Here is a 230,686-nt window from a genome sequence, read left to right as displayed (position 1 = left end):
TTATCAACGTACGGAGCTCCCTCTTTACAACCTATGAGCGACAGAGACACCACCGCTAAAAGCACAATTATTTTCATACTTACCAGCCCTCACGCTTAATAAACCCACCAGCTTTAATCGCAACTTCTCTAAATTGCTGATCCAGTACCTCGCGCTGGCTAGCCTGCAACTGCGCCAGTAGAGCAATTTTGTTCTGTTCGTTCTGCAGTAGCATTTGCTCGCCCTGTATTCTGGCTTGCAAATCCTGAATATCCTTTAGCTCCGCCGCACCATTTACTCTGTCCAATAGGTCATTCAACGACTCAAACCTGGCGCTGACCTGGTTGTACCCTTGCTCACTCATCGACAGACTCAAAGCGTTCTGGCGCTGTGAATCCTGATACACACGCATAGAGTCACCATCCATCGATAACCCAGTTTGCTCCGCCCCAAAAATTTGCGCCGCCTCAAGCACTGCGCTGTAATCTGCCTCTTCCATTACCGACTGCCAGTCACCAGCTAGATACCCGTAGTCGCTTCTTGCCAAACTCCCCATACCCCGACTGCCATTCATGCTGTTATGCGTGTCCTGCATCTGCTGGTACTGCTGAACTAGCTGTTCATATTGAGCCTGCATTTCTGCAATTTCCTTTCCCCACTGCACGACGGTTTGCGCAAACTCCGCAACGCGCATTCCATTGGACACGCCATCTATTACCGGAATCCCTGCATTGGCTGTCTGATGATTAACTAAGGCGGCAACCACCAGCCAGCCCCCGAAAAACTTCGACAGTAATTTTGTGTAACTAGCCATAACTCACCTCCAGTCCAGAAACAACATTGCGCACAAGCAAAAACCACGAACAGTTAAATACTCAGCTGCCCACCAGACAACTCTAACTCACATATAAATAATTACGAATAGTGCGCTTTTGCTCTCGAAATGTATCCGAAATGCTACCAACTCAATTCCCAGCCGCTCACCAAACGATTACGGACAGCATCCAAGATGCTCACTTTGAGTATTCAGCATGCTCACTTACAGAAGAAGAAAGCGGAGTGTTGTAGTTAATTAATTTACTAGTGCAGGATAGGTCGCCGAGCGGCATTTGTGCTACAAACACGCCGAGGAAACCTCAAACAATGTTCTTGAGGCGCTTTGGAATGCCGCTAGATATCCTGGGAACTCAGCCCAATATTTATCACTACATAACCGAAAGTGGCTTTGAGAGCGCTCATAGAAGAATGCGCCGAACGCCCAATTTTCGCGGACGCGAAAATTTCCAGGCGGCATCGTTTTTCGCGGACGCGAAAAACTACAATCAGTTCAGGAAAGGCTTGCAGCCACCTTGCACCAATAGCCACTGAGGGCACGCAATGACACAGGAAGAGAAAAGCCGCCTCTTTAGTCGGCTGCTGGCCGAGTACCGAGACCTGTTTGCAGACATGGACGATTTGAACCGAACGCTCTGGTTTGCCGTCAACGAAGAGAATGAACTGATGTCATTCATCGTCGGGCCAGGTGAAACACCGGATCAAGCCATGCAGAGATACCAGGTAAGATTGCTCGCCATTGCTGCCGCCTTGGAGTCCCTACCGTGTGCCACCACCGAGCAGCGCAATATTGCAGAGCTTCGCCACATGGCCGCTCATGTGAGTACCGCATCGCCCGCTGAGACAGTTATTCCCGAGGGTGAAGACTACCTTTCTGGCCTTGCCCGCATGAGCCCAGATGAGTTTTCACAGCATATCGACGAGCTTTATAAGCAAATGCTGGAAGACCTGCGGTTGGAAGGGGCAATCTGAACCAGCAGGGGTGGTCTCAGCTCAAAACATGAGCCTCATACGCCTGTGATTTTCGCGGACGCGAAAAAATATAGCCGCCAAGTCACCACGTCATTTTCGCGGACGCGAAAATCTAACCCTGAAGCCTTGGGCCGATATATACCCCCGACAATCTGGCCCGGTCAAAACTGAACACGTGCGCATGCGGACTTTCCCCGCATCGGCCAACAAGAGGCATCTGGTGATCTGGCTTACCTTCTGCCAGCAAAATCCGTCCACCACAGAATGGGCATTCACTTGAGAAGCGCACGAACCGTGTCCAAGGTCTCTTTGCATCGTCACGGTACATTTCAAGTTCGGCAGAATCCTCCTTGAGCGCCAACGACGGAGCCGGTGCCTTTACGACTCGGTTGTCCACAAGCTCAACCCAGGGCTGATGCACAGCACGCCAAGTAATCCAGGCTAGAAAGACAACCAGTCCGCTGCTCAATAATTGACGTAGCGTAAGTGCCTGTTCAATCGAGGAAAGGCTCCATATCGATGCCAAAACCCAAAGTAGCAGGAGTCCCATACCAAGCAGCACAGTGATAAACATCATCACCCCCCGCCAACTACGGTTCTCCAGTACCCCTTTGCGAAAAATCAGCCGTAAAAAGAATGCTGGCTTAACGTCGCCATTTTCCGTCCTGGTGTAGATGATTTGCCGAAGCGCCTCCCCTGCCAGCGGGCCGAGATCACTGGTTTCCACCGGCCGAGTTGCGAGCCAGTAGATCCGCTGATTACCTGCTCCACCCTTAGCTTCACTGCTTGCGATCACCGGCAAATGCTTCAAGCCCATTTGCTCCGCACGCCGCCGAATCGAGTTCATCCTGGCGTCTAGGAATGTTTCCAGCGTAGAGGTTGATAGCCAACGTGAAGGGTCGCGCCCAACTGACTTTGCCTTCGGGTCGCATATTTCCAACAAGGTCGCACGGTCAAACGTCTGAGGGTCCTGGTTGCCCTTTACCAGGGCGTTAATGCTGGCATCCAGCAAAACTCGGATCACCTTGTAGGCCTTTACATCTGGTGCAGGCGACTGCCGCAGCTCTTCATCCAGACAACGCATTACTTCCAGCACAAACCCTCCCGAAGCCCCGCAAATAAAGGGCCCTAAGCATCTCCATGAACCCTCCCGAACCCTTTATGTAGGGTTCTGGGGAGGTTTTCACCTGCTCGAATCATGACTCTTGAAGCCGTCTTAACACCAGAGGCTTAACCCATGAGCATGTTCGTTGCACTCGATCCAAACGGCCAACTAATTACCATTGAAAACGCCATGCGTGGGCTTGCGTGCAATTGCACCTGCGCATCCTGCGGTGAGCCGGTAGTCGCTCGCAAAGGCCTGATCCGTGAGCATCACTTCTCCCACCACTCGAACAAGGAAAGCTGCTTAATTCAGCGCGAAAGCCTACTGCACCTGTACGCCAAAGAAGTCATCCGCAATCAGCTCGGCCTGCAACTGCCCCCAATGCCTGGCACTTGGCCGACGAGCGAAGACAAAACCAGCTGGTGGGATTTCGAAAGGGTGGATGAGGAAGTCCCACAACAAGGATTCCAGCCAGACCTGGTCGCCCACCTGAGAGATGGCAGCCAGCTATTCATCGAGGTCGCGGTCACCTCGTTCATTGGCGTGGAAAAACTGGAGCGGATCAAAAGCGCCGGCATTAACACCGTCGAAATTGACCTCAGCGAATTACTGTTCAACAAGCAGCCCATTCCCTCGGAAGAGGTGAAGGCCCATATCCTGGAGCAGACACGCAACAAATCCTGGATCTATCCCGAACCGCTGCCAATACCTGCGCAACCGGCAATTGATTTGCAGTTCATTGCAGCCAAGCCCCCGGCAGCTGAAACCCAAGCCAAATGTATCGAGTACCGCTATACGATCATGGGGATGTGGTTATCCGCCCGGGTACTGCCTACAGGCTCAGTTGCCGTGCGCTCCTGGTCATTTAATCCACAGATCACTGAGCTGCTTAAATCTTGGCGAAATGAGCTGGGCGGCGAATACAACCCTAAGTACAGGTGCTGGATTTTCTTCCCTCAATCTCGGGAAGAAGTACTGATACGCCTGCAAGAGCTGGATCAACAACCCTGACCAGGCACGCTCATCAAGCCAAACAACCTGGCTTGAGGATTAGACAATGAGCCGAATAGCCGGCATTATCAGCTCACACAATGAGCCGAATAGACTCGCTAATCGGCTCACAAATGAGCAAGCCCATGAATGCCCCCCTCTGGATCTGGCAGCAGCCTGACTGGCCAAACTTCACCTGGCAAGCCGAACCGCTTGCCCCGCTGCTGCGCGCCTGCACTCAGGCCCAGGGGCGCTTGCTCGGTATGCTCGGCGCTATCGGTAGCGACACCGAGGCACAGAGCAGCTTGGATTCCCTGCTACAGAACATCGTCACTTCATCAGCTATCGAGGGCGAGCAACTGAATGTCGGCTCGGTACGCTCCTCCCTAGCAAGGCGTTTGGGAATCAGCGAAGAAGGCCGAGTCAGCGCACGCTCCGAAGGCCTGGCGGAATTGTTACTCGATGCCACCAGCGCACACCAACAGCCGCTTGACCAACAGAGGCTATATCGCTGGCACCGCTGGCTGTTCCCTAGTGACGATAACCTGCTGGCTCGCCGATTACGGATTGGCATGCTACGAGGCGAAGAGCCTATGCAGGTTGTTTCTGGCCGGCTCGATCGCCCTACCGTGCATTTTGAGGCCCCACCGCGCCAGGTGCTGGAAGAACAGCTGGCAAATTTCCTCACCTGGTTCGAGAGCAGCCGCAGCGATGCCGGTCTCGATCCGTTGTTACGGGCCGGCATTGCCCATTTCTGGTTCGTCACACTGCACCCTTTTGATGACGGTAACGGCCGCCTTACCCGTACCATTACCGACATGGCACTGGCCCAAGGCGAGCAGCAGGCTATCCGTTTTTACGCCATGTCGGCGAGTATCCTCAACGACCGCGCCGGCTATTACCGCATCCTCGAAGCCGGCCAAAAGGGCACACTGGATATCACCGCTTGGTTGCAGTGGTTTCTCGGCACACTGCTCAAGAGCCTGGAGCAAGCCCTAGCCCGCATCGGCAGAGTGCTAGCCAAGGCGCGATTCTGGCAGACGCACCGCAGCCAGATCCTGTCTGCCGAACAAATCAAAGTGCTTAACCGCCTACTCGATGGCGGTGAACGCGGGTTTGAAGAAGGTATAAGTGCCGCCCAATACCAGACCGTGGCTAAAGTTTCAAAAGCCACAGCAACACGACACCTGAGTGACTTACTCGATAAAGGCTGTTTATATCGCCTGCCAGGAGGAGGACGCAGCACTCGTTACCATGTCAACTGTCAGATAAATAGTGACTCGTCAGCAGCGCACTCCATAGAGGTAAGAAAGGATTGGCAACATGATAATTAGAGCCAAAAGCTATGCAGCCAAAACCTTGGATCGCCCTAAGCGGACAGCCCTACTACGCCTTTCCAGAAGCAGTTGACATGAACCAATTCAAGCCGCACAACAATGTCCTAGTTAGATTCTACGAGTCTATAATTGACTCTATTGACCATAATAAAATCAATGAGCTTATCGACCTAGATAACGCAGACACTGTGCTACGAGACGTTCTATCCATTGAAGAAATGCGAGCTATAGGCAGCTTCTTTACTGGCCAAGCATTAACAACTCAAGCAGTTGATAGTTTCAAAAACCCGATCACGGACAACTCAGTTGTACTTGATCCGACTTGCGGAACTGGAAACCTTTTAATAGAAAGCTCTAGGCATTTGGAAATAAAACCCTGCCTTTCTAAGACCCTAAATATCTGGGGGAAAGTACTGAGGGGATATGACATTCACGACTCTTTTGTGGAGGCGACGAAACTACGCATTATATTAGAGGCGTTAAGCAGGGGAGCAATTAAAGACTGCACGTTAAATGAGGCATTCTTATACTTCCCAGAAATTAAGACGGCTGACGCCATGTCTATCCAGCAGGAAGACTTGACCGATGTAACTCACGCGCTAATGAATCCACCTTTTTCAAGTTGGGACTCTCCAGCAGAAAATTACTGGAATCCTGGGAAGGTTAATGCAGCCGGAATAGTTTTCGATCACTTCCTTCGAAACCTCCCTAAAAACTGCGAAATCAGCGCAATACTTCCAGATGTATTACGCTCGGGCAGTCGCTATGAGAACTGGAGAAAATTTGTCTCACATAATATAAGAGGCGACATCCGTATCATTGGACGCTTCAACCAAAAAACAAATATTGACGTTTTCTTGATCAGTGGTTCTTTGAACACAGAATCAAAAAACGAAATATCGTGGTTCCCAAAGAAGAAAGGCTCTTCACACATCAGCGACTATTTTGATGTATGCATTGGACCTCTGGTCGCTTACAGAGACCCTATAGACGGCATACTTGCGCCATATGCACATTCAAACAACACGCCATTATGGGAAACCATAACAAGTTTTACTGAGCATCGAAAATTTAAAGGACGGTTGATTCTACCGCCGTTTGTTGTTGTGCGCCGAACATCTAGCCCCACAAATAAATTTCGTGCATCAGGGGCGATAATAGCAGGCAACACGCCTGTAGCAGTTGAAAATCACTTAATCGTTATAAAGCCAAAAAACGAAAGCATCAACGACTGCCAAGATCTACTTAAAAAACTAAAGCAACCCGAAGTCAATGACTTTATAAACAGCAGAATTCGTTGCCGCCACCTAACTGTCGGCGTCATAAAGGAAATTCCATTATGGTGAGCGAACAATGATTAAACGGACTTTAATTGCAGAAAAGCCATTCGAGTTCTCAGCCCGAGTCACACTACAGCTTGGGCGAGAAAGCATCTCAAGCTCAACTGTTGCCATGTCCGAGCTAATAAAAAACTCATACGATGCCGATGCAGCGAAAGTAACAATCGCTTTTCATTTAAAAGAGCACTCTACATCCTCGTTGATAATTACTGACGACGGAATCGGAATGAGCGCTGAAACCCTCTCAGATCATTGGTTAAAAATCGGCACAGACAACAAATCGACACATGAGCGATCCGAAGTTAAGAGACGAATCTTAACCGGAGCAAAAGGCCTTGGCCGTTTAGGAATCGACCGACTCTGCAAAAGACTTGTTCTTTACACAAAAACAAAAGACATGAACAAGGCAATCCAGCTTAATGTTGACTGGAAGCAGTTTGAGAATACAAACAAGTCACTCTCAGAAATAAAGCACAAAATTTTTGAAGTAGACTTACCTATAAAAGATAAATACGGCGAAATTTTTCTCGACGCAAATAGCTCGGGAACGCGCATGATCCTAATAGGACTGAAAGACCACTGGGACGAGTCCTTCCTCGAGATCCTAGAAAATGAACTAAGACTCCTAACATCACCATTTCATTCTGAAAATGATTTTTCGATAAATCTAGCAATAAACAAAAACAACGAACGCACAGAAAAATCACTTAGCTCCGAAACAATACTGAATGCAGCACGCTGGAAAGTAAAAGCTTCTGTAACAGCAGATGGCGCGGTTTCGCTATGCTACACAAACAATCAAAAAAACCTCGACATCATCCAAAACTCGACGCCTTGGAGCACTTGGCTCAAAAACTCCGGGGATAAACCACTATTTGGCCCTGCTTCATTTGAATTTTACTATTTAGTCCAAGACACAGAAAACTTATCAAAACTTAATCTAAAGGTAAGAAACTTTAGAGAGTACATGCGCCTTAATCAGGGCGTACGCCTATATAGAGACCACTTTCGCGTTCGCCCATACGGCGAGCCTTCCGGTAAAGGGGACTGGTTAGATCTTGGTTTACGCAAAGCATCTAGCCCAGGCGGAGTATCTCAGGCAGGCTGGAGAATTGGCCCAAACCAAATCATTGGGTCAGTATTAATATCAAGAGAAACAAACGCAATACTGAATGACCAAGCTAACCGAGAAGGTATTGTTGAAAATAGCGCCTTTTTCCAACTACGTCTATTCCTTCTAAAAGTCATTGAAACATTTGAAGTCTTAGTACAAAAAGACGCAAGCAGCGATAGCCAAATTGATTTCTCCGAAGAACTCGCAAAAATACTAAGTAAATCGAACGAAGACATAGAGCACGCAATTGCCAGCCTCAAAAAGACTGTATCAACAATAGGCAAAAAGAAAAAAACAAAAAGAAAACAGCTTTCACCAGCTCAGATAGTTACACAACGACTAAATGAGCTAGAAATCCTAAGAAAGAAGCAAAGCGAAGCAGAGCTTCGCTATCTTGAAGCATTACGAACTGAGAAGAATGAGCTTGAAGAGCAAAAGAATACCTTATCAAATCTTGCCTCCATCGGAATTCTTACCATCAGCTTTGGGCATGAAGTACGACAGCACTCAGGACTCGCATTAAACGGTGCAACTAGAGCCTTATCACAGCTGCAAAAACTTGAAGACGCAAGTGGGCTTCTAGAGAACCCCATTAAATGTATAGAAATCGCGAAAGATGGTGCCCAATATGTTGACAACTTCTCCAGGTTTGCGATTGAAAACATCAAACCTGACAAGCGAACCAGGAAAAAAGTAAAAATTTCAGATGTATTTAAATATGTGTTCGATATTTTTTCTGCCACCCTAAATAAAATGAACATACAAACGCATGTAAACCTTAACTCCGATGGAGCCGCGTACGAAGTTTATGCGTTCGAGATTGACTGGGAAAGTATTGCGATAAACTTTATGACAAACTCAATATGGGCAATTGAGTCTAGCAAAAACAGAACCAACCCCTGTATCACTGTTGACATAACAGAAGATGATGGTGAAATAACGCTGACTTACAAAGACTCAGGGGTCGGCCTTGACCTTGGATCTGAAGAGACCATATTTATACCCATGAATAGTGGAAAGCGCGACATACGCGGAAATGTCATAGGTACAGGAATGGGACTAGCCATCGTTAAAACGCATGTGGAAGATCATATGAATGGCAGCATTACTGCTAAAGCACAGAGTGATATTGGTGGAGCTGAATTCACAATTAAAGTACCTACTAGAGGTGGAAGAAAATGAGTGAAACAATCATTTTCATCGACGACGAAGAAACTTCGAGAATCTTATACACAGGAACGCTCCAAGACATCTATGGCGACGAGTATAAAGTATTAGCTATTCAGCCAAATGAAACTATTGCTGGCATGCTTAATACTCTGGATCGCTATGAAGGCGTAGTTTCGATAGTCATCGACGAGAAACTACATGTAGGAGTCGGGACAGATTACAAAGGATCGCAGCTAGTCGAAGCAATTAGAGTAGCAGATGACAAACTCCCTCTTTATATCCTGACAAGCGAGATGGGATTAATAGAACCACCCTTTGGTTCTGTTGAATACATAATCGACAAGAGCAGGATCGAACAAGACGCCTACAAAGAGCAACTCACACTGTTAATGAGGCGCCACATTAACTCCTTCAATGAAATTAAGTCCAAAAGAGCAGAACGCTTTGATGAGCTTCTTAGAAAATCTGTTGAAGTTGAGTTAACCCCTGAGGAACACGAAGAATTTTCTACACTTGATTTTCTTCGTGTTAGGCAAGCCCTATCTAATGAGCCCCTCGTCCCGGCAGATGAAATAATTAAAAGGGAGAAGCTACTTGAAGAAATCGAAGCCCGCCTGAAAACTCTCGAACAAGAGTGACGCCATGTTCTTTAAAAAGCTTACTAGACGCGCCGAAAATGAGTACTACAGCAACCGCGGTGATTTTTACGCAGATTATAGGCAGAACTATACAAAAATAGCAGAAGACTGCGATAACAAATGCGTCTATTGCGATATCACTATTGATGAATCTGGTGGCGATGAAATGCACCTTGACCATTTCAGACCACAAGAGCATTTTGAAGAGATAAGCACGCACCCATACAACCTATACTTATCATGCCCAAAATGTAACATACTCAAAACTTCCGACTGGCCAGCTACAAGAACCATCACAGGCCCAACCTATATTGGGCGCATAGGCTACATAGACCGCTTCCAGCACGATTGCACTCTATTCCTTCACGTAGATAAAACTGGGCATATCATTCCAATTTCAGGCCCAATAGATTACATGATCAAGAAGATGCACTTAAATCGTCCAAGCAGAGTGAACATAAGAAGAAAGAGAATCATTGAATATCGAAAAACGATGATTCTTAGCGGAATACTTAGGTTAACCGATAAATTACAAGCTGCCGATGCTGCTGGTAAGTTAACCGCTAGTCAGCGCGAACAAAAGCGTGAGCAGATTGACGCTTTACTCAAAACCTATGCCAACCTTTAGACCTAAAATGCACAGCGCCTGCTGTTGTGCTTTTAAGCAAAGCGATCAACTCCAGCATTATCATTTCCGCTCATCGCCTCTGCCAAAAAGGTACAGCCACAGCACACTGGTCAGCTTTCAATTCTTACGCCTAATTACGCTCAACACCAGTAACGACGCTACTTTCAGCTTACTGTACCAGCGCTAAGCTACGCACGATTTCACTGGGCTTGCAGCGTTTCCAGGCAACTCATAATCCTTTGGTCCACGGTTCGAGTCCGTGTGGGCCCACCACCTTCAAAGCCGCGCATTGCGCGGCTTTTTTCTTTCCCCTACGGCACCTATTAGCTTTCAATTCAAAAACAGCGGGCGCATTGCACGCCCGCCTTCTCTTCAGGACTTGCGTGGCACCAGGGAGAAGGCCTTTTCCAACTGGCCGACCAGGCTCTTGTCGCCGCTGACCTTGATCTCACCGCTGGCCACCGCATCGCTCAGGCTGATCTGACGCAGAGTCAAACGCGCCAGGGTTTTGCTGTCGAGTTGCAGTTCGATATCGGCATTCTTCGGTGCCTCGTTGCGGTACTCGGCAATGCCGGGGCGCAGTAGCAGGCCGCACTCACCTTCATTGGGGAAGCGGAATGCCACGTTCTTGTTCAGGTCACCCGCGGCCTGTGGGTCGAGGCGGATTTCCAGGAGTTTGACCTGGACTTGTGGCGGTTTGCGCTGCAGGGCTTCCACGGTGGGCAGGCCGAACATGGACTTGGGCGAGATGCGTTTCCAGTCGACCTTGCCTTCCAGGTTCAGCGCCTCGGTGAGCATGAAGTTGCGCGTCTGCATGCCGGTGCGGGTGCCCTGGGCCATGGCGCGCAGGGCGTCGGCCTTGAGCTGCTTGGCTTGCTGGTTGTCCGGCTCGGCGGCGATCAGCAGGCTCATGAGTTTGGCCGCCAGGTTGTACTTCTTCGCCGCCATTGCCTTATGCGCCTGGGCGATGAAGGGCTCGGCGCCACCGAAACCTTCGACCAGGCTCTGGCCCAGTTCGGCCGGGGCGGGTGGATGCAGGTCGGAGCCGTCTTCGCTGTACCAGCCGACCATGCCGCGATAGATGCCACGGATGCCGTATTCCCAGTCGACGTAGGCCGGGAACAGGGTCGGGTTGTTGCGCAGGTAATCGGGCAGGTGAATGCTGGCGACCATCTCGTCGGGCGTCATGCCCAGGTTGATCGCCCGCAGGCTCTGGTTCCAGATGAAGGCATAGGCATCGCGGTGCGCGGTGATCGCCGCCTGCCCGGATGCCTTGTCGGTATAGGGCGCGCCGTGTACCGGGATGAAGTAGGTGCGGTCGAGGCTGCGCAGCAGGTCGGCCCCGGCGATCAGTTCATCCGGCGTACGGAAATAGTCGCCACGCAGGGTGTACAGCGGGAAGGAGAACGGCGCGACCACCGAGTTGGCGACCACGGCGTCCAGCTCGGGGAATTCGATGGCCAGGGAATCGCTGCTGTCGGCGATGATCTGGTGGAAGCGGATCTTCACCCCATCGACGTCGACGTCTTCACCGTCCTTGACCGCATGGGTGACCTTGAGCGGGCTCGATGCATTGAGCTGCGGATCGCTGAAGGTTTTCTCCGCTGGCATCACCGCCGCGTCCTCGCCCTGCTCCGGCAGGTAGGCGCCGAACTGGATGCCGATACGGCGCAGTTGCATCGGCCCGAGCAGGCCGGAGGTGGTGGCGGCCAGCACTTCAACCTGCGGGTGGGCGAAGACCTGGACGTCCTCCGGCTTCTCGCCATCGAGCAGGCCGCCCGCGCCGCCCATGTAGTGGTGGTGCGAATAGATGATCGCCTTGATCGGCTTGTCGCTGAACTGGCGGATGATCTTGCGCAGGTCCTGGCCGTGGCCGAACTTGGTGCCGGTGTCGATGACGATCAGTCCGGTCTTGCCGTCGACCACGATGGTGTTGACGAGGTGATAGCCACGGATCACGTGCAGGCCGGGGCGCAGGTTGAGCACTTCGACGCCCTGCGCGAGGTGCATCATGGCGCTCAGGTAGTCGGCGTTGAGCACCGCGCCGTTGGGAGCGGTCGCCTTGTTGTTGTCTTGCCCGCCACGGTAGAACGGGGTTTCGCCGGCCATGGCCAGGCTCGAACAGAGCGCCAGGCTCAGAGCACTGAGACGCAGGGTGAACAGATTCATATCGATTCCTTGTTTAGGGGCGAGCACCGTCGCGGTGCCCGCCACGCACATCAGCGTTGGCAGCAACGCGCTTCAGGCGCGGCCTTGCTGCTGTCGTAGGAGGAGGGAAAGTACTGGCCGAGCACGCGCTGTTTATCGCCCGGCGTGCAGGTGGCGAAGAGGCTCAGGGTGAAGTCTGCGGTCGGCAGCCTGTTGCGGATCATCAGGATGCCGCCGTGCGGGTTACCGATGCCGTCGCCGACGCTGCCCCAGTCGAGCCAGGCCATGCCGCATTCGCTGCGCGCGGTGGGCTGACCCAGAAGCGGCTTTGCAGCCCGGAGACCTTGTTGGCCTTGGCTACATCCTCGTTGGAGATGGGTTCGAGCGTGGGCCTGATTGCACTGAAGTCAGGCGCGGCGGGTGCCGCCAGCAAGCTGGCGAGCAGGAACGTCTGCATATCCGTTGTCCTTGTTCTTGTGAGATGAGCAGCCCGCGTGCCTCGAGGATGGGCGCGGGTCACCACACAGGATGCAGACACGGGCTTGGCCACACCAAAGCCACAAGCGACAAAAAGTGATCATCTGTCGTGGGGGCGGTACGCCGATGCACTGCGTTACAGGCACTGAACGGAGAGATGATGAACGTGCACAGGGTGCACCGTACGCAGCAGCTTGCGTGTGCAATAGAGGGTTCGTTGGCAGGTCAGCTTTGCGGCTGCAGGGAACGTTTGGCGGGGCTGGAACCTAGGCAAAAAAACGCCCCGCCGCGATACCGGTGACGGCATCGCGGCAGGGCCAAGACACGCAATCAGCGCGTGCCGCGTCGTTGCAGGCCGGACGGCTTGAAGAAGTCGTCCGCAGGGATCGGCTGGGTGAAGTCGATGGTGGTCTTCTCTTCGTTCTCCAGCTTGTGCACCACATAACGGCGCGACTGCAGGTCGTGGAAGGCATCGACGGCGGACCAGATGGTCGGCAGGTCGTAGAAGTTGGTCAGGTAGCCCACCGACACGCGCCACAGTTCACCACGGCCGTCATATTCGTCCGCCACAGCGATCTGCCAGCTGTCCTCGTCGAGGAAGAAGGTGCGCTTGGAGTACACGTGCCGCGCCGAGTCCTTCAGCGTGCCCTCGACGACCCACACGCGGTGCAGTTCGAAGCGGGTATGCGCCGGGTTCAGGTGGCCCGGCTGGATCAGTTCCTTGTAGCTGACCGATGGGCTGGAGATGCGGTAGTTGTTGTACGGGATGTACATCTCACGCTTGCCCACCAGCTTCCACTCGTAGCGGTCGGGCGAGCCGTTGAACAGGTCGCGGTCATCCACGGTCAGCAGGCTGTCCGAGCCATCGTCCGGGGTGTCGTAGGACAGGGTCGGCGCCCGACGAACCCGGCGCGCGCCCGGCACATAGCCCCAGGCCATGCGCGGCTCGGCGACCTGGTCCAGGGTCTCGTACACCAGTGAGGCCTGACCGGCGATACGGGCCGGGCTCAGGGCCGCGCCGTAGTAGTAGAACATCAGGTTCTTCAGGTCGGCGTAGTTGCCGCCCGGCACGTAGTATTTGAACAGCACCTGCTGGTTGTGTTTCGACAGGGCAAAGCTACCATTGGCCTGGATGGTCGCCTCGGAAACGATCCGTACCAGGTGCGTACCACGGTAGCGGGCAATGTGGTTCCACACTGCTTCCACACCCGTTTGCGGAATCGGGAACGGGATGCCGCCATAGGCGTCGGCAAAGCCGTTGCCGTTGTTCAGCAGGCGAGCGGTGGTGGCGTTCTTGCGGGTGTTGTCATACACCCAGTCAGGCGCGGCGGCAGTGCGGCGGGTCTGGTAGACCGGGAAGTTCAGGCTGCCCGGATAGGTCTTCAGCAGCGCAACCTGGCCGGGCGTCAGCTTGTCCTGGTACTGGGCGACGTTCTCGGCGGTGATGGTGAACAGCGGCTTGTCGTCCGGGAACGGATCGACGTAGTGCTTGCCCGGCGTGAAGCCAGCCGGCGCCTGGGTCAGGCCGCCGGTCCAGGCAGGGATGCTGCCGTCAGCGTTGCCGGCCTTTTCACCGCCCAGGGGTGTCAGGGTGGCGCCCAGCGCTTGCGCATCCTGCTCGGATACGGCGGCCTGCACGGCGGTGGTGGCCATCGCGAGGGCGACGGCAAGGGCGGTAAGCGCGCGCTTACCGGCGGTCATGGAATGGGACATGGTGAGCCTCGAAAAATGATGAGCAGGCATTAGAAGGAGTACTGGAGGTCGAAACTGACGTTGTCCCGATCGCGGATCAGGTTGCTTTCCCCTGCGCCGTAGAACTGGGTGTATTGCACCCCTGCCTCGAAGCGATTGAGGTAGTCCGCCCGCAAGCCGACGGTGTAGGCCTTGCGTCCTTCCATGAAACTGCCAGTCAGGTGCGAGTTGCCCTTGAAGTCGTGGGTGTGCACGACAAAGGGCATCAGGTTGACGCCGGCATACACATCGTTCCAGGTGCCGTGCACGCGCACCGTGTAGCCGTAGGCGTCGCGGCTGACCGGGTTGTCGGCACGGTCCGGCGAGCCGACGAAGCGTCTCTTCTCCGGCATCGGGCTGTAGCCGATGTAGCTGAGGCTGCTGCCGCGCAGGTGCTCGGAGGCTACTTCGGCGATCCCGATCAGCGAGTTGAACCCCAGTGCCGGGCCGAAGTTGTAGATGGTGCCCAGCGATGCGTTGAACGCCTCGACGCGCTCGTAGTTATCCAGATGCCCGGAGCGGCACGAGCGCTTGCCAGCCACCATGCCACAGGCCTGGGTACCGTCGATGCTTCCGTCATAGATGTTGGACATGCCGCTGACGCCCTGGCCGATCAGGTCGCTGACGATGTCGTTGGTCGCGCTGATGGCGATGGGCAGGTTCGGCCGGTAGGCCAGCTCACCGAAGATCGACGCATCACTGACGGTGGTGGTGAAGCTCATGCCGTACATCTGCACGTCTTCGACGTACTTGCGGCGCACCACAGCATTCTGCGACATGTCCACGGTGGCCAGCGCCTCGGCGGCACCCGGCCCGACAATGCCAGTCAGCGTCGCCATGTCCACGCCGGCATAGCGACCGAAATCGGTGGTCTGCACCGGTTCCTTGGTGTGGTAGTTGGCGAAGTAGAAACCGAAGTCGGTGTAGTTCAGCGACTCGACGATGTAGTGCAGGTTGATGCCGAACTGGCCACTGTCACGGGCACTCGCGTCCGAGGCCACGTTGGCGACCTTGAAGGTGCCAGTGGCCGGATCGACAAAGCTCGAACCGGCGTAAGGCCCGACGCCCAGGCCGGTACCGGGCATACCGGCCAGCCCGTTGTAACCGGCCATAGCCGGCGCCAGGTCCGGCACCTGGGCGTAGGCGGCCTTGCCGCCCGGGCCGAACAGGTCGGTGGTGGAGTAGTAGGTGCCCACCGGATCGATGGCGGTTTCCTTCCACTTGAACTGGTAGTACGCCTCCAGCGACAGGCTGTCGGTCAGGCCGATGTTGAAGCTCAGCGCCTCGACCGGGATCACCACTTCCTTGAGCTGCGCGCCCGGCAGCCGGTACTTGGGCGCATCGATCGGGTTGGAGCTGCTCACGCCGCGGTAGAACAGGGCCTCGCCCCAGTTGAACACCTGTTTGCCGAGACGCACGGTCAGCGGCCGGTCCTGCACATCCCACGAGCCGTACAGGTAGGCATCGAGAATCTCCGCCTTGCGCCCGGAGGTGTGTCGCGCGTCGCGGGTGAAGCTGTTGTCCCGTGGGGCGTTCTGGCTGGGCTCGCTCGGCGCGCTGTTGTGGTAATAGTCGGTGCGCTTGTCCATGATCTGCGTGTCGTAAAACGCAGTGCCACGGACAAAGGCGCCGTAGTTCTTGTACTTGGCTTCCAGCTCCGAGGTGATCTTGAACACCTCCGAGGCAAGCCCGGTATCGAAGTTGCGGTTGCCATCGTTCTGGTTGAACGCATCATTGTTTTTGGCTTGGCCCTGCACGCGCCACATCTGACCGTAGGACACCGTGGTGTCCAGCGTGCCGCGCACCTCGCCATCGGCGAAGCTGAACTCGACAGCCTGCACTGCCGAAGAGAACGGGAGGGCAAGGGCCAGCCCCGCGAGCGCGAAACCACGCTTCGCCGGAATCAGGGATAAAGGATGCAACAAGGGTGACGCTTTCATTTCAGACTACTCCGCAAGGTGCTTTTATTTTTGTTTGCGCCAGGCAATCCGACGCGCGCTACAACCCTGGCGATGCGAGACATCACATCTGAAGACGAGCGTCGTCAAAATGCTACGAACGGAATCTGCTGTCAAGCATTCTGACGACAACCAACTTCATTTTTAGTGCAGTGCGCCAAAACTATTTATTGCACGCTTATGGCAGCAAATAGATGCGATTTATCCGGCTATAAATGCGTATATTGATGCAGATCAGGCGGCCTAAATTGAACCGTAAAAGGCAATATGACTATAATCACAGTCAGATTATTCAAGGGGTTAAGCAAGCATGAGCAAGGCCAAAGCCACAGGCGAGCGCTCGTATAGGGGGATCAGCCCCGAGCTGCGCGTCAAGGCACGCAGAGAGGCATTCCTGCAAGCCGGCATCCGCCTCTTCGGCACCGCCGGCTACCGCGCCACCACGGTCCGCGACCTGTGCGCGGAAGCCAAGCTGACCGACCGCTATTTCTACGAGTCTTTCGCCAGCACCGAGGAACTGCTCTGCGCCGCCTACATGTCGATCATGGGCGACCTCGAACAGACCCTGTCGCAGCAGATCCAGAGCGGTGTCAGCGATACCGCCACCGCCCGGCGCACCGTTCTGACGACTTTCATCAGCGCCATGCGTGAGCCCACCGTCGCCAAGATCGTGCTGTGTGAAGTGCTCGGCGTCAGCGACAAGATCAACAACCTCTACCAGCAGAACAACCTGCGCTTCTGCAACCTGCTGCTCAGCGGTATCAACCATCTGTATGGCGGCCTCAAGCCGGTGTCCTCGGAGCTGTACGTGTGCATGGGCCTGATCGGCGCCATCAACCAGATCATCGTGTGCTGGTACCTGAGCGACTACCGCGACCCGATCGAAGTACTGATCGACAGCGGCCAGGCAATCATCGAAGGCTGCGCCAGGAACCTGCCGAGCTGATCCAGCCCGGCAGGTCGTCGTGGCGCTTATCCGCTGCGACATCCGTTGCTCAGCCGCGCACAAAGACCGACTGGAACTCGCCAAGGTTGAGGTACACCGACTTGACCTTGGTGTAGGCATACAGCGCCTCGATACCGTTCTCCTGCCCCATGCCCGATTGCTTGTGCCCGGCCACCGGCATGTGCGGCGGTACCTGCGCCCAGGTGTTGATCCAGCACACGCCGGCCTCCAGGCGATGGATCACCCGGTGCGCCGTCGCCAGGTCGCGGGTGACGATGCCTGCCGCCAACCCCAGCAATGAATCATTGGCGCGCCGCACCACTTCGTCCTCGCTGTCGAAAGTGAGGATGCTCATCACCGGGCCGAAGATTTCCTCGCGCACGATGCGCATGTGATCGGCACAGCCGCTGAACACCGTCGGCAGCAGGTAGCTGCCAGCAGCAAAGCGCTCATGGGCCGGCACCTCGCCACCGGCGAGCAATTGCGCGCCCTCCTCGATGCCCGACCGCACATAGCCAAGCACGCGGGCGCGGTGATCCTGGCTCACCAGCGGCCCGAAGCGTGTCGTCAGGTCAGTCGGCTCGCCCATGGCAATCGCATGGACCCGTGCCAGCAACGCCTCCTCGAATGCCGCCTGAATACTGCGGTGCACGAAGACCCGCGTACCGCTGGTGCACACCTGGCCACTGCTGAAGAAGTTGGCCATGGCGGCGATGTCGGCCGCGCGCTCGATGTCGGCATCGGCCATGATGATCAACGGCGACTTGCCGCCCAGCTCCATGGTCAATTGCTTCAACGTGGAGGCCGCACCGCTCATCACCAGCTTGCCAGTCGGCACGCTGCCGGTGAAGGACACCTTGGCAATCGATGGATGTTCGATCAGCGCCTGCCCCACTTCGTGATCGCCCTGCAGCACATTGAATACACCCGCCGGCACACCGGCCTGCACCAGCAGTTCGGCCAGGCGGAACGTGCTCAGCGGTGTGACCTCGCTGGGCTTGAACACCATGGCATTGCCGGCCGCCAGGGCTGGCGCGAGCTTCCACAGGGCGATCTGCAGCGGGTAGTTCCAGGCGCCGATCCCTGCCACCACACCCAGCGGCTCGCGCCGCGTGTAGGTGAATGCAGTCGGGTTGACCGGTACCTGGCTGCCTTCCAGCGCGGCGGCGATACCGGCGTAATAGCGCAGCACCGCGACGCCACCGGCGATATCCACCCGCCGCGTATCGAACAGCGGCTTGCCCGTGTCCTGGGTCTCGAGCAGTGCCAACTCGTCGTTGTGCGCGGTGATCAACTTCGCCGCCTCGAGCAGCACCTGGGCGCGCTCGGCGACAGGCAGGGCGCCCCATTCACGCTGTGCCTGTTGTGCATTGGCCACCGCTGCATCGACCTGGCTGCTGCTGGCCTGCTGCACGCTCGCCAGCGTCTGGCCGTTGGCCGGGTTGATGGAGGTGAAACAGCGCTGCCCGGCGACCAGCACCTGCTCACCGCCGATGTATTGACCCACGTGTTGCATCGTCTTCGTCCTGCTGATGAGAGTGAGTGAACGACTCGCTGGCGTGATCAGCCGTTGGCCGCCCGCCGCGCCGGCAGGAAGCGACCGAATGCCTGGCTGACACCAAGGTCTTCGGCGTAGCCATGGTCACGGCTGTAGGCGACCTGGCCATTGATCACGGTGGCCAACACGGCGCGGTCGTTGCGGTTGACCAGGCGCATCAGCTCGGTGTTTTCGATCAGCGCTTCGGCAATGCCATCAAGGCTGTCATCCAGCCCCGCCGGGTCGACGATGGCGATATCCGCGCGCCCACCGACACGCAGGTGACCGGCGTCCAGCCCATACCAGTCGGCCAGCTCGGCGGTGACCCGGGATACGGCCGCACCGGTGCTGATGAACGGCTTGCCGGCCAGCTCTGCATCCCGCGTGTACTTCAGCAGGCGCAGGGCGAAGTTGTAGAAGGCCAGCCCGCGAATGTGCGCGCCGGAATCGGCAAAGCCGACGTGCACCTGGGAACTGGTGATCAGTTGCTGCATGACATGCGCCCGGCTGTTACCCATGAGCGTGGTCCACATCAACTCCGTGCGGTGTTCGATGGCCAGGTCGAGGAAGCAGTCCACCGGGTCCTTGCCACGCGCTTGAGCGATCTGCGCGAAGTTCTTGCCGACCACCGAGGCATCGGGGCAGGCGATCACCACCGCATCGGAGAAATCACGCTGCCACAGGCCGACCTTGAGTACGCTGCTGATGCCCTGCTTGAACATCGCGCGGAACTCCGGCTTCTGCGCCTCGGCGTACTGGTCTTCCTCGTTCTTCAGGTTGCGCAGCACCAGGCCGCCGGCAAACTCGTCGAAGTTGTTGAAGTTCAGCCCCGAGCTGTAGACCCGCAACGGTGCTGGCAAGAACTGCCAGCGCAAATCGCCCCGGAAGATCGTGTTGGCCACCCAGCCACCCAGGCGCGTCAGCACATGCAGGAACGGCGCGACCTTGAGATCGAGCGCGGTCAGCAACGTGGTTTTCAGCTTCGGGCGGAACCAGCCCGACGCCACCATCATGAACTTCACTGCGCTGGACTGCTCCGCCACATCCGGCGCGCCCTGCAGTACCCCGCCGCGCTTGCGCAGGCGGGCGAACAGCAGGCGAAATTCCTTCCAACTGGCGAAGGTGGACGGCAACGGACGCGACCAGGCGCGCTCACCGGCCACCCGGTCGATCTTGGTCTTCATCACCGACAGGCCAAGGAAGCCATTGTCCAGCGCCTCATCCAGCAGGCTGACCATCTGGGCCAGCTCGGCGCGGGTCGGCTCGCGTTCGGTGGTGGCTTCCACCAGCCCCATCACCGCCGAGCGGATATCCGAGTGGCCGATAAAGCAGGCGATGTTCGGCCCCAGCGGCAGGCGCTCGAGAAACTGGCGGTACTCGGTCGGGTTCGACCAGGTTTTGTTTGCCTGCAGCAGCGACAGCACATGCTCGTAGGGAATCGATTCGACGCGACTGAACAGGTCGGCGCAGTCCTCGGCACTCGCCGCCACCATGCTCAGCGAGCACAAGCCGGTGGCCACCGTGGTGATGCCGTGGCGAACCGACTCCTTGAGGGCGGCGGACGTGAGGATCTCGGCGTCATAGTGCGAGTGCATTTCCAGGAAACCGGGCGTTACCCAGCATCCTTTGGCGTCGATTACATTCTGACTCTGATAGTCGTCATCAGATAACGTGCCGATGGCCTGCACGCGGCCATCGCGAATGGCGACATCAACGAACCTGCCATTCTCGTTGACACCATCGAACACACACCCATTTTTAATGACCAGATCGTAATGCATGACGCTGCTCTTATTTTGACGACAGTTGTCATCAGAATACAGGCGAGCGATTCCCTGTCAAGCATCCGCCCATGTGGAATCACTGCGCAGGCAACCACAACGTCACCCGGCAGGATTCACAAAATACGTTCGGTTCGACGGCTATTTCGCCGGGTTCGCCCGGCGCACCCGGCGGCTTTGCCAGGCGTGTTCCGGCCTAGCGGAAGGCGCGCATTTGCGTGGTCATCACCTGCAGCATCTGGCTGGCGGCAATCGACAGGCGCCGCCCGGCGCGAGTGACCAGGTGCGCTTCGGCGTTGAGGAATAGCGGATGGTCCACGTCGCGGCAGAACAGCTCGCCCGCCTCCAGCTCGGCGGCGATGGCGAACTCCGGCAGGAAGGCGATGCCCAGCCCGGACTTGGCGAACTGCTTCAGGGTGGCAATCGAGTTGGTGGTCATCACCGGGTCGAAGCGCACCTTCTCGGTGAATTCGAGCACGTCGAGCAACTGGCGCACGCCATGGGTGGGATAGGTGACGGCCAGCGGGTACTGCAACAGGTCCTTCGCCATCAGCGGATCACTCGCGGCGCGCAGGGCAAAGTCGGCGCCGAAGATCACCTTCATCGGCTGGCCCTTGATCGAGCGGGAAACCAGCTTGGGCACGGCTGGCGGGTTGTAGACCAGGCCGATTTCCGCCTCGTCTTCGAGCACCTTGCGGATCACCTCGTTGGTGCCCGCCGAGTCGAGGCTGAGCTTGATGCCGGGGTGCTGGCGGCAGAAGCGCGCGAGCGGTCCGGCAAGGATATCGGCGATGAAGCCCTCGCCCAGCACCACGCTCACATGGCCACTGCGCATGCCGCGCAGGGACTGCAGGCGCGCTTGCAGGTCGGCGGTATGCGCCTCCTGCTCGCGGTAGAACTCGATCACCAGCTCACCGGCCTCGGTCGGTACCACACCGCGCCCACGGCGTTCGAGCAAAGGCGTGGCCAACTCGGCTTCGAGCAACTGGATCTGCCGCGTCACGGCAGATGGCGCCACGTTCAGCACATCGGCGGCGGCGCGCACGCTGCCGCAGCGAGCGGCTTCGTAGAAGTAGACGAGGCGGGTGGGATTCACCGAGCGGTACACGAACACCTCCGTTCTGATTTTCAGAACAAAACTGCAAATTCAGTCGATTGATTGAAGCAGTCGACGATCCTAGCATCCGGCCACCCCATGCAGTCCAGCGGGTTGGCTCGTCCGTCTCGCCAGCCGAGATGCGTCATGAACCTGAGCGTGTTCGACCTGTTCAAAATTGGTATCGGCCCTTCGAGCTCCCACACCGTGGGGCCGATGCGCGCGGCCAATCTGTTTCTCGTCGAACTCGAACGGCTGGCATTACTGAGCCAGGTGGCACAGCTGCAGGTGGAGCTTTACGGTTCGCTGGCCGCCACGGGCAGGGGCCATGGCACGGTCGAAGCGGTGCTGCTTGGCCTGTGCGGCGAGACGCCGGAGCGGGTCGATCCAGACCAGGTTGCAGCGACCCTGGCGCACATCGAACAACAGGGTGAACTGGCACTGAACGGCAACGGCCCGAGCATTGCCTTCTTCACCGAGCGCGACGTGCTGTTCCTGCCCGAGTCACTGCCGGGCCACCCCAACGGCATGCGCATGCGTGCCTGGGACCTCAGTGGCCAGCCGCTCCATGCACAGACCTATTACTCGGTCGGCGGCGGTTTCGTCATCACCGCCGACGCTGCCGACGCGCATGCCACACCCAGCACCAGCGACCTCCCCCATCGCTTCACCAGCGGCGACGAGTTGCTGCACCTGTGTCACCGCGAAGGTCAGGACATTGCCGGGCTCATGCTCGCCCGTGAATGCCACAGCCGCAGCGCCGCAGAAGTGCGCGCCGGCGTGCTCGCCATCTGGCAGGCGATGTCGGCCTGTATCGACCGTGGCCTGGAGCAGACTGGCGAGTTGCCCGGCCCACTGAAGGTCAAGCGCCGCGCCCACGCGCTGCACCGGCAACTGCTGGCCAGCAGCGGACAGGGTCGCGACAAACCCGAGGCGGCACTGGACTGGCTGAGCCTGTATGCCATGGCGGTGAACGAGGAAAACGCCAGCGGTGGCCGCGTGGTGACCGCACCGACCAACGGCGCGGCCGGGATCATTCCGGCGGTGCTGCGCTACTACAGCGAGTTCATCCCCGGCGCGGACGCCGACGGCATCGTCCGCTTCCTGCTCACCGCTGCCGCCATCGGCATCCTCTACAAACTCAACGCGTCGATTTCCGGGGCCGAAGTCGGCTGCCAGGGCGAGGTAGGCGTGGCCTGCTCCATGGCGGCTGCCGGCTTGTGCGCCGTGCTCGGCGGCACGCCGAACCAGGTCGAGAACGCCGCGGAAATGGGTATGGAACATCACCTCGGCCTGACCTGCGACCCGGTGGGCGGACGCGTGCAGATCCCCTGCATTGAGCGCAATGCCATGGGCGCGGTGAAGGCGCTGAATGCCGCGCGCATGGCGCTGTACGGCGATGGTCAGCACGTGGTGTCACTGGATGCCGTGATCAGAACCATGATGCAGACCGGCGCCGATATGCAGAGCAAATACAAGGAAACCTCTCAGGGCGGGCTGGCGGTCAACATCATCGAATGCTGACGCCAGGCTGCAGAACGCTCCCTCACCTCAAGGACTCCCGAATGTCTTCCCAGCCTGACTGCACACCGTATCCATGGGTCGAAAAACTGATCCGCATCGACACCACCAGCGTGCTGTCGAACCTTGGCCTGATCGAAATGGTGCGCGCCTATTTCAACGCCCATGGCGTGGAGAGCGTGCTCACCTATGACCGTGAGCAGAAGAAGGCCAACCTGTTCGCCACCGTGCCCGCCGCCTCCGGCGCCACCACGGGCGGCATCGTGTTGTCCGGCCATACCGATGTGGTACCGGTCACCAACCAGGCCTGGGACTCGGACCCGTTCGTGCCGACCCTGCGCGACGGCAAGCTCTACGGGCGCGGCGCCTGCGACATGAAAGGCTTCATCGGCGTCGCCTTGGGCCTGCTGCCCTGCATGCTCAAGGCCCGCCTGAAGGCACCGATTCACTTCGCCCTGTCCTACGACGAGGAAATCGGCTGCGCCGGCGCGCCGTCGATGATCAGGGAGCTGGTCGAGCGCGGCATCGCCCCGCAGGGCTGCATCGTCGGCGAGCCGACCAACATGGGCATCGTCGTCGCGCACAAGGGCATCAATGCCTACCGCTGTTGCGTGCGGGGCCATGCCGCGCATTCTTCGCTGCAACCACAGGGCGTCAATGCCATCGAGTACGCCGCCCGGCTCATCACCTTCATCAGTGATATCGCCCGGCAGTCGGCGAGCGAAGGCCCGTTCGATCACGACTTCAACGTGCCCTTCACCACCGCCCAGACCGGGATGATCAAGGGCGGCATCGCCATCAACACCATCCCGGAAAACTGCGAATTCCAGTTCGAATTCCGCAACCTGCCGGGCATCGATCCGAGCGACATCTATGCGCGCATCCGCGCCCATGCCGAACGCGTCCTGCTGCCGGAAATGCAGGCACGGGTGAGCAGCAGCGACATTTCCTTTTCCACCATTTCCACCGCACCGGCCCTCGATGCCGGCGAGAAAGAGGCGCTGGTCGGGCTGATTTCCGCGCTGCGCCAGGACAGCACGGTCAGCCAGGTTTCCTACGCCACCGAAGCTGGGCTGTTCCAGCAGGTCGGCATCCCGACCATCGTCTGCGGCCCCGGCAGCATCGAGCAGGCCCACAAGGCCAACGAATTCGTCACCCTCGAGCAACTGGCCAGCTGCGAGAGTTTCCTGCGCAAGCTGATTGCCAGCCAGTGCGACTGAATACACCCAAGCACCTCACGCGCCGCCCCGGCGCATGCCCATGACAAACACAAGAAAAAGGTTGGAGAGGACACATGAGTGAATTGCAGCTCAAGGCGGGAGAAACGCTGCCCGCCGACGGTGCGCATGCCGCACCCCAGCGCCGGGTCAATGGCCTATTCATCGGCACCATGGCGCTGTCGTTGCTCGGCGTATGGATGTCGCTGTTCGCGCCGATCCAGGTCTTGCTCGCGCAGCAGATGGAACTCATCGCGCCCAACGGCAAGGAAGCGGCGCTCGGCCTGGTGATGGGCCTGGGTTCGATGGTCGCCCTGCTGGCCAACCCAGTGATTGGCGCGCTGTCCGACCGTACCAGCTCGCGTTTCGGCAGGCGCCATCCGTGGAACCTGGCCGGCATCCTGCTCGGTGCGGCCGCGCTGATGACCCTGGGTCAACAGACCAGCCTGGCCGGGGTGATCTTCTGGTGGGGCGTGGTGCAGTTCGCCACCAGCGCCGTGCTCTCCGCCCTGACTGCCGCCGTGCCGGATCGCGTACCGGTCTCCCAGCGCGCCACCGTCAGCGCCTGGAATGGCGTGACCCTGTCACTGGGCGTGGTCATCGGCGCCCTGCTGACCACCAGCGTGGTCACCGGCATCGCCAACGGTTACCTGGTGGTAGGCGTTGCGCTGATTCTGCTGTCGCTGCCCTTCGTCCTCGCCACCCGTGATGAACCGCTGCCAAAAGCCCGTGTGCCGGCCTGGAGCTTCAAGGCCTTTATCGCCGGTTTCTGGATCAGCCCAAAGCGTCATCCGGATTTCGCCTGGGCCTGGGCCACGCGTTTTCTGGTCGGGCTGAGCAGCGCCACCGGCACCATGTTCTTCCTCTACTTCCTGCGCGACGCCCTGCAGTACGAACAACTGTTCCCCGGTAAACGCGCGGAAGATGGCCTGCTGATCCTGGTGCTGATCTACACCAGCGCGGTGGTGGTGTCGGCGTTCGTCAGCGCGATGATTTCCGACCGCACCGGCAAACGGCGCACCATCGTCACCCTGGCCGGCATCGTCATGGGCTCGGCCTCGTTGATGCTCGCCTTCTGGCAAACCTGGCCGGCCGCCATGCTGTCCTCGGCCATCCTCGGACTGGGTTACGGTGCATATGTAGCCGTCGATCAGGCGCTGATCAGCCAGGTGCTGCCCAGCTCCACCGATCACGGCAAGGACCTGGGCATGATCAACATCGCCATCGTCGGCCCACAGGTACTGGCCCCGGTGATCTGCGCCATCGCGGTCACCCAGTTCGGCGGCTACAGCACGCTCTATGCGTTCTCCGGCCTGGTCGGCCTGCTTGGCGGCGTGCTGGTGCAAAAGATTCGTTCGGTGCCTTAAGGCTGCTGATGTTTCGAGAGAGGGTCTCTTTGAGGCCATCTCGGACAAGCGATTTTTATGTTGTATGGCGCACCGATTGGTGGGCTAAAGCCCACCCTACAGAGCCTGAAGTCACATGTAGGGTGGGCCGGGCGGCGTTCCGCTTCAGCCCACCGTTTCGATGTCCGCAATGCTTCATTGGCAGCCCGCCCACAGCAGCCTGCATCCCTCCTGCATCCATCAGATACGCCCCGCGCCAGCGCCCAAACAGCATACAAAATACATATCGACAGCGCGTAATCTAGATATTTTACGTGCCACTAAACGCCCATTAGGATCGCCCCATAACTCCAATCAGGGTGGTCGCGCATGTGGCCACCTGTATGGCCGGTGATCCTTGCGAGCCGGTCGATGCTATCTGCCGAGGTGGCCATGTTGCGTCCCGCCTGCCTGATGCGGTCTCGCCCAGCAGCCATGGGCTTCATGCCTGGGACTGCCGCCCTCCTCGCCACGTTCACCCGCTCACCGTCTCGCCATCCTGACGGCAGCATTTCTGCCCTCTGTTGTCACTGCAGCCTGCCCGGCCAACAGCGACAGAGCCATTGAGCGGCCCGGTCGTGCCGCACTTCCTGTTACCGGAGAACCCCATGAAAACAATAATCCACGTCTCGATGCTCGCCCTGTGCATGGCTGTCAGCGCTGCCCATGCGTCCGACAGCGAAACCACTACGCCCTACCGCTACGGTCACCAGTTGGACATCGCCAAGGTGATCTCCGCCTCCGATGGCACCAACCTCTGCGGCATCTCGCCGGCCCGCATGACCTATGAAGACACCCAGGGTCAGCAGCACGTGCTCGAGTACATGGTGTGGGGCAGCGGTTGCGGCAACGACAACTGATCGCCCCGACCAACCGGCAGGCGCCATGTCCTGCCGGGTGCATGACAGCGACACCCGAGCCGCCCATGAGAGCGCGGCCATTGCCAATAAAATGAGTGCACCGCATGGGCAAACTGCCTGCCATCCTGCTTTGCCTGACGATCACCCTGTGCCCGGCAATCGCCGAGGCTGCCGAGCCGATCCTGATTCGTTTCTCCCACGTGGTCAGCGACGACACACCCAAGGGGCGTGGCGCCCTGCTGTTCAAGCGCCTCGTGGCGGAACGCCTGGCCGGCAAGGTCGAGGTGCAGGTCTACCCCAACTCCAGCCTGTTCGGTGACGCCGACGAACTCGAAGCGCTGCGCACCAATCAGGTCCAAATGCTCGCGCCCTCGCTGGCCAAATTCGACGGTTACACCAAGCAGCTCCAGGTGTTCGACCTGCCCTTCCTGTTCGATGACCTGGACGCGGTCAACCGCTTTCAGAAACGCGCCACTGGCCGGCAACTGCTGCGCGCCATGGAAGACCACGGCATCGTCGGCCTGGCCTTCTGGCACAACGGCATGAAGCAGCTGTCGGCCACCCGCCCACTGCGCACGCCCCAGGATGCCCACGGCCTGACCTTTCGCATCCAGCCATCCGCGGTGCTACAGGCGCAGTTCGCCGCCGTCGGCGCGCACGCCGTGAAGCTCGACTTCGCCAGTGCCTACCAGGCGCTGCAGAGTGGCCAGGTACAAGGGGCGGAGAACCCCTGGTCGAACTTCTACAGCCAGCGTTTCGATCAGGTGCAGCCCTACCTCACCGAAACCAACCATGGCGTGATCGACTACATGCTGGTGAGCAACCCGCGCTTCTGGTACGCCATTCCTCACGCCATCCGTACCGAGCTGGAAGGCATCATCGAGGAAGTCAGCCACACGGTGAGCCGGGAAGCCGAACAGCTCAACCGTGAAGACCGCGCACGCATCCTCAAGGCAGGTACCACCCAGATACTGGAACTGACCACGGAGCAACGCGAAGCCTGGCGTCAGGCCATGCGCCCGGTGTGGCAGCAATTCGAGGAACAGATTGGCAGCAACATCATCAAGGCGGCTGAAACCGTCAACCGACGGCGGCCAGCAACCACCCACTGAGGCAGGCTCAGAATCTGCTTACGATCTTCTGAGGTAGAGCCAGACAAGGCGTACGCCGGCCGCACAGAACCAGCCGTATGACCGACATTCGGGAGAGCATGAACGGGTTCTCAGACCTTGCGGTACTGCCGCCCGAACTCGCGGGCCATGGTGATGAAATTCTGCTGCACCGGGCCCTTGTCCTCATTGCTGCGGATCAGGGTGATGGGCGCCACCAACCGTGGGCGGGCGTCGCGAATCCGGCAATAGACCACGCTCTCGGAATGGAACCCACGCATCGATGCCGGCACCACGGAGATGCCGGCACCGGAGGCCACCAGGCTGATATTGGTCAGCATGCGCTCGATCTCGAAGGCGACCTTGGGCGTGAAGCCAGCGTTCTCACAGGCTTGCAGCAAGCGCGCATACATACCGGGGGCGCCTTGGCGGCGAACCAGAATGAAGTGCTCATCGGCCAGGTCCTTCAGCGATACCGTCGGCGACTCGCTGCCTTGCGCACCGGCCAGCAACGGATGGCCGACGGGCAGCACCAGCAGCATCTCCTCGTTCAGTAGACGGTGCAGGCCCAGCGATTGCGACTGGCTGACCGGAGCCCGCAGGATGCCGACATCGATCTTGCCCTGGCTCACGTCCTCGGTCAGCTCCATGGCGTTGCCCTCACTGAGCAGCAGACTGACGTTCGGGTAGGCGGCGCGGTAGGCGCGGATGATCCCCGGGATCAACGGGTGGGCTGCCGCCGAGCTGGTGAAGCCGATGGACAGCACACCTTCGAAGCCCTGCGCCGCGCGTGCCGCACGCCGGGCGCCGTCTTCGACACGGGTCAGGATGTCGCGCGCCTCCTGGAGGAATATCTGCCCACCGGCGGTCAGGTCGACGCCCTTGGGATGGCGCTTGAACAGGTCGAAACCCAGCTCGCGCTCCAACGCACGTATCTGCTGGCTGAGGGGCGGCTGCTGCATGTTCAGGCGTGCAGCAGCGCGGGTGAAATGCAGTTCCTCGGCAACCATCAGGAAATAGCGCAGGTGTCGGAGTTCCATCGCGGCTCTTCAGGTTGGACGTGGACGGGAAGCCCTCGAATCGGGGCTGATTGTAGCGGTAGCACCCGCAGCGGAAAACCGTCGAGACCACCAGCAATACCGTAAACTACAGGCCACGTGGAACACAGGCAGCCTGGGGGCTCCAGAACAAGAACATGAAGGGCTCGTTTCTCACCAGCGGTGTCACCCTGATGCTTGCAGCCATCGTCTGCGGCCTGCTGCTGGGCTATTGGTTCCCGGATTTCGCGCTGCACATGAAGCCCCTCAGCGATGGTTTCGTCAGGCTGATCGGCATGACCATCGGGCTGATCATCTTCGTCCTGGTGGTGTCCGGCATCTCGCACATGCAGAGCGGCGTGAAGACCGCCAAGGTCGGTGGCAAGGCCCTGCTCTACTTCGAGACCATGACCCTGGTTTCGCTGCTGGTGGGCATGCTCTTCGCGCTGCTCCTGCGCCCCGGCGATGGCCTGCCCAGCGCCCTCAACAGCATTCACTTCGGCCCCCTGCCAGCCACCGTCGAGCGTGCGCAACATGCCGCTATCGACAAGGGCCAATACGTCGACATCGTGCACTTCCTGCTCGAAAGCATCCCGACCACCTTCTTCGGCGCATTCACCCAACAGGGCAATACCCTGCAGGTGCTGCTGATAGCCGTCCTGTTCGGCATCGCCCTGGTCCGCACCGGCGAGCGCGGCGCGCCGCTGCGCGAGATGATCGACGCGCTGGCCCAGGTCCTGTTTCGCATCATCGAGATGATCCTCAAGCTGGCGCCGCTGGCGGCCTTTGGCGCCATCGCCTTCACCGTGGGCACCTACGGGCTGGGCGCGGTCCTGCCGCTGCTCAAGCTGGTTGGGGTGATCTACCTGGCGAGCCTGCTGTTCATCGCGGTGGTGCTGGGCACCATCGCCCGGCTGGCCGGCGTCAACCTGCTGCGCCTGCTGTTCTATGTGAAGGAAGAAATTCTCCTGGTGCTGTTCACCGTGTCCTCGGTGGCGGCGCTGCCCGGCTTGATCGTCAAGATGGAGAAGCTCGGCTGCAGCCCGGAGGTGGTGCGTCTGGTGCTGCCGACCGGGTACACCTTCAACCTCAACGGCAGCGCTATCTACCTGAGCATGGCCGTGCTGTTTCTCGCCCAGGCGGAACAGATCGAACTGCAGAGCATGCAATTGCTGACCCTGCTGGTGGTCGCCATGCTCACCTCCAAGGGCAGCACCGCGATCACCGGCTCGGCTTTCGTCACCCTCGCCGCCACCCTCAGCGTGCTGCATGTGGTGCCGGTGGGTGCCATCGGCCTGCTGCTCGGCGTGGAACGCCTGATGAAATGCCGCTCGCTGACCAACATGATCGGCAACTGCGTCGCCTGCCTGGCCATCGCCCACTGGGAGAAGGCCATCGATCGCGACGCCTTGCGGCGCGAACTGGGGAGCTGACGGGGACCAAGCACGGACTCGGCCCCGTGCGCCCTACGCCTGACCTGCCAGCAACCCGACCAACGCGTCGCCCAACGTTTCCGGGCGCCCACTGAACAGCCGCTGCAAGGGCTCCGGCCGAGCCAGGTGCGCATACAACGCCTCCCGCTCAGAGAAGCTGCCCGCCATGCGCACGGCGGCGAGAACGTAGGCTTCGAGAGTCGGGGCGATGGTCCACGCGGGCAGGCCGACACGGCGAAACAGCCCCTCGTCGATATGCTCGAACACTTCCGGACCGGTCTTGCACACGCCGGGCAAGCCAACGGTGAACGCATCGATGATGCCGTTGGTATTCCCGAAGGGCAGCGGGCTGAGGAACATGTCGCAGCGGCTGAAGGTAGCCAGGTACTGCGCGTAGGGCTGATGCGCATGGACCACGGCATCCGGCAGGTAGCGACGGATCAGCCGCAGCACCTGCGGGTACAGCAGGCCCTGGGCCTGGCCAATGAGGAAGTGGAAGGTCACCTGACGGCCGGATTGCCGGGCCGTCAGTTCGGCGATCTTCTGGCAGGCCAGCAGGAAGCGCGGGTTGAGCTTCATGGTGGTCGCGGCGATGGCGATGTTGACCTGCTGCCGGTCTTCACGCGGTGGCGGCGTCACCGTCGCGGTAATCGCCGACGGACGATAGGGCTGGCCATCGGCGGGCAGGCGCAACAGGCGCTCGCCAAAGCAGGCCGGGTCGCCGACGAAATCGTCTTCGACGCTGATGTAATCGATATGCCGTGAACCCGTGGTCGCCGGATGACCGAGCGCGGCCACCTGCAACGGCGCCAGGCGCAGGTTGATGGCGAACAGGGTGATCGAGAACATGCCGACGCTGGGCATGTACAGCACCTGCGGGCGCAGCGTGGCCGCCAGCTCGCGCAGCTGGCGCAGGGAGTCGAGCAGGTCATCGGGGCGGTCCAGGGCGATGAACGCGTCGAACACCTGGCGCCCGAGGTCATCGACATTCGCCGCGTAGCCGACCGCCACCACGCGGAAATTACGCCGTGCTGCTTCCAGCGTGCGCGAGTGGGTGCGGTAGATCGAGTGACCACCGGAGAACCACTCCAGCAGCACCAGCATCAACGGTTTTTCCTGCGCAGACGGTGCCGGCGCCAGAGCTTCCGGCGGCAGGCTGTGAATGCCGCTGTCGCTCAGTTTGCGTTCGATCAGGCGACAGATCGACTGCTTGATGCGGTGGCGTTGCGGCAGGTCGGCATAGCTGCAGTGCATGTACACGTCATGCAGGATTCCGGTGGGCAGCAGGTCGACGCTGTCGATCTCGTCGAGCCGTTCAGGCAACCAGGCCAGCAAGGCCTCACGCTTGGAGTGCGCCGCCTGGCTGCCGAGAAAACGCGGCGACAGCAGCGCCATGCACAGCGACACGCACAGATGGCGGTTCTGCTGCCAGAGCAGCTCCACGTCCAATGGCAGCTCGGACTCCGGCGAATAGAGCACGCAGAACTTGACCAGATCCGCTTCGGCTACCTGGAAATCGTTGGCGTCGGGGCCGAGGAAATTGAGCGAACGCAGGATGTGATCGCAATTGAGCAGCGGGCTGGCGGCGAACAGCGAAGACAGCCAGCGCTGGAAGTGAATCAGTTGACCGAAGCCATTGGGGCTGATGTGGAAACCCGGATCGGAAAACAACGCCGAGATGGCGCTGGTCAGCCGGGTCAGCACATGGGCTTCGAGCTGATCGGCCGGAAACGCCGACGACACCGACATGGAAAAGCTGCCGGACAGCTTGCCGTAGTGGGTGTCGATCAACAGCAGCAGACGCACCAGTTCGCGTGCAGCCGTTTCATGCTGGCGCGAATAACAGAGGTATTCGAATTTCTCGAGAGAGAAGGTTTCTTCGGTCATGGTAGCGCCGCAGTGTGCAATGGGTGGACAAGGGCCGGCTGATGTCGCCCGCCCCGACCTCACAGTTTAGGGGCTGTTGCCGTTTCGGCTTTGACTCATTGAATCGGATGAAAACATATTTCCAATCCAGTTCTCGAGCGGGCTTCTTTCAGGCATTGCAGACACCGTAACGGTGGGCTGAAGCCCACCCTACAGAGCTTGGGTCTACGCGTAGGGTGGGCTTCAGCCCACCAATTGGGCAAAAGCCGAATGCCTACAACTGCCTCGATCCGGCCATCCCTGTGGAAACGGCAGCAGCCTCTAGCGACCCAGACTGTAGAACGTCTTGTCGAGCTTGGCCGACGCCGAGGCCAGCTTGCCACGCTGCTGGCTCAACCATGCCTGGTCACGTTCCAGGCGCTCGCGGCCGCCTTTGAGCATGCGCTCGACTTCGCCATGTTGCGGTCCGCCCAGGCCCAGGCTGGAGTCCAGCATGTTCTTGGCACTGAGGCCTTTCTGGTACTGCGCCAGGCTCAGCGGGAATTCGGCGTGCTGCATGCCCGAGGCTTTCAGCGCTTCAGCGTAGATGCGCTTGACCTGATCGTACGGGATGTCGGCTGGCTTGACCTTGTTGGCGCGACCATAGCTGACCAGCTCCGAGGCGAAGTGGTGACCCACGCGGAACGGTACGTCGGCATCGCGCTGCAGGATGTCCGCCAGTTCGGTGCTGGTCGAGTAGTCGGCGTCCACTTCCTGCAAGGCACGGGCCTTGTCGATGATCAGGTTGCCGAGCATGTCGGTGAGCATGACGAAGGATTCGGTGGTCATGTCGAGGGTGCGCTCGACCTGGTCACGCTTGTAGTCGGGCATGCCCGGCGAGACGTTGTGGCTCTCGAACTGATAGGTCACCGCGCCACCCAGCACGCCGCTGGACAGCAGGCGCAAGCGGTTGAGCACGTAGGGGTTGCGCTTCTGCGGCATGATGCTGCTGGTACCGGTCAGGCGCCCTTCGCGAATCATGATCCACGGGTACGGCTGGTGATACTGGATGTGCATGTCCTCGACCAGCAGGCCGATGGTCTGCGCGGCATTGGCGGAAATGCCGGTGAGCTCCATGCCGGTATCCAGCGCACCAAGCTGTGCCGCGTCGTAGGAGTTTTCCACCGGGCCGTCGAAGCCGAGCAGATCGGCCAGGCGTTTGCGGTCGACCGGGAAGCTTGAGGTGCCCAGTGCCGCAGCACCCAGCGGGCTCATGTTCAGGCGCGCATAGGCCTGGTGCAGGCGCTCGGTATCACGCTCGAACACCGCGTTGAACGCCAGCAGGTAATGCGCATAGGTGGTCGGCTGGGCCTGCACGCCATTGGTGTAGGCCGGCACGATGGTGTCCAGGTTCTCCCCGGCCAGTTGCAGGAAGGCACCACGGGACTGGTTCATCGCGTCCAGCAGGCTCAGCACACGCTCACGCTGCATCAGGCGACGGGTCGTCGAGAGGATGTCCTGGCGGCTGCGCCCGGAGTGCATGCGCGAACCGTCCGGCCCGGCCAGTTTGAGAATCAGCGGCTCGTAGTCGAGGTAGTCGGCCGGACGCGCGGCGCCCGGCTTGTCGCCATCCTTGATCACCTGATCAACCGCAGCAACGATCTTGCGACCCAGGTCGGCGGGGACGATCTTGTTCTCGATCACCACCACCGTGGACGCCTTGTTCATCTCGCCCAGGTAATGGAAGTAGTCATGCGGCTCAGCGGCACGGGCGACCTCCAGGGAGGCAGCCAGGGTCAGTGTGACCAGCGCCAGGCGGGCGAGACGGTGCGGCAGTCGGCTCGGCACGGAGCGCAATTGTGCTTCGGATTTCATCGTCGTGTTTACTCTCGCTCGAAGGTGGAAATCGGGGTGAGGACGGGCAGCTGCGCCACCTCCAGGTTGACCTGGTCGATGCGGTTGGCCAGCGGCGTCAGGTGGTAGTCGGGGCTGAGCGTGCGACTCCAGTTGCTGCCGACCATGTCGCGCTGCTGGTGGCTGCGGGTGGGTTCGGTGCTGGCGTCGAGCAGGCTGCTGTTGACCAGGCCACCCAGGCGATACATCACGGCCCCGCTGCCGGTGCTACCGATACGGGTGGTGTCACTGCCATGGCTGATGTAGGTGCCGCTCGGCGAGTCGGCCTCGATCAGCAGGGTGCCATCGGCCACTTGCAGCGTGTTGTTGCCGCTGACGAAGTTCAGGGCGGTGCCCGACTGGCTGTAGCCAGTGAGCGTCAGGTTGCCGCTGCCGCCGGTGGACACGGTATTGGCGCCACTGCTGGTGCCGTTGAAGGTGATGCCGCTGGCTGCACCGCTGGCGCTGCCGTTGAGCTGGATGTCACCCGAATTGGAAACCAGGTTGATCGTGTTCGAACCACTGCGCACGAAGATACCGGAAGCCGTGGAGTCGCCATCACTATGGCCATTGAGCGTCAGCGCACCGCTGTTGGTGCTGATGTTCACCGAGCTGGTGCCCGACGGGTACATGTGGATGCCGTTGCCACGCTCGGAATAACCGTTGAGGGTCACCGAACCACTGCCGGTGGCACGGATGGCGGTCTGCCCGGTGAGAATGCTCAGGCCATTGGCGTTGGCCGCTTCACCGGTGATGCTCAGTGCGCCGTTCTCGACGCTGATCAGGTTGTTGCCGTTGCTGTAGAAGTCGACCCCGTCACCCGCGCCGTTGGAGCGGCCGACCAGGGTGACGTTGCCGTCGCCAGTGGTCTGGATGATGTTGGTCACGCTGAGCAGGGCAATGCCGTGGTCCAGCTCGCTGAGGTCCGGCGAATGGAAGTGCCCGTCGAGCAGGATATTGCCGCCCTGCGAGCTGATGCGGTTGGTCGATGCCGTGCCGCTGCCACCCAGGGCAATCGCATCGGAAGTGCCCACCGAGTCGCCACGCAGGGTGATGTCGCCCGTGGTGGTGGTGATGCTCACGCCACGGGAGCTGCCGGTGGAGTTGAGGAAGATGCCGTAGCCACCGTGCGCTTCGGTGCTGTTGCCGCTGACCACGATATCGCCCGTGGTAGCCGACAGGTCGATGGCCGCGCCATTGCCCGAGGCACCGAGGTCGACACCACGACCGGACGAGCTGGTGCCGTCCAGGTTCAAGGTGCCGTTCTGGGCGGAAACGCGGATGGCCGAGTTGGCACCCGCGGCATTCAGGAACAGCGCGCGGAACGCACCGCTGCCGGTATTTTGCACGCTGTTGTTCGCCCGCAGGGTGACGTTGCCGTTAGTGCTGGCGATGTTGACCTGTGCCGCATCCGCACCGGAGGTGTCCACCGACAGTGCCGGGTTGCTGCCACCCGCGGTGTTGCCCTCGACCAGGATGTCGCCACCGGCCTGCAGGTTCACCGCGCCGGTGCCACTGGCCGCGATCTGCACACCCCGGCCGCCGGAGCTGTCGCCACGCACGGTCAGATTGCCGCTGCCGGTCTTGAGTGCCTGCACGGCGGTGGCACTGGTGGAGCAGACCAGAACGGCGGTGCCGGTGGCGCTTCTGCCGCTCAGGGTCAGGTTGCCGCTGCCGGTGGTCTCGATGGTGTTGGAGGTGCTGAAAATACGCACCCCGTTACCGCCGCCATTGTTCTGCGCGTCGATAGCGATATTACCGGCGCCACTGGTGGTAATGGTGCTGCCACCGGTGAGCACGAAGGCATCGCCCGTGCCCGTCGTGCTGTTCTGCAGCGCGACGATATCGATATTGCCGCCGCCGGCGTCGATGACGCTGCGTGCCGAGATATTCATCGCAGTGGCGGAGTTGGTACCCGTGGCCGCCGCAGCGCTGCGGATGCTGATGTTGCCGCCATTGGTGCTCAGCGTGGAGTTGCTGATCGTCACACCCGTGCCGTTGACCACGGTGGTGCTGGCAGACGTACCCGGTACCGCACCGCTGATGGTCAGGTCGCCGCCATTGGTGCGAATGCTGGCGTTGGTCAACGACACCGAACCGTTGCCGGAATTGTTGAAGTTGGACTGCAACGAGACGTTCAGCGAAGCACCGTCGGCATTGCTGATGCTGGTGCCGTTCATGTTGATATTGCGGTGCGCCTGCAGGGTCAGCGTGGCATTGCCCTGGGCCTGGACGTTGTCCAGCACGTTGATGTCGCCCGAGGTGCCGACGCCCGACGAGGTCTGCACGATGATGTTCGCGCCTTCGCTCAACGAGGCGTTCAGCGTCGCCGAACTGAGGGTGGAGCTGCCACCGGCGTTGGGGGTGAACGGGCTGGTGGTGGATGTGCCCGAGCTGGGCCCGGCGGTGATGTTGATGTTGTACGGGTCGAGCAGCCAGGTACCGCCCTTGCCGGACTGCGCACGCAGGTTGACCGTACCGGTCACGTCCAGCACATGGCCGGAGGTTTCCACCAGGCCGCCTTTACCCTCGCCCCCCCCACCGATCACGCTGATGTTGCCGTGGAACTGGGTGCTGTCGGTCGACCAGAGGATGACCTTGCCACCGTCGCCGCTGTTCAAGGCGTCGGCGCTGATACGTGCATCCTTGTCCATGTAGGTGGCGCTGGCCTGGTGCAGCGGGCCGCCACCCTGGTAATCGCCACCGAGCAACACGGTACCGCCGCCGGCATCGCCGGACGCATCGATCCGCGCATCATCGAACAGGCCAACGTACTCGCCGGTCATGGTCACGCTGCCGCCGCGCTCGCCGGCACCATGGCCGGAGACATCCAGCGTACCGCTGCTGGCCACCACGCCGCTGTTGCCACCGTCGAGCACGATGCTGCCATTGCGCTGCTGCAGGCTGGTCGCCTCGATCACGCCTTCGTTGTTCACCACCTTGCTGAGCATGGCATCGGTCGCCCGCGCGCTGAGCGCCACGGTGCCGCCATTGGCCTGCAGCAGACCGGTGTTGACCACGCTGGCATTGAGTGCCGGCTCGTTGACCTCCATGTTGATCAGGCCGTCGCCATTGAAGTCCAGGGTGATTTTTTCACCACCGCCGAGAACCACCGAGCCAAGCCGGGCGATCACCGTGCCTTCGTTGCGCACTTCGGCGCCGAGCAGGGCGACGCTGCCGCCATCGGCGGCACGGATGCTGCCCTGGTTGATCACCGCGCCCTTGCCATTGCCCTTGAACACCTGGCGACCGGCCTGGAAATCTTCGTTGGAAATATCCAGCGAGCTGGCGACCAGCCCACCTACGTTGACCGACGCACTGCTGCCGAACAGCACGCCATTGGGGTTGATCAGGTAGACCTGACCATTGGCGTTCAGCTGGCCGAAGATCTGCGAGGCGTCGCTGGAGGTCACGCGGTTCAGCGCCACCGAGGACGAGCCCGGCTGGATGAAGTTGACCTGGGCGTCACGGCCGATATTGAAGGTGTCCCAGGTGGCAACCAGTTGATTGCTGTTCTGGTTTACGTTCAGCACGTTGCCGGAGCCGACGATGCTGCCGCTGCCGGAGGTGATCTGCCCGTTGGTAGGCAGAGCATTGTTATCCAGGGCCATGGCCTGCATCGGGATCAGCCCATGCAGCACGCAGAACACGGCGTAGGTCAGTGGCTTGAGCGAAGGCAGCTGTGGGAGGCCGCGTCGGGATTGAATTTTGCTCACGGTCTTCTCCTCAGAACGAATAGTTGATGCCAGTACCGATGGCAGTGATGCTGGTGCCGACACCTGGCGAATAACCGCTGGCGGCATAGGCGCCGGCGACGGCGAAGTTGTAGTTGCCCAGCGCCTGGTTTTTCAGCAGCACGTAGTGGGCGAACAGGTCGGTACGCTTGTTCATGCGGTAGGAGAAGCCCACGGCGTACTGGCTGGCGCCCATGCCGTCGGTGTCGCATTGGATGTTGCTGGCGGAAATCATCGAGCAGTCGCCGGCCAATGCCTTGGCGTAGCTGGCCCGCAGGCGCCAGTCACCAATCTTGTGGGTCAGGCCGAGCATGTAGGCGCGACGGCGGTATTCGGACAGGTCGCTGGAGGTGACGCTGTTGTTGATCACGCCATCTTCGGAGTAGTAGATCTCATCGGCGATTGCCGAGATCCGCGTATTGCCGAACTTGTACGCCAGGCCGTAGCGGAAGCTGTAGTCGTTGGACGAGGTGTTGGCCGTGACGTGAGTGTTGCTGCCGACGCCGCGAGCGTTACGCGACAGGTTGGTGATACCGAAGTAGTTGACGTGACGTTCGGCGGCCGCAACAGCGGTGAAACCACCGTTCTTGTAGGTAAGGCTACCGCCATAGATGTAGCCGGTATCGACGTCTTCCGCCGCCTTCATGCCGTTGTTGGAATAGGCCAGTTTGAGGCGCAGGCCATACCACTCTGGCGTCCAGTAGGCGAGTACGCCGGATTGGCGACGGTTGAAGCCGGCGTCGGAGTTTGCCGAGGAGTCGGCGACGGTAACCGGGCCGTTGACGTTGGTGGCCAGGCTGCTGTTGAAGCCTGGCGAACCGATGATGTTGTAGTAGGCCGCACTGGTCTTGCCGTAGAACGGGTCGAGGCTGGTGGTGCTGTCCTTGAGCGGCATGTCCCACACGCCGTACAACACGGTACCGAGGCTGTCGTTATCCAGGGCGATGGCCGAGTTGCGCAGCTTGGTGGTCGGCGAAATCGACAGCGGCGCCGTCTCGTCGCCACTCAGGGTGTAGTTCACCGAGATGCCGTACTCGAGCTGCCAGAGCAGACGCGAGGTGTCGTTGATCGGCACACCCGCGTGGGCACCGACGTACGACACGTTGTCGCGCGCACGCCAGTAGCTGGACATGTTGCGGCCGTTGGGCGTGCCCAACTTGCGCTGGTCAGCCGGCGAGGCCTTGGTCGAACCGCGACGGTCGATGTATTCGGGGATGATGCCCAGCGAGCCGTAGAGCACCAGCTCGGTGGTGTTGTCGCGGAAGTCTTCCTTGCTGCCGATATCGCTGGCCAGGCCGGCGAACGCCTCGGGCGTACCGCTGACCGACAGCCAGAAGCGCTTGGCATCGTGCTCGTCGCTGACCGGGTCACGACCTGGCGAATAGGCCAGGCTGGCGTTCATCACCAGGTCGCGGTGGTACATATTCAGGCCAACACCGTAGCCATAGCGGCTCAGGTAGTTTTCGCTGGCATCCCAGGGATTCTTGTTGACCTTGACCTTGCCCGCATCGGCGAACACGGTGCCTTCGGTGTAGGCGCCACCAAGATGGCCGAGGTATTTACGCAACTCCAGGCGGCCCAGCAGGCCTTCGTCACCGCTGATCTCGCCGACCGGATAGGCACGCACGCCGTCCGGGCCACCGAGGCTCATCTTCTCCGAGGAATCCAGGTTCTTGTCGGCCAATTGGCCCCTGAGGGAACCGTACAGCGAGTAACCGCCACCCAGGTCCTGCAGACGGCTGAACGACAGGTTAGTCTTCTTGTAGGTGCCTGCGGCTTTCGCGGTCAGGGCATCCAGGGCCTCGTCGACCGGCGTGTTCTTGTCCAGCTCGCCGATACCATAGGCCAGGCTCCACTGGTTGCTGCCCGCCCAGCTGTCACGCCAGTTGCCGTACAGCGTGGCGCCACGGAACACGGCCGATTTCTTCACATGGAAGCCACCGGCGGCATCTTCGAAATGGCGGTGTTCTTCGGCCAGGTTCAGGCTGATGTTGGTGTCGCGACTGCGCAGTAGCGAACTGTTGAGGAACACCGAGGACACCGTGGCCGTACCGTCGGCATTGGCGGTCTTCAGTTTCTTGCCGATGGCGTATTCCAGCTCGGCGTAGTTGGCACCAATCGACAGGCCACTGGCGCCCAGCGGCTGCACGATACCCACGCCCTTGATCTCCATCCCTTCGAAGGAGTTCTGCGAGTTGAATACCAGGCTCTCGCCGAAGCCGAAGGCATCGTTGAGGCTGATGTTGGTCGAGAGGCGGTTGCTGCCGGTGTAGGTGTTGCCGTAGTTGTCGAAGCTGACGCGCGCGGTCCACGCAGTCATTTCGCTGAGCTTGAGCACGATGTCGGCCGCGCCCGGTTGCGACGATGGGCGCAGAACCGCACGTACGGAAACCCCGGCGATATCCGACAGGCGCAGGAGCACGCGCTCCAGGTCCTGCTCACGGATCACCGTGCCGGGCTTCAGCGCATCGACGAAGCGTTGTTGCATGCCTTCACGCAGGAGCACGTTCCAGTCCGGCTCGGTGCGCACCTGGCCGATCACGCCTTCCTGCACCCCGATGGTGACCACGCCGTTCTGGATTTCCTGGGCAGGCAGGTAGGCCCGCGCCACCAGGTAACCGCGTTCGCGGTACAGCGCCGTGACCTGCCGTGCGGCTTCGCGCAGGCCATTGAGGTCCAACTCGCGGTTGCGATACGGCAGCAGTTGTTCCTGCAATTGTGCATCGGCGAGTTCATGGTTGCCGCTCAGGCGGAAACTGCTCACCTGCATGCGCACGGACGCGCCTTCGGCAGTCGGCGCAGTGCTGCTGTCATCGTCGCGCTGGGCTTCGATACGCACGCGCCCCGTCGGTGCGCTCTGTACCTTGTCAGCGGGGCGCAGCGCAGGACGGTTGCTGTCGAACAGCGTCCCGGACGACGGCAGGGTATCGGCCTGGGCCTGGCCAACACACAGGGCGGCTGCAAGGGCAGCGGCCAGCGGAGTGAGGTGACGCGGACGCAGCAGCGCCCGAGCATCGAGTGCGATAGGGGTATGGATCATGGCAAGCTCTTTGTTGTTCTTGTCGGTGTGGATTCAGGGCGCGATCAATGCGCGGGGAACAAAGCCGCGGCTACTTGCGGCTTGGCGTACAAGGTGAAGGCGTCATGCCCCACGCCCTGCACCTGGAACTGTCGGTGGTTGATCGCAACCTGCCAGCGCGCTGCCAGGAACTGCTCGTACTTCATGTAATTCAGCTGACGCCTGACCCGCGAGTCGCCTTGGGTGGCGGCCCCACAACTGCGGTCCATCACGCCTGCTTTCGGGTTGTTGTCGTGCTCACCGACCATGTAGGTGACGTTGCGCGCGGCATAGCGGCGGAACGTCTGCTCGACGCTGAGCTTCTGCCCGGTGAAATAGGCAGGCGCCTTGTCCAGGCTGTAGCGGTAATGGTTGTAGCTCGGGCACATCACGGTGAGCACCGGCGCAAAGGTATCCCCTTGCAGGCGGTTCTCATCGAAATAGACATAGGACGACGGGCTGGAAACCACATAGCGAATGCTGACGCCGCGCTCCTGCAGGAGGCGATCGCCACTGCCGAGCACACTGTAGCGCTGCATCAGTTGGCCACCGGCAGAGTGCCCCATGAAGACGATCTCGCGCATGGCCGGAAAACGCTGGCGATCAGACAGGTAGGCAACCATGTCATCCAGCACTTGGAAGGCCAAGATGCCCTTGCGGCCATACTCGGAATCAGTGCCATGCATCCACTTGCTGGCCGGCCACAACGGCATGTCGCGGCTGGAGCGCGAGTCTTCATCGGTGAGGAAGTTGGGGGCGAAGAACAGGGTGTTCTCGGCATTCAGACCGGCGTTCTTCAGCAGTTGCGTACCGGCTTTGTAATAGACGTCGGCGTTACGCTTGATCCCGTGAATCAGAATCACCGCACGCTGCAGCGTGGCCGGAGGATGTTGCACGTCGACATTGGAAAATACGCCGAAGGCGTAAGGATCGGTCGAGCCCAGCTGGATCGTCTGCCAGGGCTGCTCCGCAGCCTGAGTGAGCGGGGACAGGCACAACAGGCTCAAGCCAGCCAGCATCACCGCAGAGCGCACACGGTGGATTGCCCCCCGAGCCGACATCCATAACGAACAGACAGTGCTCAACATAATCACCCCAGCCGACTGCTATGGCGTGCGCACACAGGGCGGCACACCTCATTGGAATTATTGGTGGGCCGATGCTAGCAGTCGATTTTCATCAAATAAAATATCTTAAAATAGCCATTCCGATACTTATTAAATATGCAATGACGTTTCGCAAACGCCCGCGCACCTGACCGAAGACCAGGCGCCATGGCCGTTTAGCAAGAAAGGGACGGACGGCAATTATCCGGCATGCGCCGTCGATAAGAATGGCCGCCGGTAAGCAGCCACACATTTGCCGATGAGCGGTGCGCCGGGCAGGTTCCCACCCGGCGCATGACGGTCATTGCCAGCCGTAACGACGGGCGAACCAGCCTTTGACCAACTGCGTCAGGGTGATGTAACCGGTAAGGATCACCAGCAGCCAGGGGAAGTACTCCAGCGGCAACGCCTGCAACTTGAAGGAGTCGGCCAAAGGCGACATTGGCAGGCCGATACCCACCGCGACGATCACCCCGGTCATCAACAGCAGCGGCCAGGAGGCGCGGCTCTGGATGAACGGCAGCTTGCGGGTGCGGATCAGGTGCACGATCAAGGTCTGCGACAACAGGCCCTCGATGAACCAGCCGGACTGGAACAGCGTCTGCTGCGCCGGGCCCGTAGCGGCGAAGACGAACCACATCAGGCAGTAGGTGAGGATGTCGAAGATCGAACTGATCGGCCCGAAGAACAGCATGAAGCGCCCGATATCCTCGGCCTTCCAGCGCTGCGGTGCAGCCAATAGCTCGGGGTCGACATTGTCGAATGGAATCGCCGTCTGCGAGATGTCGTAGAGCAGGTTCTGAATCAGAAGGTGCAACGGCAGCATCGGCAGGAACGGCAGGAAGGCACTGGCCACCAGCACGCTGAACACGTTGCCGAAGTTGGAGCTGGCGGTCATCTTGATGTACTTGAGCATGTTGGCGAAGGTCTTGCGGCCCTCGATCACGCCCTCCTCCAGCACCATCAGGCTCTTCTCCAGCAGGATCAGATCGGCCGCCTCCTTGGCGATATCCACTGCGCTGTCCACCGAAATGCCGATGTCCGCCGCCCGCAGCGCCGGGGCGTCGTTGATGCCGTCACCCATGAAGCCGACCACATGGCCGCGCTGGCGCAGCAGACGCACGATGCGCTCCTTGTGCGCCGGGGTCAGGCGCACGAACAGGTTGCAATCCTCCACGGCCAGGCTGAGCTGGCGCTCGCTCATGCCATCAATCTCGCTGCCGACCAGCATGCCGCTGATGCTCAGCCCAACCTCACGGCAGACGCGCCGGGTGACCCGCTCGTTGTCGCCGGTCAGCACCTTCACCGCCACGCCCTTCTCGTGCAGCGCGCGCAAGGCCGCCGCCGTGCTCTCCTTGGGCGGATCGAGGAAAGCGACATAGCCGATCAACAGCAGCTCGGACTCGTCCGCGACACTGAAGTCGACGCGCTCGCCCGAAAACTCCCGCACCGCCACCGCAACCACCCGCAGCCCTTCGTCATTGAGTTGCGCCACATAGTTCTGGATGTGCGCCCGCAAGGTGTCGTCCAGCGCTACATCGCACCCACCCTGGCGCACCCGCGAGCAGACGGCCAGCACCTCATCCAGCGCCCCCTTGCAGATCAGCCGCGTGCCCGCCTCGCGCTCGGCCACCACCACCGACATGCGCCGACGCTGGAAGTCGAAGGGAATCTCGTCGACCTTGCTGAAGCGCTGCAGCAGGCGCGCCGTGCGCGGTGCATCGGCATGTTCCAGCACGGCCACATCGAGCAGGTTCTTCAGCCCGGTCTGGTGCTGGCTGTTGAGCCAGGCCTGCTCCAGCACCTCACCGCAGGGCGCGCCGAAGGCGTCGGTATGCCGCTCGAGAACGATGCGATCCTGGGTCAGGGTGCCGGTCTTGTCGGTGCACAGCACATCCATCGCGCCGAAGTTCTGGATGGCATCCAGGCGCTTGACGATGACCTTCTTGCGCGACATCACCACCGCGCCCTTGGCCAGCGTGGAAGTGACGATCATCGGCAACATCTCGGGAGTCAGCCCCACCGCGACGGACAGGGCGAACAGCGCCGCTTCCAGCCAGTCGCCCTTGGTGAAACCGTTGATCAGCAGCACCAGGGGCGCCATCACCAGCATGAAGCGGATCAGCAGCCAGCTGACCTTGTTGACGCCTTGCTGGAAGGCGTTCGGCTCGCGATCCGCGCGCAGCACACGGCCCGCCAGGTTGCCGAAATAGGTGTCCTGGCCGGTGCCGACGACCATGGCCAGGGCCGTGCCGCTGACCACGTTGGTGCCCATGAAGCACAGGTTGTCGCGCTCCAGCGGATTGCCGCCCGCGCCCCGATGGACATGGGCGAACTTCTCCACCGGCAGCGATTCACCCGTGATGGCGGCCTGGCTGATGAACAGGTCCTTAGCCTCCAGTACGCGCAGGTCAGCGGGGATCATATCGCCCGCCGACAGCCGCACCAGATCGCCCGGCACAAGGTCGCGGAAAGGCACTTCCACACAGCCACGGGCACGCTGTACCGGGCTGCCACCGGGGCGCAATACGCTGGCGGTGTTGGTCACCAGGGCCTTGAGCCGTTCGGCGGCGCGATTGGAACGCGACTCCTGAACAAAGCGCAGGAAGGTCGAGATCAGCACCATGGAACCGATCACCACGGTGGCGACCGGGTCTTCGGTGAGCCAGGAAATCAGCGCCAGCACACTGAGCAGCAGGTTGAACGGATTGCGGTAGCACAGCCACAGGTGCAGCCAGGCGGATTGTAGTTTTTCCTGGTCCACCTGGTTGGCGCCGACGCGCTCGCGCACCTGCGCGGCACGCTCCGCCGTCAGCCCCTGCGGCTGGCTGGCGTGGTGGAGATAGAGCGCATCGGCATCCAGCGCCGCAGCGTGTTCCAGTCGCTTAATAAAAGCCGAGGACAAACGCCCGTCGGCGCGCCCGGAGCGCAGTGAATCCAGGAGTGCCTGGCGGCGGAAATGCCGGCTCAGGCCGTGGTCGAGAAAGGCCAGCAGACGCTGGCGCAAATGCATGAACATGAGCAGCTCCCTGGCGGCCGCTCGGCGGTCGCCATCGATAGGGGTAGTCGCAGCGTCTGCACGCTGCCGCCGGATGAGCCGGGCGACAGCGACAGCGCCTTGCGCTATCGGCTGCGGCCCGGCCCGGGTCTGGGTGACGCGGGGTCGGGGTTCATGGGGAATCCTCGTGGTGGTGGGAAGGGAGCGACCTCAGTCGGTCGCCAGTTCGAAGACTTGCCAGCGCACCGAGCTGACGCCTTTCTCCAGGCTCACCCGGCTGACCAGGCGTTCCAGTTGCGTCGGTGCCTCCGGGGTGCCGAGCAGCTCGGCGCTGACCTCCAGCTTGGCCGGGTTATCCAGGTCTTCGCTGTGCAGCGATTGCAGACGCAGGCCACTGCCGCCCAGGCTGTGCAGCATCAGGCTGCGCACCTGCACTTCGTCCTCGGCACGGCAGATCACGTTGACCGTGTAGCGCTGTTCGATTTCGCTGGCGGGCAATACTTGCTGGCGGTTGATGCGCTGGGCGATGTCACGCAGCAGGATGTTGGCGCACAGCACCACCAGCGTGCCAAGCGCGGCCTCCAGCAGCAGCCCCATGCTGCACAGCACGCCAACGGCGGCAGTGCACCAGAGCGTGGCGGCGGTGTTCAGGCCGCGCACATTGAAACCATCGCGCATGATCACGCCGCCACCGAGAAAACCGATACCGGAAACCACGTAGGCGGCGATACGCGACGCGTCGCTGCCCAGCCCCGGCACCGACTGGGTCATCAGCACGAACAGGCAGGCGCCGGTGCTGACCAGGGCATTGGTGCGCAGGCCGGTGAGGCGCTGACGCAGTTGACGCTCGGCACCGATCAGGGCGCCGAGCACGAGGGCCGCGACCACGCGCAGCAGGAAGATTTTCCAATCCATCATGTTCTTCTCCTCGCCGGCCACACGCCGGCGCAGGCGCCAGCGAAAACGCAGGCGCAATACGGCTATGAGAATCACGCAGGTTTGGGAGAAGAATGGGGATGCGTCATCCCGGACGGGATGCGGATCGCCACTGTCACCATGCTCGGCAAGACAGTGGCAGAGAAGCTCTGCTGGACTAGCTTGCCGGGTAAACCTGCCGTAATCGACTAGGGCTACTGTCCAATGCAGGACTCCTTTGGGGGAATGCAAAAATGCGTCGGCAAGGTACGCCTGCCCAACGTGGTCGGTCAAGTGAACATTCCGCGACCATCACGCCCGTACAGCTGCCGTTCAGCAATGTCGTTCGCGCGCCGACAGCAAGGCCCCGCCCGAAAGGTGTAGGCACTTGCTCACAAAGAGGCACGGCAGCCTTCGCACTGAGCGACTAGGGTCAAAGGCCATGGCGCGCGTCCGCTGCGCCCTCTTGCGGAGGAACGAGACGATGATGGACTGGAATGGTTACCGCGATCAGTTGATGGCCGGCATTGGCGACCTGCAGAAACTCTCACCCGATACCGTTGCGGGCTACATGACCGCCAGCAACGCCGGCAGCAAGACCAACCACCTGAGCGCCAAGACCCGCGAACTGATCTCCCTTGCCGTGGCCGCGACCACCCGCTGCGATGGCTGCATTACCGTGCACGCGGCAGAAGCGGTCAAGCAAGGCGCCAGCAAGGAAGAGATCGCCGAAGCCCTGGGCGTGGCCGTGGCCATGAATGCCGGTGCGGCCTTGGTCTATTCGGCGCGCGTGCTGAGCGCGGTGGATCAGGTCAAAGGCTGACTGTACCCACCAACCCGCAGCGCCTGGTTTACCGGGCGCTGCGGATTTCGTGTGTTCAGCGTTTGGCGATGATGTACACCGCGTGCACGATGCCGGGGATGTAGCCGCACAGGGTCAGCAGGATGTTGAGCCAGAACTGGCCGCCGAAGCCGACCTGCAGGAAGACACCCAGCGGCGGCAGGATGATGGCGAAGATGATGCGGATCAGGTCCATGGGGAAACTCCTTGTGGGTGTTCCCCATCGACCTCATCCCGGTGATCGCCGTTCAGCCTATTTGCAGGCCTTCCTGGCAGCCGGATCAACGCACGGTCAGCGCGATCGCCGTGTCCTCGAAGTCGAAGCAGCCGAGGAAGGTCTTGATGTCGAGCAGGTTGCCGTCGACCTTCACGTCCCCCAGCAGCGCGCCCTTGAGCAGGCTGTTCTGGCCACTGATCACGGTGTCCAGGTAGGTCTTGTCGAAGGTCAGCTTGAGCGTGGTGCCCTCGGGAATGCCCCGGTGCATCTCGACCACGCCACGGCGAATCTCCAGCGCCCACTGCTCGTCGATATCGGGGAAGACGAAGCCCAGGGTCAGGTTCACGTCGGCGCTCTTCTGCGGGTCGATGCGGGTGACCCAGTTCTGCAGGAAGATGCGCGCCGGCAGGTTCTTCAGCATGTCCGGCGAGAGGAAGGCACCGCGGATGCGCCGGCCCATGTCCTCGGCAACGCCGTTATCGAACGAGCCTTCCAGCTCCATGGCGCTCATCAGGTACCAGTTGCGCCAGTTGATGTTCATGCTGGCGTAGCCGAGCTTGCGCAAGCTGCGTGCCTTGATGTCACGGGCCAGCTTGTCGCCATGGTCGACGCGGATGGCGTAGCCAGCCAGTTCGGCCGCCCACTGGTAGTCACCCTTGAGGTACGCCTGGCCGGACGCCATCAGCAGCTTATCGCGGCCCCCCATCAGTTCGATCAGGCGCTTGGCCTTCTCCACCGGTGGAATCGGGTCGAGGTCCACCGGGTCACCCTGGAACCAGCCGAGGTAACCCTGGTAGATCTGCCGCACGCTGTGCTTCACCGTGCCGTAGTACTCGCGCAGGTACGGCGTGTAGCCGGCCAGGTGCGGCGGCAGCTGGACCTTCTCCACCAGCTCATCCGGGGTCAGGCCCTTGTTCATCCAGCGCACGGTCTGGTCGTGGATGTAGGCGATGGCGTCACGGGTCATGCGCAGCACTTCCTCGACCTTGTCCTTGCCCGACACCGGCTGGCCATGCAGCGGTACCATGTAGTCGGCCTGGAAGGCGCGCAGCCGGTCGAGGCTGTCGACCCACACCACCGGGTCGCGGAACTTGGTGCCGCGCAGGGTGTGGATGTTGGGCAGGGTCGGTCCCTGGGTCACTTCGGCGCTGATCAGCACGCGATTGTTCGGCAGGTAGAGGACGATCTCGTCCGGCGCCTCGCTGGGCACATGCAGGAACTGCACGGGCAGGCCGGCGATGGTGGTGTCGAGCTTGTCGCGGAAGGTGATGGTCGGGGCGATGAAGGTGGAGTCGCCCTCGTGCACCAGCGGACCAAGGCCGGCGTTCATCTGCTGCTTGTCACTGTCCGGCAGGGCGGCGCCGAAGCTGTAGGCCGAACGCATGCCGAGAATCGGGCCGACCAGTGCGCCCTGGGTCACCACGTTGTCGAGCAGGGTTTCCTGGGCGTAGATCTGCACCTCGCCGCTTTTGACCTGCGCCTCGCTGACGAAGCCCTTCACGCCGTTGATGTGATCCGGGTGGAAGTGGGTGTAGACGATGGCCTTGATCGGCTTGTCGCTGATCGTGCGGAACTCGGCCAGCACCTTGCGCGACTGCTCGGCCGACTCGCCGGTGTCGACGATGATCAACCCCTCGGGCGCCTCGATCATCACGCTGTTGGCCAGGTTCCAGCCTACCGCCGACCAGACGTTGTCGGCGATCTTGTAGACCTTCTCGTTGAAGTGCTTGGTGTGCTCGGCCAGCTCGGCATTGATCGAAGGCTCGATGCGCTCGGCTGGTAGATCGGCGTTGGCAGTGAATGGCAGTGCAGCGGCCAGCAACAAGCCGCTGAAGTGGGACAGGGTGCGCATGGGGCGACCTCGTTCTTAGAACCTGCTCACGATCTCCTGGCTCGCAGCCATACGGCGTTAAAAACGCCCTCAGAATGCTCATTTACCACTCGTAAACTGCGCTTCCTCGGGTGTTTTTTCCTTGTCTGGCTCTAATCCAGAAGATCGTGAACAGGCTCTTATGGGTAATGGAGGTTGGCAGACTGACAAGAGCCGCTTAATAATTCCAATGCATTCCAAAGCCATTACTGATGCACTGAACACATGAACGATCTTCGTCAGCTGCGCCACTTCGTCGCCCTCGCCGACCACGGCCATTTCGCCCGAGCCGCCGATGCCGTGCACCTCAGCCAGCCGGCGCTGAGCCGAAGCATCCAGGCCCTGGAAGCCAGCCTCGGCTGCACCTTGGTCGACCGCCATACCCGTGGCATCAGCCTCACGGCCCACGGCCGCCTGGTGCTGGAGCATGCCCGGCGCCTACTCGCGGGCAGCCACGCGCTGAGCAACGCAGTCAGCCAATTGGGCAACCTGGCCAGTGGCGAGCTACGCCTGGGCGCCGGTCCCTACCCTGCTGCGCGCCTGGTGCCGCAGGCCATCGGCCAGTTCGCCACGCGCTACCCCCAGGTGCATGTGCAGCTGCTGATCGACAACTGGCAGCAACTGCGCTCGCGCCTGCTGAATGACGAACTCGAATTGTTCGTCGCCGATATCCGCGAGTTTCGCGACGATCCGCACCTCTGCGTGGAGCCCCTGCACCCTCACCCCGGCGTGCTGTTCTGCCGCCCGCAGCATCCGCTGTGCCAGCAGCAGCCGGTGCAGCCAGGTGCCTTGCGCGACTACCCGTTGGCCGGCACGCAGATGCCGGAACAGGTCACCCGCCTGCTGCAACAACTGGGCGGCGGCACCAACCCGCTGACCATCCAGTGCGACAACTTCATGGTGCTCAAGGAACTGGTGTTCACCAGTGACGTGCTGAGCATGGCGCCGTGGGATGTGGTCGCCAGTGATGTACAGGCCGGACGCCTGGCCACCCTCAACCTGACCGGCATGCCGCGCCTGGCCAGCTCCGCCTACGGCATCGTCAGCCGGGCCGGGCACAGCCTGTCGCCCGGTGCGGAGCAGTTGCAGCAGATCATTCGCGAGCAGGACAACGAACGCCTGATGCCGTCGCTGCCGGTTCCGGCGGCCAGCTTCATCGAGTCCTAAGAGCCTGTTTACGATCTTCTGGATTAGAGCCAGACAAGGGCTAGGCGCCCCCGCAAAAATGCCCGAGGAAGCGGACTGGGCCCGCACTCGGGTTTACGAGTGGTAAATGAGCATTCCGACCGGGCTGGCGATCCAGGGCGTTTTTAACGCCGTATGGCCGCGAGCCAGAAGATCGTAAACAGGCTCTAAGCTCTGTACGAAAAGTGCCTGCGCTCGGTGATGCTTCGTGCGGAACCTGGCGCACAGGCGGCTCGGCTCAGCTGCGCGGCAGGCGCACGCGAAATGCCGCGCCGCCCAGGTCCGAATCCTCCAACAGCAATTCGCCGCCGAAGCTTTCGATGATGTCCTTGACCACGGCGGTGCCGATGCCCTGGCCTTCATGCTGGGTATCCAGACGCTCGCCACGCTGGAGGATGCGCGCGCGCTGATCCACCGGCACACCAGGGCCGTCATCCTCGACGCTCAACTCGCAGAAACCGGCCTGCTCGATGGCACTGACACGGATGGAGCTCAGGCACAGGCGGTAGGCGTTCTCCAGCAGGTTGCCAAGCAACTCGAGCAATGCGCCTTGCTCGATGGGCACCTCGAGCTGCGCATCGAACACCCGCTCGACGCACACGCGCTTGTCGCGGTAGACCTTGTCCAGCGCCTCGCAGAGGAGGTCGAGCAAGGGCGCCAGGCGCGCACGGTGGCGCACCAGGCCACTCTTGCGCAGGCTGGCGCGCTGCAGCTGGTAGCCAATCTGCTGGCTCATGCGTTCGATCTGGCGTTGCAGGATCTGCGCCTGCTCGGGGTTGGCGCTGCGCCCGGCGAGGTTCTCGCTGACACCCTGCAACACCGACAGCGGCGTCTTCAGGCTGTGCGCCAGGTCATCCAGCGAGTGCCGGTAGCGCTCGCGTTGTTGCCGCTCACTTTCCAGCAGGCGGTTCAGCGAGCCGGTCAGGCGCAGCAGCTCGCGCGGGTGTTCTTCACTGAGCGCATCACGCTCGCCGGCCTCGACCTGGTCCAGCTCGGCGGTAAGCCGGCGCAATCCGCGAAAGCCCCAGGTCAGGCCGAACCAGAGCAGGCCGAGCAGCACCAGCAGGGCTACCGCCAGCCACAGGTAAAGCTGCCGCATGAAGCCATCGTGCATGCTCTGGTAGTCGCTCACCGGCTGCATGGTGATCACGCTGTAGGCCGCCGCCTGGCCGCGCAACAGGTCGATCTCCACGTCATAGACGAAGAACTCCCGGCCACTTTGCGCCCAGGCCCGTGAGAAGTCATGGCGACCACCGTCGTAGCGGGGCGTGTAGTCCACGTTCTCGTCGCGGGATGAGTGGGATTGCCAGATCAGCGTGCCTTCGCTGTCGTAGATGAAACCGAGCTGGCGCGCCTCGAGGTTGTCGAACTCCTCGTCTGGCAACTTGTCCGGCATCGTCAGCCGGCCGTCGACGATGCGCGCGGCGGAAATCAGCGTGCTGGCATCGGAGGCCAGGCGTTTCTCGATGGATTGTTCAAGGGCGAAGACGAACGCCCGTTGCAGCACCGGCAACAGGGCCAGCATGAACAGCACGGCCAGCGCCGCAGCGCCGAGCATCAGGCGCAGGCGCAGGGAAAACCCGGCGCGGCGCCGAACGCGCGCCACGCGTGCCCTCATCGGCAGCGCTCGACGAACAGGTAGCCCTGGCCGCGCACGGTCTCGATCGGTTTGAAGCCGTTGTCACCTTCCAGCTTGCGTCGCAGGCGACCGACCAAGACTTCGATCACGTTGGGATCGCGCTCTTCGTCATTGGGATAGAGCTGCTCCATCAGCCGCTCCTTGGCTACCACCTGCTGATGGTGACGCATGAGATATTCGAGAATGCGGTACTCGTAGGCGGTCAATGCCATGGGCGTGCCATCCAGCTGAGCCTGTTTGCGATTGAGGTCCAGGCTGAGCGGACCGGCCTCGATGGCCGACTGGACGAAGCCCGAGGAGCGCCGCAACAGGGCATTCAGACGCGCTTCGAGCTCTTCGAACTGAAAGGGTTTGACCACGTAATCATCGGCGCCGGCGGCCAGGCCTTCGACCTTGTCCTGCCAGTTGCCGCGTGCGGTGAGAATAAGGATGGGAAAGGTCTTGTCCTGGCTGCGCAGTTGGCGGATCAGGTCCAGGCCATTCATACCCGGCAATCCGAGGTCGATCACCGCCAGGTCGTGGCTGTATTCCTGCGCCCGGTAGAGCGCTTCTTCGGCATTCGGCACCGCGTCCACCACATGGCCTTGTTCTCCCAGTCGCGTGTAGAGGTGATGACGCAACAGCGCCTCGTCTTCCACTACCAGCAATTTCATCAGGCACTGTCTCCTGTGGGGGCTGGGCCGAAGCCCAGCAGGTGGGTAGAACGTGTTACGGGGCTTTTGAGCCAAGGCCAGGCAAGGTGAGACTGGCCGAGAACACGGAGTTTACGCAGGGTAAACGAGGCATTCAGGTCCAATTTCAACGCTGCCTGGCCGACGCTCAGCGACCCGAGACAGGTTCTTAGAACGCGTAGTTGGCACCCAGATAGGCCTGCGAAGTGCTGTGCAGGTCCAGCGAACCCAGCTTGCCGGCGCCATGCGGAGACATCTCGGTGCTGGCGTTGGTACGGAGGTAACGATAGCCCGCTTCAACCGATGCATTCTTGTTCAGTTGCTGGAGGATACCGGCCTGCAGGCCCGCGGCATAACCAATGTTGCTGTCACGGCTCAGGCCACGGCTTTCCTGCTCCAGCTTGACCAGACCCACAGTGGCGCCACCGAACAGCTTGGTGTTGTTGTCGCCCAGGGGCAGGAACAGGTCATAGCTGCCGAGCAGGTTCTGCTGGCGCAGCTTGAAGCCACGGTCGCTGTCCGAGACGTTCTCGTAGGTCGCGTAGTAACGGCCATTTTCCTGTACCTGACCGGCGCGAATGCCCCAGGTCCCGGTCTTGTGAATGACCTTGTCGAGCGACGGGTTGTTCAGGTTCTGGTTGAGGGCAGAAGACTTCTGGATGTTGTTGTTGGTCTGACCCCAGGTCAGGCCAACGAAGTTGTCGGCAGCGTGAACAGTGAAAGCAGCCAGAGTCAGGCCAGTGGCCAGGGCGATACGGTTCAGGGTGGTTTTCATGGTGTGTTCCTCTCGGAGCGGTTTGGATGTGTGAAGCACGGGAGCCATCCTGCCGCAGGGCCACTGAACCGTTCCTGAACCCTTCCTGAACCTAGGCTGAACGAGCGGTGATGAGCACCGCTGGGGTCAAATCACTCACCCACGACAACGCCAGCCGCCAGCATTGCGCAGGCAGCCAACAGCCGGCTGCAGACGAACGCCTGCAGCCGGCAAATGGGCAGAATCAGTGGTGAGAGCGCTTGGTGTCGCGGCTGCGCTGGCGCAACTGGGCGGACAACGTGTCGATGGCAGCCAGGGCCTGCTGAATATGATCGTGGATCTGGCCTTCGCCGGCCTTGCGCCGTGGGGCGCGTTCTTCGGCTTCCAGTTGATAACGCGGGTCGAACAGGTTGAACGTATCCATTGGTGAATTCCTCACGGAGTACGGCCGCTGCGGTATGCAGCGGCGCGGTAGGCAGTGGCGGGCATCAGGACTTGTTCTTGTAGCGGGCAGCATGCCACCCGTTAATGACCGTTGTTCGCGGACAGGCGCATGAGCGGCTGTCGATGATCAATTTCTGCTCAATGAGCACCCGGGTCAACCCGGCAGAATGTCGCAGCGCGGCAACATGGCAGGCGAAGGCTCGTTGCAGAGCGGTTGCGTGCTCAGCGACAAGTCGCACTATAGTTTTATTCTCCGGTCTCTATTTGGCTTACTCACCCAGCAAGGAATGTCCATGAACAAGGTCCATGATGTTGCCGTACTGGTCGGCAGCCTGCGCAAGGCATCGCTCAACCGCAAACTGGCCCAGGCCCTGATCGAATTGGCGCCGCCGTCGTTGCGTCTGCAGATCATCGAGATCGGCGACTTGCCGCTGTACAACGAGGACATCGACGCCGGCTCGCCGCCGGCCGCCTACCAGCACTTCCGTGAACAGGTGGGCAAGGCGCAGGCCCTGCTGTTCGTCACCCCGGAATACAACCGCTCGGTGCCGGCGCCGCTGAAGAACGCCATCGACGTGGGTTCGCGGCCCTATGGGCAAAGTGTTTTCGCCGGCAAGCCGGGGGCGGTGGTCAGCGTTTCGCCGGGCGCCATCGGCGGCTTCGGCGCCAACCACCACCTGCGCCAGTCGCTGGTATTTCTCGACGTGCCGGTGCTGCAGCAACCCGAGGCGTATCTGGGCGGCGCGGGTAGTTTCTTCGATGACCACGGCAAGGCCAACGACGGCATCAAGGGCTTCCTGCAGAAATTCATCGACGCCTATGCCGCCTGGGTGGAGCAACACGCCAAGGCGTGAGCCAGGCTGGCGGCGTGATCACGCTGCCAGCAAGGGCGGCATCGGGCAATCGAGCATATCGGCCACGGCGCGCATCAACTCGGCTTCGGCCACGCTGATGCGGCCATCGTGGCCGACACACACGGCCATGGCCTTGAGCAGGCGCGGCTTCTGCAGCGGCCACATGTGGCTCAGGCGCGCCAGGCCGGCATCCAGTCCCTTGAGCCCGGTACCGCGTTCGGCCAATTGCAAGTCACCGAGCGGCAGGGTCGCACAGGCTGCGGTGAACGCCTGTTGAGCCTGCGCAGGGTCATCATGCCCCGCATGTGCGAGCGCCGAGAGCAGCAGGCGAATCTCTTCGCTCAACTCGACAAGGTGATACTTGCCCTGCACCGGTCGCAGCCCTTCGACGTTGCGCTCGACGATGCGCAGCAACGTCCACTCCAGCAGTTCGACCTTGCCATCGGCCTTGATCAACGCCACCAGATTGGCTTTCAGCACCGAATACTCGCCCTTGGTCAATTGCTTCAGCGCCGGGATGGCCAGCTCCAGCAACGGCAGGCGCTGCCCCGGATCGAGGGCCTGCGCCTTCGGCTGTAGCGCCTGGGTCGATGCAAGTATGCGGTCGCTTACCGTCCCCCGAAGATGCTGCAACTGCCCCTCGCGAGTGGTCTCGCTGCGGTCGAGCAGCAGGGCATAGAGCAAGGCCTGGGCCGCGGAGCGGTCGTGTGCGGCCTCCTTGAGCTCATCCGGCAGACGCTGCAGGGAATCCCGCGCCTGCGCCAGGTGGGCCGGCTGCGGATCGCCAATGGTCGCGATGGAATGTTCGGCAGCCGCCGCAGAGAAGCCGCTCAGTGCTGCCACACCTTGCCATTGGTGCTGCCAGTCGCTGTCCGTCGAAGCGCTGGCCGTCGGCTCGACCGATAGCTGCGCGTCCACATTCGGATAACGCCCATCCCAGCCCGGCTCGACCCGGCGTATACGCTCGTTCAGCGGTGGGTGCGTCGCCATCATGCCGTCCAGCGCCTGGCTGATCCCGGCACTGAAATACAGGTGGCTGAACTCGGAGGCATGCTCGGCCTGCAACTGCGAGCCGCCCATGTGCCCGCCGATCTTCTTCAGCGCGCCCCCGATGCTCTCCGGGTTGCGGGTGAACTGCACCGCCGAGGCATCGGCGAGGAATTCGCGCTGACGACTGACCGCCGCCTTGATCAGGTTGCCGAAGAAGGTGCCGGCATAGCCCAGGACCATCAGCGCCAGGCCAGCCATGAAGAAGGCGGCTACGCCACCGTCACGCTTCGAGTTGCTGGTACGCGTACCGCCCATGTGGCGGAGCATGAACTGACCAATCAGGCCGATCATCAGGATGCCGTGCAGCACCGCGACCAGGCGCAAGTTCAGGCGCATGTCGCCATTGAAGATATGGCTGAACTCGTGGGCGATCACCCCTTGCAACTCTTCGCGGGTCAACAGATTCAGCGCGCCGCTGGTGATACCGATCACCGCGTCCTGCGGGCTCAGTCCGGCAGCGAAGGCATTGATCGCCGGGTCGTCCAGCACATACACCGAAGGCACCGGCGTGCCGGAAGCGATGGCCATTTCCTCCACCACATTGAGCACCCGACGCTCGGCCAAGCCTTGCGGCTCGAGGTTGATCAACCGACCACCGAGCCGTTCGGCCACCACCTTGCCGCCACGGGCCAGCTGGATGCTCTTGTACAGGCTGCCGACCAGCACCACGCCAACCACCACGACCGACACACCGAGAATCAGCTGACCGTTGGCCACTCCATACGCCCCGGAGTCGTTGAGGTTGAAGATGACGATCAGCGCCAGGCTGGTCAGGGCGATCAGGCTGAGCACGGCCAGCGCCATGAGCAACAGCAGGCGACCACTGTTACGCTTGGCGCGGTCCTGGTGTTCGAAGAAATTCATCGGGCGATCCGCGTACTGCTCGGTTTAGAAGGACACCTTCGGGGCGGCCTGAATCGCCGCGCTGTCCTCGAACACCAACAGGCTAGCGTCCTGGCTGTGGCCGAAGAAGTTGGCCAGCACCACCGGCGGGAAGCTCTGCTTGTAGGTGTTGTAGGCCATCACCGCATCGTTGAAGGCCTGGCGGGAGAACGCCACCTTGTTCTCGGTGCTGGACAGCTCCTCGCTGAGTTGCTGCATGTTCTGCGACGCCTTGAGATCCGGGTAGGCCTCCATGGTCACGTTGAGACGACCCAGGGCGCTGCCCAGCACACCTTCGGCACCACCCAGGCGCGCCATGCTCTGCGCGTCGCCCGGCTGAGCCGAGGCCGCCTTGAGGCCGGCAACGGCACCATTTCGCGCCGCGATCACCGCTTCCAGGGTATCGCGCTCGTGGGCCATGTAGGCCTTGGCGGTTTCCACCAGGTTGGGGATCAGATCGTAGCGGCGCTTGAGCTGCACCTCGATCTGCGCGAAGGCGTTCTGAAAGCGATTCCGCAGCGCCACCAGCTTGTTGTAGATGCTGATGACATAGACCACCGCGAGCGCGAGGATGACCAGAATGACGATGCTGGATACAGCCATGACCATGTCCCTATCTGTGTACCGAATGAGCGGACGATGGTAACGGAAAACAGCGCAGGCGTACCCCTCACCAGGTCTCATCACTATCGGGCTCTTCACGCAGAAAGCGACGACCGACACGGCATTGCCATGAACCTTTGCGCCAGTCGCCCGGTCGCTTAAAGACCGACTGCATTGTCGGCACCGCCACCCTGCACAGGAGCGAGTCGAATGCCGAACCTGGCCCGCGAGCCATCGTCGAGGGAACTGGAACACCTGCTGGCCCGCTACCGGCACATTCGCGCCCGCTCCGAGCAGCTGTGCGCGCCGCTGGAGGTCGAAGACTACGGCGTGCAGAGCATGGCCGATGTCAGTCCGCCGAAATGGCACCTGGCGCATGTCAGCTGGTTCTTCGAGGCCTTCATCCTGCACCCCTTTCTGCACGCCTACCGTGCGCTGGATGTGCGCTACGACCACCTGTTCAACTCCTACTACCAGACCCACGGCACGCCCTTCCCGCGCGCCAGCCGTGGCGTGCTGTCACGGCCGACAGTCGCCGAGGTGTACCGCTATCGCCAGCACATCGACCTGGCCATGGAGACGCTGCTGCTGAATCCGCCGCCGGAACATGCCAGCGAGATCGCCCGCCGCCTGGAGCTGGGCGTGCAACACGAACAGCAGCACCAGGAGCTGCTGCTGATGGATATCAAACACATCCTCGCGCAGAACCCGCTGCGCCCCGTGTACCGCCACGACCTGCGCCCACTTACGGCTACGCAGCCCGCGCCCTTGCACTGGCACCGCTACCCGGGCGGCGTGCGCCATATCGGCCACAGCGGCGCGGGCTTTGCCTTCGACTGCGAGCAGCCCCGTCACCGAGTGTTCGTCGATGATTTCCGACTGGCCAGCCGCCCGGTGAGCAATGGCGAATACGCCGCGTTCATCCACGACGGCGGCTATCGCCAGAGCGCGCTGTGGCTGGCCGATGGCTGGAGCCTGATCCAGCAGGTAGGCTGGCAGGCCCCGCTGTACTGGCAGCGCGATGGCGACGCGTGGATGGAGTTCACCCTGGGCGGCCTGCGAGAGCTGGACCCGCACGCGCCGGTCTGCCACCTCAGCTATTTCGAGGCCGAGGCCTTTGCCGCCTGGGCCGGCGCACGCTTGCCCAGCGAGCAGGAATGGGAAGTGGCGGCGCAGGATCAGCCCCACCCACAGGGCAACTTCGTCGAGCGCGACTATCTGCAGCCGGTCGCCGCCGACGGGCACAACGATGGGCCAAGCCAGTTGTATGGCGATGTCTGGGAATGGACCGGCAGCGCGTACCGTCCCTACCCCGGCTTCCAGCCACTGGGCGGTAGCCTCGGCGAATACAACGGCAAGTTCATGTCCGGGCAGATGGTCCTGCGCGGCGGCTGTTGCGCCACACCCGAACCCCATATCCGCAGTACCTATCGCAACTTCTTCTACCCCTCCATGCGCTGGCAGTTCGCTGGCTTGCGCCTGGCCAAGGAGTCCTGAACATGGCGTTGGCAATCCGTTTCCACGAACAACAGGTGCAACCCGACAGCGAGTCCCTGCGCCAGGAAAGCCTGGCCGGCTTTGCTGCCACGCCCAAGTCGATCTCGCCGAAGTTCTTCTACGACCGGCGTGGTTCCGAGCTGTTCGAGCAGATCTGCCAGCAGCCGGAGTACTACCCCACACGCACCGAGGAAATGATCCTGCGCCTGGCCCGTCAACAGATCGCCGAACTCGCCGGTCGCGACGCCAGCCTGGTGGAACTTGGCAGCGGTGCCAGCCGAAAGGTGCGCCTGCTGCTCGAAGCCTTGCACCCGAGCAGCTACCTTGGCGTGGATATCTCACGCGACTTCCTGCTGAGCAGCACCCATCGCCTGGCAGCCGACTATCCCTGGCTCGATGTGCACGCCACCTGCACCGACTTCAGCCAGCCCATGCAGTTGCCCAGCGAAGCGATGGGCGAGCATCCCCTGGCGTTCTTCCCCGGTTCCAGCATCGGCAACTTCACCCCCGATGATGCCCTGGCCTTCCTGCGCAACCTGCATGCCACACTGCCCGCCGGGGCCGGCCTGCTGATCGGCGTAGACCTGGTCAAGGATACGGCGGTGCTTGAACGCGCCTACAACGACAATGCCGGCGTAACGGCCGCCTTCAACCTCAACCTGCTGCAACGCATCCGCAACGAACTGGACAGCGACATCGACCCGACGCGCTTTCAGCACCGCGCCTTCTTCAACAAGGCCGAATCGCGGATCGAGATGCACCTGGTCAGCCCCGAGGCGCAGACCGTGTGGATCGAGGATCAATGCTTCGACTTTGCCGCAGGCGAAACCCTGCACACGGAAAACTCCTACAAATACACCCCGGCCAGTTTCCGTGACCTGGCCGGACAAGCCGGCTTCAGCGCGGTGGCCATGTGGATGGACCCCGCTCGCCTGTTCAGCGTGCATTACCTGCAGCGCGACTGAGCCAGGCGCTACCGCACCAATTTCTGCGAATCGCTGAAATTACAGGCAAAAAAAACCCGCCATCAGGCGGGTCAACTGTGCGGAGCATGCACCAGGAATAAACGGGCAGCCAAGCTGCCAAAGGCGCTCCCAGGGGGAGGAACGCGGGAGGAAAATCAGGCGGTGAAGACCGCGTGCTCAAGACGCTGACCGGTCGCCAGCGTCCAGATGAACTGGCTGGCCACGGCGGCTTCGCGAGACAGATAAGGACCGGACTTCGGCACGCCATCGACCAGCACATACCAGCACGCCAGATGACCATCGGCGCGCAACGTGGCGGGCACGGCACTACCGACGAGAGACACGATATCGATGTGGGGCATGGCGAACTCCTGTGCGGAATGTGCAGCCACTGTATCGGCGCACCTGCCACCTCAGGAAATCATCCGGGCTGATAGTGGATATGTCCGGCTGCGATCACCTGACACAGGGATGCCCTCGTGCAGGCAATCCTGATTGCCCTGCGCCTGGGCAGCCAACCGCACGAAATGAAACCGCGGAAAAAGAAAAACCCCGCGAGCGCGGGGTTTTGCAGACTGGTTCTGACATCCTTGATCGCTTCGCCATCCTGGCGTCGATCCTGCGAATCCGTGTTTTATGTGTGCGCTTCCTGCGCTTCGTCCATGGAGGAGGAGATTAAATACCTGCCTCATTCCTCGATAGGCGTGATTAACCGCACGCGATGTAAGCATTTGCCTACATGACTACCGAGCGAGAACAGGTTCAGCAATCGCCTGTTCGAACCGTACCTACCAATCCATGACCAGCGTCGCACCGAGGCCATGCTGCCCGTCGTCGGCACGCCGCTGGTAATCGTAGCCAAGCTGCAGAGCCAGCCCCGGGGCGAGCAACTGGCGCAGACCGAGCACCGCGTTAGTCTGATAGCGTGAGGACTCCGCGCCGCGCAGGGTGAAATCTACTGCCGAAACACTGTTGAGGCTCATGCCCACCTCGCTGCCGTCATCCTCGAAGTCCTTCTCGCGGGCGACTTCGCCGAACAACTGAGTGTCGGCGGCAAGGTCGAAGCGCGCCTGCAAGCCGACGCCGAGGCGCCGCGAATCGAGACGCTGGTCGTCGTAGCCGAGGGCGGTGGAACTCGCGCCCCGCTCGCGGTAGCCATTGACGGTGATGCGTGACAGGTCGCCACTGACGAACGGCGCCAGGTGCAGCCGCTGGTCGGCCAAGCCCAACTCGACGCCCAACCGGCCACCAGCGGCGAACACCCAGCCGTCGGTATCGCCACGCTCGGTACGGGTGGTCTGGCCAAGGGCGAAGCGTCGCTTCAAGTCGTGGTAGTCGAGGTAGCCGGCGTCGAGCGTCAGGTCGCCCCAGAACAAGCCATCGTGGTACTGGGCAAAAACTCCGGCCAGGTAGCTGCGCAGGCCGTAGTCGGAGTCACGCGCGCCGAGTTCCAGCTTCTGCTCCTGCACGTTCAGCGTGGCCCCGAGACGCCAGTGCTCGGCGACGCGAACACTGGCACCGATGCCGAGCCCCATGCCGCGCCCGTCGCCGGCAGCAGCAGTGTCTGCCGCATCGAAGTCCATCCGGCGTACGCCCCCGGAAACGAAACCCCGCCACTGCCCCTCCTCCTGCCAGGTGCCCCAGTCGCCGAGAAACTGCTGGCGCAACTGCTCACGACCGCCACGCAATGCCAATTCGGCGGCCTGGGGCAGCAGACTGATCTCCCAGGGCGCAGCGAGAATCGACAGCCCCTGGTCCGCCAGGATGCGCTGCATCGCCGCGGTCGGGTGGACCTGGTCGGCGTAGATCAACTTGTCTGGATCAGGCGTCGCGCTCAGCGCGCCCCAGGTGGCGTTCTGGCAGCCGGTAGCGCCAGTTATGGACGCTGCATAGAAGCAGGTTGCCAGCAGGTTCTGGCTGGAATCGAACCCAAACGCCGCGGCGTTGGCCAGCACCTCGCGATACAGCAACGGTACGTTGAGTGGAATCACCTCGGCGTCGACACTCGCCATCTGCCGGATCAGCTCGGCATTGAACGCCTGCGCCAGGGCGTACTGCGCCGGATCAAACGTTCCGCCAGTGGTCGGATTGGCCACGTCGACCAGCAGCGGCGTCATGAAATAGCGGCCACCCGCGGCCTGCAGAGCACGCAGCGAGTCACCGAGGCGGACGGCGGCGGCCTGGGCTGTCGGCACGCTCACCACCAACCCCTGCAGGAAGTCGTTACCGCCACCATTGACGTAGAACAGCGTGTTGGTGTCGACCACCCGTCCGCCGACCAGATAACCGTCGCGAGTACGCAGCGGCACACCAGCGGAACTGACCACCGAGCCGCCCACCTGGGTGATCGACTGGTAGACCTGCGCGGTGGTGTAACCGCCCACCGCCCAGTTGTCACCGTCAGCCTGCCCCAGCGCCTGCCGCAGCGGGCTGGTCGAAGCCGCCTGGCTGCCGAACCCCAACCCCTCACCAATCAGCATCGGCGAGGTGGCACCAAAGGGCTCGCTGGAGAAATAGCCATAGGTCGGCCCCAGTTGCGTGGTGAAGCGGATCGGGTTGAGGCCGTTGGAGAACTGGCCCGCGTCGCTGAGGCTGTCGCCGAAGACCACCATACCGCTATAGGGTGCCGCGCTGACCGGGGGTGCTAGCAGTGCCAGGCAGGTGATGCCCAGCAGCATTGAAAAACGCTTCATCATCCGTGTCCCTTCTTGTTGTTGTGATGGACAAGCGGCGACGGATTCTAGGGAGCGCCTCTCCCCCACGCACTATCGCTCGCGCAAATTCCCTACTAGGACTGAACGCCTTGCCGGCGCGGCCTGGCGCTGTCGCACCAAAGACGGAATACGCGCTTGGCACAGGCACCCACACGGAATCGCCTGGCCACAAGACACGCCTCCCGACTCAACCTTTCACGCGATGCGCAACCCGCCTAAACAGGCCGGCAAGAAGAGACACTGTAGAAAAAAGAAAACCCCGCGAGTGCGGGGTTCTGCAGACGTATTCTGACATCCCGGGTCGATTTGCCATCCTGTCGTCGCGCCTGCCAATCCACATTCCCCGCTGCGCACCCTGTGTTTCGACCCTGGGCTGAGCGATCAAAAACCGGGCGTCTCGTTGAGAACCGCAATCGACAACAGGCACTGCCTGCATCTATCTGCACGACCGCCAGGCAGGAATAGATTCACAAATTCCTTGCACCCGTTATTATCGCGCGCCCACTCCTCCAGCCCGACCACGCGGTGCCCCTTTCGATGAAACCCCAACTGATAGCCGCCGCCGAAATCGACCGCGTGGAAACCTGGAGCCGCTACAACCGGGACATGTGCACCAGCTGCCACTCCACCTGCTGCACCATGCCGGTAGAAGTCCGCATCAGCGACCTGATCCGCATTGGTGTAGTCGACGAATTCGAGCGCGGCGAACCGGCCAAGAACATTGCCAAGCGCTTGCAGAAGGAAGGCCTGGTTGAACGTTTCAACCAGAAGTCAGGCATCTTCACCCTGACCCGCATGAGCAACAACGACTGCATGTACCTGGACCGCAAGACCCGTATGTGCAGCATCTACGAGAAACGCCCGGACACCTGCCGCAACCACCCCCGCGTTGGCCCACGCCCCGGTTACTGTGCCTGGCGCCCGAAGCAGGCCTGACTGCAATACCGGCTAAGCCGGAGTCACTATGGTCTGACGATCTCTCGCGAATGATCACGTGATCATCGAATGACAGACCACAAAAAAGCCCCCGTCGGCTCACACCGACGGGGGCTTTTCATTGCAGCAGCGGCTTATTTCTTGCCGGCGCGCTTACGGTCGTTCTCGGTGAGCAATTTCTTGCGCAGACGGATCGACTTCGGTGTTACTTCGACCAGCTCGTCGTCATCGATGAACTCCAGGGCCTGCTCAAGGGTGAACTTGATCGGCGGCACCAGGGCGATGGTCTCGTCTTTACCCGAGGCACGCATGTTGTCGAGTTTCTTGCCCTTGGTGGGGTTGATCACCAGGTCGTTGTCGCGGCTGTGGATACCGGCCAGCTGGCCTTCGTAGATATCCTGGCCCGGCTCGAGGAACAGCTTGCCGCGGTCCTGCAGGGTTTCCAGCGAGTAGGTCAGCGCCTTGCCGGTCGCCATGGAAACCAGCACGCCGTTCTGGCGGTGGCCGACTTCACCGACCTTGATCGGGCCATAGTGGCTGAAGGTCGAGGTCAGAATGCCGCTGCCCGACGTCATGGTCAGGAAGGCGTTACGGAAACCGATCAGACCGCGGGCCGGAATGGTGTATTCCAGGCGGATACGACCTTTGCCGTCCGGCACCATGTTGGTCAGGTCGCCTTTACGCAGACCCATCTGCTCCATCAGGGCGCCCTGGTGGGTCTCCTCGATGTCGACGATGACGTTCTCGTACGGCTCCTGCTTCTCGCCGTTGACTTCCTTGATCACCACTTCCGGACGACCCACGCCCAGCTCGAAGCCTTCGCGACGCATGGTTTCGATCAGTACCGAGAGGTGCAGTTCGCCACGGCCGGAGACCTTGAACTTGTCGGCGCTGTCGCCTTCTTCAACGCGCAGGGCGACGTTGTGCAGCAGTTCTTTTTCCAGGCGCTCCTTGATGTTGCGGCTGGTGACGAACTTGCCTTCTTTACCGCAGAACGGCGAGTCGTTGACCTGGAAGGTCATGGAGACGGTCGGCTCGTCGACGGACAGCGGCGGCAGGGCTTCGACGTTCTGCATGTCGCACAGGGTGTCGGAGATGTACAGCTCGTCCATGCCGCTGACGCAGACGATGTCGCCAGCCTGGGCTTCGGCAACTTCAACGCGCTGCAGGCCGGAGTGGCCCATGATCTTCAGGATGCGGCCCTGACGTTTCTTGCCGTCGGCACCGATGGCGATCACCGGGGTGTTGGTCTTGACCTTGCCGCGCGCGATACGGCCGATGCCGATGACGCCGAGGAAGCTGTTGTAGTCCAGCTGGGAAATCTGCATCTGGAACGGGCCGTCGACATCGACCTTCGGTGCCGGGACGTGGTCAACCACGGCCTGGAACAGCGCGTCCATGTTGTCTTGCAGGTTCTCGTGGTCCAGACCGGCGATGCCGTTCAGGGCGCTGGCGTAGACGATCGGGAAGTCCAGTTGCTCTTCGGTAGCGCCGAGGTTGTCGAACAGATCGAAGATCTGGTCGATAACCCAGTCAGGACGCGCGCCCGGACGGTCGATCTTGTTCACGACCACGATCGGACGCAGGCCGGCCTTGAACGCCTTCTGGGTCACGAAGCGGGTTTGCGGCATCGGGCCGTCCTGGGCATCGACCACCAGCAGTACCGAGTCGACCATCGACATCACGCGCTCTACTTCACCGCCGAAGTCGGCGTGGCCGGGGGTGTCGACGATGTTGATGTCGTAGCCATTCCATTTCAGGGCGGTGTTCTTCGCCAGAATGGTGATCCCGCGCTCTTTTTCCTGGTCATTGCTGTCCATCACGCGCTCGTTTTCGAGCTCTTTGCGGTCCAGGGTGCCGGACAGGCGCAGAAGTTTGTCGACCAGGGTGGTTTTACCATGGTCAACGTGGGCGATGATGGCGATGTTACGGAGATTCTCGATCACAAGTGTCGTCTCGATTAAGGATTCGGTTGCCGCGATGGAAGGCGGCCATGCAGGCTGGAAAGCGCTTCAGCGCAGCAGCCGGTCGGGAGGGCGGTGGCGAATACTGCCACCCAGCAACCCCGGTTGTTTAAGCCGGACGATAAACGCGCACATTGGCATGTCCCTCGCTCAGCAGATGGTGAGCATGCAGGCGGCTCATGACACCCTTGTCGCAGTACAGCAGGTACTGGCGATTGGCATCCAGCTCCTTGAAGCGACTGTTGATCGCGTAAAACGGCAGGGCCTGCACTTCGATGCCCGCCAACTCCAACGGTTCATCCTCGCTGACGTCCGGGTGGCGGATGTCGATGACGATCTGCCCCGGCAGGGCTTCGCGGACTTCTTCGATCTGCAGGTCCTGATCCAGCTCGTCGATCACGCGATCGACGGTCATCCGCGTGGCGCGCTCCAGGGCGCGCTCCAGAATGGCCATGTCGAAACGGGTTTCTTCGTGCTCGATGCGTTGTTTCTTGGCCTTGGTGGTCGGGTTCACCGAAATCACGCCGCAGTATTCCGGCATGTGCTTGGCAAACTCGGCGGTACCTATCTCATTGGCCGTATCGATGATGTCCTGCTTGTGGCTGGCCACCAGTGGGCGCAGCACCAGCATGTCGGTAGCCGAGTCGATGACCGAGAGATTGGGCAGGGTCTGGCTCGACACCTGGGAAATCGCCTCGCCGGTCACCAGCGCATCGATGCTCAGCTCTTCGGCGATTCGCGTAGCAGCACGCAGCATCATGCGCTTGAGCACGACGCCCATCTGGCTGTTGTCGACCTTGCCGAGAATCTCGCCGACCACTTCCTCGAACGGCACGCTGATAAACAGCACACGGTGCGAGCTGCCGTATTTCTGCCAGAGATAGTGCGCCACTTCCATCACGCCCAACTCGTGGGCACGGCCGCCGAGGTTGAAGAAACAGAAGTGGGTGAGCAGACCACGGCGCATCATCTGATAGGCCGCAACGGTGGAATCGAAACCGCCGGACATCAATACCAGGGTCTGTTCCAGCGAACCGAGCGGATAACCGCCGATGGCGTTGTGCTGGTGGTGGATGACGAACAGACGCTGATCGCGAATCTCGATGCGTACTTCCACATCAGGGTTCTTCAGGGCGATCCCGGCCGCACCGCACTGCTGGCGCAACTGGCTGCCGACGTAGCGCTCGACATCCATGGAGCTGAACGCATGCTTGCCGGCACGTTTACAGCGCACGGAGAAGATCTTGCCCGGCAACTGGTCGGCATAGTGCTGCTTGCACTTCTCCAGGATGTCGTCGAAATCACCCAGCGGGTATTCGTTGATTTCCAGGAAGTGGGCGATGCCGGGCGTACAGCTCAGGCGCTCGATCATCTCCAGCAGCGCTTTCGGCTCGCTGACCTTGGTTTCCACCTCGAGGTTGTCCCACACCCCGTCCACCCGCAACTCGGGGTCCAGATCACGCAGCACGGTGCGGATGTTCTTCCCCAACTGGCGGATGAAATGCTTGCGCACCGGCCGGCTCTTGATGGTGATTTCAGGGAAGACTTTGACGATGAGTTTCATGGGGACAGCAGTGCACGAGGCGCCGGAAAAAGAAGGGCGCGGATTATAGCGGAAATTGCTCAAGGTTTAACCAGAAACAACACACATTCGAAACCGCGCACCACAAGAGTGCACTACAATGGAGCGCCGCACCAAAATAGCACTTCATTTTGGTCAAAATATCGCCACAGCCCGCATATACGCTGCCCTTGAGGGCCAAAAACCACGCTGGGGCACTGGCATGCAATTTGCTCCCTTGTGAGGCAGGTTGCCCTGGAAGAGTATTCGCGCCGGGCTTTACCGTAATTTCTGAGGGGCTCACGATCGAGCCTTTCCATCTGGAGGACAACATGTCTAAGGCTGTTCAACTGATCAAAGAACACGACGTGAAGTGGGTTGACCTGCGCTTCACCGACACCAAGGGCAAGCAGCACCACGTGACCATGCCGGCCCGTGATGCCCTGGACGACGAATTCTTCGAAGTCGGCAAAATGTTCGACGGCTCCTCCATCCATGGTTGGAAAGGCATCGAAGCCTCCGACATGATTCTGCTGCCGGACGACAGCACTGCCGTGCTCGACCCGTTCACCGAAGAGCCGACCCTGATCCTGGTCTGCGACATCATCGAGCCGAGCACCATGCAAGGCTACGACCGTGACCCGCGCTCCATCGCCCGTCGCGCCGAGGAATACCTGAAGACCACCGGTATCGGTGACACCGTATTCGTGGGCCCGGAGCCTGAGTTCTTCATCTTCGACGAAGTGAAGTTCAAGTCCGACATCTCCGGCTCCATGTTCAAGATCTTCTCCGAGCAAGGCTCCTGGAACACCGACGCCGACATCGAAGGCGGCAACAAGGGCCACCGCCCAGCCGTCAAAGGGGGTTACTTCCCGGTTCCGCCGTGCGACCACGACCACGAAATCCGTACTGCCATGTGTAATGCCATGGAAGAAATGGGCCTGGTCATCGAAGTTCACCACCACGAAGTGGCGACTGCCGGCCAGAACGAAATCGGCGTGAAGTTCAACACCCTGGTGGCCAAGGCCGACGAAACCCAGACCCTGAAGTACTGCGTGCACAACGTGGCCGATGCCTACGGCAAGACCGCGACCTTCATGCCGAAGCCGCTGTACGGCGACAACGGTTCGGGCATGCACGTGCACATCTCCATCTCCAAAGATGGCAAGAACACCTTCGCGGGTGAAGGCTATGCCGGCCTGTCCGACACCGCCCTGTACTTCATCGGCGGCATCATCAAGCACGGTAAGGCCCTGAACGGCTTCACCAACCCGTCGACCAACTCGTACAAGCGTCTGGTCCCAGGCTTCGAAGCACCGGTCATGCTGGCCTACTCGGCGCGCAACCGCTCGGCCTCGATCCGTATTCCATACGTATCCAGCCCGAAAGCTCGCCGCATCGAAGCGCGCTTCCCGGATCCGGCTGCCAACCCATACCTGTGCTTCTCCGCACTGCTGATGGCTGGCCTGGACGGCATCCAGAACAAGATCCACCCCGGCGACGCTGCCGACAAGAACCTGTACGACCTGCCGCCAGAAGAAGGCAAGCTGATCCCGCAAGTGTGCGGCAGCCTGAAAGAAGCCCTGGAAGAGCTGGATAAAGGCCGTGCGTTCCTGACCAAGGGCGGCGTGTTCTCCGACGACTTCATCGATGCCTACATCGAGCTGAAATCCGAAGAAGAAATCAAAGTACGCACCTTCGTACACCCGCTGGAATACGACCTGTACTACAGCGTCTGATACCCACCGGTGTCATGAAAAGGCCTCCCTCGGGAGGCCTTTTTTATTGTTGTGACGCGGCCCGCAAGCGACGCTCGCCGATGCCGCGCCAGGCGGATCGATAAAGCGTGATCCACCCTACGCACCTCTCACGCCGAATGGCGGGCTGCGCACGCCCCAGGCTCCCCTGCGCGCCTACGTCATAGCCACATGCGCGTCAGATGCCGCCATCCATTGGCTGAGCCTGCTCGTCCGACTCCTGCGGCTTCGGCCGGCTGGCACGGGACAACTGGACGTTCAAGCGCGGCATGGCCAACTCCATACCAGCCTGATCCAGCTTCTGGCGCAGACGCAGGTTGAAGGCACGCTGCACCTCCCACTGCTTGATCGGCGCTGTCTTGAAGCGGAAACGCAAGATCGCCTGGCCATTGTCGAAGCTCTCGATGCCCTGCACCTCCAGTGGCGACCAGATCGAGCGGCTGACCACCCGATCACTGCGCAACTCGCTGGACACCTCGCGCACCAGCGCCACCGCATCGTTGATCGGCATGCTCGCCGGCACCGGCCAGCGGAACATCGCGTAGCCGAACTGCCGCGAGTAGTTCTTGATGCTCTTGATCTCGCTGAACGGAATGGTGTGCACCACACCATCCAGGTCGCGCAGGCGCACGGTGCGGATGGTCAGGCCCTCGACCGTACCCAGGTGGCCGCCGACATCGACGTAGTCATCGATCGACAACGAGTCCTCGATGATGATGAACAACCCGGTGATCAGGTCCGCCACCAGCGACTGCGCACCAAAGCCGATGGCCAGGCCGATGACACCAGCACCCGCCAGCAGCGGCGTGACGTTCATGCCCATGTTGGCCAGCGCGACGATCAAGGCAATGATGGCAATGGTGACGAACAGCACGTTGCGAATCAGCGGCAGCATGGTCAGGGCGCGGGCGCTGGTGCGGTTCTTTCCGCCCAGGCCGAGGCTATGCTGCACCGCGGTGTCGGTAAGGATCCAGATCAGCCAGGCCACCAGCAGGGTGCTGCCGAAGCTGACCAGTTTCATGCTGATCTGCGCCCCCTCACCTTCGGCGAAGCGCACCAGCGACATGTCCCAGACACGCAGGCCGATCTCCAGGAAGAACAGCAGGCCGGCAATGTGCACGAGCGTGTAGGCGAAGTTCAGCAACTGCTCGATATAAGGCGCGCTGTGGCGCGAACCATGCCGACCGGAACGCTGCCGCGCCCGGCGAATCAGGCCATTGACCGTCAACGCCACCACCGCCACCACCGAGCACAACAATGCCCGGCGCAGGGCATAGCTGCTGTCACCGGCGGTGACCAGGGTGGCGAACAGGGAAATACCCACCAGCACCAATACCGGCACGAACCATAGCGAACCGATCAGCTCGATCAGCTCATGCATGCCCCGGCGCTTCAGACGACGCTCCAGCGGCTGGTTGCGAATCAGGTGGGAGATCGGCCGACGGAACTGCAGCACGAACAACGCGGTGGCCAGCGCAGCAAAGATGTTCGCCAGCGAGCCCAGGCACAGGGCCGTGTATTGCCCCAGGCTCTCCGACACGCGCGGGTCATGCATCACCTCACCCAGCGCGGCCAGGCTGCCGATCAGCCACAGCGGGCGAAACGCCCGACGCCGCAGGATATCCAGCGCCCGCGTGCGGTGCGGCCCACCCAGCAACGACAGGGAAATCACGCACAGCGCCGAGAACAGCGTGCCACACACCAGCACATAAGCCATGACCATGGCCAATAGCTTGCCCAGTGAACTGGGCAGGACCACCGACAGGTAAATGGTGATCAGGAACGCGATCAGCCAAGGCCCCAGCTTGCGCAGGGCAAACAGCATCAGGTCACGGGTCTTGGGTTGCTGGGGCAACTCCTCGGCCAGGCCGAAGCGCTGCTGCATGCGCCGCCCGGCCCAACGCAACCCTATCGCCAGGCACGCCCACAACAGGATCACCACGAGAAAATCGAGAATCATGCCCGGCCACTGCTGCCAGGACGGCGCACGCTCCAGCAATTCCTTGCGCGCCTGGCTGAACTTGCCGGACCACAACGCCACCGGGCTGTTGGCTCCTTCGAATTGCTTCTCCAGGCTACCCAGGGTGTCGCCGATCAAGCCCAATACGCCACTGCGCTCTTCCGCACCCTTTTTCGTGGCATCACGCAGTTGCTTGAGCTTTTTCAGCAGGTCACTGCGCTGCTGCTCACTCTCCAGTGTCTGGATCACCTGGTTCAGCGACTGCTCCAGCTGGGCATCGCTGACCTTGGTTTCCCCCTTGCCCGTGACACCGGCCAACGGCCCCGGCAGCGCCGCCAGGGTACTGGTCGCGAACGACAGCCCCAGCAGCAGACAGGCAAGCGAACGGAAGAAGAAACGCAGCAAAGAAGTCACTGGCACGATCGAATACATCCAAGAGCGAATACACACAGACTGGACCGTGCATCATACAAGTGCCAGCCGGGAATGCCTGCCACCGTCTGCCCGACTACCTGTTAACCCCTGCTCATTACGTGCCTTTGTACTTGCCACCACCGGATAGCAGTGCAACGCTTACGGCATTGCCTATAGGGAGATCGTCCATGCGCCTGCTGACCGCTTGCCTGCTGTGCGTCCTGGCCATGCCGGCCGCCGCGCAGATCTACAAGTACACCGACGAGCGCGGCAATACCGTGTTTACCAACCAGCCACCGGATGGCCAGAAAGCCGAAACCGTCGAATTACCGCCTACCAACACCACCGAGGCGGTGAAACCCAGCGTGCCGGCCACCCCCTCGGACACAGCGCAGGCTCCGGCGGCTGCGCCGTATCAGACGCTGGAAATCATCAACATGCCCACCGAGGAAGCGCTACGCGCCAACAACGGCACCTTCACCGTCGAGGTACGCCTGCGCCCCTCCCTGCGCTCGCAACACATGCTGCGCCTGCTGCTCGACGGCAAACCCTATGGTCCACCAGGCAAGAGTGCGCGCATGGTGATCACCAACGCCGACCGAGGTGAGCACAGCCTCGCCGTCGAAGTGGTCAATGGCAATCAGCCGATCCAGCAGAGCCCCACCGTCACCTTCACCGTGCAACGGGTCAACACCAGCAGCCCGGCTTTCCCGCGCAGAGCAGCGCCCTAATCCCAGAAGAGCAACCCCACCTCATGCATCGCCCGCTTCTCAGTCTGTTGCTCTGCCTCCTCATCCTGCCGGCCCAGGCCGGCGTGTACACCTACCTCGATGCGGACGGTAACCGCGTTTATACCGACCAACCGCCCTCCGGCAATGCCGAGCGCATCGAGCTGGCACCGTCCAACAACATGGACCGCTACGCCGCTCCCCGTCCGCCAGCCCCACCGATCATGAGCCAGCCACTGACCCCGGTGTATCAGGTGTTGCGCATCCTCATTCCCGAGCCCGATGCGACCATCCGTGATGGCGCCGGCAACCTGATCGTGAGCGCCACCAGCGAACCCGCCTTGCAGGCCGGGCACAGCTTCCGCCTGATCATGGACGGCCAGCCCGTAGGCAAGGCCGGACGCAGCCCGGTATTCCCGCTGGAAAACGTCGACCGGGGCACCCACCAGATTTCCGTGGAAATCCTCGATGACAAAGGTCGCATCCTTGAACGCACCCCCAGCCAGCCGTTTCACATGAAGCGCATCTCGCTGAATGAAAAACGCCGGGCCAATCCTTGCCAGAAGAACGATTACGGGGTTCGCCCCGAATGCCCGATAGAAAGCAAACCGAAAGAACCACGCAACATCCCGCTGCTCCCCTTCATCTGAGCAACAGAACAATCGCACCAATTTGGTGCGCTATAGTGCACCGATATCTGTAGTCTCCCTGTTTTGGTTCACTCGCTACCGGGCCGCCCACGCCGAAACCCGGCCAGGAGCGGGGCTATCGCAGACAACACGCGTCTTTTCGGGGCTTTGGTTTGCTTCTTGCATTTTCCTAGCCCATTGCCGGATGCCTGCCCATGACCATAAACGACGCACTGCACCGCCTACTGCTGGATAACCTGACCACCGCCACGCTGCTGCTCGATGCGGATCTTCGTCTCGAGTACATGAATCCGGCGGCGGAAATGCTGCTCGCCGTCAGCGGCCAACGCAGCCATGGCCAGTTCATCAGCGAACTGTTCACCGAATCGCCGGAAGCGCTTGGCTCACTCCGCCAGGCCGTCGAGCAGGCGCACCCATTCACCAAGCGTGAAGCCATGCTCACCTCGCTGTCCGGGCAGACGCTTACCGTCGATTACGCGGTCACGCCGATCCTCAACCGTGGCCAGACCCTGCTGCTGCTCGAGGTTCACCCGCGCGACCGCCTGCTGCGCATCACCAAGGAAGAAGCGCAGCTGTCCAAGCAGGAGACCACCAAGCTGCTGGTGCGTGGCCTGGCCCACGAGATCAAGAATCCGCTCGGCGGGATTCGCGGCGCCGCGCAACTGCTGGCCCGCGAACTGCCGGAAGAAAGCCTCAAGGATTACACCAACGTGATCATCGAAGAGGCCGACCGCCTGCGTAACCTGGTCGACCGCATGCTCGGCTCGAACAAGCTGCCGTCGCTGTCGATGACCAACATCCATGAAGTGCTGGAACGGGTCGCCAGCCTGATCGAGGCGGAAAGCCAGGGCAGCATCACCCTGGTGCGCGACTATGACCCGAGCATTCCCGACCTGCTGATCGACCGCGAGCAGATGATCCAAGCCGTGCTCAATATCGTGCGTAACGCCCTGCAGGCCTTGTCCGCCCAGAGCGACCTGCGCCTGGGTCGCATCAGCCTGCGCACCCGCGCGCTGCGCCAGTTCACCATTGGCCACGTGCGCCATCGCCTGGTGGCGAAGATGGAAATCATCGACAACGGCCCGGGCATTCCACCCGAGCTGCAGGAAACCATCTTCTACCCCATGGTCAGCGGCCGCCCTGACGGCACCGGGCTGGGCCTGGCCATCACCCAGAACATCATCAGCCAGCACCAGGGGTTGATCGAGTGCGAGAGCCATCCTGGCCATACCGTGTTCTCGATCTTCCTCCCGCTGGAACAAGGAGCCTTTCAACCATGAGCCGCAGTGAAACCGTCTGGATAGTCGACGACGATCGCTCCATCCGCTGGGTCCTGGAAAAAGCCCTGCAACAGGAAGGCATGACCACCCAGAGTTTCGACAGCGCCGACGGAGTGCTCGGGCGCCTGAGCCGTCAGCAGCCGGATGTGATCATCTCCGACATCCGCATGCCGGGCGCCAGCGGCCTCGACCTGCTGGCACGCATCCGCGAGCTGTACCCGCGCCTGCCGGTGATCATCATGACCGCGCACTCGGACCTCGACAGTGCTGTGGCGTCTTACCAGGGCGGCGCCTTCGAGTACCTGCCCAAGCCGTTCGATGTCGACGAAGCTGTCTCGCTGGTCAAGCGCGCCTTCCAGCATGCGCAGGAACAGCAAGGCCTGGAAGTGCCGGCCGCCCTGGCCCGCACCCCGGAAATCATCGGCGAAGCACCGGCCATGCAGGAGGTGTTCCGCGCCATCGGCCGCCTCAGCCATTCCAACATCACGGTGCTGATCAACGGCGAATCCGGTACCGGCAAGGAGCTCGTAGCGCATGCGCTGCACCGCCACAGCCCGCGCGCGGCATCGCCCTTCATCGCTCTGAACATGGCGGCGATCCCCAAGGACCTGATGGAGTCCGAACTGTTCGGCCATGAAAAAGGCGCCTTCACCGGCGCAGCCAACCAACGCCGTGGTCGCTTCGAGCAGGCCGATGGCGGCACCCTGTTCCTCGACGAGATCGGCGACATGCCGGCGGATACGCAAACCCGCCTGCTGCGCGTGCTGGCCGACGGCGAGTTCTACCGGGTCGGCGGCCACACACCGGTCAAGGTCGACGTGCGCATCATCGCCGCCACCCACCAGAACCTGGAAACCCTGGTACAGGCCGGCAAGTTCCGCGAAGACCTGTTCCACCGCCTCAACGTGATCCGCATCCACATCCCGCGGCTATCCGACCGCCGCGAGGACATCCCCACCCTGGCCCGCCACTTCCTCAGCCGCGCCGCCCAGGAGCTGGCCGTGGAGCCCAAGCTGCTGAAAGGCGAAACCGAGGAATACCTCAAGCACCTGCCCTGGCCGGGCAACGTGCGCCAGCTGGAAAACACCTGCCGCTGGATCACCGTCATGGCCTCGGGCCGTGAGGTGCATGTCGACGACCTGCCACCCGAGCTGCTCACCCAACCGCAGGAAAGCCAGCCCGCCAGCAACTGGGAACACGGCTTGCGCCAGTGGGCGGACCAGGCCCTGGCACGCGGCCAGTCGAACTTGCTGGACACCGCCGTGCCGGCGTTCGAACGCATCATGATCGAGACCGCGCTCAAGCACACCGCCGGCCGCCGCCGCGATGCAGCGATCCTGCTTGGCTGGGGTCGCAACACCCTGACCCGCAAGATCAAGGAACTGGGCATGAAGATCGACGGTGGCGACGACGAGGACGGCGACGACGCCTGATCCTTGTGCACGACGCACCAAGGATGCGCCGCAGTGGGGCTCGATGCACTCCTGCGGCTCACCAGAAAATGCACCGTAACCCACGTCTGATCCGCTGAAACCCTTTATTCACAAGGCCTGCGCTACCGGCAACAAAATTGGCACACAGCCTGCATAGTCTGAGGTAATCCCAGTTTCGGGGACCTTGGTACAGGCAGGCCGGGGATTCCCCTCTTTTACACCACGCCAGAAAGGCCACCCTCAGCGGTGGCCTTTCTGCTTATGGGCGGCGACCTTCCAGCGCGGCTGCCCGCTGACGTGCAACCTCGCGCGAGCGCTCATCCAGCCCCTCGCCCTTCAGCGCCAGCCGATAGTGCCTGGCGGCCTGCCGCGGCTGCTCGAGCTTTTCCAGCGCCGTCCCCAGCCCCATTTGCCAACTGGCCTGAGCAGGCCGCAGTTCGACCATGCGTCGATACAGATCAGCACTTTCCCGCCATTGCCCGGCACGCTGGTAGGCGAAGGCCAGCAAGGCGTAGTAGACGGGCGCCTGCGCCAATGGAGGCGTGCTCTGCTCCAGCGTCGTCACGGCGCCCGACACATCACCGGATTGCAACTGCGCCCGGGCCAGCAACGCACGCAGGCCGGGGTCATCAGGCAGACGCTTCAGTTGCTCCGGCAGCCAGGCCACGACCCGCGCCTGCTGCCCGTCAGCCAGGTAGGCATGGGCCAGCAGGCGCAGGATGTCAGGATCGTTGGCATCCGCTTCGTGCAGCGCCTCCAGTGTCTGGATCGCGCGCGGGAAATCACCTTCCATCAGGCTCTCTCGTGCCTGGCTCAGGGTATCGACCGCCGGCACGGGCGCCGTGGCCCAGTCCGGCAATGGAGGTTCGACCGGCTCACTGACGGCCTCCGCGGGCGGCAGGTTATCCAGATCGAGCGGCTCCTCGACAACGGGCGCAGGCGCATCCAGCGGTATATCGACCCACAAGGCCCAGCGCTCACCGGCCGGCTCCAGACGATCACGCACCACCAGGCCTTCGCCGAGCGCAACCAGCAGGACCTGCACGTCCGCTCCACGCTGTTCCACGCGCCAGGACAGGCTCCGCGCCTTGCCCTGCACCTTGCCTTGTCGCGGGCCGCCCACCAACAGCATGTTCGGCAAGCGCAGGCTGACGGCACCATCTTCCTCCGTGCGCTGATAGGTGATCGAGCGATCAAGCGACAACTGCAGGGCCAGCGCATCGGGATCTTCCTGCACCAGCACATCGAGAACCTGAGCCGGCACGGGTGCCGGGACAACGACAGGTGCCTTGGCCAGTGGCGGCACGGGATTGACCAGGCGCCCGATCATCAGCCCGACCAGCACGCCTGCAAGAATCACCGCACCAAGCCATTTGTAACCCCGGCGCAGGCGTTCGCTACGCTCGCGCTGGGCAGCCTCGGCCTTGGCTTGCAGATCGTCCTGCGCCACCGCGTCGACAAGCACCTCGTGATCACGCGGCATGTCGTCCTGGTTCATCCAAACACTCCCTTCCGGGTATCAACTGCTTGCGGTCGAGCCAGCGAGAAGCGGCTCACGCTAGAATGCGCACTCGTTCCCTCCCCGAGCCCGACCATGTTCCACGTCGTCCTGTTCCAGCCCGAAATCCCGCCCAACACCGGCAACGTCATCCGCCTGTGCGCCAACACCGGCTGCCAGTTGCACCTGATCGAGCCGCTGGGTTTCGAACTGGATGACAAACGCCTGCGTCGCGCCGGGCTGGACTACCACGAGTATGCGCCGCTCAAGCGCCATGCGTCCCTGGCGGACTGCATCGCCGCAACCTCACCCACACGCATCCTCGCGTTCACCACCAAGGCAAGCCACAACTACGCGCAGATGGCTTACCAGGCTGGCGACCTGCTGCTGTTCGGCCCGGAAAGCCGTGGGCTGCCGAGCGAGATCCTCGAACAGATTCCCGACGAACATCGCCTGCGTATGCCGATGCGCCCGCACAACCGCAGCCTCAACCTGTCCAACGCCGTCGCTGTGGTGGTCTATGAGGCCTGGCGGCAGCACGACTTTGCCATGGACTGAAAGCCCGCCCCGCTGTCCCAGCTAAACGATACAGCGAGAACATGGCCATAAAAAAAGCGCCCCGCGGGGCGCTTTTCTTCAGGGCAGGACTCAGGCCGGAACCGGCGCTTCGCCAGCGGCCTGGATGCGTTGCAGCTCTTGGGCATACAGCGCGTCGAAGTTCACCGGCGCCAGCATCAGGGCCGGGAAGGAACCGCGAGTCACCAGGCTGTCCAGCGCTTCACGCGCGTAAGGGAACAGCAGGTTTGGGCAGAAGGCGCCCAGGGTGTGGCTCATGGAGGCGGCATCGAGGCCCTGGATCAGGAAGATACCGGCCTGCTGGACTTCAGCGATGAAGGCGGTTTCTTCGCCGTTCTTCACGGTCACGGAGAGGGTCAGTACCACTTCGTGGAAGTCGCCTTCCAGAGCCTTCTGGCGAGTGTTCAGGTCCAGGGCGACGCTCGGCGTCCACTCCTTGCGGAAAATCTCCGGGCTTTTCGGCGCCTCGAAGGACAGGTCACGCACATAGATGCGCTGCAGGGAGAATTGTGGCCCTTGTTCGGCCTGGGCGGCGCCGTTGTTCGCTTGTTCAGTCATGACAGAGTCTTCTTGATTACGGGTTACTGAAAGGGTTCAGGCCTTGAGCAGCGCGTCCAGCTTGCCCGCACGCTCCAGGGCGAAAAGGTCATCGCAGCCGCCAACGTGCTGCTCACCGATCCAGATCTGCGGGACCGATGTGCGACCGGCCTTGCGCACCATCTCGGCACGCACCTGGGGCTGGCCGTCGACGCTGATTTCCTCGAAGGCCACGCCCTTGTTGTTCAACAGTTGCTTGGCGCGGATGCAGTAAGGGCACCAGGCGCTGGAGTAAACCACAACTGCCGGCATGTCACTTGACCACGGGCAGGTTGTCGCCGCGCCAGGTGGCGATGCCGCCGCCGAGCTTCGCCGCGGTGTAGCCGGCCTTCTTCAGGTCGCGGGCAACGCCGCCGGCGTGCTGGCCAATGGCGTCGACCACGATGATGGTCTTGGCCTTGTGCTTGTCCAGTTCGGTGATGCGCGCAGCGACTTTATCCGACGGAATGTTGATCGCGCCGACGATGTGGCCAGTGGCGAAGTCCTTGTTGCTGCGGATATCCAGCACCACACCCTGCTCGCTGTTGACCAGTGCGGTGAGCTCGCGGCTGGACAGGCTTTTGCCGCCCTTGCGCAGTTCGCTGACGATCAGCAGCACCAGCAGAAAGACGAAACATCCGACCAATACATAGTGGTTAGTGGCAAATTCAATCAGGTGGGCCAACATTGCGGGGTTCCAGAGCGGTAAAATGCCGGCCAGTATACACAGCCCCGCTTAGCGGCCAAGCCCGCCCAGCGGTGACGTCGCAGGCCATTGGCCGTAAAATGCGCGACCTCTTTCGACCCATGCACAGCGAGCCAGCTTTTATGAGCGCCACGCCCAAACCCCTGGTCCTGATCATCCTCGACGGCTTCGGCCACAGTGACAGCCCCGAATCCAATGCCATCATGGCGGCCAACACCCCGGTCTACGACCGCTTGCGCGCCACCCAGCCCCACGGGTTGATCTCCGGCAGCGGCATGGATGTCGGCCTGCCGGACGGGCAGATGGGCAACTCCGAAGTCGGCCACATGAACCTCGGCGCCGGCCGCGTGGTGTACCAGGACTTCACCCGGGTGACCAAAGCGATCCGCGATGGTGACTTCTTCGACAACGCAGAAATCACCACCGCCGTCGACCAGGCCGTCGGCGCCGGCAAGGCCGTGCATATCCTCGGCCTGCTGTCCGACGGCGGCGTACACAGCCACCAGGACCATCTAGTGGCCATGGCCGAACTGGCAGCCAAGCGTGGCGCCGAGAAGATCTACCTGCATGCCTTCCTCGACGGCCGCGACACCCCGCCGAAAAGCGCGCAAAGCGCCATCGAGCTGCTCGACGCTACCTTCGCCAAACTCGGCAAGGGTCGTATTGCCAGCCTGATCGGCCGTTACTTCGCCATGGACCGCGACAATCGCTGGGACCGGGTCGAGCAGGCCTACAACCTGATCGTCGACGGCAACGGCCCGTTCAACGCCGCCAACGCCAGCGCGGGCCTGGAAGCGGCCTACGCCCGTGGCGAGAGCGACGAATTCGTCAAGGCCACCACCCTCGGCGAGCCGGTTCGCGTCGAAGACGGCGATGCCGTGGTGTTCATGAACTTCCGTGCCGACCGCGCCCGCGAGCTGACCCGCGCCTTCGTCGAGCCCGGCTTCAAGGACTTCGCCCGCGCCCGCGCTCCGCAACTGGCCGGCTTCGTCATGCTCACCCAGTACGCGGCGAGCATCGACACGCCCAGCGCCTTCAAACCGGCGCCGCTGACCAACGTGCTCGGCGAATACCTGGCCAACAACGGCAAGACCCAGCTGCGCATCGCCGAAACCGAGAAGTACGCCCACGTCACCTTCTTCTTCTCCGGCGGCCGCGAAGAACCCTTCGCCGGCGAGGAGCGCATCCTCATCCCGTCGCCGAATGTCGCCACCTACGACCTGCAACCACAGATGAGTGCTCCCGAAGTCACCGACAAGATCGTCGATGCCATCGAGAACCAGCGCTTCGACGCGATCATCGTCAACTACGCCAACGGCGACATGGTCGGCCACACCGGCGTGTTCAGCGCCGCCGTGGCCGCAGTGGAATGCCTGGACACCTGCGTCGGGCGCATTGTCGCCGCGCTGGAGAAGGTTGGTGGCGAAGCCCTCATCACCGCCGACCACGGCAACGTCGAGCAGATGGAAGACGAAAGCACCGGCCAGGCGCACACCGCGCACACCTGTGAGCCGGTGCCGTTCATCTATGTCGGCAAACGCAACCTCAGCGTACGCGAAGGCGGCGTGCTGGCCGACGTGGCGCCGACCCTGCTGACCCTGATGGGCCTACCAGTGCCGCCCGAGATGACCGGCACCAGCATCCTCGTCTGATCCAGCTCAGGCGCCCACGAAGCCCCGGCACATTGCCGGGGCTTCGTCGTTCTGGGGCTGTTTACCCGTTAATCCTTGCGCACCCTACAAGCGGGCACCGCGCCTTCGGCAGCACGCGATCACCTGCACGGACAACAGGAAAGCGGCCGAATTGTTGCGGGCAAGGCAAGAATGATTTGCCCCGGCGCCGATTACTCACCCGCCATCCCTCACCCATACTTGCGGCCACTCACCTCAAGCCCGGAGGGCATGCCATGAACATTTTCATCACCGGCGCCGGCGGTTTCATCGGCGGCTCCATCGCCACCGGCCTGCAACGCGCCGGTCATCAGATCAGCGGCCTGGTGCGTCACCCGGAGCAAGCCGAGGAGCTGCGCAAGCTCGGCATCACACCCATTTTCGGCACGCTGGATGATCGCGACCTGTTGATCGCCCAGGCTCAAGCGGCCGATGCAGTGATCAACGCCGCCAGCAGCGACCATCGCGGCGCCGTCGAAGCGCTGATCGACGGACTGGCCAGCTCCGGCAAGGTGTTGCTGCACACCAGCGGCTCCAGCATCGTCGGCGACGCCTGCGGGGGCAATGCCGCCTCGCCAGACATCTACCACGAAGACAACCTGCCCACCCCGACCGCCGACAAGGCGGCTCGCGTGGCCATAGACGACCTGGTGCTGGCTGCCGCCGAACGGGGCATCCGCTCCGCCGTGCTGTGCAACACCCTGATCTACGGTCACGGCCTGGGTCTGCCGCGCGACAGCGTGCAACTGCCGCGCCTGCTCAAGCAGGCACGCAAGTCCGGCGTGGTGCGTCATGTTGGCCGCGGCCTGAACATCTGGTCGAACGTGCACATCGAGGATGTGGTCGAGCTCTATCGTCTGGCGCTGGAGAAAACCCCGCCCGGCACCTTCTATTTCGTCGAAAGCGGCGAAGCCTCGTTCCGCGACATGACTGCCGCTCTGGCCAAGGCCCTCGACCTCGGGCCTGCCCAGGACTGGCCACTGGCCGAGGCAGAAGCCGAATGGGGCTACGAAATGGCCAACTACGGCCTCGGCTCCAACAGCCGCGTACGCGGTGAACGAGCGTGTCGCCTGCTCGGCTGGAGCCCTCGACACACCTCGGTGCAGCAGTGGATTGAGAACAACATGCTGTAAATACGATTAAAAACGCCTAAACGCCCCGTGCGACTAGCCGAGGCGTTTTTTTTGCGCAGCGCGACGGGCATACTAGGCCGGTATCTGCCTCCGGTGCCGTCGCCCATGTTTCGCGCCCTCGTCCTGCTCTGTCTCTCCCTGCTGCTGGCTCCCGCCTTCGCCGATCAGAAAGCCGACGCCCAGAAACAGCTGGAGGCCGCGCGCAGTGATGTCGCCGAGCTGAAAAAACTGCTGGAAAAGGTGCAGAAGGAGAAATCCGGCGTTCAGCAGGACCTCAAGCGCACCGAAACCGAAATGGGCCAGCTGGAAAAGCAGATCAAGGGCCTGCAGAACGAGATGAACGAGAGCGAGAAAGCGCTCAAGCGTCTCGATGAAGAGAAAAAAAAACTCCAGCAATCGCGCCTTGAACAGCAACGACTGATCGGCATCCAGGCCCGCGCTGCCTACCAGGGCGGCCAGCAGGAGCCACTGCGCCTGCTGCTCAACCAGCAGCAGCCGGAAAAATTCTCGCGCACCCTGACCTACTACGACTACCTCGGCCAGGCGCGCATGGAGCAGTTGGCGACCTTCAACGAAACCCTGCGCCAACTGGCCAACGTGGAAGACGACATCGCCTCCCAGAAAAACCAGCTGCTGGAACAGAAGGACATGCTCGACAGCCGCCGCGAAGAACTCGCCCGCGTGCGCAAGGAGCGCCAGCAGGCCCTGGCCAAGCTGGACCAGGACTACAAGGCACGCGACCAGAAGCTCAAGGCGCGCCAGCAGGACCAGGCCCAGTTGACCACTGTCATCAAGACCATCGAGGAAACGCTGGCCCGCCAGGCCCGTGAAGCGGCCGAAGCCCGCCGCCTGGCCCAGCTCGAAGCACAACGCGCACGCAGCGCGGCCAGCAGTAGTCCCGCCACCAGCAAACCGACGACGAGCGGTCCGCTGGTCTCGACCGGCGCCTCTTATGGCGGCCCGTTCGCCAAGGCCAAGGGCAAATTGCCGTGGCCGGTAGATGGCCGCCTGGTGGCGCGTTATGGAACCCCACGCAACGGAGACGCTCGTAGCAAGTGGGATGGCGTTTTGATTGGCGCCAGTGCCGGCAGTCAGGTGCATGCTGTCCACGGGGGCCGTGTGGTATTTGCCGACTGGTTGCGTGGTGCCGGGCTTCTGGTCATCCTCGACCATGGCAATGGTTACCTGAGCCTCTACGGGCACAACCAGAGCCTGCTGAAAAATGCAGGCGACATCGTCAAGGCTGGCGAAGCCATTGCCACCGTCGGCACCAGCGGCGGGCAGGACACGCCGGCGCTGTATTTCGCCATTCGCCAGCAGGGCCAGCCAAGCGACCCTGCACAATGGTGTCACGCGCAAGGATAAGCGCGCTTTTTCATTCACCGGGAGTTTGTACATGTCGCATCTGCGCCGCCTCACCCCCCTGGCTCTGGCCCTCGGCCTGCTGGCCGGCAGCCCATCCTTGCTTGCCGCACCGGAGCAGGTGGCCGCCCCCGCGACAGACAGCGGCAAGGCGACCTTGCCACTGGACGAGCTGCGCACCTTCGCCGAGGTGATGGACCGCATCAAGTCGGCCTATGTCGAACCGGTGGATGACAAGACCCTGCTGGAGAATGCCATCAAGGGCATGCTCAGCAACCTCGATCCGCACTCGGCCTACCTCGAGCCGGAAGCTTTCGCCGAGCTGCAGGAAAGTACCAGCGGCGAATTCGGCGGCCTTGGCATCGAAGTCGGCATGGACGAGAACTTCCTCAAGGTGGTCACCCCCATCGATGACACCCCCGCCTCGCGCGCCGGTATCCAGCCGGGCGACCTGATCATCAAGATCGACGGCCAGCCGACCAAGGGCCTGTCGCTGATGGAAGCGGTGGAGAAGATGCGCGGCAAGGCCGGCAGCAAGATCAAGCTCACCCTCGTGCGCGAAGGCGGCAAACCGCTGGATGTCGAACTGACCCGCGCGGTGATCAAGGTCAAGAGCGTACGCAGCCAATTGCTGGAGAACGGCTACGGCTACCTGCGTATCACCCAGTTCCAGATCAACACCGGCGAAGAAGTCGGCAAGGCCCTGGCCAAGCTGAAGAAAGACAACGGCGGCAAAAAGCTGCAGGGCCTGGTCATGGACCTGCGCAACAACCCCGGCGGCGTGCTGCAATCGGCCGTGGAAGTGGCTGATCACTTCCTGACCAAGGGCCTGATCGTCTACACCAAGGGCCGTATCGCCAACTCCGAGCTGCGCTTCAGCGCCGACCCGGCTGACGCCAGCGAAGGCGTGCCGCTGGTGGTGCTGATCAACGGTGGCAGCGCCTCGGCCTCGGAAATCGTCGCCGGCGCCCTGCAGGACCACAAGCGTGCCGTGCTGATGGGCACCGACAGTTTCGGCAAAGGCTCGGTACAAACCGTGCTACCGCTGAACAACGACCGCGCCTTGAAGCTCACCACGGCCCTGTACTTCACCCCCAACGGCCGCTCGATCCAGGCCCAGGGCATCGTGCCGGACATCGAAGTCGCCCGCGCCAAGCTGACCCGCGAGCAGGACAACGAGAACATCAAGGAAGCCGACCTGGCCGGCCACCTTGGCAATGGCAACGGTGGTGCCGATCGACCCAGCGGCAAGAAGGCGGCCGGCGAACCCCGTCCGCAGGATGACGACTACCAGCTCAGCCAGGCGCTCAACCTGCTCAAGGGCCTGAACGTCACCCGCAAGGAATAAATGAAACGATGCACCTGGCTGTTGGCGTTGCTGCTCGGCGCGCTGACAGCCCAGGCCCACGACGCTCCGCCACCCGCCAGTGACGCTCCCCCGCACAAGCTGTACCTGAGCCTGGTGATCGACGACCTGGGGCAAACGCCGCAACGTGACCAGCGTGTGCTCGCCTTGCCCGGCCCGGTCGCGCTGTCGATCCTGCCCGACGCCCGCTTCGCCACCCAACTCGCCAACGCCACCCATGCTGCCGGCAAGACGGTGATGCTGCACCTGCCCATGGACCCGGCCAGCGGCCCGTACGCCTGGCACCCTGAACGGCCCCTGAGCGAATTGCAGGCCCGCCTCGACGCCGCCCTCAAGGTCGTGCCCCACGCCCAGGGCCTGAACAACCACATGGGCAGCCGCATGACTGCACAACCCGTGGCCATGGCCTGGCTGATGCAGCGCCTGCAGCAGGATCACCGTTTCTTTATCGACAGCCGCACCAGCGCCGCCACAGTCGCTGCCGCCGAAGCGCAGAAGATTGGCCTGGCGAGCCTGTCGCGGGACATCTTCCTCGACGACGATATGCGTCCCGAAGCGGTGGCCACCCAGTTCGAAGCCGCGCTCAAGCTGGCTCGCAAACAGGGTTCGGCACTGATGATCGGCCACCCTCACCCGGCGACCCTGGCCCTGCTCGAACGCGAACTGCCGCGCCTGCATGCCAGGGGCTTCGAGCTGATCGACGTGCAGCAACTGATCGCCTTGCGCAGCAACCGGGCCATGGCCGCACACGGCAAGAACGGCCTCTACCGATGACGTGCGCCAGTGCATGTTCCCCGGCATCGTCGCTGGGCAAACCGCTGTCGAGTCATTAGGCTTCGGCGCTTCAGCTGTAAGGATGCCCCGTCATGACCACGCGCAAATCACTCATTACCATCCTCATTGCCCTGGCACTGGGGATAGGCATAGCCATCCCGGTCGGGTTCATCTGGATCATCACCACGGCCAAGCTGGAGCTGGGTGGCGGCAGCCCTGGGAAAAAGGTCGTGGGCACGGTCGCGCGCATCGAACAACGCGCCATGGAACAGTACTGCACCGGCGTCGTCGCCACACCGCAAAACACCTGGCTGGTCGGCCGCAGGGAGCGGGCGAAAAATACCGACGACCAGCCCGGTATCGATCTCGACGCGCTGATTCACGGCAAGGCCGAACAACCGAAAGAAACCAAATCGTCGGGATTCATGGGCTATTACGGCCTGAGCTTTGGCCGTGACCCGACGACCACCTACCTGTCACGCCTCGATGACAAGGGCGAGTTCGTCCAGGTTGCCAGCCTCGGAGAAACCGCCTGCCTGGTGGCGACACCAGACGGCGGCAGCATTTTCCTGCTGACCGGCATGGACCGCCCAGGGCTCGACCGCCTGAACGGCATCCAGCAGACGGTCATCCTGCGCAGCGATGATCAAGGTGCCAGCTGGACGGTGCTGGAGGACGGCCTGTTTCCCGAAGCCAGCAACCTGGGCTGGGCGCTTCATCCCTACTTCTTCGATGCCAGGCAGGCCTGGGCGTGGGGCAGCCTGCCGCAGAAAAGCAGCCAATACTATGGCGATCCGGATGACCTGCGCGGTGGCCTCTTCTACTCGCCCGACAGCGGCCTGACCCGCGAAGCGATAACCGCCAGCGATGATCTGCTGGTCAACCTGAATACCATCCGCAGCCGCGCACCCGCCGATGCCAACTGGGGGGACTACAACGGCGTCTACGGACAGATCACCACCCACATCCAGCAATTCGATGACCTGCATGCCGCCATCTGGGTCTCGCAATCCTTCCTCTACGGCCCCAGCGGCGGCAAGTACCTGACCACATCCCTGTTCGTCACCAGCCAGGCACGCCTGGTACGCGAGAATGGCCAATGGCGGATGGAACCCCTGGAGCGTGAATACGGCCTGCATGTGGATGAACTGGCGAACAATGGCGAAGGCCTGGTGATCGGCGTGATCCGCCAGGACGGCGAAAAGCGCGGCCAGGTCGCGCAACTGAACCCGAAAACCCTCGCCTGGAAAGTCCACGGCGCCCTACCCAGCGCCTTCTCGCCGCTGCCGTCGAGTATCTACCTGCGCGAATTCCGTGTCGGCAAAGGCGTGCTGCTGGCCAATACCGACGGCAACTACACCGTGCCCACCTGGCTGTACCCCGCCCGAAATGGCGATGCAGCGAGCCTCTCCGCCAATGCGGTGTTCTACTCCACCAACTGGGGCCGCTCCTGGAGCCGCCTGGCCATGGGCGGCTACCTGGGCATGCTCGGCCTCGACCCAGGCACCGACCGAGTCTTCTGGGCCAACGGCAACTGGTACGACAACGGCCAGGACCTGAACATCTACAGCTACCAGCTGGACTGAGCCGCGCAGTGTCTGTTGGTGCTGCGGATATGGATGGCCGGCGGACACCACAACGGGTGGGCTAAAGCGGAGCGCCGCCCGGCCCACCCGACAAGCAGTTCCCAGGCAGGGTGGGTCACACGCCCTCACCCACCACAGCGGACCTGTCTCTGATTCGTGCCCGGGCGAATGGAACGCTCTCAGAGATAGCGCTGGGTCACTTCGTCGACGAAGCCTTCGGCACGCAACTCCTCGAGGGCTTTCTGCAGGCGCTCGACTACCTCGTCCGGGGTGTCCTTGTTCAACGCCAGGAACAACTCGGCCTCGTGGAAACGCAGGACCGTGGTCAGCCCGCTAACTCCCTGCTGCTTGGCCAGGAAGCCACCGACCGGATCGGTGGTGGCCCACAGGTCGATCTCGCCTTTCATCAGCTTCGCGACATTCTCCTGATCGCGCAGCAGATTGGCTGGCGCCAGCTTGCGACTTTCCAGGTACTGGCTCACCGCATCGTTCTTGTAGGCGCCAATCTTGTAGCCCGCTGCCTCTTCCAGGCTGTTCAGGCGCAGGTTGCTGCCAGGTGGCGCCAGCAGCACCCAGCTGCTCCTGGCCAGCGGGCCGACCCACTTGAACAGCGGCTCACGCTCAGGCGTATAGGTGGTGGAGAACAGGCCGTAGTTGGCCTTGCCCTGGGTCAGGCGGTACAGGCGGTCCCAGGGAAAACGCAGGGACAGGGTGTAATGGATGCCGGCGCGCTTGAACACCTCGCGGACGATATCGGCACTGATGCCATCGATAGCGTCGTCACGGGCGAAGTTCTTCTCGTCGACCGCCATGTTGAACGGCGGGAAATTCTCCGTCAGCAGGACGACCTGATAATCCTCGGGCAGCCCGGCGCGTACCGAGCAGGAAAGGAACAGCAATCCGACCAGCAGGCTTCTTTGCAACGTGCTCAACATTCCGTCCACTCTTTCGGCAATGGATTGGTGGGGCCGCTGCCGAAAGTTTTCCGGCCCGGCGCTCTGGCGAACGAGCGGCGGGCCGGTCGTCGCGCTTACAGGTAACGCTTGAAGACTTCGTCGATGAAGCCTTCGCTACGCATTCTGTCCAACTCAGATTGCAACTTGTGGACCACCTCATCCGGCACGTCCGGATTCAGTGCCAGGAACAGCTCGGCGTTATCGAAACGCAGCACGGTCTTCAGCCCTGTCACGCCCTCCTGCTTGGCCAGGTAGCGGCCTGCAGGGTCGCCAGTCGCCCACAGGTCGAGCTTGCCGTCTTCCAGCTTGCGGGCGTTTTCCTGGTCACGGAATGCGGCTTGCACCTCCAGCCCTTCCTTGGCCAGGTGTTCGGCGATGGCATCGCCCTGGTAGGCGCCAACCCGGTAGCGCTTGGCGTCTTCCAGGCTGTTGAGGGTGATCGTGCTGTCGCCACGGGCCAGCATGACCCAGTCATCCGGGCCGATCGGGCCAACCCACTTGAACAGCTTGTCGCGCTCCGGCAATCGCGCCGTCACGAATACACCGTAGTTCGGATTTTCCTTGGCCAGCTTGTAGATGCGTGCCCAGGGAAAGCGCAGGGTCATGCTGTAGTTGACGCCCGCGCGCTTGAACATCTCACGCACGATCTCGACGGCGATGCCGTTGAGGTTTTCTTCGCGGGCGTAATTCTTGCCATTGGTGGCCATGTTGTAGGGCGGGAAGTTCTCGGTCATCAGCACCACCGAGTATTTCTCGTCCGTCTCGGCCTGGGCCACCGCCCCCCACAACAAACAGCTACCAGCCACGACCAGAAGCAGGTGTTTCAACATAAATAAGTCCTTTTCATGAGAGAACACGCGAAAACGCAGAGCTTAATCAAGCCTGCTCATTGCCCGGTATCCAAGGCCCTGGGTTGGGACGCAGGTCACGCCCTGGCCCTGCCAGGCCCTGAGAGAGAAATAGTTGAGCGAAGATCAGGCGGGCCACGCGCTTACGAAGCCTTGCGCGCAGGCACCTGCCTTATGGAGCCTTAGCGGACGACGATGCCACGGCTGGCCAGGTAGGCCTTGGCCTCCGGCACACTGTATTCGCCGAAGTGGAAGATGCTCGCCGCCAGTACCGCGTCGGCCTTGCCTTCGATGATGCCGGCAGCCAGGTGCTCGAGGTTGCCGACGCCGCCGGAGGCGATCACCGGAATGCCCACGCTCTCGCTGATGGCGCGGGTGACGCCGAGGTCATAACCGCTCTTCACGCCGTCCTGGTCCATGCTGGTGAGGAGGATTTCACCGGCACCGAGGTCTTCCATCTTCTTCGCCCACAGCACGGCGTCGAGGCCGGTTGGCTTGCGTCCGCCGTGGGTGAAGATTTCCCAACGCGGTGCCTCGCCCGGTCCGGACACCTTCTTCGCGTCGATGGCGACGACGATGCACTGCGAACCGAAGCGGTCAGCCGCCTCGCCGACGAACTCGGGCGTGAACACCGCTGCGGTATTGATCGAGACCTTGTCCGCACCGGCATTGAGCAGATTGCGGATGTCCTGCACCGTACGCACGCCTCCACCCACGGTCAGCGGGATGAACACCTGGCTGGCCATGCGCTCGACGGTGTGCAGCGTGGTGTCGCGGCCATCGACGCTGGCGGTGATGTCGAGGAAGGTGATTTCGTCGGCACCCTGCTCGTTGTAGCGCCGAGCGATCTCCACCGGATCGCCGGCATCGCGGATGTTCTCGAACTGCACGCCCTTGACCACGCGGCCGTTGTCCACGTCGAGGCAGGGGATGATGCGTTTAGCCAGTGCCATGTTTCTCTCCGGATTCCTGCGTCAGACGGAAGGGTTCAGCGTGGCGTGCTCGGCCAGCTCTGCCTGGATGAAAGCCGCGATCATCGCGCGGTATACCTGCTCGACCACCTCGACCGAGGCGCCCGACTCACGAGCCAGGGCCGTTACCTTGGCGATCACCTGCTCCACACGCTGCGGAGCCCGTACGGCATCGCTGTCGCTCTTGAAGCGCGCCGCCTGGCGCACATAGCCACCACGCTCGGCGAGCAGCTGGACGATACGTTGGTCGAGCGCGTCAATCTGTTCGCGCACCTGCTCGATGGAGTCGCACTCGACCATGATTCGGCTCACCCCTGGTAGTTGTCGCAGAAGGCTTGCGCCTCGGCCACGTCCAGGGTGCCTTCGTAGATCGCGCGCCCGGTGATGGCGCCGATGATGCCGGGAGCCTTGGCGGCCAGCAGCTTCTCGATATCACCGAGGTTGTGGATACCACCCGAGGCGATCACCGGGATGCGGCTGGCAGCGGCCAGCGCGGCAGTGGCTTCGACGTTGCAGCCCTGCATCATGCCGTCTTTGGCGATGTCGGTATAAACGATGGCAGAGACGCCGTCGGCTTCGAAGCGCTTGGCCAGATCGACGGCCTGCACGGTGCTGACTTCGGCCCAGCCGTCGGTGGCGACGAAACCGTCCTTGGCATCCAGGCCAACGATGACCTTGCCCGGGAAGGCCTTGCAGGCATCGGTGACGAACTGTGGGTCTTTCACCGCCTTGGTGCCGATGATCACGTAGCTGACACCCGCCTTGACGTAGTGCTCGATGGTTTCCAGCGAGCGGATGCCGCCACCGATCTGGATCGGCAGTTGCGGGTAACGCCTGGCGATGGCGGTGACCACTTCACCGTTGACCGGCTGGCCTTCGAAGGCGCCATTGAGGTCGACCAGGTGCAGGCGACGGCAGCCACCGTCCACCCACTTGGCGGCCATGCTCACCGGGTCATCGGAAAACACCGTGGAATCTTCCATACGGCCCTGGCGCAGGCGCACGCAGGCACCATCTTTGAGGTCGATTGCGGGGATGATCAGCATTGCTTGGCCTGCTCGAATCAGAAAACGGGAAAGGGGTTCGGGTCAGCTCTTCTCGAGTGCCCAGAGGTCGCTTTCGATGCTCTCGAACCTGTCTTTCAGGTGCGCCTGCACATCGAAAATCGCCTTGTTGTAATAGAGTGGCGCGATCTCGCGAGCGAACAGGTCGAGGACTTCCTGTACCTCGAAAGACCCCAGTTCCAACTCGAAACGCTCTTCCATGAAACGCTTGAGCACCTGCAGGGCCGCTTGTTCCTGGGCGCCATCGAGCTCGAGGATCGGCGCTTTGACCTTGTTCCGGCTCATTTACCAGCGCCCGTCCCAGGCCACGAAATTCTGCAGCAACTGCAGGCCATGGGTATGGCTCTTTTCCGGGTGGAACTGCACGGCGAAACGCGAGCCATCGGCCAGCGCCGCGGCGAAATCCTTGCCGTAGTGACCACCGCCAACCACCTGCTGCGGCTTGCCGGCCTCGATGTAGTAGCTGTGCACGAAGTAGAAGCGACCCTGGTCGGGAATCTCGTGCCACAGTGGGTGCTGCACGCTCTGAACGACTTCGTTCCAGCCCATGTGCGGCACCTTCAGGTGCTCGCCGTCCTCGACCAGGTCCTTGCCGAAGAAACGCACCTTGCCGGGAAACAGGCCGATGCAGTCGACCCCGCCATTCTCTTCGCTGTGATCGAGCAATGCCTGCATGCCGACGCAGATACCGAGGAACGGACGGTCCTGGCTGACCTCGCGCACCAGGCTGTCGAAGCCCAGGCGCTTGATCTCCGCCATGCAGTCGCGGATTGCACCGACACCGGGGAACACCACACGGTCAGCCTCGCGAATCACCTGCGCATCGCTGGTCACCAGTACGCGACCGGCACCCACGTGTTCGAGGGCCTTGGCCACCGAATGCAGGTTGCCCATGCCGTAGTCGATGACGGCAACCGTCTGCATCAGAGCACGCCCTTGGTCGACGGCATCTGCCCAGCCATGCGCGGGTCAAGCTCTACAGCCATGCGCAGGGCGCGGCCGAAAGCCTTGAACACCGTCTCGATCTGGTGGTGCGTGTTGGTGCCACGCAGGTTATCGATGTGCAGGCTGACCAGCGCATGGTTGACGAAGCCCTGGAAGAACTCCTGGAACAGGTCCACGTCGAAGCCACCGACCACCGCACGGGTGAACGGCACGTGCATCTGCAGGCCCGGGCGACCGGAGAAATCGATCACCACGCGCGACAGCGCTTCGTCCAGCGGCACATAGGAGTGACCGTAACGGGTCATGCCCTTCTTGTCGCCGATGGCCTTGGTAAAGGCCTGGCCCAGGGTGATACCGACGTCCTCCACGGTGTGGTGGTCGTCGATATGCAAATCGCCCTTGCACTCGATGTCGAGGTCGATCAGGCCGTGGCGGGCGATCTGGTCGAGCATATGCTCGAGGAACGGCACGCCGATATCGAAGCGGGCCTTGCCCGTCCCGTCCAGATTGATCGAGACCTTGATCTGGGTCTCCAGGGTGTTGCGCTCGACGAACGCCGTACGCTCGGCCATCACCAGCTCCACAAAATGCTCACGGAAAAGGCGGCCATTATAGGCGGCGTGCAGCCCGCGCGGCTACCGGCGCGGGCCGAAGGAAAAGCTATCGGTGTAATCGAGCTGACTTTAAACTCCGTCACCTGCCTGCGAGGAAGCCGCCATGCCCGTGTTTGTCGAGACCGTGATCCGCCCGTCCGCCCAGGATCATACGGACCTGACGAAGGTCTACGCCGACGCCCCGGCCTGGCTGCTCGCCCCTTACAGCAGCGCCGACGCGCTGATCTCCGGCGGCATTGGCGAAGGCAGCCTGATTGCCGGGCGCTTCAACGACCGCCTGCTGGGCGCCGCCCTGCTCCACCGCGGCGCGGACTGCTGGCACCTGTCGCACCTGTGCGTGCGCAAGGTCACCCGCCGCCGTGGCGTGGCCACCCGCCTGCTCGATGAAGCGCAGCGCATGGCCCGCGAAGCGGGCAAACCCCTGCGCCTGCGTGCCCCCAAAGATCACCTGGAAAGCCAGGCACTGGCTGCCCGCACGGGTCTGCCACTGGACACCTTCTAGGCTTTAATCCCGACGCTCACCTGCGCTCGGGAACCGTTCGCGCCTACCGACCCTCCAAAACCGCACACCCGCGCTGACGCTATACTCGGCGCTCTAAACCGTCATCACACAAGGACTCGTCATGAAATCTATCGGCAAAATCCTGGGCCTGGTATTCCTCGGACTGTTGCTGATCGTCGTCGGCCTCGGTTTCGCCCTGACCCACCTGTTCGATCCGAATGACTACAAGGACGAGATCCGCCAGTTGGCCCACGACAAGGCCAACCTGGAGCTGACCCTCAACGGCGATATCGGCTGGAGCCTGTTCCCCTGGCTCGGCCTGGAACTCACCGACGCCACCCTGGCCAGCGCCGACACCCCGGACAAGCCTTTCGCCGACCTGCGCCAACTGGGCCTGTCGGTGCGCGTCCTGCCGCTGCTGCGCAAGGAAGTGCAGATGAGCGATATCCGCGTCGACGGCCTCAACCTGACCCTGCAACGCGACGAAAAAGGGCGTGGCAACTGGGAAGGTGTCGGCAAGCCCGCGCAAGCCAGCAGCGAGGCACCCACCGCCGCAACCGAACCGGCTCCCGCACAGGAGCCCGCCGAAGAGTCCAGCGCCAGCACCGGCCAGCCGCTCAAGCTGGACATCGACAGCCTGACCCTGAGCAACTCGCGCATCGACTATCACGATGCCAGCAACGGCCGGCAGTTCACCGCCGAAGGCATCGAGCTGAGCACCGGTGCGATCCGCGAAGGCGCCAACATCCCGGTCAAGCTGACGGCCTTCTTCGGCACCAACCAGCCGGTACTGCGCGCCAAGACCGAGCTGCAAACCCAACTACGCTTCGACCGTGCGCTCAAGCGCTACCAGCTCGAAGACCTCAAGCTGGCTGGCGAAGCCTCGGGCGAACCGTTCAAGGGCAAGACCCTGACCTTCTCCACCCAGGGCCAGTTGCTGCTCGACCAGGCGGCGCAGGTCGCCGAATGGAACAGCCTAAAGTTCAGCGCCAACCAGCTGCGCGCCATTGGCGAGCTGAAAGTGCGCGACCTGGACAAGACCGCCCAGGTACAGGGCGGGCTATCGATTGCCCAGTTCGACCTGCGTGAGTTCCTCACCGGCCTGGGCGTCGAGCTGCCGGCCACAGCCGATGCCAACACCCTCAAACAGTTCGAACTGTCCACTCGCCTGGCCGGCACCCCGAGCAGCATCACCTTCAGCGACCTCAGCCTGAAGCTGGATGACAGCAGCTTCACTGGCAGCCTGGCGGTGAACGACTTCGCCAAGCAGGCACTGCGCGTGCAGCTCAAGGGCGACACGCTCAATCTCGACCGCTACCTGCCGCCGAAGAACAAGGACGCCAGCGCCGGCGCCGCACGCAAGAATGAAGTCAAGGATGCGGTATCCGCAGCCGGCTCGGGCGGCAGCACACCGCTGCCCAATGCACCGACCCAGCAAGCCTGGAGCAACGAAAGCATTCTGCCGCTGGAGCCACTGCGCAAGCTGGATATCGAGGCTGGCCTCACCCTCGGCCAGCTGACGCTGAGCAAGCTGCCGATCGAAAGCGCAGTGCTCAAGGCCACAGCCAAAGGCGGCGTGCTCAACCTGCAGGAACTGCGGGGCGACCTGTACGGCGGCAAGTTCGACGTCAAGGCACAGCTCGATGCGCGCTCCGACATCCCGCAACTGACCGCGCAAAAACGCATCAACCACGTGCCCGTGGAAAAGCTTATCGAGAGCCAGGGCGAGAAAGCGCCGGTCAAGGGCCAGCTCGACCTCACCGCCGACATCCGCACCCAGGGCAACAGCCAGAAAGCCTGGATCGACGCCCTCAACGGCACCGCGCGCTTCAATCTCGGCAATGGCGTACTGGTCGATGCCAACCTGGAACAGCAACTGTGCCAGGGCATCGCCACCCTCAACCGCAAGACCCTGAGCGGCGAGCCGCGTAGCAAGGACACGCCCTTCCAGGAGCTCGACGGCAGCCTGACCTTCCGCAACGGCGTCGCCAGCAACCCCGACCTCAAGGTGCGCATCCCCGGCCTGAGCGTGAACGGCAACGGCGATGTCGACCTGCGCGTGCTGGGCCTGGACTACCGCATTGGCATCATCATCGAAGGTGACAAGGGTGCGATGCCCGACCCGGCCTGCCAGGTCAACCAGCGCTATGTCGGCCTGGAATGGCCGCTGCGCTGCCGTGGCCCGCTGGAAATGGCCGCCAAGGCCTGCCGCCTCGACAAGGACGGCCTGGGCAAGGTCGCCGCCAAGCTGGCCGGCGACAAGCTCAACGAGAAACTCGAAGAGAAGCTCGGCGACAAAGTCAGCCCGGAACTCAAGGACGCGCTCAAGGGCCTGTTCAAGCGATGAGTCCCGAGCAATTCTCCAGCGCCGTACTGACCTGGTATGACCAGCACGGCCGCAAGGACCTGCCCTGGCAACAGGGCATCACCCCTTACCGGGTGTGGGTCTCGGAAATCATGCTGCAGCAGACCCAGGTCAGCACCGTGCTCGGCTACTTCGACCGGTTCATGCAGGCGCTCCCGACCGTGCGTGACCTGGCCGAGGCACCGGAAGACGAAGTGCTGCACCTATGGACGGGCCTGGGCTACTACACCCGTGCGCGCAACCTGCAGAAGACCGCCCAGATCGTCATGCGCGAACACGGCGGGGAGTTCCCCCGCGACGTCGAGGCCCTGACCGAATTGCCCGGCATCGGCCGCTCCACCGCCGGCGCCATCGCCAGCCTGAGCATGGGCCTGCGCGCACCGATTCTCGACGGTAACGTCAAGCGCGTACTGGCCCGCTACGTCGCCCAAGAGGGCTACCCCGGCGAGCCGAAAGTGGCCAAGCAACTCTGGGCGGTGGCCGAGCGCTTCCTGCCGCAGACGCGGGTCAACCACTACACCCAGGCGATGATGGACCTCGGTGCCACGCTCTGTACGCGGAGCAAGCCGAGCTGCCTGATCTGCCCGCTGCAGAGCGGCTGCGAGGCGCACCTGCTGGGCCTGGAGATCCGCTACCCGATCGCCAAGCCACGCAAGGAGCTGCCGCAGAAACGCACCCTGATGCCGATCCTGGCCAATCGCGACGGCGCCATCCTGCTCTATCGTCGCCCCTCGACCGGACTCTGGGGCGGCCTGTGGAGCCTGCCGGAACTGGACAACCTGGATGCGCTCGCGCCACTGGCCAGCCAGCACGCCCTGCGCCTGGGCGAACGCCGTGAACTGGCCGGCCTGACCCACACCTTCAGTCATTTCCAGTTGGCCATCGAACCCTGGCTGGTGCAGGTCGACAGCCCCGCGCCTGGCGTGGCCGAAGGCGACTGGCTCTGGTATAACCTCGCCACCCCGCCGCGCCTGGGCCTCGCCGCCCCGGTAAAGAAGCTCCTCAAACGAGCCGCGGATGAATTGAATGCCGGACCGACTACTGGAGAGCAGCCATGAGCCGCACCGTCCACTGCCGCAAACACAAACAAGACCTGCCCGGTCTCGACCGCCCGCCCTATCCGGGCGCCAAAGGCGAAGACATCTTCAACAACGTCTCCAAGCAAGCCTGGGATGAGTGGCAAGCCCACCAGACCATGCTGATCAACGAGCGTCGCCTGAACATGATGAACGCCGAGGATCGCAAGTTCCTCCAGGGCGAAATGGACAAGTTCCTCTCCGGCGAGGAATACGCCCAGGCCGACGGTTACGTGCCGCCCGCGCAGTAATAGCCGTGGCCGGGTGCAATGCCCGGCCGCTTAGAACCTGTTTACGATCTCCTGACTGTCGGCCATGCGGCGTTGAAACCAACCTCGGATGCGAGCCCAGTCGGATTGCTCATTTACAGCGCGTAAACTCCGCATCCTCGGTTAGTTTCGCCTTGCCTGGCTCTAATTCAGAGGATCGTAAACAGGCTCTTACTGACGTTTTACCACTCCCTCTCTCGATCTAATCCCCTCCCAGAGCCATCTCCAGGCTGGCTTCGCTGTGTTCGCCACAAACATTTGACAAAACGTTTTTCTGAGCAATAAGATCGACCTCGAAAGGAAAAACGTTTTTCCATTTGTTTGCAGTACGACACCCGCCGTTAGAGCGGGGCGATAACCGAGGCCGAGCGAGCATGAGCACTACACCCGTAGCTGTCGTTACAGGTGCGTCCAGTGGTATTGGCGCACGCATCTCCAAGGAGCTGATGGACAACGGTTGGCGCGTAGCCGCCCTCGATCTGCGCGACAACCAGCAGACCGATCTCTGCGTGCAGGTCGACGTCACCGATGAAGCTGGCGTCTGCGCCGCCATCGCCCAGGTTGAAAAAACGTTAGGCCAGGTCGACGCCGTCGTCGCCGCCGCAGGCTACTACGAAGAAACCCCCTTCACCGAAATCAGCCTGCCGGGCTGGCAGAAGATGCTGCGCGTCCACGTCGGCGGCGTGCACAACCTGCTGCGTGCCGCCTTGCCCGGCATGTTGAGTCGAGGCAAGGGTTCCTTCGTCACCATCGCCTCGGAGCGCGCCATCGGTGGCGGCTGCAATGACGCCCACTATGCCAGCGCCAAGGCCGCGGCCCTGGCCCTGACCCGCAGCGCCGCCAGCGAGTTCGCCGGCCGTGGCATCCGCATCAATGCCGTCGCCCCCGGCCCCACCGACACCCCGCTGCTGCCGGCCGACTCCTGGGAACGCCAGCGCGACTTCCTCGACACCCTGCCCATCCCGCGCATCGCCAACACCGACGAAATCGCCCTGGCCGTCCGCAGCCTGCTCGAGGACGACCACTTCCTCAGTGGCGAGGTGATTTCCATCAACAGCGGAACGGTGATCTGACATGACACGTGAAACCCTCCACGGCGCCACGGCGCTGATCACCGGCGCGGACACCCGCCTGGGCGCCGCGATTGTCGCCAACCTGCTGCAGGCCGGCGTACGCCTGGCGACGCATGTGAATGACCCTGCTGCACTGGCGGCCCATCCATCCGCCGAGGTCAGCTTCGCCGCACAAGCGACGGACGAACAGGCCGTGACCGATGGGCTGCGCCAGGTCCACGAGGCATTCGGCGCGCTGAACATCCTGGTGACCTGCCATGCCCAGCCGGTTACCGGCACCCTGCTCGAACAACCCCATGACGCGTTCTGGGCGCACCTCGACCAACAGCTCAGCGGCAGCTACCTGTTTGCCCGCGAAGCCGCACCGCTGCTCAAGTCCGCCGACTGGGGCCGCGTTGTCCTGCTCTCCTCCGGCTGGGCCGTCGGTGCGCCGGGGCTGGCTGCTGTGGCCAGTGCCGCCGCCGGTGTGCAGGTGTTGTGCAAGACCCTGTCCCGCGAACTCGGCCCGCACGGCACCACCGTCAATGCCCTGGCCCACGCCTTTACCGACAGCGAATGGCTGGCCTGCGACGCCCAGGTCCTGGCACTCGATGAGGCCCGGCTGCGCGAGCAGATCGGCCAGCACGTACCGGCGGGCCACCTCGGCCAGCCCGAGCAGATCGCCCACACCGTACGCCTGCTTTGCCAGCCCGTGATCGGTGCAGCCGTCGCCCAGACCCTGCAGTGCAACGGCGGCTATTTCCGCCACAGAACCTAAGCCCAATACCTCAATGAGGACTGCCTAATGACCGATGTGTTGACCTCCGCTGACCCCATCGTCTGGCCCAATGGCAAAAAGGCCGCCGCGGCCTTCACCTTCGATGTGGACGCCGAAACCCCGCTGCTCGCCGCGGACCCGAGCCTGGCCCAGCGCATGGGCCTGATCTCTCACCAGGCCTACGGGCCACTGGTGGGCGTGCCGGCCATCCTCAAGGCGATGCGCGAAGTCGGCGTGTGCGGCAGCTTCTTCGTGCCGGGCTACACCGCATTGCGCTATGCCGAGCAGATCAAGATGATCGCCGCCGACGGCCACGAGATCGGCCACCACGGCCATCTCCATGAACCACTGGCCGGCGTCACCGAAGCCCAGGAACGTACCTTTCTCGAACGTGGCCTGGAAGCACTGCACAAGGTTTGCGGGGTAACGCCGAAGGGCTACCGCGCGCCGATCTGGGAGCTCAACTGGCGCACGCCGTCGATTCTCGGCGAGGCCGGTTTCCTCTACGACTCCAGCCTGATGGATGCTGACTATCCCTACGAGCTGGCCTATGGCGACCAGGGCCGCTCGCTGGTCGAGCTGCCGATCAACTGGATCCTCGATGACTGGCAGCAGTACGCCTACATCCCCGGCTTCTCCGGCTGCGGCGTGATCGAAACGCCGGCCAAGGCCATCGAGCTGTTCACCGCCGAATTCGAAGCCATGCGCGCCAACGGTGGGCTGTGGGTACTGACCTGCCACCCGTTCCTGTCCGGTCGCCCCGGTCGCGTGGCCGCCCTCAAGGGCCTGATGCAGCACGTCGCCGATTGCGATGACGTCTGGCTCGCGCCCCTGGAAGAGATTGCCGAGTACGTGCGCGCCCAGAAGCTCAAGCCACGCACCCTCAACGAACCGAACCCGTCCCTCTAAGCCCCGAGCACAGGTGAATCGATATGAACGAACGTTACACACCCGAGCGCCTCTGGCGTGCCTACCGACACTGCTGGTTCGTCGTCGCCCGCAGTTGTGATATCGCCACCCCGCAGGCTGCCCAGTTGCTGGACCAGAACCTGGTGGTCTTCCGCGATGCCCAGGGCGTTGCCCGCGTGACCGACCGCCGCTGCGCGCACCGCGGCGCCGACCTCGCCGCCGGCAAGGTCACCGCCAACGGCATCCAGTGCCCGTACCACGGCTGGGCCTTCGATGGCGAAAGCGGCCAGTGCACCGAGATTCCGGCCCTGTGCGACGGCGCCACCATTCCTGGCAACGCGAAGATTCGCAGCTACCCGGCCGTGGAGCGCTACGAGCACGTCTGGACCTGCCTCGAAGAGCCGATGATGGACATCCCCACGCCACCGGAACTGGATGGCGGCGTGTGGGAATGGCTGCCGGCCGAACCGATCCCGGCCAAGTGCGGCTTCATGGCTGCCACGGAAAACTTCCGCGACATGGCCCACTTCCCCTTCGTGCACAGCATCTCGATGGGCGAAGTCAGCCCGCTGGTGCCCAAGCTGGACGTGCAGCGTGAAGGCCGCCGCCTGGGCGCCTCGTTCCGCTACGAGCGGGTCGAAGGCGCGAACTTCTCGCACATCGGCGATGCCTGGATGCACTACCACAGCTATGCACCAGGCTTCGCCGCCATCCTCTATCACTACGACGAGGAAGGTAAGCGCTACCTGGTGGACTTCCCCACGCCGGTCAGCCGCGAGCGCTGCATCATCCACTGGGCAGTCGCCGTGGACCGCGACTTCAAAGGCGGCACCGTCGAGGACATCCTCGCCCTGGAAACCGAGGTGTTCAACGAAGACACGCCCATCCTCGAAGGCCTGTGCCCATCCGAGGTACCGCTCGCCGGCCAGTGGCCCGAAGCCTCCACCGCGGCCGATGTGTACACCCTCAACTACCGGCGCGCCACCCAGTACGTGGTGGACCAGATCCTCGACCGCCTGGAGGCCGAGGAACAATCGCGCATCACTGCCACGGAGCTGTAGATGACCAACCCTGCACATCCTCTGCAGTTGCGACTCGACCAAGTCACCCGGGAAGCGGACGGCGTTATTTCGTTGCGCTTCAGTGACCCCACGGGCGCACCACTGCCAGCCTGGCAAGCCGGCGCTCACCTTGAGCTGCAGCTGCCATCCGGCAAATTGCGTCACTACTCGTTGTGTGGCGACGTGAGCGATCGCTTCAGCTATCGCGTCGGTGTCTTGAGGGATGTGCAGGGTCGCGGTGGCTCCGAGGAAATCCACACACAACTGCGGGTCGGCCAGTGTTATCGGACCAGCCTGCCGCGCAATCACTTTGCCCTGAAACCGGCGCCGCGCTACCTGTTCATCGCTGGCGGTATCGGCATCACGCCGATGCTGCCGATGATCGACGCGGTAGCCGGTGTCGCCGAATGGCACTTGGTATACGCCGGGCGCAACCGGCAGAGCATGGCCTTTACCGGGGAACTGGCACGCCATCCCTGGCAGGTCCGGCTCTGGGCAGATGACGAGCACGGCCGCCTGGATATCGCGCAACTGCTCGATAACTGCAGCGCCGACACCCTGGTGTACTGCTGCGGGCCGGGCGGGCTGATCGACCATGTCGCCACGGCTTGTGCCGAGCGCGGACTGACCTTCATCTGTGAGCGTTTCGGCGCCAGCCAGAAGCCCATTCAACCGTCCGAACAGTCACCCAACAGCTTCGAAGTGGTGCTGGCGCGCAGCAACTGCAGCGTGCAGGTCGGCGAAGGGCAAAGCGTGCTGGCCGCCGTGCGCGAGAAGGTGCCGGATGTGCCGTTCTCCTGTGAATCCGGCTTCTGCGGCGCATGCGAAACACGCGTTCTGGAAGGCGATGTGGAACACCTCGACAGCCTGTTGTCCGACGCCGAAAAGGCCAGCAACCGCAGCATGATGATTTGCGTGTCGCGGGCACGTTGCCCGCGCCTCGTGCTGGACCTGTAAGCCCCTGCCCCCTTCGTTCGGAGATAGCACCATGACCAGCAGCGTTACCGTTCCGCCACGAGAAGGTCGTGGCATCCGCGTCAACCAGGGCCAGCGCCTGCGCCTGACCACACCCAAAGGCTCGCAGTGCGCCGATTTCTTCGCCTTCAACGCCCAGAACGTGCAGGAATACCTGTCGTGCCCGCACACCTGGGTCACCAATTTCTCCATGGTCCCGCGTGAGGGCACCGTGTTTCTTTCGCGCTTTCGCCGGCCGATGGTCAAGCTGGTCACCGACGCCGCCGACGGCGCCCACGACATGCTGATCACCACCTGCGACCAGTTCCGCTACGAGCTGTTCGGCCACGTCGGCCCGCACGCCAACTGCGCCGATAACCTGCTCACCTCCATGCGCCGCTTCGGCTACGAGATTCCCGTGGTGCCGCAGGCCGTCAACTTCTTCGCCAAATCCCATGTCGCCGAAGACGGCACGCTCAGCTCGCCGCCCAACCCGGTGGCCCCAGGCGCCTACGTCGAAATCGAGGCCCTGATGGACCTGATCGTGGTGGTCAGCGCCTGCCCGTTCGACATGGAAGTGGAGGGTTGGGAAGTCAGCGGCGGCCACCGCCACGAGCTCAGTGAACTGACCATGGACATCGTCTGAGGAGAGCGAACATGACATCGCCTAGCAGCTACCCGACGATCAATGGCCAACGCCTCTGGTCGAACATCATTGAAACCGCCCAGTACGGCGCCACGCCCAAGGGCGGCCTGACCCGCCTGACCCTGGGTGCCGAGGATATCCAGGCCCGCAACTGGTTTCGCGAGCGCTGCGAAGCCCTCGGCTGCCAAGTCAGCGTCGATCAGTTGGGCAACATGTTCGCGCTCAAACCGGGTCGCAATGCCGCCCTGCAACCCATCGCCATCGGCAGCCACCTCGACACCCAGCCGACCGGCGGGCGCTTCGACGGCATCCTCGGCGTGCTGGCCGGCCTCGAAGCCCTGCAAACCCTGCAAGACCAGCAGATCGAGACCACCGCCCCGCTGCTGCTGATCAACTGGACCAACGAAGAAGGCTCGCGCTTCGCCCCGGCGATGCTCTGCTCCGGGGTCTACGCCGGGGTGTTTGACCGCGACTATGCCTACTCGCGCACCGACCGCGCCGGCATCACCTTCGAGCAGGCCCTGCGCGACAGCGGCTACATGGGCAGCGACCCCATTGGCAAACAGCGTTTCGCGGCGATGTTCGAGCTGCATATCGAGCAAGGCCCGATCCTCGAAGACCGCGACATCCCGATTGGCGTGGTGCAGGGCGCACAGGCCGTGCGCTGGTACGAAGTCACTCTGGAAGGGCGCCGCGCCCACACTGGCACCACGCCCATGCACCTGCGCAAGAACGCCCTGCTCGGCGCCTCGCGTGTGGTCGAGCGGGTCAACGCCATCGCCCTGGACCACGGCCCGCTGGCCGTCGGCACTGTCGGTCTGATGGAAGTACGCCCCAACTCGCGCAACGTGATTCCCGGCACCGTGTTCTTCTGCGTGGACCTGCGCCACCCCGAAGATGCCGTGCTGGCGCAGATGGAGGCGGCCTTCACCTCGCGCCTGCATGGCATCTGCAGCGACATCGGCCTGACCCACGATTTGCAGACGGTGTGGGATTCACCGGCGGTGAAGTTCAACCCCAACTGTGTCGCCGCCGTGCGCGAAGGCGCCCGGGCAGCCGGGCTGGAAACCCTGGACATCACCTCCGGTGCCGGCCACGACGCGGTGTATGTCGCGCGGGTCGCACCCACCACGATGATCTTCGTCAAGAGTGTCGACGGCCTCAGCCACAACGAAGCGGAATACACCGCCCCCGAGGATTGCATCGCCGGCGCCCAGGTGTTGCTCAATGCGGTACTGGCGTATGACGCAGCCCATCACTGAGCCGTGTCGCGCGATGCGGCCGACACCCCATGAATCCAAAGCCGGCTCGGTTCCAGGCCTGGGCAGGAGCGAGCCATGCCCGCGAAAATCGGCCGCATCAAGGCTTCACAGGTACAGCCCGCGCCCACACGAAGCGAAGCAGTGTGCCGTGGCACTAGCGGCGCGTGGAATCGCGCGCCTGCAGGACGTAAGGCACGACGCGACTGCGGATCTCCGGACGCCGCTCGATCAGGTCGATCAGCAGTTCGACCGCTTCGCGTCCGATCAACTCGGGGTTCAGCTGCATCGCGGTGACCGACGGGGTGTTGTTCGCCGCCGCGTCACCGTCGGTGCCGGCACTGATCATCAGGTCCTCGGGCACGCGCAGGCCCATCGCCTGCGCCGCCAGCAGCACGCCAAAGGCATAGCGGTCGGTGACGCAGTGAATCGCATCGGGGCGGGTCGGGCTATCGAGCAGCGCCAGGGCTTCCTGATAGGCGCCGTTCTCACTGAGCGGCCCCTGCACCTCACCGATCACCGGCGCCTCGCCGCGTTGTGCACACCAATCTTTATAGGCACGCACGGCGTCTTCGCTATAGGAGTAGATCGACGACGAGGCGATCACCGCCACCTGCTTTGCGCCCTGCGCTGTCAGGTGCGCCAGCATGTCCAGCGTCGCCTGGTAGAGGTCGTTATCCACCCAGCGCTCGTCCATTTCGCGGCGGTTGGGGTCGCGTCCGGTGGTGACCACCGGCGTACCGGAAAGCTGCAGCGCACCGAGCAGAGGTTCGTCCTTGATCGGGTCGACGATGATCACGCCATCGACCGGCAGACCGGCACCGCCCTTGAGATGCGGCAAGGTCAGCACCGGCGTGTAGCCACGCTCGACGGCCAGCTCGGAAGCCCCGGCCAGCAAACGCACGAAGTGCTCCAGATCGACCAGCGAAACCTGGTGAGGAGAGGATTGCGAGTTGATCACCGCGATGCGGCCGGTGCGACCGCCGCGCAGGTTGCGTGCCGCATGGCTGGCCTGATAGCCGAGCCGTTCAGCCGCTTCACGCACACGCTGGATGGTCTCTGCTTCCATGCGACCCTTGCCGTTCAGGGCATGCGAAACCGTGGTAACCGAGACACCTGCAACTTTCGCCACATCACGGATCGTGACGCGCTTGCTGGGCTTAGTGGGCATTGCTGATTCCCTAAAAAGTGAGAGTCCAAATAACGTCATTGCGCAGCAGGCAACTCAAGCGCGCCGATGATACAGAGTAACCCAAAGGAGAACTTCAGACACTACATTGACAAATCGTTTTTTCATCGCTTAACCTTCGAAATTATAGGCATACCGATTGTCTGCCAATAAAAATAAAAACGTTTTAGCTTCTCTCCGATACTGCCGTAACTCTTGGGTTGCGACCGCGCTCCCCATACCAAAAACGAAAACGGGATCGAAAAGATGACGCCTTGCAAAACAACCAATCGGTTAGCACGTACCTCAATCGCCGCTGCGTTTTCACTCAGCTTGCTGAGCCCGATCAGCCACGCCAGCGACGCCCTCGAAATCGGACTTCCAATCCCCGTCACCGGCCCCTACGCGGTCGACGGCAAAGTGATGGAGCAGGGCGCACGCCTGGCCATCGAAACCCTCAATGCCAATGGCGGCGTACTCGGCCAACAGGTCAGCGCGCGGATCTTCGACATCGGCGACCTCACCCCGGACAAACTGCAAGCCGCCGCCACCGAACTGGTCGAACGCCGCAAGGTGGCCGCCCTGATCAACGGCTACGGCGGCATGGGCCCGGATATCCCGGCCTTCTGTCCACACGCCCAGCCCTACCTCAACAACAACGCCACCTCGGCCGTGGTGAAAATGGCCGAACGGCAGGGCTGCAACAACATCTTCATGGCCGCTGACGTTGATCAGAACTACGGCAAGCAGGTGTTCAGCCAGATCCAGAACATGGGCTACAACTTCGTCAACAAGCGCGTCGCTGTGCTCTATGGCCCGTACGACTGGGAAGTCGGTTTCACCAGCGGCATGCGCGAGGCCGCAGAGGCGGACGGCTGGAAGGTCACCCTCAACGAGGAAGTGCCCTACGGCACCAGCCAGTGGGCCGGTACGCTGAACAAACTGCGCATGAGCAAGCCGGACCTGGTGGTGCTGGACATGCTCGATCCATCCTCGGTCGCGACCTTCCTCGACCAACTGCGCAAGAACCCGCTCAAAGGCAGCGTGGTGTTCGCCGGCTACAGCCTGAGCACCCCGGCGCTGGGGACCCTGGTCGCCCAGGGCGGACTGGACGGCGTGCTGGGCATGACGCTGTCGGCGCAACAACCCAACGAGGCCGGCGCCGCCTTCAGCCAGGCCTGGCAGAAGGCCTACGGCGAGCAACCGCCGCTGAGCATTGGCGCGCAGGTGTATGACGAAGTCATGGTGTGGGCGGACGCGGTCACCCGCGCCGGCAGCGCCAGCGACTACACCGCCGTCAAACGTGAGCTGCAGGCCTCCAAGTACGCGGGCGTGACCGGCACGTTGGTATTCAATGAGCAGCGTTTCATCCGCAGCAGCGACGATACCCAACCCGCACAACTCCTGCAGGCACAAGCCGGCAAGGTGGTGCCCTTGATGATTGGCAGCAAAAAAGTCAGCGAGTTCGTCAAGCCCAAGTGGCTGGACTGACACCTCTGCGGGCGCCCTTCCGGGGGCGCCTTTCGCCACATCAACAGGATGTATCCGTAATGCTCATGTCGCTAAAAGGCGTTACCAAGCAGTTCGGCGCCCTTGCCGTGCTCAACGATGTCAATTTCGAGGTCGAGCCCGGCGAAATCTTCGGAATCGCCGGCCCCAACGGCGCGGGCAAGAGCACCCTGCTCAACGCCTGCACCGGCCTGATCCACCCCGACAAAGGCCAGATCCTCTTCGGTGGCCAGCGCATCGAGCGCTTGCCCCCGCACCGCCTGTGCCGCCTGGGTATCGCGCGGACCTATCAGATCCCGCAGGTGTTCGAGTCGCTGACCGTGCGCGAGAACATCGAAACCGGCGCCATGTTCGGCCACAAGACGCTGAAAAGCACCCAGCAGGCGCGGGTGGAAACCATCCTCGAGCTGCTCGGCCTGGGCAATCTGCGCGACGCCAACGCCGGCGAGGTCGACCTGCTGACCCGCAAGATGGTGATGCTCGGCGCCGCGCTCGCCACCAACCCGACCCTGGTGTTCATGGACGAGCCCTTTGGCGGGCTCAACAGCGATGAGATCGACGACTACGCCGAACTCGTGCTGAAGATCCGCCAGGAACTGGGCATTTCCTTCGTCATCGTGGAACACAAGATGCGCGCCCTGACCCGCCTCTCCAACCGCTTGCTGATCCTCAACTTCGGCAGCGTCCTGTGCCTGGATACGCCGAAGAACGTCATGGCGAATCCCCGGGTGATCGATGTTTATCTAGGAGCGACCGGCCATGCTCAAGGTTGAATCCATCCACGTCGGCTACGGCGACTTCCGTGTCCTGCACGGCGTCTCGCTGGAAGTCGAGCAACAACAGGCCGTCGGCATCGTCGGCCCCAACGGCCACGGCAAGAGCACCTTGCTCAAGGCGGTGTGCGGCCTGCTGCCGGTCAAGTCCGGGAAGATCTGGTTCCAGGGCGAAGACATCACCCGCCTGGATGCCCAGCAGCGGGTCGAGCGCGGACTGGCCTACGTCGCCGAAGACCGTCGCCTGTTCGGTGACATGAGCGTGCTGGAAAACCTCCAGCTCGGCGCCTACCTGCCGCGTGCCCGCGCCCTGCGCAAACAGAACCTGGACCACGTCTTCGACCTGTATCCGCGCCTGGCCGAACGCCGTGGACAACTGGCCCGCACCCTGAGCGGCGGTGAAGCACAGATGCTCGCCCTCGGACGCGGCCTGATGTCCGCCGCCACCTGCCTGGCCATCGACGAGCCCTCGCTGGGGTTGGCACCCAAACTCATCGAGACCCTGCTATCGACCATCACCACCATCAACGGCAGCGGCATGACCGTGGTCCTGGTGGAACAGAACCTGACCCTGATCGAGCCCCTGATGAGCCGTGCCTACGCGCTCGAGGAAGGCAACATCGAAGAACTCGCCCGGCCGGCAGTACCCCGCGCCCAACTCGATACAGCGGGAGCCGCCTGACATGTCGACGATGCTTTACATCCTGTTTTCCGGGTTGGTCACGGGCGCGATCTATGCTGTGTTCGCCCTCGGCCTGTCGCTGGTCTACGGCACCTCGCGGGTGCTCAACTTCGGCTACGGGTCCCTCTACATGCTCGCCGCGTACATCGCGTATGTACTGAGCAGCACGCTGGGCCTGGGCTACTTCGGCGTCGTGGTTTGCCTGCTGCCCATCATGTTCGTGGTCGGTCTCGTGCTGGAGAGCGCAATGATCCGCCCGCTGCGCAGCCACCCGAACTGGAAGATGGCGACCATGATGGCCTCCCTCGGCCTGGCGCTGGTGCTGGATAACCTGATGCTGGTGATCTTCGGCCCCGAGCAGAAGCAGCTTCCGCCGCTGTTCGACGGCATGTTCGAAGTCGGTGAGGTGATGATCGGCCACCAGGAGCTGGCGGTGCTGCTGATCGCCACCGTCACCGTCGTCGTCCTCGAACTGTTCCTCAAGTACGCACCGCTGGGCCAGGCCATGCGCGCCGTGTCCCAGGACATGGAAGGCGCGCGCATGGTCGGCATCAAGGTCAACCGGGTGTTCGCCTACGCCTTCGGCCTGTCCACCGTACTCGCCGGCATCGCTGCGCTGCTGCTGACGCCGGTCACCCTGATTTCTCCCCAGGGCGGCTGGGCGCTGTTTCTCAAGGCCTTCGTCATCGTCGTGTTCGGCGGGCTGGGGAGCACCCGTGGTGCACTGGTCGCGGCGATCCTGCTCGGCGTGGTGGAGTCGCTGGTGGTGTACCAGTTCGGCGCGACCTGGATCATGCCGGTGTGGCTGGTGATCCTGCTGCTGGTGTTGATGGTGCGGCCCAAAGGCCTGTTCGGGGTATGGGCAGTATGAAAACCACTGGAGGAATTATGCGTCCCATCAACCTGTTCATCGGCGGGATCGCCGCGCTGGCCGTGGCGGGGCTGCTGATCGACAGCAGCTACCTGCTGCACATCCTGATACTGGCCATGCTCTGGTGCCTGGTCGTGGCCTCATGGGACCTGCTCATGGGCTTTGCCGGCATCCTCAACTTCGGCCAACTGGTGTTCTTCGCTGTCGGCGGCTACGCCTCGCAGATGCTCGCCATGCAGGCCGGGCTGACCCCACTGGTGGCCCTGGCCTCCAGCGTCATCATCTGCGCCCTGTTCGGCCTGCTCATCGGCCTGCCCTGCCTGAGGTTGCGCGGGGAATACGTGGCGCTGTTCACCTTCGCCGTGCACCTGGCGTTCCCCACTCTGCTGCAACAGGGCCGGCCTTTCGGCACCGGCGGCTCGGGCGGACTGATGGGCGGCACCCCACTGGAAATCGCCGGCTACAGCTTCGTCACGGCAGACAAGACCGCCTGGTACTTCCTGGCCCTGGGGATCATGGCGTTCTGCGTCTGGCTGATCTACTTCGTGCTGCTCAAGGGCCGCTGGGGCCGCGCCTTCATCGTCCTGCGCGATGCCGAGGTGCCAGCCAAGTCCCTGGGCGTGAACGAGTTCGGCTACAAGCTGCTGGTGTTCATGCTGTCGGCCGCCATCACCGGACTGGCCGGTGCGCTGTACACCAACTACGTCGGCGTGATCACCCCGAACATCCTCGGCAACGAGTTCTTCCTGATCGTCATGGTCATGCTCTGCGTTGGCGGCCTGGGGCGTTTCCCGGGGGTACTGATCGGCGCCTTCGTCATCACCCTGGGCAACGAATACCTGCGCGACTACGGTCAATACCGGCTGATCCTGCTCGGGCTCGCGGTGATCGTCACCCTGCTGGTGCTGCCCAACGGCCTGGTCGACCTGCCATCGCGCTTCCGTCGCTGGCGCAGCAGCTGAACCACACGCAAATACACAGGGGGCCACTGGCCCCCTTCTCTATTCGGCCGGATAAGAAGCCGCCGACCAACACCCACGCTAATGCGCTAAGCGCCCGTTATCTTTAAAAAATTTCCAAATCACGCTTGACACTAAACGGGCAAAACAGTCTAATTGCGCCCCGTTGCCCAGATAGCTCAGTCGGTAGAGCAGGGGATTGAAAATCCCCGTGTCGGCGGTTCGATTCCGTCTCTGGGCACCACTGATATATAAACCCCTGATTTCGCGAGAAATCAGGGGTTTTGTGTTTCTGGGGTCAGCACGTTCAGTATTCGATAATCCCGCCGCACACTGACCGGCACGCAGCGAGCCAAGTGCCGGCTTGCTCAAGCTGCCTATATGGAGCGCTGATTAACCCGAGACGATAAGTCGTCTGCCGACTCCTTGCGTTCCGAGTAGCGATCAACGAGGTCGGGGCGCTCGCGCAGCAACCGGGTAAGCTTCATCAACTCCTCCATCACATCGACGACCCGGTCGTAGTAGGGCGACGCCTTCATGCGGTTGTCCTCGTCGAACTCCAGATACGCCTTGGGCACGGACGACTGGTTAGGGATGGTGAACATGCGCATCCAGCGCCCGAGCACGCGCAGCTGATTGACCACGTTGAATGACTGCGAGCCCCCACACACCTGCATCACCGCCAGGGTTTTTCCCTGGGTCGGCCTCACGGCACCGATGGCCAATGGCACCCAGTCGATCTGCGCCTTGAACACCGCAGACATGGCGCCATGCCGCTCGGGAGAGCACCAGACCTGCCCTTCCGACCATTGCATCAGCTCCAGTAATGCCTGAACCCTGGGATGTTCGACGGGGGCATCATCGGGCAATGGCAGCCCGGACGGATCGAAGATGCGCGTCTCGGCCCCGAGGTGCTCCAACAGACGAGCCGCCTCCTCGACCATGAGCCGACTGAATGAACGAGGCCGGGTAGAGCCGTACAACAGAAGGATGCGGGGTTTGTCGATAGCGCCCGCCTCGCCGTCGTTGGCGGCGTCAAGCAATGCTGCATTCAGGTTGGGAAGTTGAGGGGCCATGGTTCTCTCCGGGGTCAAAGGGTGCCGATTCGGTCGAGTTCACGTTTCAACTCATCTCGGCTCAGCCGCTCGAAAGGCAGGCCTAGAAAGGCACGGCAACGCGCCTCGATAAGCGCGAGCGTGGAATGAAAGGCTGCTGAGATTTCTGCGTCGCTTCCCGACGCATCGGAAGGGTCCGCCAACCCCCAATGCGCCTTCAGCGCGGGGCCGAAATAGACTGGACAGGCCTCCCCCGCTGCCTTGTCGCAAACCGTGATAACGATGTCCGGTGGATTACCCTCGAACGCCTCATTGCCCTTGCTGCTCAGTCCCTCGGTCACGATACCCGCCTCGCGGAGCGTGACCAGCGTGCGCGGCAGAACGCGACCACTGGGAAAGCTACCAGCACTCACGGCTCGATACCCGTGCGGCGCCAGGTGGTTGAACATGGCCTCCGAAAGGATGCTGCGGCAGCTATTGGCGGTACACATGAACAGCACGTTCACAGATTTTCCTCCACGCCTGCTGGCGTCAGAAGCCCAGGCGAATGGCGAGGGCAGAGAGTGTGATGAGCAGAACCGGCAGTGTCAGGACACTACCTACCTTGAAGTAGTAACCCCAGGTCACACGGATGCCCTTGCGAGCGAGCACGTGCAACCAGAGCAGCGTGGCCAGACTGCCGATTGGCGTGATCTTCGGCCCCAGGTCGCAGCCGATGATGTTGGCGTAAACCATCGCCTCGCGGACGACGCCAGTCGCCGCAGACGCCTCAATCGAGAGAGCCCCCAGCAAGACGGTGGGCATGTTGTTCATCACCGATGACAACAGCGCCGTCAGCACGCCCGTGCCCAGCGCCGCACCCCATACGCCGTAGCCGGCCAGGTAATTGAAGGCACTGGTCAGGTACCCCGTCAGGCCGGCGTTCTTCAGCCCGTAGACCACCATGTACATGCCCAACGAGAAGATCACCACGTGCCAGGGCGCATCACGCAGCACCCTGCGCGTGGAAATGACCTGACCACACGCGGCGACAGCAAACAGAACCAGAGCGCAGGCGGCAGCAACAGCACTGACCGGAACGCCCAATGGCTCAAGCACGAACAAGCCCAGCACGAGCGCAGCCAGGGTGATCCAGCCAACCCGGAAGACGGCACAATCACGGATGGCCAGGCGAGGCTCCTTCACCAACGCCACGTCATAGACAGCAGGAATGTCCCGGCGAAAGAACAGCCACAAGACCGCCAGGGTCGCGGCAATACTGACCAGATTGACCGGGACCATGACTGCCGCGTATGTGTTGAAACCGAGGCCGAAATAATCCGCCGAGACGATGTTCACCAGATTGGACACGACCAGGGGCAGGCTAGCGGTATCCGCGATAAAACCTGCCGCCATGACGAAAGCCAGGGTCGACGCCGCCGAGAAACGCAGCGCGACCAGCATCGACACCACGATGGGCGTCAGGATCAGCGCCGCACCATCGTTGGCAAACACGGCCGACACCGCAGCTCCGAGCAGCACGGTAAAGGCGAACAGCCGACCGCCCCGTCCACCGGACCAGCGGGCGACATGCAGCGCGGCCCACTCGAAGAAGCCGGCCTCATCCAGCAACAGGCTGATGATGATGACCGCGATAAAGGTGGCAGTCGCATTCCAGACGATGGCCCATACCGTAGGGATGTCACCAACGCTCACCACACCGGCCAGTAACGCTAGCACCGCACCCAACGCGGCGCTCCAGCCAACACCAAGCCCTCTGGGTTGCCAGATGATCAGGGTGATGGTGAGCAAGAAAATCGCGACGGCAATCAGCATGATGGCTCCGGATTAACAGCACGCCGCCGCACGGATGGGGCGGTCGCCCATCTGCTCGAGCCGGGTTACATCCTGGCGCAACCAATCCTGATTCGCCTCCAGCGTGGTCTGGAGAACGGCATGAACCCAGCCTGCTAGTGCCGGGTTGAGTCGGTAGTAGACCCACTGCCCCTGGCGCCGATCCAGAAGCAGGCCGCAGGCACGAAGCTGGGCGAGATGCCTGGAAATCTTCGGTTGGCTGTCGTCCAGCGCATGCACCAACTCGCACACGCAAAGCTCACCCTCCTGGGTAATCAATAGTGCCGCACGCATGCGCGTTTCATCCGAAAGGCATTTGAAGAGCACGGGAGGAGTCAGAGCGGTAGACATGGGCGACACCAATACATATGGAAATCCGAATATATGGATTTCCATATGTATTGGCAAATAATCTTTCAACTCCGCCTATCGCATTCGCCCGGAGGCGCGACCTGCAAACCCCAGAGGGAGCGCTTTCAGGGGCGGGTTATTCCAGCTCCAACGGCAGGTAGACGCTGAAGGTCGAGCCCTCGCCCAGCACGCTCGTCACCTCCAGCCGACCACCATGGGCCTGGACGATCTGCTCGGAGATGAACAGGCCGAGGCCAAGGCCGGCAACCGCACCGGAGCCCTCGCCGCGCTCGAACTGCTGGAAGATGCGTTGCTGGTCCTCGGCTGAAATGCCCACACCGTGATCGCGCACTTCAATGCGCGCCATATCGCCGTGCTGGTGCACGCGGATATCCACCGGCTGACCGGGCCCGTAACGCAGAGCGTTACTGAGCAGGTTGTTGACGACCTGTTCGAGGCGAAACTCGTCCCACACCCCCTGCAACTCACCTTCTGCCTGGATCGACAACGTGCAGCCGGCGCTGTGCATTTGCGCGGAGAAGTTCTCGACGATGGTGCGCACCAGTTGCACCAGATCGAAGCGAACCGAGCGAATGGAGAGCTTGCCGGTGCGGATACGGGATACGTCGAGCATGTCGTCGATCAGGCGGATCAGCCGGTGGATCTGCCGCTCATCACGCTCAAGCATGGCGCGCAGCTTATCTTCGCTGAAGGCGGCGAGATTGCCTTTGGCCAGGTGCAGCTTGCGCAGTTGGGTATCGAGGATCAGGCCGTTGAGCGGCGTGCGCAGCTCGTGGGAAACGATGGACATGAAGTCGTCACGCATGCGCACCGCACGCCGCAACTCGTCCTGGGTGACCCGTAGCTCACCGAGCAGCGCATCCTGTTCTTCGCGGCTGCGTTGCAACGCTTCAAGCTGGCGGGACATGACCTTGCGCTGCCGGTACAGGTCGACGAAGACCGCCACCTTGCTGCGCACCGCGTGGATATCCAGTGGCTTGTAGAGAAAATCCACCGCACCGCTTTCGTAGCCGGTGAAGGCATAGTTCAGCTCGCGCCCGGCCGCACTGACGAAGACGATGGGAATGTTTTTGGTCTTCTCCGTGCCGCGCATCAGCTCGGCCAGTTGAAAGCCATTCATGCCCGGCATCTGCACGTCGAGAATGGCCAGGGCGAATTCGTGCTCCAGCAGCAACGCCAGCGCCTCGTCGGCGGAATGTGCCTTGTACACCTCCCGCCCTTCTTCCTTGATCAGCGCTTCCAGTGCCAGCAGGTTCTCTGGCAGGTCATCGACGATCAGCAATTTGCTTCCTTGTTTACTCAGCATGACGGGTGTCCATTCGGCAAAGGAGCGCGCCAATCTCGCGCAAGGAAAGAATATGGTCCGGGGTGTGCAGCGCCAGGGCTGCCTCGGGCATGGTGGGGATCTGCGCCTCGGCGGGGTTCTGCACGATGCTCAAGCCGCCCAGGCGCTGGATCTTGGCCAGCCCGGCGGCGCCATCCTCGTTGGCACCGGTCAGCAGGATGCCGACCAGGCGCTCGCGGTAAACATCCGCCGCCGACTCGAACAGAAAATCGATCGACGGCCGGGAAAAGTGCCGGGGGGCTTCGCGACTCAGGGAAAAGCTGTGGTCGCGCTCGATCGAGAGGTGATAGCCCGCACCGGCGAAATACAAAGTGCCGGGGCACAGGTCTTCCTTGTCCTCGGCCTCCTTGACGCGCAGCTTGAGGCGCCGCGCGAACAGGTCGGCGAGCAGGCTGGGGCGGTTCTCCGGCAGGTGCAGGACGCTGACCAGGGTCAACCGGGAGTCCGCCGACAGACCGTCGAACAGGCCAAGCAGCGCCTCCACACCACCGGCCGAGGCACCGATGACGACGATATCGCGAACGGGTGACCTCATAGCTTGCGGAATACCCGCTGCTGCCGGTTCACCGGCTCGAAGCGCTTGGCGTAGTCGGAGAAGTCCAGGCTCTCCTTGCTGCCCAGGCCGAGGAAACCCCGGTGGCACAAGGACTCATGGAACAGGCCGAAAGCACGGTTCTGCAGCTGCTTGTTGAAATAGATCAGCACGTTGCGGCAAGAGATCAGGTGCGTCTCGGAGAACACGCTGTCAGTGGCCAGGCTGTGGTCGGAGAAGGTCACGTTCTTGCGCAGCATCTTGTCGAACAGGGCGCCGTCGTAGGCCGCCGTGTAGTAATCGGCCAGCGAACCATGGCCACCGGCAAGCTGATAGTTCTCGCTGTACTGGCGCATGTTGTCGATGGGGAAGATGCCCTTGCGCGCCTTTTCCAGCGAGTGCGGGTTGATGTCGGTGGCGTAGATCAGCGTGCGTTCGAGCAGCCCTTCTTCGTGCAGCAGGATGGCCATCGAGTGCACTTCCTCGCCCGTGCTGCAGCCGGCGATCCAGATCTTCAGCGACGGGTAGGTGCGCAAGATCGGTATCACTTCCTGGCGCAGGGCGAGGAAGTAACCCGGGTCACGAAACATCTCGCTGACCGGGATGGTGAGGTACTGCAACAGCTCATGAAACGCATGGGGATCGTGGATGATCCGCTCCTGCAGGGCCGTCACGGTGGCGCAATTGAACTGGCGCACCGCATGCACCACGCGGCGCTTGAGCGAGGAGCCGGAGTAGTCGCGGAAGTCGTAGCTGTACTTCAGGTAGATCGCCTCGATCAGCAGGCGCAGCTCGATATCCAGGGTGCGCTCGGGCATATCAGATGCGCTCCAGCTTCGGCAGCCAGACGCGGATCAGCGAGAACAGACGATCCAGGTCGATGGGTTTGGCCATATAGTCGTTGGCACCGGCGCGCATGCACAGTTCCTGGTCATCCTTCATCGCCTTGGCGGTCACGGCGATGATCGGCAGCTTGGTCCAGCGCGGGTCCTGGCGGATCAGGCGGGTGGCTTCGTAGCCATCCATTTCCGGCATCATCACGTCCATCAGCACCAGGTCGATATCCGGCACGGCGTTGAGCTTGTCGATGGCCTCGAAGCCGTTGCGGGCGATCTCCACCTTGGCACCCTTCTGCTCCAGCGCACTGGTCAGGGCGAAGATGTTGCGTACGTCATCGTCGACCAGCAGGATGCGCCGCTCCTCGAGAACCTTGTCGCGGCTGCGGGCAGTCTTGAGCATGCTCTGCCGCTCGCTGGACAGGCTCGACTCGACCTTGTGCAGGAACAGCGTCACCTCATCGAGCAGGCGCTCAGGCGAGCGCGCGCCCTTGATGATGATCGAGCGCGAGTACTTCATCAGCTCGGCCTCTTCATCGCGCGTCAGGTTGCGCCCGGTGTAGACGATCACCGGCGGGAAGGAGCAGATGTCTTCGCGGCCCATGCGCTTGAGCAGGTCATTGCCCTGCATGTCGGGCAACTTGAGGTCGATGATCATGCAATCGAATACCGTGGTGCGCAGCAGTTCCAGCGCCTGTCCACCAAACTCCACGGCGGTGATCTCGATGTCGTCATCGCCGATAAGCCGCGCGATGCTGTCGCGCTGACGGGCATCGTCCTCGACCAGCAGGATGCGTTTGACCTTCTGGGTGAACTTGGCCTCCAGCTTGGCGAACACATCCTTGAGTTCGTCACGGGTGGTCGGTTTCAGCGCATAGCCGATGGCGCCCAGGTGCAACGCCGTTTCGACCTTGTCGTCCACGGAAATCACATGCACCGGAATATGCCGGGTATGCGGGTCGCTTTTCAGTCGTTGCAGCACCGCCAGGCCGGAACCATCGGGCAGGCGCATATCCAGCAGAATCGCATCCGGCGCCAGGGTGCGCGCCAGTTGCAAGCCCTCATCGGCGCCATGGGCAACCAGGCAGCGATAGCTCAGCTCATGGGCGAGGTCGTAGAGAATCTGCGCGAACTTGGGCTCATCCTCGATGACCAGCACGCTGCGAGCCTTGGAGCTCGCCAGCGCACGATCATCGGCAAAGCTGGGGATGACCGGCGCGCTGGGCAGGGGCTCCGGCTCGACGGCAACAGGTGCCGGCTGCATATCGGCAGCCGGTGCATTGGCGACAGGCTGGGTGTCCTGGCCATAGCTTTCCGGTAGCAGCAGGGTGAACTGGCTGCCCCGCTCCGGCACGCTGGTGACCGAGATCGTACCGCCGAGCAGCTCGGCCAGATCACGCGAGATGGACAGCCCCAGGCCGGTGCCACCGAAGCGCCGGTTGGTGGTGCCGTCGGCCTGACGGAAGGCCTCGAAAATGCTGTCCTGCTGGTCGGCACGAATACCGATGCCAGTATCGCGCACGGTGAATGCCACGCCGCCCTGTGCGCGGCTGACCCGCAACCCGACCGAGCCGCGCTCGGTGAACTTGATGGCATTGGACAGCAGGTTCTTGAGAATCTGTTCGACCCGCTGGCGGTCGGTGTACAGCACCGCCGGCACGTCTTCGTCGACATCCACCTGGAAGTTCAGACTCTTCTCCGTGGCCAGCGGCTGGAACACGCCCTTCAGGCCATCGACCAGCCGGTGCAGGCTGGAGTTTTCCGGACGCACATCGAGCTTGCCGGCCTCGACCTTGGAGATATCGAGGATGTCGTTGATCAGGTTGAGCAGGTCATTGCCGGCGGAATAGATCGACTCGGCGAAGGTCACCTGCTCGCTGTCGAGGTTGCCCTTCTGGTTGTCGGCCAGGAGCTTGGCCAGAATCAGCGAGCTGTTCAGCGGCGTGCGCAATTCATGCGACATGTTGGCGAGGAATTCGGACTTGTAGCGACTGGCCCGCTGCAGATCCTCGGCGCGCGCCTCCAGGTCCAGGCGCGCTTGGTTCAACGCTGTGTTGCGGTCATCCAGGGCATCACGCTGGGCGGACAGTTCCTGGGTCTGTTCGGCCAGGCGCTCGTTGGTCTGCTCCAGTTCGGCCTGCTGGGTTTCCAGGTGTGCCTGCGACTCACGCAGCACGCGGGACTGCTCTTCCAGTTCCTCGTTGGCGGTTTTCAGCTCTTCCTGCTGCACCTGCAGTTCTTCGTTGAGCTGCTGGGTTTCGGCCAGCACTTCCTGCAGGCGATGGCGGTAGCGCGACGCCTCGATGGCGGTGCCCAGGTTAGCGATGATCAGTTCGACGAAGGCCCGATCACGGCCATCCAGCGGACGCACGAAGCCCAGTTCGATGACGCCATTGACGTCCCCTTCGTCCGTGGTCGGCGCCAGAATCACCGAGACCGGGTTACCCGTGCCCAACCCGGAACTGACCTTGAGGTAATCGTCAGGCATGCTGTCCAGGATCAGCAGGCGTTTATCCGCAGCGACCTGGCCGACCAGCCCTTCGGCACTATAGAACGACTGATCCGCCGTCTCCTGCTCGCGGGAAAAACCATAGGAGGCCACTCGCCGCAAACCGCCATGGCTTTCGCGCACATACAGCGCGCCAACCATCACCCCCAGGTAACCCGCAAGAAACTCGAGCATGCTGCGCCCCAGTTGCGGCAAAGCCTGCTGGCCGATCAGCCGCTCGGCGAGGCGGCTCTGCCCGTCGCGCAACCAGGCCTGCTGCTGCAACTGTTCGTTGTAGGTCATCTGCTGCAGCAGCGAGGCGCTGTAGCTGTCCGAAAGCCCGAGAATCTCGCGACGGCCGAAGTAGGCCAGGAAGCCACTGAACGCCACGCTGAACAGCAGATAGAGGACGATGGTCAGGATCGCCGTGTTGCTCGCCGTGTCGTTACGCTGCTGGCGCAACTGGCGCTCGACGTTCATGAAAGCCTCGAACTGCTCCCGGATGGCGTCCATCAATTGCCGGCCACGGCCCTCACGCACACTGTCGTCGATGACGCCAGACTGCTGACGCAGCTCGATCATCTCCTGAGCGAAGCGCGTCCACTCATCCTCCAGCGCCTGGACATGGGTTATCCGGTCGATTTGCGGCGGGTTATCGGCCACCAGCTCGCGCAACCGCTGCAGCTCGGCACCGATACGCGGCCTGGCACGCTCGTAGGGTTCGAGAAAGGTGGGATCACCGCTGATCAGATAACCACGAAAGCCGGTCTCCTGGTCGATGGTCAGGCGTAGGCTCTCATTGGCATTGGTCAGGACCCGGTCGGTGTGCTCCACCCAACTGAGCACATAGAGCAGGTAGCTGATGAGGCCGACGAACAGCAAGGCCCCCAGCACGCCAACGCCCAGGGGCAGGCCCACGTTGCGTGCGAGAATGCGGCGGAAGTTCTTTTCATCGATGGCGGCACGGCTGTTCATCCGGTGTCCTTTCCTGGCTGCCCAGAAGCAAAGAGCCCCTGGGAAAAATCGAGGTTCCCGCATGGTAATGCGGGAACCGGTAATTACCAATCACGCAGCGCGGGCGACGTGTCGACAGCACGCCGCTCCTTGTGTTTCGCTTGCTGCACAGCGGTTGGAATCTTTTCCAAACCAGCCCTTCTAAAGGGCTGCCACTCCATGCAGCCGATAGCTGTATTCGGATTCCATTTAAGGACATGTGTGATGCCCACGCGCCAAGATCACCCAACAGCCTCAACTGGCGGGACTAGCGAGCGCGACTTTCTCACCAGTGAGGGGCACATGGAGCCCCTGATTCGCGCCCACGACTGGAGCAAGACCAGCCTGGGGCCGATCGATACCTGGCCGTTGTCCCTGAAAACCGTGCTCGGCGTCGGTCTCAATTCACGCTTTCCGGTATGCATCTATTGGGGCAAGGACTTTACCCTGCTGTACAACGACGCCTGGAGCGCCATTCCCGGCGACAAGCACCCCAGAGTCCTGGGCCGCCCGGCTCATGAGGCCTGGGCAGAAGTCTGGCCGGTGCTCTCTCTCCAGCTCAACGGTGTCATGCGCGACGGGATCGCCATGCAGGTCGAAGATGGGCTCATGCCCCTGCAACGCTCTGGCTATACCGAAGAGTGCTATTTCAGCTACAACGTCAGTCCGATATTTGGCTTCGATGGCCACCCGGTCGGATTGTTCAATACCGTTACGGAAACCACTCAACAGTTCATCGAGGCGCGCCGCGGCGCGCTGTTCGGCGGCGTTCGCGAAGCCATCGCGCAGGCCGATAGCGCGGAAGATGCGTGCGTCCAGGCGTGCGAGATCCTGGCCCAGGCACCCGCGGATGTGCCCTTCCATGCGATCTACCTCACCGCGCCTGATAGCGGCGATGCCTATCTCCAGGCCAGCCATGGCATAACGATGGGCAGTGCGCTGGCGCCGCTGCAACTGAGCCAGCACGATGAAACCTCACTCTGGCCGCTGGCCCAGGCGGTCCGTACGCGCGAGCAAGTGGAATGCCGCCTGGACGACAGCAGCGCATTGATCCTGCCGCCCTGGCCCGAGCCGGTGCACACGGCCTGTGTGCTGCCGCTGTTCGGTGACACCGACCTCGCCCCCGTGCTCGGCTTTCTGGTCTGCGGCATCAGCCCGCGGCGCCAGCTCGACACGCCTTATCGACGTTTTCTCGACAACCTGGCCAGCACCATTGCGCGCGGCATCCAGCAGGTCATCAATCAGGGCGAAGAAGCCCGCCAGACCACCGAGATGGCGCGCCGGATCGAGCTGCGCACGCGCGAGCGGGACCGCATCTGGTCACTGTCCCTGGACATGCTTTGCGTGCTCGACATCACCGGCGTACTCATCAGCCTGAACCCAGCCTGGAGCGAAATCCTTGGCTGGAGCGAGGAAGAACTGCTGGGCAAGACCACGCACTGGCTGGAGCACCCCGACGACTTCGCCAAAACCGACCAGATCCGCCAGTCACTGGCCGAGGGCCACCGCGTCTGGCGCTTCGAGAACCGCCTGCGTCACCGCGACGGTACCTACCGCTGGATTTCCTGGAGTGCCACCCCTGAACAGAACCTGCTCTATGCCGCCGGGCGCGACATCACTGAAGAGAAGCGCACCGCCGACGCCCTGGCGCGCACCGAAGAGGCGTTGCGCAATGCCCAGCGCATGGAGGCTGTGGGACAACTGACCGGCGGCCTGGCCCATGACTTCAACAACCTGCTGTCCGGGATCCAGGTCAGCCTCGATCTGATCCAACGCCGTTTACCCGAACCGTCGCGCAGCGAGGTCGGCCGCTTCATCCAGGCCGCTGCCGAATCAGCACAGCGTGGCGCCGCGATGACTCACAACCTGTTGTTCTTCGCTCGTCGCCAGGCACTGGACATGCAGCCGCTGCAGCTCGACCCGCTGATCCTCGAACTGCAGGACCAGGTGCACGAACTTGCCGGGCCTAACGTGCACGTCAAATTCATTCTCGAAGCCGGCCGGGCCAGCACCATCAGCGACGCCGAACAATTGCGCAAAGTGCTGCGCCACCTGATCGACAACGCCCGCGATGCCATGCCCCACGGCGGCCAGTTGCACATCACCACGCGGGCGATCACCGCGGCTGACGGCAGTACCGACCTGCCCAACGGCAACTATGTCTTGCTGCAGGTCAGCGACAGCGGGTGCGGCATTCCCGCAGCCGTTCTCGCGCATGCCTTCGAACCGTTCTTCACCACCAAACCACTGGGCCAGGGCAGCGGCCTCGGGTTGTCCATGGTCTATGGTTTCCTCAAGCAGATAGGCGGGCAAATCCGCCTGCATAGCGAAGAAGGCCAAGGTACCAGTGTCAACCTATACTTCCCTCAGCGTGGCGAGATAGAAGCCAAGCAGGAAGAAGAAGTACCCGTCGCAAAGGAGCTGCCTATCAACGTGCACAAGGATTGCGTGCTGGTGGTCGAAGATGCCGAAGTGGTGCGTATGCTCACCGTCGAGGTATTGGAAGAGTTTGGCTACGAGGTGCGGCAGGCAGCCGATGCCACCGAGGCGCTGGACATTCTCAATAGCGACACGGTGATCGACCTACTGATGACCGATGTCGGCCTGCCGGGCATGAACGGCCAGCAATTGGCGACCGAGGCACGCCGCCTGCGCCCGGACCTGCGCGTCCTGTTCGCCACGGGTTATGCGGAAATCGTCAATATCGATGGCAGCGACCTGGCCACGCACATGGACGTGATCGCCAAACCATTCTCCCTCGACGACCTGCGCAACAAGGTATCGAGCATGCTCGGCGCGCGTACCGGCTGAACCCTGGTCGCCCGCACCCCGATTGACCTGCGCTTGCGCCAGCCCCAGTGCACTTCGCACGCTCCTGGGGCTGGAATTGCACTCGAAAAATGCGTAGGGTGCGCCGCTTTGTTCGATCCGGGTGCCGCAAAACCGGCATTCTTGTATACGCGCGACAAACGCCTGCGACGATGCGACACACGCCTGGCCCTTAGCCACACCGGGCCTTCTGTCAGCTTGGCGCCCCTGCTGACGCTATGCTAGGTTGGCACCACGCGAAGATGGCGGACTGCAGCCGGAGCGCACTCCGAACCCAAGAGGAACACACATGGCCGAGGCCACGCCTGCGCTGGAAATCCGCAACCTGCACAAACGCTACGGCGACCTTGATGTGCTCAAAGGTATCTCGCTGACCGCGCGTGACGGCGACGTGATTTCCATTCTCGGCTCGTCCGGTTCGGGCAAATCGACCTTCCTGCGCTGCATCAACCTGCTGGAGAATCCGCACCAGGGGCAGATCCTCGTCGCCGGTGAAGAGCTCAAGCTCAAGCCTGGCAGCAATGGCGACCTGATCGCCGCCGACAGCCGGCAGATCAACCGCCTGCGCAGCCAGATCGGCTTCGTCTTCCAGAGCTTCAACCTGTGGCCGCACATGAGCGTGCTCGACAACATCATCGAGGCCCCGCGTCGCGTGCTCGGCCAGAGCAAGGCCGAAGCCATCGAAGTAGCCGAAGCCCTGCTGGCCAAGGTCGGCATCGCCGACAAGCGCCACGCCTACCCCAATCAATTGTCCGGTGGTCAGCAACAACGTGCCGCCATCGCGCGGACGCTGGCCATGCAGCCTAAAGTCATTCTGTTCGATGAGCCCACCTCGGCGCTCGATCCAGAAATGGTACAAGAAGTGCTTAACGTCATCCGTGCGCTCGCCGAAGAAGGCCGTACCATGCTGCTGGTCACCCATGAGATGGGCTTCGCCCGTCAGGTGTCCAGTGAAGTGGTGTTCCTGCACCAGGGCCTGGTGGAGGAACAGGGTTCGCCGGAGCAAGTATTCGACTCGCCCCTGTCGGCGCGCTGTAAACAATTCATGTCCAGCAATCATTAACGGAGCAACAACGCATGCAGAACTATAAGAAGATCCTGCTGGCCGCCGTCGCCACCCTGGCTTTCGGCACCAGTGCAGTGGCCGCGGACAAACTGAAAATCGGTACCGAAGGTGCCTACCCACCCTTCAACCTGATCGACGCCAGCGGCCAGGTCGGCGGCTTCGACGTCGAGATCGCCAAGGCCTTGTGCGCAAAGATGGCCGTCGAGTGTGACGTGGTGACTTCCGACTGGGACGGCATCATCCCGGCCCTGAACGCGAAGAAGTTCGACTTCCTCGCCGCCTCCATGTCGATCACCGATGACCGCAAGAAGACCGTCGACTTCACCGAACCGTACTACACCAACAAACTGCAGTTCATCGCCCAGAAGAGCAACGACTTCAAGACCGACAAGGCCAGCCTGAAAGGCAAGGTCATCGGCGCTCAGCGCTCCACCATCGCCGGCACCTGGCTGGAAGACAACCTGGACGGCGTGGTCCAGATCAAGCTGTATGACACCCAGGAAAATGCCTACCTCGACCTCTCCTCCGGTCGTGTCGATGGCGTGCTGGCTGACAAGTTCGTCAACTGGGAATGGCTGAAGAGCGACGCCGGCAAGGACTTCGAGTTCAAAGGCGAGCCCGTCTTCGACAACGACAAGATCGGCATTGCCGTGCGCAAGGGCGACCCCCTGCGCGAGAAGCTGAACGCTGCCCTGAAAGGGATCGTCGAAGACGGCACCTACAAGCAGATCAACGACAAGTACTTCCCGTTCAGCATCTATTGATCCTCCCTGCGCCACCCATCCGGGTGGCGCTCCTCTTTCAGAAAGACAGACGATGATTTTCGATCTGCACGGCTTCGGCAACCAGCTTGCCGAAGGCGCCCTGATGACGCTCAAGCTTTCGCTCGCCGCTGTTGCCGGCGGCCTGGTGCTTGGCCTGCTCGGTGCCTCTGCAAAAACCTCCGGCCGGCGCTGGTTGCGCGCTCTGGGCAGCCTCTACACCACCATAGTGCGTGGTGTGCCGGAAACCCTGTGGGTGCTGTTCATCTACTTCGGTACCGTGAATGGCCTTAACGCACTGGGCGGCCTATTCGGCAATCCACAACTGGCCCTGTCGCCATTTGCGGCAGGCACCACGGCCCTCGCCTTGTGCTTCGGCGCCTATGCCACGGAAGTCTTTCGTGGTGCGCTGCTCGCTGTGCCCAAGGGCCACCGGGAAGCCGGTCAGGCCCTGGGACTTTCCTCGACGCGCATCTTCTGGCGCATCGTACTGCCGCAGGTCTGGCGTATTGCCCTGCCTGGGCTGGGCAACCTGTACCTGATCCTGCTCAAGGACACCGCACTGGTCTCGCTGATCTCGCTGGACGAAATCATGCGCAAGGCCGGCATCGCCTCGAACGCGACCAAGGAGCCCTTCACCTTCTACATGATGGCTGCGTTCATCTATCTGGGCCTGACGGTCTTCGTCATGATCATCATGCACATACTGGAACGCCGCGTTAGTCGGGGCTTCGTAAGGAACGAGCTATGAACCAGTGGGAATTGCTCGTCCAATGGCTGCCGAAAATGCTGCAGGGGGCGCTACTCACCCTCGAATTGCTTTCACTGTCGGTCATCATCGGTCTCATCCTGGCCTTGCCACTGGGCATCGCCCGGGCCTCCAAGCACTGGTACGTGCAGGTTCTTCCCTACACCTACATCTTCTTCTTTCGCGGCACGCCGCTGATCCTGCAACTGGCGTTGGTGTATTACGGCCTGGCTCAGTTCGACGCCGTCCGACAAAGCGCACTGTGGCCGTATCTGCGTGACCCGTTCTTCTGCACCCTGCTGGCCATGTCCCTGCACACGGCGGCCTACATCGCCGAGATCATCCGCGGGGCGATTCACGCCATCCCCGTGGGCGAGGTGGAAGCAGCCCGCTCACTGGGCATGTCACGCCGGCAAACGCTGATCCACATCATCCTGCCACGCGCCGCGCGTATCGCCCTGCCGGCCTACAGCAACGAGGTCATCCTCATGCTCAAGGCCAGTGCCGTGGTCTACACGGTGACGCTCTATGACCTGATGGGCATGGCCAAGACCATCGCCGCGCGCACCTACGAGTACATGCTGTTCTTCTGCTACGCCGGCGTGTTCTACCTGCTGATCACCCTGGTGCTGACCTACCTGTTCCGGCTGATCGAACGCAAACTGCGCGTGGACGCCTGCCAGGGCCGCTGATGGCCGACATCCCGCTCACGCCCTTGACCGGCGATGCCCTGCAGGAGCGCTTCCAGGCACTGGATGCGTTCCTGCTTGCCCACCAGGCCTTGTGGCGTCCGCGGCCCTTCGTCGACCTGCACCTGCCATGGGAAGCACACTACCCGGAGCTTGCCACCTGGCTGCGCGGGCGCACCCTGCAACAGGCCGAAGCCGATCACAACGCGCCGCACGCACTCATCGCCCCTGCTCCCTTCACCGAATTGGCCACGACGGCTCAGGCACTGAGCGCGATTGGCGAGTTGCCCAGCATCGCTATACCCGAGCCCATGGAACGGCAGGTCGTGGATGTGCCCGGGCGCAAGTGGCAGCAGATCGAGGCATTCGCCAGCCGCCTGAATTTTTGCAACGCAACCGTGCACTGGCTCGACTGGTGCGCTGGCAAGGGGCATCTCGGTCGGCGGCTGATTCAGCCGGGGCAACAATTGACCTGCCTCGAATACGATCCCGCACTGGTGCAGGCCGGCCAGCAACAAAGCCAACGCCTGACCATTGCAGCCCACCATCGCCTGCAGGATGTACTCGACGACAGTGCTGCAGAACACCTGCACGCAGAGCAGACGCCCGTTGCCTTGCACGCCTGCGGCGACCTGCATGTCCGCCTGCTGCAACTGGCCAGTGCCAAGGGCTGCCGGCAACTGGCCGTCGCGCCCTGCTGCTACAACCGGATTCGTACCCCAGCTTATGAGGCACTCTCGCGCCAAGCCCAACAGTCCGCCCTGGAGTTGTCACTGGATGACCTGCGCCTACCCCTCAGTGAAACCGTCACGGCGGGTCAACGACAACGCCAGCAACGCGATCTGTCGATGGCCCGGCGTTTGGGGTTCGATCTGGTGCAACGACACGCGCGCAAGACAGACGAATACCTGCCTACGCCCTCGCTGCCGGTCAGTTGGCTGCACAAGTCATTTGCCGACTACTGCCACCATCTCGCCGAGCTGAAAGGCTTTTCGCTGCCTGCCAATCAGGATTGGGATGCAGTGCAAGCGCACGGCTGGCAGCGCCTGGCAGAAGTGCGCAACCTCGAGCTGCTGCGCAACCTGTTTCGCCGCCCACTGGAAGTCTGGTTATTGCTCGATCGCGCCCTGTACTTGCAGGGGCATGGCTACAGCGTAAGCCTGGGCACGTTCTGCGATTACCAGATCACTCCGCGCAATCTGCTGCTGCTCGCTGAACGCCACTGAGTTGCCCACAGCATCTGTGGATAACTCTGTGTGCAATTTCTGCAGAAGTCGCTGAAAGGCTGGTGTCTTCTACCTCCAGCCAACCTGCTCGTTTTTTAACCTAACTGAAAAGACGTTTAAAAACAGCAAGTTGCGATTATCCGAGATTTATCGCACAAAACCCGAGCGACCTCGAGCTCACTGCTCTTCAATTGTGCATAAGCAAATAGCTGTTGATAGCGAGTGCCCATCGAAACTGCATCACAACGGGTTTACTCCGGCCACACAATGGCTATAATGGCGCCCCACAAATGCCGGTATAGCTCAGCTGGTAGAGCAACTGACTTGTAATCAGTAGGTCCCGGGTTCGACTCCTGGTGCCGGCACCATACAACGACTTAGGCCCACCGCAAGGTGGGCCTTTTTCGTTTCTGCGTTAGGCTTCTCAGCCCCCTTCCCCCCACCAGCTCCCCGTCCGTGTAACGTTCCGCGGCCAAGGTAACCCTGAATAAGACTTCCTTGGTTTTCGCAAAACACCCGGATTCTACCTGCTGAGTTTCCGATAAAGCAGGCGACCTTCGCCGGTGCCGAGTAGACATGCAGCACTGCAAGACGTTATTCCTAGCCGAGATGAATTAGGTTGTGCAGTGGAAGGGTTTGATTGCATCGATCGACCTGCATGCCCTAAGGATGAAGGCGGACGGCCAACGTACCCACTGATGGCAATACTGCCCGTGCATCTGATGCATAGCTGTTCCGCTACAGCGATCCTGCGATGGAGAAAACGCTGTAAGAAACCACCATCCTGCGTCAGTTTTCCGGACTGGTCCTGAGAGCCCCGCCATGAAACCACTGCCCTCAACTTCCGACGGCTGCGAAAGAGACATGACTGACTACAGCCATCCTGGCAGCCATTGGTGGTTATCTGGTGACTGACGCCTGCCATTGCACCAAGGCACCATTGTCGATGCCGCGTTGATCAATGCGCCGAGTTAGGACGATAACAGTGAACGCGCCCCAGAAATGCACCAGACCAAGAAAGGCAACTAATACTAGTTTGGGATGAAGAACCACACCGGCGCCAATGACGAATCGGGTCTGGCTCACAGGCGTGCCGATACAGGAGTCAATACTACAGAGCCCAACTCATAAAATGAGTACTCAGGCATGTCCCGCCCGCAGAAAATATAGCGCGAGTATTTAAACTCTCTCTTGAGCAACTGACAGCGATCAATCTTGTTAACTCTTCCTACAGAAACCCACCTTTACGCCATTCTCAGTCATTCAAGAAACAACAACCACCCATACAAAAATCCATAATAACGCCCCCTTGCATCAAGCTAAACACAGAGGCATGATACCGTCACGCCTTACCACAGAACCAACTTCATTATCATTACGCCAGTCAACTTCACCAGCGCCTTCTTATTGGCGCCAGCATTACGGCAAGGACTAAAGGCTAGATACAAAAGGGAAACCGGCGCTCAACTCAATTCCTATCACCATATCAGTGTTAATAATTTGTTTATTTAATATGAGAGCCATGAAAAACAAATATCACCCTGAAGACGCACCCTTAACCCCTGATGAAACTTCACCACGGCTTGAGCCTGATCTATTTCCTAACACACTCACTCTTCTTCATTCTTATATTTAGCAATAAAATCATAATCAACGAAAATAAATTAGCGATATAGCCCTACATCCTCCTCCGAGCCTTTACACTCACTACAAGAGAACCATCACATACCTTATTGACCCTAAGTATAACCAAAAGGTCTAGCCGCAGCATGCGCCCTCACCAAAAAGATTAAATAAGGCCCGACCTCTCCTACCAATACATATTACCACCCTGTATTACGGCCGCCTTGCTCACTAAATCTGGAGAAATTTTAGGTGCAACCATTTAACAAATACGAAAACACCCCTGCTCACCTCAGCACTAAACGCTCAACCCGTCAGAGGAAACACAGGGATGGCTAAAGTTATAAATGGCGGACTAGACGCTCTTAAAATAGCGCTATCATGCATGGTGGCAGTCGGGCATAGCGGTCTTTTCGGAGGCAGCGTGAGCCTTCTGGGTTATCAAGTAAATAGCGGGCTATTCAGAATTACCGTCCCCGTATTTTTTCTGATAAGCGGTTACTACATTTACCATAGCCTTCAAAGGGATCCAAATAGCCTAAAAATCTGGGTTCGTCGGGCCACCACACTTTATGTATTTTGGATGATTATCTACCTTCCTTTTTATATCACGACAGACACCTTCGACGGACTGAAGGGACTGCTAACCTTCATCAAATATTGGATTGTGGGTTTTTTCCATCTTTGGTATGTCATATCAATGATTGGCGGCGGAATCCTGATTTATATTCTTCGCAACCAGAGCAATCGAACGCTCATATACCTTACCGTACTCCTTTACCTCACCGGAGCATTCCTGCAATACATACGCGCTTATTATGAAATACCCGTCTCACTGCTTCAGCACATCAATGCAAACGATTATGTAGGCCGGAACTTTCTGTTCGTCGCCTTTCCTCTGATGACGATCGGCTTTCTGATCGCCCGCAATCGGCTTGAGGAAAAGATAACGACAGGCAAGATACTCTTCCTCTTAATATTTGGCTGTGCAACTGTACTGGGAGAGGCAACGCTCAATTATTACTTGCAACAGGATTCGGTGCGCAGACTTAGCTTTGACTGCATGCTATCCATAATCATCGCAGCCCCTGCACTCTTCCTGTTACCTCTCCGCCATGTCATTGCAGGCCGTAGCCTGATACCAGCCAAGGTTTCTGCAGCGATCTACTATATACATCCCTTCATACTGCTGACGCTGATGGGACTCGGCCGCGAAGAGAGCACATCGACGGCCATGATTGTACTGCTACTCTCGCTACCAGCCTCGGCCCTGCTGATACTTGCCAGCCGACGCTGGCGCTTCATTCTCTGAGGAGTTATTGAAAAGGCCATGCGAGAAGTCGGCTGAGCAGAGGAAACCTTAAGCAAACGGGCTATCCCAGTAACGCTTATACATACCAAGTTTCTTCTTCAGCCGTGGAGAGATGCCTTTTTCCTTCTGCCCCAATTTATAGGCCAGTAGCTTGCAGGCATTGCGGAAAATGGCCATGGGCCAAAGGTAAACACGAGACAGCCCCAGAAAGGCCAACTCTGACTTGACGAAGCGCATGCCCTCTCCGCCAGTCCCACCAAACTGCTCACGAATCCACAGTTCACGGGCATGGAACACGCCCATGTCGAAGTAACGGCGAAACTCTTCTTGCACGCTGTAGTTGTGCGAGTGCCGGCACCGTGCATCGCCGGCATAGGCCACCTTCCACCCCGCCAATAACATCTTGGCAGTCGCATACATATCTTCGGCAAAAATCACATGATCAGGGAAACCTCCTACCGTCGAGAGTGCATCACCGCGGTAGGCGGCAAAAGAGTTGGACATGAACGCCGTCTTGATTCCCAGCACGGGCACATCCTCAAGCGATTTCACCTGTGAGGTAGCAGAGTAATTGAACAAGCGAGCATGCTGGGCAAGCGGCGTGGCATCAAAATGTGGTAACTGGCGCCCGCAGACTGCGCCAACACGCCCGTCAGCGAAGGGCATCAGCAGTCGCTCGATCGCATCCGTTTCCTCCAGGTAGGCGTCCTGCGTCAAGAAGACATAGACGTCATAACCTGGATTGCCATCAACCATCATCTGCCGAGTGCCACCATGATTGAACTGGTTACTGGGGATGGATACCACCTCTGGCACCTGAGCCCGTGCGAGCTCTGCAGTGCCGTCATGTGAACTGGAGTCGACGATGAACAGGTCAAAGGATGAGGTCTGTCGTTCCAGTGAGTCGAGCAGTCGCTGCAGATCCGCACGCCCGTTGTAAGTGGGTACGATGCATGCGACGCGCAACGTCGGCCTTTCAACGTGTTCCATTATTTGTTCATCCTTCATTGCCATTCTTGCGGGCAGCTTCTTTTCCAATCCGCGAATGCGCTCTCCAATGTGTACTGATAGGGATAGCCACTCTCCGCCAGATAAGTGGGGAGGATGTTGTTGGACTTGACCAATTTGCGAATACGCACAGGGCTGAACGGATGCTTGACACCCAGAGGCCTGGCCACCGCATCGATGATGTAGGCAACCACCAACAACAACCGGTAGGGAACAGCAGGCACGCTCCGCTTAACGCCGGCTACCTTGCAGACAACCTCGACATATTCCTGAATGGAAGGCCCGGGGTTCATCGACATATTGAAAAGATCGACCTGACGGCCCTTTACTGCCTGCTGCTGTGATACCCACCACATCGCAGCACACAACTCTTTCACATAGGTGCCCGCCTTGCGAGTGGCACGATTGCCCATGTAAAAGAAATAGCGATGCAGGACAGCCTTGATGAGCCGGGAAACATTCCCGCCCTCGCCCGGACCGAACACAACACCCGGTCGCACGATGACCAAATGCCGGACGCCACCGCCCCTCGCCTGCCAGATCTGGTGGATCTTCTCGGCCACCAGTTTGGAACCACCATAGGCGGTCGTTGGAGTCGGTAGCGAACGCTCGTCCTTAACCTCCTCGCTTGGTCCGTAAGGGGAAATGGAGCTGGTGAAGATCATGCGCTGGCAACCCACTTTCTCAGCCCATGCACAAACATTCTCCGCCCCCAGCAGATTGGTCTCGTAGTACTCGAAATTCTCATGCCCGGGCTCACGATGCACCGCGGCGAAATTGGCGATCAGGTCAACCGTCTCGGGCGGCAACCAGTCGATGGGGCGCCGTACGTCTCCATGAATCACTTCGATTTTTTGCGAGCCACTCAGCATCTCCAACCGAAAGGCGCTTACCTTCTGTTCAAGCGGCTCATGGTCAACGATGTAAACCTTGTCAAACCCTTGTTCATCAATCAGAAAGCGGGCAAAGAAACTACCGATGAACCCCGTGCCACCAAAAATGACCGCAACCATTACATCCCCCAAAGAGCGAACGATACATCGCCAACCGAGCCCTGTTCATGACAGCGCATACTCCCCATTACGCCAGTCGGCTGCCGACATGACGACTGGTCAGGTAAAAGGAACCATGAGAAAAGAACTTAGCTAGCGCCCTTCCCTGCTGTAATTCGCACCCCGGTCATAAATCTCTGTTACCTTGCATTCCACACCATTGCTGAACAAAAGTTTATTGTCTTCAGAATAGGGAATGTAAAAAAGAATAGAATTCTCGCTGTAGGCCGGCTCAAGACAATTATGAGTCTTTATATAGAGCCCGCCTTCCATGGACACGTAAGTATCAGGGCTATACTTTTTTATGAGCATTCTTATCGGCTCTTCATCGGCAGCATATACACCCATTACCAAATATCCGGTACATAGAACCATACAAATAAAGAAACGCTTAAGCAGGATCAACCTATTCACCGACGGCTTCATATCCAAATTCAACCCCCACGCAGCACCCAGTTTTGACACCTATCTTCGCCGCCAGTATTCAACAACCATATAGCTCATCAGAATCAGCCGCCCTCTGATGCGCCCAGAAAACACAAGAAAGCATCCACCAGATAGCCTGCGCTGGAGCAATGGTTATTTCAGGCCCTACGGGAAACTGTCATGGGTCTCGATCTACTTGCTAGTGCAAGCCACATGATGGCATGCTGCCTTATATGTCGCCCATAAATCTAATAGTTCATGGTGTTTTATTTTTTTAATTAACGCCAAAATATTGATGTCATTTTTCCAGCAACCTCTTCAACCTATCTGATCAATGCTTCCAGCAGCCTAGGCAAAAGGTCTCTCAACAGGAAGCTTGCGCCAGACTCTGTCAAACGGCCAAGTTCGCCGAGCGAATACCCGCATGAATATCAGCAGCCCGCGCTTACGTCAGAACAACTTCGATCTCATTCGCCTTCTTCTGGCGCTGGCGGTTTGCTTGCTTCATTCACATGAGCTGTCCGGTGCCAGCGAACTCGACATCATCGACACCCTGCTGTCAGGCAAGATCGCCATCGAGTCATTCTTCGTGATCAGCGGCTTCCTGATCTTCATGAGCTATGAGAAGTCACGCTCCCTGACCGGTTACGTCGAAAAGCGCGCGCGCCGCATCTACCCAGCGTACTTCGTCTCGGTAACGCTCGCTGCAATTCTGCTCTCCAGCATCAGCGAGCGCTCGCTGGCCGCCTACTTCCTATCCAGTGAGTTCGTTCACTACCTCACGGTCAACCTGGGCTTCATGAACTTCCTGCAGCCGGATCTTCCAGGCGTGTTCCAAGAAAACCACATGGCCGCCGTCAATGGCGCACTGTGGACGATCAAGATCGAAGTGATGTTTTACCTGAGCGTTCCCGCCATCGTCTGGCTGTGCCGACGCGCCGGCCGCATGCGCATTCTACTGGCGCTGTTCGTGGCGTCCACGGTCTACTCGCTGGCCATGCTCCACCTGTACGAAAGTACGGGACGCGGCATGTATTTCCAGCTGGAGAAACAACTGCCCGGGCAGCTTCGATTCTTTATCGCGGGGGCTGCGCTCTACTATCTGCTGCCACTGTTCGAACGTCATGTGAAATGGATGGTGCTGGCGGCGGCGATCTATTTCCTGGCTCGCCCCCTGATCGAGGTCGAAGCGCTCAAGCCGATTGCCCTGGCGATCCTGGTGATCTTTTTCGCGCTGTACAACTACGTCGGCAACTTCTGCAAGTTCGGCGACTTCTCCTATGGCGTCTACATCCTGCATTTCCCCATCGTCCAGACAATGGTGCACTTCGGCGCATTCGAGGCCAATGCCTGGCTGGCACTACTGGGCACCGTAGGCCTGACGTTGTGCGGAGCAGCCCTGATGTGGCACGGCGTGGAGAAACGTTGGCTGCACAAAAACAGCCACTACGTTCAGGCGGGCCAGGAAAACCAGAGCGATAAAGCAAACAGCAGCGCACGGGAGCTGCGGTGAACGCTGCCTAAGCGATCCGCCAAGGCTTGAGCCACGCCGCCAGCAACAGCATCTGCAACGCCGAGATAACAATCGTCACTCCAAGCTGCCACCAGCCCAATGGCACACCCAGCGGAATCAGCAATGCTAGCCCCGGCATAGCCAAGCCAAGCGCCCACTGGCGCTTCCAGTCCAGACTGATCAACAGGTGCTGCTTGCGCATCAGCAGCAGCCCGGTCAGTACAACACCCAGCAGTGCCGCCAGGGCAATCCCCTTGAGCCCGAGCAGCCATGGCAGGGTCAGTAGCAAGAGCGCATTCAGCGCATTGCCACCCAACTCGCACGCCAGCGGCAGGCGTGTATCACCCACGGCGTAGGCATAACGCGCCAGCAATGCATTCCAGGCAGCGAACAGTAGCGTCAGCCCCAGCCAGCCGAGCAGAGCTGCCAGCACGCCACCACTGGCCTGGCTGGGCAGCAGCAGTTGGATCAACGGCTCCGCGGCGCCGACCATGCCGACCGCCACCGGCAGTGTCAATAGCGTCGACATGGCCGTGCCGCGCCGCAGCAGAGCCAGACGCTCTTGCTCCGACTTGCCCCCCATCAGCCCGAGCAGCACCTGATTCAAGCTCATCAGCGCAATCATCGGCAGGTTGATCAGCTTGCGCGCAAAGTTCAGCCACGTCACCGCGCCCTCACCTAGCAACGATGCGATCATTCTTTCCAGCAAAGCCAACCCCTGACTCGCCAAAGTACTGGCCAATAGAGGCCCGAGGCGCCTCAGTAGCTGTTGGCCATAATCGCTATCGGCTTGGATACGCCAGGGTCGCCAGCCCATACCACGCATTGCTGGGAACAATGCTAGCGGCATTAGCCAACTGCCCAGCAGGCAGCTTGTTGCCAGCCCCGATGGAGAGGCCTGCTCACCAGCAACAGCGAGGTAAATAACCGGAGGCAGGTTGAACAACAGGGAGCCTAGACCGGCCAGTACGAAGCGTGCATGTGCCTGCAGTGGAATACAGAGCAGCGCATGCAGCAGAAAGCCGGGCACGCACCAAGCCAGTAGCTGCAAGCTCTGCCCCGCCAGAACTCGTCCCTCTTCGGACAGCCCGGGTCCGACCAGCAAGACCCATAGCGGCGCAGCAAGGTAGAACAAACCGGCAATCAGCAGCGCGCAGCCAAGCACGCGCAGCGTCAAGGCGGATAGCCAGGCCTCGCGCTGCGCCCTATCGCGCTCCTGATACAAAGGCAATGCCGCTGAGCTGAACAGTCCGGTAGCGAGAGCGATGCGCACGGCCTCTGGCAGGAACAGCGCAACCAGAAACGCATCGCTGCGCAGACTGGCACCCCAGGCATCGATCAATAGCCATTCACGGGCAAAGCCGGCGACCAGACCGATCAGCGTGGCCAGTGTCAGCCAGAGCGTGGAGCCCAGCACCGTTCAGCGCCTCATGGTACGCATGACGCGACGTTTTCGGGCGTTCCAGCACCTGAACGCAGGCGACGGGACTCCATCAGGTTCAAGCCGAGCATTAGCCAGAACAGGCCGACCAGCACCGACTGGAAACTGAAATAGTGATCGAACAGGCCACTGAACAGCGCAGCTATAAGCCCGGCAGTCGAACCCAGCCAGACCGCGTTGTCAGCCGTCAGATCGGTTCGCTCCCCGCTTGGTCGCGTCTCACGCCACCAGCTCCAGGTCGCTGCGACGTACAGCAGCATCCCGAGCAGGCCCAACTTGTAGACGATGTTCAGCCACAGATTGGAAATACCGTGCAGATCCGTTCCCGGAACCGGCGGTTCCACCTTGAACCCGATACCCAGTGGGTAGGAAGCCATGGCCCGAGGGAAATTTGAGTACTCGGCAAAACGCATCGAGGTACTGGCGTCGCCGATGTCGAACAGAGCAATGATCCGGTCCTGCAGCGGCGGGTAGGACAGCACCAGCAGTGCACTGAATGCGACCCCGAGCATCAGCAGGCGCCCGGTGTAAGGTACGCGACGGCTGGCCATCCAGACCAGCGCCACCCCCAGACTCAGCAATGCACCGCGCGAACCACTGAGCACGAGGGCGATGGTACCCAGCACCCCGACGGACAGCCCCAGTACGCGACGCCAGCCGAACCGGGTGATGCCGTAGCAAAGAGACAGCGGCAGGAGCAACGCCATCGCACCGCCGAGATTGTTGGGGTGAATCCAGGGTGAGCCCATGCGCAGGAACACAGCTTCGGAGGTATCGCCGACCGTCTCATCCAACGTCGCGTAACCCAGCTTGATCAGCAGCGGATTGAGTGCCACCGCCGACCGATCGGCCAGGAAAACAGGCAACGAAAGCAGCAACATCGCCAGGCCGCCGAGCAAAAGGGCCAGCACCATTGCATCCCTGGAGCCATCGTCACGCAGCAAGCGCGCGGCCAGGAACACCAAGGACACGTTGGCCATCCAGCGCAACCAGTTGGCCACACCATTGCCCTCAGCATCGATCGTCACCTGGCCAACCACGAACGGCAGCGTACTGAACAGGAGCAAAGCCAGAATGTAGCGCTCTGTGATCCCTCCCTTTGCGGCGCGGGTAACGCCTTCGAAAATGCCCTGGAATAGCACGCAGGACCAGGTGACTAGGATGAGCAGCTCCGACACGGTCGTGCGTATGCCCACGTTGATCGTGGAATAGGGCAGGAAATTGGCCACCAGCCCAAACAGCAGCAGCCCCAGCAACGGACGGCGCAGCAGGTTGAAACCGATGACCATGGCAACTATCAATACCAGCACCTTTAGCGGTGACAGGAACCACAGCAGGACACCAAAGACCAGCCCCGTGATCAACGCGATCGGCATCCCGAAGGACGAGGTCATACCTGCAACTCCTGTAGCAGTTCACTCACGCGGGCACGGTAAGGTTGCTCCGCGTAGCGCTTGGCCCACTCGCGCAGAGCCTGGCGGTCGGGTTCATCGGGGTGGGCAAGGCGGTGCATGAGTTCGATCACGCCCGCGGCGTCGTATGGGCTGAAGCGTGGTGTTGCCTCCGGGACGATCTCATCCAGCGAGGTGCCGCTGGCGACGGCGACGGGTGTTCCGACCGCCATTGCCTCGATCACCGGCAGGCCGAAGCCCTCCGCATAGGAGGGATGCCACAGACACTCCGCCGCGCCGTACAGCCCCTGCAACTCGGCGTCACCGAGCGAGGGCATCAGGTGTATGCCGGGAAGCTCACGCTGCTGCGGTGCCACGAACTCACCCCCGCCGACCAGCACAAGATCGGGGATCGCCACCTCGCTCTGACGCGCCACGCGCCATTGCTCGATGAACCAGGCAATGTTCTTGCGCGGCTCGCGGGTACCGACCAGCAACCAGAAACGAGACGGCAGCGGCTGTGCCGGCATTACCGCTTGCAGGATGCTGCTGGGTACCAGATTGGGCAGCACGCGCACTTTGTGCGCCGCACGCGGAAAGACACGCGCCACTTCATCGGCACTGTACTGCGAGGGCGTCCAGATGCGATCTGCGACGTTCACCGAGTAACGAATCGAAAGGTGGTCACTAATGCGATAGACCGTTTCGCGAAGCAAGGTGGCGTGGTGATTCTTCAGATGCAGTTGAAACAGATCATGAAGCTGCAGGACGTAGCGCAGGCCAGAAGGCCTGGGAGGTAACGGCAGCCCCATGTTGAAGGTGCTGATATGCACATCCATGCCAGCACGCCGAAGCGCCGAGGGCAAGTAACAGAGCTCGAAGCGCAACCGTCGCGGCAAACGATGTTGACCTTCCAGTGGACTCACCCAAGACGGGCAGTGTGCCGTCGCACGCAGAGGATGATCAGCGGGGGCTGACGTGAACAGGTGCAGATCGACCCCGGGAAGCTCTCCAAGGACCCTGGCCAGCGCCACGCTCTGCCGCCCGATGCCATTGTTCGGGTTGCTGATACCAGGACGGTAATCCAGTCCTACTCGCATGACAGCTCCCCAGGATTGCCAACAGCGGCATACACGTCCAGCAACTGCTGCGCGGCCACGCTCCAGTCATGTGCACGACCGACATAGGCGCGACCTGCCGTTCCCATTCGCTGTGCGGCGGCAGGCTCGGCGAGTTGTCTCGATATCGCCCCAGCAAGCGCCTGGGCATTCTCGCCGCCGTCGTACTCGACCCCGGCGGTAACCGCCAGGCCGGAAACGCCCTGCGCCGTAGTCACCACGGCCAGGCCGGCGGCCATGGCCTCGAGCACCTTGAGCTTGGAACCTCCACCCGTGCGCAGGGGCGCGAAGAAAATCGCCGACTGAGCTTGCAACACCGTCAGGTCCGGGACGAAGGCATGCCACTCGACTCGCTCATCCGGCCAGCGTTTTCGCCACTCGGCCGGCAAGGCATAACCAGCGACAGTGATGCGCGCATCAGGCCGCAATCGCCAGACACGAGGCATGATTTCAGTCATCGCCCACTCAACGGCGTCCACGTTGGGTGGATACTCATAATTACCAATGAACAGCAGACGATTGCTGTCGTACGTCGGGTTCACCCCCGCATAACGGGCGCAATCGACGCCATTGACCACTACCGGAACACTACGACCGGTGATCATGCCCAACTCCTGCGCATCAGCCTCGGTCACGGCGACCACCTGCGCGGCCTGCTCCATGACATGCCGCTCCCAACGGCGATAACGCCATTGGTCGAACCACACCATTGGCCGCAGCCAGGTCGGGAAACGGTCATAGATCGCCCCCCCCAATGCCGATTCGACGTTGTGCTCGGTGAGGATGAACGGTTGTCCAGCCTGGGTAAGCGCCTGCTCGTAGGGTTGAAAGCTGTAGCTGTGCTCAATCTGCACGACATCCCACCGCTGCTTTAGCAACTCGGCGAAGCGACTGCTCAAGGCAGGTGCATGACCATTGATGCTGGCCAGCATCGGCAGCGGCGAAAACGCTGCTGTCAGCAGCGTGGTCGGGCTGCGCAATGGGCGCCGCGATACGACGATCAGTTGCTCAAGCAAAGGCTCCAGCGCATTGCGTGCCTCGTCATCGAGAGGCGCCTTGCTCTGCACCAGCAACGTAATCCGATGCCCGGCCTGAGCCAGGGCGCGCAACAGATGGAACTGCCGCGTCTTGCCGCCACTGCTGGTCGGCCAGGGCAGATAAGGCAGAACCCAGAGAATTCTAAGCGACATTACTCAATCCCATACCAGCAGCTGCAAGCTGGGCTTGAGTCCTGCCACAAGGGTATCGCTCTCGGCCTGGAGCACCTGTTCCGTGCCACGCAGCGGATCGTACAACGTCGCCTGGTGCACTCCATGGATGTGCAGCTTGCCTGCCGTCGCACTCCAGACCATCAGCAGCTTCTTACCGTCATCCCGTGTCCACGAGACGCTGTACAGGTCTTTCGGCGCCTTGGCGAATGTAGGTGGCTCCGCCGGTTCCAGGCGCGGCCCGGTCACCTCGAGGAAGTTCTTCAGCGCGGTGAACGCCGGTTTCGGCTCACCGTCCAAATCGAGCAGTCCGTAAGACTGGTCACGCACGCTGGCCCTTGCATCCAGATCGCTCAGGTTGAACAGGAAGATGCGGTCATAATCCAGGGCACTCATCAGCGCCAACCGGCGCAACGTGTAATCCGCCTGTCCGGACATACCGATGATCGCCTGCAGTTCCTTGGGTCCGGAATAGCTGGACCAGCCCCATTCGGTCGCCCAGATCTGCTTGATACCTGCGTTGCGCAAACCACTGTTGACGTAGCGAGCAGTCTCGAGGAAATCGTTCTTGCCCGGCTTGTTGGCTTCCGGATATTCGGTATAGGGGTGGTAAGCAACAATCAGGTTGTAGTTGGCCAGCCCCATGTCCAGCAACGACTTGAGCATCAGGCCCATGCCACGCGTAGGCATCTCGCTGAAATAGGCCATGCCGGCGGTGAGCAGAGGCTTATCAGGAAAACGCTGTCGCACCGTTACCACGGCATCATGCAGCAGCGCGGCATAAGCATCGGGATCCTCCTTCGGACGCCAGAACGGCGGCAGGTTCGGCTCGTTCCAGATCTGCCATGCATCGAACTGCGGGTAGCGCTCGACGAAATTCGTCAGGCTTTCGCTGTAGAGCCGATTGTCCTTCGGCGGAAAGGAGTCCTGATAAGGCGAGTCCACTGGAGCGGTAGTGGCGAAGGGCGCGGAGCCCGCCAGGAAACCGACCGCCTTCAGGTTCTCTTCACCCATCACTTTGGTCGCGGCATCAAATGGAGGGTAGTAACGCCCCGGTGCGGACTCCAGCAGCGCCCAGTGCATGGCGATGCGCACCCACTGCAGATCCAGTTCGTGCAGGCGTTTCATTTGTTTGCGATAAGTCGCTTCCGGGAAGAAATGGAACTGCGCGTTGACCCCCAGGAAGTCCTTCCAGACCACCGTGCGCTCCGGCTTCAGGCTAATAATTTCGGCCTCAGCATTACGGCTGCTCAATACGACAGCTACACACAGAACAACCGCTACCAGAAGACTCGACAGAAGAATTCGCTTATTTCGCATGGTCCCTACCCTCACACAGGCTGCTGAACAGTGCCTTGAACCGCTGGGCAGTCAAAGGCCAGAGACGCTCGCGACCGATCTGCTCGGCGCGCTCAGCCCATTGTAGACAGCGCTCCGGCGCCTCCAGCAATCTCTCCAGTTCGTTGGCCAAGGCCGATACATCTCCTTGGGGGTAGATCGCGCCATTACCTGTAGCCACTTCCTCGGCAAACGCACGGGCATCGGACGTCACCACACCGCGCCCACAGGCAGCGGCCCAGGACAACGCGCCACTGGTGCCACGCTGCTCACCCAGCAGCCGTAGTTTCCTCGACTCCCGGTAGGGCAGGACCATCACATGATGCGCCTGGATCTGCGCGGCGATATCCTCGGCCGGTAGATCCAACCGCCACTCGATGAGCGACTCCAACCCCTGTTCGACGATGCGCTGACGTAGCTGATCGAGGTAGCTGCCACCGGGCTCGAACGCCATATCCGGCGCACTTCCGCCTGCGAGGGTCAGGGACACGCGTGGGAGCAACTGAGGTTTGCGGCGGACGACCAGGGCAAGGGCGTCGAGCAGATCCTCGATTCCCTTGCCTCTATAGATAAAGCCGAAATAAAGCAGGCGCAGCGGCTCGAGCGGGGGCGGCGGGGACGGCTGCACAGCCTGGTTGCCATGAGCGATGACGTGAACCTTGCTCGCCGGCAGCCGCATGCGTCGAACCAGGCAGTTGCGACCGGTTTTAGTGAGGGTCACCAACGCGTTCAGGTTACTGGCCAGATGACGCTCTTCATACAGGCAGAGAGGGTCGGCCAGCACCGTCGCAACCTGTGGCCAAGGCGATGGCCAGGACCGAACCAGCGACAAGGGCCAAGGCAGCGACGCTCGCCGCCAGACCAACCGTTCGGGGTCATGTACCGTGGCTGACAGGGGCAGATGCGGGAAGCGCTTTCGCAGAGCACGTAGCGCCTGAAACTCCGCCAGACGCCCGCCACCCAGCTCGGCATGCACGACATCCACACCCGTCCAGTCGAACTCCGCAACCCGTGCCATTGCCCGCAGGGGATCATTGCCACACCCGGCCAACGGGGTGAGAACGTCCACCCCAGCCGACTCCAGCGATGCTTTCAGCACCGCCGCATAGTCGGCAATACCAGTCTGTTCGGGGGGGAGTGGCGCTAACAGCGCAATCCGCATCAGATCGCGCCTCGGACCTTGGCGATTACCTGCAGCACACGATCCGGCACCTCGAAGCGGCGGCGGTTGATGATCACGCCATCGACCTTGGTGAAGGCCGTATTCAGTACGCCGATGGCATGTGCCACCGTCGGGATATTGCTTTGCTGTGCCTCGATCACCAGAGCGATAAGGTCTGCGCGACGCAGGTTGACGAACGACTCAGGGTTGGACAGCAGCGCCGAAGCGTCCAAAAGCACCACCTCACCGGCTTGAGCCGGGGCATCGCCGATACGAACCTTGTAGCCGCGCTCTACGAGCAGGCGACGCAGTTGCTCGATGATGAAGCTGACACCTTCCCCGCGACGCGCGGAGGTCAGACCAAACACCAGCCCGCGTTCGTCCACCTGATCCAGCGGCAACAGGCCATACAGGCGATACAGAGCCGCCAGGAACGCACTATTCTGGGTCGGATTGCCCACCACCTCCGGCAGCGTCGTCCACAGTGGAATGCCGAACCTGCCGGCGAAGCGACCGCCGTCATGAATCCGCTGATCGAGTAGGTAGCAGAAGTAGATCACCAGAAATCCGACCACGATGCTCAGCGGCAAGGCCAGCAGGAGCATCAGCAGGCTCTTGGGAAACACGCGGCTCGGGTTGTAGGTGGCCTGCTCGACCATCGCAATGTTGCTGATGCGGCTGTTGTCCAGTTCGCGGTCGATACGGGCCTTCTCCAGGCTTTCGTTGTACAGCGCGAAGTTCCCTTCGGCGGCACTGAGTTCGCGCTGCAGACGGGCCAGCTCAGGCTCTACGGAAACAGCCTTGACACGCTCCTCTTCCAGAACCTTGAGTTGCTCTTCCTGCCGAATCAGCTGGGCGTTGAGCCGCGCAAGATCGGATTGCTGATCCATGAAATTGCTGCGCAGACGCTCCGCAATCGGGTTCGGCGCACGATTCTGGGAAACCTGCAGCGTGTCGGCCTCAGCCCTCACCATCGCCTCCAGATTGGTGATGCTGCCTTCGATGCTCTTAACTGGTGGCGCATTTTCAGTGAAAGTACGCAGCAGGTCTTCGCGCTCGGCGCGCTTGCTATTGAGCATGCGCAGCAAATCCTGCTGAACCGGGTTCAGGGCCACTTCGCGCGCGGTGCTGATTTCGGCAGGCAGGCTCTTGATCTGCTGATCGAGAGTGGCCAGGCTGCCCTCGGTGGAGGAAATCAGACGGCGCGAGTTGAACCTGTCGGTACGCAGTTGATTGATGCGCTCAGAAAGATGCTGCAGGTGCTCCTCGATACTGATAGCGCCCAATTGATCCAACCCAGCGGTCAGCTCCTGCTTGAGCTTGAGAATCTCAGCAGAACTCGCCTCACTCTGAGCCTGATAGAAGTCATACAGACTGCGACGTCCCAGCGCCCGGGTACGTTCCTCCAGATAAAGGTCGACCCAGCTTTGCACCACCGATTGCGCCACAGCCGGATCGCTCCAGCGGAAACGGATTTCCATTACCGATGAACCAGGGGCATGGGTGACACTGAACTTGTCTTCCAGCCTGGTTGCCAAACGATCTACCGGAGTCTGCGCCTCGTCCAGCCCGAGCAATTGCACAAAACCACGAGCGAGATCGATGGCACCGCTGGCTACCTGGCCAACGTAATACTTGAGCGTCGGGAGCACACCCTCAGGCGGAGGAGCATTGGCCAGCTCTTCCAAGTAACGCTCGGCAACCTGGCGGCTGATTGGCCGACCGGTCAGCATGCGCTCCTCGTCCAGGATCGGGTCGCGCTGCGTCGTAGGCATCACGATTGATGGACGATCGGCAACTTCGATAGGCAGCGTGTTGGTGTCACGTCCTGGCTTTACCAATAGCCGTGCGCTGGATTCGAACGATGTCGGCAGCAGAAACGCCCCCAGCAGAATGATCACCAGAGTGGTGACAACCGCTAATTTGAACTCCCTAAAGAAAATGAAGAACAGGCGCAGCAGATCACGGAGTGTACGAATTTCGATCATCAGAGCTGTCCTTGGCGATTAGTTATTACGGAAGTCATAGCTGGCTCCGATACCAATCGACTTGGTGAACGGGATCAATTGATTCAGGTATAGATCCACGCCCTCGATGCGGTTACCCACACCGGACTTGGGCACGAAAACCACATCACCACGCTGCAGCGCAATGGCCTGGCGCCCCTGTTCCCCGGTTTGCAGCAGTTGACTGAAGTCGACGAAATAGGCCTTGTAACGACCATCCGCATCCGAACGCAACAGGGCGACATTGTGACTGTCGGCATCAGGCATGACCCCACCGGCACTCACGATGGCCTGCTCCAATGTTGTGGCAACGCTGGCCGAATACGGCTGCGGGTTACGCACCGCGCCCCCCACAAAGACCGTATTGCCGGGAGCCTGGTTGATATTGATGGTGACGCCAGGTTCACGGTAGTACGGCGTAAGCCGCTCTTTCAGATCACTCGCCAGTTGCTCAGGTGTCTTGCCACCGGCCTGAACCTTGCCGATGAATGGATAGGAGAAACTGCCATCGTTAAGCACCGTATAAAGGGTCAACTCATAGATGGAGTTGGCCGTGAATGCCGATACGGTCGGTGTTTCACCACTATCCCTGACTATTCGTAGTGTATCGCCCGCACGGATGCGCTCTTGCACCGGTGGCAGATCAGCCAACGTCAGTGCAGCAGCATGGCCGGCATCGACAGTGTCGGAATCGGGAAGGCCTATACGGGCCGGTGTTGTGCAGGCCGTTATGCCTAACACCAGAACAATCAACAACAACGCTTTCATATGAAAAGCTTCCTTCAAGACCTCAATATTCGCTTCCAGCAACCTGGAAAAATGCTCAGGTGGCGGCCAACTCCACACGCTCACCGTGAGCCCATTAACGTCATGACGCGCTGCAGCGCGACACGTATCAGTTCGCTGGCTCGCCCTCAGGCGCCCGACCGTAGATGTCGTTGAAACGCACGATGTCGTCCTCGCCGAGGTACTCACCGCTCTGCACTTCGATCATGACCAGATCGATCACGCCTGGATTCACCAGACGATGCTGATGGCCTGCCGGAATGAATGTCGACTCATTGGTATTGAGCAGGAAATCACGCTCGCCATTGACCACGAGGGCCATGCCGCTGACCACGATCCAGTGCTCGCTGCGGTGATGGTGCATCTGCAGCGACAGCGACTCGCCAGGACGCACCATGATGCGCTTGATCTTGAAGCGAGCACCTTCTTCCAGCACGGTGTACATGCCCCAAGGCCGTGTCACGGTGCGATGCAGCCGGTATGACTCGTGGCCCCGCTTCTTCAGCTCCTGGGCAACGAACTTGACGTCCTGGGTGCTGTGGGTATCGGCGATCAACAGTGCATCCGGCGTATCGACGATCACCAGATCCCGCACCCCGACTGCGCCGACCAGGCGCTTGGGTGAGTCGATATAGCAGCCCTGCACATTGTGCAGCACCACCTCACCGTTGACCTGGTTGCCATTGGCGTCGGCCTCGGTCAGCTCGCGCAGAGCCTGCCAGGAACCAATATCACTCCAACCCAGATCACACGGCACCACGGCCACCTTGGAGGAACGCTCCATCAGTGCATAGTCGATGGAGATGTCAGCCACCTCGGCAAAGCTCTGGCCATCCAGTTCGCATTGGACGCCCTGTTTGCCCTGAGTCGACTGACTCGAAGCCAGGCACTTCTCCACACCTTCGACCACCCCTGGTGCGTGCTCGCGCAACTCGCGCAGCAAGACATCAGCACGGAAGCAGAACATGCCGGCATTCCATAAATGCTTGCCGCCAGCCAGGTAAGCCTCGGCAGTAGCCAGATTGGGCTTTTCGACGAAGCTCGCCACACGGTAACCGCCCTGCTCCAGCGCCTCGCCCTGCTGGATGTAGCCATAACCTGTTTCAGCATGCCCCGGCCGAATGCCGAAGGTCACCAACCAACCTGCTTCCGCCAGCACACGAGCCTGGTTGATCGCCGCGACGAAGGCCTCCTGATTACGAATCAGATGATCGGCCGGCAATACCAGCAGGTGAACATCCTCGCCATACTGACCAGCAGCATGCAGTGCAGCAGCGGCAATCGCTGGTGCGGTGTTGCGCCCCATGGGTTCGAGCAGAAAATCCAGAGCCAGATGCCGCTGATTCAGTGCCCGGTAATCATCCAGGGTACGAAACAGCAACTCACGGTTGATCACGGTCAGCAGTTGAGCAACATCATCCAGTTCGGCAACCCGCTCGAACGTCTTCTGCAGCAGGCTGCTCCCATCGCTGAGGCGCATGAAGGGCTTGGGCATGGCTTCACGCGATACAGGCCACAGACGGGTACCAGAGCCGCCGGCGACGATGCAGGGAATCAGTGCGCTCATGACTAATAGACCTCTTTAGCCAACATGACTGCCGGGATCGTCCGGCAGAGAATGTAGAGGTCGAACCATACCGACCAGTTTTCGATGTACTGCAGATCGAACTCGACGCGCTTCTCGATCTTTTCCAACGTATCGGTTTCACCACGGTAGCCGTTTATTTGCGCCCATCCGGTAATGCCCGGCTTGACCCGGTGGCGCGAGGTGTACTCCTTGACCGCTTCCTCAAACAGGATACCTGCCGCCTTGGTGGCAGTGGCATGCGGTCTCGGCCCGACCATCGACATGCTTCCAAACAGCACGTTGAACAGCTGTGGCAGCTCATCCAGGCTGGTCTTGCGGATGAAATGTCCGACCCGGGTAATACGCTCATCATTTCGTGTGGTCTGGCGCTCGGCGTTCATATCCGCACAGTCGTAATACATCGAGCGAAACTTGAACACTTCGATGAGGCGGTTGTTGTAGCCATAACGCTTCTGCCGAAATAACACCGGCCCGCGTGAGTCGAGCTTGATAGCCAGAGCAACCAGCGCCATGAGGGGCAAAGCAGGGATCAGCGCCAGGCTTGCCAGCAATAAATCCTCGAGTCGCTTTATCAGCGGCGACCAGCCATCTAACGGGCGTTCCGAAACATTGAACATCGGCAGCCCCGCCACTTCGGTAATGCGGTTGCGGGCATGCCGGAAAGCCACCATATCTGGCACCAGCAAGACGTTGACTGGCAGCCGGCGTAACTCGTGAACAATCTGTTCGATACGACTCTCGGCTGACCAGGGCAGAGCTACCAGAACCTGAGTGATATGTTCCTTGCGCACCAAACGCTCGAGCTCCTGACTGTTGCCCAGCAGTGGCAGCCCGACCACGCTGGCCGGTAAACGGCTGATTCGGTCGTCGATGAACCCGACCAATCCGGAGCGGATATCGCGGTTGCGTGCCATGTATTCCGCCAGGCGTACGCCGTTGTCGGTCGCCCCGAGAATCACGGCGGCATGCAGGTATTGACCGGTACTCATCCAATAGCGGAAAAGCGCCAGCAGCAATAGACGCTCGACACCAAAACCCAGCAGGCTAACCAGAAACCACAGACACAGGTAGTGCCACTCCATGAAGCTGAAGAGTGACAGGGCCTGCTGCATGAACAGCAACAGGCAGAAAGCCGACGCCCACGCGAAAAACATCACCCGGAAGCGCAGCAGCCGGCTGAATATCTCTTCTGAATAGACACCCAGCGCCTGAAACATCATCACCGTCAGCACGGCGAAAAATAGCAGTACGGCGGTATAGCTCCGGGTCAGGCCTGACTCATCAGAAAGCCACAGCAATAGCAGCAGCCCAGGCAGCACAGCAGTAATCCCATGCACTAGCCGAATAGCTGCCAGGAAGTACTCTATGAAGCCTGGGCGCGCCAGTAAGGAACTGCCGCCCGACAGCTGACGCATTGAAAAATCACTCCTGCCTTGATTTCTGCTTCCACGCCCAATGCGTCAAAATAAAGGCACCAAAAAACCGACAGCCCACGGAAAGACAAAAAAATGCCTAAAAAACTTGAGGCGAGACTAAAGCACTTTTATGGTGGCAATTCAATATCTAATCAGTTGCGCCACTCAATAAGCCCGCAACCTAGGCAGGAACAGCCCTAACACGCGATTTTAAAGCGCTCCGCAGCGTGCACCATTTACAGAATCACACGATAGAAAGGCCTTGCTTGCAGGCAGAAAAATACTCGGGCCAATCACTTGGTAGGCCCTATCATTCAACGTCCCATGACTTTGCCGAGAACCTGAAATGCGCATTTTGGTCACCGGCGGTGCCGGCTTTATCGGTTCGGCCCTGATCCGCCATCTGATTCGGGATACCGAACATCAGGTGTTCAATCTCGACAAACTGACCTACGCCGGCAACCTCGAATCGCTGGCCTCCGTTGCCGATAGCAATCGCTACGACTTTGCCCAAGGCGATATCGCCGACAGCGAACGGGTCAGCCGGATACTCGCTGAGTTCCAACCGGACGCCATCATGCACCTGGCCGCCGAATCTCACGTCGACCGCTCCATCGATGGGCCCGCCGCGTTCATCCAGACCAATATCGTCGGCACCTATGCCCTGCTGGAGGTAGCTCGCGTCTACTGGCAGGCATTGCCCGAGCCTCGTCGCGGTGAGTTCCGCTTTCACCATATTTCGACCGACGAGGTCTACGGTGATCTGCACGGCGCCGACGACCTGTTTCGTGAAGACACCCCTTACGCACCCAGCTCACCCTACTCGGCCAGCAAGGCGGCCTCCGATCACCTAGTGCGTGCCTGGCAGCGCACCTACGGCCTGCCCGTGCTGATCACCAACTGCTCGAACAACTATGGCCCCTATCACTTCCCGGAGAAATTGATCCCACTGGTGATCCTCAACGCCCTTGAAGGTAAAGCCCTGCCGGTTTACGGCAACGGCCAGCAGGTACGCGATTGGCTCTACGTGGAAGACCACGCCCGTGCCCTGCTCAAGGTAGTCAGCGAAGGCAAGGTCGGCGAGACCTACAACATCGGCGGGCACAATGAGCAGAAGAACCTCGACGTGGTGAAAGCGATCTGCGCCCTGCTCGAAGAACTGGCGCCCGGCAAACCCGCCGGGGTCACCCGCTACGAAGAGTTGATCACTTACGTCAAGGACCGCCCAGGTCACGACCAGCGCTACGCCATCGACGCGGGCAAGATCCAGCGCGACCTGGGCTGGGTACCGGAAGAAACCTTCGCCAGCGGCCTGCGCAAGACTGTGCAGTGGTATTTGGCCAACCTCGACTGGTGTCGCCACGTACAAGACGGCAGTTACCAGGGACAGCGTCTCGGTTTACAGGAGTAAGACCATGAAAGGCATCATCCTCGCAGGCGGCTCTGGCACGCGCCTGCACCCCATTACACTTGGCGTCTCCAAACAGCTGTTGCCGATCTACGACAAACCGATGGTGTATTACCCACTTTCGGTACTGATGCTTGCCGGTATCCGCGAAATCCTGCTGATCTCCACCCCACACGATCTTCCGCATTTCAAGGCGCTACTCGGCGATGGCAGCCAGTTCGGCATTGAGCTGAGCTATGCCCAACAGCCATCCCCGGATGGCCTGGCCCAGGCCTTTCTGATTGGTGAAGAGTTCATCGGCGATGATGCGGTGTGCCTGATCCTCGGCGACAACATTTTTCACGGGCAACACTTCACCGAGAAACTCTTGCGCGCCGCTACCCAGGAGCAAGGCGCCACGGTATTCGGCTACTGGGTCAAGGATCCGGAACGCTTCGGCGTGGTCGACTTCGATGCAGCAGGCAATGCCCTGTCCATCGAAGAGAAACCGGCCAAGCCGAAGTCCAGCTATGCCGTTACCGGGCTGTACTTCTACGACAACGACGTGATCAGCATCGCCAAGGCCGTGCGGCCCTCCGTACGCGGCGAGCTGGAAATTACCGACGTCAACAACGCCTACCTGCAACGCGGCGATCTGCGGGTGGAGCGCTTCGGCCGTGGCTTCGCCTGGCTCGATACCGGCACTCACGACAGCCTGCTTGAAGCCTCGCAATACGTGCAGACCATCGAGCATCGCCAGGGTCTGAAGGTCGCCTGCCTGGAAGAAATCGCTTATCAGAATGGCTGGATCGACAAAGCCCAGTTGCTTTGCCAAGCCAAGCTGTTCGGCAAGACTGGCTACGGCCAATACCTGTTTCAGTTGGCCGGAGAACACCCATGAAGTGCACCCCCACTGCATTGCCTGAAGTGCTGATCCTCGAACCCCAGGTCTTCGGCGATAAACGCGGCTTCTTCTATGAAAGCTTCAATGCGCGCGCTTTTGCCGAGGCCTGCGGACTGCAACGCACCTTCGTACAGGACAATCACTCGCGCTCGCAGCGCGGCGTGCTGCGTGGCCTGCATTATCAGATCGAGCAGGCGCAGGGAAAACTGGTGCGCGTTATCCAAGGCGAAGTGCTGGATGTCGCTGTGGACATCCGTCGCAGCTCTGTGAACTTCGGCCAATGGGTAGGCGTACGCCTCAGTGCCGAAAACAGGCGCCAGCTCTGGGTTCCCGAAGGCTTTGCCCACGGCTTCGTCGTGCTCAGCGAGACGGCCGAATTCCTCTACAAGACCACCGACTACTACGCACCGACGCACGAGCGCTGCATACGCTGGGATGACCCGACACTGGCCATCGACTGGCAGTTCGATGGTTCGCCACAGCTGTCCACCAAGGACCAGGCCGGCAGCAGCCTGCACGACGCCGAGTTGTTCCCATGAAAGTCCTGTTGACTGGACGTAACGGCCAGGTCTCCCGCGCCCTGCAAAAACAGCTCGGCCAGGGCGTGGATTTGCAGGTGCTGGGGCAGGCGCAACTGGACCTTGGCGATACCGATGCCATTCGCCGTCAGGTTCGCGAACTGAAGCCTGATCTGATCATCAACGCCGCCGCCTACACCCTGGTCGACCGCGCGCAAAACGAGACCGAGCAGGCCTTCGCCATCAACGCCGTGGCCCCTGGCGTGCTCGCCGAGGAAGCCGCCAAGCTCGACAGCCCGCTGATCCATTACTCCACCGATTACGTTTTCGACGGCAGCAAAGCCACGCCTTACGACGAAGATGACATTACGCATCCCCTGAATGTCTACGGCGCCAGCAAACTGACCGGTGAAAACGCCATTCGCGCCGTGGCGGGCACACACTTGATCCTGCGTACCAGTTGGGTGTACTCGCAACACGGAAACAACTTTCTGCTGACCATGCAGCGCCTGCTGCAGGAGCGCGAGGAACTGCGGGTAGTCGACGACCAGATCGGCGCACCCACCTGGGCCGGCAGCATCGCCCAGGCGACAGCCGAACTGATCGGGCACTGGCGCAATGACCAGGCTGGCCCATGGGGCACTTACCACCTCAGCGCCCAGGGCGAAACGTCCTGGTTCGGCTTCGCCAGCGCGATCGCCGAACACCTCCGCACCGGAGGAGCTGCCTGCGCTCGCCTGCAGCCCATTCCCGGCAGCGCCTACCCAACCCCGGCACAACGCCCGCAGAACTCACGCCTGGACTGCACACGCCTGCAACGCGACTGGCGTATCCAACTGCCCGACTGGCGAGCGGCCCTGCGCGAATGCCTTAGCGAACCGAGCTAAGGCAACAAGAGTCCCGGCATTCTCATTCCGCATCAGCCCTCCACACGGGCGCGGTCCTGCAGCCAGTCCTGGCGCAGCAGGCCATAGTATGCCGAGTCGGACACGATGCCATCGACAATCCAGCGCTCGCGCAGCAGCCCTTCCAGGCTAAAGCCCATTCGCTCCAGCGCCTTGGCCGAACCGATATTCTGCGGATCGATTTCCGCCTCGATGCGATTCAGGTTCATCGCATTGAAGCCAAGCTCGATCAAGGCCGCAGAGGCCTCCTGGATATAGCCCGCACCCCAATACGACGCGGCAATCCCGAAACCGATCTCCGCGCGCCGTGAGCTCGGCGAGTGATCGAACAGCATGCATTTGCCGATCAACACATTGCTCTCCCTCAGGAAGATGCCAAAGCGCACCAGCTCTCCTGCGGCCCGCGCACGCCGGTCTTCGTCGATGAAAGCCTGCGCACAGGCAATGGATGCCCACGGCGGTGTGTTCCAGTACTGCATCACGCGCGGGTCCGAGAAAATCTCGAACAAGGCCGCCGCATCTGCTGGGACTAGTGGGCGAAGCGTCAGCCGCTGGGTGTCAATGTACTCATGGGTCATCACCCCTACCTCCTCGGTAATCAAAACGTGATGCGATACGTGCTCTGCACGAAGCCACTGTCGAACGCCCGGGTGCGCAGGTGCTCCAGCACGATGTCACGACCCGCATCGGCAAACAGGCTGATGCCCTGGCCGATCAGTATCGGAATGCGGGTAATCGTCAGCTCATTCAGCAGGCCGGCAGCCAGGAATGCCTGAATGACCTGCCCACCATCCACGTACACACCTTTGGCCCCCGCCTCTACCAGGGACTGCACCAGCGCATCCACCGGTCCGGCATGCAACGAAACGCCAGAGCGAAGCGCAACTGGAATGTCCTCGACGGATAAGGTGCGGCTCAGCACCACGACCCGGGTATCCGGGTACGGCCACTCGCCAAACGTCAGCACCTTCTCAAAGGTGTTGCGCCCCATGACCAGCGTATCGATACCGGCCATGTACGCGGCGTAACCATGGTCATCGTCCGACGTGGCGGCACTGAGCAACCAATCCAGGTCGCCATCGCTGCGCGCGATGAATCCGTCGAGGCTGGTGGCGATATAGACAGAAAATAACGCGCTCAAGATCGTTCTCCTGCAGAACACACCCTCCAGTTGGCGGGCAATAGCATAAGCAACCAACCGAACATCACTTCGGTCGACACATGAATGGATGTCGCAGCAATGCCTGCAAGGTTATCACCCAGGGGCCGCAAAGCCGCATCCCGCATTGACGAATTTCGTCCAGATTTACATCCACCTATTGGTTGATTAGCCTCCATATGTGAGAGGCAAGTATATATATTGATAAATTAAATCAATATATAGAGAAAACCCTTTTCCAGGGACTCCTGAACCTGCACTCATGCTCGTACCAGCCAAGACAACAACAAAGGTGAGAGACGTGAGAACAATAATGAAACGGCTCGTTCTACCCGGAGCAGCCGCAGTACTGGCGGTATCTGCCAGCGCCTACATGCCCAGCGCGACGGCGCTCAACTTCACCATCGGCGAGATCGAAGGACAGCTGGATTCGTCACTGTCCGTCGGCGCCAGTTGGGCCATGCGCAATCCCGATCCGGACTTCATCGGCTTCGCCAATGGCGGCCGTGGTGACTCGCGCACCACGGATGACGGGCGCTTGAACTTCAAGAAAGGCGAGGCCTTCTCGAAGATCTTCAAGGGCGTGCATGACCTGGAACTGAAGTACGGCGACTCCGGCATTTTCCTGCGCGGCAAGTACTGGTACGACTTCGAGCTAAAGGACGGTCACCAGCACCTGTACGACATCCAGGACAACGGCCGCCAGCGCGGGGCAAAGTCGTCCGGGATGCAATTGCTCGATGCGTTTTTCTATCACAACTATGAATTGGGCGACCTGCCCGGCTCGTTCCGTATCGGCAAGCAAGTGGTCAGTTGGGGAGGCAGCACCTTCATCAGCGGCGGCATCAACAGCATCAACCCCCTGGATGCCAACGCCCTGCGCCGCCCGGGTTCGGAGCTGAAGGAAGGGCTGCTGCCGGTCAACATGCTCTATGTCCAACAGACGCTGACCGACCAGGTCAGCATCGAAGGTTTCTACCAACTGGAGTGGGAAAACACCGTCGCCGACAACTGCGGCACCTTCTTCGCCAGCTCGGACATCGCAGCACAGGGCTGTAACGACCGCTACGTGATGAGTGGCGCCGATCAGGCACCCGGCCAGTCGGACAACTCGGGGATTAACGGCAACACCCTTTACCTGCCCCGTGGCCCGGATCGCAAGGCACGGGATAGCGGGCAATTTGGGGTGGCGGCGCGCTGGTTCGTGCCCGCGCTGAACGATACGGAGCTGAGCGCATACTTCCTGAATTACCACAGCCGCATGCCGGTTGGCGGCTCCACCATGACCACCGCGAACCCCTTCACCAGCCCGGCATTCGGCGCACGCTCAGCCACCTATTTCCTCGAATACCCCGAGGACATTCGCCTCTACGGCGTGAGTTTCAACACCTCCGTAGGGACGGCGTCGGTAGAGGGCGAGTTCAGTTATCGCCCCAATATGCCACTGGCCTTCGACGACCTTATCTACGCCACCTTGCGCCTGGCCCCCGTGGTGCCGAGCGCAGCCCCCAACTCGGGAATTCCGGGCGACTCCATCAAAGGTTATGTGCGCAAACCCGTCAGCCAGGCGCAGTTCAGCGTGACCCAGACCTTTGACCAGGTGCTGGGGGCCAGCCGCATGGCCCTCATCGGCGAGGTCGGCTACAACCACATCTCGGGCATTTCCGAGGGCAAGTCCGGGGCGTTGCGCTTCGGCCGGGCCAGCCCTTACGGACCTGGCGAGTACTACGACGCCAACGGTCAAGACCTGTGCCGCGCGATGCTCAGCGGTCGACCGGAGTACTGCAACGACAAAGGCTTCTTCACCCGCAACTCCTGGGGTTATCGGCTGCGCAGCAGCCTGACCTACAACGGCGTGATCGGCGGCCTGGACCTGACGCCCAGCGTGGCCTTTTCCCATGACGTGGATGGCTACGGGCCGAACTTCAACGAAGGCAGCAAGGCCATCAGTCTCGGCCTGAGCGCCAAGTACCTGAACAACTACGAAGTCAGCCTGAGTTACACCGACTACTTCGGCGGCGACTACAACACCGCCATCGACAGGGACTTCCTGAGCGCCAGCTTTGGCGTGACTTTCTGAGGACTTATTCCATGCATCCAACCACCCACACACTGTGCGCCTTGTTGGCATGCCTGCCGCTGTCGATTGGTACGGCCCTCGCCGCGGTCGATGCCAGCCAGGCAGCCCAACTCGGCAAGAACCTGACGCCAGTGGGCGCCGAGCAGGCTGGCAATGCCGACGGTACGATCCCGGCCTGGACAGGTGGCCTCCCCACCAACGCCGGCAAGGTGGTGGACGGCTTCCGCCAGGATCCGTTCGCCGATGAGCAGCCGTTGTTCGTCATCACGGCGCAGAATCTGGAGCAGTACAAGGAGCGCCTTACACCCGGTCAGCTTGCCCTGTTCACCCGCTACCCGAGTACCTACAGAATCCCGGTCTACCCCTCGCACCGCAGCATCGCCTGGCCAGCCGGCTATTACGAGATCGCCCGGCAAAACGCCACGCGCACCACCCTGATCGAGGGCGGCAACGGGCTCATGGACTACAGCAGTCCACTGGCTTTCCCGATCCCACAGAACGGCCTGGAAGTGCTGTGGAACCACATCACCCGCTACCGGGGCGGCAGCTATGAGCGGGAAACCACGACCTTCATGACCACCCCGTCAGGTGATTACGCGTGGAAAACCGAACGCGACCGCCTGGCCTACAGCGAGCAATTGAGCGACTACAACCCGGCCAAGTCGAAGAACATCCTCTACTACTTCACCTCGATCAACGTGGCCCCCGCGCGAGACGTCGGTAACGTGCTGCTGGTGCATGAAACACTCGACCAGGTGAAAGAGCCGCGCATGGCCTGGCAGTACAACTCCGGCCAGCGCCGTGTACGCCGGGCACCGCAGGTGGCGTACGACAGCCCCGGTCCAGGCAACCTGCGCACCAACGACCAACTCGACATGTTCAATGGCTCGCCCGACCGCTATGAATGGAAATTGCTGGGCAAGCGGGAGCTCTACATTCCCTACAACAGCTTCCGCCTGGCCGACCCCCGCACGCCCTATACGGAGCTGGTCACACCGGGGCACATCAATCAGGACAAGACCCGCTATGAATTGCACCGGGTGTGGGAAGTGGTCGCGACCCTCAAGCCTGGCGAGCGCCACGTTTACTCCAAGCGCCATCTGTTCATCGATGAAGACAGCTGGACAATCGTCGAGGCGGATCATTACGACAGCCGTGGCGCGCTCTGGCGGGTATCGGAAAACCACATCCTGCCGCTCTACGACGCCCAGACCGAAATATCGGCCGGAGAAATGACCTACGACCTGACCTCGGGGCGCTACATCGCCAACGGCCTGTTCAACCAGGTGAAGAACGCCTACCGCTTCGGCCTCAAGGCCAAGACGTCGGACTTCACACCTGCAGCACTGCGCAACATCGGCATCCGCTAACCCGTCCGGCACGGCCACGCTACGGCGTGGTCGTGCCCAGGGCCCGTTGACGTTCCGATATGGAGGCCGGATCGAGGCAATGGCGGACACTGCAACTGGTGGGCTAAAGCCCCCCTACTCGGGGGTATAACTCTGTAGGGTGGGCTTTAGCCCACCAATCGGCGTGTCATGAAACGCAAAGTCGAGCGTCCGCAATTGCCTCAAGGACGCCCATTCGAGGGCTGGATTGGAAATCCATTTCCATCCGGCTCCGTGAGCTAAGAGCGAAACGCCAACCCCCCTAGAAGCCAGCTCACGGCCATCAGTCCGGCAGAATGCCGACGTATTTGGCGCGCGGCCGCACCAGGCCCTGGTGGTGATATTGCTCACTGGCGTGCGCCAGCCAACCGATTGCCCGGCCAATACCGGCCAAGGCGATTTCCTGCCCGACCAGCCCCAGCTTCCTGCCCACGAAGGTGAGCAGCAGAATGAAGTCCACAGGTTGCTGCACCACCTCCTCAGCCACTTCAGCGGCTTTCAGCAAGCGCTTGAACTCCTCGTCTCCCCGGAACACCTCGCTCAGGGTTGCCATCAGGCTCATGGCCCGCGGGTCGATCACGCCGTGCACGTTGCTGCCAAAGCCCGGCAACGCCTCGCCCTGGCGAAAGCGCTGCAGCACCGGCATGGCCGGATCACGCGCACTGCACACCTCCTCCAGAAAGCGGGTGACGATTTCACTGCGGCCATAGCTGATACGCCGGCCCCGGAACGAGGCCAGTCCGGTAATGGCAGCGTAGTAGGGTGAAACACCCGTATTGGCAGCCGCCCTGACCGTGAACGCGGACGGGTCCAGTTCGTGGTCCACGGAGAGAATCAGCACACGCCGAATAAGATCCTCGAAGGCGCCATCCACCCCGCAGGATTGCGCGATGAACTGGTGCAACGGACGCACATCCGGCCCATCCGCCCCTACGACCAGGGCGGCAAACCAGCGCACGACATCCACGCTGGTCCGGGCATAGCCCTCCTTCGACAGGTCATGGGCCTTGGGGTTTTCATTCTCCACCAGGGGGAACAGCGCGATGGCCTTCTCCGCCGAGCTGGCGCCATTGAACAGTTTGAGCAACGCCGAGGCCGACTTGGGGCGGCGCGGCAGGTTGTCATCAAACACGCCAGGCACCTGCCACATCAGCTCGGCAACGTCTTCCACGCTGGCGCTCTGAACCAGATCGAGCACGTCCTGGCCACGGTAATAGAGCCCCTGCTCGGTCAGCAGGGTAATGGCACTGGTTGCCGCGACCCGTTGCAACTCCGCCAAGCCGCCGCTGCCTTCCGCAGCGGATTTGCCCTTTGCCAGGCGCTCGATATCGGCGGCCCAGTAACGTCGGCTGCGCGAGCCGTCAACCTTCACCGAGCGGATGTTCTTGCGGCTCACATAGGCATAGAGCGTGGGCAGGCTAATACCCAGTTGTTGGGCAGCCTGCTCGGCAGACAGGTACAGGTCGTCTTCGAAACCATCCATTTTCGGCCCCACAAGTTGATGAAAATCGTACAGATTTTATTTTGCATAGCGGTCGTATACCTTGCCGAAACAATGACACACAAGCATACATTGATCAATGTATTGCCTCCCAAGGAGACGGCTGTGGAAATACGCGTATTGGCACCCAACGGTGCAGTTGGATCGGGCTTCAAGGAGGCCTCGCTCGAACGCGGGCTGGCACTCGCGCCGCACGTCATCGCCTGTGACGCCGGCTCGACCGATTCAGGCCCCGCCTACCTTGGCAGCGGCAAGGCCAAGCTGTCCCGCGAGGCCTGCAAGCGTGATCTACGCCTGCTGCTCAAGGGCCGCGACAGACTCGATGTGCCGCTGATCATCGGCTCATGCGGCACCAGTGGTTGCGATGCCGGCGTGGACTGGATGGCGGAGATCGCCAATGAAATCGCCCAGGAGGAAAACCTGCACTTCCACCTGGCCCTGATCTACGCCGAGCAGGACGAGCGCTACCTGAAACAACGGCTGGAAGAAGGGCGCATTCATCCGCTCAACCCTGCTCCCGCATTCGATGACAGCGTCATCGAGCGCAGCACCATCGTCGGCATGATGGGCACCGAACCCCTGTCGGCAGCGCTCGATGCAGGGGCCAACGTGATCCTCGCCGGGCGCGCCAGCGACTCGGCGCTGTATGCCGTCGTGCCCGAGCGACTGGGCGCCCCACGTGGGCTAGCCTGGCATGCAGCCAAGACCATCGAATGCGGCGCCGCCTGTTGCGTACCCCCGGCGGCCGACGGCTTGATGGCCTACATCCGCGACGACCATTTCGAGATCGAACCGCTGGACCTGAACGCCCGGGTGACCCCCCTCTCGATTGCCGCCCATACCCTGTATGAAAACGCCAACCCGTTCCTGCTTACCGAACCCTCCGGCACGGTAGACACCGAACATGCCACCTATACCGCAACCAGCGAACGCAGCGTGCGCGTCAGTGGTTCGGCATTCATTCCGGCAGAGACCTACACCATCAAGCTGGAGGGGTCAGAAATGGTCGGCTACCAGACCGCCGTGATCGGCGGCATCCGCGACCCGAAGATCTTTCTGGCCCTGGAGTCGCTGCTGCCCATGGCCCAGCAGTATTTCGCCACACGCATTGCCGAACTGTTCGGCGACACGCTCAAGCCCAGCGACTACGACATCCACTTCCGCACCTATGGCCGTGGCGCGGTGATGGGCCCGCTGGAGACCGACAAGAAGACCGTCCCCACGGAGGTCGGCATCCTCATCACGATCACCGCCCCCACCCAGGAACTGGCCACCAAGATCGCCAGCTTCGTCAGCCATGTCAGCGCCCACCTCCCGGTGCCCGGCTACGACGGCCTGATCAGCACCATCGCCTACCCCTTCTCGCCACCCGAGGTGCCACGCGGGGCGGTCTACCGCTTCTCCGTCAACCATGTACTGGCGCCGGACACCCCACTGGAAATGTTCCGTACCGAGATGGTGGAGATCTGACCATGACCACGATTGCCCAACTGTGCAGCCTGATCCGCTCGAAAAACGCCGGACCGTTCGTCCTGACCTTCGACCTGATGTTCACCAACCGTGACAACTACGCCCGGGTCAAACGCGCGCAACCCATTACCAAGGCCTTGCTGGCCGAGCTGTACAAACAGGATGAAGCAGATATCACTCTCGTCTACCACGACCAGGCGCTGGCCATCAAAGTCTCGTTCCCCCGGCCCATCTTCCAGGGCGAACTGCACGACAGTGACTGCTATGGCGGGCAGCAATATGTGCCGCTGATGTCCATCGTCGTGGCGGAATAAACCTGCCTCAAACGCGCCACGGCGCCACACCCATTACAACAAGGACAACACTATGGCCTGGGTCGGTTTCGGCATGGTCGCCACCTTCATTTACCTGATCATGAGCAAGCGCCTGTCTGCCATCGTCGCGCTGATCCTGGTTCCCGTGGTCTTCGCCGTCGCCAGCGGCTTCGGCAGCGAAACGGGCGACATGGTGCTCGCGGGCGTCAGGCAGCTAGCGCCCACGGCCATGATGCTGATGTTCGCCCTGCTGTTCTTCGCCGTGATGTACGACGCCGGCCTGTTCGAACCCGTGACACGGCGTATCGTCCACGCCGTGGGCAATGATCCGCTGAAAGTGGCCGTTGGCTCCGCCCTTCTGTCCGCGCTCATTTCCCTGGATGGCGACGGCTCGACCACGGTGCTGGTCGTGGTCACCGCCATGCTGCCGGTCTATCTGCGCCTGGGCATGAACCCGCTGATTCTGGCCACGCTGATCCTGCTGACCAATACCAGCATCAATCTGGTGCCCTGGGGCGGCCCGACGGCACGCGTGGCCAGCGCGCTTCATCTGGACGCCATGGACGTCTTCATCGGCCTGGTGCCCGTGCTGCTCGGCGGCCTGGTATTCGCCTTCGCCACCGCCTTCTGGCTGGGTCTCAAGGAGCGCAAACGACTGGGCTGGACGCCCTCGAATACGGCCAACGCACGCATCGACGTCGCCACACTGAGCAAACCCCATCATCGGCCAAGGCTGATCTGGGTAAACCTTGCCCTGACCCTGGGGCTGGTCGTGGCCATGGGTGCCCAACTTGGCCCACTGCCCGTGCTGATGATGGTGTTCTTCGCCCTCGCCCTGGTGATCAACTACCCTCAACTGGCCGAACAGAAGAAACGCATCGCCGCCCATGCCGATAACGTACTGAGCGTGATCTCGCTGATCTTCGCTGCAGGCGCATTCACCGGCATCCTCACCGGCACCGGCATGGTCGATGCGATGTCGGCCAAGTTCATCGCCGTGATTCCCGATTCGGCCGGCCCCTACATGGCCACCATCACCGCATTCGCCAGCCTGCCATTCACCTTTGCCATGTCCAACGATGCGTTCTTCTTCGGCATCGTGCCGATCCTGGCGAAAAGCGCTGCACTGTACGGGGTCGATCCCCTGCACATCGCACGTGCCTCGGTACTCGGCCAACCCGTGCATGCCTTGAGTCCGCTGGTGGCCGCGGGTTACCTGATGAGTGGCCTGCTCAATCGAGAGGTCGGCGACCTGCAGCGCTTCTGCCTGAAATGGGCAGTCGCTTCGTCACTGGTGCTGATTCTGGTCGCCATTACGCTGGGCGTTATCTCCTAGGACCTGCTCCTCGCTCATCCACCCTTCCGTCGACGCGACGTCGGATGAGTTTTGCCGCCCCTAATCGGGCGGCTTTTTTATCAGCAGCGCCTGCACATCCTCGCCGGACTAACCGGCACCACCATTCGTGTCGCGGCATCGGACACCTCCTGCACAGTGTGCAGGGGTAGCACTTGTCCGCCCCTGCTCTGGCTGAACTGCACCCCACGCCACAGCGTGACGGTGCATAATGCCGGCAACAACCGAACCCACTTCCCGACAGCTCACCTCACGGTGCGCGTGCCCATTGGTGGGTTTCGAGCATTTCCCCTGGCTGCGTGCGCGGCCTGACACCGACAGCTGACTGCATGAACCCGAGCCCACCCCATCGCCGCCCCCGCTGGCGCAGCCTCGCCCTGCTGGCCCTGCTGCTCGCCCCGCTGTTGTGGCCGCTGCAGCAGTTGGCCGAGCGCTATTACCGCGATGAACTGGTACAGCAGAACCGTCAGACCCTCGACCTCTATGTGGCCAACCTGCTCGGCACGTTGCGCCGCTTCGAGGTGCTGCCGCCGATCCTCGGCGACTTGCCCAGCCTGCGCGGCGTGCTGCTCAACCCGGACGACGATGAAGCCGTGACGCGGGCCAACTACCTGTTGCAACAGGTGCGCGAACAGACCGGTGCCGACCAGATCTACCTGATGGATGCGCAAGGCGTTACCCGCGCCGCCTCCAACCATGATCAACAAGACAGCTTCATCGGTCGCGACTTCACCTTCCGCCCTTACTACCAGGCCGCCCGTGACGGTCGCCTGGGGCGCTTCTTCGGGCAGGGCACCACCTCGCACAAGCGCGGCTACTATTTCGCAGCCGGTGTGCGTGAAGGCGAACGCAAGCTTGGCGTACTGGTACTCAAGGTCGACCTCGACTACACCGAGCGCCTCTGGGGCAACACGCCCGAGCAACTGCTGGTCACCGATGCCAACGGCGTGGTCATCCTCACCTCCAGCCCGCAATGGCGCTTCCATGCGACCCGCCCGCTGACCCGGCAGGAACTGGCGCGTATCGCCGCCGACCAGCCCTACCCGACGCTGCATCCACGGCCGTTGTACTTCGACGACAACCAATGGCTGATGCAAAGCCGTGAACTGGCGGAAACCGGCTGGACGGTCAGCCTCCTCGCGCCACGCAGCCTGGTCGAGCGGCCCGTACAGAATGTGCTGGCCATCGGCGGCGCCAGCCTGCTGGTCCTGCTTCTGCTGCTCGGCCTGATGCTGCAACGCCGGCGCCACTACCTGGAGCGCATTGCGGTCGACGCGCGGGCCAAGCGTGATCTGGAGATCCGCGTGCTGGAGCGCACCCGCGAGCTGGAAACCCTCAACACCCGCCTCAAGGACGAAGTGCTCGAGCGCGAACACGCACAACAGGAGCTGGTCCGCACCCAGGACGACCTGGTCCAGGCCGGCAAGCTCACCGCCCTGGGCACCATGTCAGCGAGCATCAGCCACGAGCTCAACCAGCCGCTGGCTGCCATTCGCAGCTACGCCGACAACGCCGGTGTATTGCTCGACCATCAACGCACCGAAGACGCCCGTGGCAATCTCCGGCAGATCAGCGAACTCACCGGGCGCATGGCCTCGATCATTGCCCACCTGCGGGCCTTTGCCCGGCGTGATCGCCACGCCCCGGAAAGCGTGGCCCTGCAGCCGGCGCTGGATGATGCCCTGGCCCTGCTGGCCAAACGACGCCGCGCCATGGACGTGGAATTGATCCGCGACCTGCCTGATGCGACGCTGTGGGTCCAGGCCGGCGAAACCCGCCTGCGCCAGGTGCTCGGCAACCTGCTGGCCAACGCCCTCGATGCCCTGGGCGAACGGGCGCAGCCACGGCGCCTGTGGCTGAATGCCGAACAGCGCGACGACGGCGTGTACCTGACCCTGCGCGACAACGGCCCCGGCTTTTCCGCTAACGCCCTGGCCCATGCCCGCGAACCCTTTTTCACCACCAAGACCAGCACCCAGGGCCTGGGCCTCGGGCTGGCCATTTGCGAAACGCTGATGCGCGCCTTGGGCGGCGAGCTGCTGCTGGCCAACCACCCCAGTGGCGGCGCGCAGATCACCCTGTTCCTGCGTAACGCAGCGCCGGGCGCGAATCTGGAATCTGCCGAGGATTACCTGCATGAATGACCCCATCGACAGCTGCACCCAGGTCCTGCTGATCGACGACGACCCGCACTTGCGCCAGGCCCTGAGCCAGACGCTCGATCTCGCCGGCTTCAAGGTACAGACCCTCGCCGATGCCAAGGGCCTGGCTTCACGCATCGCCAGCGACTGGCCCGGCGTGGTGGTCAGCGACATCCGCATGCCCGGTATCGACGGCCTGGAACTGCTGCGCCAATTGCATGACCAGGATGCCGACCTGCCCGTGCTCTTGATCACCGGCCACGGCGATGTGCCACTGGCCGTGCAGGCGATGCGTGACGGCGCTTACGACTTCCTGGAAAAACCCTTCGCCAGCGAGGCCCTGCTCGACAGCGTACGACGCGCTGTGGAAGTACGCCGGCTGAAACTGGAGAACCGCAACCTGCGCCTGGCCCTGACCGACCGTCAGCAACTCGGCGCTCGACTGATCGGCCAGTCCGCGCCGATGCTGCGCCTGCGCGAGCAGGTGGGCGCGCTGGCGGCGATCAACACCGATGTGCTGATTCTCGGCGAAACCGGGGCCGGCAAGGAGGTGGTGGCGCGCGCCCTGCACGACCTGTCGGCCCGCCGCAAAGGCCCGTTCGTCGCCATCAATGCCGGCGCCCTCGCCGAGTCGGTGGTCGAAAGCGAGTTGTTCGGCCATGAGGCCGGCGCCTTCACCGGCGCGCAGAAACGCCGCATCGGCAAGTTCGAGTTCGCCAACGGCGGCACGCTGTTCCTCGATGAAATCGAAAGCATGAGCCTCGATGTGCAAGTCAAACTGCTGCGCCTGCTGCAGGAACGTGTGGTCGAGCGCCTGGGCGGCAACCAGCTGATTCCGCTGGACATCCGGGTGATCGCCGCGACCAAGGAAGACCTGCGCGGCGCCGCCGACCAGGGACGCTTTCGCCCCGACCTGTATTACCGGCTGAATGTCGCGCCGCTGCGCATTCCGCCCCTGCGCGAGCGTGGCGAAGACATCCTTCTGCTGTTCCAGTACCACGCCGAAACCGCCGCGCTGCGCCATGGCCTGCCGGTACGCGAACTGTCCACCAGCTTGCGTGCACAACTGCTCGGCCACGCCTGGCCCGGCAATGTGCGCGAGCTGCAGAACGCCGCCGAGCGCTTCGCTCTGGGCCTGGACACCGGGCTCGACCAGCCCGGTGAGGCCAGCGTCATCGTCAGCACCGGTGCCGGCCTGAGCGATCAGGTCGAAGCCTATGAACGCGCCCTGATCAGCGCAGAAATGAGCAAGTCGCACAACTCTCTGCGCAGCCTGGCCGAAGCCCTCGGTATCGCTCGAAAAACCCTGCACGACAAACTGCGCAAACACGGCCTGGACTTCGCCGGCAGCAGTAACGACGACAACGACTAGTTGATGAAACTGGCAAGGCCACACGTGACTTGCCAGTCATACTTCGCGTCAACCTCGGTATCCCGATTCTTTTGAGTCGCCACCCGGCATAGGCCGTCTGGCCGGTGGAGCCCGTTGCTACTGCGCAATTCCCTCATGTGCACAGGCGCGCCCACCCGGCCCTACGCGAAAGTCGCTTGTAGGAGTTGCGTGTAATGTCTCGACTACCCGTCATCGTCGGTTTCGGTGGCTACAACGCCGCGGGCAGAAGTTCGTTCCACCATGGTTTCCGCCGTACGGTGCTCGAATCCCTCGACAGCGAGGCACGTCAGCAGACCCTCCTCGGCCTGGCCGTGATGATGAAGCTGGTGCAGGTGGTCGACGGCCAACTGGTCAGCCACGACGGCGAAGCCCTCACCCCGGCCGACGTCGAAGCGCGTCACAGTGCAGAGATTCTTGCCGGCACCCTGGTGCGACGAATCGAGAAACGCTACCTCGACGTCGACGCTGCCCACTGGCAAAAGAACCTCTCGGTCAGCCAGGCGCGCTTCACCACCCTGCGCAAGCAACTTCCCGAGCCGCTGCCAGCCAACTGGAGCGTGGCCGACGTGGATGACACTCAGGTCGAAGTCACCCTGCACGACAGCTGCGACTTCAAGGTCGACAGCTACCGCGCCCTGCCGGTGAAATCCGCCGGCCAGTTGCCCAGCGGCTTCGAACTGGAAGAGTTGTACAACGCCCGCTTCCATCCGCGTGGCCTGCAACTGGCGGTAATTGCCTCTACCGACGCCCTGCGTTCCACCGGCCTGCCCTGGCAGCAGATTCTCGAACACGTGCGCCCTGATGAAGTGGCCGTATTCGCCGGCAGCGCCATGAGCCAGCTCGACGAAAACGGCTTCGGCGGCATGATGCAATCGCGCCTCAAGGGCGGCCGCGTCACCGCCAAGCAGTGCCCGCTGGGCCTCAACACCATGCCGGCCGACTTCATCAACGCCTACGTGCTGGGCAGCGTCGGCACTACCGGCAGCGTTACCGGCGCCTGCGCCACCTTCCTCTACAACCTGCAGAAGGCCATCGAAGTCATCGGCAGCGGCCAGGCCCGTGTGGTACTGGTCGGCAACAGCGAAGCGCCGCTGACCCAGGAATGCATCGACGGTTACGGCGCCATGGGCGCACTGGCCACCGAGGAAGGCCTGCGCAAGGTCGGCGGTCAGGATGAGGTCGACTTCCGCCGGGCCAGCCGTCCATTCGGCGACAACTGCGGCTTCACCCTGTCCGAGTCGGCGCAGTTCGTGGTGCTGATGGACGACGAACTGGCCCTCGAACTGGGTGCCGATATCCACGGCGCGGTGCCGGATGTGTTCATCAATGCCGATGGCTACAAGAAATCGATTTCCGCCCCCGGTCCCGGCAACTACCTGACCCTGGCCAAAGCCGTGGCCAGCGCCACCCAATTGCTCGGTGCCGAGTCCGTACGCCAGCGCAGTTTCGTTCACGCCCATGGCTCCAGCACCCCGGCCAACCGGATCACCGAGTCGGAACTGCTCGACCGCATCGCCACCGCCTTCGCCATCGACAGCTGGCCGGTCACTGCGGTCAAGGCCTTCGTCGGCCACTCATTGTCCAGCGCCAGCGCTGACCAGGTGATATCCGCCCTCGGTACCTTCCGCTACGGCATCCTGCCGGGCTTGAAGACCATCGACCAAGTCGCCGACGACGTGCACCAATCGCACCTGAGCTTCAGCACCCGCGACCGCCAGCTCGGCACACTGGACGTCAGCTTCATCAACTCCAAAGGCTTTGGCGGTAACAACGCCACCGGCGTGATTCTCGCCCCGCACGTGGTCGAGCGCATGCTGCGCAAGCGCCACGGCGAAGCAGCTTTCGCCGCCTGGCAAGAACGCCGTGAGCAGACCCGCAGCGCCGCCAGCCAGTACGACCAGAACGCCGCACACGGCCAGTTCGACATCCTCTACAACTTCGGCCACGACCTGATCGACGACCAGCAATTGCAGATCGACGAACACCAGATCAACGTGCCTGGCTTTACCCAACCGCTGATCTACAAGAAGGACGAGCGCTTCAGCGACATGGTCTGACCGCCCGCGTCGATCTACACCATAAGGTGCGCATCGCGCACCCTACCGATGGTTCCGGTTCAGTGGAATGTTGGTCACGGTGTAGGCCACCAGCTTTTCCAGGCTGGTTTCGAGGTTTTCCCTGGCCGTTTCGAGCGTCAGCTCCGGGGCGAGTGGCGCTTCGTACGGCGCACTGATTCCGGTGAACTCCTGCAGCTCACCGGCACGCGCCTTGCGGTACAGCCCCTTGGGATCACGCGCCTCACAGGCTTGCAGGTCGGCGGCGATATGAATCTCGTGGAAGGCCTGGCGGCAAGCCTGCCTGGCCCGTGCCCGATCCTCGCGATAGGGCGAGATAAATGCGCTGATGCACAGCAAACCGGCATCGGCGAACAAGGCCGCAACCTCGCCCACGCGCCGGATATTCTCGCTGCGGTCTTCTGGGCTGAATCCCAAGTTGGCATTAAGCCCCCGGCGCAGGTTGTCGCCATCCAGCACATAGCAGGAATAGCCAAGCGCGGTGAGCGCCTGCTCCAGCGCCATGGCCAAGGACGACTTGCCGGAGGCGGAAAGCCCGGTCATCCACAGCACAGCGCCACCATGGCCGTAGTGCCCCTGGCGATCCTGGGCACTCAGCCCATGCTTAACGGCGGTGAGGTTGTTGCTCATCGTTGCGAGTCCGAACAGGGAAGTGGGTCGTTGAGAAAGCCTGGCCACAGGCGCTGCCAATCACCGTCATGGGCCAGGCCCGGCACTAGGTGCACGTGTACGCAGCGGCCGCCGCTGGCCTTGATAAATCGCTGCGCGATGTCGAGCGGCACGACCGTGTCATCACCGCCGCTGTAATGAACCTGAGCGAGCCCGGACAACCTGGGCGCCACGTCGATGGCATTCAGCGACTCTGGCATTGCGGATACACGGTGTATGCGGTTGACCTCGTCCATGTCCAGGTTGCCGGCCACCGTCCGTAGCGAGACGACATCGTCGCGTCGCGCCGCGATCAGTGCAGCAACCGCAGCACCGCCCGAGAAGCCAACCAGATGGATCGGCTGCCCCGGAACGCGCTTGGCATAATGGCTGACGGCCTGGTTCATCGCCGCAATGACCGACTCGGCAAAGCGCTTGCCGGTCCAGTAGGCCATTGTGCACTGCGGGTTGGCGCTCATCGGTGTGAACTGGCAAGGCCGCGCCAGGTACAGCACATTGCTGGCCGGGTCGGCCGTGGCCAGTGCCAGGCCAACGGCCTTGCGCGGAGTCGGGTCCAGCGAGGGTTGCGTGCGCGTGCGCCAGGCGAAGCCGTCGCCTTCGATATAAACGGTGAGCGGCTGGTCCGGCCGGGTGAGGCGGTAGAAGCTGGTCAGCACGAAACCGTCTGTCTGCACCAACGCCCGCTGCATCCCCGCAGCCTCGGCGCGGGCTTCGGCCTGCTCGTTCAGTTGCAGCGACTCAGCGGCGCAGCCGCCCAGCAACGTCAGCAGCAGGACGCCTGCCAACCTGCCGACAGCGCTACGCATCATGTTTTTTCAACCAATTGGCGCAACGCCAGGGCCATGCTCGCCAATGGTGCCTGCCATTGATCCGGCGCCTGCTGGCGGAACAGCCGCAGGCTTGGGTACCAGGGTGAGTCGTCACGCTCAAGTAACCAGCGCCAGCACGGTACATAAGCCAGCATGACCCAGGCCGGCCGGTTCAATGCGCCCGCCAGGTGAGCGGGGCCGGAGTCGACCGAAATGGTCAGATCGATCAGCGTCATGATGGCCGCGGTGTCTTCGAAGTCGACGATCTCGTCGCTCAACGAAACCAGTGACATGCCCGCCGGCGGCGTGAGCGCCTGGGTACTGGCCGGGCCTTTCTGCAACGCCAGAAAGGTCACGCCCGGCTGCGCCAGCGGCGCCAGGTCAGCAAGCGTCATCGAGCGGCGGCAGTCGTTGCTATGGGTGGGTCGCCCGGCCCAGACCAGGCCGACCAGCGGTCTGGGGAGATCAGCCAGGCGGGCACGCCACTTTTCCACCCGCTGCGGGTCGGCGCTGAGGTAGCCAACGCTGCCCGGCAGGTCGCTCAGTTGCAGGTTAAGCGCCAGCGGCAGGCTCATCAGCTCGCAGTGAAAGTCGAACGTCGGCGGCAGTTCGCCGTAGGCGATGACATCCTCGTGCCCCAGCATGCGCTGCGCCAACCCGAGGCAGTCCGGGTTGACCGCAAAGACCACCCGGCCGCCGCAATTCTCCCGCACCCAGCTCACCATACGCATGAACTGGAAGGTATCGCCGAAGCCCTGTTCATCGTGGATCAGCAGGGTCTTGCCGGGAATCGCCTGCCCCTGCCAACGCGGGCGCTGGACCCTGCGCGCTATCGCTTGCGTGTGCTGTTGCTCGTAGCGAAAGCGGTACTGCTGCCAGCCCCGGCTGAAGTCGCCAAGCAGCAACAGCGTCTCGGCCAGGTCGAAGCGGGCCGCCATATTGCTCGGCAGGTTCTGCACGATCATGTCCTGGATCGCCAGGGCCTCGCCAATCCGCCCTTGCAGACGCACGGCCCTGGAGAGCAAGTGCCAGAGGCTGAGCGGACCGCTACCCGAGGCCAAGTGCTGACGCATCAACGCCTCAAGCGCGACCGGCTGATTAGCATTGAGCAGAGCCAGGCCCTGTTGTTCGAGTTGGGCGAGGTTCATGGTTTGGCGACACCCAATGCAGCCAGCAGGGGCCCGAGATGTTCGGCATGGGCATGCCAGCGCCCCTTGGACGTGCGGTAGATCGGCTGGCGCACCTGCGTGGTGCTGGCGGTGCGCACCACCCGCTCGGTGCTGTGGAAATCCAGACACGCTGCATCCCAGGGCAGGCCGATGAATTCCAGCAGACGACGCGCCTGGCCTTCGAGGTCATCGACCACGGCCTCATAGTCGACCTCGATAAAGCGCTCCGCCGGCAGCACGCGGCGCAGGTGCGCCATCAGCGTCTGATAATCGCGATGGAACTGACCCAGCTCGGTCTGGTTGTAGCTGAACCGCTGCTCGCCGCCGAACTGCTTGCTGTAGCACGACAGGCAGGTGTCCACCGGATCACGGCGGCAATGAATGATGAAGGCACCTGGCAAAATCAACGGAATCAACGCGGCATAGAAAAAGTTGGCGGGCATCTTGTCCACCAGCCGCGACTTGCCTCGGGCCAATGGCTCGACCGCGGCCAGGTAGTCTGCGCCGATACCCTGCAGGTCTAGCGCTGCTCCATGCGCCGGGTTGCCGGGGAATGGCCCACGGGCTTCGATGACAAGGCGCAGGGCGGCCAGTTCGCCAGCCCCCTGAACCTCCGGATGCGAGGCAAGAATCTGTTCGATCAGGCTGGTACCCGAGCGCGGCATACCCAGCACGAAAACCGGCAGCGCCGAGCCATTGCGACTCGCTGCCGGACGCGTGAAACGCTCGGCGGGGAATGCCGCGATGATTTCCCGCACCCACTGGCCAGTGGCCTTGGCATCGTAATCAAAGGTAGCGCGTTTCAGGCCATTGCCCGCGTCCAGATGGACAAAGGCCCGGGCCGAGTCGGCCGTGTCGAGGTAAGCCTTGCCGAGGGCAAAATGCACTGCCAGGCGTTCATTCAAGGCCAGACACCGGGGGCCGGCGAGCAGCGCCTCCATGGCGGCGATATCGCCATCGCCAGTACGGTATTTCTTACTGTCGCTACGCGCGACCAGTGCCTGGAAGGAGTCAGGGAATGCCTTCAGGGCCCTATCGAAATAGTCATTGGCCTGGTCCGCCCGGCCGAGTTCCAGGAACAGCGAGGCGCTGGCCAACAACGCCTGCTCGGCCTGCACACCGGGTAACCCGGCGGCTTGTTCGTAGTGGCGCAGGGCTTGCTCATGCTGCTCGAGTGCCTGGAGTACCAGCCCCAGATCAAAGTGGGCCTTGGCATTTGCCGGGGCCAGGTCGACCGCCTGCCTGGCACAGACCAGGGCCTCCTCCAGACGCCCAAGCCTTTTCAGGACCAGGGCACGAGCGCTCAGCCCGGCGACGTACTGGGGCGCGAAGCTCAGCAGGGCATTGAGCCAGTGCAAGGCTTGTGCGTGGTTCAGCCGTGCGCTTTCGGCTTCGGCGAGGTTGAGGTAGGCATCGGCGAACTGCGGATTGAGGTCGATGGCCCGCCGGGCACTTTGCGCAGCCAGTTCGAACTGGCCCTCGGACGTCTGCAGAAAGGCCAGGTTGCTATGGGCCTCGGCATAACCTGGGTCCAGGGCCAGGGCCTGCTGATAATGACTGGCAGCCAGCTCCAACTGATAGAGGCGCCGGTAAGTGTTAGCTAGATTGTTGTGAGTGAGGGCCGACTCGGGCTCCATCGCCAGTGCTCGTTGCAAGCATTCGCGGCTGTATTCCAGCTGCCCGCACTCCTGCAGGATGATGCCCAGGTTGCTCCAGCCAGCCAACAGTTCAGGGTCACGTGCCACAGCTCGTTCGCCCGCTTGCCTGGCCTCGTCGAGCAGACCTTGTTGCCGGCACATCTCGGCCAGATTGCTCAGGTGGTTGGCCGAGGCATGCTCGCCTTGGCAGGCCTGGCGCAGCAGCTCGATGGCAAGGTCGGGTTTGCGATAGGCATGGGCGATCACCGCCAGCAGATTAAGAGCATCCGGCTGATTCGGCAGCGCCGCGAGAATCTGTCGGCACCAGTGTTCAGCCTGTTGCGCCTGCCCGGCATTCCAGTGTGACTGGGCCAGGGTAAGAGCCTGTTCGAGGGTGAGATCCGTTGGTGGGGAATCGGGAGCGTCGCTCATTCAGACTCTTCAAGAAATTGGGGCTGGGGGACAGCCGACTGTACGTAAAAAAAACCAGAGCGGCACCTGTGAAAACGCCCATTTGCACGGCTGCGCAAATGGGCGTTGAACCGCGTGTGCCTACGCGCGTTAGAAGTTCCAGCGCGCTTGCAGGTTGCCGGTGTTGGCGGTGTAACCGCTGCCAGCTTCCAGGGTGTAGCGGGCGGCCAGGCTCAGGCGGTCGCTGCGCACCAGGGTCACGCCGAGGTTCAGCACGCCGGTGTCGTTGATCGCCGACGGGCCGTTGCTGGCGAAGCTGGTTTCCCCGGCAACATCCGCCGCGAAGTTGGCCACCGAGCGCAGACCTTCGTCGCGGAACTCATGACGCCAGGTCAGTTGCGCAACCGGAGTCAGCTCGCCATAGGTGGTCGCGAACGAGCGCTCCAGCTTGACGCCCAGGTCACTTTTCAGTGAGTCGATATCAGTCGATTTGATGTGCAGCGCCGCGCCGTTGCCACCCTTCTCGGTGTAGCTGTCGAGCTTGAGGGTGCTGTAGGTCAGGCCGGCAATCGGCGTCAGCGTGGTGCTCGAACCCAGGTCGATCGGGTAGCCGGCCTGTGCGGCAGCCAGGTACTGCATGCCGTCGTAGCTGCCCTTGGCGGTGCCGTTAAAGCCGACGATGTCGATCTCGCGCTTGCTGCCGTACTGATGCTGCACGGCACCGGCCGACAGGTTCAGGTACCACGGGTTGGCGGTGTAAGTGGCGTAGGCGATCAGGCCGTAGGAGTCGACATCTGCCGAGCTGTGCTTGTTAGCGCCATCGTTGTTCACCGAGGTGTTGGCGTAGCTGAACAGACCGCCAGCACGCCAGCTGTCGTTCAGTTGCGCATCGGCACCGAGCAGCATGCCATGGTAGTTGGCGTGGTAGCCGGCGATGTCTTCGCGTTCATCCTGGCGCGAGGAACCACCAAAGGCCTGGCCCCACAGGCCGCCCGTGTTGCCTTGCTCGCCGCTGGCGATGCCGCTGGAACCGTTGCCGGCCTGGGCCGTGCGCAGGCTGTCCATATGGCTGCTGGCGACTTCAAACACTTGCTGGGTCGAACCGGTGGACGCCGTGGCCGCCGCCGATGCGGTCGACGTCGGGCTCAACTGGGCGCCACCGTTGTTGCCGGACGAACCCAGGGCCGCACCGGCGCGAGCCAGGTTCATCAGTTGTTCGTCGGTGCCCTGGTACTGGAACAGGCCGCCCAGGGAGGAGCGCGCATCGCGGGTGGTCGCGCCATTGATGGCATTGCTCGAGCTGCCGACGACGGTCAGCACCAGGCCATTGGCACCGGGGTTGCCACTGAGGGCAACGTTTTCGCCGGTCAAGCGCAGGCCGTTGGCGGCCAGGGTGTAGTTGAGCGTGTTTTCGTTGAACTCGGAGCTGGCGCCATCAGTGGCACCGATAACCAGATAGCGCTGGCCCTGGGCAAAGGCGTAGGTGCTGCCGGTCTTGGTCAGGCCGACACTGGTGCCGGAGGTGAGCGTTACCGCCCCATTGACATACAGACGTCCATACCCGCCATCGAAGGCAGGGTTACCCGTGGCTTGCGCGTTATCGGCGACCCCGAACACCAGGCCGGCACCGGCAGCCTGGGTGTAGTTGCCCCAGAGGGTGATGTCATTGTTGATCTGCAGCGTGGCACCGTTGTTCATCACGGAATAAAGAGTGCCAAGGCTGCCGGCGTTGGTGTCGACGACCTCAATATTGTCGTTGAGCAACAGCTTGCCGGTGTTGAACAGCACATTGCCGTTGCGGTTTTGGATAAGGCCAACATCCTGTGCGGAAATCGAGCCATTGGAACCGGTCAGCACACCAGCGATCGTACCGCTGGCGCCGTTGATGATCAGATCATCGCTTGTCTCGTTGATGATCTTCCCGGCAATGGTCCCCGAGTTGTTGATGGGGCCCAGCACGCCGCCATTCCAGATAGCCACCTCATCGCTGCGGATCAGCCCGCTGTTGTTGAGTGTGCCAATGGTGCCATAGGCTTCATTGTAAATAGCGGTACTGGCGCCGCTGATGGTGCCGCCGGCATTGTTGATCAGGGTGGAGATATGGCCGCCATAGGTGTTACTGATACCAACGGAGCCTCCATCGATTAGACCGCTGTTGATGAGCGCACCGATGGTGCTCCCGGCGTTTTGGATGGCGGCTTCGTCGCCCTGGATGGACGCCCCTGCGTCGTTTAGCAGCAGGCCGATGATGCCGTATGCCGAGCCTTGGTTGTAGAGGCCGAATTGCTCACCAACGATCAGATTGGTGTTGTGCAGGCTCCCTATCGATCCCGAGTTATGGATCCCCTTGCTCTGGGAACCTTGGGCACTGATGGTGCCATCGTTGGTCAGGCTGTAGAGGGTGCCGGCGAATTCGTTGCGAATGCCTACGGCGCCAACACTGGAACCGCCGGTTTGCGTACTGCGGATGGTGCCATTGTTGTCCAAGGTCATGATTAGACCGTTGTTCGAAACACCTGCACCGCCCAAGGCTATGGCAGAGCCTGAGGTGCTTGTGCTGCTCTGGATCAGGCCGTCATTGATCAGAGCACTGAGGGTTGCGTTATTGGCGTTTAACAGGCCAATACCCACGTTGTGGGTGCCGGCTGGAATAGTCAGATTGCTGCCGATGGTGCCAGTGCTGGTGTTGTGCAGTGTGTTGATGACGCCCGCGTTGAGGATGCCAGTGCCGCCTGGTACAGAGCCGTTACTGCTTGAGGTGATGGTGCCCGAGTTGGTCAGGACAGTGATGGAGGTGTTGTTGTCAATGCCGCTCGCGTTGCCATTGATGCGGCCGCTGTTGTCGATCGAACCCACCGAACTGATAAGGGAGTTGAGGACAATGGCACTGCTGTAGTAGTTGTTGGCCTCAATGACGCCGGTGCTGGTATTGATGATTTTGTCGATGCGGGTGACCGCATTCTGCTGGTTGGCGATGGCGTGGGAATCAGCACTGATGGTGCCGCTATTGCTCAGGATTCCGAGTTGCGGGCCAATGACGGTGACACCTAGTGTGCTGCTGAAACTCGTGATTGAGCCACCGGGGAGCACCGTCAGGTTGCCATCTGTCCAGTTTACCCCCCCAGTTGGGGCACTGATGATTTGGTCGCCCGGGGTTGCGGCGGCAAAGCTATTGGCCAACGTCGCGGCGACGGCGACGGCCAGAATGGTTTTGCGCCCGGGTGACAGGCGCGTGTTGTGTAGGTTGCTCATGATAATCCCTGCTGAAGTTCCTGAAAGTGCTGCTGCCGGCTGTCTTCTTATGGTTGCCTGCTCGTCAGAATCCCAACACGCCTAACATCGCCAGTATTGATGGAGTAGCCAATGCAAGCATCCAGGGTGTACCTGGCTGTCAGGCTCTAACGGTCGCTGTGTACTAGTACTAGGGTCAGGCACAGAGCAGTACACCACTGTCGTTGATTGCTGACTGACAGTGGGTGCTGTGATGACCTTATGGGAGACGTAACCGAAACAGGCAGGCCTCCCTGGCCGTCATTGAACACGACAGGAATGGCAATTGGATATCACTGAAACTATGTAATTTGCTGGCTACGTAAATAAATACGTAACCAGCACATTACCTACGCACGTTAGAAGTTCCAGCGCGCTTGCAGGTTGCCAGTATTGGCGGTGTAACCGCTGCCCGCTTCCAGGGTGTAGCGGGCGGCCAGGCTCAGGCGGTCGCTGCGCACCAGGGTCAGGCCGAGGTTCAGCACGCCGGTGTCGTTGATCGCCGACGGGCCGTTGCTGGCGAAGCTGGTTTCCCCGGCAACATCCGCCGCGAAGTTGGCCACCGAGCGCAGACCTTCGTCGCGGAACTCATGACGCCAGGTCAGTTGCGCAACCGGAGTCAGCTCGCCATAGGTGGTCGCAAACGAGCGCTCCAGCTTGACGCCCAGGTCACTTTTCAGTGAGTTGATATCGTCGGAATTGACGTGCAGCGCAGCGCCGTTGCCACCCTTCTCGGTGTAGCTGTCGAGCTTGAGGGTGCTGTAGGTCAGGCCGGCAATCGGCGTCAGGGTGGTGCTCGAACCCAAGTCGATCGGGTAGCCGGCCTGCGCGGCAGCCAGGTACTGAATGCCGTCGTAGCTGCCCTTGGCGGTGCCGTTAAAGCCGACGATGTCGATCTCGCGCTTGCTGTCGTACTGATGCTGCACGGCACCGGCCGACAGGTTCAGGTACCACGGGTTGGCGGTGTAAGTGGCGTAGGCGATCAGGCCGTAGGAGTCGACATCTGCCGAGCTGTGCTTGTTAGCGCCATCGTTGTTCACCGAGGTGTTGGCGTAGCTAAACAGACCGCCAGCACGCCAGCTGTCGTTCAGTTGCGCATCGGCGCCGAGCAGCATGCCGTGGTAGTTGGCATGGTAGCCGGCGATGTCTTCGCGCTCGCTTTGCCGCGACTGACCACCAAAGGCCTGGCCCCACAGGCCGCCGCCGTTGGCGCCTTCACCGGTGGCGATACCGCTGGAAGCGCTGCCAGCCTGGGCTGTGCGCAGGCTGTCCATATGGCTGCTGGCGACTTCAAACACTTTTTGGGTCGAACCGACGGACGCGGTGGCCGCGGCCGAAGCGGTCGACGTCGGGCTCAACTGGGCGCCGCCACTGTTGCCGGACGAACCCAGGGCCGCGCCGGCGCGACCGAGGTTCATCAGTTGTTCGTTGGTGCCCTGGTACTGGAACAGGCCACCCAGGGAGGAACGGGCATCGCGGGTGGTCGCGCCATTGATGGCATTGCTTGAGCCATTGCTGCCGACGACGGTCAGCACCAGGCCATTGGCGCCGGGGTTGGCGGAAAGGGTAATGTTTTCACCAGCCAGACCCAGGCCGTTGGCGACCAGCGTGTAGTTGAGCGTTTTTTCGTTGAACTCGGAGTTGGTGCCATCAGCGCCTACGAGGACCAGATAACGCTGGCCCTGGGCAAAGGTGTAGGCGCTGCCGGTCTTGGTCAGGCCGACGCTGGTGCCCGAGGCGAGCGTTACTGCCCCACTGACAAACAGGCGTCCATAGCCCGCATCGGTGCCAGGGTCGCCCGTGGCTTGTGCGTCATCGGCAACACCAAACACCAGGCCGGCACCGGCAGCCTGGGTGTAGTGGCCCTCGATGATGATTTCGTTGTTGATCTGCAGCGTGGCGCCGTTATTGGCCACGGTATGGCGGGTGTCGAGGCCGCCTCCACTGGTGTCGGTGACATCGATATTGTCATTGAGCAGCAGCTTGCCGGTGTTGAACAGCACATTGCTGGTCCTGTTGCGGATAAGGCCAATATCCTGTGCGGAAATCGAGCCATTGGAACCGGTCAGCACACCGGCGATCGTACCGCTGGCGCCGTTGATGATCAGATCATCGCTCGTCTCGTTGATGATCTTGCCGGCAATGGTGCCCGAGTTGTTGATGGCACCCAGCGTGCCGTTATTAAAGATGGCTGTGTCATTGGAGCGGATCAGCCCGGTGTTGTTGAGTACGCCAATAGATCCGAAGTTGAGGATAGCGCGATTGCCGCCGCTGATGGTGCCGCCGAGATTGTTGCCCAGGGTAGTGATATGGCCATGGTTTCCGATACCAATGAGACCGCCATTGATCAGCCCGCTGTTGCTCAGTGTGCTGATGGTACCGGCACGGTTACCAGTATAATTGGCCACCGCTACCTCTCCACCCCGGATGGTGCCGTCAACAGCGTTAATCAAGGCGTTGGCCGTGGCACCTGGACTTTAATAGCCAAACACCTGACTCTGTAACGTGCCGTGGTTGAGCAGGGTGCCGAGTGTGGCGTCGCCGATGCCCGAGATGCCGTAGATATCACTATCTGTGCCCACGGAAACATTCGGATTGACCGTTATGTTGTCTCCGCTCCAAACAGTGGTATACGCATCGCTTTCAATCACCGTGTCAGCGGCAGACGCGACTCCATTGACCAGTGTCGAGGCAACTGCAATGGCCAGAATGGTTTTGCGCCCGGGTGACAGGCGTTTTGTTTTTAGATTGGTCATCATCTCTGGTGAAATCCTTGAAGGTGGTTTGGCAGGCTGTTGGTCATGTGCGGCTGTCGAATCGTCAGAAATCCAGACGCCCCTAACCCTTGCCAGCCTTTGTGGGTCACTCATGCAGGCCTCTGTGGGTCGTTGCGCACCCGCGTGAGCCCAAGGCTCAGTACACCGGTGTCGTTGATCACGGTGAGTGCTGTGATGACCTTATGGGAAACGTAACCGAAACATCCAGGCCTCCTTGGCTGCCATTGGACACGTCAGGGATGGCAATTGGATATCAGGGAAACTATGTAATTTGCAGGCTGTGTGAATAAAAACAGCCCAACACGGCGCCCAGGTATTTTAGAGAGCCCAACACATTTGCCTGTAGGTGAGGCAGTAACGCTAGCGCGCCACCAGGGTGGTGATGCGCTGCAGCAGCATGGCCTTCGCCTCGGCCAGCCAGGCCTGGGCCTGCACTGGGGAAAGCTGCGCCGTCAGGCTGTAGCGGTAGCCACCCCAGACAGTATTGAGCCAGGCCTCGACGGTGGCCGCCGAGGGTTGGCAGGGCAGGTCCGCGCAGGCGGCGAAGACCGCTTGCCACGCGGCGGACAGCTCCGCAAACGCGCGTTGATGATGCTTGCGTTCGGCGACCAGGTGTTCGAGCTGGATCATTTCGTAGCCGAAGATGGTCGGCTCGGTCTCATGCGGGTTGCAACTGAGCTCCAGCAGGCGTTCGACACGCACCTGCCAACTCAGCCCCGGCGCCTGCGTCACCTGGGCATCAATGCGTGCAATCAGACGCTCGATGCCATAGCGCACATAGCCGGAAAGCAGGGCCTCCTTGCTGGGGAAGTAGTCGTACAGCGTGCCGATGGCCACGCCGGCTTCCAGAGCCACCGCGCGGGTGGTCAGGGCGCTCCAGCCCTGGCGCAGCCAAATCCGAACAAAGGCCTCGTAAATGGCTTCGACCGTGAACACCGCCCGCGCCTGGCTGGGCCGTTTGAGTGGCTTGCTGCGCGACTTTGCTGCCGAGGCCGGTGGCTTGCCGGCGTTTCCGAACCTGCTGTTCATCGTCACTCGGTACCCTGTTACGACACGCCGCTGATAGAAACCGCAGGAGCCCGCCATGCCCAATAGCCACCCCAACCCAGGCAAAGTAACACGGCTGACCACGCGCAAGAATGCGCTGGAGCAGAGCCGTATCGACGAGCACACCGACGACCTGATCGCCGCGCCCGGTGAGATCATCCTCCGGCTCGAACGCTTCTCGCTGACCACCAACAACATCACCTATGCCGCGTTCGGCGACTCGATGAACTACTGGGAGTTCTTCCCCACCGGCCAGGAAGACTGGGGCCACGTGCCCGTCTGGGGCTTCGCCGACGTGGTTGCCTCGACGGTCGAGGGTATCGCCGTGGGTGAGCGCTTCTATGGCTATTTCCCGATAGCCAGCCACCTGCGCATGCAACCGGAGCGCGTCACCGATCGGGGTTTCTATGACAGCAGCGCGCATCGCCGCCAACTGACTTCGGCCTACAACCAGTACACCCGCTGCAACTGGGACCCATACTACAGCGCCGCCACGGAGGACCTGCAGATCCTGCTCAAGCCGCTGTTCCTGACCTCGTCGATGCTCGCCGACTTCCTGCAGGACAACGACTTCTTCGGCGCGACACGCCTGGTGTTTTCCAGCGCCTCGAGCAAGACCGCCTTCGCCACCGCGGTATGCCTGGAAGGCGCAGGGGTGCAACGCGTCGCGCTGACCTCTCGCGGCAATACCGCGTTCGTCGCGGCCCTTGGCTGCTATGAGCAGACCATCGCCTATGACGAGCTGGACCAGTTGGCAGCCGATCAGCCGACGCTCTATGTCGATTTCTCCAGCGACCTGGCGTTGCGTGACCGGGTCCACCAGCACTTCGGTGAGCAACTGCTGTACAGCTGCTGCGCCGGCTCCGCGCAGAGCACCGACCCGGCGCAGCTCACGGCGATAACCGGTCCTCAACCGCAGCTGTTCTTCGCGCCGATCCAGCTGCGCAAGCGCAATGCCGATTGGGGACCGCAACAGGTGTCCGCGCATATCGGCGAAGGCCTGGTGCGCTTCTACGAACAGATCACGCCGATACTGGACGTGGTGGTCAGCCACGGCTACGCCAGCGCCGAGGAACTGATCACACGCCTGTACCGCGGCCAGGTTCCAGCGGATGAAGGACATATCGTCACGTTGTAACGGCTTTCGCCCTGTGGCCCTCGACGGCACGTCGCTCTATACAAAATAATACAGCGACACACCCGCCAAGGGCCCCAGAACGAAGGAGTCAGCCGTGACCGCTGCATCACCAAAAGAGGCCGTCGGCCAGCATTACAACCTGGCGTCGATGAAGCATGCCCAGCAGATGACCTGGCAGGCCATCGAGCAGATCGCGGCGCAGATCAAACCCGGCCTGCATGAGTCCGAGGCCACGGCCATCGCCAAGCAGGTGCTGGCCGATCTCGGTATGCAGCGTATCTGGCACCCCGTGCTGATCCGCTTCGGCGCCAATACCCTGAAGACCTTCAAGCAGCGCTCCGAGGGCGACCCGGTGCTGGGCGAGGACGACATCTACTTCATCGACATGGGCGCCGTGTGGGATGGCCACGAAGGCGATGCCGGCGCCACCTTCACCACCGGCAGTGACGCAGACATGCAGGCCTGCGCCGCTGCCGCGAAAACCCTGTTCGACAAGGTCAATGCCCTGTGGAAAGACAGCGGCGTCAGCGGCCAGGCCCTCTACGACTACGCGCGTGCACAAGCCGAGGAAATGGGCTGGGTACTGAACCTGGACATCAAGGGCCACCGCGTCAGCGACTTCCCCCACGCCATCTACCGCGCCGGCGACCTGGGCGATTTCGCCGACCAGCCGAACCCCGGCCTGTGGATTCTGGAAATCCAGCTGGCCCACCCGAGCAAGCCGTACGGAGCGTTCTACGAAGACTTGCTGGTGTGACGTCGAGGTAATTGCGGGCACTGGAACTGGTGGGCTGAAGCCCACCCTACAGAGCTGAAGCGAAGCGCCACCCGGCCCACCCTAAAGAGCCATACCCTTTGCGTAGGGTGGGCTTCAGCCCACCAATCGACGCGTCATAAAACGCAAAGGTCGATTGCCCGCAACGGCTTCGATCCGACCATCCCTATCGATACGCACCAGCCCTTCGCTCTAACGCAATATGGCCGACCGTCAGGAGCGTGTAAGCAGGCGCTCAGCGCTGCAGGACATACTGCCCGCTGAACCGCACCGCCTCACTGTCATCGGCGCCGAGGATGCGGGTATCGAGGCTGATACGCGCCACGCCGCGCCGGCGGTACACGGCGAGAAAGCGCTCCCACTGTGCAGCGGCAGGCGCGGCGCACAGGGCGACGGCGTCGCTGACGACCGGTTGCAGGTAGTCGATCTGCCCCTGCTGGATGACGATATGCCCGTCCGTCACCCCAGCCTCGCGCAGGCTCAGGAGCAGCCAGCCCCAACCCGCCAGGACCGCGCCGCAGTACAGGCTGCCGCCGAACATGCTGCTCGCGTGGTTGAGGTTGGCTGCCAGCGGCAGCTCCAGGCGCAGTTCGCCGCCCTGCCAACTGCGTACGCCGAGACCGAGGGCCTGGGTCAGTGGAATGTCATGGTGCAGCAGTTGCTGCAGGTAGCGGCTGTCGGCGTCCATGTCAGGCCAGCGCCTGCGCCAGGCGGATCAGCTCGGCACGCCACGCGGCCGCCTGCGGCAAGGCAAGGAAGGACGGGTTGAGGTAGGACTCGCGCGCGCTGTAATCGAGCACGCTGCCGCGCAGGTCGAGCACTTCGCCACCCGCGCCTTCCAGCACGCCTTGCGCGGCGGCGGTGTCCCACTGCGAGGTCGGCGCCAGGCGCGGGTAGCAGTCGGCCCGACCTTCGGCGAGCAGGCAGAATTTCAGCGAGCTGCCGATATTGGCCAGTTGCAACTCGCCAAAGCGCGCACGCAGATCCGCCAGCAGGCGCTCCTGCGCCGGGCTGGAATGCCGCTTGCTCGCCACCAGGGTGAAGGCCTCGGCCGGCGCAGTGCGCACCTGGATGGCCTGAGGCTCGCCCTCTGCATCACGGTAGAAGGCACCCAGGCCCGCACCGCCGTAATAGCAACGGCCGGTGGCCGGGATACCAACCACGCCGAACAGCACGCGACCGTTCTCGATCAGCGCGACATTGACGGTGAACTCCTCGCTGCCGGCGATGAACTCCTTGGTGCCGTCGAGCGGGTCGACCAGCCACCAACGCTGCCAGCTCGCCCGCTCGCTCAGGGCAATGTCGCAGTCTTCCTCGGACAACACCGGCACATCCGGCGCCAATTCGCACAGGCCGGCGGCCAGCACGGCATGGGCGGCAAGGTCGGCGGCGGTTACCGGGGAATCGTCGGCCTTCTGGCTCACCGCCACATCGGCCCGCCAGTGCGGCAGGATGGCGTGCCCGGCGCGTTGCACCAGGTCGATCACGGCGGGCAGGTAGGCCTGGCTCATCGCGGGAACTCGCCGCGCTGGGTCAGCAGATCACGCACCAGATACAGCGCGGCCAGCGCACGGCCTTCGGTGAATTGCGGGTTCTGCAGCAGGTTGCTGATCTCGTGCAGGTTGACCTTGTCGACCCGCAGCGGCTCGGGCTCGTCGCCCGGCAGGCGCTCTTCATAGAGATCGCGGGCCAGCACCACCTGGATCTTCTGGCTCATGTAGCCCGGCGACAGGCTAAGCTCGGCCAGCAGCTCAAGCTTGTGCGCACCAAACCCGGCCTCTTCCTTGAGCTCGCGGTTGGCTGCATCCAGCACGTCCTCGCCCGGCTCGATCAGGCCCTTGGGCAGTGACAGTTCGTACTCGCCGGTGCCGCCGCAGTATTCCTCGACCAGCACCGCGTGCTCGGCGTCGAGCAGCGCCACCACCATCACCGCGCCATAGCCGGAGCCCTTGCCGACCAGTCGCTCGTAGGTGCGCTCGGCGCCATTGGCGAAGCGCAGCTGCAGTTCCTCGACACGGAACAGGCGGCTGCTCGCGACGATCTCACGGGCCAGGACGACAGGTTTCTCACGCATGGGCTCACTCCTTGAAACGAACGCGTATCATACCTTGGCTATTCCGATTGTCCCTGTCGGATATCGCATCCGCTTACACTCCTGACCCTCTTGCGCAAGAATTCTGCCATGCCCCTGCTGCCCTGGACCGACATCGACACCGTTCTGCTGGACATGGACGGCACCCTGCTGGACCTGCACTTCGACAACCACTTCTGGCTGCATCATCTGCCGCAGCGCTATGCCGAGCTGCATGGCGTCAGCCGTGAGCTGGCCGATGCCACACTGCTGCCGCTGTTCCAGCAGCATGCCGGCCAGTTGAACTGGTACTGCACCGACTTCTGGAGCCGCGAACTGAACCTGTCGGTGCGCGAACTGAAACGCGAAGTGGCCCACCTGATCGCCCTGCGCCCGGACGCCGACACCTTCCTCGGAGCCTTGCGTGGGGCCGGCAAGCGCGTGGTGCTGATCACCAACGCGCACCGCGACTCGCTGTCGCTGAAGATGGAGCGCGTCGAACTGGCACCGTACTTCGACCAGTTGATCAGCTCCCATGACTACGGCTTCCCCAAGGAGGACCAGCGCTTCTGGTCTGCCCTGCACCAGGCGATTTCTTTCGAAGCGACGCGCAGCCTGTTCATCGACGACAGCCTGCCGATCCTGCGCAGCGCCCGCCAGTTCGGCGTCGCCCACCTGCTCGGTATCGTCCAGCCGGACAGCCGCGGACCGCTCAAGGACACCGAAGAGTTCGCCGCCGTGACCGATTACCGCCAGTTGCTGACGGGGTTGTAACCGCCCAGAAGAGTGGCCGCCGTGGAGACGACGGGGGACCAAACCATACTGAAGGCGCTCTACGGAGCCCCCACAAAAAAGCCCGCAATCGCGGGCTTTTTTGTCAGATCAGATTCCGCCTCGGCGCAGGGAGGCGGCCGTAAAGTCGCCCCGTTTCAACGTGACCTTGAAGTTGTACATCGGCTCGTTGTTGTCGAGGCCATCGACGAAGTAACGCTTGCCCTTGAAGTCATAGATGGTTTCCAGGGTGCTGGCGAACGACGGCACGTCGTAATAGCTGATCGGGTGGGCCTCCTGCAGGCCTATCAGCTCACCATCCTGGTTGTAGAGGTCCACAGCCAGGATCTGCCAGCTGTCCTCGTCGAGGTAGAAGCGGCGCTTGCCGTAGGGATGGCTGAACCCCGTGCGCAAGGTGGCCTCGACCACCCAGACCCGGTGCAGCTCATAGCGCAGCAGCTCAGGATTGACGCTGGTCTTGTGCAGGATCTTCTCGTAGGGAATGCCCTTCTGGTGCACGGCGTAGCTGTTGTACGGCACGAGCATTTCCTGCTTGCCCTTGAGCGCCCACTCGTAGCGATCCGGCGCGCCGTTGTAGGCGTCGACCACATCGGCGGTGGCCATGCCGTTGGTATCGGGCTGCTGGGCGTCGTAGGCGAGCATGGGCAAGCGACGCACACGGCGTTCACCCCGGTTGAAGCGCCAGGCCTTGCGGATTGCCAGCACCTGGTCGAGGGTCTCCTGCACCACCAGCGCGGAACCGGCCAGCTTGCTCGGCGCGACGATCTGGTACTTGTAGAAGAACAGGGTGTTGTCCAGCTCGCCAGGGGTCATGCCTTCGCGCCCGTAGACGAAGAGGATGTCGCGTTCCTGCTTGAGCAGGGTATAGCCGCCACCACTGAGCACCGCGGCCTGGTTGGTGACCATGCGCAGTTGGTCGCCCCGGTAACGCATGATGTGGTTCCAGATGGCCTCGACGCCATCCTGCGGCATCGGGAAGGGGATCCCTGCCGCCACGCCTTCCACGCCATTACCGCCCGAAATCAGCGTGGCATTGCTGACGTTGTAGCGGGTGGCGTCGTAGATGCGCTGCGGCGATGCAGCGCTGCGTCGGGTTGGCAGCACACGCAGGTAATAGTCGGGATGATCAGCCAGCAACTTCTGCAGCCCCGGGGTCAGCAGCGCCTTGTACTGGGCCTGGTTCGCGTTGTTGACGCGATACAGCTCGGCATCCGCGGCATAGGGATCGGGGTGGTGCATGCCGGGTTGATAGTTCGCCGGTGGCGTATCCAGGCCACCTTCCCAGCTCGGGATGGTGCCAGCGGCATTGCCGGCCCGCTCCCCCCCCAACGGCATGAGGTCTTGCCCGAGACGTGCCGCCTGGGCAGCATCGACACGCGCATGAGCCGGCAGCACGGTAACCGCCAGCAGCAGGATTGTAAAAACTCTCAACACAGCGTTCTCCTCGCAGCGCATCCAATGCGCTGCTGTTCTTTTACGCCAACCTGGGTGGCTGGGTGTACAGACTGCTATGGGTGAGGTGTGCAGCCTTCCGTGGCGGGTGCCGGGTGGTCCCGGTCAATTTTTCGCCCCCGCTCCCTGGGGGCGTTGAATCAGTCGACGCGTTGGAACTTGAGATCCCAGACACCATGGCCGAGTCGCTCGCCACGGCGCTCGAACTTGGTCACCGGACGCTCTGTCGGGCGCTCCACGTAACGCCCATCGCCGGCCAGGTTCTGGTAACCGGGTGCGGCATTCATGACGTCGAGCATGTGTTCGGCATAGGCCTCCCAGTCGGTCGCCATGTGCAGGATGCCGCCAATCTTCAGCTTGCTGCGGACCAGCTCAGCGAAAGCAGGTTGCACGATGCGGCGCTTATGATGACGCGCCTTGTGCCAGGGGTCGGGAAAGAACAGTAGCAGACGATCGAGGCTGGCATCGGCAACGCAGTCGCGCAGCACTTCCAGGGCATCGCAGCTGTACACCCGCAGGTTGCTCAGCTCTTGCGTCAGCACGCCGTTGAGCAGGGCGCCAACGCCCGGCTTGTGTACTTCCACGCCGATGAAATCCTGCTCCGGCGCGGCGGCGGCCATCTCCAGCGTGGAGTGGCCCATGCCGAAGCCGATCTCGAAGGTACGCGGCGCACTGCGGCCGAATACCTGGTCGAAATCACGCAGGCCATCTTCCAGCTGCAGGCCGAATTTCGGCCAGCCATTGTCGAGGCCACGCTGCTGACCTTCGGTCATGCGCCCGGAGCGCATGACGAAACTCTTGATGCCACGCAGTGGGCGCTCGGCGGCGGCTTCTTCTGCCGACTCGACTATCTCACTCATCGGATTCTCTTTACTTGATCAGGCCATCCAGCGGCGACGAGGCGCTGGCGTAGAGCTTCTTCGGCATGCGTCCGGCCAGGTAGGCCATGCGCCCGGCGATGATCGCGTGCTTCATCGCCTCGCCCATCAGCACCGGATGCTGCGCATGGGCGATGGCGCTGTTCATCAGCACCGCCTCGCAGCCCAGTTCCATGGCAATGGTGGCATCGGAGGCCGTGCCCACGCCGGCATCGACCAGCACCGGGACCGTCGCTTCCTCGAGGATGATGCGCAGGTTGTACGGGTTGCAGATGCCCAGCCCGGTGCCGATCAGGCCGGCCAGCGGCATCACCGCGATGCAGCCCATCTCGGCCAGTTGGCGGGCGATGATCGGGTCGTCGCTGGTGTAGACCATCACGTCGAAGCCGTCCTTGACCAGCACTTCAGCGGCCTTGAGGGTTTCGATGACGTTGGGGAACAGGGTCTTCTGGTCGGCCAGCACTTCCAGCTTGACCAGCTTGTGGCCGTCGAGCAGCTCGCGGGCCAGGCGGCAGGTGCGCACCGCGTCGGCCGCATCGTAGCAACCAGCGGTGTTCGGCAGGATGGTGTAGCGCTCCGGCGAGATCACGTCGAGCAGGTTCGGCTCGCCCGGATTCTGGCCGATATTGGTACGGCGCACGGCCACCGTGACGATCTCGGCGCCCGACGCCTCGATGGCCTGACGGGTTTCCTCAAGGTCCTTGTACTTGCCGGTGCCGACCAGCAGGCGTGACGCATAGGTGCGGCCAGCCAGGGTGAATGGCTTGTCGATAATGGCGCTCATGGCTACTCCTCGCAGGCGGTCTAGCCGCCGCCGATGGCGTGGACGACTTCCAGGTGGTCGCCGTCGTGCAGAACGGTCGCGCCATGCTGGCTGCGCGGCACGATGTCCAGGTTGTGTTCGACTGCCACACGCCGTCCGGTCAACTGCAAGCGCTCGAGCAGGTCCGCAACGGTCGCGCCGTCGGGCAGTTCACAGGGTTCGCCGTTCAACTGGATATGCATGGCCGGGGGCAGTCAGAACATAAAGGGGTCGGCATTCTAGCCCCGATCAGCCAAAGCGACCAAGGCCAAAGGACACCATTCGTCCTCAAGCCTGGCCAGCACGCCAGGCTGTCAGCCCCAGGCACAGCCAGCCGGCGAGAAACGCCACGCCGCCGATCGGGGTGATGATGCCGAGCTTGCCCAGGCCAGTGAGCGTCAGCGCATACAGGCTGCCGGAGAACAGCAGGATGCCCAGGGTAAACAGGCCACCGGCAGCGCTCAGCAGGCGCCCCGACAGGTGAGGCACCAGCAGCGCGACACCGACCAGCGCCAGGGCGTGAACCATCTGGTAATGCACGCCGGTCTGGAACACCGCCAGATGCTCGACACTCAGCCGCGCCTTGAGGCCATGGGCGGCGAAAGCCCCCAGCGCCACACCGGTAAAACCGAAAAATGCAGCCAGCAGCAGAAAGATTCGCAACACGATCACCCCGGGACAGATGGAACATGGCAGCTATAATGGCCCGCTCGCCCCTTTCGGCCAAGGCATCCATGCTGCGCACCCTGTTCCGCCGCCTGTTCAAATTGCTGTTCTGGTTCGCCATCGGCTCAGCCCTGCTGGTGTTGGCGCTGCGCTGGATCAATCCACCGGGCACGGCGTTGATGGTCGAGCGCAAGGTCGAGTCGTGGATCGACGGCGAACCCATCGCCCTGCAACGCACCTGGCGCCCGTGGCGCGAGCTGCCCGACAACCTGAAGATCGCGGTGATCGCCGGCGAGGACCAGAAATTCGCCGAGCACTGGGGCTTCGATATCGGCGCCATCCAACAGGCACTGGCGCACAACGAGCAGGGCGGCAACTTGCGCGGCGCCAGTACCATCAGCCAGCAGGTGGCGAAGAACCTGTTCCTCTGGTCTGGACGCAGCTGGCCGCGCAAAGGCCTGGAAGCCTGGTTCACCGCCCTGATCGAACTGTTCTGGTCGAAGGAACGCATCCTCGAGGTCTATCTCAACAGCGTGGAATGGGGCGATGGTGTATTCGGTGCCGAAGCCGCGGCACGCAAGCACTTCGGCGTCGGCGCACCTTATCTCTCGCGCCAGCAGGCCAGCTTGCTGGCCGCCGTGCTGCCCAACCCCCGCGCCTGGAACCCGGCCAAACCCGGCCCCTACGTCAGCCGCCGCGCCAGCTGGATCAGCCAGCAGATGAACCAGCTCGGCGGCAGCCACTACCTCAATCAACTGCAGAAATCCCGTCTGGACTAGCTCCCGGCAAACGGTTCGGCCTTGAGTCTGGAGGCAGTTACAGGAACCGCAACGGGTGGGCTAAAGCCCACCCTACGCTGGAGGACTTCAGCGGAGCACCTCCGGCCCTTCCTACAGCGCCTGAATCCCGAGCAGGGTGGGGGCTTTAGCCCACCAATCAGCACGCGATGAAACGCACAGGTCGATTGCCCGCAACAGCCTCAAAGTGGCCCATCCGAGGGGCCAGGCCTTGAGGGCATCGCCATCATGCTCAATGAGTTAGAGAGAAACCTCACCAGCCCTATTGCTGCTGGCGATGTTTTGGAATCAGGCCCTCATCCAAATCACAGCCACAAAAAAGCCGCACCTGGGTGCGGCTTTTGGCTGCCTGCCGAGAATTACGCCGCGATCGAGCCCTTGAGCTTGTTCATGGCGTTCTTCTCCAGTTGGCGGATGCGCTCGGCGGAGACGTTGTACTTGGCCGCCAGGTCATGCAGGGTGGCCTTTTCCTCGGCCAGCCAGCGCTGGTAGAGGATATCGCGGCTACGCGCGTCGAGGCCTTCCAGCGCTTCGTGCAGGTTGGCGTTGGAACTGTCGCTCCAGTCGGCATCCTCGAGCTGCATGGCCGGGTCGTAGCGGTGATCTTCCAGGTAGTTGGCCGGCGACTTGAAAGCGCTTTCGTCGTCATCTTCCGAGGCCGGATCGAACGCCATGTCCTGGCCGGACAGGCGGCTCTCCATCTCGCGCACTTCACGCGGCTCCACGCCCAGGCTTTCGGCCACGGCATGGACTTCGTCGTTGCTCAACCAGGCCAGACGCTTCTTCTGGCTGCGCAGGTTGAAGAACAGCTTGCGCTGCGCCTTGGTGGTGGCGACTTTGACAATGCGCCAGTTGCGCAGGATGAACTCGTGAATTTCCGCCTTGATCCAGTGCACGGCAAACGACACCAGACGCACACCCATTTCCGGGTTGAAGCGTTTGACGGCCTTCATCAGGCCGACGTTGCCTTCCTGGATCAGGTCAGCCTGGGGCAGGCCGTAGCCCGAGTAACTACGGGCGATATGCACAACGAAGCGCAGGTGCGCGAGCACCATTTGCCGAGCAGCCTCTAGATCCTGCTGGTAGAAGAGGTTGGCGGCCAGTTCGCGCTCCTGCTCGGGCGTCAGCAGGGGAATGCTGTTCACCGCATGCACGTAGGCCTCCAGGTTCGCACCGGGAACCAGAGCATGCACAGGTTGCAGAGACGTGGTCATTGAAGAACCTCCAACATTCGAAACGGGGTGCAGTTTAGCACTGCGACCTATGACTGCAAGCGCCGGTAAAAGTTCGCAAACAGCCAACAATATTCATATAAATCAACAACTTACTATCTTGGCGCGAGTTCACTCAAATGACGCGCCACCGCTAGCCAGGCGCCAATATAGCCCAATAACACGGCGCCGAGCAGCAATGACAGACCATCGTCTACCGGCACGCCGGTCAGCGCGAAATCGCTGCCGTAGAGGCCGGCCAGGCGCACCACCGCGCCATTGAGCCAATCCAGGCCAAAGGCCAGTACGCCCCAGGCCAGCACGCCGGCACCCACACCATACAGCGCACCCATATAAAGGAAAGGCCGGCGCACGTAGCCATCGGTACCGCCTACCAGCTTGATCACTTCGATCTCGGTACGGCGGTTCTCGATGTGCAGGCGAATGGTGTTGCCGATCACCAGCAGCAAGGCCAGTACCAGCAGCAAGGTCAAGCCGAAGACGAAATGCTCGCCCAGCTTGAGGATCGCCGACAGTCGCTCGACCCACAGCAGGTCGAGCTGCGCCTGCTGCACACCGGGCAATTCGGCCAGGCGCAGGCGCAGCGCCTCCAGGGCTGGCTTGTCGACTTCGTTCGGCGTCACCACCACCACGCCAGGCAGCGGGTTGTCCGGCAGGTCGCGCAGGGCTTCGCCGATACCCGACTGCTGCTGGAACTCGGCCAGCGCTTGTTCACGGCTGATCCAGTCGGCCTCGGCCACGTCCGGCATGCCGGCGATTTCGTCGCGCAGCTTCTGTCCGGCCGCTTCACTGGTATCGAGTTTCAGGTACAGGGAGATCTGCGCCGCACGCTGCCAGGAGCCGCCCAGGCGCTCGACGTTGCTCAGCAGCAGCGACAGCCCCATGGGCAGCGACAGGGCAATGGCCATCACCAGGCAGGTAAAGAAGCTGCCGATTGGTTGCTTGGCCAGTCGGCGCAGGCTGTCGACCAGGCTGGCACGGTGGTTTTCCAGCCAGGCGCGCAGCAGGGTGTTGAAATCAGGCCCGTCATTGATCGGCTTGTCGGCCTTGCTCTGGACCGCGCCGACCCGCTCGGCGGCCTTGGTGTTGCGTTGCGTCTCGCTCATCAGCTGGCCTCCCCGTCACCGATCAGACGGCCACGTTGCAGGGTCAGCATGCGGTGGCGCATGCGGGCGATCAGCGCCAGGTCGTGACTGGCGATCAGCACAGTGGTGCCCAGGCGGTTGATGTCCTCGAACACGCCCATGATTTCAGCGGCCAGGCGCGGGTCGAGGTTACCGGTGGGCTCATCCGCCAGCAGCAGGGCCGGACGATGCACCACGGCGCGGGCAATGCCGACGCGCTGTTGCTGGCCGGTGGACAGGTCCGCCGGGAACTGCTCGGCCTTGTCCGTCAGGGAAACCCGCTCCAGCGCCGAGTTGACGCGCTTGGCGATCTCTTCCTTGGACAGGCCCAGTATCTGCAATGGCAGGGCGACGTTGTTGAACACGCTGCGGTCGAACAGCAGTTGGTGATTCTGGAACACCACGCCGATCTGCCGACGCAGGAACGGGATCTGCGCGTTGGTGATGCTCGACAGGTCCTGCCCGGCCAGCAGCAGCTTGCCGGTGGTCGGCCGTTCCATTGCCAACAGCAGGCGCAACAGGGTGCTCTTGCCGGCGCCGGAGTGGCCGGTGACGAAGAGGAACTCGCCGCGACGCACGCGGAAACTCAGTTCGTGCAACCCGACATGGCCATTGGGATACCGCTTGCCGACCTGCTCGAATCGAATCATGCCTTGTCTCTCACGGGTTCATCTCTCTCGGAAAAGAGGGCCTGGACAAAATCCTCTGCGACGAAGGTGCGCAGATCGTCGATGCCTTCGCCAACACCAATGTAGCGAATCGGCAAACCGAACTGCTTGGCCAGGGCAAAGATCACGCCGCCCTTGGCCGTGCCGTCCAGCTTGGTCAGCGCCAGGCCGGTCAACGCCACGGCCTGGTTGAACTGCTTGGTCTGGTTGATGGCGTTCTGCCCGGTACCGGCGTCGAGCACCAGCAGCACTTCGTGCGGCGCGGTGTCGTCGAGCTTGCCGATCACCCGGCGCACCTTCTTCAACTCTTCCATCAGGTTGTCTTTGGTGTGCAGGCGTCCGGCGGTGTCGGCGATCAGCACATCGATGCCACGGGCCTTGGCGGCCTGTACCGAGTCGAAGATCACCGAGGCCGAATCAGCGCCGGTGTGCTGGGCGATGACCGCGATGTTGTTGCGCTCACCCCAGACCTGCAACTGCTCGACGGCGGCGGCGCGGAAGGTGTCGCCAGCGGCGAGCATGACCTTCTTGCCCTCGCCCTGCAGCTTCTTCGCCAGCTTGCCGATGGTGGTGGTCTTGCCGACACCGTTCACTCCGACCACCAGGATCACGTAGGGCTGCTTGGCCGTATCGACCGCCAGCGGCTGCTCGACCGGCTTGAGCAGCCCGGCCAGCTCATCCTGCAGCGCCTTGTACAGGGCGCCGCTATCGGCCAGCTCCTTGCGCGCCACACGTTTGGTCAGGTTGCCGATGATGGCGGTGGTTGCCTCGACGCCAACATCAGCCATCAGCAGGCGGGTTTCCAGCTCGTCGAGCAGGTCATCGTCGATGACCTTCTTGCCGAGGAACAGGCTAGCCATGCCCTCACCCAGGCTGGCGCTGGTTTTCGACAGCCCCTGCTTGAGGCGGGCGAACCAGCCGCCCTTGTTATCGCCGGGCTTGTTCTGCTCGACCAGCGCTTCGACCACCGGCTCAGGAGCCGGCGCCGCCACGACAACCGGCTCGATGACAGGCGCAACCTCATGCACGGCATGCGGCACTTCGCTGCCGGCGTTGATGCGGAAGCGGGAATACACGGCGGGCTTTTCGGCTTCGACTGGCGCCACGGCAGCCGGCACGGGCTCGGCAACCGGGGCAACCTCAAGCACAGCAGGCTGCGGTTCGACGGCTACAACGACTGGCGCAGGCTCGGCCGGAGCCGGCTCCGCCACTGCGGTGACAACCGCAGGCGTCTCGGCAGGAAGCGTCGACGCCGGCGTGATCACGGGTTCGACTGGCGCCACAGGCTCGGCGGGAGAAGCAGCAGGCGCCGTTTCAACCGGTGCGGCAACCGATGCCTCGACAGCCGGCTCGGTCGCTACAGGCGCAGCAGGTGGCGGCTCGGCCGTTGCCGGACGGGGCTCATCCTGGGGTTTCTTGCGCAGCCAGCCGAACAGCGATTTCTTCTCTGCGCCAGCAGCCGGCGCCTTGTCAGCCGGGGCTGACGATTTCTTGTCGTCTTCGGAACCAAACATGGGTCGATTGCATCTCAGGGGAGCGGCGCGGCAGAGCCGATCAGGCCGTCGCGCCGCCCCGGAAAAGGATGGGGTATCCTAGCACCTCTTCGCCCGCCGGCGGTACGACCGTCCGGGCAGTCCGACAGGTCCCGAATCAATGAATCGACTCGCCCGCCGCTGCGCCGGCCTGCTGTTTACGCTGTTGCTCACGCCACTGGCCTCCCAGGCCGCCGAACCACAAGCCACCCACGAATTCAGCCTCGATAACGGCCTCAAGGTCGTGGTCCGCGAGGATCATCGTGCCCCGGTGGTGGTCTCGCAGCTCTGGTACAAGGTCGGCTCGAGCTACGAGACGCCCGGCCAGACCGGCCTGTCCCACGCCCTCGAACACATGATGTTCAAGGGCAGCGCCAAGCTCGGCCCGGGCGAGGCATCGATCATCCTGCGCGACCTCGGCGCCGAAGAGAACGCCTTCACCAGCGACGACTACACCGCCTATTACCAGGTGCTGTCCCGCGACCGCCTGGCGGTGGCCTTCGAACTGGAAGCCGATCGCCTGGCCAGCCTGCGCCTGCCGCCCGACGAATTCGCCCGCGAGATCGAGGTGATCAAGGAAGAACGCCGCCTGCGCACCGAAGACCGGCCCAACTCGCTGGCCTACGAGCGCTTCAAGGCCATGGCCTACCCGGCCAGCGGCTACCACACACCGACCATCGGCTGGATGGCCGACCTCGACCGCATGAAGGTCGAGGAACTGCGCCACTGGTACGAGTCCTGGTACGCCCCGAACAACGCCACCCTGGTGGTGGTCGGCGATGTCACCGTCGATGAGGTCAAGGGCCTGGCCCAGCATTACTTCGGCGCCATTCCGCGTCGCGACGTGCCGCCCGCCAAGCAACCGCTGGAGCTGGCCGAGCCGGGCGAACGGCAGATCACCCTGTATGTACGCACGCAATTGCCGAGCCTGCTGTATGGCTTCAACGTCCCGAGCCTGGCCACCGCCAAGGACCCGCGCGACGTCCACGCCCTGCGCCTGATTTCCGCCCTGCTCGACGGCGGCTACAGCGCCCGCCTGCCTTCGCGCCTGGAGCGTGGCGAGGAACTGGTCTCCGGCGCCTCCGCCAGCTACGACGCGTTCAAGCGCGGCGACAGCCTGTTCCTGCTCAGCGCCGTGCCCAACGTGCAGAAAGGCAAGACCCTGGAACAGGTCGAAGCCGGGCTGTGGCGCCAACTCGACGACCTGAAAAAGAACCCGCCGAGCGCCGAGGAAGTCCAGCGCGTGCGTGCCCAGGTGATCGCCGGGCTGGTCTACGAGCGGGATTCGATCACCAGCCAGGCCAGCACCATCGGCCAGTTGGAAAGTGTCGGCCTGTCCTGGAAGCTGATGGACGAAGAGCTTACCGCCCTGGAAGCCGTGACCCCCGCCGACATCCAGAAAGCCGCCCAGACCTATTTCACCCGCACGCGCCTGAGCGTCGCCCACGTCCTGCCCGAGGAGACCGCTCATGAGTGAACGTAACGGCCTGCGCTACAGCCTGCTGGGCCTGGCCCTGCTCCTGCTGATCGGCCTGCTGACCTTCATTGCCACCCGCACCGCCGAGGCGCCGGCGCCTGCCGAGCCGGTCGCCACTGCCGCACAGAACGAAGCCAAGCACGCGCAACTGGAATCCCTCGCAGCCCTGGGCAACCAGGCGCCGAGCCGGCGCCAACTGGACATCCAGACCTGGCAGACCGCCGAAGGCGCCAAGGTGCTGTTCGTCGAGGCCCGTCAGTTGCCGATGTTCGACCTGCGCCTGACCTTCGCCGCCGGCAGCAGCCAGGATGACGGCGTACCCGGCCTGGCCGCATTGACCAATGCCATGCTCAACGAAGGCGTACCCGGCAAGGATGTCACCGCCATCGCCGAAGGTTTCGAGGGCCTCGGTGCCGAATTCAGCAACGGTTCCTACCGCGACATGGCGGTGGCCAGCCTGCGCAGCCTCAGCGCCACGGAGCAGCGCGCGCCGGCGCTCAAGCTGTTCGAGCAGGTGATCGGCCAACCGACCTTCCCCGCCGACTCGCTGGCGCGGATCAAGAACCAGCTGCTGGCCGGCTTCGAATACCAGAAGCAGAACCCGGGCAAGCTCGCCGGCCTGCAACTGTTTGAGCGCCTGTACGGCAACCACCCCTACGCGCACCCGAGTGAAGGCGACGAGAAAAGCATCGTGCCGATCAGCATCGCCCAGCTGCAGGCCTTCCACCAGAAAGCCTATGCCGCTGGCAACGTGGTGATCGCCGTGGTCGGCGACCTGTCGCGTGCCGAGGCCGAGGCCATGGCCGCCGAAGTTTCCGCCGCGCTGCCCAAAGGCCCGGCGCTGGCCAAGACCGCCCAGCCGGAAACGCCCAAACCCGGCCCCAGCCACATCGAGTTCCCGTCCAAGCAGACTCACCTGATGCTCGCCCAGCTCGGCATCGACCGCCGTGACCCGGACTACGCCGCGCTGTATCTGGGCAACCAGATCCTCGGTGGTGGCGGTTTCGGCACCCGGCTGATGAGCGAAGTGCGCGAGAAGCGCGGGCTGACCTACGGCGTGTATTCGGCATTCAGCGCCATGCAGGCGCGCGGGCCATTCATGATCAACCTGCAGACCCGTGCCGAGCTCAGTGAAGGCACGCTCAAGCTGGTGCAGGATATCCTGCGCGACTACCTGGCCAGCGGCCCGACCCAAAAGGAACTGGACGACGCCAAGCGCGAGACCGCCGGCAGCTTCCCGCTGTCCACCGCGAGCAATGCCGATATCGTCGGCCAGCTCGGCTCCATGGGTTTCTATGACCTGCCGCTGACCTACCTGGAAGACTTCATGGCGCAGGTCCAGGCCCTCGACGTCGAGCAGGTCAAAGCCGCGATGAGCAAGCACCTGTCGCCTGATGCGCTGGTCATCGTCACCGCCGGCCCGACCGTGGAGCAGAAAGAGCTGCCGCCACCCACCGACAAACCCGCCGAACAACCCACCGGCGTACCGGAGCATTGATGCGCAAGCCCTCAGCCAAACCCGAACACAATGGCAGCGGCCAGTTGCGCATCATTGCCGGCGAATGGCGCAGCCGCCAGTTCACGTTCCCGATGGCCCACGGCCTGCGCCCGACGCCCAACCGCGTACGCGAAACCCTATTCAACTGGCTGGCGCCCCACGTGCTGGGCGCGCGCGTGCTCGACTGCTTCACCGGTAGCGGTGCGCTGTACCTGGAGGCCCTGTCACGGGGCGCCAGCAGCGCCCTGGCCCTGGACAGCAACCCGGCCGCCATCAGCAGCCTGCGGCAGATCCTCACCACCCTGAAGTGCGAAAACGGCCAGCTATTGCAGGTCGACGCCCTGCGTCACCTGGAGGGCCAGGCGGCCACGCCGTTCGACCTGGTGTTCCTCGATCCGCCCTTCGGCAAGGACCTGCTGGAGCCGGCCTGCGCGCTGCTCGAAGACAAGGGTTGGTTGGCCAGTGATGCCTGGGTCTACACCGAAAGCGAGGCCGCGCCATCGACCCTGACCCTGCCCAGCACCTGGCGCCTGCACCGCGAACAGAAGGCCGGCCAGGTGTACTACGCCCTGTGGCATCGGCTGGCCAAGGATTGAGCAAAGAGAAGATGCAATCCGTAGGGTGGGTTATGGGGCACACGACCCGGCCCCGTCGCTCAACGCGGGATAGGCGCCGTAACCACCGAGCGGAGTTCGTTGAAGCCCCGCCTGGTTTGCCGGTGCAGCGCGACCTACCTGCCCGCCCCATCCCACGAGAAGCCGTTCGACCGACATTGGATTCGTGCCGTGACCCTAGAGGCCGTCGACGGTCCGCTTTAACTCATTGAGTCGTAATGGCATATAGTCCCAATCCAGCGTCTCTTTGAGGCAATGGCGGACGTTCGACTCTGCCTTTCATACGCACCGGTTGGTGGGCTGAAGCCCACCCTACGCATGGCCCGGCTTTTGTAGGGTGGGCTTTAGCCCACCAATTCCGGTGTCCACAACTGCCTCGATCCGGCCATCCATATCGAAAAGCCAACAGCCCCCCTGGTGTGGAACCACATACCCGATGTGGTCGGGCGGGCACGCCCAGCCCATGTCCGCGATTCGTCTTCCCTCTCAATCCCGACTCAGCCACCGCATCACCAACCGATTCAGCCCCGGCGTGGACAGCTGGGCCGACCAGTACATGGCCTTGAACATCGCGCTGATCGGCCGGTGCACGCCAGCGCGTCGTGCCTGGTCGAACGCGGCCCGGGCAATATGCTCGGCCTTCAGGTTAACGCCCAGGCGCTTGAGGATCGGCGGCGTGAAGGTCTGGCTGGCCACCATCGGCGTGCCCACGAACGGCGGCATCAGGTCGGCCACACGAATACCGTAGGAGCGCCACTCCAGCTCCAGCGCCTCGGTCAGCCCACGCACGGCGAACTTCGATGCCGAGTAGCTGGCCATGTGTGGCACACCATACAGGCCGGAGGCCGAGCCCATATTGAGAATCTGCGCCCCCGGCGTCTTGCGCAGATAAGGGAAGGCGGCGTAGCTGCAATTGAGCACGCCCTGCACGTTGATCGCGATGATCCGCGCATGCTCCTCCAGGCTGATCGTCTCGAAGTGGCCGAAGCGCAGGATGCCCGCACAGTTGAACAACAGACGCAGTTGGCCCTCGTTGGCCTCGGCGAAGGCCGCGATGGTCGCCTGCACGGCGGCAGCATCAGTCACGTCCAGCGTGCGCTGCCAGGCGCCACCCAGCGCCTGCGCCAGGTCGTGCAGCGCCGCTTCGTTCATATCCAACAGGCCGACCGTCCAGCCCTGGGCGTGGAACAGCCGCGCACTGGCGGCACCAATGCCGGACGCCGCGCCGGTAATCAGGATAGTGGGCATGGGGTGTCTCCGGGTTGATCGATAAAGCGCGCCACCTCTTGCAGCGCGCGGTCGGCCACGTCGAGCACCCCGGCGTGGCTCTGGAACACATGCCAGCAGCCGGGGTAGCGCTGCAGCGTTACCGCCACGCCTGCGGCACGGGCCCGCTCGGCCAGGCGCAGGCTGTCGTTGAGCAGCAACTCGTCCTCGCCTACCTGGATCAGCAGGCGCGGCAATCCCGTCAGGTCGGCATTGACTGGCGATACCTGGGCCGATGCCGGCGCCAAGCCGGCAGGACAGAACAGCTCGACCGCCTGATTGATCCAGGCTCGCGTGAGCAATGGGTCGCCGGCAGGGGGGTGATGCATGTGGGTCAGACTCATGTCGGTCCAGGGTGAGAACGTCACCAGCGCCGCCGGTACGGGCAGACCACGGGCAGGCAGGGCCAGCGCCGCACTCAACAGCAGATTGCCGCCCGCCGAGTCGCCGACCAGCACGATGTCGCGAGCGGCAATGCCGTGATCGAGCAGTGCCGCATACACGGACAGCGCATCCTCCAGCGCCGCCGGATAAGGATGCTCAGGCGCCAGGCGATAGTCCGGCACACACACCGCCGCATCACAGTGCTTCGCCAGGCCGGCGGTGATCGCCCGGTACGTGGCCGGCGAGCCGATCAGGTAGGCACCCCCATGCAGGTAGAGCAGCACCCGACCACTCTCCCCAGCCGGCCGTTGCCACTCACAAGGCACGCCGCCCAGTGTCGCGTGGCTGCGATGAATCCCTTGCGGCAAGCGGGTCGCCACACTCAACGCCCGCAGCAGCAAGCGTTGCCCGGCAATCGGCATCGGCGGCCGGATCAACCCGCTGAACAGCAAGCGCAACGTGCCGCGCAACAGGCCACGCAGCAGGCGCTGCTCACGCTCAACGGACGAGGTCATAGTCGGCGAACTCCGGTGCGCGGGTCTGTTGGCGATAGCGGAAGGTGAACCCCGGCCAGTTGTTGGTGTTGCGCCCGGCGGCGGTCTTGTACCAGCTGTCGCAGCCTTTCTCCCAGACGGTATGGCGCAGCGCCTGTTGCACGTGCTGGTCGTAGGCCTGTTGTACCGGCGCCTTCACGTCGAGGTAGCGCAAGTCGTCACTCTGCAGCCGCTGCAGGCAGGCCATCACGTAGGGGAACTGGCTTTCCAGCATGTAGACGATGGAGTTATGGCCCAGGTTGGTGTTCGGCCCGTAGAGGATGAACAGGTTGGGAAAACCGCTGACACTGATGCCCTTGTAGGCCTGCGCGCCCTCACGCCAGGCCGCGTTCAGTTCGCGCCCGTCGAGACCGGTGATGGCCATCGGCGCGAGAAAATCGGTGGCGGCGAACCCGGTGCCGTAGATCAGCGCATCCACCTCGTGCAGGTGGCCGTCCGTGGTGACGATACCGTTGGCGACCACCTCGCGGATCGGCGTGTTGACCACCGCGACGTTGTCACGGCGCAGGGCCGGGTAGTAGTCATTGCTGATCAGGATGCGCTTGCAGCCCATCGGGTAGCCCGGTTGCAGGCGCTTGCGCAGGTCGGCGTCGTCGATGCTGCGACGCAGGTGATAGGCCGTGCGCAAGCGCATCAGTTTCATCAATGCGGGCACCACGGCAAAGCCCAGCAGGCGCGACTCGTGGTGCACGTACTGGATGGCGCGATCGAGCCGCTGCAGCAGCGGAAAGCGTGCCTTCAGGCGCCGCTCCCAATCCGCGTAGGCCCGGTCCGGTTTGGGTAGCACGTAGGCAGCGCTGCGCTGGAACAGGCTCAGGTGTTCGACCTGCGGGGCGATCTGCGGCACGAACTGGATCGCGCTGGCGCCGGTGCCGATCACCGCCACCCGCTTGCCGCGCAGGTCGAGGTCATCGCGCCAGTGCGCCGAATGGAAGGCCGGGCCGGCGAAGGTCTCGAGCCCCGGCAGGCGCGGGTACTGCGGGCGACTGAGCTGGCCAGTGGCGCTGATCAGCGCCTGCGCCTGGTAGGTCTCGCCCTGGGCATCACGAACCTGCCACTGCCCGCTGGCCGCATCGAAGCGGGCTTCGCTCACTTCACGGCCGAAGCGGATGAACGGCCTGATCCCGTACTTGTCCGCGCAGTGGCGCAGGTAAGCGAAGATCTCCGCCTGCGGCGCGAACTTGCGCGACCAGTGCGGGTTGGGCTCGAAGGAGTAGGAATACAGGTGCGAGGGCACATCGCAGGCCGCGCCCGGATAGTGGTTCTCGCGCCAGCAGCCCCCCACCTCGTCGGCCTTTTCGAGGATCAGAAAATCCTCGATACCGGCCTGGCGCAGCTTGATCGCCAGGCCGATGCCGGCAAACCCGGCGCCAATGATCAGCACGCGCAACGGCGCGGCCGACCGGGAATTATTGTTCATTGTTATCTCCCGTGTGCAGCGCCCGGCATCGAGGCAGGCGCCGCCTTGTCAGTCATCACGGGCAGAGTCGATGCCCGACGCTTCATCCTAGCCCTCGCCAAGCACTGCGGTTATGGCATAGTCGGTCATTAAATTGTGACTTTCGGCCAAAGCCCATGACCGCTTCCGCCTCGTCTACCCGTCGCAGTGCCATCAGCGTGCAACTGCTCATCCAGTTCGGCCTCGACCACGGGCTGAGCCTGGAACGTTGCCTGGCAGATACCGGGCTGGATTTCGCCCTGGTCGCCAACCCGGGCGCGGAAATCGACGCTGCTCAGGAACTGGCCCTGCTGCGCAATCTGCACAATGCCTTCACCGAACGTCCGGGGATCGGCCTGGCCATCGGTCTGCGCTACCAACTGACGACCTATGGCATCTGGAGCTTCGCCCTGCTCAGTAGCCCGACCCTGCGTAGCGCCGCCAGCCTGGGCCTGCGCTATCTCGACCTGACCTACACCTTCCACGCCATGCACCTGGAGGAAGTCGGCGCCGAAGCGCATCTGCTGCTGGACGACAGCGCGGTACCGGCAGATATCCGCCGCTTCGTGCTGGAGCGCGACCTCGGCGGTTTGCTGGCCAGCCTCGACGGTCTGAGCAACGCACGGATAGCACTACGCCGGGCCTGCTTTCGCGGCCCACCGCCGGATGACATCAGCCTGTATGTCGCCGAGCTGGGCGTGCAGCCGCTGTTCAACCAGCCGGACAACCGCTTCGTTTTCGACGGCAGCGTGCTCGACCAGCCGCTGCCGGGCGCCAACCCGCAACTGGCCCGGCACTGCGAAGAACAATGCCAGGCCTTGCTCGCGCGGCGCCGGGTGTGCTCAGGCATCGCCGGGCAGATCCGCGACCGTTTGCTCAGCCGCCCCGGTCAGTTGCCGGACATGGCTCAGGTCGCCGATGAACTGCACATGAGTCAACGCACCTTGCGCCGCCGCCTGGATGAACAGGGCACCAGCTTTCGCGCGTTGCTGGATGAAGTGCGCCAATCCCTTGCCGAGGAACTGCTGCGCACCAGCGGCATCCGCCTGGAGGAGATCGCCGAGCGCCTGGGCTATGGCGAGATGTCGAACTTCATCCACGCCTTCCGTCGCTGGAAAGGCATCACGCCCCGCCAGTTCCGCCTGGGTGAAAAAGCCGACAGCCTACCGTCATGACAGCCCGGAAAACGCTGCGTAACAGCACCGCCGGCACCCAGAACATCCGGCTATCGTCGCAGGCTGGAGACTCATCCCTTGCCACGACCATCGGGTATGCTGCGTTCTTTTACCCATGCCTGCTGACCGCCTCATGACCACCGCTCAACGCCCCTTCTCGCCCGCCCGTTTGCTGCGCAACCCTCACCTGCAGACGCTGTGGGGCTCGCTGTGTCGCCGCACGCCACACCTCGAACGCCAGCGCGAACGCCTGTGGCTGGAAGATGGCGACTTTCTCGACCTGGACTGGCACGGTCCGCACGATGCGACGGCGCCACTGGTCCTGCTGCTGCACGGCCTGACCGGCTCATCCAGCTCGCACTATATTCTCGGCCTGCAGCAACGCCTGGAGGCACAGGGCTGGGCCAGCGTGGCCCTCAACTGGCGCGGCTGCTCCGGCGAGCCCAACTTGCTGCCGCGCGGTTATCACTCCGGCGTCAGCGAAGATGTGCTGCATGTGATTCGCCACCTGCAGGCCAAACGCCCGCTCGCGCCACTGCATGCGGTCGGCTATTCGCTGGGCGGCAATGTGCTGCTCAAGTACCTGGGCGAAACAGGAGAGGAATCGGGGTTGCGGGGCGCGGTGGCGGTGTCCGTGCCGTTCCGTCTGGATCACTGCGCCGAGCGCATCGACCGCGGCTTCTCCAAGGTCTACCAGGCGCACTTCATGCGCGCCCTGATTGCCTACGTGCGCGACAAGCAGCGCAGCTTCGCCCACAACGGCCATGTCGACCGCCTGGCCGCACTCGAAAGCCTCGGCTCACTGGAGGGCATGCGGACCTTCTGGGATTTCGACGGCCGCTTCACCGCGCCGCTGCATGGCTATGCCGATGCCGACGACTACTACCGCCGTGCCTCCAGCCGTTACTACCTGGGCGAGATTCGCACGCCGACACTGATCATCCAGGCCAACGACGATCCGTTCGTGTTCCCCCACAGCGTGCCGGAACCCGATGAGCTATCGGCCAGCACGCAACTGGAACTGCACGCTCGCGGAGGGCATGTCGGTTTCATTGGCGGTTCCATGCGACGAACGGACTATTACCTGGAAACACGCATTCCGCAGTGGCTAACCGGCCTCGGTCAGCCGTACTGAAACACATGTTTCACTTGCTGCCAGTGTCGGTACGGGTCGCTTTGGCGAAGGCTAGAATGACCTCGCGCACGATCTTGCGCTCGGCCTGAGGCAGGGCCAGGAAGGCCTCGAAGGTGGCCCGTTCCTGGTAATGACTGGCGTCCTCCCAACGTGCCCGGCTCTCCCGGATACGGCCCACCGCCTGCTCTCCGTACCGCAGCGCCTGGGGCTCCATCTGCAGCCACTCGGCCAGCACCAGCAGTTTTTCCTGGGAGGGAATCGACTGGCCACGTAGCCAGCGGGAGACCGCCTGAAAGGTCACCGAACGCCCCCAGTAACGGGAATTGAATTCGCGCTCCAGCACGGCAGGACGATCAGGGTAGCCCGCTGCCAGCATGGCAGCGCGCAAACGGTCGGCGAACTCTGTTTTTTCAGTCATGGAAGCAAAACTAAAGTCGCTTCCATTGCATATTTAACTTTCAGTTAACTATTCTATGGAATAGTTGCTTTCATTTCTCGAAGATTTTGTCTTAACTGCACTCCAATGCTCCAGAGCCACTTGGAACTCGCCCAGCAACACAGGAGAAGGTCATGGATAAGGAAGTCAGCGATAGAAGCGCCCACGTTCGGGCATTGGGTTGGCGCACATTGGAGGCGCTGTCCTCCCTGATTGATCGGGTACAGGACCCAACCACGCGCGCTCATTTGGAGTCACGCCGGGCCGAGCTGCTGGAGCGCCTGAAGCAGGAAAGCGTGCGCGCCTCTCACGAGTCGCACTGACCTCTCACCCCGCCATCAGACGATTCGCTCCAGCGGCACATGTAATTTGCGATTGAGTGCTTCCACCGCCTCGCGCGCCTGTTCACTCAGGTGCCCCTGCTCCAGCGCCAGCACCTGATAAATCCCCCGTCGCATGTGTTCCTCGCTGAGGTCATTGGCATCGCTGCGAATGGTGCACAGTAAATTGCGACAATGCTCCACAACACCGACACTTCAACAGGTGCTTGAGATTACGATGCGTAAACTAGTAGTGTCATGCTGTAGCCCCCGCAATCGCTATACCCCTAGCGAAAATCTATAGAATTTATCTCAGACGGACCTGAAAAATGAATATAAAGCCTGCAAACTCAAACAGTGTTTTTTCAGAGAAACGCTCTAAGCCAGTAAAAAAACCTCATAACATTCCATCCTTAATCCTACTTTCACTAACTACCATATTTGCAAGCCAACACTGCCTTTCTGCTAGCACTTGGGAAATCACTTTCTTTGGCCAACAACCGGCAGGTGGGCAATTTGTTTCAAGCCCTTCAACTCACTGCAACAACTTATTCCAAGGTGTCTTTTTAGGTTTTATTGACAAATATGGACAGTACACTGTAATCCCGGAAAATATCCGAGGTGCTCGATGTGAATACATAAACCCAAGCTACATATCTCCATGGCGAGTTTCATATCACAAGGTATTTCCCTGCCTCACTGACCTTACAACCGGCGAGTGCACTAGCGCTGCTAACAAAGGGGTACCAGATGACGAGCAAAAAACATGTAATGCATCATCAAAAAACGCACCAAAAGCAACCATCGGAAATCCGATAAATCTAACTACAGGAAATAAAATTCAACAGGAAAATCACTATAACAAAGGAGCTCTATTTTTCTCCCTCACTTACAACAGCAGTGACGGTATCTGGCGACACAACTACTCCACAACGCTTAGCATAAGCTCAAACTTTATAACTCTAACAAGAAATGATGGAAGGGAAATATACTTTAGAATAGAAAATTTCGAACCAATTTCCCCCGAAGAGGAACTAGGATATCTAGAAAAATCCGGAACCAATTGGCTATATCACGACAACAACAATAACACATACCACTTCGACCCCAACGGAAGACTCTTAAAAGTAGCAAATCGCATTTCTTCGCAAAATATTACTAGCTCTAGTGGAGCTATCCTAGTAACAGACTCCTTTGGAAATAGCATGAATGTGGGAATAAGTGCTAGCGGCCACGCCCTATCACTTACTTCCGACAACGTATTGATCAACTATTCTTTCAACAGTCACAATCAGTTAATCACAGCGTCAAAAACAACAAACGGGCAAACCCAAGTACGCGAATATCATTACGAAGTCCCCAGCAAGCCCAATCTTCTAACCGGAATTACCGACGAACGCGGCGTGCGCTACGCAACGTGGGCTTACGACGATCAGGATCGCGCCATCTCCAGTGAGCATGCAGATGGCGCCGATAAAGTCACCCTGACTTACAACACCGATGGATCAACTACCGTCACCAATGAACTGGGTAAAAAAGCCACCTATCGCTTCGAAACCATTCAGGGCATAAGACGCATTGTTGCTATTGAGGGTGAGCCCTCCCCCAACTGCCCCAATAGCAACTCCAGCTTTACCTACGACAACCGCGGCCTACTCAAGACTAAGACCGATAACAAGGGCATTCTCACTACCTACGATTACAACGACCGTGGCCTTGAGGTATCACGCACAGAAGCAGCCGGCACACCTCAGGCACGGACCACCACCACGACGTGGCATCCGACGCTCTTCCTACCTTTGACGGTGACAGAGGCTGGCCGCACCACTCACTATCAATACGACAATCAGGGACGGCAGATTAGCCAGACCACCGACTCGCTCTGATTTCAGAAGGATCTGATTATGAAAAATGCGTTGCGCTATACCTGCCTGCTGTCGCTAGCCGTTTTAACGGCAGCGGGCTCTGTTCAGGCCGCCCAGCGTAGCTGGAGCTACACCTACAACAGCCTTGGCCTGATCGAAACCGCTAACGGGCCACGCACCGATGTCTCTGACATCACCACCTATGCCTATGATGCTCAAGGTCACTTGACCAGCGTGACCAACGCTCTGGGACATGTCACTCAGTTGTCCAACTTCGACAACTTCGGCAACCCCCAAACCGTTGTCGATGCCAATGGGGTAACTACCAGCCTGACCTATGCGCCCCAGGGTTGGCTGGCCTCAGTGAGCACAGCCGGTAGCACTACAAGCTTCGAACACGACGCTATTGGTCAGATCACGAAAGTCACCCGTGGCGACGGAAGTTGGCTGCAATACACCTGGAGTGACGCACGACGCCTGACGGTCATCACCAACAACCTGGGTGAGCGCGTCGAATATGACTACGACGCCATGGGTAACCGCACGGCCCAACGTCTCAAGGACGCGTCCAGTAGCCTGACTCAGCAACAGACCTGGGTGTATGACGAGTTGGGGCGATTGTTGCGCTCAATCGGTGCCGCTGGCCAAACTGCACGCTATGGCTATGACCTCAATGACAACCCCATTGTCAGCACCACACCTAAGCAGCACAGCACCACCAAGAGTTACGACGCCCTTGATCGACTGGTCTCCAGTGTCGATCCGCTCAATGGTGTAACTGGCCTGGCCTATGACGCGCAGGACAACCTCACCCAGGTCCGTGATCCGCGTAACGTAACCACCCAATACCAGTACGACGGCTTGGGTAACCTGACCAAGGTGATCAGCCCCGACAGCGGAACAACGACTTACACCCATGATGCGGCGGGAAACATCATCAGCAAGACCGATGCCCGGGGTGTAGTGACCCTTTATGCCTATGACGCATTGAACCGCCAGATCTCCCGCCAATATCCGGCCAAACCTGCCTTGAATGTGCAGTACCACTACGACATGACAGCTGATGGTAATCATGGCGTGGGGCGTTTGACGGCCATTCAGGACGCCAGCGGCATACTCGGTTACTACTACGACGCCCGAGGCAATCTCAGTGGGCAACTTCGTTCGGTAAGCGTGGCAGGTACGGATCGCTATGACGGCCTGGCCTACGAATACGACGGTGCCAATCAGTTAACCAAAACCAGCTACTCCGTGGGCTTCAGCGTCTTGTATGCCCGCAATGGTGCAGGTCAGGTGAATCAGGTTCTGATGCAGATTGGCGATGGCACACCCAGTGCCATTGCCAGCCAGATTCAGTACCTGCCTTTTGGTCCGTTAACGAGTCTGACCTGGGCCAACGGTTTGAGCCTGTCGAGAGCCTACGACCAGGATTATCGCCTGACCCATCAGCAGATTGACACGTGGAGGAATATCTATGGCTATGACGCCAACAGCAATATCGAAACGCTGCAAAGCAGCCTGTTCGGCAACATCACCTATAGCTATGACGTTCTGGATCGACTGACCTCAGAACAGCAAGCTGACCTGCATCAGAGTTATAGCTATGACGCCGTCGGGAACCGCATTGGCAAAACAGCGACTCCTATCGTCAATGGCAGCCCACAGCCAAGCACCAATACCACCCTTGGCTATGCGACCAACAGTAACCGGCTCACGCAGCTCAATGGCGTAGCAGTAGACAGTGACGCCGCAGGTAACTTGACTAAAGACCGCCCCAACCGGCAGTTCGAATACGATGAACATAATCGGCTTTCACGAGTGAAAGCCTCAGGTGTCACCATTGCAGAGTACGGCTACAACGCCTTGGGCCAGCGTACTCACAAGATCACCTCCAGCGGCACCACCGTTTTTCTGTATGGCAGAGAAGGCCAACTGCTGGATGAGACGTTTTACAACACGACAGGCCAGCGCCAGAGTAGCCAGGTCTATATCTGGCTAGACAACCTCCCCATCGCCGGGTTTACCGTTCGCTATGGGACCAACGGCGATATCACTTCGAGCGAACCCTTCCTCCTGCACACGGATCATTTGGGAACGCCACGAGTTGCCACGAATCACAATCAGCAACCCGTCTGGGGCTGGTTCTCCGATGCCTTTGGGGTTGGCCACGCTACAGGTAGTCTAACTATCAACCTGCGCCTCCCAGGTCAGTATTACGATCAGGAAACAGGGCTGCATTACAACTACTTCCGCGATTACGACCCCGAGACGGGGCGGTATGTCGAAAGCGATCCGATTGGGCTTAACGGCGGGCTGAATACTTACGGGTATGTGGAGGGGAATCCGCTTAGTTATGTAGACCCAACTGGAGAAAATGCATTGGCTGGAGCGGGGGGGGCGGCAGTATTATTTTGTATGCGATACCCTGCTGCTTGTGCGGCAGCCGCGGGATCATTTTACTGCCTAATTAATCCCGAGGCTTGTACTCTACCGAAGATTTGCCCGCCTGGTGGTTGGTCTGATAATGGATCCCCTGATCCGTATTACTCTGAAGACAACTCAGGCGAAAGAGAAAAGAAAAAGCCGAAAGCAGGGACCTCTGGAAAAGATGGAGCTAAGGATGTGCCAAGCTGGGCGAAAGGAGAACGTCCATACAAAGGGGAATCAGGCAAAGACTTTGCTGACAGACTCCTGGGTGATAAATATCCAGGTGCAAAATACCCAACGGGTCCCGGTTCTGAGCACAATAAAATCAGAAAATATGGCGATAGATCCTTTGAGTGAATGGTGAATTATGATTGTCTATCTTTTACAACATACCGCTGAGCGCCAAGATGGCGAGGATGTGAAGATAATTGGCATTTATTCATCGCTTGAGTTAGCGGAGAAAGCCAAATCTGCAATTTCAGAAACCTCAGGTTTTAAAGACTATCCAGATGGCTTCTATATCGACCCGTACAACCTCGATAAAACTTTCTGGGAAAGCGGCTTCTGATTCTTCCTAAGAGGACAGTCTAGGTAGAGTTGATCATTGTCTGTCATGAGGAAGGCTACGGCTTAGCTAGGCCGTAGCTCTTCATCGACAAATTTTCTGTGCAACACTCGCGGCGATCACCGTAACCCCTGCATATTCTCGATATACATTCGCAGCTCCGCGCAGACTAACAATACCGGGCTCGCTCTACGCTCCAGACTCGGTAAATCCTCAAACTTATAAACAACTGCTGTATCACTTTACGCAGCAGGGCGTTCAGACTTTTTCGGTTTTAAGTATCACGTTGGGCCAGCAGGGTGTTCACGTTGGGGCAGCGCCTACAGGTGTGGGGGCCGGAAAGTTGGATACGGTCTGAATCGGCCCGGCTCTCATAGACACACAATGACCGCTTCTGGCCCAGAGTGTGTAAAAACGCTGAGCTAAAACTGAAGTGCGCGCATCTACGCGAAATCTGAAATTTATCGGTGGTTCAGCAGATATGGATTTCGCGTAGAAACGCATTTTTCAGCCCGACTTTTGGCCTTTGCTGCGCTTGAAAACGTTTTTACACAGCCTGGGCCGGCAGCAGTCATCAGCGAGAGGCCATTTGGAACTGCGAGTCAGTGACTGGATATCTCCGGGCGTCGGCAAAGCGAACTGTCGGCGTGTGCGAATAGGTGTCGGAGGGATGCGAATAGGTGTCGGGGCGTGCGAATGGCTGTCGGAGGATGCGAATAGGTGTCGACGGGCGCGAATGACTGTCGGTTTTGAAGAACCGTGTTGTGTCGGTTTTGCGTGCGAATCAGTGTCGGTTAGGCATGCGAATTGATGTCGGAACCAATGCGAATACTCAGCCACACAAAGGCCTTGGCCTATCTGCAGGACCGAGGTATCTACCAACCTGATCTTCTGGCGCAGTTCCGGCTTGGCTTGGCGGATCGATCCCTGGGGGGGCAGCTACGCAAGCTGAGCCTCCTGGAGGAAGAGACGGTCAGAGGTGCGCTGATGCGTGTCGGTCTGCTGAGGGGCTCTGGGCACGAGCTGTTTCGTGGTGCGCTGGTGTTTCCGATGCTCAATCAGGACGGAAAGATCCTGGGGTGCTATGGGCGTCGGATCACGCCCAAGCTAACCGCGCACTCGGCTTATCACGTGCACTGGCATCTGGAGCACAGCGGTTTTTTCAACCAGAAGGCGTTGTTCGAATTTCCCGAGTTGATTCTCTGCAAAAGCCCAGTGGAAGCGCTGACCTGGTGGTGTCACGGATATACCAACGTGGCCGCCATCATGGGTTTTGCTGGCTTCGACGAAGAGCACCTGAGCATCCTGCAGAGCAGCCTGGTCAGGCTGATCTACATCGCCTTCGGTACTTCCCGTCCCGAGCTGGATGAGGTGCATCGGATCGCCCATCTGCTTGCTGACAGCGGCATCGAAGTGCGCTTGGTTTTGTATCCCCAGGGCTTGGATGGCAACCGCTTTGTCTCGACGGTTAGCGATCCTGATAAGGCTCTTTCGCAAGTCCTCAAGAACGCCTTGGCGTTGCCGGAAAGCACGGGAGGTGATCATGGCTGCTGAGACTTATTCGACCAGCCTGCTAGCGTGCGTGCCCTTTTACATCGAGGATTGCCTAGCGCTCGGGCAAAGTGATGCAACGGCCAACACTAAGGCAGCGCTGCTGCAGATGTTCGTGCATTGGAGTGAGCAGCAAGGCATCAGCGAGGTGACACAGGTTGATCTGGCGCTCTTGGAGCGCTACCGCAAATACGTGTACCGGTACCGCAAGCATCGTGACAATACCCCCTTGGAGCTCTCGACGCAGCGCATGCGATTGATGGCCGTGACAGGCCTGCTCAAGCGTTTGCATTACTACGGCATTGTGCTTTCGGACGACTACTCCAAGTTTCCGCTGCCCAAGGTTAATCGCAAGATACCCAAGCAGATTCCTGACGAAGATGAGATAGACCCGATCCTGCACCAGACGCTCACGAAAGGTCGTATGGGATTGCGGGACCGCGCCATCTTGGAGGTTTACTACGCCACAGGAATACGTCGAGCAGAACTGGCCGGTTTGGATATCCGAGATGTGGATTTCAAGCAGAAGGTCGTTACCGTGCGCAAAGGTAAAGGTGGCCTGGATCGGCGTGTTCCCATTGCACAGCAGTCACTCGACCGGGTTGAGCAGTACCTGAACGAGGTTCGAGGCAGCCTGGCGACAATGGCCAGCGGTGAAGCGCTCTTTTTGGGCATAACCGGCAAGCGCATCCAGAAAAGTAAGCTAACGACGCTTGTTGGTGGGTACATCCGGCGTTCCGGGATAGGCAAAAGTGGTTCCTGCCACGCGCTTCGTCACGCAACAGCGACACACATGCTGCGCAATGGGGCGGACATCCGTTATGTGCAGGAAATGCTGGGGCACCGGTGCATCGAAAGCACCCAGATCTACACCCACGTCACCATCACGGATCTGCAAGGTGTCTACAGCAGGACGCATCCGGCAGAGCAGGACGCATCCGGCAGCGCAGGACTCCGGCCGAGGAAAGAGGCTTGGGCGAGCCCGTAGAGCCCGAAAAATCGTACCCAGAGGCGATTAACCAAGTTGCCAAATATAACCTAGTAGGTTAGCGTGAGCTGTATGGAAAAAAGAACCCCACACTGCAAGCTGTCAGTCGTGAAAGCCTTGGTCGAAGCAAGGAAAGTGCGCTCAACCATGTCCGCCCTGGCTGGCGGGGCGGCGTTGGGGTTCGACTTTGAGGGGATCGTCGGTGTTGTCATGACGCTGGTCCCGGCAGACTTCTACAAAAGCATGACCACGCACGCCGATCATACGGTCTGGCAAGACGTGTACCGGACTAACACGGAGGCCGGAGAGGTCTATCTGAAACTCACGGTCATTGATGATGTGCTCATCGTGTCCTTCAAGGAGCTATGAACATGAAATGTCCATCTTGCGCAGCGGCGGAGCTGGTGCATGACACCCGCGATATGCCGTACACCTACAAGAGCGAATCGACCACCATTCCGGCAGTAACCGGCGACTTCTGCCCGGCCTGTGGCGAAGTGGTTCTTGATGCCGGTGAGTCGGCCCGCGTCAGCACGGCGATGCTGGGATTTAACAAGCAGGTGAATGCTTCGATTGTCGATCCGGGCTTTATCACCAGCGTCCGCAAGAAGCTCGCCCTTGACCAGCGTGAAGCGGCCGAGATTTTCGGCGGTGGCGTCAATGCGTTCTCGCGCTACGAGAACGGTAAAACCAAGCCGCCGCTGGCTCTGGTGAAATTGCTCAAGGTGCTTGATCGCCACCCCGAGCTACTGGACGAAGTCAGGACTGCATAGCCCCACACGTCCGGTGATGCCCATGCCTTGGCGTATGGCTTTGTCTTTTGAGAGCGCTGATGAATTTAGCGCAGTGCAAGCACTGGAAGTACGTGCTGGGGGGGGGGGGCAGAAAAAACTAACCCCCTGGTGCGCAGTACGGGACGAGTCCCGCCCGAGGCGTGGGGGTTATTCTTGGTGCCAAGGCTAATGGCGATGGATTGTGCAGTCAACCTTATGGCGGTGCCGGCGGTCAGTTGCGGCCGCTGTTGGCGGGAGAGCAGAGGCAGTGTGACCAGGGGTGTTAAAGAGAATTAGTTTACAACTACTTCCGCGATTACGACCCGCAGACTGGGCGGTATGTCGAGAGCGACCCCATTGGATTGACCTATGACATGGATGATCCATCACTACAAATTGCAGAGAATTTAGGGCTAGTTTCATCAATAGATAAAAATACAGCACTACTTAACCAGCTATATGTGTACACGACAAATAACCCAGTAAATTTTTATGACATTTCTGGCTTGGCAAAGGATAAATATGAGAAGCCTGAGAATCCAAATAAACGGAAAGGCGCAGACGAAAGAAGACCAACAGGTGAGAGGGAGCGAAACGTAGGTCACCCAGAAGGTGAGGAGCACTCTAGACGCCCCAAAGGCGGGCTTAGAATTAGAGTGCCAATCCCGTTTATGCTTAATCCGTGCTTGATTGATCCAACTTTGTGCAATCCTGCTTGGCCGTATGACTTGCCGACAAGTTGCTAGTGTGCTGGAGATGGCTATGAAAGATCCGTTCCTGGAAATCCACACTCTACTCAAAGAGAAAGATTTTTCTCGGGCTCTTGATATAGTTTATAACTCTGAGCGTGGGGTAATACGCGAGCCGTACCGTAATGATGAAAATCATGCATGGTATATTGTTGGGGATATTTTCTATAAGAAAGAAAAATATGACCTCGCCATTCACGCCTTCAAAAATTCCATTGAGGCTCGCAAAGAAGACATTCAAGCAATATGTGCGCTTGCCAATTGTTATTTCTGTATTGGCGACATTGAAAAGGCTGCGTTCTATTTGAAGGAGGGGCTCCAGATGGCACCAAAAAATGCCTCTTTGACTTACAATTATGGCAATGCACTTTTTGATCTGGAAAGATACAAAGAGGCCATAAGAATCTATAAGAAAATATCAAAAGACGAGGAATATATTTATCAATTAGCACAAAGAAATATCCGCAAGGCAGAAAGACACTTAGCATCAAAGTAGAGAGCTGGATGGCTACTCAACAAAAGGGGGAGTGCGATTTATTTCTCTCCCCTTATACTCATTGTGCTTAAGGCCATCTACCCCGTTATATAACTCACTATTCATCGCAGATAGCCGACTTCTGCGCGCTCTGGTTAGGGCAGATGGATTGCGCCGCTCCCACACCAAAACTAGATCCAGTCGGCCGCGACCTGTCGTGTAGCTGTTCAGTCATCTAAAGGCCAGCTTCTAGACGCTCTAGGGCTAGCTGGCAAAATCTTTGTCTGCTACTGCCGCACTTGGTACCGTGGAGTACTGCCAATCCCGAAGCCCCCGCGCCAGCTGTATCAATTTACCCGGCAAAGTGTTCAGACTTGTTCTGATTTTAAGTATCAACCTTGGCCAGCACAGTGTTCACGTTGACGCAGCGTCTACAGGTGTTAGTTGAAGGAGGTTACTTTTTTACTGAATACCTCTTATCAGATAATCCGCTCCAGCGGCACATGTAATTTGCGATTGAGTGCTTCCACCGCCTCGCGCGCCTGTTCACTCAGGTGCCCCTGCTCCAGCGCCAGCACCTGATAGATCCCCCGCCGCATGTGTTCCTCGCTGAGGTCATTGGCATCGCTGCGGATGGTGCACAGGAAACGCACCCAGGACGTCAGGATGATCCAGCTGTTCAGCGCCAGCGCTTCAAGCTGCGCTGGCGTCATCGCCAGGATGCCGGCATCGACGAAGCCCTGATAGACACGCTGGCCACTCTCCAGGCAGTGCAGGGCAAATTTACGGTAATGCCCGGCTAGCTCCGCGTCGCTCTCCAGCAGGTGCTCGAGATCGCGGTGCAGAAAGCGGTAGTGCCACATCGAGGCCAGCAGCGCCTCCAGGTAGAAGGTCTTGTCGTCCACCGTCATCGCACGGCCTTGCGGCAAACGCAGGAACATGTCTACACGTTCGGCGTACTGAGCGAACAGTTCGGCGATGATCGCCTGCTTATTGCGGAAGTGGTAGTACAGGTTGCCCGGCGAAATCCCCAGGTGCGCAGCCAGGTGATTGGTGGTCACGTTGCGCTCGCCCTGGGCGTTGAATAGCGCCAGGCTGGCTTCGATGATGCGTTCGCGGGTCTTGTTTTTCGGGGCCATGGGTCGGTTCGAAGATCGATAAAAGAAGCAAACCTACAGGGAAAACGCCCGTCGTGACGACCCGGCAGCGCATAGTTTGACATATTAGAGCAATTACTCTAAAAATCTTCTCGCGTATTCACACGCCTGAATCCAAAGGACTTCGCGCCATGGTTGCCGACATCGCCGCTCCCCTGCTTGACCGCCTGCAGCAGAACCAACAGCACATACTTGGCCTGGAGCCCTTGCTGGCGACCCAGCGCGCAGCCTTTCGCAGCAATCCCATGCCAGCCGCCGAGCAGCGGATTGCCTGGCTCAAGGCGCTGCGCGAGTTGATCCTCAGCGAAAAACAGACGCTGGTCGCGGCAGTCTCCAGTGATTTCAGCAACCGTTCGGCGGATGAAACCCTGTTGGCCGAGATCATGCCCAGCCTGCACGGCATCGATTACGCCACCAAGCGCATCAAGAAGTGGATGAAGCCCTCGCGCCGTAGCGTCGGCGCCGCCTTCCAGCCGGCCAGTGCACGGGTGGTGTACCAACCGCTGGGGGTGGTCGGCATCATCGTGCCGTGGAACTACCCGCTGTACCTGGCCTTCGGTCCGCTGATCGGCGCGCTGGCCGCCGGCAACCGGGCGATGATCAAGATGAGCGAGTCGACACCGGCCACCTCGCAACGGGTCAAGGACCTGCTGGCGCGGATCTTCCCCGAGGATCTGGTCAGCGTCGTGCTCGGTGAAGCCGATGTGGGCCAGGCCTTCTCCCGGCTGCCTTTCGACCACCTGCTGTTCACCGGCGCCACCAGCATCGGCCGTCACGTGATGCGCGCCGCCGCCGACAACCTGACCCCGGTAACCCTGGAGCTGGGCGGCAAGTCGCCCGCCATCGTCTCGGCCGACGTGCCCATGGGCGACGCCGCCGAGCGCATCGCCTTCGGCAAGACCATGAACGCCGGGCAGACCTGCGTGGCCCCTGACTATGTGCTGGTGCCCGCCGCGCGCGTCGACGAATTCGTCGAGGCCTACCGCAGCACAGTGCAGCGCTTCTACCCGAGCCTGACGGACAACCCCGACTACACCGCCATCGTCAACGAGCGCCAGTTGAACCGCCTGCAAGGCTACCTCGACGACGCCCAGAGCAAGGGCGCGACGCTGCTGCCGCTGTACCCGCAGAACCAGGACCGGCGCCTGGCGCAGACGCTGGTACTGAACACCAGTGACGACATGAAGCTGATGCAGGAAGAGATCTTCGGCCCGCTGCTGCCGGTCATCCCCTATCAGCGCCTCGAAGACGCCTTCACCTATATCAACGACCGGCCACGGCCGCTGGCGCTGTATTACTTCGGCTACGACAAGGCCGAGCAGCAGCGCGTGCTGCATGAAACCCACTCGGGCGGCGTGTGCATCAACGACACCCTGCTGCACGTGGCCCAGGACGACATGCCGTTCGGCGGCATCGGCCCATCGGGCATGGGCCATTACCACGGCCACGAAGGCTTCCTCACCTTCAGCAAGGCCAAGGGCGTGTTCATCAAACAGCGCTTCAATGCGGCCAAGTTCATCTACCCGCCGTATGGCACAGGCATTCAGAAACTGATCCACAAACTGTTTATCCGCTGACCCGCACTGCCTTCAGGTGACAATAACAATGACAGACACCACCCTTGCCCCTGAGCAGCTGTCGCGCCGGGGTCTGCTGAAGATCGGCCTGCTCGGCTCGGCCTTCCTGGCTACCGCCGGCGTGACCGCCACCCTCAGCGGCTGCTCCAGCGAAGTACCAGCGGCCGGCTTTGCCGTGCTGCGCCAGAACGACCTGCCGATGCTGCGCGCCTTGATCCCCGTGCTGCTGGAAGGCGCCGTACCGCCCGCCGCTATGGGCGACGCCGTCAGCGCCGCGCTGCACGGAGTCGACCACAACCTGCAGCACCTGTCCCCGGAGCTGCTCAAGCTCACCGTGCAACTGTTCGACGTACTCGCCATGGGCCTGACCCGTGGCCCGCTGACGGGTATCTGGGGGGCCTGGGAGAACGCCAGCCCGGCGGACATCCAGCACTTCCTGCAGCGCTGGCAGAACAGTTCGCTCAGCCTGCTGCGCATGGGGCATGCCTCGCTGCTGCAACTGGTGATGATGGCCTGGTATGCCCAGCCGCAGTCCTGGGCGCACTGCGGCTACCCCGGCCCACCGCGTATCTGAGTCCGGCTGCGCGTCGGCCAGGCGTTGTTGCAAGTGCGCTCGGGCAGGTCATTTACAACGCGTAAATTCCCTATCCTCGCGCTCTTGCGCCCAGCCTGGCTCTAGCTCGCACGGCCTTGGCCCTGTGCACAATTACAAGAATGAGAGCCTGACAAATGCCTGTACCTGACATGTTCCGTGAAGGCCTGGCCCGTGGCTGGACCACCTACGATGGCTCGCGCCTGGAAAAAGACCTGCTGCTCGAAGCCGACGTGGCGATTGTCGGCAGCGGCGCCGGCGGCGGCACCACCGCCGAAATCCTCAGCGCTGCCGGCCTGCGCGTATTGCTGATCGAAGAAGGCCCGCTGAAGACCAGCGACGACTTCAAGATGCAGGAAGCCGATGCCTACCCCGAGCTGTATCAGGAAGGCATCGGCCGCATGAGCAAGGACGGCGCCATCACCATCATGCAGGGCCGCGCGGTTGGCGGCACCACGCTGGTGAACTGGACCTCCAGCTTCCGCACCCCGGAGCCGACCCTGGAACACTGGGCGCGCGAGCACGGCGTCAAAGGCCATGGCGTGGCCGAGATGGCCCCCTGGTTCGCGCGCATGGAAGAGCGCCTCGGCATTGCCCCGTGGATCATGCCGCCCAACCCGAACAATGCCGTGATCAGTGCCGGCTGCGAGAAACTCGGCTACAGCTGGCACGTGATTCCGCGCAACGTGCGTGGCTGCTGGAACCTCGGCTATTGCGGCATGGGCTGCCCGGTGAACGCCAAGCAATCGATGCTGGTCACCACCATTCCCGCCACCCTGGAGAAAGGCGGCGCACTGCTATACCTGGCCCGGGCCGAACGCCTGGTGCACAACGGCGAACACATCAGCGGCCTGGAATGCGTGGGCATGGACGCCCGCAGCGTAGCGCCCAACGGCCGGCGCATCATGGTCAAGGCGCGCCACTACGTGCTGGCTGGCGGCGGCATCAACAGCCCTGGCCTGCTGCTGCGTTCCAAGACACCGGACCCGCACCAGCGGGTCGGCAAGCGTACCTTCCTGCACCTGGTCAACTTCTCTGCCGCGCAGTTCGAGCAGGTCATCAACCCGTTCTACGGTGCGCCGCAGTCGGTCTATTCCGATCACTTCCAGTGGCTCGACGGCGCCGCCGGACGCATGGCCTACAAGCTGGAGGTGCCTCCATTGCAACCGGCGCTGGCGTCCACCCTGCTCGGCCGCTTCGGCATCGACAATGCCCTGCGCATGGAGCAACTGCCCCATACCAACGTGATGCTGGCGCTGATGCGCGACGGCTTCCACCCGCAGAGCGCCGAAGGCACGGTGGAGCTGCGTGGCGACGGCTCGCCCGTGCTCGACTACCGCATGACCGACTACACCTGGGAAGGGCTGCGCCGGGCCTTTCACAGCATGGCCGACATTCAGTTCGCCGCCGGCGCCAAGGCAGTCCTGCCGCTGCATGCCGACGCCGACTACGTGACCACGCCGCAAGCCGCCCGCGAACTGATCGACCGCCTCGACCTGGCGCTGTACCGCACCCGCCTGGGCAGCGCCCATGTGATGGGCGGCTGCGCCATGGGCGAAGACCCGAAGCAGGCGGTGACCGACAGCCTGGGCCGTCACCATCAACTGGAGAACCTGTCGATCCACGACGGCTCGCTGTTCCCCACCAGCATCGGCGCCAACCCGCAGCTGTCGGTATACGGCCTGACCGCCAAACTGGCCACAGCGCTCGCCGAACGCCTGGGCGCAGGCTAGGTCTTTAGCGTTCCAACATGGATGGCCGGATCGAGGCAATGGCGAACATTCAGCCTTTGCATTTCATGACGCGCCGGTTGGTGGGCTGAAGCCCACCCTACGCGGGGTGCAAGACTTGTAGGGTGGGCTTCAGCCCACCAGTTGCAGTGTCCGTCATTGCCTCAAAGAGGCCCATTTGCGGAGCCGCCATCGGTCTGGCCTGCCTCGACTCTGGCGTCCTGCCTCCATGCGGTCGCGGCTTACGCTTCCAGCAGTCTGCTAGGGTCTTTATGAGGCAGCCTCGCGAACACACCTGTCGCCATACAGACGTGCAGCATGTTGCGGACTCTGACGGCCTTCATCAGGAGGCTGAATACACCATCACAGGGTGAGGATCATGATGAGCAAAGCTGTTTCCGTGCTGCTGATCTTCGCCGGCATCATCCACCTGCTACCACTGAGCGGCGTGCTCGGGGCGGATCGGCTGGCGACTCTCTACGGTATGACGTTCGACGAGCCCAACCTGCTCATCCTGATGCGCAGCCGCGCCGTGCTATTCGGCCTGCTCGGCGCGCTGCTGCTCTACGCAGCCTTCCATCCGCCGCTGCAGCCCATTGCCCTGCTGGGTGGGTTGATCAGCGTCGTGAGCTTCCTCATCCTGGCCCGGCTCAGCCCCGGCCACAACGAAGCGCTGCAGCGCGTGGTGATCGCCGACTGGGGCGCGCTGGCCTGCCTGCTGCTTGCCCTGGTGCTGTATTGCATCGCCCGCGTCAAAACATGACTGCACGTCCCCGACTTGGCCGCCGGGAATCGCTGCGCTACCATCCGACTCCCTTTCGACCTGCCAGGACGTCCCGATGAATCGAGTGTTATACCCCGGCACCTTCGACCCCATCACCAAAGGCCACGGCGATCTGGTCGAACGGGCCGCGCGCGTGTTCGATCAAGTGGTCATTGCCGTGGCTGCCAGCCCGAAGAAGAACCCGCTGTTCCCGCTGGAGCAACGCGTCGAGCTGGCCCGTGAAGTCACCGCTCACCTGCCCAATGTCGAAGTGGTCGGTTTTTCCACACTGCTCGCGCATTTCGTCAAGGAGCAGGGCGCCAATATCCTGTTGCGTGGCCTGCGTGCGGTCTCCGACTTCGAATACGAATTCCAGCTGGCCAACATGAATCGCCAACTGGCTCCGGATGTGGAAAGCCTGTTCCTCACTCCGTCGGAAAAGTACTCGTTCATCTCGTCCACGCTGGTGCGCGAAATCGCTGCGCTGGGCGGCGATATCAACAAATTCGTCCATCCTGCGGTGGCTGCAGCCCTGGCCGAACGTTTCAAGCGCTAAGCCCCGCGCCTGTCCGGACACGGTATCGGCCGTGTCCGCGCATGGCGCCTGCCAGGACAATCCGGCACAATTCGCCTACACGCCTGAAAGTGTCGTACCCAGCGGTACGGCAGGAGTTGTTCCATGTCCCTGAAAATCACCGACGACTGCATCAACTGCGACGTCTGCGAGCCTGAATGCCCGAACGCTGCCATCTCGCAGGGTGAGGAGATCTACGTGATCGACCCCAACCTGTGCACCGAGTGCGTCGGCCATTATGACGAGCCGCAATGCCAGCAGGTCTGCCCGGTGGACTGCATCCCCCTTGACGATGCCCGCGTCGAGAGCAAGGACGAACTGATGCAGAAATACCTGAAGATCACCGGCAAGGCTTGACCGTCCATACTGAGTGAGCCCGATGGCCCCCACTCAAGACCGTTGCCTATGAGCCTGCTACCTCGACTGTTCGTTTCCCTGCTGCTGGCCTGTGCGCTGGCGGTGCAGGCCAGCCCGCGTCCGGAGCAGGCAGCAGTGGCCACGGCCCACCCGGCGGCCACGGTCGCCGGCCTGGAAACCCTGGCCCTGGGCGGCAATGCCTTCGATGCGGCGGTCGCCATCAGCGCCGCGCTGGCGGTGGTCGAGCCCTACGGCTCCGGGCTCGGCGGGGGTGGTTTCTTCCTGCTGCGCCAATCAGGCGAACCCACGACCTACCGTTTTCTCGATGCCCGGGAACGCGCGCCACTGGCCGCCACTGCCGAGATGTACCGGCGCAACGGCCAGGTGCAGCGCGAGCTCTCGCTCGATGGCGCCCTGGCTGCCGGTATTCCCGGCCTGCCTGCCGCCCTCGTGCTCCTGGCCGAACGCTACGGCAAGCTACCGTTGCGCGACTCGCTGGCACCGGCCATCCGCCTGGCCTGCGACGGTGTGTCGATCGACCGCCTCTACCGCGAGCGCGCGGCGTTCCGTCTCAAGGCATTGCTCAAGGACAGGGAAAGCGCCCGGCTGTTTCTCGACCAGGGCAAGGTACCGGAAGAACTGGGCCTGCTGCGTCAGCCAGAGCTGGCCGTCACCCTCGAACGCCTGGCGCGGGATGGGCATGCCGGCTTCTATGCGGGCGAAACGGCCCGGCAACTGATCCGGGGCGTAAACGCCGCCGGCGGTATCTGGAGCGAGCGTGATCTTGCCGAGTACCGCGTGGTGGAGCGCCAGCCCCTGCGCGTTGCGCTCGCCGATGGCCGCGAGCTGATCAGCGCGCCGCCGCCCTCTGCCGGCGGCGTCGCCCTGGCGCAGAGCCTGGCCATGCTGCAGGACCTGCCCTGGCAGCAGGCCGAGCCGCTCCAGCGCAGCCACTATGTGATCGAGGCACTACGCCGCGCCTACCGCGATCGCGGCCTGCTTGGCGACCCGGACCACGTGCGCAATCCCCTGGAGCGGCTGCTCAGCGACAGCTACCTGCGCAACCAGGCACGCAGCATCGACCCACAGCGAGCGACACCCAGCGCCAGCCTGCCACCGGCAGCACCTTGGCGCGAAGGCGACCACACCACCCACTTCACCGTGCTCGACCGGGACGGCAATGCCGTGGCCGCCACCCTGTCGATCAACCTGCCGTTTGGCGCGGCCTTCACCGTGCCCGGCACCGGCGTCCTGCTGAACAACGAGATGGACGACTTCGCCGCCGACCTGCAGGGCAGCAACGTCTACGGCCTCAGCGGCGCACCGGCCAATGCCATCGCCGGCGGCAAGCGCCCGCTGTCGAGCATGAGCCCGACCTTTATCGAAAGCACGGATGAGTTCGCCAGCTTCGGCACGCCGGGCGGCAGCCGTATTCCGAGCGTGATCCTGCTGGCCATCCTCGACTACCTGGACGGCGAGCCGGTGGCGCAGTGGCCGACAACGCCGCGCTATCACCACCAGTACCTGCCGGACGTGGTCGAGCACGAACAGGCGGCCTTCAGCACCGAACAGATTGCCCAGCTACAGGCACGCGGCTATGTGCTGAAACCCGTCAAACACGGTTATGGCAACCAGCAGGTGCTGCTGTGGCACAAGGACAAGGGCAGCGTCGAAGCGGCTAGCGATCCGCGCGGGATAGGCCTTTCCACCACCACCCCCTGATCCCGAGCCACCTCGGATCACTCGAGCACGATCAGGTTCTCATCCTCGGCGCCCAGGCGCCGCAACTCGCGGAACGACTCCTGCTCCTCGCCGATCAACAGCACGTTGCGCAGGCTCTGGAAGATGCGGCTGGCATAGCCCAGGTCGTTCATCAGCGAGCTGGTCTGCAGGCCGTCGAGCTGGCCACTGCGAATCGCCGCGAACAACTGCGTGCGGAACGACTCGTCGAAGCTTGCCGCCTTGTCGTCCAGCCAGCGCAGGTAGCCTGCCCAGGCTTCGTCCGGCAGATCGGAGCGCGCAAGGCCCTGCAGGTCGTGCAGCACGCCCAGCAGATGGCGACGCAGCTCGACATAGGCCGTACGCGGCGCCGAAGGCGGACCGCTCAGGTAGATGCCGAGGTTCTTCTGCAAGTGCTTGGCATCCTTGACCGCGTCGACCAATTGCAACGCCGCCAACTGGCAGCTCGCCCAGAACTGGCGGTGCTCCTCGTCCAGCGGGACTTCCAGACGGCCCATGAAGCTCAGCAGGTCGCCATAGACACCCTTGATGTGTCGCTGGTAAAGCGCTTCGGCGTTCAGGTGATGGCGATCCGGCGCTGCCTGCAAGGTGCTCTCGTCCACCTGTGCCTTGCCCAGTTGGTCGACCGGCAGGTACAGCGCATGGCAGATCACCTCCAGGCTCAGCCGCCCCAGGTGGCGCAGCTCGCGAATCACCGCACTGGCAGCGGCGTCCGCCGAATCGAGGGCGCGGTCGTTGAGGTAGCGCGCCTGGGTACGCGGCGGCTCGAGAAGGCTGCTGTCCAGCTCGGTGATCAGCACCGCCGGCTCCTCGCGATCAGGCAGCCAGCGGCTGAGCAACTGCGCGAGGCGCGCCTGCCAGGGCCAGAACAACAGCACACCCTGGGCATTGAATAGGGTATGGAACAGCGCCAGCTGGATCAGGCTGTTATCACCCAGCCCCACCGCCGCCGTCAGCCACTGCACCAGCCAGGTCAACGGCAGCAGCAGGGCGAACGCCAGCACCCCGCTGGTCACGTTGAACAGCACATGCGCCAGGGCCAGGCGCTGGCCGCTGCGGTTGCCGCCCAGCGAGCCGACGAAGGCCGTGGTGACGCTGCTGCCGATGTTCGAGCCGATGGCGATGGCCAGGCTCTGCTCCAGCCCCAGCTGCCCGCCAGCCAGCGCGGCCAGGGTCAGCATCAGCGTGGCGTGGCTGGACTGCAGCACCACCGTGACCAGCAGGCCGATGCCGGTGAACAGCAAGGCACCGAGCAGACCGTGCTCCTGGCCACTGAGCATGTCCAGGCTGTCACCGAAGCTGGAGAACCCCACCTTGATCTGATCGATGCCGAGGAAGATGAAGGCAATGCCCAGCACGATACGCCCGGCTGCCTTGCTGCGCGGGCCGATGAAGCCGGCCAGCACGCCGAACACCAGCAGCGGCAAGGCCAGGGGCGCCAGGCTCAGGTTCTGCCCGGCCAGGGCCAGCAGCCAGATGCCGCTGGTCGCACCCAGGTTGGCGCCGAAGAGAATGGCGATGCCACCCGCCAGCTGGATCAAGCCGCTGCTGATGAAGGCGATGGTCAGCAAGGACACCAGCGTGCTGGACTGCAACACCAGGGTGCCGCAGACGCCGAACATCAGCCCCTTGAACGGCGTCGCGGTGCTGCGCGCCAGCAGCTGTTCGAGCTTGCTCCCAGCCAGTTGACGCAAGCCCTCTTCCAGGCATTGCATGCCGAACAGGAACAAGCCCAAACCGGCGCACAGCTGCAACCAGCCCTCGCTGAACCAGAACGAGCACGCCAGGGCGATGGCGACCAGCAACAGTAGAACGCGTTGTGAATAGGCCTTCACGGCGAAAATCCTTGTACCGACGCCAGAATGCAAGCGGCCCCTTGTCCAGCAGGACAAGGGGCCGCGTCAGGCTGCGAGACGATCAGTCGCGCTTGTAACCGCTCTCGGTGCAACCCAGGCAGCGCACGAAGGCTGCCTTGCCAGGCTCGACCACCAGCGCTTTGCCGGCTTCGCCGATGTTGCCGCCGCCTGCGCTGAACGGCAGGGTGATCACGAACAGGCCGGCGCCAACCACGGTGGCGGCGATCAGCAGCGGACGGGCGATGAGCAGGTCACCCACCATGGCGTAGGCTTTAGGCGCCTCCACAGTGTAAGTCGGGTCACCGCTGATGTTCTGCTGTTCCTGCTCGATTCCCGCCTGAACCGGCAGTGCGAACAAGCCAGTGGTCAGAGCCAACACGGCGGCGAGGGTGCGAAACAGAGTCATGGCGGCGATCCTTCATTATGGTTTTGTGCAGAGCGATGCGACTAACTATAACAGCGCTTTTGTAAAAGTCAGCGTGATCGCCGTCAACCGCCGTGGAACGCGTACTGCGGTTTCTTCGGCTCATAGGGGCGGAAATACGCCAGCAGCGCCTCAAGGTCGGCCGCCATGTCGCCAGTCGGGTAAAAGGGCGGGCCGATCACCACACGCCGATTCCGGTAATCCAGTGCACCCGGCACGATTGGCACGCCCGCGCCCAGAGCGATGTGATAGAAGCCCATGCGCCAGCGCTCGACCTTCTTGCGCGTGCCCTCCGGGGAGAGCACCAGGACGAATTCGCGGTGCTCGTTGAAACGCTGGATGGCCTGGTCCACCACGTTCAGCCTCAGGTGGCGCTGGATCGGGATGCCGCCCATGCGTCGCAACAACCCGGCGAAGGGCCAGATGAAGATGCTGTGCTTGCCGAACCAGCGTGCGTTCAGGCGCAGCACGAAGGTCAGGGCAATGAAGATCACGAAGTCCCAGTTAGAGGTGTGGTGCGCGCCGATGACCACGAACTTGTCCAGCGCCGGCATCTTGCCCTCGATCCGCCAGCCCAGCAGTTTCAACGCACTACGCCCCAGCCACTCCACGAACGGATTGGCTGGCAGATAATTGCCTGACATTGGTTTTCCTGTTGCGTGTTCTTGTTGTTATTCGGTCTGGCTAGTCGAATCAGCGCTGACAGCTCGGGCAGTACACACTCGCCCGCTGCCCCAGCTTGACCTCACGTAGCGTGCTGCCGCAGGCCTTGCAGAATTCGCCGCCCCGGCCATAGACGAACAGTTCCTGCTGGAAGTAACCCGGCTGGCCGTCGCCGCCGACGAAGTCGCGCAGGGTGGTGCCGCCGCGTTCGATGGCATGCGCGAGGATGCGCTTGATCTCACCGGCCAGCCGCACATAGCGTGCCCGTGAAACCGTTCCCGCTTCGCGCCGTGGATCGATACCCGCGGCGAACAGGACCTCGCTGGCGTAGATGTTGCCAACCCCGACCACCACCGCGTTATCCATGATGAACGGCTTGATCGCCATCGAACGGCCACGCGACAGCTGATACAGGCGCTCACCGTCGAACAGGTCGGTCAGCGGCTCTGGCCCCAGGCGCACCAGCAGCTCGTGGTTGAGCGGGTCCTGGCTCCACAGCAGCGCGCCGAACCGGCGAGGGTCGGTGTAGCGCAGGGCCAGGCCCGACTCCAGTTCGATATCCACGTGTTCATGCTTGGCCGCGGGCAGCCCGCACTCGACCAGACGCAGGTTGCCGGACATGCCGAGGTGGCCGATCAACGTGCCGCTTTCGGCGTTCATCAACAGGTACTTGGCTCGGCGCTCGACACCGACGATGCGCTGCCCGGACAGGCGGATATCGAGGTCTTCGGGGATCGGCCAGCGCAAGCGCCGCTCACGCACGATCACACGGCTGACACGCTGTCCTTCGAGATAGGGCGCGATCCCTCGCCGGGTGGTTTCGACTTCTGGCAATTCAGGCATGGCAGCACGCGACGACAGGATTCAGGGGGCGCCACCTTAGCAGGAGCCGGCACGCGGGTTAAGAACCCGCCCGGCACTTTCATGGCCGCACGTCAGACCGCGAGTGACGACCAGGGGTTGTTGTCGTTTCGGCATGGATGGCCGAGTCGAGGCAGGAGCAGCGGTCTTCACAGTGGATGCGAGATCTGTGGGAACGTGCGAGCGAGCACCTACCAATAAAGTCCGCAACGGTCTAAAGAGACCCGTCTCAAGGGCTGGGACTTTAAATATATCCCCTTCATATTCAATCGGTTAAAGCCAAAACCCCCAGCGTGCACCAGGCGCCCCACCGGGCACTCAGGCACCCACGATGCGCACCGCCCGCGACACCCTGATCAGTACGCGCCCAGGTCGTGGATGGTGTCACGCAGGGTCTTGAAGTCGTACTCGGACAGGCCGACGTATTCCAGCACCAGTTGCTCGATGCTGTCCCACTCATGGTCGCGATCCTGGTTGCCCAGTACCCGGTAGCAGCCGCAGATGTGCTCGGCCATCTTCAAAATGGCCAGCAGGTTCTTCAGCGGCACATCCCGCGAGGAGTCTTCGCTGAAGATCGCCAAGGCGTTGTGGTGGCTGGCGATGATTTCGCACAGGTGCTTGGGCAGGTTCCACGACTTGGCGGTGTAGTAGCCGACCACCGCGTGGTTGGTGTTGAGCAGGCGGTTCTCCGTGTCCACCACCCGGCGTTCGGCATTGGCGCCGTAGTAGGCCTCTTCGAGCACCGTCATGTAGTCGGGGAAGCGCTTGAGCATCAGCGGGATGCCGCAGTTGTGGAACAGCCCCAGGGTGTAGGCCTCGTCCACTGCCTCGCAGCCGATGCGCTTGGCCAGGGTCAGGCAGGTCATCGCCACATCCTGGGCGGAATCCCAGAAGCGGTTGAGGGTGACGATGGTATCGTCGCTCATCTCGCCCTTGATCGACAGCGCGTTGATCATGTTGATCACCGACCGGCTGCCGAGCAGGTTCACCGCCCGCTGGATCGAGCTGACCTTGTTGGCCAGGCCGAAATACGGCGAGTTGACGATCTTCAGCAGCGCGCCGGACAGGCCGGGGTCCTGGCTGATCAGCTTGGCGATGACCTTCAGGTCCGGATTGGGCATGAACTGCTCCATCTGCAGATCAACCATGATCTGCGGCTGAGGCGGCACGCTGATGCCCTGCAGCACCTGCTGGATCTGTTCGGAAGTGAGTTCTTGAGCCATGACGGAATGCGATATGAGGTGGCGGATGCCAGAGTCTAACCCGAGACATTGGCTTCGGCAGGCAAACTTTTGCCTGACCTTTTCCCCCACTCCCCGGTCGGACCTTGAACACGGGTTCCGATAAGAGGAGGTTCAGCATGTCCCACTCACTGCAAGGCAAACGTGTCGCGCTACTGGTCACCGACGGCTTCGAACAGATCGAGTTGACCGGGCCCAAGGAAGCCCTGGAAAAGGCTGGCGCAGAGGTTCATATCGCGTCCGCCAAAAGCGGCAAGGTACGTGGCTGGCACCACAACGATCCGGCGGACCACTTCACCGTCGACAAGACCTTCGAGCAACTGGATATCGACCAATACGACGCCGTGGTCCTGCCCGGCGGCGTGATCAACTCCGATACCATCCGCCTCAATGAGGTGGCCCAGGCCCTGGTCAAGGGCGCCGCCCGCGCCAACAAGACCATCGCGGTGATCTGCCATGGTGGCTGGCTGCTGATTTCGGCTGACCTGGTCAAAGGCAAGATGCTGACCAGTTGGCCCTCGCTGACCGACGACCTGAAGAACGCCGGAGCAACCTGGGTGGATCAGGAAGTGGTCGTCGACGGCCACCTGATCAGCAGCCGCAAGCCGGATGACATCCCGGCCTTCAACGCCAAGCTGATCGCCGCCCTGGCCGCGTGACATCCGCCGAGCCGCCATCGATACGCAGGCTGCTTGGGCTATAATCGCGCTCTTTTTCCGGAGCGTTCCCATGTCCCTGCCCAGCCTGCGCCTCAAAGCCAATGCCGATCGCCGTTTGCGCGCAGGCCACCTGTGGGTCTACAGCAACGAAATCGACGTGGCCGCCACACCGCTGGCCGGGTTTGCCGCAGGCGACCAGGCGATTCTCGAAGCCGCCGGTGGCAAACCGCTGGGCGTGGTAACGCTGAGCCCGAACAACCTGATCTGCGCGCGCCTGATCTCGCGCGACACCAAGCACCAGCTCGACAAATCGCTGCTGGTGCACCGCATCAATGTCGCCCTCAGCCTGCGCGAGCGCCTGTTCGACAAACCCTTCTATCGCCTGGTCTACGGCGATTCCGACCTGCTCCCCGGCCTGGTGGTCGACCGTTTCGGCGACATCCTCGTGGTGCAGCTCGCCTCGCCGGCCATGGAGCGCAATAAGGACGCCGTGCTCGAAGCCCTGGTGCAAGTGCTCAAGCCCACCGGCGTGCTGTGGAAGAACGACTCCAGCGCCCGTGATGCCGAAGGCCTGGAACGCTACGTCGATACCGCCTTTGGCGTCGTCCCGGAATGGGTAGCCCTGGAAGAGAACGGGGTGAAGTTCGAAGCGCCGGTATTCGCCGGCCAGAAGACCGGCTGGTTCTATGACCACCGCATGAACCGCGCCCGCCTGGCGCCCTATGCCAAGGGCAAGCGCGTGCTCGACCTGTTCAGCTACATCGGCGGCTGGGGCGTGCAGGCTGCCGCATTCGGCGCCAGCGAAGTGTTCTGCGTCGATGCTTCATCCTTCGCCCTCGACGGCGTCGAGCGCAACGCCGCCCTCAATGGCGTGGCGGAAAAGGTCACCTGCGTCGAAGGCGATGCCTTCGAGGCACTCAAGGAACTCAAGGCCGCCGAAGAGCGCTTCGACGTGGTCATCGTCGACCCACCCGCCTTCATCAAGCGCAAGAAAGACCTGAAGAACGGCGAGGCCGCCTACCGCCGCCTCAACGAGCAAGCCATGCGCCTGCTCGGCAAGGACGGCATCCTGGTCAGCGCGTCGTGCTCCATGCACCTGCCCGAAGACGACCTGCAGAACATCCTGCTGTCCACCGCCCGCCACCTGGACCGCAACATCCAGCTACTCGAGCGCGGCGCTCAAGGCCCTGATCATCCGGTGCACCCGGCCATTGCCGAGACCCGCTACATCAAGAGCCTGACCTGCCGGATTCTGCCGAGCTGACAGCCCTCCTGCGTCGTGCCTGCGGGCGCGACGCCGTTCCGTCCAGCCTCACCGATACCTGCCATGGTCCGAGCCTTCCATGGATTACCGCCAACGTCCCATCACCACCCGCCCCCCACCAGGACGCTACCCCAAGCCTCCCGACGCTCCCTGATCGCGCCGAATCCGGCACACGGCACAGCGAGCCCCGCCCTTCGTCACATGCTGCCGCAAGGGGCGACACCGCCCCAATTCGCGCCAGAGCAGGCGCCACGGCAAACAAGGACCGCACCATGGTCGACCTGGAACAGGCCACCGATTACCTGCATCTCGCGTTCAATGCCCTGCCCCACGGCATGGCCCTGGTCACCGCCGAAGGTCGCTGGCTGCGCCTCAACCCTGCCGCCTGCCACCTATTCGGCTACGACGAAAAACAACTGCGTGCGATGCGTTACCAGGCCCTGCTGCACCCGGATGATCCCAGCCTGGAATACGAGATCGTCAGCCTGCAACGCAGTCAGCAACGGCAACGTCAGGTCGACCGGCGCTACCGCCACCATGGCGGCCACTACATCCTCGCCCGGCAGACCCTGACCCATGTGCCCCACGACCCGCCGTTCTACATCCTGCAGTGGAGCCCGCTGGAACCGCTGGAAGGCAACAATGCCCTGCTCGACCTGCTCAACAACCTGCTGGGACACTTGCGCGAAAGCCTGTTCCTGATCGACGACCAGGGGCGTCTGCGCTACGTCAACGATGTCGCCTGCCGACGCCTCGGCTATGAACGCGAGCACCTGCTGCGCCTGTCGATGCGTGACATCGACGCCCGCTGGGCCCCCATCCGCCCACCTCCAACCAGCCCGACCAAGGGCTGCCATCGGCACCACCTCGAATTCGACAGCCTGCACCGCCACCGCGACGGCCTTCTGTTTCCCGTGACCGTGGATGGCAGCCTGCTGCACTACGCCGGCAGCTGCTACCAGATGGTCCTGGCCTACGACCTGCGCGAATGCCTGAGCGTCGAGCAGGCGCTGCTCGCCAAGCAGCGCAAGTACCGCACCCTGCTCGACAGCAGCATCGATGGCATTGCCCGCATCGGCCTCGACAGCCGCGTGCTCTACCTCAACCCGAGCATGGAGGATTTTCTTGGCCACCCGCGCGACGCCTTGCTGGGCCAATACGTGCATGACTTCATGCCGCCGTCCGAATTGCGGGAACGCTTCGACGCCCTGTTCGCCCGCATCCGCAGCAACGGCAACCCGGTGGAGGAGGAGTTCTCCCTGCGTGGCGAACCCCATACCTGCTACCTGCTGCGCCTGATCGCCGAGCACGATGCGCAGGGCAAGGTCATCAGCATCCTGCTGCTGGCGCGCAACCTGTCGAGCATTCGCCCCAGCCAACGCAGCCTGGACGAAACCCGCCAGCAACTGCGGCAGCTCTACTCGCGGCGGGAGAACGTCCGCGAAGAAGAACGCAAAGCCGTGGCCCGGGAAATCCATGACGAGCTGGGCCAGCAGCTCACCGCCCTGCGCATGGGCATCGGCCTGCTCGGCATCCGCTTCGGCAAGCAGCACGAAGACCTGCAACGCCAGGTCGAGTGGTTGATGTCACGGGTGGATGCGACCATCCAGGCCGTGCGCGATGTCGCCGCCAACCTGCGCCCCCCCGTGCTCGACATGGGCCTGCCCGCCGCCCTCGACTGGCTGGCCAGCGAGTTCAGCCGGCGCAGCGGCGTGCCCTGCCGCCTCGACCTGCCGCAAGGTCACGGCGGCTTCGATGACAGTGTCGCCACTGCCGCCTTTCGCATCGCCCAGGAGTCGTTGACCAATGTCAGCCGGCACGCCGACGCCAGCCTGGTCAGCCTGACCCTGGAGGCGCTTGACGAGCGCACCTGGCAGCTGGAAATCAACGATGACGGCAAGGGTTTCATCCCCCACGAGCTGCCACCCAACACCCTCGGCCTGGCCGGCATTCGCGAACGCAGCCTGATGCTCGGCGGCAGCGTGGCGATCTTCAGCCAGCCTGGCCAGGGCACCACCGTGCGCGCAATCATCCCCACGGCCGCACGCCTCCCCCATGAACCGGAGCCAAACCGATAACGTCACAATCGGCGCCTTACGCAGCCGAATCGACACCAGCCTCTATCAGGATTTCCCTACCCCCACCCTTTCCATCCCTAGCCCGCAATCAGCAAAGCCCGATGGCCAGACTCGGGCAATCGCTACATGATCCCGGCCAACTCCGATGAATCGATACCACCCAAACAGGTCAGCACGTACCGCCCACCGCATGCCCTCTACGGGTTCGTCACGGCGCGCCGGCCACTCGTCAGCGTTCGAATCCCGCGCCAGTGACGCGCCCGTCGTGGCCACCCGGCGCGGCACATACGGGCGGCACCATTTCGCGAGAAAGATCCCATGATCCGCATACTCATCGCCGACGATCACGCCATCATGCGCGAGGGGCTCAAGCACGTCCTGCATCAGGCCGACGACTTCGAAGTGGTGGGCGAGGCGGACAATGGCGTCTCACTGATGCAGCTCATGCGCAGCCTGGAAATCGACCTGCTGCTGCTCGACATGAACATGCCCGGCCTGCATGGCGAAACCCTGATCACCCGCCTGCACGCCAAGTACCCGCACCTGCCGATCCTGGTGCTGAGCATGCACAACGAGCCGCAGATCGCCCAACGCGCCCTGCGCGCCGGCGCCAGCGGCTACCTGACCAAGGACCGCGGCCCGGACATACTGCTGACCGCCGTGCGCCGGGTCAGCGCGGGCGAGCGTTACCTGGATGACCAACTGGCCCTGAAGATCGCCCTGCACAGCAGCGGCCTCAAGCAGTACCAGCACCTGGACCACCTCTCCAATCGCGAATTCCAGATCATGCGCCTGCTCGCCAGCGGGCACAGCGTCAACGAGATCGCAGCGCAACTGATGATCAGCAACAAGACCGTCAGCACCCACAAGGCTCACCTCATGGAGAAGATGGGCTTCGATAACAATGCCGACCTGATCCGCTACTCCATCCTCAACGGCTTCGACTAGCCTCGACATGGCTGGCCAGGTCCAGGCCATTGCGGGTATTCGACTGTGGCGTTTCATGACGTTTCGATTGGTGGGCTGAAGCCCACCCTACAAAACCGCTACCCCGAGTAGGGTGGGCTTCAGCCCACCAGCAGCGGTGTACGCCATTGCCTCAACGGGGCACGTGAAGCGCTCGACGGGCAATACATTCCCTCTGACTCAATGCGTTAAAGCCAGGCATCAACAGGCCCTAGGGATATCCCTAGCCCACCCGGAACCACCCTAGGCAAAAATCATCCAGGCCTGATGGTTCGCAAGTCGTACTAGCCACATGATGGCACCCCGCCATCGACCCACGACTCCACACGCCAAGGACCGGGGTCTCCACAGCCATGGAGTCCGCATTCGTGAGCGCAGTTGATCCCTATTCCGGCCCGGCGACACGCTGGTCGCTGGCCTTGATCATTTCCTCGCTGCTAGCCGCTGCCACCCTGGTCTGGGGAACCGCCTGGCCAGAGCCGCTGCGCCTGCTGCTGGCCATCGCCCTGCTCGCCAGCCTGGTCGGCAGTACGCTGGCGCAGCGCCGGCAACGGCTGCACCACCAGGCGTTCACCCCCGAGGTCATCTACACACCTGCCCCCGACGCGCATATCGACAGCCTCTGCCAGCAGGTGCTGCCCGTGTGGTCCAGCCAGATCGAAGCGGCACGCGAGCATAGCGAGAGCGAAGTCACCCGCCTCAGCGAACGCTTCGCCCAGCTCGCCGGGCGCATCCAGGACAGCCTGCAACACAACCACGAACGCGATGCCGGCAAGCGCCTGGTCGCCCTGCTGGTGACCAGCGAACACGAGCTCGACACCATCGTCGTCGCCCTGCGCGCCGCGCTCGCCAACAAGAAGCTGTTGCTCGGCGAAGTGCAACACCTGGCGACCTTCACCGAACACCTGCACGAGATGGCGCAGAACGTCGGCGACATCGCCAAGCAGACCAACCTGCTCGCCCTCAACGCCGCCATCGAAGCCGCCCGTGCCGGTGAGAGTGGCCGGGGTTTCGCCGTGGTCGCCGATGAAGTGCGCAAGCTCTCCAGCCTCTCCGGGCAGACCGGCCAGCGCATCAGCGAAACCGTGGCCACGGTCAACGCCGCCATCGCCCGCACCCTGGAAACCTCGCGCGACTCGGCGCAGCAGGACGGCAAGGCGCTGGACAACGCCAGCCAGGTGATCCGCCAGGTGATCGCCCACTTCAACCGCAATGCCAGTGAGATCGTCGGTAACAACGAACACATGCACAGCCAGAGCGAAGCGGTCGGCCAGGAGATCAGCGAAGTGCTGATGGCCCTGCAGTTCCAGGACCGTGTCAGCCAGATGCTCAGCCACGTGCGCGGCGACCTCGACAAGCTGCACCAGCACCTCGGCGACCGGCAGATCGCCCTGGCCGCCGACCAGATGCCGCCGGTGCTCGATGCCGAGACCTGGCTCGACGAGCTGGCACGCACCTACACCATGCCCGAACAGCACGCGCTGCATCAGGGCAAACGGCCGCTGGCCAGCACCGAATCCGACATCACCTTCTTCTGAGGTTCGCCATGAGCAAAACCGTTCTCGTCGTCGACGACTCCGCCTCCATCCGCCAGGTGGTCAGCATCACCCTCAAGGGCGCCGGCTATGACGTGCTCGAAGGCGTCGATGGCCGCGATGCCCTGAGCAAGCTGGATGGGCGCAAGGTGCACCTGATCATCAGCGACGTGAACATGCCGAACATGGACGGCATCGCCTTCGTCAAGGCGGCCAAGCAACTGCCGGCCTACAAGTTCACGCCGATCATCATGCTCACCACCGAAGCCGGCGACGCCAAGAAACAGGAAGGCCAGGCCGCCGGGGCCAAGGCCTGGATGGTCAAGCCGTTCCAGCCGGCGCAGATGCTCAACGCCGTCTCCAAACTGATCCTGCCCTGAGGAATCCGGCATGCCAGCTTCCGCCCGCATCACCCGGCGCCTGCAAGGGCCACTGACCATCTACAGCGCCGCCGAACGCAAGCCTGAACTGCTCGCCGGCCTCGATGCGGGCGACCTCGAACTGGACCTGGCCGAAGTCGACGAACTCGACAGCGCCGGCCTGCAACTGCTGGTGCTGGCCAAGCGTGAAGCGGAGCGTCACGGCCATCGCCTGTCGCTGTGCAACCACAGTGCGGCGGTCATCGAAGTGCTCGAACTGAGTGGCCTGAGCGCCTTCTTCGGCGACCCCATCCTGCTCTCGACCCGCGCCCGGGGAGGGCATTCGGCATGAACATGGACGACGTGCTGCAGACCTTCATCGCCGAAAGCCAGGAGCTGCTGCAACAGATGGAAAGCGCCCTGCTGCTGATCGAGCAGGACCCCGACGACCCGGACATTCTCAACGCCATCTTCCGCACCGCGCACACCATCAAGGGCAGTGCCGGGCTGTTCGGTTTCGACGGCATCGTCGCCTTCACCCATGTCGCCGAAAGCGTGCTCGACCGCCTGCGCGGGGGCGAACTGCGTTTCGACGCCAGCCTGGCGGCGCTGTTCCTGGAAACCGGCGACCACCTCGCCGCGCTGATCGGCCTGCTCGCCGCCGGCCAACCCATCGAGCCGCTGCCCGACGCCCTGCGCGAACAGGACGACGACCTGCTGCAGCGCCTGCGCCACTACCTCGCCGAACCTGGCGAAGACAGCAGCCTGCCTGCCACCAGCCACGCGCCCCTGAGCCGCGACGGCAGCAGCGACGGCGTGGCCGCCGAGCACTGGCACCTGTCCCTGCGCTTCAGCCAGGACGTGCTGCGCAACGGCATGGACCCGCTGTCCTTCCT

General features: G+C 61.8%; 197 protein-coding genes, 2 tRNA genes and 2 pseudogenes (1 of these 201 running past the window's edge). 105 read left to right on the top strand and 96 right to left on the bottom strand.

All coding sequences use genetic code 11. The annotated features are described in order from the left end of the window. Positions 1–79 precede the first annotated feature (79 nt). Entirely contained in the window at positions 80–793 is a 714-nt protein-coding gene (locus ACWPW0_RS02470) for a type IV secretion system protein (RefSeq protein ID WP_454254344.1), read from the bottom strand. A gap of 563 nt (positions 794–1,356) precedes the next feature. Here ACWPW0_RS02470 and ACWPW0_RS02465 point away from each other — a divergent pair. After that, the gene (locus ACWPW0_RS02465; RefSeq protein WP_454254343.1) at positions 1,357–1,785 is read left to right on the top strand and encodes a hypothetical protein; all 429 of its coding nucleotides are present in this window, start codon (positions 1,357–1,359) and stop codon (positions 1,783–1,785) included. A 112-nt stretch (positions 1,786–1,897) separates the two neighbouring features. On the opposite strand, the gene ACWPW0_RS02460 is transcribed toward ACWPW0_RS02465, so the two are convergent. Continuing rightward, positions 1,898–2,881, bottom strand: a complete 984-nt coding sequence (locus ACWPW0_RS02460) for a hypothetical protein (protein WP_454254342.1) — start codon at positions 2,879–2,881, stop codon at positions 1,898–1,900. A 141-nt stretch (positions 2,882–3,022) separates the two neighbouring features. Between ACWPW0_RS02460 and ACWPW0_RS02455 the strand changes: the two genes are divergently transcribed. From ACWPW0_RS02455 to ACWPW0_RS02430, 6 genes are all read left to right on the top strand, one after another. Continuing rightward, a complete protein-coding gene (locus tag ACWPW0_RS02455; protein WP_454254341.1) occupies positions 3,023–3,901 on the top strand; it encodes a DUF7828 domain-containing protein in 879 nt (292 codons plus the stop codon). A 125-nt stretch (positions 3,902–4,026) separates the two neighbouring features. Next, complete coding sequence (locus ACWPW0_RS02450) at positions 4,027–5,214, top strand: Fic family protein (RefSeq protein ID WP_454254340.1); 1,188 nt, start codon at positions 4,027–4,029, stop codon at positions 5,212–5,214. A gap of 77 nt (positions 5,215–5,291) precedes the next feature. Further along, a complete protein-coding gene (locus tag ACWPW0_RS02445) occupies positions 5,292–6,563 on the top strand; it encodes an N-6 DNA methylase (protein WP_454254339.1) in 1,272 nt (423 codons plus the stop codon). 7 nt (positions 6,564–6,570) lie between these two features. Then, complete coding sequence (locus ACWPW0_RS02440) at positions 6,571–8,853, top strand: ATP-binding protein (protein ID WP_454254338.1); 2,283 nt, start codon at positions 6,571–6,573, stop codon at positions 8,851–8,853. After that, a complete protein-coding gene (locus tag ACWPW0_RS02435; protein WP_454254337.1) occupies positions 8,850–9,479 on the top strand; it encodes a hypothetical protein in 630 nt (209 codons plus the stop codon). The genes ACWPW0_RS02440 and ACWPW0_RS02435 overlap by 4 nt, the downstream gene beginning before the upstream one ends. A gap of 4 nt (positions 9,480–9,483) precedes the next feature. Beyond that, a complete protein-coding gene (locus ACWPW0_RS02430; protein ID WP_454254336.1) occupies positions 9,484–10,107 on the top strand; it encodes an HNH endonuclease in 624 nt (207 codons plus the stop codon). A gap of 372 nt (positions 10,108–10,479) precedes the next feature. On the opposite strand, the gene ACWPW0_RS02425 is transcribed toward ACWPW0_RS02430, so the two are convergent. From ACWPW0_RS02425 to ACWPW0_RS02410, 4 genes are all read right to left on the bottom strand, one after another. Continuing rightward, positions 10,480–12,276: an alkyl sulfatase dimerization domain-containing protein gene (locus ACWPW0_RS02425; protein ID WP_454254335.1), complete on the bottom strand. Its 1,797-nt coding sequence runs from the start codon at positions 12,274–12,276 to the stop codon at positions 10,480–10,482. 50 nt (positions 12,277–12,326) lie between these two features. Continuing rightward, a complete protein-coding gene (locus tag ACWPW0_RS02420) occupies positions 12,327–12,542 on the bottom strand; it encodes a hypothetical protein (protein ID WP_454254334.1) in 216 nt (71 codons plus the stop codon). Between the two features lie 520 nt (positions 12,543–13,062). After that, positions 13,063–14,445: a DUF1329 domain-containing protein gene (locus tag ACWPW0_RS02415; protein WP_454254333.1), complete on the bottom strand. Its 1,383-nt coding sequence runs from the start codon at positions 14,443–14,445 to the stop codon at positions 13,063–13,065. A gap of 29 nt (positions 14,446–14,474) precedes the next feature. Further along, a complete protein-coding gene (locus ACWPW0_RS02410; RefSeq protein ID WP_454254332.1) occupies positions 14,475–16,403 on the bottom strand; it encodes a DUF1302 domain-containing protein in 1,929 nt (642 codons plus the stop codon). 328 nt (positions 16,404–16,731) lie between these two features. Here ACWPW0_RS02410 and ACWPW0_RS02405 point away from each other — a divergent pair, with 328 nt between their 5' ends. Next, entirely contained in the window at positions 16,732–17,367 is a 636-nt protein-coding gene (locus tag ACWPW0_RS02405) for a TetR/AcrR family transcriptional regulator (protein ID WP_447588612.1), read from the top strand. Between the two features lie 49 nt (positions 17,368–17,416). On the opposite strand, the gene betB is transcribed toward ACWPW0_RS02405, so the two are convergent. From betB to ACWPW0_RS02390, 3 genes are all read right to left on the bottom strand, one after another. Next, the gene (betB, locus tag ACWPW0_RS02400; protein ID WP_454254331.1) at positions 17,417–18,883 is read right to left on the bottom strand and encodes a betaine-aldehyde dehydrogenase; all 1,467 of its coding nucleotides are present in this window, start codon (positions 18,881–18,883) and stop codon (positions 17,417–17,419) included. Between the two features lie 47 nt (positions 18,884–18,930). Further along, positions 18,931–20,685: an N-acyl-D-amino-acid deacylase family protein gene (locus ACWPW0_RS02395; protein WP_454254330.1), complete on the bottom strand. Its 1,755-nt coding sequence runs from the start codon at positions 20,683–20,685 to the stop codon at positions 18,931–18,933. Between the two features lie 196 nt (positions 20,686–20,881). Further along, the gene (locus ACWPW0_RS02390) at positions 20,882–21,793 is read right to left on the bottom strand and encodes a LysR family transcriptional regulator (protein WP_454254329.1); all 912 of its coding nucleotides are present in this window, start codon (positions 21,791–21,793) and stop codon (positions 20,882–20,884) included. Positions 21,794–21,928: 135 nt separating this feature from the next. On the opposite strand from ACWPW0_RS02390, the gene ACWPW0_RS02385 reads away from it, so the two are divergent. From ACWPW0_RS02385 to ACWPW0_RS02365, 5 genes are all read left to right on the top strand, one after another. Beyond that, entirely contained in the window at positions 21,929–23,305 is a 1,377-nt protein-coding gene (locus tag ACWPW0_RS02385; RefSeq protein ID WP_454254328.1) for an L-serine ammonia-lyase, read from the top strand. 41 nt (positions 23,306–23,346) lie between these two features. Then, the gene (gene argE / locus ACWPW0_RS02380; protein ID WP_454254327.1) at positions 23,347–24,522 is read left to right on the top strand and encodes an acetylornithine deacetylase; all 1,176 of its coding nucleotides are present in this window, start codon (positions 23,347–23,349) and stop codon (positions 24,520–24,522) included. A gap of 74 nt (positions 24,523–24,596) precedes the next feature. Next, positions 24,597–25,886 (top strand): MFS transporter, encoded by a 1,290-nt coding sequence (locus ACWPW0_RS02375; protein WP_447588601.1) that lies wholly within the window; start codon positions 24,597–24,599, stop codon positions 25,884–25,886. A 626-nt stretch (positions 25,887–26,512) separates the two neighbouring features. Further along, the gene (locus ACWPW0_RS02370) at positions 26,513–26,764 is read left to right on the top strand and encodes a DUF2790 domain-containing protein (protein ID WP_454254326.1); all 252 of its coding nucleotides are present in this window, start codon (positions 26,513–26,515) and stop codon (positions 26,762–26,764) included. 104 nt (positions 26,765–26,868) lie between these two features. Further along, complete coding sequence (locus ACWPW0_RS02365) at positions 26,869–27,876, top strand: TRAP transporter substrate-binding protein (RefSeq protein ID WP_454254325.1); 1,008 nt, start codon at positions 26,869–26,871, stop codon at positions 27,874–27,876. Between the two features lie 110 nt (positions 27,877–27,986). On the opposite strand, the gene ACWPW0_RS02360 is transcribed toward ACWPW0_RS02365, so the two are convergent. Then, a complete protein-coding gene (locus ACWPW0_RS02360; RefSeq protein WP_454254324.1) occupies positions 27,987–28,913 on the bottom strand; it encodes a LysR family transcriptional regulator in 927 nt (308 codons plus the stop codon). 155 nt (positions 28,914–29,068) lie between these two features. Between ACWPW0_RS02360 and ACWPW0_RS02355 the strand changes: the two genes are divergently transcribed. After that, entirely contained in the window at positions 29,069–30,343 is a 1,275-nt protein-coding gene (locus tag ACWPW0_RS02355) for a cation:dicarboxylate symporter family transporter (protein WP_454254323.1), read from the top strand. 33 nt (positions 30,344–30,376) lie between these two features. On the opposite strand, the gene ACWPW0_RS02350 is transcribed toward ACWPW0_RS02355, so the two are convergent. The 7 genes from ACWPW0_RS02350 to ACWPW0_RS02320 form a co-directional block, all read right to left on the bottom strand. Beyond that, positions 30,377–32,230, bottom strand: a complete 1,854-nt coding sequence (locus ACWPW0_RS02350; RefSeq protein ID WP_454254322.1) for a peptide transporter — start codon at positions 32,228–32,230, stop codon at positions 30,377–30,379. A 300-nt stretch (positions 32,231–32,530) separates the two neighbouring features. Beyond that, the gene (locus ACWPW0_RS02345) at positions 32,531–34,063 is read right to left on the bottom strand and encodes an argininosuccinate lyase (RefSeq protein ID WP_454254321.1); all 1,533 of its coding nucleotides are present in this window, start codon (positions 34,061–34,063) and stop codon (positions 32,531–32,533) included. Between the two features lie 8 nt (positions 34,064–34,071). Continuing rightward, the gene (locus ACWPW0_RS02340; protein ID WP_454254320.1) at positions 34,072–37,797 is read right to left on the bottom strand and encodes a beta strand repeat-containing protein; all 3,726 of its coding nucleotides are present in this window, start codon (positions 37,795–37,797) and stop codon (positions 34,072–34,074) included. Between the two features lie 10 nt (positions 37,798–37,807). Then, positions 37,808–40,855, bottom strand: a complete 3,048-nt coding sequence (locus tag ACWPW0_RS02335) for a ShlB/FhaC/HecB family hemolysin secretion/activation protein (RefSeq protein WP_454254319.1) — start codon at positions 40,853–40,855, stop codon at positions 37,808–37,810. A 44-nt stretch (positions 40,856–40,899) separates the two neighbouring features. Beyond that, positions 40,900–41,961, bottom strand: a complete 1,062-nt coding sequence (locus tag ACWPW0_RS02330; protein ID WP_447588587.1) for a hypothetical protein — start codon at positions 41,959–41,961, stop codon at positions 40,900–40,902. A 319-nt stretch (positions 41,962–42,280) separates the two neighbouring features. Further along, the gene (mgtA, locus tag ACWPW0_RS02325) at positions 42,281–44,998 is read right to left on the bottom strand and encodes a magnesium-translocating P-type ATPase (RefSeq protein WP_454254318.1); all 2,718 of its coding nucleotides are present in this window, start codon (positions 44,996–44,998) and stop codon (positions 42,281–42,283) included. Positions 44,999–45,187: 189 nt separating this feature from the next. Then, on the bottom strand, positions 45,188–45,892 hold the full coding sequence (locus ACWPW0_RS02320) for an MgtC/SapB family protein (RefSeq protein ID WP_454256684.1): 705 nt from the start codon (positions 45,890–45,892) through the stop codon (positions 45,188–45,190). Positions 45,893–46,376: 484 nt separating this feature from the next. Here ACWPW0_RS02320 and ACWPW0_RS02315 point away from each other — a divergent pair, with 484 nt between their 5' ends. Continuing rightward, entirely contained in the window at positions 46,377–46,715 is a 339-nt protein-coding gene (locus ACWPW0_RS02315) for a carboxymuconolactone decarboxylase family protein (RefSeq protein ID WP_447588582.1), read from the top strand. A gap of 55 nt (positions 46,716–46,770) precedes the next feature. Here the strand turns inward: ACWPW0_RS02315 and ACWPW0_RS02310 are convergent, their stop codons facing one another. Together ACWPW0_RS02310 and ACWPW0_RS02305 are read right to left on the bottom strand one after the other, a co-directional pair. After that, the gene (locus ACWPW0_RS02310; protein WP_447588580.1) at positions 46,771–46,929 is read right to left on the bottom strand and encodes a YqaE/Pmp3 family membrane protein; all 159 of its coding nucleotides are present in this window, start codon (positions 46,927–46,929) and stop codon (positions 46,771–46,773) included. An 85-nt stretch (positions 46,930–47,014) separates the two neighbouring features. Continuing rightward, positions 47,015–48,802, bottom strand: a complete 1,788-nt coding sequence (locus ACWPW0_RS02305; protein ID WP_454254317.1) for an alkyl/aryl-sulfatase — start codon at positions 48,800–48,802, stop codon at positions 47,015–47,017. 243 nt (positions 48,803–49,045) lie between these two features. Between ACWPW0_RS02305 and ACWPW0_RS02300 the strand changes: the two genes are divergently transcribed. Next, complete coding sequence (locus tag ACWPW0_RS02300; protein ID WP_447588576.1) at positions 49,046–49,987, top strand: LysR family transcriptional regulator; 942 nt, start codon at positions 49,046–49,048, stop codon at positions 49,985–49,987. Positions 49,988–50,243: 256 nt separating this feature from the next. Here the strand turns inward: ACWPW0_RS02300 and ACWPW0_RS02295 are convergent, their stop codons facing one another. The 3 genes from ACWPW0_RS02295 to ACWPW0_RS02285 form a co-directional block, all read right to left on the bottom strand. Next, positions 50,244–51,623, bottom strand: a complete 1,380-nt coding sequence (locus ACWPW0_RS02295; protein WP_454254316.1) for an ATP-binding protein — start codon at positions 51,621–51,623, stop codon at positions 50,244–50,246. Then, entirely contained in the window at positions 51,620–52,297 is a 678-nt protein-coding gene (locus ACWPW0_RS02290) for a response regulator (protein ID WP_447588572.1), read from the bottom strand. The genes ACWPW0_RS02295 and ACWPW0_RS02290 overlap by 4 nt, the downstream gene beginning before the upstream one ends. Positions 52,298–52,484: 187 nt before the next feature. Then, positions 52,485–53,090, bottom strand: coding sequence for a hypothetical protein (locus ACWPW0_RS02285; RefSeq protein WP_447588571.1), 606 nt, complete (start codon positions 53,088–53,090; stop codon positions 52,485–52,487). Between the two features lie 110 nt (positions 53,091–53,200). Here ACWPW0_RS02285 and ACWPW0_RS02280 point away from each other — a divergent pair, with 110 nt between their 5' ends. Continuing rightward, entirely contained in the window at positions 53,201–53,323 is a 123-nt protein-coding gene (locus tag ACWPW0_RS02280) for a hypothetical protein (RefSeq protein WP_454254315.1), read from the top strand. On the opposite strand, the gene ACWPW0_RS02275 is transcribed toward ACWPW0_RS02280, so the two are convergent. Next, the gene (locus ACWPW0_RS02275; protein ID WP_447588569.1) at positions 53,314–53,493 is read right to left on the bottom strand and encodes a hypothetical protein; all 180 of its coding nucleotides are present in this window, start codon (positions 53,491–53,493) and stop codon (positions 53,314–53,316) included. The two genes, ACWPW0_RS02280 and ACWPW0_RS02275, sit on opposite strands and share 10 nt — an antisense overlap. Positions 53,494–53,806: 313 nt before the next feature. On the opposite strand from ACWPW0_RS02275, the gene ACWPW0_RS02270 reads away from it, so the two are divergent. Next, positions 53,807–54,367, top strand: a complete 561-nt coding sequence (locus tag ACWPW0_RS02270) for an NADPH-dependent FMN reductase (protein ID WP_447588568.1) — start codon at positions 53,807–53,809, stop codon at positions 54,365–54,367. Between the two features lie 18 nt (positions 54,368–54,385). Here ACWPW0_RS02270 and ACWPW0_RS02265 read toward each other — a convergent pair whose 3' ends face one another. Continuing rightward, positions 54,386–56,281 carry a M48 family metallopeptidase gene (locus tag ACWPW0_RS02265; protein ID WP_454254314.1) on the bottom strand — a complete coding sequence of 632 codons (1,896 nt, stop codon included), beginning with the start codon at positions 56,279–56,281 and terminating at the stop codon, positions 54,386–54,388. 24 nt (positions 56,282–56,305) lie between these two features. Next, positions 56,306–56,902, bottom strand: coding sequence for a LemA family protein (locus tag ACWPW0_RS02260; RefSeq protein ID WP_447588564.1), 597 nt, complete (start codon positions 56,900–56,902; stop codon positions 56,306–56,308). A gap of 210 nt (positions 56,903–57,112) precedes the next feature. On the opposite strand from ACWPW0_RS02260, the gene egtB reads away from it, so the two are divergent. Together egtB and egtD are read left to right on the top strand one after the other, a co-directional pair. Further along, a complete protein-coding gene (gene egtB / locus ACWPW0_RS02255; RefSeq protein ID WP_454254313.1) occupies positions 57,113–58,399 on the top strand; it encodes an ergothioneine biosynthesis protein EgtB in 1,287 nt (428 codons plus the stop codon). Positions 58,400–58,401: 2 nt separating this feature from the next. Continuing rightward, on the top strand, positions 58,402–59,364 hold the full coding sequence (gene egtD, locus ACWPW0_RS02250; RefSeq protein WP_454254312.1) for an L-histidine N(alpha)-methyltransferase: 963 nt from the start codon (positions 58,402–58,404) through the stop codon (positions 59,362–59,364). A gap of 155 nt (positions 59,365–59,519) precedes the next feature. Here egtD and ACWPW0_RS02245 read toward each other — a convergent pair whose 3' ends face one another. Further along, positions 59,520–59,726 carry a hypothetical protein gene (locus ACWPW0_RS02245; RefSeq protein WP_447588559.1) on the bottom strand — a complete coding sequence of 69 codons (207 nt, stop codon included), beginning with the start codon at positions 59,724–59,726 and terminating at the stop codon, positions 59,520–59,522. Between the two features lie 426 nt (positions 59,727–60,152). After that, entirely contained in the window at positions 60,153–62,057 is a 1,905-nt protein-coding gene (locus ACWPW0_RS02240) for an autotransporter domain-containing protein (protein ID WP_454254311.1), read from the bottom strand. A gap of 558 nt (positions 62,058–62,615) precedes the next feature. Between ACWPW0_RS02240 and ACWPW0_RS02235 the strand changes: the two genes are divergently transcribed. Next, positions 62,616–63,014 (top strand): YkgJ family cysteine cluster protein, encoded by a 399-nt coding sequence (locus ACWPW0_RS02235; RefSeq protein WP_447588555.1) that lies wholly within the window; start codon positions 62,616–62,618, stop codon positions 63,012–63,014. 134 nt (positions 63,015–63,148) lie between these two features. Here ACWPW0_RS02235 and typA read toward each other — a convergent pair whose 3' ends face one another. Further along, the gene (gene typA / locus ACWPW0_RS02230; RefSeq protein ID WP_447588553.1) at positions 63,149–64,960 is read right to left on the bottom strand and encodes a translational GTPase TypA; all 1,812 of its coding nucleotides are present in this window, start codon (positions 64,958–64,960) and stop codon (positions 63,149–63,151) included. A gap of 127 nt (positions 64,961–65,087) precedes the next feature. Then, positions 65,088–66,542 carry a tRNA uracil 4-sulfurtransferase ThiI gene (thiI, locus tag ACWPW0_RS02225; RefSeq protein WP_454254310.1) on the bottom strand — a complete coding sequence of 485 codons (1,455 nt, stop codon included), beginning with the start codon at positions 66,540–66,542 and terminating at the stop codon, positions 65,088–65,090. Positions 66,543–66,871: 329 nt separating this feature from the next. On the opposite strand from thiI, the gene glnA reads away from it, so the two are divergent. Then, positions 66,872–68,278, top strand: a complete 1,407-nt coding sequence (gene glnA / locus ACWPW0_RS02220) for a glutamate--ammonia ligase (protein ID WP_447588549.1) — start codon at positions 66,872–66,874, stop codon at positions 68,276–68,278. A gap of 196 nt (positions 68,279–68,474) precedes the next feature. On the opposite strand, the gene ACWPW0_RS02215 is transcribed toward glnA, so the two are convergent. Then, on the bottom strand, positions 68,475–70,670 hold the full coding sequence (locus ACWPW0_RS02215) for a mechanosensitive ion channel family protein (protein ID WP_447595516.1): 2,196 nt from the start codon (positions 70,668–70,670) through the stop codon (positions 68,475–68,477). 188 nt (positions 70,671–70,858) lie between these two features. Between ACWPW0_RS02215 and ACWPW0_RS02210 the strand changes: the two genes are divergently transcribed. The 4 genes from ACWPW0_RS02210 to ntrC all read left to right on the top strand — a co-directional run bounded on the left by ACWPW0_RS02210 (position 70,859) and on the right by ntrC (position 74,761). After that, entirely contained in the window at positions 70,859–71,401 is a 543-nt protein-coding gene (locus ACWPW0_RS02210; RefSeq protein ID WP_454254309.1) for a DUF4124 domain-containing protein, read from the top strand. A 23-nt stretch (positions 71,402–71,424) separates the two neighbouring features. Next, positions 71,425–72,048, top strand: a complete 624-nt coding sequence (locus ACWPW0_RS02205) for a DUF4124 domain-containing protein (protein ID WP_454254308.1) — start codon at positions 71,425–71,427, stop codon at positions 72,046–72,048. 194 nt (positions 72,049–72,242) lie between these two features. Next, positions 72,243–73,328, top strand: coding sequence for a nitrogen regulation protein NR(II) (gene glnL / locus ACWPW0_RS02200; RefSeq protein WP_447588545.1), 1,086 nt, complete (start codon positions 72,243–72,245; stop codon positions 73,326–73,328). Further along, complete coding sequence (gene ntrC, locus ACWPW0_RS02195; protein ID WP_454254307.1) at positions 73,325–74,761, top strand: nitrogen regulation protein NR(I); 1,437 nt, start codon at positions 73,325–73,327, stop codon at positions 74,759–74,761. Before glnL ends, ntrC begins: the two co-directional genes overlap by 4 nt. A gap of 259 nt (positions 74,762–75,020) precedes the next feature. Here the strand turns inward: ntrC and ACWPW0_RS02190 are convergent, their stop codons facing one another. Continuing rightward, positions 75,021–76,259, bottom strand: a complete 1,239-nt coding sequence (locus tag ACWPW0_RS02190; protein WP_454254306.1) for a tetratricopeptide repeat protein — start codon at positions 76,257–76,259, stop codon at positions 75,021–75,023. 96 nt (positions 76,260–76,355) lie between these two features. On the opposite strand from ACWPW0_RS02190, the gene trmL reads away from it, so the two are divergent. After that, positions 76,356–76,817, top strand: a complete 462-nt coding sequence (gene trmL / locus ACWPW0_RS02185; RefSeq protein WP_454254305.1) for a tRNA (uridine(34)/cytosine(34)/5-carboxymethylaminomethyluridine(34)-2'-O)-methyltransferase TrmL — start codon at positions 76,356–76,358, stop codon at positions 76,815–76,817. 90 nt (positions 76,818–76,907) lie between these two features. Here the strand turns inward: trmL and secB are convergent, their stop codons facing one another. The 3 genes from secB to ACWPW0_RS02170 are packed head-to-tail and all read right to left on the bottom strand — an operon-like array spanning position 76,908 to position 78,099. Then, a complete protein-coding gene (gene secB / locus ACWPW0_RS02180) occupies positions 76,908–77,393 on the bottom strand; it encodes a protein-export chaperone SecB (protein WP_447588540.1) in 486 nt (161 codons plus the stop codon). 36 nt (positions 77,394–77,429) lie between these two features. Next, positions 77,430–77,684, bottom strand: a complete 255-nt coding sequence (gene grxC, locus ACWPW0_RS02175) for a glutaredoxin 3 (protein ID WP_454254304.1) — start codon at positions 77,682–77,684, stop codon at positions 77,430–77,432. A gap of 1 nt (position 77,685) precedes the next feature. After that, the gene (locus ACWPW0_RS02170) at positions 77,686–78,099 is read right to left on the bottom strand and encodes a rhodanese-like domain-containing protein (protein ID WP_447588536.1); all 414 of its coding nucleotides are present in this window, start codon (positions 78,097–78,099) and stop codon (positions 77,686–77,688) included. Between the two features lie 140 nt (positions 78,100–78,239). On the opposite strand from ACWPW0_RS02170, the gene gpmI reads away from it, so the two are divergent. The 6 genes from gpmI (at position 78,240) to ACWPW0_RS02140 (ending at position 86,008) form a co-directional block, all read left to right on the top strand. Further along, positions 78,240–79,769 (top strand): 2,3-bisphosphoglycerate-independent phosphoglycerate mutase, encoded by a 1,530-nt coding sequence (gene gpmI / locus ACWPW0_RS02165; protein ID WP_454254303.1) that lies wholly within the window; start codon positions 78,240–78,242, stop codon positions 79,767–79,769. A gap of 254 nt (positions 79,770–80,023) precedes the next feature. Next, positions 80,024–80,920 carry an NAD-dependent epimerase/dehydratase family protein gene (locus ACWPW0_RS02160; RefSeq protein WP_454254302.1) on the top strand — a complete coding sequence of 299 codons (897 nt, stop codon included), beginning with the start codon at positions 80,024–80,026 and terminating at the stop codon, positions 80,918–80,920. A 105-nt stretch (positions 80,921–81,025) separates the two neighbouring features. Beyond that, positions 81,026–82,285 carry a murein hydrolase activator EnvC family protein gene (locus ACWPW0_RS02155; protein ID WP_447588530.1) on the top strand — a complete coding sequence of 420 codons (1,260 nt, stop codon included), beginning with the start codon at positions 81,026–81,028 and terminating at the stop codon, positions 82,283–82,285. A gap of 31 nt (positions 82,286–82,316) precedes the next feature. Then, a complete protein-coding gene (locus ACWPW0_RS02150) occupies positions 82,317–83,630 on the top strand; it encodes a S41 family peptidase (protein WP_447588528.1) in 1,314 nt (437 codons plus the stop codon). After that, positions 83,631–84,422 (top strand): divergent polysaccharide deacetylase family protein, encoded by a 792-nt coding sequence (locus ACWPW0_RS02145; protein WP_454254301.1) that lies wholly within the window; start codon positions 83,631–83,633, stop codon positions 84,420–84,422. A gap of 92 nt (positions 84,423–84,514) precedes the next feature. After that, positions 84,515–86,008 carry a hypothetical protein gene (locus tag ACWPW0_RS02140; protein WP_454254300.1) on the top strand — a complete coding sequence of 498 codons (1,494 nt, stop codon included), beginning with the start codon at positions 84,515–84,517 and terminating at the stop codon, positions 86,006–86,008. 179 nt (positions 86,009–86,187) lie between these two features. Here ACWPW0_RS02140 and ACWPW0_RS02135 read toward each other — a convergent pair whose 3' ends face one another. The 8 genes from ACWPW0_RS02135 to hisB all read right to left on the bottom strand — a co-directional run bounded on the left by ACWPW0_RS02135 (position 86,188) and on the right by hisB (position 91,364). Further along, positions 86,188–86,943 (bottom strand): substrate-binding periplasmic protein, encoded by a 756-nt coding sequence (locus tag ACWPW0_RS02135; protein ID WP_454254299.1) that lies wholly within the window; start codon positions 86,941–86,943, stop codon positions 86,188–86,190. 95 nt (positions 86,944–87,038) lie between these two features. Continuing rightward, complete coding sequence (locus tag ACWPW0_RS02130) at positions 87,039–87,794, bottom strand: substrate-binding periplasmic protein (protein WP_454254298.1); 756 nt, start codon at positions 87,792–87,794, stop codon at positions 87,039–87,041. A gap of 200 nt (positions 87,795–87,994) precedes the next feature. Continuing rightward, positions 87,995–88,765 carry an imidazole glycerol phosphate synthase subunit HisF gene (gene hisF / locus ACWPW0_RS02125; protein WP_447588519.1) on the bottom strand — a complete coding sequence of 257 codons (771 nt, stop codon included), beginning with the start codon at positions 88,763–88,765 and terminating at the stop codon, positions 87,995–87,997. A gap of 21 nt (positions 88,766–88,786) precedes the next feature. Further along, entirely contained in the window at positions 88,787–89,083 is a 297-nt protein-coding gene (locus ACWPW0_RS02120) for a chorismate mutase (protein WP_454254297.1), read from the bottom strand. A gap of 8 nt (positions 89,084–89,091) precedes the next feature. Beyond that, positions 89,092–89,829 (bottom strand): 1-(5-phosphoribosyl)-5-[(5-phosphoribosylamino)methylideneamino]imidazole-4-carboxamide isomerase, encoded by a 738-nt coding sequence (gene hisA / locus ACWPW0_RS02115; RefSeq protein ID WP_447588515.1) that lies wholly within the window; start codon positions 89,827–89,829, stop codon positions 89,092–89,094. 42 nt (positions 89,830–89,871) lie between these two features. Continuing rightward, positions 89,872–90,132, bottom strand: coding sequence for a DUF2164 domain-containing protein (locus ACWPW0_RS02110; RefSeq protein ID WP_454254296.1), 261 nt, complete (start codon positions 90,130–90,132; stop codon positions 89,872–89,874). After that, a complete protein-coding gene (gene hisH / locus ACWPW0_RS02105) occupies positions 90,133–90,771 on the bottom strand; it encodes an imidazole glycerol phosphate synthase subunit HisH (protein WP_447588512.1) in 639 nt (212 codons plus the stop codon). Further along, positions 90,771–91,364, bottom strand: a complete 594-nt coding sequence (gene hisB, locus ACWPW0_RS02100; protein WP_010488624.1) for an imidazoleglycerol-phosphate dehydratase HisB — start codon at positions 91,362–91,364, stop codon at positions 90,771–90,773. The genes hisH and hisB overlap by 1 nt, the downstream gene beginning before the upstream one ends. Before the next feature lie 145 nt (positions 91,365–91,509). Here hisB and ACWPW0_RS02095 point away from each other — a divergent pair, with 145 nt between their 5' ends. The 11 genes from ACWPW0_RS02095 to ACWPW0_RS02045 all read left to right on the top strand — a co-directional run bounded on the left by ACWPW0_RS02095 (position 91,510) and on the right by ACWPW0_RS02045 (position 102,280). Further along, on the top strand, positions 91,510–91,908 hold the full coding sequence (locus ACWPW0_RS02095) for an acetyl-CoA sensor PanZ family protein (protein ID WP_447588510.1): 399 nt from the start codon (positions 91,510–91,512) through the stop codon (positions 91,906–91,908). Between the two features lie 121 nt (positions 91,909–92,029). Continuing rightward, on the top strand, positions 92,030–94,255 hold the full coding sequence (locus tag ACWPW0_RS02090) for an AsmA family protein (RefSeq protein ID WP_454254295.1): 2,226 nt from the start codon (positions 92,030–92,032) through the stop codon (positions 94,253–94,255). Next, positions 94,252–95,331: an A/G-specific adenine glycosylase gene (mutY, locus tag ACWPW0_RS02085; RefSeq protein ID WP_454254294.1), complete on the top strand. Its 1,080-nt coding sequence runs from the start codon at positions 94,252–94,254 to the stop codon at positions 95,329–95,331. Before ACWPW0_RS02090 ends, mutY begins: the two co-directional genes overlap by 4 nt. Further along, positions 95,328–95,600, top strand: coding sequence for an oxidative damage protection protein (locus tag ACWPW0_RS02080; protein WP_447588505.1), 273 nt, complete (start codon positions 95,328–95,330; stop codon positions 95,598–95,600). The genes mutY and ACWPW0_RS02080 overlap by 4 nt, the downstream gene beginning before the upstream one ends. Before the next feature lie 392 nt (positions 95,601–95,992). Next, a complete protein-coding gene (locus tag ACWPW0_RS02075) occupies positions 95,993–96,691 on the top strand; it encodes an SDR family NAD(P)-dependent oxidoreductase (RefSeq protein ID WP_454254293.1) in 699 nt (232 codons plus the stop codon). Position 96,692: 1 nt separating this feature from the next. Then, positions 96,693–97,448, top strand: a complete 756-nt coding sequence (locus tag ACWPW0_RS02070) for an SDR family NAD(P)-dependent oxidoreductase (RefSeq protein ID WP_454254292.1) — start codon at positions 96,693–96,695, stop codon at positions 97,446–97,448. A gap of 27 nt (positions 97,449–97,475) precedes the next feature. Further along, positions 97,476–98,357 carry a polysaccharide deacetylase family protein gene (locus ACWPW0_RS02065; RefSeq protein ID WP_454254291.1) on the top strand — a complete coding sequence of 294 codons (882 nt, stop codon included), beginning with the start codon at positions 97,476–97,478 and terminating at the stop codon, positions 98,355–98,357. A gap of 23 nt (positions 98,358–98,380) precedes the next feature. After that, a complete protein-coding gene (locus tag ACWPW0_RS02060) occupies positions 98,381–99,418 on the top strand; it encodes a Rieske 2Fe-2S domain-containing protein (RefSeq protein WP_447588498.1) in 1,038 nt (345 codons plus the stop codon). After that, a complete protein-coding gene (locus tag ACWPW0_RS02055) occupies positions 99,419–100,375 on the top strand; it encodes a PDR/VanB family oxidoreductase (protein WP_454254290.1) in 957 nt (318 codons plus the stop codon). A gap of 31 nt (positions 100,376–100,406) precedes the next feature. Further along, the gene (locus tag ACWPW0_RS02050) at positions 100,407–101,018 is read left to right on the top strand and encodes a DUF1989 domain-containing protein (protein ID WP_447588496.1); all 612 of its coding nucleotides are present in this window, start codon (positions 100,407–100,409) and stop codon (positions 101,016–101,018) included. A gap of 11 nt (positions 101,019–101,029) precedes the next feature. Continuing rightward, complete coding sequence (locus ACWPW0_RS02045) at positions 101,030–102,280, top strand: allantoate amidohydrolase (RefSeq protein ID WP_454254289.1); 1,251 nt, start codon at positions 101,030–101,032, stop codon at positions 102,278–102,280. Between the two features lie 154 nt (positions 102,281–102,434). Here ACWPW0_RS02045 and ACWPW0_RS02040 read toward each other — a convergent pair whose 3' ends face one another. After that, positions 102,435–103,448: a LacI family DNA-binding transcriptional regulator gene (locus ACWPW0_RS02040; RefSeq protein ID WP_447588492.1), complete on the bottom strand. Its 1,014-nt coding sequence runs from the start codon at positions 103,446–103,448 to the stop codon at positions 102,435–102,437. 264 nt (positions 103,449–103,712) lie between these two features. Between ACWPW0_RS02040 and ACWPW0_RS02035 the strand changes: the two genes are divergently transcribed. From ACWPW0_RS02035 to ACWPW0_RS02010, 6 genes are all read left to right on the top strand, one after another. Then, on the top strand, positions 103,713–104,936 hold the full coding sequence (locus ACWPW0_RS02035; RefSeq protein WP_454254288.1) for an ABC transporter substrate-binding protein: 1,224 nt from the start codon (positions 103,713–103,715) through the stop codon (positions 104,934–104,936). A gap of 59 nt (positions 104,937–104,995) precedes the next feature. Further along, on the top strand, positions 104,996–105,727 hold the full coding sequence (locus ACWPW0_RS02030) for an ABC transporter ATP-binding protein (RefSeq protein ID WP_447588488.1): 732 nt from the start codon (positions 104,996–104,998) through the stop codon (positions 105,725–105,727). After that, the gene (locus ACWPW0_RS02025; RefSeq protein ID WP_454254287.1) at positions 105,714–106,409 is read left to right on the top strand and encodes an ABC transporter ATP-binding protein; all 696 of its coding nucleotides are present in this window, start codon (positions 105,714–105,716) and stop codon (positions 106,407–106,409) included. The genes ACWPW0_RS02030 and ACWPW0_RS02025 overlap by 14 nt, the downstream gene beginning before the upstream one ends. 1 nt (position 106,410) lies before the next feature. After that, entirely contained in the window at positions 106,411–107,280 is an 870-nt protein-coding gene (locus ACWPW0_RS02020; RefSeq protein WP_447588484.1) for a branched-chain amino acid ABC transporter permease, read from the top strand. 17 nt (positions 107,281–107,297) lie between these two features. Then, positions 107,298–108,242 carry a branched-chain amino acid ABC transporter permease gene (locus tag ACWPW0_RS02015; RefSeq protein WP_447588482.1) on the top strand — a complete coding sequence of 315 codons (945 nt, stop codon included), beginning with the start codon at positions 107,298–107,300 and terminating at the stop codon, positions 108,240–108,242. 165 nt (positions 108,243–108,407) lie between these two features. Next, positions 108,408–108,483 (top strand) — tRNA-Phe (locus tag ACWPW0_RS02010). Between the two features lie 133 nt (positions 108,484–108,616). Here the strand turns inward: ACWPW0_RS02010 and arsH are convergent. The 8 genes from arsH to ACWPW0_RS01970 form a co-directional block, all read right to left on the bottom strand. Next, complete coding sequence (gene arsH, locus ACWPW0_RS02005) at positions 108,617–109,315, bottom strand: arsenical resistance protein ArsH (RefSeq protein WP_454254286.1); 699 nt, start codon at positions 109,313–109,315, stop codon at positions 108,617–108,619. 14 nt (positions 109,316–109,329) lie between these two features. Further along, a complete protein-coding gene (locus ACWPW0_RS02000; protein WP_454254285.1) occupies positions 109,330–109,800 on the bottom strand; it encodes an arsenate reductase ArsC in 471 nt (156 codons plus the stop codon). A 25-nt stretch (positions 109,801–109,825) separates the two neighbouring features. Beyond that, the gene (locus ACWPW0_RS01995; RefSeq protein ID WP_454254284.1) at positions 109,826–111,109 is read right to left on the bottom strand and encodes an arsenic transporter; all 1,284 of its coding nucleotides are present in this window, start codon (positions 111,107–111,109) and stop codon (positions 109,826–109,828) included. A gap of 12 nt (positions 111,110–111,121) precedes the next feature. Further along, positions 111,122–111,478 (bottom strand): metalloregulator ArsR/SmtB family transcription factor, encoded by a 357-nt coding sequence (locus ACWPW0_RS01990; protein ID WP_454254283.1) that lies wholly within the window; start codon positions 111,476–111,478, stop codon positions 111,122–111,124. A gap of 136 nt (positions 111,479–111,614) precedes the next feature. Further along, positions 111,615–112,805 (bottom strand): hybrid sensor histidine kinase/response regulator, encoded by a 1,191-nt coding sequence (locus ACWPW0_RS01985; protein WP_454254282.1) that lies wholly within the window; start codon positions 112,803–112,805, stop codon positions 111,615–111,617. After that, positions 112,795–113,379, bottom strand: a complete 585-nt coding sequence (locus tag ACWPW0_RS01980; RefSeq protein WP_454254281.1) for a chemotaxis protein CheB — start codon at positions 113,377–113,379, stop codon at positions 112,795–112,797. Before ACWPW0_RS01980 ends, ACWPW0_RS01985 begins: the two co-directional genes overlap by 11 nt. Next, a complete protein-coding gene (locus ACWPW0_RS01975; protein WP_447588470.1) occupies positions 113,376–114,194 on the bottom strand; it encodes a CheR family methyltransferase in 819 nt (272 codons plus the stop codon). Before ACWPW0_RS01975 ends, ACWPW0_RS01980 begins: the two co-directional genes overlap by 4 nt. A 1-nt stretch (position 114,195) precedes the next feature. Beyond that, positions 114,196–117,675 (bottom strand): response regulator, encoded by a 3,480-nt coding sequence (locus ACWPW0_RS01970; RefSeq protein WP_454254280.1) that lies wholly within the window; start codon positions 117,673–117,675, stop codon positions 114,196–114,198. Positions 117,676–117,996: 321 nt separating this feature from the next. Between ACWPW0_RS01970 and ACWPW0_RS01965 the strand changes: the two genes are divergently transcribed. From ACWPW0_RS01965 to ACWPW0_RS01925, 9 genes and pseudogenes are all read left to right on the top strand, one after another. Continuing rightward, a complete protein-coding gene (locus ACWPW0_RS01965; RefSeq protein ID WP_454254279.1) occupies positions 117,997–120,504 on the top strand; it encodes an ATP-binding protein in 2,508 nt (835 codons plus the stop codon). Between the two features lie 307 nt (positions 120,505–120,811). Next, complete coding sequence (locus tag ACWPW0_RS01960; protein WP_447588464.1) at positions 120,812–121,585, top strand: ABC transporter ATP-binding protein; 774 nt, start codon at positions 120,812–120,814, stop codon at positions 121,583–121,585. 14 nt (positions 121,586–121,599) lie between these two features. After that, a complete protein-coding gene (locus ACWPW0_RS01955; RefSeq protein WP_447588462.1) occupies positions 121,600–122,352 on the top strand; it encodes an ABC transporter substrate-binding protein in 753 nt (250 codons plus the stop codon). Between the two features lie 52 nt (positions 122,353–122,404). Beyond that, positions 122,405–123,100, top strand: a complete 696-nt coding sequence (locus ACWPW0_RS01950) for an ABC transporter permease (RefSeq protein WP_447588460.1) — start codon at positions 122,405–122,407, stop codon at positions 123,098–123,100. Beyond that, positions 123,097–123,789, top strand: a complete 693-nt coding sequence (locus ACWPW0_RS01945; protein WP_447588458.1) for an ABC transporter permease — start codon at positions 123,097–123,099, stop codon at positions 123,787–123,789. The genes ACWPW0_RS01950 and ACWPW0_RS01945 overlap by 4 nt, the downstream gene beginning before the upstream one ends. Next, positions 123,789–125,012: a methyltransferase gene (locus tag ACWPW0_RS01940; protein WP_454254278.1), complete on the top strand. Its 1,224-nt coding sequence runs from the start codon at positions 123,789–123,791 to the stop codon at positions 125,010–125,012. The genes ACWPW0_RS01945 and ACWPW0_RS01940 overlap by 1 nt, the downstream gene beginning before the upstream one ends. A 292-nt stretch (positions 125,013–125,304) precedes the next feature. Continuing rightward, positions 125,305–125,380: transfer RNA gene (locus tag ACWPW0_RS01935), tRNA-Thr, on the top strand. A 208-nt stretch (positions 125,381–125,588) separates the two neighbouring features. Beyond that, positions 125,589–126,131 (top strand): annotated as a pseudogene (locus tag ACWPW0_RS01930) (transposase); the annotation flags it as partial. Between the two features lie 835 nt (positions 126,132–126,966). Then, on the top strand, positions 126,967–127,947 hold the full coding sequence (locus ACWPW0_RS01925; protein WP_454254277.1) for an acyltransferase family protein: 981 nt from the start codon (positions 126,967–126,969) through the stop codon (positions 127,945–127,947). 48 nt (positions 127,948–127,995) lie between these two features. Here ACWPW0_RS01925 and ACWPW0_RS01920 read toward each other — a convergent pair whose 3' ends face one another. Together ACWPW0_RS01920 and ACWPW0_RS01915 are read right to left on the bottom strand one after the other, a co-directional pair. Further along, positions 127,996–128,955 (bottom strand): glycosyltransferase family 2 protein, encoded by a 960-nt coding sequence (locus tag ACWPW0_RS01920; RefSeq protein ID WP_454254276.1) that lies wholly within the window; start codon positions 128,953–128,955, stop codon positions 127,996–127,998. After that, complete coding sequence (locus tag ACWPW0_RS01915; RefSeq protein WP_454254275.1) at positions 128,952–129,968, bottom strand: NAD-dependent epimerase/dehydratase family protein; 1,017 nt, start codon at positions 129,966–129,968, stop codon at positions 128,952–128,954. Before ACWPW0_RS01915 ends, ACWPW0_RS01920 begins: the two co-directional genes overlap by 4 nt. A gap of 889 nt (positions 129,969–130,857) precedes the next feature. On the opposite strand from ACWPW0_RS01915, the gene ACWPW0_RS01910 reads away from it, so the two are divergent. Beyond that, on the top strand, positions 130,858–131,946 hold the full coding sequence (locus tag ACWPW0_RS01910) for an acyltransferase family protein (RefSeq protein WP_454254274.1): 1,089 nt from the start codon (positions 130,858–130,860) through the stop codon (positions 131,944–131,946). Between the two features lie 7 nt (positions 131,947–131,953). Here ACWPW0_RS01910 and ACWPW0_RS01905 read toward each other — a convergent pair whose 3' ends face one another. From ACWPW0_RS01905 to ACWPW0_RS01860, 10 genes are all read right to left on the bottom strand, one after another. Beyond that, positions 131,954–133,363 (bottom strand): lipid II flippase MurJ, encoded by a 1,410-nt coding sequence (locus ACWPW0_RS01905; protein WP_454254273.1) that lies wholly within the window; start codon positions 133,361–133,363, stop codon positions 131,954–131,956. Between the two features lie 11 nt (positions 133,364–133,374). Further along, positions 133,375–134,781 carry an O-antigen ligase family protein gene (locus ACWPW0_RS01900; protein ID WP_454254272.1) on the bottom strand — a complete coding sequence of 469 codons (1,407 nt, stop codon included), beginning with the start codon at positions 134,779–134,781 and terminating at the stop codon, positions 133,375–133,377. Beyond that, a complete protein-coding gene (locus ACWPW0_RS01895; protein ID WP_454254271.1) occupies positions 134,778–135,878 on the bottom strand; it encodes a glycosyltransferase family 4 protein in 1,101 nt (366 codons plus the stop codon). Before ACWPW0_RS01895 ends, ACWPW0_RS01900 begins: the two co-directional genes overlap by 4 nt. After that, positions 135,869–137,086 (bottom strand): glycosyltransferase family 4 protein, encoded by a 1,218-nt coding sequence (locus ACWPW0_RS01890; protein ID WP_454254270.1) that lies wholly within the window; start codon positions 137,084–137,086, stop codon positions 135,869–135,871. The genes ACWPW0_RS01895 and ACWPW0_RS01890 overlap by 10 nt, the downstream gene beginning before the upstream one ends. Positions 137,087–137,089: 3 nt before the next feature. After that, entirely contained in the window at positions 137,090–138,424 is a 1,335-nt protein-coding gene (locus ACWPW0_RS01885) for a beta-xylosidase (protein WP_454254269.1), read from the bottom strand. Then, positions 138,414–139,604, bottom strand: a complete 1,191-nt coding sequence (locus tag ACWPW0_RS01880; protein WP_454254268.1) for a glycosyltransferase — start codon at positions 139,602–139,604, stop codon at positions 138,414–138,416. Before ACWPW0_RS01880 ends, ACWPW0_RS01885 begins: the two co-directional genes overlap by 11 nt. Next, complete coding sequence (locus ACWPW0_RS01875) at positions 139,604–141,592, bottom strand: GumC family protein (protein WP_454254267.1); 1,989 nt, start codon at positions 141,590–141,592, stop codon at positions 139,604–139,606. The genes ACWPW0_RS01880 and ACWPW0_RS01875 overlap by 1 nt, the downstream gene beginning before the upstream one ends. A gap of 18 nt (positions 141,593–141,610) precedes the next feature. Next, the gene (locus ACWPW0_RS01870; protein ID WP_454254266.1) at positions 141,611–142,378 is read right to left on the bottom strand and encodes a polysaccharide biosynthesis/export family protein; all 768 of its coding nucleotides are present in this window, start codon (positions 142,376–142,378) and stop codon (positions 141,611–141,613) included. 127 nt (positions 142,379–142,505) lie between these two features. Beyond that, positions 142,506–143,963 (bottom strand): mannose-1-phosphate guanylyltransferase/mannose-6-phosphate isomerase, encoded by a 1,458-nt coding sequence (locus ACWPW0_RS01865; protein ID WP_454254265.1) that lies wholly within the window; start codon positions 143,961–143,963, stop codon positions 142,506–142,508. Between the two features lie 2 nt (positions 143,964–143,965). Further along, on the bottom strand, positions 143,966–145,399 hold the full coding sequence (locus ACWPW0_RS01860) for an undecaprenyl-phosphate glucose phosphotransferase (protein WP_454254264.1): 1,434 nt from the start codon (positions 145,397–145,399) through the stop codon (positions 143,966–143,968). A gap of 346 nt (positions 145,400–145,745) precedes the next feature. On the opposite strand from ACWPW0_RS01860, the gene rfbB reads away from it, so the two are divergent. From rfbB to rfbD, 4 genes are read left to right on the top strand one after another with little or no spacing between them, the layout of a single operon-like run. Further along, the gene (rfbB, locus tag ACWPW0_RS01855) at positions 145,746–146,810 is read left to right on the top strand and encodes a dTDP-glucose 4,6-dehydratase (RefSeq protein WP_447588426.1); all 1,065 of its coding nucleotides are present in this window, start codon (positions 145,746–145,748) and stop codon (positions 146,808–146,810) included. A gap of 4 nt (positions 146,811–146,814) precedes the next feature. Then, positions 146,815–147,687 (top strand): glucose-1-phosphate thymidylyltransferase RfbA, encoded by an 873-nt coding sequence (gene rfbA / locus ACWPW0_RS01850; RefSeq protein WP_454254263.1) that lies wholly within the window; start codon positions 146,815–146,817, stop codon positions 147,685–147,687. Then, entirely contained in the window at positions 147,684–148,229 is a 546-nt protein-coding gene (rfbC, locus tag ACWPW0_RS01845; protein WP_454254262.1) for a dTDP-4-dehydrorhamnose 3,5-epimerase, read from the top strand. The genes rfbA and rfbC overlap by 4 nt, the downstream gene beginning before the upstream one ends. Continuing rightward, entirely contained in the window at positions 148,226–149,095 is an 870-nt protein-coding gene (gene rfbD / locus ACWPW0_RS01840; RefSeq protein ID WP_454254261.1) for a dTDP-4-dehydrorhamnose reductase, read from the top strand. Before rfbC ends, rfbD begins: the two co-directional genes overlap by 4 nt. 32 nt (positions 149,096–149,127) lie before the next feature. On the opposite strand, the gene ACWPW0_RS01835 is transcribed toward rfbD, so the two are convergent. Beyond that, entirely contained in the window at positions 149,128–149,691 is a 564-nt protein-coding gene (locus tag ACWPW0_RS01835) for a GNAT family N-acetyltransferase (RefSeq protein WP_454254260.1), read from the bottom strand. A gap of 20 nt (positions 149,692–149,711) precedes the next feature. Beyond that, positions 149,712–150,254 (bottom strand): dihydrofolate reductase family protein, encoded by a 543-nt coding sequence (locus ACWPW0_RS01830; RefSeq protein WP_454254259.1) that lies wholly within the window; start codon positions 150,252–150,254, stop codon positions 149,712–149,714. Positions 150,255–150,585: 331 nt separating this feature from the next. On the opposite strand from ACWPW0_RS01830, the gene ACWPW0_RS01825 reads away from it, so the two are divergent. Beyond that, positions 150,586–152,352, top strand: coding sequence for a DUF1302 domain-containing protein (locus ACWPW0_RS01825; RefSeq protein ID WP_454254258.1), 1,767 nt, complete (start codon positions 150,586–150,588; stop codon positions 152,350–152,352). Between the two features lie 11 nt (positions 152,353–152,363). Further along, on the top strand, positions 152,364–153,722 hold the full coding sequence (locus ACWPW0_RS01820) for a DUF1329 domain-containing protein (protein ID WP_454254257.1): 1,359 nt from the start codon (positions 152,364–152,366) through the stop codon (positions 153,720–153,722). Positions 153,723–154,023: 301 nt separating this feature from the next. On the opposite strand, the gene ACWPW0_RS01815 is transcribed toward ACWPW0_RS01820, so the two are convergent. Further along, positions 154,024–155,223 (bottom strand): citrate/2-methylcitrate synthase, encoded by a 1,200-nt coding sequence (locus ACWPW0_RS01815; protein WP_454254256.1) that lies wholly within the window; start codon positions 155,221–155,223, stop codon positions 154,024–154,026. 123 nt (positions 155,224–155,346) lie between these two features. Here ACWPW0_RS01815 and ACWPW0_RS01810 point away from each other — a divergent pair, with 123 nt between their 5' ends. The 6 genes from ACWPW0_RS01810 to ACWPW0_RS01785 all read left to right on the top strand — a co-directional run bounded on the left by ACWPW0_RS01810 (position 155,347) and on the right by ACWPW0_RS01785 (position 163,970). Beyond that, a complete protein-coding gene (locus ACWPW0_RS01810; RefSeq protein ID WP_454254255.1) occupies positions 155,347–156,711 on the top strand; it encodes an acyclic terpene utilization AtuA family protein in 1,365 nt (454 codons plus the stop codon). A 2-nt stretch (positions 156,712–156,713) separates the two neighbouring features. Next, positions 156,714–157,025, top strand: coding sequence for a DUF4387 domain-containing protein (locus ACWPW0_RS01805; protein ID WP_447588407.1), 312 nt, complete (start codon positions 156,714–156,716; stop codon positions 157,023–157,025). A 52-nt stretch (positions 157,026–157,077) separates the two neighbouring features. Then, positions 157,078–158,361 (top strand): CitMHS family transporter, encoded by a 1,284-nt coding sequence (locus tag ACWPW0_RS01800; protein WP_454254254.1) that lies wholly within the window; start codon positions 157,078–157,080, stop codon positions 158,359–158,361. Positions 158,362–158,708: 347 nt separating this feature from the next. Further along, positions 158,709–160,523 carry a sensor histidine kinase gene (locus tag ACWPW0_RS01795; protein ID WP_454254253.1) on the top strand — a complete coding sequence of 605 codons (1,815 nt, stop codon included), beginning with the start codon at positions 158,709–158,711 and terminating at the stop codon, positions 160,521–160,523. After that, the gene (locus ACWPW0_RS01790) at positions 160,516–161,892 is read left to right on the top strand and encodes a sigma-54-dependent transcriptional regulator (protein ID WP_454254252.1); all 1,377 of its coding nucleotides are present in this window, start codon (positions 160,516–160,518) and stop codon (positions 161,890–161,892) included. Before ACWPW0_RS01795 ends, ACWPW0_RS01790 begins: the two co-directional genes overlap by 8 nt. Before the next feature lie 194 nt (positions 161,893–162,086). Next, the gene (locus tag ACWPW0_RS01785; protein ID WP_454254251.1) at positions 162,087–163,970 is read left to right on the top strand and encodes a beta-ketoacyl synthase; all 1,884 of its coding nucleotides are present in this window, start codon (positions 162,087–162,089) and stop codon (positions 163,968–163,970) included. Between the two features lie 42 nt (positions 163,971–164,012). Here ACWPW0_RS01785 and cysC read toward each other — a convergent pair whose 3' ends face one another. From cysC to ACWPW0_RS01745, 8 genes are all read right to left on the bottom strand, one after another. Then, positions 164,013–164,618: an adenylyl-sulfate kinase gene (cysC, locus tag ACWPW0_RS01780; protein WP_454254250.1), complete on the bottom strand. Its 606-nt coding sequence runs from the start codon at positions 164,616–164,618 to the stop codon at positions 164,013–164,015. Continuing rightward, on the bottom strand, positions 164,615–165,466 hold the full coding sequence (locus tag ACWPW0_RS01775; protein ID WP_454254249.1) for an alpha/beta hydrolase: 852 nt from the start codon (positions 165,464–165,466) through the stop codon (positions 164,615–164,617). Before ACWPW0_RS01775 ends, cysC begins: the two co-directional genes overlap by 4 nt. Beyond that, positions 165,463–166,614: a glycosyltransferase family 9 protein gene (locus tag ACWPW0_RS01770; RefSeq protein WP_447588395.1), complete on the bottom strand. Its 1,152-nt coding sequence runs from the start codon at positions 166,612–166,614 to the stop codon at positions 165,463–165,465. Before ACWPW0_RS01770 ends, ACWPW0_RS01775 begins: the two co-directional genes overlap by 4 nt. Continuing rightward, positions 166,611–168,704, bottom strand: a complete 2,094-nt coding sequence (locus ACWPW0_RS01765; RefSeq protein WP_454254248.1) for a sulfotransferase — start codon at positions 168,702–168,704, stop codon at positions 166,611–166,613. The genes ACWPW0_RS01770 and ACWPW0_RS01765 overlap by 4 nt, the downstream gene beginning before the upstream one ends. Before the next feature lie 129 nt (positions 168,705–168,833). Continuing rightward, complete coding sequence (locus tag ACWPW0_RS01760) at positions 168,834–171,935, bottom strand: autotransporter domain-containing protein (RefSeq protein ID WP_454254247.1); 3,102 nt, start codon at positions 171,933–171,935, stop codon at positions 168,834–168,836. A 377-nt stretch (positions 171,936–172,312) separates the two neighbouring features. Next, complete coding sequence (locus ACWPW0_RS01755) at positions 172,313–174,361, bottom strand: autotransporter domain-containing protein (protein WP_454254246.1); 2,049 nt, start codon at positions 174,359–174,361, stop codon at positions 172,313–172,315. Positions 174,362–174,430: 69 nt separating this feature from the next. After that, the gene (locus ACWPW0_RS01750; RefSeq protein ID WP_454254245.1) at positions 174,431–174,823 is read right to left on the bottom strand and encodes a hypothetical protein; all 393 of its coding nucleotides are present in this window, start codon (positions 174,821–174,823) and stop codon (positions 174,431–174,433) included. 267 nt (positions 174,824–175,090) lie between these two features. Next, entirely contained in the window at positions 175,091–175,759 is a 669-nt protein-coding gene (locus ACWPW0_RS01745; protein ID WP_454254244.1) for a TetR/AcrR family transcriptional regulator, read from the bottom strand. A 55-nt stretch (positions 175,760–175,814) separates the two neighbouring features. Between ACWPW0_RS01745 and ACWPW0_RS01740 the strand changes: the two genes are divergently transcribed. Together ACWPW0_RS01740 and ACWPW0_RS01735 are read left to right on the top strand one after the other, a co-directional pair. Continuing rightward, complete coding sequence (locus ACWPW0_RS01740; RefSeq protein WP_454254243.1) at positions 175,815–176,915, top strand: DUF2855 family protein; 1,101 nt, start codon at positions 175,815–175,817, stop codon at positions 176,913–176,915. A 148-nt stretch (positions 176,916–177,063) separates the two neighbouring features. Then, positions 177,064–177,672, top strand: a complete 609-nt coding sequence (locus ACWPW0_RS01735) for a M24 family metallopeptidase (protein WP_447595512.1) — start codon at positions 177,064–177,066, stop codon at positions 177,670–177,672. Between the two features lie 253 nt (positions 177,673–177,925). Here the strand turns inward: ACWPW0_RS01735 and ACWPW0_RS01730 are convergent, their stop codons facing one another. The 3 genes from ACWPW0_RS01730 to nudE are packed head-to-tail and all read right to left on the bottom strand — an operon-like array spanning position 177,926 to position 179,764. Then, positions 177,926–178,378, bottom strand: coding sequence for a YiiD C-terminal domain-containing protein (locus tag ACWPW0_RS01730; protein ID WP_447588385.1), 453 nt, complete (start codon positions 178,376–178,378; stop codon positions 177,926–177,928). A gap of 1 nt (position 178,379) precedes the next feature. Then, entirely contained in the window at positions 178,380–179,201 is an 822-nt protein-coding gene (cysQ, locus tag ACWPW0_RS01725) for a 3'(2'),5'-bisphosphate nucleotidase CysQ (RefSeq protein WP_454254242.1), read from the bottom strand. After that, a complete protein-coding gene (gene nudE, locus ACWPW0_RS01720; protein ID WP_447588382.1) occupies positions 179,198–179,764 on the bottom strand; it encodes an ADP compounds hydrolase NudE in 567 nt (188 codons plus the stop codon). Before nudE ends, cysQ begins: the two co-directional genes overlap by 4 nt. 108 nt (positions 179,765–179,872) lie before the next feature. Here nudE and yrfG point away from each other — a divergent pair, with 108 nt between their 5' ends. Next, complete coding sequence (yrfG, locus tag ACWPW0_RS01715; RefSeq protein ID WP_447588380.1) at positions 179,873–180,535, top strand: GMP/IMP nucleotidase; 663 nt, start codon at positions 179,873–179,875, stop codon at positions 180,533–180,535. A gap of 108 nt (positions 180,536–180,643) precedes the next feature. Here the strand turns inward: yrfG and ACWPW0_RS01710 are convergent, their stop codons facing one another. The 5 genes from ACWPW0_RS01710 to ACWPW0_RS01690 all read right to left on the bottom strand — a co-directional run bounded on the left by ACWPW0_RS01710 (position 180,644) and on the right by ACWPW0_RS01690 (position 184,351). Further along, positions 180,644–181,987 carry a DUF1329 domain-containing protein gene (locus tag ACWPW0_RS01710; protein ID WP_454254241.1) on the bottom strand — a complete coding sequence of 448 codons (1,344 nt, stop codon included), beginning with the start codon at positions 181,985–181,987 and terminating at the stop codon, positions 180,644–180,646. 158 nt (positions 181,988–182,145) lie between these two features. After that, a complete protein-coding gene (gene trmB / locus ACWPW0_RS01705; protein WP_454256683.1) occupies positions 182,146–182,817 on the bottom strand; it encodes a tRNA (guanosine(46)-N7)-methyltransferase TrmB in 672 nt (223 codons plus the stop codon). 58 nt (positions 182,818–182,875) lie between these two features. Beyond that, on the bottom strand, positions 182,876–183,667 hold the full coding sequence (locus ACWPW0_RS01700) for a thiazole synthase (RefSeq protein ID WP_454254240.1): 792 nt from the start codon (positions 183,665–183,667) through the stop codon (positions 182,876–182,878). Between the two features lie 20 nt (positions 183,668–183,687). After that, positions 183,688–183,888 (bottom strand): sulfur carrier protein ThiS, encoded by a 201-nt coding sequence (gene thiS / locus ACWPW0_RS01695; RefSeq protein WP_454254239.1) that lies wholly within the window; start codon positions 183,886–183,888, stop codon positions 183,688–183,690. A gap of 85 nt (positions 183,889–183,973) precedes the next feature. Beyond that, on the bottom strand, positions 183,974–184,351 hold the full coding sequence (locus ACWPW0_RS01690; protein WP_447588370.1) for a DUF423 domain-containing protein: 378 nt from the start codon (positions 184,349–184,351) through the stop codon (positions 183,974–183,976). Between the two features lie 68 nt (positions 184,352–184,419). Between ACWPW0_RS01690 and mtgA the strand changes: the two genes are divergently transcribed. Beyond that, a complete protein-coding gene (mtgA, locus tag ACWPW0_RS01685) occupies positions 184,420–185,130 on the top strand; it encodes a monofunctional biosynthetic peptidoglycan transglycosylase (RefSeq protein WP_447595510.1) in 711 nt (236 codons plus the stop codon). A 377-nt stretch (positions 185,131–185,507) separates the two neighbouring features. On the opposite strand, the gene rpoH is transcribed toward mtgA, so the two are convergent. From rpoH to ftsY, 4 genes are all read right to left on the bottom strand, one after another. Further along, positions 185,508–186,362: an RNA polymerase sigma factor RpoH gene (rpoH, locus tag ACWPW0_RS01680; protein ID WP_447588368.1), complete on the bottom strand. Its 855-nt coding sequence runs from the start codon at positions 186,360–186,362 to the stop codon at positions 185,508–185,510. Positions 186,363–186,475: 113 nt separating this feature from the next. Continuing rightward, positions 186,476–187,486 (bottom strand): permease-like cell division protein FtsX, encoded by a 1,011-nt coding sequence (gene ftsX / locus ACWPW0_RS01675; protein WP_447588366.1) that lies wholly within the window; start codon positions 187,484–187,486, stop codon positions 186,476–186,478. Continuing rightward, positions 187,486–188,154, bottom strand: a complete 669-nt coding sequence (ftsE, locus tag ACWPW0_RS01670) for a cell division ATP-binding protein FtsE (RefSeq protein WP_447588364.1) — start codon at positions 188,152–188,154, stop codon at positions 187,486–187,488. Before ftsE ends, ftsX begins: the two co-directional genes overlap by 1 nt. Then, positions 188,151–189,686, bottom strand: coding sequence for a signal recognition particle-docking protein FtsY (gene ftsY / locus ACWPW0_RS01665; protein ID WP_454254238.1), 1,536 nt, complete (start codon positions 189,684–189,686; stop codon positions 188,151–188,153). The genes ftsE and ftsY overlap by 4 nt, the downstream gene beginning before the upstream one ends. A 139-nt stretch (positions 189,687–189,825) precedes the next feature. Between ftsY and ACWPW0_RS01660 the strand changes: the two genes are divergently transcribed. From ACWPW0_RS01660 to rsmD, 3 genes are read left to right on the top strand one after another with little or no spacing between them, the layout of a single operon-like run. Then, the gene (locus ACWPW0_RS01660; protein WP_454254237.1) at positions 189,826–191,181 is read left to right on the top strand and encodes a M16 family metallopeptidase; all 1,356 of its coding nucleotides are present in this window, start codon (positions 189,826–189,828) and stop codon (positions 191,179–191,181) included. Then, positions 191,174–192,679, top strand: a complete 1,506-nt coding sequence (locus tag ACWPW0_RS01655; protein ID WP_447588358.1) for a M16 family metallopeptidase — start codon at positions 191,174–191,176, stop codon at positions 192,677–192,679. Before ACWPW0_RS01660 ends, ACWPW0_RS01655 begins: the two co-directional genes overlap by 8 nt. After that, complete coding sequence (rsmD, locus tag ACWPW0_RS01650; protein WP_454254236.1) at positions 192,679–193,275, top strand: 16S rRNA (guanine(966)-N(2))-methyltransferase RsmD; 597 nt, start codon at positions 192,679–192,681, stop codon at positions 193,273–193,275. Before ACWPW0_RS01655 ends, rsmD begins: the two co-directional genes overlap by 1 nt. Positions 193,276–193,779: 504 nt before the next feature. Here the strand turns inward: rsmD and ACWPW0_RS01645 are convergent. The 3 genes from ACWPW0_RS01645 to ACWPW0_RS01635 are packed head-to-tail and all read right to left on the bottom strand — an operon-like array spanning position 193,780 to position 196,917. Then, on the bottom strand, positions 193,780–194,541 hold the full coding sequence (locus ACWPW0_RS01645; RefSeq protein WP_454254235.1) for an SDR family oxidoreductase: 762 nt from the start codon (positions 194,539–194,541) through the stop codon (positions 193,780–193,782). After that, a complete protein-coding gene (locus ACWPW0_RS01640; RefSeq protein WP_454254234.1) occupies positions 194,526–195,458 on the bottom strand; it encodes an alpha/beta hydrolase in 933 nt (310 codons plus the stop codon). The genes ACWPW0_RS01645 and ACWPW0_RS01640 overlap by 16 nt, the downstream gene beginning before the upstream one ends. Then, entirely contained in the window at positions 195,442–196,917 is a 1,476-nt protein-coding gene (locus ACWPW0_RS01635) for a flavin-containing monooxygenase (RefSeq protein ID WP_454254233.1), read from the bottom strand. The genes ACWPW0_RS01640 and ACWPW0_RS01635 overlap by 17 nt, the downstream gene beginning before the upstream one ends. A 155-nt stretch (positions 196,918–197,072) precedes the next feature. On the opposite strand from ACWPW0_RS01635, the gene ACWPW0_RS01630 reads away from it, so the two are divergent. Both ACWPW0_RS01630 and ACWPW0_RS01625 read left to right on the top strand, forming a co-directional pair. Continuing rightward, on the top strand, positions 197,073–198,110 hold the full coding sequence (locus ACWPW0_RS01630; protein WP_454254232.1) for an AraC family transcriptional regulator: 1,038 nt from the start codon (positions 197,073–197,075) through the stop codon (positions 198,108–198,110). Between the two features lie 133 nt (positions 198,111–198,243). Further along, the gene (locus tag ACWPW0_RS01625) at positions 198,244–199,245 is read left to right on the top strand and encodes a hydrolase (protein ID WP_454254231.1); all 1,002 of its coding nucleotides are present in this window, start codon (positions 198,244–198,246) and stop codon (positions 199,243–199,245) included. 10 nt (positions 199,246–199,255) lie between these two features. Here the strand turns inward: ACWPW0_RS01625 and ACWPW0_RS01620 are convergent, their stop codons facing one another. Further along, positions 199,256–199,663 carry a transcriptional regulator gene (locus tag ACWPW0_RS01620; protein ID WP_447588346.1) on the bottom strand — a complete coding sequence of 136 codons (408 nt, stop codon included), beginning with the start codon at positions 199,661–199,663 and terminating at the stop codon, positions 199,256–199,258. 152 nt (positions 199,664–199,815) lie between these two features. Between ACWPW0_RS01620 and ACWPW0_RS01615 the strand changes: the two genes are divergently transcribed. The 9 genes from ACWPW0_RS01615 to ACWPW0_RS01575 all read left to right on the top strand — a co-directional run bounded on the left by ACWPW0_RS01615 (position 199,816) and on the right by ACWPW0_RS01575 (position 209,415). Further along, positions 199,816–200,004 carry a hypothetical protein gene (locus ACWPW0_RS01615; protein ID WP_447588345.1) on the top strand — a complete coding sequence of 63 codons (189 nt, stop codon included), beginning with the start codon at positions 199,816–199,818 and terminating at the stop codon, positions 200,002–200,004. A 326-nt stretch (positions 200,005–200,330) separates the two neighbouring features. After that, entirely contained in the window at positions 200,331–201,887 is a 1,557-nt protein-coding gene (locus tag ACWPW0_RS01610; protein WP_454254230.1) for a DUF6531 domain-containing protein, read from the top strand. Between the two features lie 18 nt (positions 201,888–201,905). Further along, entirely contained in the window at positions 201,906–204,650 is a 2,745-nt protein-coding gene (locus ACWPW0_RS01605; protein ID WP_454254229.1) for an RHS repeat-associated core domain-containing protein, read from the top strand. Positions 204,651–204,660: 10 nt separating this feature from the next. Then, positions 204,661–204,861: a DUF7336 domain-containing protein gene (locus ACWPW0_RS01600; RefSeq protein ID WP_454254228.1), complete on the top strand. Its 201-nt coding sequence runs from the start codon at positions 204,661–204,663 to the stop codon at positions 204,859–204,861. Between the two features lie 846 nt (positions 204,862–205,707). After that, positions 205,708–206,412 carry a hypothetical protein gene (locus ACWPW0_RS01595; protein ID WP_454254227.1) on the top strand — a complete coding sequence of 235 codons (705 nt, stop codon included), beginning with the start codon at positions 205,708–205,710 and terminating at the stop codon, positions 206,410–206,412. Then, the gene (locus ACWPW0_RS01590; protein ID WP_454254226.1) at positions 206,402–207,397 is read left to right on the top strand and encodes a tyrosine-type recombinase/integrase; all 996 of its coding nucleotides are present in this window, start codon (positions 206,402–206,404) and stop codon (positions 207,395–207,397) included. Before ACWPW0_RS01595 ends, ACWPW0_RS01590 begins: the two co-directional genes overlap by 11 nt. A gap of 72 nt (positions 207,398–207,469) precedes the next feature. Then, positions 207,470–207,766, top strand: coding sequence for a type II toxin-antitoxin system MqsR family toxin (locus tag ACWPW0_RS01585; protein ID WP_454254225.1), 297 nt, complete (start codon positions 207,470–207,472; stop codon positions 207,764–207,766). A 2-nt stretch (positions 207,767–207,768) separates the two neighbouring features. Beyond that, positions 207,769–208,170, top strand: coding sequence for a type II toxin-antitoxin system MqsA family antitoxin (locus ACWPW0_RS01580; RefSeq protein ID WP_454254224.1), 402 nt, complete (start codon positions 207,769–207,771; stop codon positions 208,168–208,170). 762 nt (positions 208,171–208,932) lie between these two features. Beyond that, positions 208,933–209,415, top strand: a complete 483-nt coding sequence (locus tag ACWPW0_RS01575) for a tetratricopeptide repeat protein (RefSeq protein ID WP_454254223.1) — start codon at positions 208,933–208,935, stop codon at positions 209,413–209,415. 458 nt (positions 209,416–209,873) lie between these two features. Here the strand turns inward: ACWPW0_RS01575 and ACWPW0_RS01570 are convergent, their stop codons facing one another. Further along, on the bottom strand, positions 209,874–210,533 hold the full coding sequence (locus ACWPW0_RS01570; RefSeq protein ID WP_454254222.1) for a TetR/AcrR family transcriptional regulator: 660 nt from the start codon (positions 210,531–210,533) through the stop codon (positions 209,874–209,876). Between the two features lie 149 nt (positions 210,534–210,682). On the opposite strand from ACWPW0_RS01570, the gene ACWPW0_RS01565 reads away from it, so the two are divergent. The 7 genes from ACWPW0_RS01565 (at position 210,683) to ggt (ending at position 217,866) form a co-directional block, all read left to right on the top strand. Next, positions 210,683–212,128, top strand: coding sequence for a coniferyl aldehyde dehydrogenase (locus tag ACWPW0_RS01565; protein WP_454254221.1), 1,446 nt, complete (start codon positions 210,683–210,685; stop codon positions 212,126–212,128). Between the two features lie 28 nt (positions 212,129–212,156). Further along, complete coding sequence (locus tag ACWPW0_RS01560) at positions 212,157–212,702, top strand: twin-arginine translocation pathway signal protein (RefSeq protein WP_454254220.1); 546 nt, start codon at positions 212,157–212,159, stop codon at positions 212,700–212,702. A 155-nt stretch (positions 212,703–212,857) separates the two neighbouring features. Next, a complete protein-coding gene (locus tag ACWPW0_RS01555) occupies positions 212,858–214,453 on the top strand; it encodes a GMC family oxidoreductase N-terminal domain-containing protein (protein ID WP_447588340.1) in 1,596 nt (531 codons plus the stop codon). Between the two features lie 376 nt (positions 214,454–214,829). After that, entirely contained in the window at positions 214,830–215,213 is a 384-nt protein-coding gene (locus ACWPW0_RS01550) for a phosphopantetheine adenylyltransferase (protein WP_454254219.1), read from the top strand. A gap of 76 nt (positions 215,214–215,289) precedes the next feature. Beyond that, positions 215,290–215,769 carry a pantetheine-phosphate adenylyltransferase gene (gene coaD, locus ACWPW0_RS01545; protein ID WP_447588337.1) on the top strand — a complete coding sequence of 160 codons (480 nt, stop codon included), beginning with the start codon at positions 215,290–215,292 and terminating at the stop codon, positions 215,767–215,769. A gap of 123 nt (positions 215,770–215,892) precedes the next feature. Continuing rightward, positions 215,893–216,144, top strand: a complete 252-nt coding sequence (locus ACWPW0_RS01540) for a YfhL family 4Fe-4S dicluster ferredoxin (protein WP_447588335.1) — start codon at positions 215,893–215,895, stop codon at positions 216,142–216,144. Positions 216,145–216,192: 48 nt separating this feature from the next. After that, entirely contained in the window at positions 216,193–217,866 is a 1,674-nt protein-coding gene (ggt, locus tag ACWPW0_RS01535; RefSeq protein WP_454254218.1) for a gamma-glutamyltransferase, read from the top strand. Positions 217,867–217,883: 17 nt separating this feature from the next. Here the strand turns inward: ggt and ACWPW0_RS01530 are convergent, their stop codons facing one another. From ACWPW0_RS01530 to ACWPW0_RS01510, 5 genes are all read right to left on the bottom strand, one after another. Further along, positions 217,884–219,719 (bottom strand): Na/Pi cotransporter family protein, encoded by a 1,836-nt coding sequence (locus ACWPW0_RS01530; protein ID WP_447588332.1) that lies wholly within the window; start codon positions 219,717–219,719, stop codon positions 217,884–217,886. Between the two features lie 82 nt (positions 219,720–219,801). Then, positions 219,802–220,146 (bottom strand): multidrug transporter, encoded by a 345-nt coding sequence (locus ACWPW0_RS01525; protein WP_454254217.1) that lies wholly within the window; start codon positions 220,144–220,146, stop codon positions 219,802–219,804. An 83-nt stretch (positions 220,147–220,229) separates the two neighbouring features. Further along, positions 220,230–220,808 carry a lysophospholipid acyltransferase family protein gene (locus ACWPW0_RS01520; protein WP_454254216.1) on the bottom strand — a complete coding sequence of 193 codons (579 nt, stop codon included), beginning with the start codon at positions 220,806–220,808 and terminating at the stop codon, positions 220,230–220,232. Positions 220,809–220,857: 49 nt separating this feature from the next. Next, a complete protein-coding gene (gene mutM, locus ACWPW0_RS01515; protein WP_454254215.1) occupies positions 220,858–221,670 on the bottom strand; it encodes a bifunctional DNA-formamidopyrimidine glycosylase/DNA-(apurinic or apyrimidinic site) lyase in 813 nt (270 codons plus the stop codon). A gap of 374 nt (positions 221,671–222,044) precedes the next feature. Further along, complete coding sequence (locus ACWPW0_RS01510) at positions 222,045–222,857, bottom strand: HDOD domain-containing protein (protein ID WP_454256682.1); 813 nt, start codon at positions 222,855–222,857, stop codon at positions 222,045–222,047. 191 nt (positions 222,858–223,048) lie between these two features. On the opposite strand from ACWPW0_RS01510, the gene ACWPW0_RS01505 reads away from it, so the two are divergent. From ACWPW0_RS01505 to ACWPW0_RS01470, 8 genes and pseudogenes are all read left to right on the top strand, one after another. Then, positions 223,049–223,588 (top strand): type 1 glutamine amidotransferase domain-containing protein, encoded by a 540-nt coding sequence (locus ACWPW0_RS01505; protein WP_447588325.1) that lies wholly within the window; start codon positions 223,049–223,051, stop codon positions 223,586–223,588. A 70-nt stretch (positions 223,589–223,658) separates the two neighbouring features. Then, the gene (locus tag ACWPW0_RS01500) at positions 223,659–224,852 is read left to right on the top strand and encodes a class I SAM-dependent rRNA methyltransferase (RefSeq protein WP_447588323.1); all 1,194 of its coding nucleotides are present in this window, start codon (positions 223,659–223,661) and stop codon (positions 224,850–224,852) included. A 272-nt stretch (positions 224,853–225,124) separates the two neighbouring features. Next, the gene (locus ACWPW0_RS01495; protein ID WP_447588322.1) at positions 225,125–226,930 is read left to right on the top strand and encodes a PAS domain S-box protein; all 1,806 of its coding nucleotides are present in this window, start codon (positions 225,125–225,127) and stop codon (positions 226,928–226,930) included. A gap of 318 nt (positions 226,931–227,248) precedes the next feature. Further along, positions 227,249–227,878 (top strand): response regulator, encoded by a 630-nt coding sequence (locus tag ACWPW0_RS01490; protein WP_447588320.1) that lies wholly within the window; start codon positions 227,249–227,251, stop codon positions 227,876–227,878. 947 nt (positions 227,879–228,825) lie between these two features. Continuing rightward, positions 228,826–229,434 (top strand): annotated as a pseudogene (locus ACWPW0_RS01485) (methyl-accepting chemotaxis protein); the annotation flags it as partial. A gap of 8 nt (positions 229,435–229,442) precedes the next feature. After that, entirely contained in the window at positions 229,443–229,811 is a 369-nt protein-coding gene (locus tag ACWPW0_RS01480; RefSeq protein WP_447588318.1) for a response regulator, read from the top strand. Between the two features lie 10 nt (positions 229,812–229,821). Beyond that, entirely contained in the window at positions 229,822–230,142 is a 321-nt protein-coding gene (locus ACWPW0_RS01475; RefSeq protein ID WP_447588316.1) for an STAS domain-containing protein, read from the top strand. Next, a protein-coding gene (locus tag ACWPW0_RS01470; RefSeq protein WP_454254214.1) for a chemotaxis protein CheA crosses the window boundary here: on the top strand, positions 230,139–230,686 show its 5' portion. Its footprint extends 1,630 nt past the window's final position; only the first 548 of its 2,178 coding nucleotides appear in the window; the start codon lies at positions 230,139–230,141; the stop codon falls past the right edge of the window. The genes ACWPW0_RS01475 and ACWPW0_RS01470 overlap by 4 nt, the downstream gene beginning before the upstream one ends.

The organism is Pseudomonas sp. Marseille-Q8238 (assembly GCF_965111915.1).
Note: the sequence above shows the minus strand (reverse complement) of the source record. Positions and strands in the feature narration are given on the sequence as shown.

Coding starts and splice junctions, on each gene's coding strand:
- ACWPW0_RS02470 (WP_454254344.1), bottom strand. CDS start 793: ATGGCTAGTTACACAAAATTACTGTCGAAGTTTTTCGGGGGCTGGCTG.
- ACWPW0_RS02465 (WP_454254343.1), top strand. CDS start 1,357: ATGACACAGGAAGAGAAAAGCCGCCTCTTTAGTCGGCTGCTGGCCGAG.
- ACWPW0_RS02455 (WP_454254341.1), top strand. CDS start 3,023: ATGAGCATGTTCGTTGCACTCGATCCAAACGGCCAACTAATTACCATT.
- ACWPW0_RS02450 (WP_454254340.1), top strand. CDS start 4,027: ATGAATGCCCCCCTCTGGATCTGGCAGCAGCCTGACTGGCCAAACTTC.
- ACWPW0_RS02445 (WP_454254339.1), top strand. CDS start 5,292: ATGAACCAATTCAAGCCGCACAACAATGTCCTAGTTAGATTCTACGAG.
- ACWPW0_RS02440 (WP_454254338.1), top strand. CDS start 6,571: ATGATTAAACGGACTTTAATTGCAGAAAAGCCATTCGAGTTCTCAGCC.
- ACWPW0_RS02435 (WP_454254337.1), top strand. CDS start 8,850: ATGAGTGAAACAATCATTTTCATCGACGACGAAGAAACTTCGAGAATC.
- ACWPW0_RS02430 (WP_454254336.1), top strand. CDS start 9,484: ATGTTCTTTAAAAAGCTTACTAGACGCGCCGAAAATGAGTACTACAGC.
- ACWPW0_RS02425 (WP_454254335.1), bottom strand. CDS start 12,276: ATGAATCTGTTCACCCTGCGTCTCAGTGCTCTGAGCCTGGCGCTCTGT.
- ACWPW0_RS02420 (WP_454254334.1), bottom strand. CDS start 12,542: ATGGCCTGGCTCGACTGGGGCAGCGTCGGCGACGGCATCGGTAACCCG.
- ACWPW0_RS02415 (WP_454254333.1), bottom strand. CDS start 14,445: ATGTCCCATTCCATGACCGCCGGTAAGCGCGCGCTTACCGCCCTTGCC.
- ACWPW0_RS02410 (WP_454254332.1), bottom strand. CDS start 16,403: ATGAAAGCGTCACCCTTGTTGCATCCTTTATCCCTGATTCCGGCGAAG.
- ACWPW0_RS02405 (WP_447588612.1), top strand. CDS start 16,732: ATGAGCAAGGCCAAAGCCACAGGCGAGCGCTCGTATAGGGGGATCAGC.
- betB (WP_454254331.1), bottom strand. CDS start 18,883: ATGCAACACGTGGGTCAATACATCGGCGGTGAGCAGGTGCTGGTCGCC.
- ACWPW0_RS02395 (WP_454254330.1), bottom strand. CDS start 20,685: ATGCATTACGATCTGGTCATTAAAAATGGGTGTGTGTTCGATGGTGTC.
- ACWPW0_RS02385 (WP_454254328.1), top strand. CDS start 21,929: ATGAACCTGAGCGTGTTCGACCTGTTCAAAATTGGTATCGGCCCTTCG.
- argE (WP_454254327.1), top strand. CDS start 23,347: ATGTCTTCCCAGCCTGACTGCACACCGTATCCATGGGTCGAAAAACTG.
- ACWPW0_RS02375 (WP_447588601.1), top strand. CDS start 24,597: ATGAGTGAATTGCAGCTCAAGGCGGGAGAAACGCTGCCCGCCGACGGT.
- ACWPW0_RS02370 (WP_454254326.1), top strand. CDS start 26,513: ATGAAAACAATAATCCACGTCTCGATGCTCGCCCTGTGCATGGCTGTC.
- ACWPW0_RS02365 (WP_454254325.1), top strand. CDS start 26,869: ATGGGCAAACTGCCTGCCATCCTGCTTTGCCTGACGATCACCCTGTGC.
- ACWPW0_RS02360 (WP_454254324.1), bottom strand. CDS start 28,913: ATGGAACTCCGACACCTGCGCTATTTCCTGATGGTTGCCGAGGAACTG.
- ACWPW0_RS02355 (WP_454254323.1), top strand. CDS start 29,069: ATGAAGGGCTCGTTTCTCACCAGCGGTGTCACCCTGATGCTTGCAGCC.
- ACWPW0_RS02350 (WP_454254322.1), bottom strand. CDS start 32,230: ATGACCGAAGAAACCTTCTCTCTCGAGAAATTCGAATACCTCTGTTAT.
- ACWPW0_RS02345 (WP_454254321.1), bottom strand. CDS start 34,063: ATGAAATCCGAAGCACAATTGCGCTCCGTGCCGAGCCGACTGCCGCAC.
- ACWPW0_RS02335 (WP_454254319.1), bottom strand. CDS start 40,855: ATGATCCATACCCCTATCGCACTCGATGCTCGGGCGCTGCTGCGTCCG.
- ACWPW0_RS02330 (WP_447588587.1), bottom strand. CDS start 41,961: ATGTTGAGCACTGTCTGTTCGTTATGGATGTCGGCTCGGGGGGCAATC.
- mgtA (WP_454254318.1), bottom strand. CDS start 44,998: ATGTTCATGCATTTGCGCCAGCGTCTGCTGGCCTTTCTCGACCACGGC.
- ACWPW0_RS02320 (WP_454256684.1), bottom strand. CDS start 45,892: ATGGATTGGAAAATCTTCCTGCTGCGCGTGGTCGCGGCCCTCGTGCTC.
- ACWPW0_RS02315 (WP_447588582.1), top strand. CDS start 46,377: ATGATGGACTGGAATGGTTACCGCGATCAGTTGATGGCCGGCATTGGC.
- ACWPW0_RS02310 (WP_447588580.1), bottom strand. CDS start 46,929: ATGGACCTGATCCGCATCATCTTCGCCATCATCCTGCCGCCGCTGGGT.
- ACWPW0_RS02305 (WP_454254317.1), bottom strand. CDS start 48,802: ATGCGCACCCTGTCCCACTTCAGCGGCTTGTTGCTGGCCGCTGCACTG.
- ACWPW0_RS02300 (WP_447588576.1), top strand. CDS start 49,046: ATGAACGATCTTCGTCAGCTGCGCCACTTCGTCGCCCTCGCCGACCAC.
- ACWPW0_RS02295 (WP_454254316.1), bottom strand. CDS start 51,623: ATGAGGGCACGCGTGGCGCGCGTTCGGCGCCGCGCCGGGTTTTCCCTG.
- ACWPW0_RS02290 (WP_447588572.1), bottom strand. CDS start 52,297: ATGAAATTGCTGGTAGTGGAAGACGAGGCGCTGTTGCGTCATCACCTC.
- ACWPW0_RS02285 (WP_447588571.1), bottom strand. CDS start 53,090: ATGAAAACCACCCTGAACCGTATCGCCCTGGCCACTGGCCTGACTCTG.
- ACWPW0_RS02280 (WP_454254315.1), top strand. CDS start 53,201: ATGAGCACCGCTGGGGTCAAATCACTCACCCACGACAACGCCAGCCGC.
- ACWPW0_RS02275 (WP_447588569.1), bottom strand. CDS start 53,493: ATGGATACGTTCAACCTGTTCGACCCGCGTTATCAACTGGAAGCCGAA.
- ACWPW0_RS02270 (WP_447588568.1), top strand. CDS start 53,807: ATGAACAAGGTCCATGATGTTGCCGTACTGGTCGGCAGCCTGCGCAAG.
- ACWPW0_RS02265 (WP_454254314.1), bottom strand. CDS start 56,281: ATGAATTTCTTCGAACACCAGGACCGCGCCAAGCGTAACAGTGGTCGC.
- ACWPW0_RS02260 (WP_447588564.1), bottom strand. CDS start 56,902: ATGGCTGTATCCAGCATCGTCATTCTGGTCATCCTCGCGCTCGCGGTG.
- egtB (WP_454254313.1), top strand. CDS start 57,113: ATGCCGAACCTGGCCCGCGAGCCATCGTCGAGGGAACTGGAACACCTG.
- egtD (WP_454254312.1), top strand. CDS start 58,402: ATGGCGTTGGCAATCCGTTTCCACGAACAACAGGTGCAACCCGACAGC.
- ACWPW0_RS02245 (WP_447588559.1), bottom strand. CDS start 59,726: ATGCCCCACATCGATATCGTGTCTCTCGTCGGTAGTGCCGTGCCCGCC.
- ACWPW0_RS02240 (WP_454254311.1), bottom strand. CDS start 62,057: ATGAAGCGTTTTTCAATGCTGCTGGGCATCACCTGCCTGGCACTGCTA.
- ACWPW0_RS02235 (WP_447588555.1), top strand. CDS start 62,616: ATGAAACCCCAACTGATAGCCGCCGCCGAAATCGACCGCGTGGAAACC.
- thiI (WP_454254310.1), bottom strand. CDS start 66,542: ATGAAACTCATCGTCAAAGTCTTCCCTGAAATCACCATCAAGAGCCGG.
- glnA (WP_447588549.1), top strand. CDS start 66,872: ATGTCTAAGGCTGTTCAACTGATCAAAGAACACGACGTGAAGTGGGTT.
- ACWPW0_RS02210 (WP_454254309.1), top strand. CDS start 70,859: ATGCGCCTGCTGACCGCTTGCCTGCTGTGCGTCCTGGCCATGCCGGCC.
- ACWPW0_RS02205 (WP_454254308.1), top strand. CDS start 71,425: ATGCATCGCCCGCTTCTCAGTCTGTTGCTCTGCCTCCTCATCCTGCCG.
- glnL (WP_447588545.1), top strand. CDS start 72,243: ATGACCATAAACGACGCACTGCACCGCCTACTGCTGGATAACCTGACC.
- ntrC (WP_454254307.1), top strand. CDS start 73,325: ATGAGCCGCAGTGAAACCGTCTGGATAGTCGACGACGATCGCTCCATC.
- ACWPW0_RS02190 (WP_454254306.1), bottom strand. CDS start 76,259: ATGAACCAGGACGACATGCCGCGTGATCACGAGGTGCTTGTCGACGCG.
- trmL (WP_454254305.1), top strand. CDS start 76,356: ATGTTCCACGTCGTCCTGTTCCAGCCCGAAATCCCGCCCAACACCGGC.
- secB (WP_447588540.1), bottom strand. CDS start 77,393: ATGACTGAACAAGCGAACAACGGCGCCGCCCAGGCCGAACAAGGGCCA.
- grxC (WP_454254304.1), bottom strand. CDS start 77,684: ATGCCGGCAGTTGTGGTTTACTCCAGCGCCTGGTGCCCTTACTGCATC.
- ACWPW0_RS02170 (WP_447588536.1), bottom strand. CDS start 78,099: ATGTTGGCCCACCTGATTGAATTTGCCACTAACCACTATGTATTGGTC.
- gpmI (WP_454254303.1), top strand. CDS start 78,240: ATGAGCGCCACGCCCAAACCCCTGGTCCTGATCATCCTCGACGGCTTC.
- ACWPW0_RS02160 (WP_454254302.1), top strand. CDS start 80,024: ATGAACATTTTCATCACCGGCGCCGGCGGTTTCATCGGCGGCTCCATC.
- ACWPW0_RS02155 (WP_447588530.1), top strand. CDS start 81,026: ATGTTTCGCGCCCTCGTCCTGCTCTGTCTCTCCCTGCTGCTGGCTCCC.
- ACWPW0_RS02150 (WP_447588528.1), top strand. CDS start 82,317: ATGTCGCATCTGCGCCGCCTCACCCCCCTGGCTCTGGCCCTCGGCCTG.
- ACWPW0_RS02145 (WP_454254301.1), top strand. CDS start 83,631: ATGAAACGATGCACCTGGCTGTTGGCGTTGCTGCTCGGCGCGCTGACA.
- ACWPW0_RS02140 (WP_454254300.1), top strand. CDS start 84,515: ATGACCACGCGCAAATCACTCATTACCATCCTCATTGCCCTGGCACTG.
- ACWPW0_RS02135 (WP_454254299.1), bottom strand. CDS start 86,943: ATGTTGAGCACGTTGCAAAGAAGCCTGCTGGTCGGATTGCTGTTCCTT.
- ACWPW0_RS02130 (WP_454254298.1), bottom strand. CDS start 87,794: ATGTTGAAACACCTGCTTCTGGTCGTGGCTGGTAGCTGTTTGTTGTGG.
- hisF (WP_447588519.1), bottom strand. CDS start 88,765: ATGGCACTGGCTAAACGCATCATCCCCTGCCTCGACGTGGACAACGGC.
- ACWPW0_RS02120 (WP_454254297.1), bottom strand. CDS start 89,083: ATGGTCGAGTGCGACTCCATCGAGCAGGTGCGCGAACAGATTGACGCG.
- hisA (WP_447588515.1), bottom strand. CDS start 89,829: ATGCTGATCATCCCCGCAATCGACCTCAAAGATGGTGCCTGCGTGCGC.
- ACWPW0_RS02110 (WP_454254296.1), bottom strand. CDS start 90,132: ATGAGCCGGAACAAGGTCAAAGCGCCGATCCTCGAGCTCGATGGCGCC.
- hisH (WP_447588512.1), bottom strand. CDS start 90,771: ATGCAGACGGTTGCCGTCATCGACTACGGCATGGGCAACCTGCATTCG.
- hisB (WP_010488624.1), bottom strand. CDS start 91,364: ATGGCCGAGCGTACGGCGTTCGTCGAGCGCAACACCCTGGAGACCCAG.
- ACWPW0_RS02095 (WP_447588510.1), top strand. CDS start 91,510: ATGCCCGTGTTTGTCGAGACCGTGATCCGCCCGTCCGCCCAGGATCAT.
- ACWPW0_RS02090 (WP_454254295.1), top strand. CDS start 92,030: ATGAAATCTATCGGCAAAATCCTGGGCCTGGTATTCCTCGGACTGTTG.
- mutY (WP_454254294.1), top strand. CDS start 94,252: ATGAGTCCCGAGCAATTCTCCAGCGCCGTACTGACCTGGTATGACCAG.
- ACWPW0_RS02080 (WP_447588505.1), top strand. CDS start 95,328: ATGAGCCGCACCGTCCACTGCCGCAAACACAAACAAGACCTGCCCGGT.
- ACWPW0_RS02075 (WP_454254293.1), top strand. CDS start 95,993: ATGAGCACTACACCCGTAGCTGTCGTTACAGGTGCGTCCAGTGGTATT.
- ACWPW0_RS02070 (WP_454254292.1), top strand. CDS start 96,693: ATGACACGTGAAACCCTCCACGGCGCCACGGCGCTGATCACCGGCGCG.
- ACWPW0_RS02065 (WP_454254291.1), top strand. CDS start 97,476: ATGACCGATGTGTTGACCTCCGCTGACCCCATCGTCTGGCCCAATGGC.
- ACWPW0_RS02060 (WP_447588498.1), top strand. CDS start 98,381: ATGAACGAACGTTACACACCCGAGCGCCTCTGGCGTGCCTACCGACAC.
- ACWPW0_RS02055 (WP_454254290.1), top strand. CDS start 99,419: ATGACCAACCCTGCACATCCTCTGCAGTTGCGACTCGACCAAGTCACC.
- ACWPW0_RS02050 (WP_447588496.1), top strand. CDS start 100,407: ATGACCAGCAGCGTTACCGTTCCGCCACGAGAAGGTCGTGGCATCCGC.
- ACWPW0_RS02045 (WP_454254289.1), top strand. CDS start 101,030: ATGACATCGCCTAGCAGCTACCCGACGATCAATGGCCAACGCCTCTGG.
- ACWPW0_RS02040 (WP_447588492.1), bottom strand. CDS start 103,448: ATGCCCACTAAGCCCAGCAAGCGCGTCACGATCCGTGATGTGGCGAAA.
- ACWPW0_RS02035 (WP_454254288.1), top strand. CDS start 103,713: ATGACGCCTTGCAAAACAACCAATCGGTTAGCACGTACCTCAATCGCC.
- ACWPW0_RS02030 (WP_447588488.1), top strand. CDS start 104,996: ATGCTCATGTCGCTAAAAGGCGTTACCAAGCAGTTCGGCGCCCTTGCC.
- ACWPW0_RS02025 (WP_454254287.1), top strand. CDS start 105,714: ATGCTCAAGGTTGAATCCATCCACGTCGGCTACGGCGACTTCCGTGTC.
- ACWPW0_RS02020 (WP_447588484.1), top strand. CDS start 106,411: ATGTCGACGATGCTTTACATCCTGTTTTCCGGGTTGGTCACGGGCGCG.
- ACWPW0_RS02015 (WP_447588482.1), top strand. CDS start 107,298: ATGCGTCCCATCAACCTGTTCATCGGCGGGATCGCCGCGCTGGCCGTG.
- arsH (WP_454254286.1), bottom strand. CDS start 109,315: ATGGCCCCTCAACTTCCCAACCTGAATGCAGCATTGCTTGACGCCGCC.
- ACWPW0_RS01995 (WP_454254284.1), bottom strand. CDS start 111,109: ATGCTGATTGCCGTCGCGATTTTCTTGCTCACCATCACCCTGATCATC.
- ACWPW0_RS01990 (WP_454254283.1), bottom strand. CDS start 111,478: ATGTCTACCGCTCTGACTCCTCCCGTGCTCTTCAAATGCCTTTCGGAT.
- ACWPW0_RS01985 (WP_454254282.1), bottom strand. CDS start 112,805: ATGCTGAGTAAACAAGGAAGCAAATTGCTGATCGTCGATGACCTGCCA.
- ACWPW0_RS01980 (WP_454254281.1), bottom strand. CDS start 113,379: ATGAGGTCACCCGTTCGCGATATCGTCGTCATCGGTGCCTCGGCCGGT.
- ACWPW0_RS01975 (WP_447588470.1), bottom strand. CDS start 114,194: ATGCCCGAGCGCACCCTGGATATCGAGCTGCGCCTGCTGATCGAGGCG.
- ACWPW0_RS01970 (WP_454254280.1), bottom strand. CDS start 117,675: ATGAACAGCCGTGCCGCCATCGATGAAAAGAACTTCCGCCGCATTCTC.
- ACWPW0_RS01965 (WP_454254279.1), top strand. CDS start 117,997: ATGGAGCCCCTGATTCGCGCCCACGACTGGAGCAAGACCAGCCTGGGG.
- ACWPW0_RS01960 (WP_447588464.1), top strand. CDS start 120,812: ATGGCCGAGGCCACGCCTGCGCTGGAAATCCGCAACCTGCACAAACGC.
- ACWPW0_RS01955 (WP_447588462.1), top strand. CDS start 121,600: ATGCAGAACTATAAGAAGATCCTGCTGGCCGCCGTCGCCACCCTGGCT.
- ACWPW0_RS01950 (WP_447588460.1), top strand. CDS start 122,405: ATGATTTTCGATCTGCACGGCTTCGGCAACCAGCTTGCCGAAGGCGCC.
- ACWPW0_RS01945 (WP_447588458.1), top strand. CDS start 123,097: ATGAACCAGTGGGAATTGCTCGTCCAATGGCTGCCGAAAATGCTGCAG.
- ACWPW0_RS01940 (WP_454254278.1), top strand. CDS start 123,789: ATGGCCGACATCCCGCTCACGCCCTTGACCGGCGATGCCCTGCAGGAG.
- ACWPW0_RS01925 (WP_454254277.1), top strand. CDS start 126,967: ATGGCTAAAGTTATAAATGGCGGACTAGACGCTCTTAAAATAGCGCTA.
- ACWPW0_RS01920 (WP_454254276.1), bottom strand. CDS start 128,955: ATGAAGGATGAACAAATAATGGAACACGTTGAAAGGCCGACGTTGCGC.
- ACWPW0_RS01915 (WP_454254275.1), bottom strand. CDS start 129,968: ATGGTTGCGGTCATTTTTGGTGGCACGGGGTTCATCGGTAGTTTCTTT.
- ACWPW0_RS01910 (WP_454254274.1), top strand. CDS start 130,858: ATGAATATCAGCAGCCCGCGCTTACGTCAGAACAACTTCGATCTCATT.
- ACWPW0_RS01900 (WP_454254272.1), bottom strand. CDS start 134,781: ATGACCTCGTCCTTCGGGATGCCGATCGCGTTGATCACGGGGCTGGTC.
- ACWPW0_RS01895 (WP_454254271.1), bottom strand. CDS start 135,878: ATGCGAGTAGGACTGGATTACCGTCCTGGTATCAGCAACCCGAACAAT.
- ACWPW0_RS01890 (WP_454254270.1), bottom strand. CDS start 137,086: ATGTCGCTTAGAATTCTCTGGGTTCTGCCTTATCTGCCCTGGCCGACC.
- ACWPW0_RS01885 (WP_454254269.1), bottom strand. CDS start 138,424: ATGCGAAATAAGCGAATTCTTCTGTCGAGTCTTCTGGTAGCGGTTGTT.
- ACWPW0_RS01880 (WP_454254268.1), bottom strand. CDS start 139,604: ATGCGGATTGCGCTGTTAGCGCCACTCCCCCCCGAACAGACTGGTATT.
- ACWPW0_RS01875 (WP_454254267.1), bottom strand. CDS start 141,592: ATGATCGAAATTCGTACACTCCGTGATCTGCTGCGCCTGTTCTTCATT.
- ACWPW0_RS01870 (WP_454254266.1), bottom strand. CDS start 142,378: ATGAAAGCGTTGTTGTTGATTGTTCTGGTGTTAGGCATAACGGCCTGC.
- ACWPW0_RS01865 (WP_454254265.1), bottom strand. CDS start 143,963: ATGAGCGCACTGATTCCCTGCATCGTCGCCGGCGGCTCTGGTACCCGT.
- ACWPW0_RS01860 (WP_454254264.1), bottom strand. CDS start 145,399: ATGCGTCAGCTGTCGGGCGGCAGTTCCTTACTGGCGCGCCCAGGCTTC.
- rfbB (WP_447588426.1), top strand. CDS start 145,746: ATGCGCATTTTGGTCACCGGCGGTGCCGGCTTTATCGGTTCGGCCCTG.
- rfbA (WP_454254263.1), top strand. CDS start 146,815: ATGAAAGGCATCATCCTCGCAGGCGGCTCTGGCACGCGCCTGCACCCC.
- rfbC (WP_454254262.1), top strand. CDS start 147,684: ATGAAGTGCACCCCCACTGCATTGCCTGAAGTGCTGATCCTCGAACCC.
- rfbD (WP_454254261.1), top strand. CDS start 148,226: ATGAAAGTCCTGTTGACTGGACGTAACGGCCAGGTCTCCCGCGCCCTG.
- ACWPW0_RS01835 (WP_454254260.1), bottom strand. CDS start 149,691: ATGACCCATGAGTACATTGACACCCAGCGGCTGACGCTTCGCCCACTA.
- ACWPW0_RS01825 (WP_454254258.1), top strand. CDS start 150,586: ATGAAACGGCTCGTTCTACCCGGAGCAGCCGCAGTACTGGCGGTATCT.
- ACWPW0_RS01820 (WP_454254257.1), top strand. CDS start 152,364: ATGCATCCAACCACCCACACACTGTGCGCCTTGTTGGCATGCCTGCCG.
- ACWPW0_RS01815 (WP_454254256.1), bottom strand. CDS start 155,223: ATGGATGGTTTCGAAGACGACCTGTACCTGTCTGCCGAGCAGGCTGCC.
- ACWPW0_RS01805 (WP_447588407.1), top strand. CDS start 156,714: ATGACCACGATTGCCCAACTGTGCAGCCTGATCCGCTCGAAAAACGCC.
- ACWPW0_RS01800 (WP_454254254.1), top strand. CDS start 157,078: ATGGCCTGGGTCGGTTTCGGCATGGTCGCCACCTTCATTTACCTGATC.
- ACWPW0_RS01795 (WP_454254253.1), top strand. CDS start 158,709: ATGAACCCGAGCCCACCCCATCGCCGCCCCCGCTGGCGCAGCCTCGCC.
- ACWPW0_RS01790 (WP_454254252.1), top strand. CDS start 160,516: ATGAATGACCCCATCGACAGCTGCACCCAGGTCCTGCTGATCGACGAC.
- ACWPW0_RS01785 (WP_454254251.1), top strand. CDS start 162,087: ATGTCTCGACTACCCGTCATCGTCGGTTTCGGTGGCTACAACGCCGCG.
- cysC (WP_454254250.1), bottom strand. CDS start 164,618: ATGAGCAACAACCTCACCGCCGTTAAGCATGGGCTGAGTGCCCAGGAT.
- ACWPW0_RS01775 (WP_454254249.1), bottom strand. CDS start 165,466: ATGATGCGTAGCGCTGTCGGCAGGTTGGCAGGCGTCCTGCTGCTGACG.
- ACWPW0_RS01770 (WP_447588395.1), bottom strand. CDS start 166,614: ATGAACCTCGCCCAACTCGAACAACAGGGCCTGGCTCTGCTCAATGCT.
- ACWPW0_RS01765 (WP_454254248.1), bottom strand. CDS start 168,704: ATGAGCGACGCTCCCGATTCCCCACCAACGGATCTCACCCTCGAACAG.
- ACWPW0_RS01760 (WP_454254247.1), bottom strand. CDS start 171,935: ATGAGCAACCTACACAACACGCGCCTGTCACCCGGGCGCAAAACCATT.
- ACWPW0_RS01750 (WP_454254245.1), bottom strand. CDS start 174,823: ATGAGTGACCCACAAAGGCTGGCAAGGGTTAGGGGCGTCTGGATTTCT.
- ACWPW0_RS01745 (WP_454254244.1), bottom strand. CDS start 175,759: ATGAACAGCAGGTTCGGAAACGCCGGCAAGCCACCGGCCTCGGCAGCA.
- ACWPW0_RS01740 (WP_454254243.1), top strand. CDS start 175,815: ATGCCCAATAGCCACCCCAACCCAGGCAAAGTAACACGGCTGACCACG.
- ACWPW0_RS01735 (WP_447595512.1), top strand. CDS start 177,064: ATGAAGCATGCCCAGCAGATGACCTGGCAGGCCATCGAGCAGATCGCG.
- ACWPW0_RS01730 (WP_447588385.1), bottom strand. CDS start 178,378: ATGGACGCCGACAGCCGCTACCTGCAGCAACTGCTGCACCATGACATT.
- cysQ (WP_454254242.1), bottom strand. CDS start 179,201: ATGAGCCAGGCCTACCTGCCCGCCGTGATCGACCTGGTGCAACGCGCC.
- nudE (WP_447588382.1), bottom strand. CDS start 179,764: ATGCGTGAGAAACCTGTCGTCCTGGCCCGTGAGATCGTCGCGAGCAGC.
- yrfG (WP_447588380.1), top strand. CDS start 179,873: ATGCCCCTGCTGCCCTGGACCGACATCGACACCGTTCTGCTGGACATG.
- ACWPW0_RS01700 (WP_454254240.1), bottom strand. CDS start 183,667: ATGAGCGCCATTATCGACAAGCCATTCACCCTGGCTGGCCGCACCTAT.
- thiS (WP_454254239.1), bottom strand. CDS start 183,888: ATGCATATCCAGTTGAACGGCGAACCCTGTGAACTGCCCGACGGCGCG.
- mtgA (WP_447595510.1), top strand. CDS start 184,420: ATGCTGCGCACCCTGTTCCGCCGCCTGTTCAAATTGCTGTTCTGGTTC.
- rpoH (WP_447588368.1), bottom strand. CDS start 186,362: ATGACCACGTCTCTGCAACCTGTGCATGCTCTGGTTCCCGGTGCGAAC.
- ftsX (WP_447588366.1), bottom strand. CDS start 187,486: ATGAGCGAGACGCAACGCAACACCAAGGCCGCCGAGCGGGTCGGCGCG.
- ftsE (WP_447588364.1), bottom strand. CDS start 188,154: ATGATTCGATTCGAGCAGGTCGGCAAGCGGTATCCCAATGGCCATGTC.
- ftsY (WP_454254238.1), bottom strand. CDS start 189,686: ATGTTTGGTTCCGAAGACGACAAGAAATCGTCAGCCCCGGCTGACAAG.
- ACWPW0_RS01660 (WP_454254237.1), top strand. CDS start 189,826: ATGAATCGACTCGCCCGCCGCTGCGCCGGCCTGCTGTTTACGCTGTTG.
- ACWPW0_RS01655 (WP_447588358.1), top strand. CDS start 191,174: ATGAGTGAACGTAACGGCCTGCGCTACAGCCTGCTGGGCCTGGCCCTG.
- rsmD (WP_454254236.1), top strand. CDS start 192,679: ATGCGCAAGCCCTCAGCCAAACCCGAACACAATGGCAGCGGCCAGTTG.
- ACWPW0_RS01645 (WP_454254235.1), bottom strand. CDS start 194,541: ATGCCCACTATCCTGATTACCGGCGCGGCGTCCGGCATTGGTGCCGCC.
- ACWPW0_RS01640 (WP_454254234.1), bottom strand. CDS start 195,458: ATGACCTCGTCCGTTGAGCGTGAGCAGCGCCTGCTGCGTGGCCTGTTG.
- ACWPW0_RS01635 (WP_454254233.1), bottom strand. CDS start 196,917: ATGAACAATAATTCCCGGTCGGCCGCGCCGTTGCGCGTGCTGATCATT.
- ACWPW0_RS01630 (WP_454254232.1), top strand. CDS start 197,073: ATGACCGCTTCCGCCTCGTCTACCCGTCGCAGTGCCATCAGCGTGCAA.
- ACWPW0_RS01625 (WP_454254231.1), top strand. CDS start 198,244: ATGACCACCGCTCAACGCCCCTTCTCGCCCGCCCGTTTGCTGCGCAAC.
- ACWPW0_RS01620 (WP_447588346.1), bottom strand. CDS start 199,663: ATGACTGAAAAAACAGAGTTCGCCGACCGTTTGCGCGCTGCCATGCTG.
- ACWPW0_RS01615 (WP_447588345.1), top strand. CDS start 199,816: ATGGATAAGGAAGTCAGCGATAGAAGCGCCCACGTTCGGGCATTGGGT.
- ACWPW0_RS01610 (WP_454254230.1), top strand. CDS start 200,331: ATGAATATAAAGCCTGCAAACTCAAACAGTGTTTTTTCAGAGAAACGC.
- ACWPW0_RS01605 (WP_454254229.1), top strand. CDS start 201,906: ATGAAAAATGCGTTGCGCTATACCTGCCTGCTGTCGCTAGCCGTTTTA.
- ACWPW0_RS01600 (WP_454254228.1), top strand. CDS start 204,661: ATGATTGTCTATCTTTTACAACATACCGCTGAGCGCCAAGATGGCGAG.
- ACWPW0_RS01590 (WP_454254226.1), top strand. CDS start 206,402: ATGGCTGCTGAGACTTATTCGACCAGCCTGCTAGCGTGCGTGCCCTTT.
- ACWPW0_RS01585 (WP_454254225.1), top strand. CDS start 207,470: ATGGAAAAAAGAACCCCACACTGCAAGCTGTCAGTCGTGAAAGCCTTG.
- ACWPW0_RS01580 (WP_454254224.1), top strand. CDS start 207,769: ATGAAATGTCCATCTTGCGCAGCGGCGGAGCTGGTGCATGACACCCGC.
- ACWPW0_RS01575 (WP_454254223.1), top strand. CDS start 208,933: ATGAAAGATCCGTTCCTGGAAATCCACACTCTACTCAAAGAGAAAGAT.
- ACWPW0_RS01570 (WP_454254222.1), bottom strand. CDS start 210,533: ATGGCCCCGAAAAACAAGACCCGCGAACGCATCATCGAAGCCAGCCTG.
- ACWPW0_RS01565 (WP_454254221.1), top strand. CDS start 210,683: ATGGTTGCCGACATCGCCGCTCCCCTGCTTGACCGCCTGCAGCAGAAC.
- ACWPW0_RS01560 (WP_454254220.1), top strand. CDS start 212,157: ATGACAGACACCACCCTTGCCCCTGAGCAGCTGTCGCGCCGGGGTCTG.
- ACWPW0_RS01555 (WP_447588340.1), top strand. CDS start 212,858: ATGCCTGTACCTGACATGTTCCGTGAAGGCCTGGCCCGTGGCTGGACC.
- ACWPW0_RS01550 (WP_454254219.1), top strand. CDS start 214,830: ATGATGAGCAAAGCTGTTTCCGTGCTGCTGATCTTCGCCGGCATCATC.
- coaD (WP_447588337.1), top strand. CDS start 215,290: ATGAATCGAGTGTTATACCCCGGCACCTTCGACCCCATCACCAAAGGC.
- ACWPW0_RS01540 (WP_447588335.1), top strand. CDS start 215,893: ATGTCCCTGAAAATCACCGACGACTGCATCAACTGCGACGTCTGCGAG.
- ggt (WP_454254218.1), top strand. CDS start 216,193: ATGAGCCTGCTACCTCGACTGTTCGTTTCCCTGCTGCTGGCCTGTGCG.
- ACWPW0_RS01525 (WP_454254217.1), bottom strand. CDS start 220,146: ATGACTCTGTTTCGCACCCTCGCCGCCGTGTTGGCTCTGACCACTGGC.
- ACWPW0_RS01520 (WP_454254216.1), bottom strand. CDS start 220,808: ATGTCAGGCAATTATCTGCCAGCCAATCCGTTCGTGGAGTGGCTGGGG.
- mutM (WP_454254215.1), bottom strand. CDS start 221,670: ATGCCTGAATTGCCAGAAGTCGAAACCACCCGGCGAGGGATCGCGCCC.
- ACWPW0_RS01505 (WP_447588325.1), top strand. CDS start 223,049: ATGTCCCACTCACTGCAAGGCAAACGTGTCGCGCTACTGGTCACCGAC.
- ACWPW0_RS01500 (WP_447588323.1), top strand. CDS start 223,659: ATGTCCCTGCCCAGCCTGCGCCTCAAAGCCAATGCCGATCGCCGTTTG.
- ACWPW0_RS01495 (WP_447588322.1), top strand. CDS start 225,125: ATGGTCGACCTGGAACAGGCCACCGATTACCTGCATCTCGCGTTCAAT.
- ACWPW0_RS01490 (WP_447588320.1), top strand. CDS start 227,249: ATGATCCGCATACTCATCGCCGACGATCACGCCATCATGCGCGAGGGG.
- ACWPW0_RS01480 (WP_447588318.1), top strand. CDS start 229,443: ATGAGCAAAACCGTTCTCGTCGTCGACGACTCCGCCTCCATCCGCCAG.
- ACWPW0_RS01475 (WP_447588316.1), top strand. CDS start 229,822: ATGCCAGCTTCCGCCCGCATCACCCGGCGCCTGCAAGGGCCACTGACC.